161 protein-coding genes and 5 pseudogenes are annotated in these 182,732 nt (G+C 63.0%); 95 read left to right on the top strand and 71 right to left on the bottom strand.

Annotated elements, in window-relative coordinates:
- Window positions 1–129: 129 nt before the first annotated feature.
- The 4 genes from eutC to exaC all read right to left on the bottom strand — a co-directional run bounded on the left by eutC (window position 130) and on the right by exaC (window position 5,431).
- Window positions 130–939 (bottom strand): ethanolamine ammonia-lyase subunit EutC, encoded by an 810-nt coding sequence (gene eutC / locus QRN22_RS03395; protein WP_042556418.1) that lies wholly within the window; start codon window positions 937–939, stop codon window positions 130–132.
- A 9-nt stretch (window positions 940–948) separates the two neighbouring features.
- A complete protein-coding gene (locus QRN22_RS03400) occupies window positions 949–2,343 on the bottom strand; it encodes an ethanolamine ammonia-lyase subunit EutB (protein WP_042556417.1) in 1,395 nt (464 codons plus the stop codon).
- 45 nt (window positions 2,344–2,388) lie between these two features.
- Window positions 2,389–3,834: an ethanolamine permease gene (gene eat, locus QRN22_RS03405; protein ID WP_042556416.1), complete on the bottom strand. Its 1,446-nt coding sequence runs from the start codon at window positions 3,832–3,834 to the stop codon at window positions 2,389–2,391.
- A gap of 76 nt (window positions 3,835–3,910) precedes the next feature.
- Entirely contained in the window at window positions 3,911–5,431 is a 1,521-nt protein-coding gene (gene exaC / locus QRN22_RS03410) for an acetaldehyde dehydrogenase ExaC (RefSeq protein WP_042556415.1), read from the bottom strand.
- Between the two features lie 344 nt (window positions 5,432–5,775).
- Here exaC and qhpR point away from each other — a divergent pair, with 344 nt between their 5' ends.
- Together qhpR and QRN22_RS03420 are read left to right on the top strand one after the other, a co-directional pair.
- A complete protein-coding gene (gene qhpR, locus QRN22_RS03415) occupies window positions 5,776–6,867 on the top strand; it encodes an AraC-like transcriptional regulator QhpR (protein ID WP_042556414.1) in 1,092 nt (363 codons plus the stop codon).
- A gap of 175 nt (window positions 6,868–7,042) precedes the next feature.
- Window positions 7,043–8,053, top strand: a complete 1,011-nt coding sequence (locus tag QRN22_RS03420) for an NAD-dependent epimerase/dehydratase family protein (protein WP_042556413.1) — start codon at window positions 7,043–7,045, stop codon at window positions 8,051–8,053.
- Here QRN22_RS03420 and QRN22_RS03425 read toward each other — a convergent pair.
- Complete coding sequence (locus QRN22_RS03425; RefSeq protein ID WP_231570234.1) at window positions 8,001–8,492, bottom strand: MerR family transcriptional regulator; 492 nt, start codon at window positions 8,490–8,492, stop codon at window positions 8,001–8,003. The genes QRN22_RS03420 and QRN22_RS03425 overlap by 53 nt on opposite strands.
- An 84-nt stretch (window positions 8,493–8,576) precedes the next feature.
- Between QRN22_RS03425 and QRN22_RS03430 the strand changes: the two genes are divergently transcribed.
- Window positions 8,577–9,065, top strand: a complete 489-nt coding sequence (locus QRN22_RS03430; protein ID WP_042556411.1) for a GNAT family N-acetyltransferase — start codon at window positions 8,577–8,579, stop codon at window positions 9,063–9,065.
- 32 nt (window positions 9,066–9,097) lie between these two features.
- Here QRN22_RS03430 and QRN22_RS03435 read toward each other — a convergent pair whose 3' ends face one another.
- Both QRN22_RS03435 and yejK read right to left on the bottom strand, forming a co-directional pair.
- Window positions 9,098–9,421 (bottom strand): glutaredoxin family protein, encoded by a 324-nt coding sequence (locus QRN22_RS03435; protein WP_042556410.1) that lies wholly within the window; start codon window positions 9,419–9,421, stop codon window positions 9,098–9,100.
- 24 nt (window positions 9,422–9,445) lie between these two features.
- Window positions 9,446–10,453: a nucleoid-associated protein YejK gene (gene yejK / locus QRN22_RS03440; protein WP_042556409.1), complete on the bottom strand. Its 1,008-nt coding sequence runs from the start codon at window positions 10,451–10,453 to the stop codon at window positions 9,446–9,448.
- A 153-nt stretch (window positions 10,454–10,606) separates the two neighbouring features.
- Here yejK and QRN22_RS03445 point away from each other — a divergent pair, with 153 nt between their 5' ends.
- Complete coding sequence (locus QRN22_RS03445; protein ID WP_042556408.1) at window positions 10,607–15,556, top strand: tetratricopeptide repeat protein; 4,950 nt, start codon at window positions 10,607–10,609, stop codon at window positions 15,554–15,556.
- A 2-nt stretch (window positions 15,557–15,558) separates the two neighbouring features.
- On the opposite strand, the gene yjeH is transcribed toward QRN22_RS03445, so the two are convergent.
- Entirely contained in the window at window positions 15,559–16,815 is a 1,257-nt protein-coding gene (gene yjeH / locus QRN22_RS03450) for an L-methionine/branched-chain amino acid transporter (protein WP_042556407.1), read from the bottom strand.
- Window positions 16,816–16,994: 179 nt separating this feature from the next.
- Here yjeH and QRN22_RS03455 point away from each other — a divergent pair, with 179 nt between their 5' ends.
- The gene (locus tag QRN22_RS03455; protein WP_042556423.1) at window positions 16,995–17,414 is read left to right on the top strand and encodes an Lrp/AsnC family transcriptional regulator; all 420 of its coding nucleotides are present in this window, start codon (window positions 16,995–16,997) and stop codon (window positions 17,412–17,414) included.
- 83 nt (window positions 17,415–17,497) lie between these two features.
- On the opposite strand, the gene QRN22_RS03460 is transcribed toward QRN22_RS03455, so the two are convergent.
- Both QRN22_RS03460 and QRN22_RS03465 read right to left on the bottom strand, forming a co-directional pair.
- Window positions 17,498–17,779, bottom strand: a complete 282-nt coding sequence (locus tag QRN22_RS03460; protein ID WP_231570233.1) for a tyrosine-type recombinase/integrase — start codon at window positions 17,777–17,779, stop codon at window positions 17,498–17,500.
- Window positions 17,780–17,876: 97 nt separating this feature from the next.
- Window positions 17,877–18,002 carry a phage integrase N-terminal SAM-like domain-containing protein gene (locus QRN22_RS03465; RefSeq protein WP_350310362.1) on the bottom strand — a complete coding sequence of 42 codons (126 nt, stop codon included), beginning with the start codon at window positions 18,000–18,002 and terminating at the stop codon, window positions 17,877–17,879.
- A 360-nt stretch (window positions 18,003–18,362) separates the two neighbouring features.
- Here QRN22_RS03465 and QRN22_RS03470 point away from each other — a divergent pair, with 360 nt between their 5' ends.
- From QRN22_RS03470 to QRN22_RS03495, 7 genes are all read left to right on the top strand, one after another.
- A complete protein-coding gene (locus tag QRN22_RS03470; RefSeq protein ID WP_319801999.1) occupies window positions 18,363–18,638 on the top strand; it encodes a barstar family protein in 276 nt (91 codons plus the stop codon).
- Window positions 18,639–18,652: 14 nt separating this feature from the next.
- Window positions 18,653–18,901, top strand: a complete 249-nt coding sequence (locus tag QRN22_RS26535; RefSeq protein ID WP_502945145.1) for a DUF8617 domain-containing protein — start codon at window positions 18,653–18,655, stop codon at window positions 18,899–18,901.
- 73 nt (window positions 18,902–18,974) lie between these two features.
- Complete coding sequence (locus QRN22_RS03475; protein ID WP_082045908.1) at window positions 18,975–19,520, top strand: DUF3916 domain-containing protein; 546 nt, start codon at window positions 18,975–18,977, stop codon at window positions 19,518–19,520.
- A gap of 174 nt (window positions 19,521–19,694) precedes the next feature.
- Window positions 19,695–20,105 (top strand): hypothetical protein, encoded by a 411-nt coding sequence (locus QRN22_RS03480; protein WP_156152802.1) that lies wholly within the window; start codon window positions 19,695–19,697, stop codon window positions 20,103–20,105.
- A gap of 137 nt (window positions 20,106–20,242) precedes the next feature.
- Entirely contained in the window at window positions 20,243–20,563 is a 321-nt protein-coding gene (locus QRN22_RS03485) for a hypothetical protein (RefSeq protein ID WP_285401351.1), read from the top strand.
- Window positions 20,564–21,670: 1,107 nt separating this feature from the next.
- A complete protein-coding gene (locus QRN22_RS03490; protein ID WP_082045669.1) occupies window positions 21,671–21,940 on the top strand; it encodes a hypothetical protein in 270 nt (89 codons plus the stop codon).
- Window positions 21,941–22,020: 80 nt separating this feature from the next.
- Window positions 22,021–22,314 carry a hypothetical protein gene (locus QRN22_RS03495; protein ID WP_156152628.1) on the top strand — a complete coding sequence of 98 codons (294 nt, stop codon included), beginning with the start codon at window positions 22,021–22,023 and terminating at the stop codon, window positions 22,312–22,314.
- 210 nt (window positions 22,315–22,524) lie between these two features.
- Here QRN22_RS03495 and QRN22_RS03500 read toward each other — a convergent pair whose 3' ends face one another.
- The 4 genes from QRN22_RS03500 to QRN22_RS03515 form a co-directional block, all read right to left on the bottom strand.
- Window positions 22,525–23,220, bottom strand: a complete 696-nt coding sequence (locus QRN22_RS03500) for a lipopolysaccharide kinase InaA family protein (protein ID WP_042551852.1) — start codon at window positions 23,218–23,220, stop codon at window positions 22,525–22,527.
- Window positions 23,220–23,897, bottom strand: coding sequence for a class I SAM-dependent methyltransferase (locus QRN22_RS03505; RefSeq protein WP_042551851.1), 678 nt, complete (start codon window positions 23,895–23,897; stop codon window positions 23,220–23,222). The genes QRN22_RS03500 and QRN22_RS03505 overlap by 1 nt, the downstream gene beginning before the upstream one ends.
- Window positions 23,898–23,976: 79 nt before the next feature.
- Window positions 23,977–25,248, bottom strand: a complete 1,272-nt coding sequence (locus QRN22_RS03510) for a sensor histidine kinase (protein WP_042551850.1) — start codon at window positions 25,246–25,248, stop codon at window positions 23,977–23,979.
- Entirely contained in the window at window positions 25,238–25,921 is a 684-nt protein-coding gene (locus QRN22_RS03515) for a response regulator transcription factor (protein WP_042551849.1), read from the bottom strand. Before QRN22_RS03515 ends, QRN22_RS03510 begins: the two co-directional genes overlap by 11 nt.
- Window positions 25,922–26,027: 106 nt before the next feature.
- Between QRN22_RS03515 and QRN22_RS03520 the strand changes: the two genes are divergently transcribed.
- Genes QRN22_RS03520 through QRN22_RS03535 form a run of 4 tightly spaced genes read left to right on the top strand, consistent with a single transcriptional unit; the run spans window position 26,028 to window position 29,800 of the window.
- On the top strand, window positions 26,028–27,983 hold the full coding sequence (locus QRN22_RS03520; protein WP_042551848.1) for an LTA synthase family protein: 1,956 nt from the start codon (window positions 26,028–26,030) through the stop codon (window positions 27,981–27,983).
- A gap of 26 nt (window positions 27,984–28,009) precedes the next feature.
- The gene (locus QRN22_RS03525) at window positions 28,010–28,768 is read left to right on the top strand and encodes a phosphatase PAP2 family protein (RefSeq protein ID WP_042551847.1); all 759 of its coding nucleotides are present in this window, start codon (window positions 28,010–28,012) and stop codon (window positions 28,766–28,768) included.
- Complete coding sequence (locus QRN22_RS03530; RefSeq protein WP_042551846.1) at window positions 28,765–29,415, top strand: dual specificity protein phosphatase family protein; 651 nt, start codon at window positions 28,765–28,767, stop codon at window positions 29,413–29,415. Before QRN22_RS03525 ends, QRN22_RS03530 begins: the two co-directional genes overlap by 4 nt.
- Before the next feature lie 25 nt (window positions 29,416–29,440).
- Window positions 29,441–29,800: a hypothetical protein gene (locus tag QRN22_RS03535; protein WP_419761269.1), complete on the top strand. Its 360-nt coding sequence runs from the start codon at window positions 29,441–29,443 to the stop codon at window positions 29,798–29,800.
- Between the two features lie 7 nt (window positions 29,801–29,807).
- Here the strand turns inward: QRN22_RS03535 and QRN22_RS03540 are convergent, their stop codons facing one another.
- Window positions 29,808–31,091, bottom strand: coding sequence for an arsenic transporter (locus QRN22_RS03540; RefSeq protein ID WP_042551869.1), 1,284 nt, complete (start codon window positions 31,089–31,091; stop codon window positions 29,808–29,810).
- Between the two features lie 287 nt (window positions 31,092–31,378).
- On the opposite strand from QRN22_RS03540, the gene chrA reads away from it, so the two are divergent.
- Complete coding sequence (chrA, locus tag QRN22_RS03545) at window positions 31,379–32,560, top strand: chromate efflux transporter (RefSeq protein ID WP_042551845.1); 1,182 nt, start codon at window positions 31,379–31,381, stop codon at window positions 32,558–32,560.
- Between the two features lie 27 nt (window positions 32,561–32,587).
- Entirely contained in the window at window positions 32,588–32,812 is a 225-nt protein-coding gene (locus QRN22_RS03550) for a DUF6434 domain-containing protein (protein ID WP_042551844.1), read from the top strand.
- 32 nt (window positions 32,813–32,844) lie between these two features.
- On the opposite strand, the gene QRN22_RS03555 is transcribed toward QRN22_RS03550, so the two are convergent.
- Genes QRN22_RS03555 through QRN22_RS03565 form a run of 3 tightly spaced genes read right to left on the bottom strand, consistent with a single transcriptional unit; the run spans window position 32,845 to window position 35,729 of the window.
- The gene (locus QRN22_RS03555; protein ID WP_042551843.1) at window positions 32,845–33,531 is read right to left on the bottom strand and encodes an HAD family hydrolase; all 687 of its coding nucleotides are present in this window, start codon (window positions 33,529–33,531) and stop codon (window positions 32,845–32,847) included.
- A gap of 50 nt (window positions 33,532–33,581) precedes the next feature.
- Complete coding sequence (locus tag QRN22_RS03560) at window positions 33,582–34,931, bottom strand: APC family permease (protein WP_042551842.1); 1,350 nt, start codon at window positions 34,929–34,931, stop codon at window positions 33,582–33,584.
- A 3-nt stretch (window positions 34,932–34,934) separates the two neighbouring features.
- Window positions 34,935–35,729 carry a methyltransferase domain-containing protein gene (locus QRN22_RS03565; RefSeq protein ID WP_042551841.1) on the bottom strand — a complete coding sequence of 265 codons (795 nt, stop codon included), beginning with the start codon at window positions 35,727–35,729 and terminating at the stop codon, window positions 34,935–34,937.
- Window positions 35,730–35,962: 233 nt separating this feature from the next.
- Between QRN22_RS03565 and sbcD the strand changes: the two genes are divergently transcribed.
- The gene (sbcD, locus tag QRN22_RS03570) at window positions 35,963–37,180 is read left to right on the top strand and encodes an exonuclease subunit SbcD (protein ID WP_042551868.1); all 1,218 of its coding nucleotides are present in this window, start codon (window positions 35,963–35,965) and stop codon (window positions 37,178–37,180) included.
- A gap of 223 nt (window positions 37,181–37,403) precedes the next feature.
- Here sbcD and QRN22_RS03575 read toward each other — a convergent pair whose 3' ends face one another.
- From QRN22_RS03575 to QRN22_RS03585, 4 genes and pseudogenes are all read right to left on the bottom strand, one after another.
- Window positions 37,404–39,041 carry a methyl-accepting chemotaxis protein gene (locus QRN22_RS03575; protein WP_042551840.1) on the bottom strand — a complete coding sequence of 546 codons (1,638 nt, stop codon included), beginning with the start codon at window positions 39,039–39,041 and terminating at the stop codon, window positions 37,404–37,406.
- Between the two features lie 289 nt (window positions 39,042–39,330).
- Window positions 39,331–40,182 carry a methyl-accepting chemotaxis protein gene (locus tag QRN22_RS26540; RefSeq protein ID WP_502945146.1) on the bottom strand — a complete coding sequence of 284 codons (852 nt, stop codon included), beginning with the start codon at window positions 40,180–40,182 and terminating at the stop codon, window positions 39,331–39,333.
- A 6-nt stretch (window positions 40,183–40,188) separates the two neighbouring features.
- Window positions 40,189–40,965 (bottom strand): annotated as a pseudogene (locus tag QRN22_RS26545) (cache domain-containing protein); the annotation flags it as partial.
- Between the two features lie 314 nt (window positions 40,966–41,279).
- Window positions 41,280–42,017 carry a GntR family transcriptional regulator gene (locus tag QRN22_RS03585; protein WP_042551838.1) on the bottom strand — a complete coding sequence of 246 codons (738 nt, stop codon included), beginning with the start codon at window positions 42,015–42,017 and terminating at the stop codon, window positions 41,280–41,282.
- Window positions 42,018–42,191: 174 nt separating this feature from the next.
- Here QRN22_RS03585 and QRN22_RS03590 point away from each other — a divergent pair, with 174 nt between their 5' ends.
- Both QRN22_RS03590 and QRN22_RS03595 read left to right on the top strand, forming a co-directional pair.
- Complete coding sequence (locus QRN22_RS03590) at window positions 42,192–43,019, top strand: amidohydrolase family protein (protein WP_042551867.1); 828 nt, start codon at window positions 42,192–42,194, stop codon at window positions 43,017–43,019.
- A gap of 33 nt (window positions 43,020–43,052) precedes the next feature.
- Window positions 43,053–44,354 (top strand): SLC13 family permease, encoded by a 1,302-nt coding sequence (locus QRN22_RS03595; protein ID WP_042551837.1) that lies wholly within the window; start codon window positions 43,053–43,055, stop codon window positions 44,352–44,354.
- Window positions 44,355–44,469: 115 nt separating this feature from the next.
- Here the strand turns inward: QRN22_RS03595 and QRN22_RS03600 are convergent, their stop codons facing one another.
- Entirely contained in the window at window positions 44,470–45,597 is a 1,128-nt protein-coding gene (locus tag QRN22_RS03600; RefSeq protein WP_042551836.1) for a PQQ-dependent sugar dehydrogenase, read from the bottom strand.
- Window positions 45,598–45,770: 173 nt separating this feature from the next.
- On the opposite strand from QRN22_RS03600, the gene QRN22_RS03605 reads away from it, so the two are divergent.
- The 13 genes from QRN22_RS03605 to QRN22_RS03665 all read left to right on the top strand — a co-directional run bounded on the left by QRN22_RS03605 (window position 45,771) and on the right by QRN22_RS03665 (window position 63,385).
- The gene (locus tag QRN22_RS03605; RefSeq protein ID WP_042551835.1) at window positions 45,771–49,184 is read left to right on the top strand and encodes an AAA family ATPase; all 3,414 of its coding nucleotides are present in this window, start codon (window positions 45,771–45,773) and stop codon (window positions 49,182–49,184) included.
- On the top strand, window positions 49,174–49,635 hold the full coding sequence (locus QRN22_RS03610; RefSeq protein ID WP_156152627.1) for a hypothetical protein: 462 nt from the start codon (window positions 49,174–49,176) through the stop codon (window positions 49,633–49,635). Before QRN22_RS03605 ends, QRN22_RS03610 begins: the two co-directional genes overlap by 11 nt.
- A gap of 133 nt (window positions 49,636–49,768) precedes the next feature.
- Window positions 49,769–51,412 carry a glucan biosynthesis protein D gene (locus tag QRN22_RS03615; RefSeq protein ID WP_042551834.1) on the top strand — a complete coding sequence of 548 codons (1,644 nt, stop codon included), beginning with the start codon at window positions 49,769–49,771 and terminating at the stop codon, window positions 51,410–51,412.
- A 96-nt stretch (window positions 51,413–51,508) separates the two neighbouring features.
- Complete coding sequence (locus QRN22_RS03620; protein ID WP_042551833.1) at window positions 51,509–52,060, top strand: YaeQ family protein; 552 nt, start codon at window positions 51,509–51,511, stop codon at window positions 52,058–52,060.
- A 69-nt stretch (window positions 52,061–52,129) separates the two neighbouring features.
- Window positions 52,130–53,842 carry a single-stranded-DNA-specific exonuclease RecJ gene (gene recJ, locus QRN22_RS03625; RefSeq protein WP_042551832.1) on the top strand — a complete coding sequence of 571 codons (1,713 nt, stop codon included), beginning with the start codon at window positions 52,130–52,132 and terminating at the stop codon, window positions 53,840–53,842.
- A gap of 165 nt (window positions 53,843–54,007) precedes the next feature.
- On the top strand, window positions 54,008–54,736 hold the full coding sequence (locus QRN22_RS03630) for a tellurite resistance TerB family protein (protein WP_042551831.1): 729 nt from the start codon (window positions 54,008–54,010) through the stop codon (window positions 54,734–54,736).
- A 200-nt stretch (window positions 54,737–54,936) separates the two neighbouring features.
- Window positions 54,937–56,559: a methyl-accepting chemotaxis protein gene (locus QRN22_RS03635; RefSeq protein WP_285401385.1), complete on the top strand. Its 1,623-nt coding sequence runs from the start codon at window positions 54,937–54,939 to the stop codon at window positions 56,557–56,559.
- 4 nt (window positions 56,560–56,563) lie between these two features.
- Window positions 56,564–57,079, top strand: coding sequence for a chemotaxis protein CheW (locus tag QRN22_RS03640; RefSeq protein ID WP_042551830.1), 516 nt, complete (start codon window positions 56,564–56,566; stop codon window positions 57,077–57,079).
- Window positions 57,076–58,329 (top strand): CheR family methyltransferase, encoded by a 1,254-nt coding sequence (locus QRN22_RS03645; protein WP_042551829.1) that lies wholly within the window; start codon window positions 57,076–57,078, stop codon window positions 58,327–58,329. Before QRN22_RS03640 ends, QRN22_RS03645 begins: the two co-directional genes overlap by 4 nt.
- The gene (locus QRN22_RS03650; protein ID WP_042551828.1) at window positions 58,319–58,999 is read left to right on the top strand and encodes a chemotaxis protein CheW; all 681 of its coding nucleotides are present in this window, start codon (window positions 58,319–58,321) and stop codon (window positions 58,997–58,999) included. Before QRN22_RS03645 ends, QRN22_RS03650 begins: the two co-directional genes overlap by 11 nt.
- Window positions 58,996–61,287: a hybrid sensor histidine kinase/response regulator gene (locus QRN22_RS03655; RefSeq protein ID WP_042551827.1), complete on the top strand. Its 2,292-nt coding sequence runs from the start codon at window positions 58,996–58,998 to the stop codon at window positions 61,285–61,287. The genes QRN22_RS03650 and QRN22_RS03655 overlap by 4 nt, the downstream gene beginning before the upstream one ends.
- The gene (locus tag QRN22_RS03660) at window positions 61,284–62,288 is read left to right on the top strand and encodes a chemotaxis response regulator protein-glutamate methylesterase (RefSeq protein WP_042551826.1); all 1,005 of its coding nucleotides are present in this window, start codon (window positions 61,284–61,286) and stop codon (window positions 62,286–62,288) included. The genes QRN22_RS03655 and QRN22_RS03660 overlap by 4 nt, the downstream gene beginning before the upstream one ends.
- 65 nt (window positions 62,289–62,353) lie before the next feature.
- The gene (locus tag QRN22_RS03665; RefSeq protein WP_042551825.1) at window positions 62,354–63,385 is read left to right on the top strand and encodes a diguanylate cyclase domain-containing protein; all 1,032 of its coding nucleotides are present in this window, start codon (window positions 62,354–62,356) and stop codon (window positions 63,383–63,385) included.
- A gap of 1 nt (window position 63,386) precedes the next feature.
- Here QRN22_RS03665 and QRN22_RS03670 read toward each other — a convergent pair whose 3' ends face one another.
- Window positions 63,387–65,039, bottom strand: a complete 1,653-nt coding sequence (locus tag QRN22_RS03670; RefSeq protein ID WP_042551824.1) for a sensor domain-containing diguanylate cyclase — start codon at window positions 65,037–65,039, stop codon at window positions 63,387–63,389.
- 163 nt (window positions 65,040–65,202) lie between these two features.
- On the opposite strand from QRN22_RS03670, the gene prfB reads away from it, so the two are divergent.
- From prfB to QRN22_RS03695, 5 genes are all read left to right on the top strand, one after another.
- Window positions 65,203–66,298 (top strand): peptide chain release factor 2 gene (prfB, locus tag QRN22_RS03675; protein ID WP_156152626.1). Its coding sequence is split into 2 segments (ribosomal slippage): window positions 65,203–65,274 and window positions 65,276–66,298, totalling 1,095 coding nucleotides; the frame shifts between segments, so codons are not numbered across the junction.
- A 60-nt stretch (window positions 66,299–66,358) separates the two neighbouring features.
- A complete protein-coding gene (lysS, locus tag QRN22_RS03680; protein ID WP_042551821.1) occupies window positions 66,359–67,861 on the top strand; it encodes a lysine--tRNA ligase in 1,503 nt (500 codons plus the stop codon).
- Window positions 67,862–68,015: 154 nt separating this feature from the next.
- Window positions 68,016–68,567 carry a hypothetical protein gene (locus QRN22_RS03685; protein WP_042551820.1) on the top strand — a complete coding sequence of 184 codons (552 nt, stop codon included), beginning with the start codon at window positions 68,016–68,018 and terminating at the stop codon, window positions 68,565–68,567.
- A 130-nt stretch (window positions 68,568–68,697) separates the two neighbouring features.
- Window positions 68,698–69,993 carry a flavohemoglobin expression-modulating QEGLA motif protein gene (locus QRN22_RS03690; protein WP_042551819.1) on the top strand — a complete coding sequence of 432 codons (1,296 nt, stop codon included), beginning with the start codon at window positions 68,698–68,700 and terminating at the stop codon, window positions 69,991–69,993.
- A 60-nt stretch (window positions 69,994–70,053) separates the two neighbouring features.
- Window positions 70,054–70,374, top strand: coding sequence for a PA3694 family proteiin (locus QRN22_RS03695; protein WP_042551818.1), 321 nt, complete (start codon window positions 70,054–70,056; stop codon window positions 70,372–70,374).
- Window positions 70,375–70,469: 95 nt separating this feature from the next.
- On the opposite strand, the gene lptF (QRN22_RS03700) is transcribed toward QRN22_RS03695, so the two are convergent.
- From lptF (QRN22_RS03700) to QRN22_RS03720, 5 genes are all read right to left on the bottom strand, one after another.
- Window positions 70,470–71,258, bottom strand: a complete 789-nt coding sequence (gene lptF / locus QRN22_RS03700) for a lipotoxin F family OmpA-related lipoprotein LptF (protein WP_042551817.1) — start codon at window positions 71,256–71,258, stop codon at window positions 70,470–70,472.
- Window positions 71,259–71,304: 46 nt separating this feature from the next.
- Window positions 71,305–71,724 carry a DUF4398 domain-containing protein gene (locus QRN22_RS03705; protein WP_042551816.1) on the bottom strand — a complete coding sequence of 140 codons (420 nt, stop codon included), beginning with the start codon at window positions 71,722–71,724 and terminating at the stop codon, window positions 71,305–71,307.
- Between the two features lie 471 nt (window positions 71,725–72,195).
- Complete coding sequence (lptF, locus tag QRN22_RS03710) at window positions 72,196–72,984, bottom strand: lipotoxin F family OmpA-related lipoprotein LptF (RefSeq protein ID WP_042551815.1); 789 nt, start codon at window positions 72,982–72,984, stop codon at window positions 72,196–72,198.
- 43 nt (window positions 72,985–73,027) lie between these two features.
- Window positions 73,028–73,462, bottom strand: a complete 435-nt coding sequence (locus QRN22_RS03715; protein ID WP_042551814.1) for a DUF4398 domain-containing protein — start codon at window positions 73,460–73,462, stop codon at window positions 73,028–73,030.
- A 251-nt stretch (window positions 73,463–73,713) separates the two neighbouring features.
- A complete protein-coding gene (locus QRN22_RS03720) occupies window positions 73,714–74,058 on the bottom strand; it encodes a hypothetical protein (protein ID WP_042551813.1) in 345 nt (114 codons plus the stop codon).
- 182 nt (window positions 74,059–74,240) lie between these two features.
- Here QRN22_RS03720 and ppc point away from each other — a divergent pair, with 182 nt between their 5' ends.
- The 6 genes from ppc (at window position 74,241) to QRN22_RS03750 (ending at window position 81,226) form a co-directional block, all read left to right on the top strand.
- Window positions 74,241–76,877 (top strand): phosphoenolpyruvate carboxylase, encoded by a 2,637-nt coding sequence (ppc, locus tag QRN22_RS03725; protein ID WP_042551812.1) that lies wholly within the window; start codon window positions 74,241–74,243, stop codon window positions 76,875–76,877.
- 344 nt (window positions 76,878–77,221) lie between these two features.
- A complete protein-coding gene (gene adk / locus QRN22_RS03730; protein ID WP_042551811.1) occupies window positions 77,222–77,869 on the top strand; it encodes an adenylate kinase in 648 nt (215 codons plus the stop codon).
- Between the two features lie 293 nt (window positions 77,870–78,162).
- Window positions 78,163–78,948: an HAD family acid phosphatase gene (locus tag QRN22_RS03735; RefSeq protein ID WP_042551810.1), complete on the top strand. Its 786-nt coding sequence runs from the start codon at window positions 78,163–78,165 to the stop codon at window positions 78,946–78,948.
- A gap of 191 nt (window positions 78,949–79,139) precedes the next feature.
- Window positions 79,140–79,832 (top strand): tRNA (adenosine(37)-N6)-threonylcarbamoyltransferase complex dimerization subunit type 1 TsaB, encoded by a 693-nt coding sequence (gene tsaB / locus QRN22_RS03740; RefSeq protein ID WP_042551809.1) that lies wholly within the window; start codon window positions 79,140–79,142, stop codon window positions 79,830–79,832.
- Window positions 79,833–79,949: 117 nt separating this feature from the next.
- The gene (locus tag QRN22_RS03745) at window positions 79,950–80,291 is read left to right on the top strand and encodes a hypothetical protein (RefSeq protein WP_042551808.1); all 342 of its coding nucleotides are present in this window, start codon (window positions 79,950–79,952) and stop codon (window positions 80,289–80,291) included.
- 71 nt (window positions 80,292–80,362) lie between these two features.
- Window positions 80,363–81,226: a DUF72 domain-containing protein gene (locus QRN22_RS03750; RefSeq protein WP_042551807.1), complete on the top strand. Its 864-nt coding sequence runs from the start codon at window positions 80,363–80,365 to the stop codon at window positions 81,224–81,226.
- Window positions 81,227–81,416: 190 nt separating this feature from the next.
- Here the strand turns inward: QRN22_RS03750 and QRN22_RS03755 are convergent, their stop codons facing one another.
- The 8 genes from QRN22_RS03755 to QRN22_RS03790 all read right to left on the bottom strand — a co-directional run bounded on the left by QRN22_RS03755 (window position 81,417) and on the right by QRN22_RS03790 (window position 91,463).
- Entirely contained in the window at window positions 81,417–82,511 is a 1,095-nt protein-coding gene (locus QRN22_RS03755; RefSeq protein ID WP_042551864.1) for a DUF1513 domain-containing protein, read from the bottom strand.
- A 9-nt stretch (window positions 82,512–82,520) separates the two neighbouring features.
- Window positions 82,521–83,582, bottom strand: coding sequence for an imelysin family protein (locus tag QRN22_RS03760; RefSeq protein WP_042551806.1), 1,062 nt, complete (start codon window positions 83,580–83,582; stop codon window positions 82,521–82,523).
- 11 nt (window positions 83,583–83,593) lie between these two features.
- Window positions 83,594–85,012: a di-heme oxidoreductase family protein gene (locus tag QRN22_RS03765; protein WP_042551805.1), complete on the bottom strand. Its 1,419-nt coding sequence runs from the start codon at window positions 85,010–85,012 to the stop codon at window positions 83,594–83,596.
- A gap of 300 nt (window positions 85,013–85,312) precedes the next feature.
- Complete coding sequence (locus QRN22_RS03770) at window positions 85,313–86,650, bottom strand: imelysin family protein (protein WP_042551804.1); 1,338 nt, start codon at window positions 86,648–86,650, stop codon at window positions 85,313–85,315.
- Window positions 86,651–86,809: 159 nt separating this feature from the next.
- Window positions 86,810–88,873 carry a putative bifunctional diguanylate cyclase/phosphodiesterase gene (locus tag QRN22_RS03775; protein ID WP_042551803.1) on the bottom strand — a complete coding sequence of 688 codons (2,064 nt, stop codon included), beginning with the start codon at window positions 88,871–88,873 and terminating at the stop codon, window positions 86,810–86,812.
- Between the two features lie 295 nt (window positions 88,874–89,168).
- Window positions 89,169–89,750 (bottom strand): superoxide dismutase [Fe], encoded by a 582-nt coding sequence (gene sodB / locus QRN22_RS03780; protein ID WP_042551802.1) that lies wholly within the window; start codon window positions 89,748–89,750, stop codon window positions 89,169–89,171.
- A 201-nt stretch (window positions 89,751–89,951) separates the two neighbouring features.
- Window positions 89,952–90,791, bottom strand: coding sequence for an EamA family transporter (locus QRN22_RS03785; protein ID WP_042551863.1), 840 nt, complete (start codon window positions 90,789–90,791; stop codon window positions 89,952–89,954).
- Window positions 90,792–90,860: 69 nt separating this feature from the next.
- On the bottom strand, window positions 90,861–91,463 hold the full coding sequence (locus QRN22_RS03790) for a LysE/ArgO family amino acid transporter (protein WP_042551801.1): 603 nt from the start codon (window positions 91,461–91,463) through the stop codon (window positions 90,861–90,863).
- A gap of 152 nt (window positions 91,464–91,615) precedes the next feature.
- Here QRN22_RS03790 and QRN22_RS03795 point away from each other — a divergent pair, with 152 nt between their 5' ends.
- The 3 genes from QRN22_RS03795 (at window position 91,616) to QRN22_RS03805 (ending at window position 94,607) form a co-directional block, all read left to right on the top strand.
- Window positions 91,616–92,509, top strand: a complete 894-nt coding sequence (locus QRN22_RS03795; protein WP_042551800.1) for a LysR family transcriptional regulator ArgP — start codon at window positions 91,616–91,618, stop codon at window positions 92,507–92,509.
- Between the two features lie 61 nt (window positions 92,510–92,570).
- A complete protein-coding gene (locus tag QRN22_RS03800) occupies window positions 92,571–93,557 on the top strand; it encodes an NAD-dependent epimerase/dehydratase family protein (RefSeq protein ID WP_042551799.1) in 987 nt (328 codons plus the stop codon).
- 180 nt (window positions 93,558–93,737) lie between these two features.
- Window positions 93,738–94,607 carry a hypothetical protein gene (locus QRN22_RS03805; protein ID WP_042551798.1) on the top strand — a complete coding sequence of 290 codons (870 nt, stop codon included), beginning with the start codon at window positions 93,738–93,740 and terminating at the stop codon, window positions 94,605–94,607.
- Between the two features lie 278 nt (window positions 94,608–94,885).
- Here QRN22_RS03805 and QRN22_RS03810 read toward each other — a convergent pair whose 3' ends face one another.
- Window positions 94,886–95,935 (bottom strand): alkene reductase, encoded by a 1,050-nt coding sequence (locus tag QRN22_RS03810; RefSeq protein WP_042551797.1) that lies wholly within the window; start codon window positions 95,933–95,935, stop codon window positions 94,886–94,888.
- 92 nt (window positions 95,936–96,027) lie between these two features.
- Window positions 96,028–96,339 (bottom strand): ArsR/SmtB family transcription factor, encoded by a 312-nt coding sequence (locus QRN22_RS03815; RefSeq protein WP_042551796.1) that lies wholly within the window; start codon window positions 96,337–96,339, stop codon window positions 96,028–96,030.
- Between the two features lie 156 nt (window positions 96,340–96,495).
- Between QRN22_RS03815 and QRN22_RS03820 the strand changes: the two genes are divergently transcribed.
- On the top strand, window positions 96,496–97,071 hold the full coding sequence (locus QRN22_RS03820) for an acyl carrier protein phosphodiesterase (protein WP_042551862.1): 576 nt from the start codon (window positions 96,496–96,498) through the stop codon (window positions 97,069–97,071).
- A 56-nt stretch (window positions 97,072–97,127) separates the two neighbouring features.
- Here QRN22_RS03820 and QRN22_RS03825 read toward each other — a convergent pair whose 3' ends face one another.
- Window positions 97,128–98,039 (bottom strand): GntR family transcriptional regulator, encoded by a 912-nt coding sequence (locus QRN22_RS03825; protein ID WP_042551795.1) that lies wholly within the window; start codon window positions 98,037–98,039, stop codon window positions 97,128–97,130.
- A 431-nt stretch (window positions 98,040–98,470) separates the two neighbouring features.
- Between QRN22_RS03825 and QRN22_RS03830 the strand changes: the two genes are divergently transcribed.
- The gene (locus tag QRN22_RS03830) at window positions 98,471–99,520 is read left to right on the top strand and encodes an AbrB family transcriptional regulator (protein WP_042551794.1); all 1,050 of its coding nucleotides are present in this window, start codon (window positions 98,471–98,473) and stop codon (window positions 99,518–99,520) included.
- 3 nt (window positions 99,521–99,523) lie between these two features.
- Here the strand turns inward: QRN22_RS03830 and QRN22_RS03835 are convergent, their stop codons facing one another.
- Complete coding sequence (locus QRN22_RS03835; protein ID WP_042551793.1) at window positions 99,524–100,300, bottom strand: lysophospholipid acyltransferase family protein; 777 nt, start codon at window positions 100,298–100,300, stop codon at window positions 99,524–99,526.
- 120 nt (window positions 100,301–100,420) lie between these two features.
- Entirely contained in the window at window positions 100,421–101,179 is a 759-nt protein-coding gene (olsB, locus tag QRN22_RS03840; protein ID WP_042551792.1) for an L-ornithine N(alpha)-acyltransferase, read from the bottom strand.
- Between the two features lie 223 nt (window positions 101,180–101,402).
- On the opposite strand from olsB, the gene QRN22_RS03845 reads away from it, so the two are divergent.
- Both QRN22_RS03845 and QRN22_RS03850 read left to right on the top strand, forming a co-directional pair.
- The gene (locus QRN22_RS03845; RefSeq protein ID WP_042551791.1) at window positions 101,403–101,696 is read left to right on the top strand and encodes a hypothetical protein; all 294 of its coding nucleotides are present in this window, start codon (window positions 101,403–101,405) and stop codon (window positions 101,694–101,696) included.
- Between the two features lie 133 nt (window positions 101,697–101,829).
- Window positions 101,830–102,987, top strand: coding sequence for a phospholipase D-like domain-containing protein (locus tag QRN22_RS03850; RefSeq protein ID WP_042551790.1), 1,158 nt, complete (start codon window positions 101,830–101,832; stop codon window positions 102,985–102,987).
- On the opposite strand, the gene QRN22_RS03855 is transcribed toward QRN22_RS03850, so the two are convergent.
- Together QRN22_RS03855 and QRN22_RS03860 are read right to left on the bottom strand one after the other, a co-directional pair.
- Entirely contained in the window at window positions 102,962–104,275 is a 1,314-nt protein-coding gene (locus QRN22_RS03855) for a sensor histidine kinase (protein ID WP_042551789.1), read from the bottom strand. The two genes, QRN22_RS03850 and QRN22_RS03855, sit on opposite strands and share 26 nt — an antisense overlap.
- A 159-nt stretch (window positions 104,276–104,434) precedes the next feature.
- The gene (locus QRN22_RS03860) at window positions 104,435–105,334 is read right to left on the bottom strand and encodes a LysR family transcriptional regulator (protein WP_042551788.1); all 900 of its coding nucleotides are present in this window, start codon (window positions 105,332–105,334) and stop codon (window positions 104,435–104,437) included.
- Window positions 105,335–105,439: 105 nt separating this feature from the next.
- On the opposite strand from QRN22_RS03860, the gene argC reads away from it, so the two are divergent.
- Window positions 105,440–106,378: an N-acetyl-gamma-glutamyl-phosphate reductase gene (gene argC, locus QRN22_RS03865; RefSeq protein WP_042551787.1), complete on the top strand. Its 939-nt coding sequence runs from the start codon at window positions 105,440–105,442 to the stop codon at window positions 106,376–106,378.
- A gap of 65 nt (window positions 106,379–106,443) precedes the next feature.
- Here the strand turns inward: argC and QRN22_RS03870 are convergent, their stop codons facing one another.
- The gene (locus tag QRN22_RS03870; protein WP_042551786.1) at window positions 106,444–107,535 is read right to left on the bottom strand and encodes an NADH:flavin oxidoreductase/NADH oxidase; all 1,092 of its coding nucleotides are present in this window, start codon (window positions 107,533–107,535) and stop codon (window positions 106,444–106,446) included.
- 53 nt (window positions 107,536–107,588) lie between these two features.
- Between QRN22_RS03870 and QRN22_RS03875 the strand changes: the two genes are divergently transcribed.
- Window positions 107,589–107,924: an ArsR/SmtB family transcription factor gene (locus QRN22_RS03875; protein ID WP_082045663.1), complete on the top strand. Its 336-nt coding sequence runs from the start codon at window positions 107,589–107,591 to the stop codon at window positions 107,922–107,924.
- Window positions 107,925–108,081: 157 nt separating this feature from the next.
- On the top strand, window positions 108,082–108,519 hold the full coding sequence (locus tag QRN22_RS03880; protein WP_042551785.1) for a hemerythrin domain-containing protein: 438 nt from the start codon (window positions 108,082–108,084) through the stop codon (window positions 108,517–108,519).
- 68 nt (window positions 108,520–108,587) lie between these two features.
- On the opposite strand, the gene QRN22_RS03885 is transcribed toward QRN22_RS03880, so the two are convergent.
- A complete protein-coding gene (locus tag QRN22_RS03885; RefSeq protein ID WP_082045674.1) occupies window positions 108,588–111,356 on the bottom strand; it encodes a PAS domain-containing protein in 2,769 nt (922 codons plus the stop codon).
- Between the two features lie 252 nt (window positions 111,357–111,608).
- On the opposite strand from QRN22_RS03885, the gene QRN22_RS03890 reads away from it, so the two are divergent.
- Window positions 111,609–113,213 carry a histidine kinase famiy protein gene (locus tag QRN22_RS03890; RefSeq protein ID WP_042551784.1) on the top strand — a complete coding sequence of 535 codons (1,605 nt, stop codon included), beginning with the start codon at window positions 111,609–111,611 and terminating at the stop codon, window positions 113,211–113,213.
- A 544-nt stretch (window positions 113,214–113,757) separates the two neighbouring features.
- Entirely contained in the window at window positions 113,758–114,309 is a 552-nt protein-coding gene (locus QRN22_RS03895) for a thioesterase family protein (protein ID WP_042551782.1), read from the top strand.
- Between the two features lie 52 nt (window positions 114,310–114,361).
- Here the strand turns inward: QRN22_RS03895 and QRN22_RS03900 are convergent, their stop codons facing one another.
- The 5 genes from QRN22_RS03900 to QRN22_RS03920 all read right to left on the bottom strand — a co-directional run bounded on the left by QRN22_RS03900 (window position 114,362) and on the right by QRN22_RS03920 (window position 119,861).
- Complete coding sequence (locus QRN22_RS03900; RefSeq protein WP_042551781.1) at window positions 114,362–116,380, bottom strand: TonB-dependent receptor; 2,019 nt, start codon at window positions 116,378–116,380, stop codon at window positions 114,362–114,364.
- 140 nt (window positions 116,381–116,520) lie between these two features.
- Window positions 116,521–116,919: a DUF2946 domain-containing protein gene (locus QRN22_RS03905; RefSeq protein ID WP_042551780.1), complete on the bottom strand. Its 399-nt coding sequence runs from the start codon at window positions 116,917–116,919 to the stop codon at window positions 116,521–116,523.
- A 150-nt stretch (window positions 116,920–117,069) separates the two neighbouring features.
- The gene (locus QRN22_RS03910; protein WP_042551779.1) at window positions 117,070–118,170 is read right to left on the bottom strand and encodes an NADH:flavin oxidoreductase; all 1,101 of its coding nucleotides are present in this window, start codon (window positions 118,168–118,170) and stop codon (window positions 117,070–117,072) included.
- Between the two features lie 112 nt (window positions 118,171–118,282).
- Window positions 118,283–119,056 (bottom strand): SDR family NAD(P)-dependent oxidoreductase, encoded by a 774-nt coding sequence (locus QRN22_RS03915; protein WP_042551778.1) that lies wholly within the window; start codon window positions 119,054–119,056, stop codon window positions 118,283–118,285.
- A gap of 10 nt (window positions 119,057–119,066) precedes the next feature.
- Window positions 119,067–119,861, bottom strand: a complete 795-nt coding sequence (locus QRN22_RS03920) for an SDR family NAD(P)-dependent oxidoreductase (RefSeq protein ID WP_042551777.1) — start codon at window positions 119,859–119,861, stop codon at window positions 119,067–119,069.
- Between the two features lie 155 nt (window positions 119,862–120,016).
- Here QRN22_RS03920 and QRN22_RS03925 point away from each other — a divergent pair, with 155 nt between their 5' ends.
- From QRN22_RS03925 to QRN22_RS03935, 3 genes are all read left to right on the top strand, one after another.
- Window positions 120,017–120,583, top strand: a complete 567-nt coding sequence (locus tag QRN22_RS03925) for a TetR/AcrR family transcriptional regulator (protein ID WP_042551776.1) — start codon at window positions 120,017–120,019, stop codon at window positions 120,581–120,583.
- 83 nt (window positions 120,584–120,666) lie between these two features.
- Window positions 120,667–121,122: a MaoC family dehydratase gene (locus QRN22_RS03930; protein WP_042551775.1), complete on the top strand. Its 456-nt coding sequence runs from the start codon at window positions 120,667–120,669 to the stop codon at window positions 121,120–121,122.
- A gap of 48 nt (window positions 121,123–121,170) precedes the next feature.
- Window positions 121,171–122,178, top strand: coding sequence for an aldo/keto reductase (locus tag QRN22_RS03935; RefSeq protein WP_042551774.1), 1,008 nt, complete (start codon window positions 121,171–121,173; stop codon window positions 122,176–122,178).
- Between the two features lie 53 nt (window positions 122,179–122,231).
- Here the strand turns inward: QRN22_RS03935 and QRN22_RS03940 are convergent, their stop codons facing one another.
- Complete coding sequence (locus QRN22_RS03940) at window positions 122,232–123,134, bottom strand: LysR family transcriptional regulator (protein WP_042551773.1); 903 nt, start codon at window positions 123,132–123,134, stop codon at window positions 122,232–122,234.
- 90 nt (window positions 123,135–123,224) lie between these two features.
- On the opposite strand from QRN22_RS03940, the gene QRN22_RS03945 reads away from it, so the two are divergent.
- The 6 genes from QRN22_RS03945 to QRN22_RS03970 all read left to right on the top strand — a co-directional run bounded on the left by QRN22_RS03945 (window position 123,225) and on the right by QRN22_RS03970 (window position 129,987).
- Entirely contained in the window at window positions 123,225–124,001 is a 777-nt protein-coding gene (locus QRN22_RS03945) for an SDR family NAD(P)-dependent oxidoreductase (protein WP_042551772.1), read from the top strand.
- A gap of 56 nt (window positions 124,002–124,057) precedes the next feature.
- Window positions 124,058–124,813, top strand: a complete 756-nt coding sequence (locus QRN22_RS03950; protein WP_042551771.1) for an SDR family NAD(P)-dependent oxidoreductase — start codon at window positions 124,058–124,060, stop codon at window positions 124,811–124,813.
- 43 nt (window positions 124,814–124,856) lie between these two features.
- Window positions 124,857–126,248: an aspartate aminotransferase family protein gene (locus tag QRN22_RS03955; protein WP_042551770.1), complete on the top strand. Its 1,392-nt coding sequence runs from the start codon at window positions 124,857–124,859 to the stop codon at window positions 126,246–126,248.
- 101 nt (window positions 126,249–126,349) lie between these two features.
- Window positions 126,350–127,717 (top strand): glutamine synthetase family protein, encoded by a 1,368-nt coding sequence (locus QRN22_RS03960; protein WP_042551769.1) that lies wholly within the window; start codon window positions 126,350–126,352, stop codon window positions 127,715–127,717.
- 186 nt (window positions 127,718–127,903) lie between these two features.
- On the top strand, window positions 127,904–128,896 hold the full coding sequence (locus QRN22_RS03965; protein ID WP_042551768.1) for a hypothetical protein: 993 nt from the start codon (window positions 127,904–127,906) through the stop codon (window positions 128,894–128,896).
- Window positions 128,893–129,987, top strand: coding sequence for a hypothetical protein (locus tag QRN22_RS03970; protein WP_042551767.1), 1,095 nt, complete (start codon window positions 128,893–128,895; stop codon window positions 129,985–129,987). Before QRN22_RS03965 ends, QRN22_RS03970 begins: the two co-directional genes overlap by 4 nt.
- A 108-nt stretch (window positions 129,988–130,095) precedes the next feature.
- Here QRN22_RS03970 and QRN22_RS03975 read toward each other — a convergent pair whose 3' ends face one another.
- Complete coding sequence (locus QRN22_RS03975) at window positions 130,096–130,560, bottom strand: hypothetical protein (RefSeq protein ID WP_042551766.1); 465 nt, start codon at window positions 130,558–130,560, stop codon at window positions 130,096–130,098.
- Between the two features lie 231 nt (window positions 130,561–130,791).
- Entirely contained in the window at window positions 130,792–131,010 is a 219-nt protein-coding gene (locus QRN22_RS03980) for a hypothetical protein (RefSeq protein WP_042551765.1), read from the bottom strand.
- 347 nt (window positions 131,011–131,357) lie between these two features.
- Here QRN22_RS03980 and QRN22_RS03985 point away from each other — a divergent pair, with 347 nt between their 5' ends.
- From QRN22_RS03985 to QRN22_RS03995, 3 genes are all read left to right on the top strand, one after another.
- Window positions 131,358–132,950 (top strand): YdgA family protein, encoded by a 1,593-nt coding sequence (locus tag QRN22_RS03985; protein ID WP_179538880.1) that lies wholly within the window; start codon window positions 131,358–131,360, stop codon window positions 132,948–132,950.
- Window positions 132,951–133,222: 272 nt separating this feature from the next.
- Window positions 133,223–133,447: a hypothetical protein gene (locus QRN22_RS03990; RefSeq protein WP_052493728.1), complete on the top strand. Its 225-nt coding sequence runs from the start codon at window positions 133,223–133,225 to the stop codon at window positions 133,445–133,447.
- A gap of 290 nt (window positions 133,448–133,737) precedes the next feature.
- On the top strand, window positions 133,738–135,831 hold the full coding sequence (locus QRN22_RS03995; protein WP_052493727.1) for a putative bifunctional diguanylate cyclase/phosphodiesterase: 2,094 nt from the start codon (window positions 133,738–133,740) through the stop codon (window positions 135,829–135,831).
- Between the two features lie 13 nt (window positions 135,832–135,844).
- Here QRN22_RS03995 and QRN22_RS04000 read toward each other — a convergent pair whose 3' ends face one another.
- From QRN22_RS04000 to QRN22_RS04015, 4 genes are read right to left on the bottom strand one after another with little or no spacing between them, the layout of a single operon-like run.
- Window positions 135,845–136,567 (bottom strand): Crp/Fnr family transcriptional regulator, encoded by a 723-nt coding sequence (locus QRN22_RS04000; protein WP_042551763.1) that lies wholly within the window; start codon window positions 136,565–136,567, stop codon window positions 135,845–135,847.
- 15 nt (window positions 136,568–136,582) lie between these two features.
- Window positions 136,583–136,846: a hypothetical protein gene (locus QRN22_RS04005; protein WP_042551762.1), complete on the bottom strand. Its 264-nt coding sequence runs from the start codon at window positions 136,844–136,846 to the stop codon at window positions 136,583–136,585.
- Between the two features lie 25 nt (window positions 136,847–136,871).
- Complete coding sequence (locus QRN22_RS04010) at window positions 136,872–137,087, bottom strand: CsbD family protein (RefSeq protein ID WP_042551761.1); 216 nt, start codon at window positions 137,085–137,087, stop codon at window positions 136,872–136,874.
- A gap of 5 nt (window positions 137,088–137,092) precedes the next feature.
- Window positions 137,093–145,744, bottom strand: a complete 8,652-nt coding sequence (locus QRN22_RS04015; protein ID WP_231570100.1) for a glycoside hydrolase family 94 protein — start codon at window positions 145,742–145,744, stop codon at window positions 137,093–137,095.
- A gap of 388 nt (window positions 145,745–146,132) precedes the next feature.
- Here QRN22_RS04015 and QRN22_RS04020 point away from each other — a divergent pair, with 388 nt between their 5' ends.
- The 3 genes from QRN22_RS04020 to QRN22_RS04030 all read left to right on the top strand — a co-directional run bounded on the left by QRN22_RS04020 (window position 146,133) and on the right by QRN22_RS04030 (window position 148,011).
- A complete protein-coding gene (locus tag QRN22_RS04020) occupies window positions 146,133–146,294 on the top strand; it encodes a hypothetical protein (protein WP_156152625.1) in 162 nt (53 codons plus the stop codon).
- Window positions 146,295–146,490: 196 nt separating this feature from the next.
- On the top strand, window positions 146,491–146,871 hold the full coding sequence (locus QRN22_RS04025; RefSeq protein ID WP_042551759.1) for a hypothetical protein: 381 nt from the start codon (window positions 146,491–146,493) through the stop codon (window positions 146,869–146,871).
- Between the two features lie 216 nt (window positions 146,872–147,087).
- A complete protein-coding gene (locus QRN22_RS04030) occupies window positions 147,088–148,011 on the top strand; it encodes an SDR family oxidoreductase (protein WP_082045656.1) in 924 nt (307 codons plus the stop codon).
- A 90-nt stretch (window positions 148,012–148,101) separates the two neighbouring features.
- Here QRN22_RS04030 and QRN22_RS04035 read toward each other — a convergent pair whose 3' ends face one another.
- On the bottom strand, window positions 148,102–148,896 hold the full coding sequence (locus tag QRN22_RS04035; protein WP_042551758.1) for a molybdate ABC transporter substrate-binding protein: 795 nt from the start codon (window positions 148,894–148,896) through the stop codon (window positions 148,102–148,104).
- 134 nt (window positions 148,897–149,030) lie between these two features.
- Entirely contained in the window at window positions 149,031–149,798 is a 768-nt protein-coding gene (locus QRN22_RS04040) for a type 1 glutamine amidotransferase domain-containing protein (protein ID WP_042551757.1), read from the bottom strand.
- Window positions 149,799–149,980: 182 nt separating this feature from the next.
- Here QRN22_RS04040 and QRN22_RS04045 point away from each other — a divergent pair, with 182 nt between their 5' ends.
- From QRN22_RS04045 to QRN22_RS04060, 4 genes and pseudogenes are all read left to right on the top strand, one after another.
- On the top strand, window positions 149,981–150,883 hold the full coding sequence (locus QRN22_RS04045; RefSeq protein WP_042551756.1) for a LysR family transcriptional regulator: 903 nt from the start codon (window positions 149,981–149,983) through the stop codon (window positions 150,881–150,883).
- 49 nt (window positions 150,884–150,932) lie between these two features.
- Window positions 150,933–151,385, top strand: coding sequence for an HIT family protein (locus tag QRN22_RS04050; protein WP_042551755.1), 453 nt, complete (start codon window positions 150,933–150,935; stop codon window positions 151,383–151,385).
- 362 nt (window positions 151,386–151,747) lie between these two features.
- A complete protein-coding gene (locus tag QRN22_RS04055) occupies window positions 151,748–152,644 on the top strand; it encodes a formate/nitrite transporter family protein (protein WP_042551754.1) in 897 nt (298 codons plus the stop codon).
- A gap of 3 nt (window positions 152,645–152,647) precedes the next feature.
- Window positions 152,648–152,868, top strand: a pseudogene (locus QRN22_RS04060) (helix-turn-helix domain-containing protein); the annotation flags it as partial.
- A 25-nt stretch (window positions 152,869–152,893) separates the two neighbouring features.
- Here the strand turns inward: QRN22_RS04060 and QRN22_RS04065 are convergent.
- Window positions 152,894–153,355, bottom strand: a pseudogene (locus QRN22_RS04065) (IS5 family transposase); the annotation flags it as partial.
- Between the two features lie 308 nt (window positions 153,356–153,663).
- Window positions 153,664–153,978: a hypothetical protein gene (locus QRN22_RS04070; protein ID WP_042551753.1), complete on the bottom strand. Its 315-nt coding sequence runs from the start codon at window positions 153,976–153,978 to the stop codon at window positions 153,664–153,666.
- Window positions 153,979–154,207: 229 nt separating this feature from the next.
- Here QRN22_RS04070 and QRN22_RS04075 point away from each other — a divergent pair, with 229 nt between their 5' ends.
- The gene (locus QRN22_RS04075; RefSeq protein ID WP_042551752.1) at window positions 154,208–154,564 is read left to right on the top strand and encodes a response regulator; all 357 of its coding nucleotides are present in this window, start codon (window positions 154,208–154,210) and stop codon (window positions 154,562–154,564) included.
- Window positions 154,565–154,570: 6 nt separating this feature from the next.
- On the opposite strand, the gene QRN22_RS04080 is transcribed toward QRN22_RS04075, so the two are convergent.
- Both QRN22_RS04080 and QRN22_RS04085 read right to left on the bottom strand, forming a co-directional pair.
- Complete coding sequence (locus QRN22_RS04080; RefSeq protein ID WP_042551751.1) at window positions 154,571–155,701, bottom strand: HWE histidine kinase domain-containing protein; 1,131 nt, start codon at window positions 155,699–155,701, stop codon at window positions 154,571–154,573.
- Window positions 155,702–156,206: 505 nt separating this feature from the next.
- Entirely contained in the window at window positions 156,207–156,467 is a 261-nt protein-coding gene (locus QRN22_RS04085) for a DUF2790 domain-containing protein (RefSeq protein ID WP_042551750.1), read from the bottom strand.
- A gap of 239 nt (window positions 156,468–156,706) precedes the next feature.
- Between QRN22_RS04085 and QRN22_RS04090 the strand changes: the two genes are divergently transcribed.
- From QRN22_RS04090 to QRN22_RS04100, 3 genes are all read left to right on the top strand, one after another.
- A complete protein-coding gene (locus tag QRN22_RS04090; RefSeq protein ID WP_042551749.1) occupies window positions 156,707–157,399 on the top strand; it encodes a heavy metal response regulator transcription factor in 693 nt (230 codons plus the stop codon).
- Window positions 157,400–157,410: 11 nt separating this feature from the next.
- Window positions 157,411–158,823, top strand: a complete 1,413-nt coding sequence (locus tag QRN22_RS04095) for a heavy metal sensor histidine kinase (protein WP_042551748.1) — start codon at window positions 157,411–157,413, stop codon at window positions 158,821–158,823.
- Window positions 158,824–159,115: 292 nt separating this feature from the next.
- Window positions 159,116–159,412, top strand: coding sequence for an antibiotic biosynthesis monooxygenase (locus QRN22_RS04100; protein ID WP_042551747.1), 297 nt, complete (start codon window positions 159,116–159,118; stop codon window positions 159,410–159,412).
- A gap of 434 nt (window positions 159,413–159,846) precedes the next feature.
- On the opposite strand, the gene QRN22_RS04105 is transcribed toward QRN22_RS04100, so the two are convergent.
- The gene (locus QRN22_RS04105) at window positions 159,847–160,125 is read right to left on the bottom strand and encodes a hypothetical protein (RefSeq protein ID WP_042551746.1); all 279 of its coding nucleotides are present in this window, start codon (window positions 160,123–160,125) and stop codon (window positions 159,847–159,849) included.
- A 542-nt stretch (window positions 160,126–160,667) separates the two neighbouring features.
- Between QRN22_RS04105 and kdpF the strand changes: the two genes are divergently transcribed.
- Genes kdpF through QRN22_RS04135 form a run of 6 tightly spaced genes read left to right on the top strand, consistent with a single transcriptional unit; the run spans window position 160,668 to window position 168,449 of the window.
- Window positions 160,668–160,757, top strand: a complete 90-nt coding sequence (gene kdpF / locus QRN22_RS04110; protein ID WP_082045652.1) for a K(+)-transporting ATPase subunit F — start codon at window positions 160,668–160,670, stop codon at window positions 160,755–160,757.
- Between the two features lie 5 nt (window positions 160,758–160,762).
- Entirely contained in the window at window positions 160,763–162,457 is a 1,695-nt protein-coding gene (gene kdpA / locus QRN22_RS04115) for a potassium-transporting ATPase subunit KdpA (protein WP_042551745.1), read from the top strand.
- 12 nt (window positions 162,458–162,469) lie between these two features.
- Window positions 162,470–164,518: a potassium-transporting ATPase subunit KdpB gene (gene kdpB, locus QRN22_RS04120; RefSeq protein WP_042551744.1), complete on the top strand. Its 2,049-nt coding sequence runs from the start codon at window positions 162,470–162,472 to the stop codon at window positions 164,516–164,518.
- 10 nt (window positions 164,519–164,528) lie between these two features.
- Window positions 164,529–165,122, top strand: a complete 594-nt coding sequence (kdpC, locus tag QRN22_RS04125; protein WP_231570098.1) for a potassium-transporting ATPase subunit KdpC — start codon at window positions 164,529–164,531, stop codon at window positions 165,120–165,122.
- Window positions 165,119–167,761 (top strand): DUF4118 domain-containing protein, encoded by a 2,643-nt coding sequence (locus QRN22_RS04130; protein WP_042551743.1) that lies wholly within the window; start codon window positions 165,119–165,121, stop codon window positions 167,759–167,761. The genes kdpC and QRN22_RS04130 overlap by 4 nt, the downstream gene beginning before the upstream one ends.
- Window positions 167,754–168,449 carry a response regulator gene (locus tag QRN22_RS04135; RefSeq protein WP_042551742.1) on the top strand — a complete coding sequence of 232 codons (696 nt, stop codon included), beginning with the start codon at window positions 167,754–167,756 and terminating at the stop codon, window positions 168,447–168,449. The genes QRN22_RS04130 and QRN22_RS04135 overlap by 8 nt, the downstream gene beginning before the upstream one ends.
- A gap of 100 nt (window positions 168,450–168,549) precedes the next feature.
- Here QRN22_RS04135 and QRN22_RS04140 read toward each other — a convergent pair whose 3' ends face one another.
- Complete coding sequence (locus QRN22_RS04140) at window positions 168,550–169,044, bottom strand: P-loop nucleotide/nucleoside kinase family protein (protein ID WP_042551741.1); 495 nt, start codon at window positions 169,042–169,044, stop codon at window positions 168,550–168,552.
- 54 nt (window positions 169,045–169,098) lie between these two features.
- Complete coding sequence (locus QRN22_RS04145; RefSeq protein WP_042551740.1) at window positions 169,099–169,455, bottom strand: winged helix-turn-helix transcriptional regulator; 357 nt, start codon at window positions 169,453–169,455, stop codon at window positions 169,099–169,101.
- 105 nt (window positions 169,456–169,560) lie between these two features.
- Between QRN22_RS04145 and QRN22_RS04150 the strand changes: the two genes are divergently transcribed.
- The 7 genes from QRN22_RS04150 (at window position 169,561) to QRN22_RS04180 (ending at window position 177,288) form a co-directional block, all read left to right on the top strand.
- On the top strand, window positions 169,561–170,268 hold the full coding sequence (locus QRN22_RS04150) for an SDR family NAD(P)-dependent oxidoreductase (protein WP_042551853.1): 708 nt from the start codon (window positions 169,561–169,563) through the stop codon (window positions 170,266–170,268).
- A gap of 142 nt (window positions 170,269–170,410) precedes the next feature.
- Complete coding sequence (locus QRN22_RS04155) at window positions 170,411–171,274, top strand: LysR family transcriptional regulator (protein WP_042551739.1); 864 nt, start codon at window positions 170,411–170,413, stop codon at window positions 171,272–171,274.
- A gap of 122 nt (window positions 171,275–171,396) precedes the next feature.
- Window positions 171,397–172,437: a putative 2-aminoethylphosphonate ABC transporter ATP-binding protein gene (locus QRN22_RS04160; protein ID WP_042551738.1), complete on the top strand. Its 1,041-nt coding sequence runs from the start codon at window positions 171,397–171,399 to the stop codon at window positions 172,435–172,437.
- Window positions 172,437–174,146, top strand: a complete 1,710-nt coding sequence (locus QRN22_RS04165; protein ID WP_042551737.1) for a putative 2-aminoethylphosphonate ABC transporter permease subunit — start codon at window positions 172,437–172,439, stop codon at window positions 174,144–174,146. The genes QRN22_RS04160 and QRN22_RS04165 overlap by 1 nt, the downstream gene beginning before the upstream one ends.
- A 17-nt stretch (window positions 174,147–174,163) precedes the next feature.
- Window positions 174,164–174,991, top strand: coding sequence for a phosphonoacetaldehyde hydrolase (gene phnX, locus QRN22_RS04170; RefSeq protein ID WP_042551736.1), 828 nt, complete (start codon window positions 174,164–174,166; stop codon window positions 174,989–174,991).
- A gap of 50 nt (window positions 174,992–175,041) precedes the next feature.
- Complete coding sequence (locus tag QRN22_RS04175; RefSeq protein WP_042551735.1) at window positions 175,042–176,061, top strand: putative 2-aminoethylphosphonate ABC transporter substrate-binding protein; 1,020 nt, start codon at window positions 175,042–175,044, stop codon at window positions 176,059–176,061.
- 69 nt (window positions 176,062–176,130) lie between these two features.
- Window positions 176,131–177,288, top strand: coding sequence for a TIGR03364 family FAD-dependent oxidoreductase (locus tag QRN22_RS04180; protein ID WP_042551734.1), 1,158 nt, complete (start codon window positions 176,131–176,133; stop codon window positions 177,286–177,288).
- Between the two features lie 160 nt (window positions 177,289–177,448).
- On the opposite strand, the gene QRN22_RS04185 is transcribed toward QRN22_RS04180, so the two are convergent.
- Window positions 177,449–178,279 carry a hypothetical protein gene (locus tag QRN22_RS04185; protein WP_156152624.1) on the bottom strand — a complete coding sequence of 277 codons (831 nt, stop codon included), beginning with the start codon at window positions 178,277–178,279 and terminating at the stop codon, window positions 177,449–177,451.
- A gap of 787 nt (window positions 178,280–179,066) precedes the next feature.
- Between QRN22_RS04185 and QRN22_RS26550 the strand changes: the two are divergent.
- Together QRN22_RS26550 and QRN22_RS26555 are read left to right on the top strand one after the other, a co-directional pair.
- Window positions 179,067–179,363, top strand: a pseudogene (locus QRN22_RS26550) (HAMP domain-containing protein); the annotation flags it as partial.
- Complete coding sequence (locus QRN22_RS26555) at window positions 179,364–180,227, top strand: methyl-accepting chemotaxis protein (RefSeq protein ID WP_419761268.1); 864 nt, start codon at window positions 179,364–179,366, stop codon at window positions 180,225–180,227.
- Between the two features lie 227 nt (window positions 180,228–180,454).
- Here the strand turns inward: QRN22_RS26555 and QRN22_RS04195 are convergent, their stop codons facing one another.
- From QRN22_RS04195 to QRN22_RS04205, 3 genes and pseudogenes are all read right to left on the bottom strand, one after another.
- Window positions 180,455–180,733, bottom strand: coding sequence for a hypothetical protein (locus tag QRN22_RS04195; protein WP_042551731.1), 279 nt, complete (start codon window positions 180,731–180,733; stop codon window positions 180,455–180,457).
- Window positions 180,734–181,326: 593 nt separating this feature from the next.
- The gene (gene souR, locus QRN22_RS04200; RefSeq protein ID WP_042551730.1) at window positions 181,327–182,352 is read right to left on the bottom strand and encodes a transcriptional regulator SouR; all 1,026 of its coding nucleotides are present in this window, start codon (window positions 182,350–182,352) and stop codon (window positions 181,327–181,329) included.
- A 108-nt stretch (window positions 182,353–182,460) separates the two neighbouring features.
- A pseudogene (locus tag QRN22_RS04205) lies at window positions 182,461–182,732 on the bottom strand (methyl-accepting chemotaxis protein); the annotation flags it as partial.

The raw sequence follows: 182,732 nt of genomic DNA on the forward strand, positions 1-182,732 counted from the left end.
GGCTGCTGCGATAGTCGAAAGTATCGGAAGTGGTGACTGTTCTGTGCCTTTGTGGGAGCGGGCCATGCCCGCGAAAGATTACGGGCATACTCCATTCCCGAGGCGCCTACACCGATGGCCCAATGCGGTCTAACGCTGATCCGGCAGCAGGAAGTTGCCCGGCCCGGCGTCCTCCAGGGTCGGCACTTCGGCTTCGTCCTTGAGGTCGACGCCCGATAGCTGGCGCCGGCAGGCCTCACGCATCAGGTACATCAGGCGAAAGGTCGCCATGCCGTAACTCAGGCCTTCCAGGCGCACGTTGGAAATGCAGTTGCGGTAGGCGTCATTGAGGCCTACCCGCGGCGCGTAGGTGAAGTACAGACCCAGGCTGTCGGGGGAGCTGAGCCCGGGGCGTTCGCCGATCAGGATCACCGTCATCTTCGCCCCCAGCCGTTCGCCCACTTCGTCCGCCACCGCGACCCGGCCCTGTTCGACCAGGGTGATGGGTGCCAGGGTCCAGCCTTCCTCGCCCAGCTGATCGAGCAGCCTTTCCAGGAACGGCAAGCTGTGGCGGCGTACGGCCAGTGACGACAACCCATCGGCGATGACGATGGCCAGGTCGTAACCGCGGCCCTTTTCTGCGGCGTAGCCATCCAGCGCGGTGGCCGACTCCTCGTTGAGGCGTCGGCCCAGATCCGGGCGTTGCAGGTAGGTATGTCGATCCGTTGCGGCACTGTGCAGCAGCAGGGTGTCGAGCCCTCGGCCCTGCAGCTCCTCACGCAGGCCTTCATGGTCGAACGGCAGGTGCACGGCGTCACGGGCCTGGGCATGGGCGAACTGGAAATCCAGCTGCGCGGCAGTCGGCAGGCTGGTGCCCGCGCGCCCGAGGGCGATACGGGCTGGGGTCAGTTGCCGCAACTGCTGCCAGGGGTTTTCGGTAGCGGGGGATTTGTCTGACATGACGTCCTCTTAAGCCAGTTGCGCCAGGGCCTGGCGGAACACCGGCGGCAGCTCGTCGCCCATGCGTAGTTGACCGCCCTGTTGCTGGAAGATGCCCATGCGCGCCAGCCATTGCTCGAACTCCGGCGCGACATGTAGGCCGAGCACCTTGCGCGCGTAGAGAGCATCGTGGAACGAGGTGGTCTGGTAATTGAGCATCACGTCGTCGGAGCCGGGAATACCCATGATGAAGTTGATGCCAGCGGTGCCGAGCAGAGTCAGCAACGTGTCCATGTCGTCCTGATCGGCTTCGGCATGGTTGGTGTAGCAGATGTCGCAGCCCATGGGCACGCCGAGCAGCTTGCCGCAGAAGTGATCCTCCAGGCCGGCGCGGATGATCTGCTTGCCGTTGTACAGGTACTCGGGGCCGATGAAACCGACCACGGTGTTGACCAGAAACGGGTTGAAGTGCCGCGCCACGGCGTAGGCGCGGGTTTCGCAGGTCTGCTGGTCGACGTCGTGGTTGGCGTTGGCCGACAGGGCGCTGCCCTGGCCGGTTTCGAAGTACATGAGGTTGTTGCCCAGGGTGCCGCGCTTGAGGCTCAGACCGGCCTCGTAACCTTCCTGCAGCACCTTGAGGGTGACCCCGAAGCTGGCGTTGGCCGCCTCGGTGCCAGCGATCGACTGGAACACCAGATCCAGCGGTGCGCCGCGCTCGATGGCGGCGATGGAGCTGGTGACGTGAGTCAGCACGCAGGACTGGGTGGGGATTTCGTAGCGCTGGATGATCGCATCGAGCATGTCCAGCAGGGCGCGGATCGAACTCGCACTGTCGGTGGCCGGGTTGATGCCGATCATCGCATCGCCATTACCGTAGAGCAGGCCGTCGAGGATGCTGGCGGCGATACCGGCCGGATCGTCGGTGGGGTGATTGGGCTGCAAGCGCGTGGACATCCGCCCGCGCAGCCCCATGGTGTTGCGAAAGCGGGTAACCACGCGGGTCTTCTGGGCCACCAGCACCAGATCCTGCACACGCATGATCTTCGAGACGGCCGCCGCCATCTCCGGTGTCAGCCCCGGCGCCAGGGCGCTCAGGCTGGCTTCGTCGGCAGCCTCACCGAGCAGCCAGTCGCGCAGCCCGCCGACCGTCAGGTGGCTGACCGGAGCGAAGGCAGTTGCATCGTGGGTGTCGATGATCAGCCGGGTGACCTCGTCCTTTTCGTAGGGAATCAGTGCTTCCTGCAGAAAATGCTTGAGCGGCACGTTGGCCAGTGCCATCTGTGCCGCGGCGCGTTCGGCGTCGCTTTGCGCGGCGACCTCAGCCAGATAGTCGCCGGAGCGCGCCGGGCTGGCCTTGGCCATCAGCTCGCGCAGGCTGTCGAAGCTCCAGGTCATGTTGCCGATGGTGTGGGTAAAACGAGCCATAGCGTATCTCCTGTCGTGGCCGCCGCAGCGGCCACTTGGGGCAAATCAGCGCAGAGAGCGTTCGGCTGCCTGAATGGCGGCGAACTCTTCCTCCGGCGTACCGGACACCAGATGGTGACGGCTGTACAAGGCGAAGTAGGCGATGAACAGAGCGTAGATGATGGCAGCGCCGATCACGACGCGCAGGTCGACCAGGAAGCAGGCCACCAGCGCCACGGCAGCCAGCACCAGAGCCACCGACGAAGTCAGCACGCCACCAGGGGTCCGATAGGGGCGGGGCATGTCAGGGCGACGGGTGCGCAGGGTGATGTGCGCCGCCATCATCAATACATAGGATACGGTGGCCCCGAATACCGCGACCAGAATCAGCAGGTCGCCCTGGCCGGTCAGCGACAGGCCGAAGCCGATGATGCCCGGTACGATCAGCGCCATCACCGGGGCCTTGTTGCGGTTGGTCAGCGACAGGCTACGTGGCAGGTAGCCGGCGCGCGACAGGGCGAAGATCTGCCGCGAATAGGCGTAGATGATCGAGAAGAAGCTGGCGATCAGGCCAGCCAGGCCGACCAGGTTGACGAACTGGCTCATCCAGGTGGAACCGCCGTAGACCTTGACCAGCGACTCGACCAGCGGGTTGCCCGAAGCCACCAGCGACTGCGCACCGGCAGCGCCAGGGCCGACCAGCAGAATCAGCCCGGCGAACACCAGCAGTACCAGCACGGCGCCGATCAAGCCGCGTGGCAGGTCGCGCTTGGGATCCTTGGTTTCCTCGGCGGCCAGCGGCACGCCTTCGACCGCCAGGAAGAACCAGATGCCATAGGGCAGGGCGGCCCAGATGCCCAGGTAGCCGAACGGCAGGAAGGCGCTGGCACCAGTGGCCTCGGTAGCCGGAATATCGAACAGATTGGCGACCTGAAAGTGCGGCACCATGGCCACGATGTACACGCCCAGCGCGATGGCCGCCACGGCGGTGATCACGAACATCAGCTTCAGCGCCTCACCGGCACCGAGGATGTGGATGCCGATGAACACCACGTAGAAGACCAGGTAGATGATCCAGCCGCCGATGCCGAACAGCGACTCGCAGTAGGCGCCGATGAAGCAGGCGATGGCCGCGGGGGCGATGGCGTACTCGATGAGGATCGCCGTACCGGTCAGGAAGCCGCCCCACGGGCCGAAGGCGGTACGGGTGAACCCATAGCCGCCGCCTGCGGTGGGGATCATCGAAGACAGTTCGGCTAGCGAGAAGCACATGCACAGGTACATGGTCGCCATCAGCAGGGTGGCGATGAACATGCCGCCCCAGCCGCCTTGCGCCAGGCCGAAGTTCCAGCCGGCGTAGTCGCCGGAAATCACGTAGGCAACGCCGAGGCCGATCAACAGGATCCAGCCCGCAGCGCCTTGCTTCAATTGCCGGTTGGCGAAGTACTCGGCGCCAACGGCTTCGGTTTCCACACCACTCTGAGAGGGTGTGGAGAGTGTCTCTTTGGACATTTCAGGACTCCTTCACGCCCGCCGCGGTGCGGCGAGCGCTGCTTTATGGGTTGGCTGGCTATGGCAAATCGGCAGATCAGAAGAAGCCCAGCGGATTGATGTCGTAGCTGATCAGCAGGTTCTTGGTCTGCTGGTAGTGGTCGAGCATCATCTTGTGGGTTTCGCGCCCGACCCCGGACTTCTTGTAGCCGCCAAAGGCAGCGTGCGCCGGGTACAGGTGGTAGCAGTTGGTCCATACGCGGCCGGCCTTGATGCCGCGACCCATGCGGTAGGCGCGGTTGATGTCGCGCGTCCACACGCCAGCGCCCAGGCCGAACTCGGTGTCGTTGGCGATGGCCAGGGCTTCGGCTTCGTCCTTGAAGGTGGTCACGCCGACCACCGGGCCGAAGATTTCCTCCTGGAACACGCGCATCGTGTTGTTGCCCTTGAGCAGGGTCGGCTGGATGTAATAACCGCTGGCCAGGTCGCCTTCGAGCTTCTCGGTGGCACCGCCGGTGAGCAGCTCGGCACCCTCCTGCTGGGCGATCTCCAGGTAGCTGAGGATCTTGTCGTACTGCTGCTGGGAGGCCTGGGCGCCGACCATGGTCTCGGTATCCAGCGGGTTGCCGCGCTTGATGACCTTGATCTTCTTCATCACCTCGACCATGAACGGCTCGAAGATCGACTCCTGCACCAGCGCGCGGGACGGGCAGGTACACACCTCGCCCTGGTTGAAGAAGGCCAGCACCAGGCCTTCGGCGGCCTTCTCGATGAACGCTGGCTCGGCCTGCATGATGTCTTCGAAGAACACGTTGGGCGACTTGCCGCCCAGCTCCACGGTGCTCGGGATGATGTTGGCGGCCGCGCATTTCATGATGTGCGAGCCGACCGGCGTGGAGCCGGTGAAGGCGATCTTGGCGATGCGCGTGCTGGTGGCCAGCGCCTCTCCGGCTTCACGGCCATAGCCCTGAACGATGTTGAGTACGCCCGGCGGCAGCAGGTCGCCCACCAGCTCGGCGAACACGCTGATCGACAGCGGCGTCTGCTCGGCGGGCTTGAGCACCACGCAGTTGCCGGCCGCCAGGGCCGGAGCCAGTTTCCAGGCGGCCATCAGCAGCGGGAAGTTCCAGGGGATGATCTGCCCGACCACGCCCAGCGGTTCGTGGAAGTGATAGGAGGCGGTGTGTTCGTTGATCTCCGCCGCGCTGCCTTCCTGCGCGCGGATGCAGCCGGCGAAGTAGCGGAAGTGATCGGCGGCCAGTGGCACGTCGGCGTTGAGGGTCTCGCGCACGGCCTTGCCGTTGTCCCAGGTTTCCGCGACAGCGAGCAGTTCGAGGTTGGCTTCGATGCGGTCGGCGATCTTCAGCAGGATCAACGCACGGTCCTGCACCGAGGTCTTGCCCCAGGCATCGGCGGCGGCATGGGCGGCGTCGAGGGCCTTGTCGATGTCCTTGGCGTCGGAACGGGGGAATTCACCGATCACCGAGGCATCCACCGGGCTGGTGTTGGTGAAGTACTGGCCACCGACCGGGGCGACGAATTCACCGCCGATGTAGTTGCCGTAGCGCGGCTTGAGGGTGACGACAGCGCCTGCGGTACCGGGTTTGGCGTAGATCATGACAGTTCTCCCAAGGACGGTTTCTTGTAGTTGTAAAGGGGTCGATGGTTCGACCGGAGCTCGCTTGAACTATGAGACGAATTCATGTCGCTGACTTGACGCTAGGCGGGGCTGGCTGTTCTGCAAGGTCAAATTTTCACCACAGCCTTGGCTCTGTCGTGGTGAGTCAAATGGTGCGCCCCGTTTCGGTGCGGGTGTTTCCGAATGACTCGTTTTGGGGCTTTTTAGCCGGGTGCGATACCACCTTCTGTCCGCAGAGCCTTGGTGCAGAGCCTGTACGGTCGATCCGACGAGGGGCGGCGTGCTTCTTGCTTCCAGACATGAATTGTCACGAAGGAGGCGCCATGAGCTCCGTTCTCGCCCAGTCCGGTTTGGCTGCTGGTTTGTCCCTGTTATCCGGTGGGCAAACCAATAGCGGCGTCCTGGCGGCCGCTGCCAGCGGTCTGTGTGGCTTCATCGAAAAACAAGGTGGTGACGCGGATCGCATCCTCGGCGTTTCCGGTATCGACCCGGAGTCCCTGCGCCACCCGACGCTGAGCCTGGCCCTGCCCAATTACTGCCAGGTGCTGGAGGAGGCCTCGCGGCAATCCGGCTGCGACAACTTCGGTCTCTACTATGGGCAGCAGTTCAAGCCTCAGGCGCTGGGGCTGCTCGGTTATATCGGGTTGTGCTCGGCGACCGTCGAGCAGGCGTTGATCAACTTTTCCCGTGCCTTCCCCCTGCATCAGCGCAATAGCCTGATTCGCCTGGTGGATGAAGGCGAGTGCTACCGCTTCGACTATCAGGTACGCCACGGCGCCATTCTCTGCCGCCGTCAGGATGCCGAGCTGACTCTGGGCATGGCACTCAATCTGGTGCGTCACGTGCTCGGCCATCAGTGGGCGCCGCGGGCCGTGCATTTCGAGCACCCGCGCCCCGAACACTGGCATGAGCACTGCAAAGTCTTCGATGCGCCGGTGTATTTCGAGCAGCCGTTCAACTCGCTGATCATTCCCAAGCGCGGCCTGGATCGCGCCATGCCGCAGAGCGACCCGGTGTTGCTGCTGGTCATGCAGGACTCGCTCAGCCAGCTCAGTAACCTGAGCGGGCGAGGTGAGCGGGATATCGCCGACGACGTCCGTGAGCAGATTCGCCAGCAATTGCTGATTGGTGAGCCGGTGCTGGAACTGGCTGCCGAGCGGCTGGGCATGAGCAGTTGGTCACTGCAGCGACGCCTGCGCGACCAGGGCCTGACCTTCTCCGCGATGGTGGACAAGCTGCGCCGCGATTTGGCCACCCATTACCTGCGTCAGCACCAACTGCCCATCTCCAACCTGGCGCCACTGCTCGGTTACTCGGAAGTCAGTGCCTTCTCACGCGCCTTCCGCCGCTGGTTCGGTGTCAGCCCACGGCAGTGGCGACACGACAGTGACGGCGTCGGCGGGCGCGCTCACTGAGTGAGCGGCTCAGTACGTCGCAACAATGCTTGTGGGATTAAGCGTGGATGAAGCTCCTCCCACAGGGACTGTGGTCTGTCTGGTCTGTTCCCGTTCTCGTTGACTCTGCCCCTAGGGGCAACCCTCACGATGCCTTATCTGTTTCGGGTTCCACTCCTAGTGGATAAGGCTACCTATGCAAACGCTATCGCTCGTCACCGGTGCTAATGGGCATCTTGGCAACACCTTGGTCAAAGAGTTGCTCGCCAGAGGGCAGCAGGTGCGCGCAGGCGTTCGTGACCCGCAACAGCCCACAGAATTGAACACGCTCGGCTGTCATGTGGTTCGTGCCGAACTGCTAGATCCGGACTCTTTGCGCCATGCCTTGCAAGGCGTAGACGTGTTGTACCAAGTGGCAGCTGTGTTCAAACACTGGGCGAAAAATCCGTACGCCGAGATCGTTGAGGTCAATGTGCAGGGCACACGAAACGTGTTGCGTGCTGCTGCCGAGGCGGGCGTCAAGCGCGTGGTGTATGTAAGTTCAGTGGCCGCCGTGGGGCACAGCGGCAAGCAGTTGGATGAAACTATCTGGAACACCGAGGAGCAGAATCCGTACTACCTGTCGAAGATTCTGTCTGAGCGCGCTGCATGGGAAACCGCAAAAGCTATGAATCTATCGATGGTTGCCATATTGCCGTCAGCGATCATCGGCCCGAATGCTACACGGCTGACCGACACCATGGGCTTTCTCGCTGCCGTTCTTGATCGCAGACTGGTAATTGATCCGAACTTTCATTTCAATTTTGTCGATGTACGTGACGTAGCCGATGGCCTGATTCGAGCTGCACAGAGTGGCCTCTCTGGCCAACGCTACATTCTGGCGAACTCGCAATCATCGTCACTGGCAGACGTGATTTTAGCGCTTAACGCCTGCTGCCCCGGTTATCGGCTGCCACCGCGTGCACCCAAGGCGTTACTCCTGCTGATCGCCTGGCTGCAAGAGCTGCGTGCCACCATCATCGGCAAACCAGCCGAATTGCTGCGAAGTCAGGTACGGATGTTTTATGGCGTGCAGCAGCGCTACAGCATTGAAAAAGCGGTCACCGAATTGGGTTACCAACCTCGCCCTGCGCAGGAAGCCCTGATACAAGCATTTACGCACCTACTGGCGTACAGACACCCGAATCCGGGCCAAATTGCTCGTTGAGTTGCTGCTGTAATTGGGTGAGATTAGCTTGGCGACTTAACAGAGATTGGATTTCTACGTTTAGCTCCACGCGCTTGGCTTCGATACCCTGATTGGCAAGGGCCAGGGGAAACGGCGCCTGGTGCTGCTTGGCGGCTAGCAGCTCACTCATTTCTGCCAATTTGAAACCCACCGTCTGGGCCTGACGGATCATCTGAACAAGTTTTAGATGATGTGCGGTGTAAGATCGATAGCTGCCCATCCGCTGAGGCGTTATCAGCCCCATCCGCTCATACAAACGAATGGCCTTCGGTGTGCAGTGCGCTCGTTTGGCAAGTTCACCAATATACATAATCACATCCTGATCGTTTGGTCTGCAGGTCACAGCGAGAAATGGCCAAAACGCAAAATGACCGCTTTTTGGCCGAAAGCTGCCGGTCGAGAACGGCTGCAATCGCATTGATGTGTATCCCGATAACCAAATAAAGCGTTTGATAAGATTGATGAGCTAGAGTGCCGAAAGCAAAGACCTCAAGGACGCGCGATGATATTGCAACACAGGCCTGTGAAGGCTGATGACATCAAGACGATTTGTAGCTTTCCCCTTAACGCTCAGGAACTGTTCTATATGTTCCCGAAAGCTCAATACCCTTTGACTGAAGCTCAGCTGTCTAACGCGATTGCTCAACGATTCGATTCGACGGTTGTCGAGAGCGAGAATGGTGTAGTCGGTTTTGCTAACTTTTATCAGGTTGAAGCGGGTGGGGTTTGCTGTATTGGCAATGTCGTCGTTGCCCGAGAGGCAAGAGGTAACGGCGTGGCTACCTTTATCGTAGAGACGATGACAGCTCTGGCGTTCGACCGTTATGACGCCACAGAGGTACAGATCTCGTGCTTCAATGAAAATACAGCAGGCTTGCTACTTTATCCGAAACTAGGTTTCTTGCCCTTTGCTGTCGAAGAGAGAGCCTCTCTGGATAGCCGTAGATCAGCACTCATCCATATGACCCGCAGCAGAGCGGATCGACCATAGCTCACCTTGAGCCGCCAGTTCCTCACCTGAACTCAGTACGCCGCCAAAATCCCCTGCGGGTTGTAGCCGTGGATCACCGTGTCGTTGACCTTGAGCACCGGCACGCCGCGGCCACCCAGGGCGTCGTAGGCGCGGCGGGCTTCGGGGGACTTTTCGATGTCCAGCTCGGTATAGGCGATGCCCCGCTCGCCGAGAAATTCCCGGGTCTTGGCACAGTAGCCGCACCAGCTGGTGGCGTAGAGGATCACCTCGCCCTGGCCGGCGACCTGCTGGCTGTTGCCGAACAGCCGTGGCTCGATGCGATCCCAGTGTTGCCAGGTCGCCAGTATCGCAAGAATCAGCAAAATCCGTTTCATGCTGCAGCCCTCTGCTCAGGTCGATCAGTCTTTGCGGCGCTTCAACTGGTCGGTCAGTTGAGTCGGCAGGTTGCGAATGGTCAGGGTGTCCGAGGCCTCGTCGTACTCGATCTTCGAGCCCAGCAGGTGGGCCTCGAAGCTGATCGACAGGCCTTCGGCACGGCCGGTGAAGCGGCGGAACTGGCTCAGCGTGCGCTTGTCGGCAGGGATCTCCGGCGACAGGCCGTAGTCCTTGTTGCGGATATGATCGTAGAACGCTTTCGGCCGCTCTTCGTCGATCAGCCCGGAGAGTTCTTCCAGGGTCATCGGCTCGCCCATCTTGGCCTGGCTGGTGGCGTAGTCGACCAGGGTGTCGGTCTTCGCCCGGGCCTGTTCTTCGGGCAGGTCTTCGCTCTCGACGAAATCGCTGAAGGCCTTGAGCAGGGTGCGTGTCTCGCTGGGCGAGTCGACGCCTTCCTGGCAGCCGATGAAGTCGCGGAAGTACTCCGAGACCTTCTTGCCGTTCTTGCCTTTGATGAAGGAGATGTACTGCTTCGACTGCTTGTTGTTGCGCCACTCGCTGATGTTGATTCGCGCCGCCAGGTGCAGCTGGCCCAGATCCAGGTGCTTGGCCGGGGTCACGTCCAGGGCGTCGTTCACGGCGACACCTTCGCTGTGGTGCAGCAGGGCGATGGCCAGGTAGTCGGTCATGCCTTGCTGATAATGGGCGAACAGTACGTGACCACCGGTGGACAGGTTGGACTCTTCCATCAGCTTCTGCAGATGCTCCACGGCCTGACGGCTGAACGCCGCGAATTCCTGGCCTTCATCGAGGTAGGTTTTCAACCAGCCACTGAAGGGGTAGGCGCCGGATTCCTCATGAAAGAAGCCCCAGGCTTTGCCCTGTTTGGCGTTATAGCTCTCGTTAAGGTCGGCGAGCATGTTCTCGATAGCCTGGGAAGCGCCCAGTTCGCTGTCGCGGGCGTGCAGCACGGCAGGGCTGCCGTCGGGCTTCTTGTCGATCAGGTGGACGATACAGTGACGGATCGGCATGGGAGGTCCTTGTGACAGCGAGTGGGTGACGAAGCGCAGCGAGGCGCTAGTGTACCCGAGCAGGCCGTCACAGGTGCAGCCTGCCACCCTTGTCGATGACGCCGTGGCGGCATAGAGTGCCGCCGAGATTCGACGACCAAGGAGGGTAGTGCAATGTCCGTTTTCAATCCCCATTCCCAGACGCCATCACCGGCTCTGCTCGAACGCCTCGATGCGCTGGTCGATCGTGGCCTGCTGCTGCAGGCCTACGCGCTGGCCAGCGAGCAGGGCGATCCCCGTTACTGGCAAGGCGCCGAGGCGATGACCAGCTTTGCCCGGCTGGCAGGGCACGTCGGTGCACCACGGCTGGCCGATGCGCTGAACTGGCTGGCTTATCGACGCTATCCGCAGTCCTCCCATGCGCGTCTGCGTTACGCCCGCATGCTGTTCGCCCGCCGAGGTCACTATCGTGCCTGGCGCTTGTTCCAGTCGTTCGGCGACTGGCTGCCGCCCGAGCAGGGGTTGCGTGCTGAATGGCTGTCGTTCAAGGGCTTCCTGTATGCCTCGTTGCGTGATTTTCAGGCAGCCGAAGCGCTGTTCGAGGAGGCTCGCGCACTGAGTGATGATGACCCCTGGTTGCTGGTCGAGCGCAGCCATGCGCTGGAGCAGGAGGACCGCCGCGAAGAAGCGCTGGCGCTGTGCGAACAGGTACTCGACTCACGCCCCGATTTTCGTTCCGCCCTGATGCAGGCAGCCTCCCTGCAGTTGCAGCTCGGGCACGCCGATGCGGCTCTGCAACTGATGCGCCGTGGCGCCCGTGACATGCAAAGCCCAGGCATCTGCGCGCACCTGGTCGATCACCTGATCGAGCGCGGGCTGCTGGACGAAGCGTCGTCCTGGCTCGATCACATACAAACGCTCGAGCCGATCACCGAGCGCCGGCGTACCGACTGGGCCGCCGCCCGCCGCTGTGACATTGCCTGCCTGCAGGGCGACTACGCGGCAGCCCGCGAGCTGGCAGGCAAGGCGGGCGGCGGGTTCTACCTGAACGTGCAGACCCGTCTCGCCGAGCCGACGGGGCGGCGTCAGGTACTGCCGGTACGTTTCGTCAGGCAGCATCACATGACCTGTGTGCCTGCCACCCTGACGGCGATTTCCGATTACTGGGGGCTGCCCGTCGAACACCTCGAGGTTGCCGAGGAAATCTGCTACGACGGCACCTCGCACCAGGCCGAGCGCGCCTGGGCGGAGCGCAATGGCTATCTGGCCGTGGAGTTCACCGCGGACTGGGCGACCACCCGTGCGCTGATCGACCGCGGTGTTCCCTTCACACTGACCTTGCAATACACCGGCAGCGGTCATCTGCAGGCGCTGGTGGGCTACGACGAACCACGTGGCACGCTGCTGGTGCGTGACCCCGCACAGCCACAGCATGGCGAGTACCTGGCCGAGGAACTGTTCGAGGCACAGCGCGCCTCCGGTCCGCGGGGCATGCTGTTGCTGCCGGCTGCCGAAGCGGGACGCCTGGAAGGCCTGGTGTTGCCGGATCGTGACCTGTGGGATTTGTACTATCGATTCACCAGTGCCCTGGAAGTCCATCGCCGCGACGAGGCACTGACTGCCTACCAGGCCTTGCAGGCGCTTGCTGCCGAGCACCGGCTGACCCGCCAGGCGCAACGCTCCCTGGGCTGGTACGACGGTCAGGAACGTGAAGTGCTGCAGGGTACCGAGGCACTGCTGAAGCAGTTTCCCGAGGACTCCAACCTGATTCTGGCCAAGGCCAATTCGCTGGCGCAGCTACAGCCCCGTTCCGTTCAGCTGGACTGGCTCGCCGGGCACTGCCAGGAGCGCTGGAACGAGCCGACGATCAGCGTGCGCTATGCCGAACTGCTCAGCGAGGATGGCCGTACCCATGAACAGGTCAGCGGGATTCTCGAACGGGTGCTGCTGCAGACCTCCACCCAGGCCCGCGCCTGGAATGCCCTGGCCAGTTTGCGCTGGGGCGAGAACCTGCGCGAACAGGCCTGCGAGCTGTATCGAATCGCTGCCTGCCTGCACGCTTCCCACGAAGGCTACAGCGTGCAGTATTTCCGCGCGCTGCGGGCGCTGGGGCGTACGGCAGAAGGGCTGCAATTCCTCGAACGGCGTCAGGCCCAGCTTGGCCGGCTGGCTGCCGCGCCCAGCCTGACCCTCAGCGAGATGCTCGACGAGTTGTTGCGCCCCTATGACGCCCAGGCCCTGCTGGAGCAGGCACTGGAGCAGCGCCCCGAGGACGGCGAACTGCTGTTGGGGCTGGCCGAATACCACGGGCGCAACGGTGACATCGATGCCTGTCAGGCGCTGCTGGCCCGCGCCGAGCCGCGGTGTCGTCGCGCCTGGTGGCTGCGTGCCGCGGTCAAGCAGGGTATGCGCCGTGCCGCCGATGTGCTGCAGACGCTCGAGTGGGCACGGGAAGCCGCGGCCCTCGAGCCATTGTCGGTAGCGGCGCAGCGCATGTGCGTGACCCTGCTGGAACAGAGCGAGGGCAGCGAAGCGGCTGACCAGTACGTCGAGGAACTGGCTGGCCAATACCCGCACCATCTGGGCATCGCCGAGCTGCAAGTGGAGCGCGCGCAGCGCCGCTCGCTGCCAGCGGCGGAACAGGCGCTGCGTCGCCTGTTGGAGAATCATCCCCAGTATTCCTGGGCTCTGCGCGAACTGGCCATCTGCCTGGCTCGGCAGGGGCGTCGTGACGAGGCGTTGCAGCTCTGCGAGCAGGCTGGTCAGGTCGACATGCAGAGCACCTTCTACCATTCCACCCGCGGCTTCGTCCTGTTGCAGGACGGTCGTCGGGAGGCCGCCCGGGAGGCCATGCGACTGGCCCTGCGCCTGTCGGTCGACAACGACTATGCCAGCAATGTCCTGCTCGACACCTGCGATGGCCAGCAGCAGGCCACCCAGACGCTCGCCGAGATCCACGCCGAACTGGTGCGCCAGGTAACCTTCGGAGACGGCTGGCTGGCGTATGAGCAACAGGCGCAGCGCTTGCTCGAGCCACAGGTATTGCTCGACCAGTTGCGCGAGGCGCTGGAGCAGCGTGAGGACCTCTGGCATCTCTGGGTGGTCGTGGCCCGCCAGCTGGCGCGCATGGATCAGCACGAGGCGGCTGCCGCCACCCTGCGCCAGGCGATCGAGCGTTTTCCACTGCTGCCCAGGCTGTCGCTGGAGCTGGCGCGGCTGCACAAGCACCTTGGCGAGCTCGATGCCTGTTACGAGACGCTACAGGAGAGCTTGCGCATCAATCCGTTGTGGACGCCCAGCGTCAGTCTCTATGTCGACTGCCTGCTGGAGCAGGACGATCGCCTGGACGAGGCCGAGCGCATGCTGCGCCAGGTGTTGTCGCGTGCGCCGGAGAACACCGAGCTGCGGGTCTATCTGGCCTACGTACTGGGCCGCCGCGATGCGTTCGCCGAAGCGGCGGATCAGGCCGAGCGGGTGCTGCGCGACGAGCCGGGCAACGAGTGGGCGTGGAATCAGCTGAGGCACTATGCGGGCACGCTGCAGTGCGAGCAGCGCCCCTTGCAGTTGGCGCGGGAACTGGTGGAGAGCCGGCCGGGGGACTCCGATGCCTGGATCGCCCTGGCCGATCAGGAAAGTGACCTGGCCGAGCGTGAGCGTGCCCTGCGCGAGGCATTGCGCTACAGCCCTCGGCATCGGGCGATCAACGGCCGCCTGCTGGATCTGCTGCTGGAGGCGGGGCGCCACGACGACATGCGCAGGGTGCTCGCCGCCCCGTACTGGGAAGGCAAACCGCCGATCGACATGGCGCTCTACGGGCCGCGCGCCTTGCGTGCCGAGGGGGATGGCCCTGGAGCCATCGCCGCCCTGCGTGACCTGCTGACGCAACATCCGGACAGCTATCAGGGCTGGCGCCACCTGGCTGACTGGCATGACGAAGATGGCGACCACCCGGCCTACATCGGCGCCGCTCGCGAAATGGTCCGTCTGGAGCCTCAGGTCGCCATGGCCCATGGCTTCCTTGGCCATGCGCTGCTGCTGCATGGCGACAAGGCTCAGGCATTGCCTGCGTTCGAGCGTGCCTGGGCACTGGATGCCCGCTACAGCTTCGCGGCCTTCAACGCGTTCGATCTGGTCGCTGAACTGCAGGGCACTGGCGCCGCGCTGCAACGGCTGGACGCATTGCTCGAAACCGGTGACCAGGTCGCCGCCTGGGGTCGGGTGCTGCCGTTGTCACGGGCGAGCGGTGAACGCGAACTGCAGCGTCGGGCATTGACCTTCCTGGCCAGCGAGGCGGCCGCGGAGTCGCGCTGGGACGATGACGTAACCGACTTCGCCGTCCGTGAGCCACTGCTGCGTGAAGTGCTGGATGCCGGGATCGCCGACGGCAGCCTGCATAGCGCAGCGGTGGAAACCTGGCTGAGCTGGCGTACCCATGACCTGCTGAGCAACCTCACGCTGTCGTACGCCTTCCGCAAGGCGCTGCGCAATGACCCGCGTCACGCGGCCAAGTGCGCGATGTTCCGCATACTGGGCAGGACGCCGCACGCCAATCGCATCCTGCTCGGCTCCGTCCTGAACAGCTGTCGACAGGCCATTGCCGAGGAGGCCGACGTATGGGGCGCCGCCAGCTATGCCCTGGTCGAAAGCAAGCGCTATCGACTGCTGTTCGACACCCTCGGTGACTGGCAGCGGCCCGATGCACCGGCCTGGGCATTGGGCAACCTGGCGCTGGGCTATCGTGTGCGCGGCATGGATGACACTGCCGCGGCGATTTCAAGGCAGGCGCTGGAGCGTGATCCACGGGAAGCCGATGCCATGGTCTGGCTGGCCGTCGACGCGGCACTGGCCGGTGATCAAGAAGCCCTCGGTGGCTGGCTGGAGCGCCTGGAGGGCGCCTCGATGCGCAATTATTATCGCGCCCTGCTGAACCTGGCCGAGGCCTGTGCCGACGCCGTCACCCCGGACCAGGCTCGTGAGCGCCTGCAGCAAGGCGAGGATCTGGCGGGGCCGAAGCACCTGGCATTCTGGCGCCTGCGCCAGCGCGTTGGCGTACGCCTCGGGTTGCATGGCGAGCTGCTTTCCGCGCGCTGGCGCTGGCGTCTACGCCGCTGGTGGAAGGGCTGACCTCATGCCACGCAGGCCCGGCGCGCCTGGCGCCTGCGGTCGAGCAGCATCAGCACACCCAGCAGGCCGATGGCATACAGCGCGTCGATGCCGAGCATCAGCAGGATGCCGAGGCAGAGCAGGGCGCTGATGCCGGCCAGCCAGCGCCATACGCCCTTGAGCAGCACCCAGCCGGCGGCCATGCTGAGCAGGTAGATGACGACGAAGTTGCCGTTGGCATAGCGGATCAGTTGATCCAGCGACAGTGACAGGCACCAGATCACCGTGGTGCTCAGTGCACAGCTGAGCACCACCAGCAGCAGCGCCCTGGCCGGCACACCATTGGCATTACGGGCAGCCAGCAGGCGCGGCAGCTTGCCTTCGTCGGCGAGGCTCCAGATCAGCCGGGCGAAGCCCTGGATGTACACGTTCATGGAGGCGAAACAGGCCAGATAGCCGATGCTCGCGCTTAGCCAGCGAGCCCCGTCGCCGAGCAGTAGATCGAGCATGCGTGGCAGCGAGGCCGCGTCGGTGCGTGCATCGCCGTAGGCGTGAAAGCTCAGTACCGCCACCGAGCAGGCCCAGTACACCAGGCCGGCGAGCACCACGCCGAGCAGCAGGGCCAGGGGAAAGTCGCGCTGCGGGTTCCTGAACTCCTCGCCCAGGTGGGTGAAGGCCTCGATGCCGACGAAACACCAGAACATCACGCCCAGCGCCACCGGGAGCAACTGCCAGTTGCCCGCCAGAGGCGGCAGCAGGGGTTGATCGGCGTGAGGCAGGTCGCCCTTGAACCAGATCAGCGCGATGGTGGCGACGATGGCCAGGGCTATGACGAGCTGCACGCTGCCCGAGGTGCGTGCAGGTCGTTGGCCGAGCAACAGGATGATGCCCAGCGTAGCCAGCTGGATAGCCAGCACCGCCAGGTCGCTTAGCTCAAACAAGGCATGCCAGAACCCGCTGGCGATATTCAGCGCCGCCGGCAAGCCGACCGGAATCACCGCGAGAAACAGAAACGCGCTCAAGCGCTCCATGCGCTCGCCGAATGCACGACCGATCAGGTGCGGTGCACCGCCAGCATGGGGGTAACTGCGGCCGAGCTGGGCGAAGGTGAACGCCATCGGCAGCACCAGCGCGATCAGCAGCAGCCAGGCCCACAGCGAGATCTCGCCAGCAGCGGTGGCAGCCAGCGCCGGAATCACGAAAATCCCGGTGCCCAGCAGTGACGTGCACAGCAAACCCACGCCCTGCAGCAGCCCCAATTCCTTGTTCAGTCGACTCATGTTGTATGCTCTCGCTCGTCGTGACATGGCGGCTGTCACCCGTTGCGGTGCGCTGATCCGCCAGGCTGTCATGGTAAGGCCGCCTCGCTTCGGCGGCTGCTGGCGAAGTGTCGGCGTAGACCGACGAAACGGCGGGAATGCCCGTCATCTTGTATGTGCAGACGGGTGCAGAGAGCCACGTGGACAAGTTCGATCAACGCATCATCGCCTTGTTGCGCGCAGACGCGCGCCTGACCGTCACCGAGGTCGCCCGGCAGGTCAACCTGTCACGCTCCGCGGTGAGCGAGCGCATCCGCCAGCTGGAAGCGTCCGGGGTCATTCAGGGCTATCACGCCCGCATCGCCGAACCCACCAGTATCGCGGTGCGGGCTTATCTGGAGCTGTTCTACACCGGCGGGCGCTGCGAACAGTACGTCGAGCGCATGCGTGTATTCCCGGAAATCCGTCGCTGCTCCGGCATCAGCGGGGAAACCGACATGCTGCTGTATATCGAGGCACCTTCCATGGAACGGTTGGCTGAAGTACGTGGCGAAATCGAGAACTTCCCCGGCGTCTTCAAGGTGAAGACCCATGTGCTGGTCAAGGACTGGCTGATGTGAGCTTGAGCCGTGGCGAACATGCAGTGCCATGAGCGGCAAGGGCTACTCAGCAGTGATACGCAGCACGCAGGCCTTGATCAGGTTCACCCGAGCCGGCGAGCCTGCGTGCCCGCCGCTCCTGCAATAAGCGAAGTAGGTAACAAGGTCATCCGCTCCTTGGCGCCCTTGCCGTCATGTACGGTGATCACCTGCCGATCAAAATCCACATCCTTGCTACGCAGGCGAGCAGCCTCCACCACGCGCAAACCGGTACCTTGCATAAGTGCGGCCAGTAACTGATACGACTGGCCAAGCTGGGCGATCAGTGCCGTTGCCTCAGCATGCGTCAATACGCAGGGAATACGTGTGGGGCGTTTGGCATGCACACCTCACCAAGTTGGCCCAGCGGCACAAGCACGTTGGTGCATAGAAACACCAACGCATTGAGCACCAGGTTCTGGGTCGCGGCAGCCACCTTGCGATCTACCGCCACGCCAGCCACGCAAGAAAATCGCTGACCTCCACAGCTCCCATCTCCATCGGATAGCGCAACCGATGAAAGCGGATGAAATAGCGAATCCAGTACCAGTAAGACTGCTCGGTGCGAATGCTGTAGTGATCACACGCATCACTGCGCTGACCTGCTCACGCAGGCGAGGCTTGGAGGGTGAACGATCCATGTCGACTCCAGTGTGGTGCTTCTGGTTTTATATGCAGTGGTGGCGGCAGGTGGAATGCACAAGTCAAGCGAGTACGGCGTGTGGGGATGTATGGGCTTAAGATCCTGATAAATAAGTATTTTTTCTTATGCTTACGTTGGGTGGTGCGGCATTATGCGGAATTCTTTACTATTGCTTTAACGAAGAATTCCATCTAATCACTGTTAGGCCAAAACATATGCCTCGCGTACAGCTCATAGAGATCGATCTACGAGCGGTTACTAGTGCAGAAGAATTACATTCGTTGCTGATGAGTTCGCTGAATTTTCCGGGCTGGTATGGAGCTAACTGGGACGCTTTCTGGGACGCCATAACGGGCTTGGTTGAAATGCCATACACAGTTAGGTTCTTGGGGTGGCCGCAGTTCTCCGAGCGCCTGCCTCGTGACGCTGTACTACTAAAAAATGCCTTGTTGAAATGCAGGGTGAATATCCGCAGCTCGCAAGCGAAGTGGTTTATGCCTAACCAGACGCTCAAATCGCTCACTACGTTCACTGGGACGTCGTGCCGCCGCTCCTTAGCTTAATCTTTAGGTAGATCATGCCAAAGCTTGCATGCCCATGCGGCTACATTCATAACCTCTCGCCAATCCCAGACACCGGCTGGATAACGATTCGAGACGAGGAGTTTGACTCAATCAGCACCTCTGGCCTTGGGAGTGAAGAAAAACTCGATGCCTTGTATTCAGTATCGGGCAGCATTTATATCTGTCCCAACTGCGAACGACTAATGTGGGCAAAAAAAGGCAGTGCCGAGTTTGCTACCTACTCCAGAGAACAACCTAACTAGTGGTTCAAGTCGCCCGCTCCGCTCACTGGGACGGGCTAAAGCCCGCCCCTTAACCAAACGTTAGCCATACTTTATGACAGCTCGCAGATTTTCGTTTAGCAATAAAAAACTTCGTGGCATACCACGTCGTTTACGTGCACTCGCGCGCTGGAAAAAATCGTTCTCAGGATATTTTCCAAGCCAGCTAACACCAGAGGAAAAGTACTGGAACTATAAGATCCCTGTGTATCGAAATCTTGTTGAGGGCAAGCAAACCACCAAGAGCATACAAGCATTTTGTGCACAGCAACTTATAGATGCCGCACACCATATATACAAAGCCAAACCCCAAGACGCTGAGTACTCTAGAGTCACATGCGTTATTTCATTTCCCTGCATGTTCTCAAGTGAGTTGTGCGTTTATACAAGTGAAGAATATTTTAAAGAGCACACAGTCGAACAAATTGGACGCTTCGGGAAAATTGAAAGAATCCAAGGAAAAAGTCTTGCTCAAGAATTTGGGCTAGAACTACCGGAGGATTTTAATGAGCTTGGAGTTTTGCGTATTGACAAAGATGATGATGGAAATCCATATATTTCTGAGCATTGGTATTTTGGCGAAGTCCATCAGTACGGCTAACAAGTGGTTCAAATCGTTCGCCTCGCTCACTGGGATTTTTCAAATACCATTGGGAGCGTGAGCATCCTGGTGAGCGCTGGCCGTGTGCCTGACACCTAACTAGCGGTTCAAATTGCTCGCTCCGCTCACTGGGACTGCGTTCCGCCGCCCCTTAACCAAACGTTAGAGAACATCATGTCAGTTAGTGTCTATGGTTTTATTGCAGGGATCACGACATCATCTCAAGATGCTCATAATATTGTGCAGCTTCAAGCTCTGCCAGAGACCGGCGCTTATCTAATCAAAAGACTTTTCTCCCATATTCCTCAGAGCCAACCTCACTCTTACTACGGTAGCCATATAAACTTTTCCGCAGGGTATAAAGAATTTTACTGCCTAGAAAATGATTGGCTCGAAGAGTTTGAAACACTGCTATCAAATTTATACTGGAGCGAAGCAGAGTTAATAGTTACTTGGTCGAGAGAGCGCTACACGTGGCGCTCCAACTACTCCGCTGAGGCACCAGAAAGCGGGCCAAATAAAATTACGGAACGCTCAAGGTATGGAAGCGCTTGGGAGCTAAAGCAAGTCCCATGGAACTCCTAAAATGCTCTCTAACAAGTGGTTCAAATCGTTCGCTTCGCTCTCTGGGACGGGCTAAAACCCGCCCCTTAACCAAACGTTAGGACTTCCATACTTCTGAAGTGCCAGTTGGCCCACGAACATCTGAATACGGAGCACGAATGAGCTTTGCAACATTCCTAGAGATCCAATATATCGAAAACGAGATCGACGTCGATTCGATACAAGTTGAATTGAAGAAGGTTCTTGCCGAAGACGGCATAAACTTCGATGTACTCCAAGACCTGAGGGACGCGTTCTCTGGTCAGGAAGTCATGTTCAACGTCTCAGCAAGCTATCTCTCTTACCTAGTCGAGCGTGTCGCTAGTTTTCAACCCTCCGTCTCATTTCACGCGCGCGGTCGTGGTGAAGAGTTACGTGATGTATGGGTTCGAGAATTCGAGGATGGCGAGATAACCTTTTCTCAAGGCAGCTTTCTTTAGAGCCTCCCGTGGTGCTACGCGGAGCGGCGCCGAAGCCTATCCATTCCTTCAAGCGGACCCGCCTGCGGTGGTCCGCTTAACTCAAACGTTAGAAACGGTTATTCGTTTTGGTGGTTTTATATGCACGGAAGCCTTAAATCAGTTCATCAGCCAAACCTTTGCGCAGCTACAAGCATTAGGCATCAGCGCACCAGTCAGCTGAATGTCCGCAGCGTTCTGCAGTGGCCTTACCGGCCCATCGCCGGAGCAAGCCTCGTTGACGCCTCACCTTTCTTTATCTGCCAGCGCCCGCACGTTCGTTGCCCACCCTTTCGGTTCGGCTTGAGGTACATTTGGCGTCGCCTGCACATTCAATGCTCGATTTACCACCGCGTCTAACTAGTGGTTTAAGTCGCTCGCTGGTACGGGCTAAAGCCCGCCCCTTAACCAAACGTTAGGCCTCACAATGGATCCGCGAGCCTTAGTTGTTTACTTAGAGTCACCCTACAGCGAACAACGCTGCAATCAGCCCCCTGCACACGAAATTGTTCTTGCGGGTTTACAAGCTCCATCAGAATATTGGGTTGGTCTTGATGTTAGCTGGCTAGAGCAAGGAGCGCCAGCCAACAACGAGATCACCCAGGAATTAAACTCAATTGTAGAAAACAAACATTTTTCACAGAGAGTTCGCCATCATTCATCTGCTCTTGTTAAAAAGTGGTACCAAGCTAATGGCACAGCCTAACAACTGGTTCAAACCGTTCGCTGCGCTCACTGGGACGGGCTAAAGCCCGACCCTTAACCAAAAGTTAGGTCTCACATGAAGAATCCTGAGTGGACGTCCAGAGGCAAGACAATAGCTGGCTTGATTAATGAACTACTCTCGTTTGAAGATCAAGAAATGGAGGTAAGGATATCGCTGGATGGTGGCGACACTTCACAGCCAATTTCCTTAGTGGACAAGTCCAATGGAAAATATGCCTTACTCCAGAACTGCCAAGATACTCCAACCCCGATCAGGCATCGTGATGAAAGCTAACAAGGCGCTGAAATCTCTCACTTCGTTCGCTGGGACGGTGTGCCGCCGCCTCTTAGCTTAATCGTTAGGCACCATGGAGATACATTTGCATGGACATTACGCAAAACCAATTGTTGGCTTTCGCCGTTTACGAAATCCGGCAATTGCTCGCCCATCATTTAGGTAGCGACGACACTCCTGATCCGGCGGTAAAAGCTGCAGCCCATCTGGCATATGCTCTCCATAATCAAGCTGACGCTATCCTGCAAGGACGCACATTTGATCCTCAGCAAGCAATAGAATCTCTGAATGCAGTAGATCGAATGCTGGCAACAAATTTTCAAGCTAGGTTCTTACAATCAGTTAGCCATGATGCCTAACTAGTGGTTCAAACCGTTCGCTTCGCTCACTGGGATGGCCTAAGGCCCGCCCCTTAACCAAACGTTAGCGGTAGTCCAGTATGAAATATCGAGATGGCGTAACTGTTGAGCTAGAGGACAGGGTGATTGTTTACTCTTTTGGTATACCTATGGAGGCATCCGTAGTATTCATAAGCTCACCGATGCGATCAATTAATGGCTATGAATGGTTGGCTTCTAATTTTTCCTCGGAATGCATTGCGATCCGCTGGGAAAACCAAGCTAAAGCACAGGAGCTTTATTGGCCTTCAGCGGAGATAGGTGAAATGGCCGATTTTTTGATAACAGATTCAGATGATGAAGAGGTTATTTTTGTATCGAGAGCAATAAATTAACGCGGTAAGACGGAACAGCACCTGTAGGATGGATCGGTGCGCGTAGCCTAGCGCAGCGTAATCCGTCATTTACCGCTAACTGGCTATATCCACCGCTAGACTGAGCGCCTCGCCTCGCACGGGGCGTTCTGTTATTGGAGCACGGTGATGCCACTTTCATTCGGCGGATTACGCCTTAATACGCTCTACGCCTTGGTGCGTAAGTACATTTTATCGCTGCATCAACGACGCATAGGCTTCCATCAGTAAATCCCAATCCTCGTCGGGCATGGCGCCACGGTGGCGTTGTAGCTGGCGCATGTCGTGGCGTGAGGCATCGGTTTTGCGCCAGCGGCGGCGGCTTTTTTCCAGGTCGAGTAGGGCGATCTCTGCGCTGGGTGAGTTGTCTTCAAGATCGTTGACCTTGACGAAGATGTGCTTGGCATAACAGCAACTGTGTTGCCAGCGGTTCTGGTGCAGGCGTGCCAAGGTGTTGGCCAGGGCCGTCAATATGCAGCGGGATTGCTCGGGAGCGCGTGCTTCGGCGTACCACTGATCGAGGCTGATAAAGCCCGGAAGGGCCTGGGTGATGAGCAGCGCCTGCCACTGGCCGGCTTGTTTTCTGGCCGATCCATAAACGAGTTTTGGCACATGGATGCCCAATTGCGCGAATGCCTGGTATGCCTGTAGCTCGCGCATGATGGTCGGGCGGCCCAGCGGATGGCGCAGGCTGCGATACAGATGGCCGGTCTGGCGCTTGCTGTACAGCGCCGGGTAAGACGGGTTGCGTGGTTGCAGAAATTGCACACCGCTTTCTCCCTCGCGGCGCTGGTTGAGGGGCTCCACCCAGGCGCCGCTGCATTGCCACCAGCGCTCGAAGGTCGAACTGGCCTGCACTGCCGATTGATAGCCGAGGACCGTCGCCATTACAGCACCTCACGCTTGCGCAGCACGTAGGTGCGCCACATGGCGTAACCGGGCAGGAAGTCGCGGTGGCCGAGGATCTGGAAACCGGCTTTGAGAAACTCGAATTCGATTTCGTCGCGGCGCACCACGAAGCGATTCTCGCCAACGCCGCGGCGCCGTTCCAGGCGGCGCCGACGCCAGGCCTTGTAGTTGCCGTCGACCCATAACGACACGATCACGGTATCCCGGGTGACGCGATGAAATTCGCCCAGCGCCGCCAGCCGATGTTCCGCTGACTGGAGGTGGTGCAGCAAACGAATGCAGAACACGCAGTCCACCGAGTTGTCGCCCAGGGCGATGTCGAACGCCGAGGTCTTGAAGGCTTTTACCCGGGCGACCACCTCGGCTGGTTGAGCGGCGAGGGCGGTGCTGAGCATGTCAGCGGAATTGTCGGCGGCCAGGATCACCCGGTTCGGGTGTTCGGCGAGCATCGGCCAGAAACGGCCCGCACCGCAGGGCAGGTCCAGCACCAGGTTGGGATCGCCGGCCAGGCGCAGGGCGCTACGGCCTACCTGAAGATCGCGCCAATGGGAAAGCCGACGGGCCAGCCCGTCCTGGTGTTTGTTGAGGTAACCCTGAGCATGGTTCTGGTCGTACTTGCCGGAGAATGCGAGCTCGATGGATCTGGGCTTGGACATGGCGAGGCACCTTGGTGTTAGTGCCTCGATCTTATGCAGCGGCTTCTGATGAAGCCGTTAAGCAGACGTGAAAAAAGTGTCAGGACGGCGCCTCGAACGACACCTGAAAACAGCTCCCGGTGACGGGCAGGCTGTGCACCGATATCTGCCAGCCCTGGTGCGCGCAAATCCGTTTGACCAGCGACAGGCCCAGGCCGAGGCCCTCGCCCCGGGCCTGCTCGCCGCGCACGAAGGGGTCGAAGATTTGTTCGTGCTGCTGTTCCGGAATGCCGACGCCGCTGTCCTCGACACGAAAGCCGCCGGGCTGCAGGGTCAGCTTCACGAAGCCGGTTTCGGTGTAGTGCAGGGCGTTGCGCAGCAGGTTGGCCATCACCGTACGCAGCAAGGTGGGGTTGTAGACACCATCGTCCTGTGCAGCCACCTCCATGCGGAAATCCAGACCTTTCTCGCGCATCAGCGGTGACCAGATATCGAGCTGTTCATCGGCGATCTGGCGCAGGCTGGCGCTGCCGGCGAACAGGCTTTCGTTACCCTTGACCCGGGCCAGTTGCAGAAAGGTCTGCACCAGATCCTGCATCTCGGCGCTGGCTCTTTCGATACGTTCCAGCTGCTTGCGTTGTGCTGGCTGCAGCGCGACCTGAGAGAGCAGTTCGCAGGAGCTGGCGATGACCATCAGGGGCGTGCGCAGCTCGTGGCTGACGTCGCTGGTGAACAGGCGTTCGCGCTCCAGCGACTGGCGCAGGCGACCCAGGGTGCTGTCGAATGCGGCCGCCAGCTGGCCGACTTCGTCGTCCGGGTACTCCGGGGCCAGGGCTGGCGCCAGCGGCAGCAACTGGTCACGGTGGCGTACCTGATTGGCCAGCTTGCTCACCGGGCGCATCACCCGTTCGGACATGAACCAGCCCAGCGCCAGGGCGCCGAGCACGGAAAGCAGAAAGCCGGCGAGCACCACGTTGAACAGCACCTGCTCGCGTTTTTCGAATTCGCTCTGTTCCTGCACCAGCAGGTAACGCTCGCCGCCGATGATCTGCGTGAAGATATAGAAGGCCCGCTCGCCTTCGAACTGTTCGCTGAAACCCTCCGGCAAGTCCGCATAGCGGCTGGGCACCGCGTACTGCGGGTAGTTAGAGGCATAGAAACGGGTGCGTGAGTCGAGGCGCGGCTCCTGGCCGCTCTGCAGATCCTGCTGCACTACCACGCCCAGTTCGAGGGCGAGCTCCTCGGAAACCAGGTGTTCTTCGATCAGATGAACGATGGCCACGATGCTCAGGGAGAAGATGCCGCTGACCAGAATCGTCATGGTCACGAAGGCGATGAGAATGCGCCGTCGGAACGGTTGCCTAGTTTCCATCGCGATTCGCTGCCAGGCGGTAGCCCACGCCGTGCAGGGTATGCAGCAGTGCCGTGGTGAAGGGTTTGTCGATGGCCTGGCGCAATTGATGGATATGGCTGCGCAAGCTGTCGCTGTCCGGGCAGTCGTCGCCCCACAGAGCTTCCTCCAGCGCCTCGCGGCGCACCACCGCGGGCGAGCGCTGCATCAGTACCGCCAGCAGCTTCATGCCCAGCGGGTTGAGCTTGATGAGCGTACCGGAGCGGCTCACGGTCAGCGTGTCCAGGTCGTAGGTGAGGTCGGCGACCTCCAGCAGGCGTCGCCGATTGCCCTGGGAGCGCCGCAGGATGGCTTCGATGCGGGCGACCAGCTCGGAAAGCGCGAAGGGCTTGACCAGATAATCGTCGGCGCCCGCACTCAGCCCTTGCAGGCGGTCTTCCAGGGCGTCACGGGCGGTGAGCATGAGGATCGGAATGCTGCTGCGCGCTTCTTCGCGCAAGCGGCGGCACAGCTGATAGCCGTCCAGGCCGGGCAGCATGATGTCCAGCACGATCAGGTCGTAATGCCCCTGGGTCGCCAGGTGCAGGCCGGACAGACCGTCCTGGGCACAATCGGCGGTGTAACCCTTGAGCTGCAGGTAATCCAGGATATTGGCCAGGATGTCACGGTTGTCTTCGATCACCAGAATGCGCATGCAACGTTCTCTTCACAGGGATTGACGCTTTTTTCACGAAGCGATGACGAAGCCCTCACGGGGCGATCGCAAGACTGTAGCTCGTTCATCCAGCCAGGATCATACGATGCCACAGCTTCGCTACGCTCAACTACGCTACCTGTCGATTATCCTGCTCGCCTGGATGGTCACCTTCCTGCTCACGCGCAGTGCCCTGCTGATCGGCTATTGGGGCGAGGCCGGGGCGAGCAGCGCCGAGATCCTGCGCATATACGCGGTGGGCCTGGTCTATGACACGGCCTTCCTGCTTTATGCGGCCCTGCCGCTGGCGCTCTATCTGCTGCTGTGCCCGCAGCGCCTCTGGCGGCATCGCGCTCACGCCGCGTTCCTTGACGTCCTGTTGGGTATCAGCCTGTTCGCCATGCTTTTCACGGCAACGGCGGAATGGCTGTTCTGGGACGAGTTCGGGGTGCGCTTCAACTTCATCGCAGTGGACTATCTCGTCTATTCGGAGGAGGTGATCAACAACATTCTCGAGTCCTATCCGGTATACCCGCTGATCGCCGCGTTGGCATTGATTGCCCTGATCCTGACCATCGCCTTGAGGCGGATCGTCAGCGCTGCCGTATCCGCTGTACCGATGCCCCGAAAGACCGCCTTGGGGGCCTGGGCCGTGGTGCTTGCCTGCGCGTTGCTGGGCACCCTGGCGATAAACCAGAACTTCCCCCGCGGCCTGGGTGGCAATGCCTACCAGAACGAACTGGCCAGTAACGGCCCCTTCCAGTTCTTCGCTGCCTTTCGCAACAACGAACTCGATTACCTGCAGTTCTACGCCACCTTGCCGGATCAGCGCACGGGCTCTCTGTTACGCCGGGAAGTGGTGGAGGGCAACGCTCGTTTCGTCACCAACGACCCCGAGGATATACGGCGCGTCATCGACAATCCGGGGCCTGAGCAGCGACACAATGTCGTGCTGGTCACCGTCGAGAGTCTGAGCGCCCGCTACCTGGGCAGCTTCGGCGACAGCCGTGGCCTCACGCCGAATCTCGATGCATTGCGCGATCGCAGCCTGTTCTTCGACAACCTCTATGCAACCGGCACGCGAACCGATCGCGGGCTGGAAGCGATCACGCTTTCCGTACCCCCCACGCCGGGGCGTTCGATCGTCAAACGGATCGGCCGGGAGTCGGGCTATGCCAGCCTCGGTCAGCAGTTCAGGGACAAGGGTTATGACAGCGTTTTCGTCTACGGGGGGCGTGGCTACTTCGACAACATGAACGCGTTTTTCAGCGGCAATGGCTACCGGGTCATCGATCAGAGCAGCGTGGCCGAGGCGGACATGTCGTTCCAGAATGCCTGGGGCATGAGTGACGAGGATCTCTACCAGCAGACCCTGCGTGTCGCCGACCAGGACCACGCTGCCGGCAAGCCGTTCTTCCTGCAACTGATGACCACGTCCAACCATCGCCCCTATACGTATCCGCAAGGGCGCATCGACATTCCCTCCGGCAGCGGCCGTGAGGGCGCCCTGAAATACACGGATTACGCCATTGGCCAGTTCCTGGCCGAGGCGAAGGAAAAACCCTGGTTCGCAAACACGGTATTCCTGTTCGTTGCCGACCACACGGCGGGCAGCGCGGGTAAGGAAGATCTGCCGGTCGCCAATTACCACATCCCACTGTTCATCTATGCCCCCGGTCTCATCGAGCCGGCTCGTGTGTCGCGGCTCACCAGCCAGATCGACATCGCGCCCACGCTGCTGGGGTTGCTGGGCTTCGATTACACCTCGACATTCTTCGGCCGCAACGTCTTGCGAGAGCAGGCCGGTGCCGGGCGGGCCTTGATCGGCAACTACCAGCATCTGGGCCTGTTCGATGGCCGCGACCTCGCCATTCTCAGCCCGAAGCGGGCCATGCGACGACATGACGATGCACTGGGGATCAGCCACGAAAGCCTGGCTGGCGCCGATGACGATCTCGTGGCTCGCGACATCGCCTACTACCAGGGAGCCAGCCATGCCTTCACCGAGGGCCTGTTGAGCTGGAAACCGGGGACCACGCAAACCGTTGCCACCCACCCCTGACCCCGTCGTTTCCGAGGAGCTCTCCCATGCAGGTTTCTTACGCCCAGCCGGTCGCGTCGCGTCGGTTCGATTTCAAACGGTGGCTGGGTATCCCATTGGCACTTATGGCACTGCTGTTGGTGGTCGATCCCCAGCCACTGGATTTTGCCTTGGCCGGGCTGTTCTACGATCCCGCCAGCGGGTTCATCGGCAGCAGCAGTTTCTGGCTGGAGGATGTCCTTCACGATCAGGCCAAGATACTGGTCATCGGCCTTGGCGTGATGTGCATCGCCGCGTTCTTGCTGAGTCTGCTGCCCGTGAAACTGCGCGCCTGGCGCCGGGAGCTGGGTTATCTGGTGCTCTCGCTGAGCTTGTCGACCGGCATCGTCACGCCACTGAAAACGCTCACGGCGGTGCAGTGCCCGTGGAGCCTGACCCAGTTCGGTGGCCGCGAAACCTTCAGCCCGCTGATCGGCGCCCGCCCCACGACGGACAAACCGGGCCGTTGCTGGCCGGGCGGGCATGCTTCCGCGGGTTTTTCCCTGCTCGCCCTGTTTTTCGCCCTGCGTGATCGTCGCCCACGCCTTGCTAAATGGGCACTCGCTTTTGCCCTGGCCCTGGGCACCGTGCTGTCGCTCGGGCGGATGCTGCAGGGTGCCCACTTCCTGTCTCACAACCTGTGGACACTGCTTTTCGACTGGCTGATCGCCGTGATCGGCTATCGCGCCTTGCTGTATCGGCCGATGCCGGTTCCTCGACAGACGCCAGCTCGACTGCAGGCCACACGTGAAGGAGCCCGCCCATGAGACTGCGCAGCCTTCGCGGGCTCCTGCTCGCAATGCTTGTCTGTACGCCATTCGCTTCGTCCTGGGGCGCCTTACGACCGGAAAACTCCAGCGCCACGCAGCCGCTCTGGGCGACGCCTGTGGACAAGAGCTTCAACCTCTATCGCATGCAGCCCGATCTCTATCGCAGTGCCTTGCCGAGCGCCGCGCAGCAGGGCGAGTTGCAGCAATTGAAAATCGCCACGGTGATCAACTTCTATCAGCGCAGCGATGCCGACTGGCTGAGCGATGCGAGCATTCGCCAGGTCCATCAGCCGCTGCATGCCGACCGTATCGACGACGCCGATGTGTTGCAGGCCCTGCGCAGCATTCGCCTCGCCCAGGCCCGGGGGCCGGTGCTGATTCATTGCAAGCATGGGCAGAACCGTACCGGGATGATCGCGGCCATGTACCGCATCGTCTATCAGGGCTGGAGCAGGCAGCAGGCCATCGACGAGATGCGCGAGGGAGGCTTCGGCGGCAGGGAGCGCTTCGAGGATGCCGAGGATTATTTGCAGCAGGTCGATCTGCCGCGTTTTCGCGCGGCCCTGGACAGCGGTGCCTGCAGTACCAGCCCCTGGGCCTACTGCGTGCTGAAGGAAAAAGTGCTGGATGCTTTCAACGGGTGAGGACCCTGCCATGACCATGATCGATGTGCGCCAGCTGGCCCTGGCGCTGCTGCTCGTGCCGCTGTTGAGTGCCTGCCAGAGCACCCGGGACTACATGCTTGCCCAGGGGTACTCGGTGGCCTTCGCCACCGGCTACGAGGATGGCTGCGTCAGCGGTAACAGTGCCGCCAAGGCACTCGGTGCGTTTCGCAAGAACGTGCCGGTCTATCTTCAGGATGCCCAGTACGCAACCGGCTGGGACGACGGCTTCCGCCAGTGCCAGGCCAGTGCCAACGCGGAAATCGAACGGCGCCTGCAGCCCGACAGCGACGAGGATCGCGCGTGGCGCAGGCAGGTGGATCAGGACATGGCCAGGGCACTTGGCCGCTCGCTGAAAAAGAGCTGAGCCGACCTTACAGGCTCAATCGCAAGGCGAGGGCGCACAGGGTGATCAGTAGCACTGGCAGTGTCAGCACCACGCCCACCTTGAAGTAGTAGCCCCAGGTGATGCGCACGCCCTTGCCTTGCAGGACGTGCAGCCAGAGCAGCGTGGCCAGGCTGCCGATGGGGGTGATCTTCGGGCCCAGGTCGCAGCCGATGATATTGGCGTAGATCATTGCCTCACGGATCAGCCCGCTGGCATCACTGGCGTGAATCGACAGTGCGCCGATCAGCACGCTGGGCATGTTGTTCATCACCGAGGACAGCCCGGCGGCGAGCAGCCCGGTACCCAGTGTCGCGCCCCACAGGCCGTGCCCGGCGAGGCCATCGAGCACCCGGCTGAGCAGATCGGTCAGCCCGGCGTTCTTCAGGCCATACACCACCAGGTACATGCCCAGCGAGAAGATCACCACCTGCCAGGGGGCTTCGCGCAACACGCGACGGGTGGAAATCACCTTGCCGCGCGCGGCGATGCTGGCCAGCAGTGCGGCGCACAGCGCGGCTACCGCGCTGATGGGGACGCCCAGTGGCTCGAGGGCGAACAGGCCAACCAGCAGCAGCCCCAGTACCCACCAGCCCATGGCGAAGGTGGCAGGATCACGGATGACGGTCTCCGGCGCCGGCAGTGCCTCGGGCGCGTAGCGGGCTGGAATGTCGCGGCGATAGAAGAGGTAGAGCACCAGCAGGGAGGCGGCGACGCTGGCCAGGTTCACGGGCATCATCACCGCTGCGTATTCGCTGAAGCCGAGCTTGAAGTAATCCACCGAGACGATGTTGACCAGGTTCGACACCACCAGCGGCAAGCTGGCGGTATCGGCGATGAAACCGGCTGCCATCACGAAGGCGAGGGTGGTCGCGGCGGAGAAGCCAAGCGCCACCAGCATCGACATCACGATCGGCGTCAGGATCAGGGCCGCGCCATCGTTGGCGAACAGTGCGGAAACCACTGCGCCGAGCAGCACGGTAAAGGCGAACAGGCGCGGGCCGCTGCCACCGGCCCGGCGTGCCACGTGCAGGGCGGCCCAGGCGAAGAAGCCGGCTTCGTCCAGCAGCAGGCTGATGATAATGATCGCGATGAAGGTCGCGGTGGCGTTCCAGACGATGCTCCAGACGGTGGGGATGTCCTGCAGCGACACGGCGCCCACCGCCAGCGCCAGCAGGGCGCCGAGGCAGGCGCTCCAGCCGACCCCCAGCCCCCTGGGCTGCCAGATGACCAGAAGCAGCGTGAGCAGAAAGACCCCGGAGGCGATCAGCATGGCACGCTCGCGCTGCCGAGGCAGGAGCGAAGCGGTGCACCAGCGCAGCAATCGAGAGAGTCGGTGGGGGTAATCATGATGGCTCCGTTGGCAGGCATGCCGACTATACGAGTGGATGTGAGCAAAGCAAACCAGCGGCGGAGATCGTCAGCCTTCTTTGAAACGTCATCGGCGCAGGGCACAGTGACGGCTCGAAGGGCAGGCGTGAAAAGAGCGATGCGCGATCCAGTACCTGCATTGGATACTCGTGATGCCTGTCGCTCCCAAGCCCGTACCGAGAAACCCGCATGCTCCGCACCGCAAGCGATCGCCATCCGTGGTCCATCTTTCTGATTTTCCTGCGCCTAGGGCTGACGTCGTTCGGAGGCCCGGTCGCTCATCTCGGCTACTTTCGTGAAGAGTTCGTCAGCCGCCGACGCTGGTTGAGCGAGGCCCGTTATGTGGAGCTCATCGCGCTCTGCCAGTTCCTGCCGGGCGCCGCCAGCAGTCAGGTCGGCATGGCGATCGGCTTGTCCCAGGCCGGCTACCGCGGTGCGCTGGCCGCCTGGGTAGGCTTCACCCTGCCGTCGGCCGCGCTGCTGGTGCTGTTCGCGCAGGGGCTTTGCGCTCAGGGCGAGGCCATGGCGGCCGGGGCACTGCATGGTTTGAAGATCGTCGCCGCCGCCGTGGTCGCTCAGGCGGTGTGGGGCATGATGCGCACGCTTTGTCCGGACACGCCGCGGCGGGTGCTGATGGTGATCGCCGCCTGCACGGCATTGTCGGTGCCGGGTGCATGGGGGCAGCTTGCGGTGATCCTGTTTGCCGGGCTGGCCGGCTGGCTGTTGCTCAAGCCTGCTGACCGGAGCGGCGAGGATGCGCTGGCTATCGACATCAGCCCGCGGGCTGGAGTCTTCTGGCTGGTTCTGTTCGTCGGTCTGCTGCTTGGCTTGCCTGCGCTGGTGCACCTGCTGGAGAACCAGACGCTGAGCCTGCTGGACGCCTTCTACCGAACCGGCGCACTGGTATTCGGCGGTGGGCACGTCATGCTGCCGTTGCTGCAGGCCGAGGTAGTGGCCACCGGCTGGATCGACAAGGATCTGTTCATCGCCGGTTACGGCGCTACCCAGGCCGTGCCCGGCCCTCTGTTCACCTTCGCGGCCTTTCTCGGTAGCGCCATGCAGGGTTGGAGTGGCGGCCTGCTGTGTCTGCTGGCGATCTTCGCGCCTTCGTTTCTGCTGCTGGTGGGGGTGTTGCCGTTCTGGGCTCTGCTGCGCAGCCGCCCGCGGGTGCAGGGGGCGATGCTTGGCGTCAACGCGGGAGTGGTCGGTCTGCTGCTGGCCACGCTGTACCAACCCGTCGGGATCAGCGCCATCTTCGGCTTGCTGGATCTTGCCCTGGCAGCCGTCGCACTGGCCGCCCTGACGCTCGGCAGGCTTGCGCCCTGGCTGGTGGTGCTGGCTGGCGCGCTTGTCGGCTGGCTAGTACTGTAACGGCCACTTTCCCAAAGAGATGCAGCAATGGCTTTCGACTGGCATGGCGGCACCATCACCCGCGATACGCCCATTGGCAGTGATTATCGCAGTACCCAGAACGTACGCCGTTTCATGTGTGAACAGTGCGGGGCAGGCTTTCGTTTCGACCGGCCCTTCATGGCCTGGATTCGCAGCGGAGCGCCACGCACCATGGGGGAGGTGGTCGACGAGTGGAAACGCCTCAACGGCGAGACCGGAGCGAGCGCCTAGCCGTAAGACGCTGCACAGGCTCCGCTGGCGCCTCAGGCGCCGCCGTTCTGCAAGCGCTGCACCAGCGCCGGCAATTCACTCATGCGCCCGATCAGGTGCTGCACACCCAGTTGACGCAAGGTTTCGCCGTGCTCCGGGGGGATATGGCTGGCGCCCAGAAAACCGACGACTTGCATGCCCGCCGTCAATGCGGCGGTGGCACCGGTGACGCTGTCTTCCACGACCAGGCAGTTGCGCGGATCGACGCCAGCGCGCTCTGCGGCCAACAGGTATAGATCCGGAGCGGGTTTGGGCCGTTCGACCTGATCGGCGCTGAACGCACCGCGGTTTACCCGTTCGACCAGTTCGCAGCGTTGCAGGGCGAAGGCCACAGCATCACCGTAGCTGTTGGAGGCCACGGCCAGCGGCAGGTCGATTTTCAACAGGGCCTCGCGCACGCCTTCGATCGGCTGCACTTCAGCGCGGATCAGTGCCTTGATGCGGGTGCGGTTCTCTTCGAGAAAACCGTCGGGCAGGCGTTTGCCGAAGTGCGCCTCGACCCGGGCCAGAATGTCACGGCTCTGCAGTCCGAAGGTGCCGGCCAGTACCACGTCCAGCTCATGGGCCGGATAGTGTTCGGCCAGTGCCGCGTGCAGGTGACGCTCGGCGATGATCTCGCTGTCGATCAGTACGCCGTCGCAGTCGCAGATCAGCAGTTCGATGGGCGGTTTCGGCTGCATGGCAAGCAGTCTCCTAAAAGGCGGGAGGATTGTGTAACACAGATCCCACCTCAGTTCGAACCGCTGGGCACCGTTTGCGCAGGTCTTTGCAACAGCAGCAGCGGCAATCCTGCTGCAAGCACGACCAGGCCGAGCAGTGCTCCAGCGCCCGCATACAGTGCGCTCGACACGAACAGCGCCAGGCAGCTGCCCGCGAACAACACCGGCATCAGCGGGTACAGCGGCACGCTGAATGGCCGCGTACTGTTCGGTTGCAGTCGGCGCAGACGCAGCAGCGACAGGGCGGTCAGGCACATGAACAGCCAGAACACTGGTGCGGTGTAGGCCACCATGCTTTGTACGCCGTTCTCGCTCAAGGCGCCGAACAGCAACAGCGGCAGGGTGATCAGGCATTGCACCAGCAATGCCCGCACCGGCGTTGCCGCGCGGTCGTTCCAGGCGCCGAGCATCGACAGTTGAGGCACGTCCCGCCCTAGCGCGTAATACACCCGTGAACCGGTAAGGATGGTGGCGTTCAGCGTGCTGATCGCGGTGATGCAGATCAGCACGCTGAGCAGTACACCGCCCCAGGGGCCGGCGACGATGGTCATCAGGTCAGCGCCAATGGCGGTCGACTGGCGCAGGCCCTCGAGGCCGAAGATGTTGATGAACACCAGATTGGCCAACAGGTACACGGCGGTCACCACCAGCGTGCCGAACAGCAGCACGCGGCTCATGTTGCGTGCCGGGTTGCGCAATTCGCCGGAAAGGTAGGCCGCCTCGTTCCAGCCGCCGTAGGTAAGCAGCACGAAGACCATGCCCATGCCGAGCATGCCCGCCAGGTTGCCGCTGCCTTCCGCTGCAGCCGCCGGCACGGCCGCAACCGGTTCGGCCAGCAGCAGACCGGCGAGTATCACGGTGACCAGCGCCACCAGGGTGATGCCGGTGAACAGCACCTGCAAGCGCTTGGATTCATGAGTGCCGAGGATATTCAGCGCGGTCAGTGCCAGTACCACCAGGGTGGCGTGCCAGGCGCTGCCATGGTCGCCCAGCGGTAGCAGGCGCTGGGCGTAATCGCCATAGATGAACGCCACCACGGCGATTGCGCCGGTCTGGATCACCGTGCCCCTGGCCCAGGCGAACAGCAGGCTGACCTGCCGGCCCCAGGCCAGGTTGAGGTAGTGGTATTCACCGCCGCGATCCGGATAGCTGGCGCCGAGTTCGGCATAGCACAGCGCGCCGACCAGCATCACCAGGCCGCCGGCCAGCCACAGGCCGATGTACACGAAGGCATTGTCGGCGTGCTGGGCCACCAGCGGCGGGAAGCCGAAGATGCCGACGCCGATCACCACGCCGACCAGCATGGCGACGCCGTCGATGACCGACAGGCCGGGTTGTCGTGTCGCTGTGCGTGCGTTCATGGCTTAGCTCCGTCGTGCGCTCCAGCCGGTCACCGCGCCTTCGGCGGAAATCGGTTCGATGCGATCACCCTCGACCTGGCCGACGTACAGCTTGCCGTCGACCTCGAAGCGCAGCTCGGTACCATTGAGGCGACCACGCAGGTTTTCCTGGTGCTGGGTGGTGCCGCTGATCTCCTGGAAGCGCTGCTGCAGGTCGACATGGAAGGTCTCGCCTTCGCTCTCGATCTGCCAGTTGCCAGCGATCTTGGCTGGGACCACCCACAGGTAGATGCGTGCACCTTCGACGATATCGCTGCGATCCGGCTCCCAGTCCTCCATGCTGAAGGCGTGGGAAACCACACGGGTGCCGGGCTCCAGAGTGTCGAGGATCACCGGGCGCAGGCGCATGTTGACGGAGTTCAGCAGGTACATGGTCAGCACGTCGGCATCGGCGATGTCCTTCTTGAACAGGTCGCCCTGCTCGAACACCACCTTGTCCATGACGCCGGCTTGCTGCGCGTTGGCTTCGGCCTCTTCGATGCGCTGCGGGTTCAGGTCGATACCGTAGGCAGCCTTGGCGCCCCGATCCTTCACTGCCGAGATGGCGATGCGGCCATCGCCCGAGCCGAGATCCACCACGTAGTCGTCCGGGCCGACGTTGGCCATCTCCAGCATGCGTGCCACCACCGGTTCGGGAGTGGGCACGTAGGGCACGTCGAGGGCGATCGTCTGGGCGTGGGTGGACGCGCTGTGCAGCAGGCCGAACAGGGCCAGCGCAGTGGCGCACAGGGAGAGGGGGCGGGCGGACGCGGTGTTCATCGGCGGATACTCCTCAGCGGGGTCGGTAAGGGAGGTGAACGATTTTCCGACCGAGGCCGTTGCGCCATGGTTCGACCCGTGATCCGGCCCGTGCCGGGCGATTCGCCGCAAATAGGCCCGCAGCGCAGGTGGTACGGTCGCTGCGGGGTGTGTTACCTGATGTGAAACCATTGCCTTGGCGGCGTCGAAAAGGCATGGTGGCCGGATTTTTCAGTCACTGGATCGGGCCGTTCATGCGCCTTTTGCACACTTCCGACTGGCACCTGGGCCAGCACTTCATGGGCAAGACGCGCCAGGCCGAGCATCAGGCGTTCTGTGCCTGGCTGATCGAACAGGTGCGCGAGCATGCGGTGCAGGTGGTGCTGGTGGCCGGGGACATTTTCGACACCGGCTCACCGCCCAGTTATGCCCGTGAGCAGTACAACCATTTCGTCGTCGCGCTGCGTGACACCGGGTGCCAACTGGTGGTGCTCGGCGGCAATCATGATTCGGTGGCCATGCTGGGCGAGAGCCGTACCTTGCTGGCGCAGCTTGGCACCCGGGTGATCCCCGGCGTCGGTGTCCATCTGCACGAGCAACTGTTGGTGCTCGAGGGCGCCGATGGCCAGCCCGCGGCACTGCTCTGCGCCATCCCCTTCATCCGCCCGCGTGATGTGCTGCGCAGCGAGGCGGGGCAGAGTGCAGCGGACAAGCAGTTGTCGCTGCAACAGGCCATCCATGGCCATTATCAGGCGCTCCATGAGCTGGCTCTGGCGCGGCGTGCGGAACTGGGCGCGGCCTTGCCGATCATTGCCACCGGGCACCTGACCACCGTTGGCGCCAGTGCCAGTGAATCGGTGCGGGAAATCTACGTTGGCGCGCTGGAAGCTTTCCCGACGTCTTCCTTTCCCGCCGCCGATTACATTGCGCTCGGCCATATTCATCGGCCGCAGAAAGTCGGCGGACTCGAGCACATCCGCTACAGCGGCTCGCCAATCCCCCTTAGTTTCGACGAAGCCCGCCAGCAGAAGGAAGTGCTGTTGGTGGACGTGGGCGAGGGCGGCTTGCGTGAGGTGCGCGCGCTGCCCGTGCCGCGCTTTCAGGCCCTGCAATCGATACGCGGTTCCCTGCAAACGCTACCTGCCGCGCTTGCCGAGGCTGCTATCGACGGCACGCCCGAGCACCCGGTGTGGCTGGAAGTGCAGGTCGAAGTGGACGATTACCTCGCCGACCTGCAGGTGCGCATCGCCGCGTTATGCGAAGGCTTGCCGGTGGAGGTGCTGCGCATTCGTCGCGCTCGCGGCACGGCGGTGGCCAGCCTGCAAGGTGAGCAGAGCACCCTCGATGAGCTGACGCCGGAGCAGGTGTTCGAGCAGCGTCTGCTTGGCGAGACCTTTGAGCCGGATCAGGCACAGCGGCTGCATGGCCTCTACAACCAGGTGCTGGCTGACCTGCGCGACGAGTCGGCCTGATTCAGACCTGTTTATGATCTTTTAGCCCAGGTTCGTCGATTTTGGCAGCTAGGCGGCGAGAGCAGCCGGTCGCGATCGTGTTTTAGTGGGAGGGGCTTTAGCCGCGATTGTGCCTGCCTAGGCGTAAAGAGCTCGGGGCTAAAGCCCCTCCTACGAATTCGCTCAAAGTCCGCCGTCAAATTGTAGCTGCCGCTTCATGCTCATAAAGGTCATGAACAGACTCTCAGGCCTTGAAGAAACTCACCCGCTCCATCAGGCGGCGTGCCAGAGAAGACAACTCCTGGCTGGCCGCAGACACCTGAGTGGAGCCGGCAGTGGTTTCCACCGTACTGGCGTGGATGCGACTGATGTTCTGGTTGACGTCCTCGGCCACCAGGCTTTGCTGCTGTGCGGCGCTGGCGATCTGTGCGCTCATGTCCTTGATCGCGCCGACCTCCTGGCGGATGCGCTCTAGCGCCTGCTCGGTCGCGGCGGTCTGTTCGACGGTCTTGCGCGCCATCTGACTGCTGGTCTGCATGATCTGCGCGGCGCCGCTGGCGCCGGCCTGGAGTTTTTCGATCATTGCGCTGATTTCTCGGGTCGAGGCCTGGGTTCGATTGGCCAGGGAGCGCACTTCGTCGGCCACCACGGCAAAGCCGCGGCCATGTTCGCCGGCACGCGCTGCTTCGATTGCTGCGTTCAGTGCGAGCAGGTTGGTCTGGTCGGCGATGGCGGTAATCACTGCGATGATGGTTTCGATGTTGCTGCTGTCGCGGGCGAGTTGCTCGACCCTGTCCGCGGCCGAATCGAGCACGCTGGCCAGCTCCTGAATCGCCTGGCCCCCTTGCATCACCAGGTGGCTGCCATTCTCCACTTCCGTGTCGGCGGCGCGTGTTGCCGCTGCAGCGGTGCCGGCATACCCGGCAACTTCGTTGACCGTTGCAGCCATCTGGTTGATAGCCGCTGCCATCTGTTCAGCCTCTTCGGACTGGGCCTGCAACTGCCGATTGTTGCTGGCTGAGGTGGCCCGCAACTGATCCGACGACTGATTCAACTCGTTGGCAGCGCTACGCACCTGGCTGATGGTATCGCTCAGGCGTGCGCTCATGTCCTTGACCGCGCCCATCACGCTGTTCGAGTAGCGGGTCTCGATTTTCTGGTCGAGGGCGCCGCCTGCCAGACGCTGGATGACCTGGGCCACTTCGTGGGGCTCGGCGCCGAGGGTCGAGCGCATCTGCCGGATGATCAGCATCGAAACGATCACGCTGAGCAGAATTGCCACGGTGGTCACCGCCACGATCAGCAGGGCGAAACTGCCGGCCGTTTCGCGCACGCCATCCAGGCTGGTGGTGACTTCCCGTTCCTGCAAGTCGATGAAGGTATTGATGCGCTTCAGCCATTCCAGGTAAGCGGCTGCCACCTCTCGGGATAGCAGCGTTTGCGCACCTTCGACATCACCGGTTTGGCGCAGACTGATCAGGCGCTGGGTGAGCTCGCGAGTACTGCTCTCGATGGACTTGATCTGGGTGAGCTGGCGTTGTTCTTCCGCGCTCGAGTTGCTGGCCGCAACCAGCTTGTCGAGGGGCGCGGCGGACTCCTGGTAGAAGGCATTCAGCCGCTCGATATTCCGCAATTGGCTGTCCAGCGCTGCGGAGTCGCGGGCCAGTACCAGATCGCGAATGGCAATCGCGCGGTCGTGCACACTGCCCCGGAAATTGATGGCGTAGCGTTGCTTGAGGCTGGCACCTTCGCTGACCTCGCTAAGGCTGCTGTCGATGACTTGAACACGCTGAATGCCCACCAGCGCGATGAGAATCATCAGCGAAAGCACCAGACCGAATCCCATTGCCAAGCGCTGGGCGATCGTTAACGGTTGAGACATGTGCAGCGTACCTTTAGGAGGGGTGTGGCCATCCCGTCGAGCGGAGTGAGGTGCATGCGCTGAAGGGCGGCCTGAGGACGCTGAGGCTATTGTTTCTGTACGGGAAAGCAAGCGTTTAATGATGGCTGATTGATGCTATAGCGGGCGTCTATCGTGCATGGTGCCGACGTTTGCAAACGGGGGGGCGGCATTTGCGTCGGGGAGGGGGACGAGCTTCTCAGGCGGTTTCGCTGCGTGAGGTATTCGGCCCGCTGCCGGGCCGAATACAGGCTTGATCATTCAGCTCCCATCAAACGCGGAATTGCCCCAGCAGGCGGCTGAGCTGCTCGGCCAGTTGCTTGAGATGCTGGCTGGCGGCGCTCGACTGCTCGGCCGACTCGGCGGCGCTGTGGGCCAGCCCGGCGGTGTGGGTGACGTTCTGGTTGATGTCGTCGACCACGTGCGACTGCTGCAGGGTGGCGCTGGCGATTGAGGCATTGAGCCCGGTCAGGTTGCGCAGCGACTGAGCGATCTGCGCCAGGCTTTCACCGGCCTGGCTGGCTTGGTCGACTGTCAGCTGCGAGGCCCGGCTGCTGTCGCTGATGGCTTTGACCGCGGCCTCGGAGTTGCCCTGCAGGCGCTCGATCATGCCCTGGATTTCCGCAGTGGATTTCTGCGTGCGCTGGGCCAGCAGACGAACCTCATCGGCCACCACGGCAAACCCGCGGCCCTGTTCGCCGGCGCGCGCGGCTTCGATGGCGGCGTTGAGCGCCAGCAGGTTGGTCTGTTCGGCGATCGAGCGGATGACCTCCAGTACGCCACCGATCTGCGTGCTTTCCGTGGCCAGGGACTGGATCACCGTCACGGCCTTGTCGATGGTGCCGGACAACTGGTCGATCTGTTTCAGGCTGGCGTCGATATTGCGCTGGCCCTGCTTGGCCTGCTCCTCGGCGGTATGCACTTCGCTGGAGGCGTGTTCGGCGTTCTTGGCCACGTCCTGGACGCCGTAGGTCACTTCGTTGACCGCGGTGGCGACCAGTTCCATCTGCTGGGCCTGCTGCTGGCTGTGTTGCTGGGCGGCACTGGATATATCGCCCAGCGAGCGCGCGGCCTGATCCAGAGAACCAGCGGAGTCGAGCAACTGGTGGATCACCTGGCGCATCTTGCCGGTGAAGGCGTTGAAGTGTCCGGCGAGGGCGGCCAGTTCGTCGCGGCCCTGGTCGTCGAGGGTGTGGGTCAGGTCGCCGTCACCGCTGGCGATGTTGGCCATCGCGGTCACCGCCTGCTGCAGGGGCACGGCGATGCTGCGCGAGATCATCACCACCAGGGCGATCAGCAGCAGGGTGGCGGGTACGCCGATGGCCAGGGCGCGCAAGGCCTGGGATTTGAATTCGGCCTGCACATCATCGACGTAGACGCCGGAGCCGATGATCCAGCCCCAGGGCTGGAACAGCTCGACGTAGGAAATCTTCGGCACCGGTTCGCTGCTGCCCGGTTTGGGCCACCGGTAGTTGACCGCACCTGCGCCCTGGGCTCTGGTGATGGCGACCATGTCGTTGAACAGTGCCTTGCCGTCCGGATCCTTGAGCCCGGAGAGGTTCTGCCCTTCGAGCTTGGGGTTGGTCGGGTGCATGATCATGGTCGGCGTCTGGTCGTTGATCCAGAAGTACTCCTGGCCGCCGTAGCGCAACCCGCGAATCACTTCCATCGCCTGCTTCTGCGCCTGTTCGCGGCTCAGGCTGCCGCTGGCTTCCAGCCCTTGATAGTACTTGAGCAGACCGACCGCACTCTGTACCACGTGCTGGGTCTTTTCCGACTTGCCGGCGTACAGGCCGATGCTGATCTGGTTGAGCATGTAGGCGCCGAGCAGCACCAGCATCAGGATCGGCAGCACCATGATGAGCCACAGACGACGGTTTATCGGCAAGCGACGTAAGCTGTTCATGGGCGTATTCCTGATTTGTTTTTGTTGTAAGTGACGCGTCTGCTGCGCGCCCTTTCTTTCAGCACCTGATAGCACTTCGGCAGCACGGCGTAAATCTAAATAATGGGCGGGCCGGATTTTCCCCACGAAAAATGCCCAGGCCCCATGGCAGAGGCTCTGCTGGCGACTCAGGCAAGTGCTTGATGGGGCGGAAATTGCCGGTTTTGCTGCGAAAATATCGCGGCGATCAGGCCCCGGCAGGCTGTTGTCGGAAGGGCGTTACAGGACGACGAACGGTTCACGAGGCACCTGCTCATACGCGGCGCCGCGGGTACTCAGCAGATATCGATCTGATAACGGAAGTTATCCGCCGCCGCCCGCGACAGGCGATATTCCAGCGGGCTACGGTCGTAGCCCAGGGCGGTGCGCTCGATGACCACGATGGCGTCACCCTGGCCGATGGATAACGTACGGGCGATCTCGGCGTTTGCCGAACTGACCGTGAGGGTTTCCCGAGCCGAGGCGATGCACTGGCCGCATTGCTTCTCGTAGAAGGGGTAGAGCAGGTCGCCGAAGGTGTCCGAGTCGATGTCCAGCAGCACGATGAAGCGCGAGGCGGGCAGCCAGATTTCCTCGTGAAACAGGGTGCGGTCTTCGATTACCCGCAGACGCTCCATGCGCAGCACCTGCTCACCGCTTTTCAGGGCAAGTGCCTTGGCAACCTCCTTGGAAGGCTTTTGCAGTGCTTTCGAAAGGATCTGGCTGCTGGGAATCTCCCTACCGCCGCTGGCATTCACCTGACGAAAGAAGCGCGCCAGCGACGCATCGAAATTCGGCCGGCGCACGAAGGTGCCGCGGCCCTGGCTACGCAGCAGCAGCCCTTCGCTGACCAGCGTATCCACGGCCTTGCGCACCGTGCCGATGGCCACGCCATACAGTTTGGTCAATTCCGCTTCGGTAGGAATCGGTGCGCCTGGCGACCATTCGCCGGCGGCGATCTTGGCGAGCATTTCCTCGCGCAGCCGTTGGTACAGTGGCAGGCGTTCGTCGTATCCGAGTGTCGAGGCATTCATAGCGTGTTGTTGTCCGGTTGCCACAGGCTGGCGCCACTCTACCACCGGCGGGTCGATTGACAGAATGTCCAAGTCAGATATATGGTCAACTATTCATATATATGACTGGATGTCGTTATAAGAATGGCCAGCCCCGATGCCGGCCTCTACAACAATCGATCAGGTATCTCCTTCATGAACACTCCCAGCCCTGCCATCACCGGCGTCGACACCCATGCGCACATCTTTCGCCAAGATCTGCCGATGGCCGCCAATCGCCGTTACAGCCCGCATTACGATGCGTTGGTCGAACAGTACCTCGAGCATCTGGATCGTCAGGGCCTGTCCCATGGCGTGCTGATCCAGCCGAGCTTTCTTGGCACCGACAACGCTTTCATGGTCGAGGCGTTGCGCCGCTGCCCCGAGCGTCTGCGCGGCGTGGCGGTGGTCGACGCGTCGGTCAGCGAAGCGCAGTTGGACGCCCTCGCCGTATCCGGCGTGGTAGGCATTCGCCTGAACCTGATCGGCAAGGCGCTGGAGGATTACACCGGGCCCGAGTGGACGGCGCTTTTCCTGCGCCTGGCGAGCCGCGGCTGGCAGGTGGAAATCCAGCGCGGTATCGATGACCTTGCGCAGATCGTGCCGGCCATCGTCGCCACCGGCGTGGACGTGGTGATTGACCACTTCGGCCTGCCGACTGGTGGCGTCGACCCGCACAATCCCGGTCATCAGGCTTTCCTGCGTCTGCTGGGTGATTCGCGCGTATGGCTGAAGCTGTCCGCTGCTTACCGCAGCCAGTCCGATCGGGCCCAGGCGGCTGCCGTTCTGGCGCAGGTGCGTGAGGCCGCAGGGAGTGTCGAGCGTTTCCTGTGGGGCAGCGATTGGCCCAACACCCAGTTCGAAGATCAGACAGACTACGCCGAGCAGTTCGCGTTGATCGAAGCGCTGTTGCCGGATACGGCCGAGCGCAAACGGGTGCTGGTGGATAATCCCGCCAGGCTCTTCGGCTTCATCCCCCGCTGATCAACCTCGAACAACAATCAGGAAGCTTCCATCATGATGAGCCTGCTCGTCGTCGCGGCGATCATTATCGCCGTGGCCCTCGGCTACAAGACCAAGATCAATATCGGTCTGTTCGCCATTGCCTTTTCCTACCTGATCGGCTGTTTCGGCATGGGCCTGAGCCCGTCCGAAATCATCGGCATGTGGCCGCTGAAGATCTTTTTCATCATCTTCTCGGTGTGCCTGTTCTACAGCTTCGCGACGGTCAATGGCACCCTTGAAAAACTGGCCGAACACCTGATCTATACCTGCCGCGCGGTGCCGCAACTGATGCCTTTCGCGGTATTCGCCACCGCCGGGGTGATCGCCGCGATGGGCGCGGGTTACTACACGGTGCTGGCGTTCATGGCGCCGATCACCCTGCTGTTGTGCGAACGCACTGGCATGAGCCTGATCATCGGCGGCATGGCGGTGAACTATGGCGCGCTGAGTGGTGCCAACTTCGTCTCCAGCCAGAGCGGCATCATCTTCCGCGGCCTGATGACCAACGCCGGGCTGTCCGAAAGTGATGCCTTCATCAACGCCTTCGGCATCTTCGTCAGCACCCTGATCATTCCGATTGTGGTGATCAGCGCCTTCGTGTTCCTGTCGAAAAATGGCCAGGCAATGAAAGCGTCCACGTTCGTCGCGACCGCGCCGACCCCACTCAATCGCGAACAGCGCATCACCCTCTGGCTGACCCTGGCGATGATGGCCATCGTGCTGGCCGCGCCCATCGCCAACATCGCGATGCCGGATAACCAGACGATTGCCTTCATCAACTCGAAGATGGATATCGGCCTGATCGCCAGCATCTTCTCGGTCATCGCCCTGCTGTTGAAACTGGGTGACGAACGCAAGGCCATGGCCTCGGTGCCGTGGAGCACGCTGATCATGATCTGCGGTGTGGGCATGCTGATTTCCGTGGCGATCAAGGCGGGCACCATCGACATCCTCGCCTCGTGGATCGGCAGCACCATCCCGCCGGTGCTGGTGCCCGTGGCATTCGGCATCATCGCTGCGATCATGTCGATCTTCGCCAGCACCCTGGGTGTGGTCACGCCGGCGCTGTTTCCCATCGTGCTGCCGATTGCCTCGGCCATGGGCATCGAGCCGATGGTGATCTTCATCGCCATCGTGGTGGGCGCCCAGGCGACATCGATCTCGCCATTCGCTTCTGGCGGCAGCCTGATCCTCGGCTCCTGCACCTCGGAGCAGAGCCGTGCCATGCTGTTCCCGCAGTTGCTGTTCAAGGCCGCGCCCATCGGCTTTGTCGCCGCCCTGGTGTTCAACGTGCTGCTGACGTTCGTCTACTGAGGCCTACGGCAGGTAAAAAAAACCGCAGCCTGGCTGCGGTTTTTTATGGGTGAACACCATCATGTAGCCTGGTGTTGAGCGCAGCGATACCCAGGAGGCGGGCCGCGCCGTTTAGCTACTTGGGCTGCAACTCCAGCAGACGACCGCCGCTGCCATCTTCCAGCAGCCAGATACTGCCATCCGGGCCTTGCTCCACTTCGCGGATGCGCGCGCCCATGTCGTAACGCTCGGCCTCGCGGGCGTTGTCGCCGTCGAAGGCGACGCGTACCAGCGCCTGGGAAGAAAGGCCGCCGATCAACCCGGCGCCGTCCCAGCCTGGAAATTTCTCGCCCTCATAGATGACGAATCCAGCCGGCGAGATGACCGGGTTCCAGGTGATCTTCGGCGCTTCGAATTCGGGGCGTGTGTCGTGATCCGGGATTGCCTTGCCGCCGTAGTGATCGCCGTTGGAAACCTCCGGATAGCCGTAGTTTTCGCCACGCACGATCAGGTTCAGTTCGTCGCCGCCAGCCGGGCCCATCTCGTGTACCCAAAGCTTGTCCTGGGCGTCGAAGGCGATGCCGAGCATGTTGCGATGGCCCAGTGACCAGACCTGGGCAGCGACGCCGCCCTGATCGGCGAACGGGTTGTCGCCAGGCAGGCTGCCGTCATCGTTCAAGCGCACCAGTTTGCCCAGGTTGGCCTTCATGTCCTGGGCGGGGGTGAATTTTTGCCGCTCGCTGGAAGTGATCCACAGCTTGCCGTCCGGGCCGAAGGCAAGGCGATGACCATAGTGGCCGCTGCCGCTGACTTTCGGCGTCTGCTGCCAGATCACGCTCAGTTCGGTCAGTGCGCCACTGCCGTCGTCGTTGAGCTGCAGCTTGGCGCGGGCTACCGCGGCGCCACGGGTATCGCCATCACCGGCTTCGGCATAGCTGATGTAGACCCAGCCGTTATTGGCGAAATCCGGGTGCAGGATCACGTCGCCGAAGCCGCCCTGGCCGCCGTAGGCGACTTCCGGTACACCGGCAATGTCGTGGGTAGCGCCGCTCTTCGGGTCGACATGCTTGAGCGCGCCGCGCTTTTCGGTGACCAGCAAGGTGCCGTCGGGCAGGAAGGTCATCGCCCAGGGCTCGTCGAGGGTGGCACGGGGTTCGGCGGTGAACGGCCATTGCGCCTGGGGCAAGGCGTCTGCAGCCTGGGCGCTGAGGGTGGCGAGACTGAGTGCGATACCACCAAGCAGGTGGTGGACGGGACGGACCATGGCGAATCTCTCTCCTTAAGGACGGATCTCACACGTTACCCGCGCCTTGCGGGGGCAGCCGGACGTTTTTGTTACGACGCACGTCAAACGCGTTGGTTCGAGTCCGATCCCCGCAGCTCGGCAACAGTGCCACAATAGAGGCCTGCCATTGATCCGAGCGAAGCACCGTTTCCATGAAAATCCTCAGCCTGCGCCTGAAGAACCTCAACTCGCTCAAGGGCGAGTGGAAGATCGATTTCACCGCCGAGCCCTTCGCCAGCAATGGCCTGTTCGCCATCACCGGGCCGACCGGTGCGGGCAAGACCACCCTGCTCGATGCCATCTGCCTGGCGCTGTACCACCGCACGCCGCGCATGGAGCGGGTCGGCGGCGAAAACGAGCTGATGACCCGGCACACGGCCGAGTGCCTGGCCGAGGTCGAGTTCGAGGTCAAGGGGCAGGGCTATCGCGCGTTCTGGAGCCAGCGGCGCGCGCGGGACAAGTCCGACGGCGCGTTGCAGGGCGCCAAGGCCGAGCTGGCACGGCTGGATGGCGAGATCATCACCGACAAGCTCAGTGAGAAACCCCGCGAAGTGGAGCGCCTGACCGGCCTGGATTTTGGCCGTTTCACCAAATCGATGCTGCTGGCCCAGGGCGGTTTCGCCGCTTTTCTGGAGGCCTCCGCCAACCAGCGCGCCGAGTTGCTGGAAGAGCTGACCGGTACCGACATCTACGGGCTGATTTCCCAGCGGGTGTTCGAGCAGACCCGCGACGTGAAGACCCATCTCGATCAGTTGCGCGCCCGTGCCGAGGGCGTCGAGCTGCTTGGTGACGAGCAGCGCCAGGCCCTTGGTGACGAGGCGGCGCAACTGGCGGTAGAGGAAGGCGAAACGCAGAGCGCGTTCGCCGAAGCCGGCCGACAGCGGCAGTGGCTGACCGATCTGGCGCGCGCCGAGGCGCAGGTCACGGCGGCGGCCATTCAGGTCGAGGCCGCCAGCCAGGCCGAGCACGAGGCGGCCAGCGAACTCACGCGCCTGCACAAGAGCGAGCCCGCGCAGCGGCTACAGCCTGCGTATCAGGCCAGGCGCGAGGCTGCCAGGGCATTGGCGACCAGTGAAGATCAACAACGAGCGCATCGTCAGGAGCTTGCCGCAGTCGCTGAACGTCTGCAGGCGAGTCTCGAGCTGGCAGCGCAGGCCAGTGCTGCGATCGCTCTGGAAAGGCACGGGGCCTTGCAGCGCCTGGACGATGAGTGCCGCGCCCTCGATGTGCAGTTGCAGGCCTCTGCCGACCATGAACGATTGAGCACCCAGCTCAGCGGCTGGCAGCATGCCTTCGACGCGCGCGATCAGGCGCAGCAGGCCATGGCCACGTTACAGGCCAGGCGGCGGGCTGGCGACGATCAGTTGCAGCAGTTTCAGCTCAGCCTCAGCGGGCTTGCCCAATCGGTGGAGGCTGCCGCCCAGACCAAGGCCAATGCCGAACAGCGTGTCGCCGAGGTGGAAGCGCGCTGGCAGAAGGCCCTGGCCGGGCGCAGCGAAACCGACTGGCGCAATCACTGGCAGCAGGTGCACGCCCGCGGCAGCGCACTGGAGCAACTGGGGCAACTGGCTGAGCGACGTAGCCAGCTCGGGCAGCAACAGCAGCGCGTTGCGGCCGGTCTTGCCCGACAGCAGCACGATCTGGCCGAGCGCGAGGGGCGGCGTTCGGCATTGCGCGAGCGCTATCGGGAGGTCAAGCAGCGGCTGACCGATCAGGACAAGCTCCTCGAGCAGGAGCAGCGCATTCAGGCGCTGGAGGCCTATCGCAGCCAACTTCAGGCGGGCGAGGCCTGCCCGTTGTGTGGTTCCACCGAGCACCCGGCCATCGCCGCCTATCAGGCACTGGACGTATCGGCGACCCAGCGTGAGCGCGATGAGGCGCGGCAGACGCTCGAGGCACTGACCGAGCAGGGGCAGGATCTCGGCAATCAGCTTGCCGCGCTGCAGGCCCAGGTGGCGCAGAGCAGGGAGCAGGAGCAGGAACTGCAGCGCCAGCTCGATGCGCTGGTCGCTGCCTGGCAGCGTCAGGGCGAGGTGCTCGACCCACTGCCCGATGACGAGCCAGCACTCGCCGCCGCGCAAACCCGGCAGATCGCCGAACGCGTCGAGGTCGACGCGACCCTCAAGCAGCTCGATGGCCTCAAGCAGGAACTCGAACGCACCCGCCAGGATGCCGGCATCAGCACCCAGAAACATCTGGCGGCCCAGCAGCAACTGAGCGCCATCGAGCGCGACCGCGATCTCGCCCAGGCGGCGGCGCAGGCGTTGAGCGAGCAGCTCGACGCACAGCGAGAGCACCACGGCCAGGTCGAGGCCGAACTGACGGCACAACTGGCCGCCTTCGGTCATTCACTACCCGCTGACGGAGCGGCCTGGCTGGCCGATCGCAAGGCCGACGCCGGGCGCTGGCAGGAGGCGCAGCAGCGGCGTCAGGTGCTGGCACAGCAGCAACCAGGCTTGCAGCACCAGGTCGCCGATGCGGATAAACAGGCACAACAGTGGCAAGCACGCTGGCAGGAGGCGGGCGGTGAACCGCTGGTCACCGGGTTGCTGGACCAGGCCGCTGCACGTCTCGAGTCGGCCGAGGCGGGGTGGCGGAGTGCGGAGCAGCGCGGCCTGGAACTGCGCGTCACGCTGGAGGGCTTCGCTCAGCGGCAGGTCGGTCTGAGCGAGGCCGAGCAGAGCGCTGCCGCTCATTGGCAAGCGGCACTGGAGGGCAGCCCGTTCGGCGATGAAGGCGAGTTCCTGGAAGCCCTGCTCGACGAGAGCCAGCGCGAGCAGTTGCTGGCGCTCAGGCAGCGCCTGGAGAAAGCCCAGACCGAAGCCCGAGCGCTGCATGCCTCGGCTCAAGCGCAGTTGAGCACGCTGCATACGGACCCACAGACCGAGCACAGTGCCGAGCATCTGGACGAACAGCTGCAGGCCTTGCAGGCGACCTTGAAGCAGCTGGGCCAGCGCCAGGGCGAAATTCGCGGGCAGTTGCAGGGCGACGCCCAGCGCCGTCTCAATCAGCAGGCGCTGTTCGAGGCCATCGAGGCACAGCGCCGCGAGTACGATAGCTGGCAACAGCTCAACAGCCTGATCGGCTCGGCCGACGGCGCCAAGTACCGGCGTTTCGCCCAGGGGCTGACCCTCGGCCATCTGGTGCACCTGGCCAATGGTCAACTGCAGCGCCTGCATGGTCGTTACCAGTTGGCGCGCAAGTCGCTGGGTGAGCTGGAACTGGAGGTGATCGATACCTGGCAGGGCGATGTGGCCAGGGACACGCGCACCTTGTCCGGCGGCGAAAGTTTTCTGGTCAGCCTGGCCCTGGCTCTGGCGCTGTCCGATCTGGTCAGCCACAAGACGCGCATCGACTCGCTGTTTCTCGATGAAGGCTTCGGTACCCTGGACGGGGAAACGCTGGAGGTCGCCCTCGATGCATTGGACAACCTCAACGCCAGCGGCAAGATGATCGGTGTGATCAGCCACGTCGAGGCGCTCAAGGAGCGGGTCGCCGTGCAGCTCAAGGTCAGCAAGGGGGTTGGCATGGGTTACAGCACGTTGGAGAAACGTTATGCGGTCTAAAGTTCTTGTGCTGTGCCTACTGACCAGCCTTGCCCATGCCGAAGATGCCCAGGACGATCATGGCCTGCAGGTGATCGACGAGCGTGGTTGCGTGCTTGGCAATGCGAGCATGCAGGCACCGACCCTGACCCTGATGGCCGCCGCCTATGGCGAGTCGCCAGCGCGCAAGGACATGGCGCTGGCGCAGATGAAAGAGGCGCTGCAGGCCGGTTGCCCGGTCGACGAACCCGATCAGATGGGCCTCTCCGCCCTCAATGGCGCGATCCTCTATGACGAGCCGGAGCTGGTGAAGCTGCTGCTCGAAGGCGGCGCCGATCCACGGCGCAAGATCGTCAGCCCGAAGGCCACGCTCAATGGCCTCGATTCCTTCGCCTTTCTCGAGCTGCTCGGCAAGCGCGATGGCAAGCGTGATCGCAAGGCCATCAGGGCGCTGCTGCAAGCGAAACGCTAGGCGTTTCGCCTGTCATCCTGCGGCCGCACACTGACGGTTGCAAATTCTCCGTGGAACCATGTGGCGGGTAGGGCTATCTGTTGTAGGTCTTTTTTATCGCCTTCGGGCAGATCCCAACCCATCAGGTACGCCCATGCAAAGACGTAACCTCCTGAAAGCTTCCATGTTGATGGCAGCTTGTGCCGGTCTTCCTGCCGGACTGTTCAGCCTGCGCAGCTTCGCCGAAACCGCCGACGGCAAGGCCGAACCCTTCGATTTCAAACAGCTGCAGTCGCGCGCCAAGAGCATGGCCGGCAGGGCCTACAAGAGCACCGCCGAGGTGTTGCCCAAGACCCTCGCCGAGCTGACGCCCCAGCAGTTCAATGCCATCCAGTACGACCCGGCGCACTCGCTGTGGAACGAACTGGACGGGCAGCTGGATGTGCAGTTCTTCCACGTCGGCATGGGCTTTCGTCAGCCCGTGCGCATGCATGCCGTCGATGCCAAGAGCCGGGTCGCCCGCGAAGTGCATTTCCGTCCCGAACTGTTCGAATACGGCAAGAGTGGCGTGGACGTTGCGCAGCTCAAGGGTGACCTGGGCTTCGCCGGTCTCAAGGTGTTCAAACAGCCGAACATCGCCAAGTACGACATCGTCTCATTCCTCGGCGCCAGCTATTTCCGCGCGGTGGACAACACCGGCCAGTACGGCCTGTCGGCTCGCGGCCTGGCCGTCGATACCTTCACCGACACGCCGGAAGAATTCCCCGATTTCACCGAGTTCTGGTTCGAAACGCCGGACAAGAACGCCACCCGTTTCGTCCTCTATGCGTTGCTCGATTCGCCGAGTGCCACCGGTGCCTTCCGCTTCGATATCGATTGCCTGGAAGACCGCGTGGTGATGGACATCGACGCCCACATCAATGCCCGCAAGACCATCAAGCAACTGGGCATCTCACCGATGACCAGCATGTTTTCCTGCGGCGGGCACGAGCGGCGCATGTGTGATTTCGTCGCCACGGCGATTCACGACAGCGACCGCCTGTCCATGTGGCGCGGCAACGGCGAGTGGGTCTGCCGACCGCTGAACAATCCGGAGAAACTGCAGTTCAACGCCTTCGCCGATACCAACCCGAAAGGCTTCGGCCTGGTGCAGTTCGACCATGACTTCAAGTCGTATCAGGACACCGTGGTCTGGTACAGCCGCCGGCCGAGCCTGTGGGTCGAGCCGACCACCCCGTGGGGCGAGGGCAGCATCGATCTGCTGGAGATTCCTACCACCGGCGAAACCATGGACAACATCGTCTGCTTCTGGAACCCCAAGCAGGCCATCGAGCCCGGCACGTCGCTCAACTTCGGCTACAAACTGCACTGGGCAGCGCTGCCGCCGGTCAAGCCGACCCTGGCGCAGGTGCAGGCTACCCGCTCCGGCATGGGTGGTTTCACTCTTGGCTGGGCGCCGGGCGAGCACTGGCCAAAGCAGTGGGCACGTCGTTTCGCCATCGACTTCGGTGGCGGCCCGCTGGCCAAGATGGACGCCAAGGCCCAGGTCGAGGTGGTCGTCGAGGCTTCCCACGGTGAGGTCAAGGATTTCAGCATCCTTGCCCTGTACCCGGAAGTCGAAGGCTTCCGCGCACAGTTCGACTGGTTCCCGAGCAGCGACAGCGTCGAGCCTGTGAACATGCGTGCCTACCTGCGCCGCGTCGACAACAAGGAAGTGCTGAGCGAAACCTGGCTGTACCAGTACTTCCCGCCGGCGCCAGCAGAGCGTCGCTATCCGGACTGGAAAGCCGAGTCCTGACGAGGCAGGGCAGGCGCCCCTTTGGGCGGCGCTCTGCCCACGCTTCCAGCTGGCCTGCTAGACTGGCGCACTTTTCCGAATTCCAAGAAGTGCGCCATGGCCCAGCCGTCCACGACCTACAAGATCGATCTCAACCTCACCGATATCGATCGCAGCATCTATGAGAGCCTGCGTTTCACCGTGGCCCGTCATCCCTCGGAAACCGAGGAGCGTCTGGCGGCGCGGCTGATCGCCTATGCCTTGTTCTATCAGGAGCATCTGGCCTTCGGCCGCGGCCTGTCCGATGTCGACGAGCCGGCGCTGTGGGAGAAGAGCCTTGACGGTCGTGTGCTGCACTGGATCGAAGTCGGCCAGCCGGACAGCGAGCGCATCACCTGGTGCTCGCGCCGTACCGAGAAATTCAGCCTGGTGGCCTACGGCAACCTGCGCGTGTGGCAGACCAAGTGCCTCGACCCGGTGCGCACCCTGAAGAACATCAACGTGGTCGCCCTGGGTCAGGAGGCACTGGCCGATCTGTCCCTGGATTTGCCCCGTTCCCTGAGCTGGAGCGTGATGATCAGCGATGGCGAGCTGTTCGTGACCGACGAGCGCGGCCAGCACGAAATTCCCGTGGAGTGGTTGGCTGGCGAGCGAACGCTGGGCAACTGATCCGACCCGCGCCACGCCTGCGGGCCTGGCGCGCCCCCTGTTTCACCGCACGAGTAGAATCCGACGTCCATGCGTATCGAGTCCCGCCCGCTTCCCGCTTCTCTGCCCGATCTGGGTAATCTGCCACCGTTGTTGACCCGCCTTTACGCGGCCCGTGGGGTGCTCTCGGCAGTGGAGCTGGAAAAGGGCCTGGCACGGCTGATTCCGTTCACCCAGCTCAAGGGTATTGAGGAGGCGGTGGCGTTGCTGGTCGAAGGCCTGCGCGAGCGCCAGCGCCTGCTGATCGTCGGCGATTTCGATGCCGATGGCGCCACCGCGAGCACCGTCGGCATGCTCGGTTTGCGCATGCTGGGCGCTGCCCATGTCGATTATCTGGTGCCGAACCGCTTCGAGTACGGCTATGGCCTGACGCCGGAAATCGTCGCCGTGGCGCTGACCCGCGAGCCAGAACTGCTGATCACCGTGGACAACGGCATCTCCAGCATCGAGGGCGTCGCGGCGGCCAAGGCGGCGGGGCTGAAGGTGCTGGTCACCGACCATCACCTGCCGGGCCACGAATTGCCTGACGCCGATGCCATCGTCAATCCCAATCAGCCGGGCTGCAGCTTCCCGAGCAAATCGCTGGCCGGCGTCGGGGTGATTTTCTACGTGCTGCTGGCGCTGCGTGCGCGACTGCGCGAGCTGGGCTGGTTCAGCGCCGAGCGTCCCGAGCCCAATCTGGGCGAGTTGCTCGACCTGGTGGCCCTGGGCAGTGTGGCCGACGTCGTGCCCCTGGACGCCAACAACCGCATTCTGGTCCACCAGGGCCTGGCGCGTATCCGTGCCGGGCGCGCGCGGCCGGGGTTGCGGGCGTTGCTGGAGGTCGCCGGCAAGCAGCATGGGCGCATCACCTCCACCGACCTGGGCTTCATTCTCGGCCCGCGCCTGAATGCCGCCGGGCGTCTCGACGACATGAGCCTGGGGATCGAATGCCTGCTCTGCGAGGACGAAGGCCTGGCCCGTGACATGGCCGTGCAGCTCGATCAGTTCAACCAGGACCGCAAGGCCATCGAGCAGGGCATGCAGCGCGAGGCGCTGGCTCAGCTCAAGGATCTGCCCCTGGAAAACCTGCCGTTCGGGCTGTGCCTGTTCGAGGCCGACTGGCACCAGGGAGTGATCGGCATCCTCGCCTCGCGCCTGAAGGAACGCTATCACCGTCCGACCATTGCCTTCGCCGACGCCGGGGAGGGTATGTTCAAGGGCTCCGCGCGCTCGGTACCGGGCTTTCATATCCGCGACGCGCTGGATGCCGTGGCGTCGCGCCATCCGGGGCTGATCAGCAAGTTCGGCGGGCACGCCATGGCCGCCGGCCTGTCACTGCCGGCCGAGCACTTCGAGACCTTTGCCGCGGCGTTCGACGAAGAAGTTCGTCGTCAGCTCTGCGAGGACGACCTGACCGGGCGGCTGCTGTCCGACGGCGTGCTGAGTATCGACGAGTTCAACCTGCCGCTGGCCCGCGAGCTGCGCAATGCCGGGCCCTGGGGGCAGCATTTTCCCGAGCCGCTGTTCCATGGCGCGTTCCAGCTGGTGCAGCAGCGCATCGTCGGTGAGCGCCACCTCAAGGTGGTGCTGAAGAGCGAGTGCGGCAGCCTGCAACTGGACGGCATCGCCTTTGGCGTCGACCGTGAGGTGTGGCCCAACCCGACGGTGCGCTGGGTCGAGCTGGCCTACAAGCTGGACGTCAACGAATTCCGTGGTCAGGAATCGGTGCAGTTGTTGATCTCTCACCTGGCGCCGCGTTGACGTTCAGTCACGGAGCCCCGACGCTATCTTGAACGTTGCCCACAGGCCGATTGTCTATCTGCCTGTGCGACGCGGCCGTACGCGCAATATCTTGACGCAATCTGTAACCAACGTCGGCCAGGCTTCGCAGTAGATTCGTCCGTTCCTGAACCATTGGAGATCTCCATGAATACGCGCGGCTTGCTCGACCAACTGCTGAAGTCCGGGCAGGAATTGCTGCAACAGAAAACCGGCGGCAAGTCCTCTTCGGGGCTGGGCGGAGCGCTGGGTGGATTGCTGGGCGGCGGCAGTGGTGGCGCCGGCAAGGCTGACAACGGTGGTATCGGCTCGATGCTCAAGGGCGCCGGTGGTGGTGCCGCGCTGGCCATGCTGCTGGGCAACAAGAGCGCCCGCAAGGTCGGTGGCAAGGTCATCACCTATGGTGGCCTCGCTGCGCTGGGCGTGATCGCCTACAAGGCCTATGGCAACTGGCAGGCGAAGCAGGCCGGTGCGCCACAGGGCGAGCCGCAGACCCTCGACCGTCTGCCTGCTCCCCAGGTGGAGCTGCACAGCCAGGGCATTCTCAAGGCGCTGGTGGCTGCGGCCAAGGCCGACGGCCATGTCGACGAGCGCGAGCGCGAGCTGATCGAAGGCGAGTTGAGCAAACTGGCCAGCGACGCCGAAACCCAGCGCTGGCTGCAGGCCGAGCTGAACAAACCGCTGGACCCCGCGGATGTGGCACGTTCGGCCAGCACGCCGGAAATGGCTGCGGAAATGTACGTCGCCAGCGTGCTGATGGTCGATGAAGAGCACTTCATGGAACGCGCCTACCTGGAAGAGCTGGCCCGCCAGTTGAAGCTCGACCCGGCCCTCAAGGCCGAACTCGAAGCCCAGGTTCGCCAGGATCTGCAGTAACTCCGCCGCACCGGCTGCCGACGGCTCAGTGCCGTTCGGCAGCCTTATTTCTTCTTCCCCCCTGACACTCAAGCGCCTGTTGCTACAGTAAATAGGTCTGTCTCGCTTGCGCTGCAACCGCAACGCCCATAGAGTCCGGCGCATGACCTGCGGAGGCTACCCGCAGGCTTCATTTAGAGTCTCGGCAGATGGGGTTGAATGTGAAGAACTGGACTGTTCGCCAGCGTATCCAGGCAAGTTTCGCGATCATCATCGCGATCATGCTGTTGATGGCCGCGGCATCCTTCGAGCGCCTGCTCAAGGTCGAGGGTGGGGCTACCCGTCTGCTGGACGATGCCATGCCTGGCATGTTCCACATCACTCAGGTGCGCAGTGCCTGGACGGACCTGTTCCACCAGACCATCGTGCAGGTCAGTATCAAGGAGCAACACAGGCTCAGTGATGCCGACCGTCAACTGATCAAGGGCGCCAGCGACAAGCTGGTCGCGTCGCTTGCCGACTACCGGGCGACCATTCGCGATGACACTGACCGGAGTGCCCTGGAGGCCTTCGATCAGACCCGCGAGCTGTTCGCGCAGCAGCAGACCAGCGTGCTGACGGTCTATGACGAAGGCCGCTCCGTCGAGGCGCGGGCCCAGCTGGCCGGGCAACTGACCGATACCTGGAACGTCGGGCGTACTCAGCTCACTTCGATGATCGAGCTTAATCGCGATGTGGCGTATTCCTCTGCCGGGGATATCGTTTCTGCGGTCAGCCGAGCCAAATTGAGCATGGTGGTATCTGTGCTGCTGGCAATCATCGCTGCTTTCGTATGCGGTTACTTCCTGATGCAGGCGATCACCCGCCCGGTGCAGCAGGTGGTACACACCCTGCAGGCACTGGCCAGTGGCGACCTGACCGTGCGCCTGAACCTCGGCCGTCGTGACGAGTTCGGTGCCATCGAAACCGGCTTCAACGGCATGGCCGAAGAGATCAAGACGCTGGTCGCCCAGGCGCAGCGTTCCGCCGTGCAGGTCACCACCTCGGTGACCGAGATCGCCGCCACCTCCAAGCAGCAGCAGGCCACCGCCACGGAAACCGCGGCTACCACCACCGAGATCGGTGCCACCTCCCGGGAAATCGCCGCCACGTCGCGGGATCTGGTGCGCACCATGACCGAGGTTTCCGGCGCCGCCGAGCAGACGTCGACCCTGGCCGGAGCAGGGCAGTTGGGCCTGGCGCGCATGGAAGACACCATGCACCAGGTGATGAGCGCCGCCGAGCTGGTCAACGCCAAGCTGGCGATCCTCAACGAGAAGGCCGGCAACATCAATCACGTGGTCACCACCATCGTCAAAGTCGTCGACCAGACCAACCTGCTGTCGCTCAACGCCGCCATCGAAGCGGAGAAGGCTGGCGAGTACGGCCGTGGCTTCGCGGTGGTCGCCACCGAAGTTCGCCGTCTGGCCGACCAGACCGCCGTGGCTACCTACGATATCGAGCAGATGGTTCGCGAGATCCAGTCGGCGGTTTCCGCCGGCGTGATGGGCATGGACAAGTTCTCCGAGGAAGTGCGCCGCGGGATCGGCGAAGTCGGCCAGGTCGGCGAGCAGCTCGCGCAGATCATCCATCAGGTGCAGGCGCTGGCGCCCCGTGTCTTGATGGTCAATGAAGGCATGCAGGCGCAGTCCACCGGTGCCGAGCAGATCAATCAGGCGCTGGTGCAGCTCAGTGAAGCCTCGTCGCAGACCGTCGAGTCGCTACGCCAGGCCAGCGCATCGATCGACGACCTCAATCTGGTGGCGAACGGTTTGCGTACCGGCGTCAGCCGCTTCAAGGTCTGAGCCGGTGAGCGAAACAGGCAGGCCATCGCCGGGGCGGCGTAGCCCCGGTCAGCTGTTCCTGTTGTTCAGCATGGGCACGGATCGCTACGCCCTGGATGTTCGTGAAGTGGTCGAAGTGATGCCGCTGCGCAGCTTCAAGCAGATCCCGGCTGCCCCCGATTGGGTTGCCGGGCTGTTCGCCTATCGCGGCAAGCCGGTGCCGGTGCTCGACCTGTCTTTCCAGGCCCTCGGTCAGCCAGCCACGGTGCGCACCAGCACGCGCCTGGTGATCGTCAACTACCAGCCCCAGGCGAGCCAGCCTGCTCGCCTGCTGGGACTGATTCTGGAACAGGCCAGCGATACCCTGCGCAGCCCCGCCGAGGCATTCGTCGACGCCGGGGTGAGCGTGCCCAATGCCCGCTACCTGGGGCCGGTGCTCAAGGCCGAACAGGGGTTGGTGCAATGGGTCCGCGTGGCCGATCTGCTCGACGAAGCGGTGCGTGAGCTGCTGTTCGCGGCAACCCTGGAGGCCAGCGTATGAGCGGCCGTTTCGAGCGCCTGTTGCATGGCCTGATCGGACTCGATGCCGAGTCGGTAGGCCAGGTGGTGATCGAACGTGCGGTTCGCCAGCGCGTCGCGGCACTGGGCTGTGCCGACGAGGAGGCCTATTGGTTGCAACTGCAGGCCTCCGCCATCGAGCAGCAGGCACTGGTCGAGGCCGTGGTGGTACCGGAGACCTGGTTCTTTCGCTACCCGGAATCCTTCGTCGCGCTCGCGCAACTGGCCCGTGAGCGGGTCGCGCAGATCATGGGCGTTCGCCCGCTGCGCATACTCAGCCTGCCCTGTTCGAGTGGCGAAGAGCCGTATTCCATTGCCATGGCGCTGCTCGATGCCGGGCTGCCGGGCGAAACGTTTCGCATCGATGCCATGGACATCAGCGAGCTGATACTGGTTCGCGCACAGCGAGCGCTGTACGGGCGCAATTCGTTCCGTGGCGACAACCTGAGCTTTCGTGATCGGCACTTCGTCGAAACCCCGGAAGGCTTTCAGCTCCAGGACGAGGTGCGTCGCAAGGTCCGTCTGCTCGCCGGCAACCTGCTGGCCCCCGGTCTGCTGGCTGGCGAGGCGCCCTACGATTTCGTGTTCTGTCGCAACCTGCTGATCTACTTCGACCGACCGACCCAGCAATCCGTGGCGGCCGTGCTGCAACGGCTCATGCGTGACGACGGTGCACTGTTCATCGGGCCGGCCGAGGCCAGCCTGTTCAGCCAGGTTGGCATGCAGGCCTTGAACATCCCCCTGGCCTTCGTGTTTCGCCGAACCAGTGACACGCCGCCGCGCCTCGCGGCCTCGCTGCGCCAGGTCGCCCCGGCCATGCCCGCGCGGGCACGGGTCGCAGCACCTGTCGCTGCGCCAGACAAACCGCCGGTGCGCCGGGTGCCTGCCGCAGCGCCGCCGCCGGTGGCCGCAGGCGCAGGCGATGCCGCCCTGGATGAAATCGCCACGCTGGCCAACGCCGGGCGCAGCGACGAAGCCCGCATGGCCTGCGAACGCTATCTCGCCGCGCACGGCCCGACGGCTCAGGCGTTCTACTGGCTGGGCCTGCTCAGTGATGTGGCCGGGCGTAGCAGCGAGGCCCAGGATTATTACCGCAAAACCCTGTATCTGGCGCCCAGGCACGCCGAAGCGCTGGCTCACCTGTCGGCGCTGCTCGCTGCCCGTGGTGATCTGGCGGGCGCCAAGCGCCTGCAGCAACGTGCCGGGCGTGGAGTGAGCCGCGATGACCGATAGTCTTCTGCCGCTGAGCGATGTCGAACGGGCGGCCATCGACGATTGCTGGAACCGCATCGGCGTGCAGGGCGACAAGTCCTGTGAGCGCCTGGTCCAGCACATTCACTGTCGCAACTGCGAGGTTCACGCGTCCCTGGCTACCCGCCTGCTGGATCGATTCGCTTTGCAGCGCGATGAGGATGAGCCAGAGCATGAGTGGGTCGAGGAAGAGAGCGGCGAGCGTCGTTCGATTCTCATCTTCCGGGTAGGGGAGGCCTGGTTGGCGCTGGCCACCCGTGCATTGAGCGAGGTGGCGACGCGCACCTCGATCCACTCGCTGCCACACCAGCGTTCATTGGGTTTGATGGGGGTGACCAACGTGCGTGGCGCGCTGGTGGCCTGCGTTTCGTTGGCGGAGATGCTCGGGCTGGAGAGCGCCGAGGCGGTTACCGAACGTCGCGTGGTGCCACGCATGCTGATCTTCAGCCTGGCGGATGGTCCGGTGGTCATGCCGGTCGACGAGGTCGAAGGCATCGAGGCCATTGCCGTCAGCCAGGTGGTCGAGACCGGCAACGGCAGTGTGCCGATGGCGCGGCGTTTCGCCTCCGGGGTTCTCCAGTGGAAAGGTCGCAGCGTGACCCTGCTCGACGAGCAGATACTGCAGCAAACCATCGCCAGGAGCCTCGGATGACGCCCGACCAGATGCGCGACGCTTCGCTGCTGGAGTTGTTCAAGCTCGAAGCCGAGGCCCAGACCCAGGTGCTCAACAACGGCTTGCTGGTGCTCGAGCGCGATCCGCGTCATGCGGACTCCCTCGAAGCCTGCATGCGCGCAGCCCATTCCCTCAAGGGCGCGGCACGTATCGTCGGTCTCGACGCCGGGGTGAAGGTCGCTCACGTAATGGAAGACTGCCTGGTGGAGGCTCAGGAAGGCCGCCTGTTGCTGCAACCCGAATACATCGATGCGCTGTTGCAAGGCGCCGACATTCTGCTGAGCCTGGGCTCGCCCGCGGCCGATACGAATGGAACCGGCGCGGCTGTCGATGCGCTGATCGAACGCCTCGGTGCTCTCGCGCGGGGTGGTTACGTACCGGCCCAGCGCTCAGCGGTGCCGGTGCCGGTGGCGCCCGCCGTCATCGCCGAGCCAGAGCCGTTCGTACAGGAATCGCCGGAGCCGCAAAGTGCACCTGTCAGGGCGAGAGCCGAAGGCGGCGAAGTGCAGGGCGAGGGGCGTGGACGCATCCTGCGGGTCAGTGCCGAGCGACTCGACCATCTGCTGGACATCTCCAGCAAGTCGCTGGTCGAGTTCCAGCGCATCAAGCCCCTCGGCCATGGCCTGCAGCGTCTCAAACGGCTGCAAACCGTCGCGCGCCGCGCCCTCGACGTAGCCCGTGAAGCGCTACCGGAAGGCAGCATCGATGCGCAGGCCGAGGCCATGCTGGTGGAAACCCGCCAGGCGCTCACCGAGTGCCAGCAGGTGCTTGCCCAGCACATGACCGATCTGGACGATTTCGGCTGGCAGGGCGGCCAGCGCGCCCAGTCCCTCTACGACGCCGCGCTGGCGTCGCGCATGCGGCCGTTCGCCGATGTGTTGTCGGGCCATGAACGCATGCTGCGTGACCTGGCCCGGGCGCTCGGCAAGCAGGTACGGCTGGTGATCGAGGGCGAAAGCACGCAGGTCGACCGCGACGTGCTGGAACGTCTCGAGGCACCGCTGACGCATTTGCTGCGCAATGCTCTGGACCACGGCATCGAGCCGCCCGAGGTGCGCCTGGCGCGCGGCAAGACAGCCGAAGGCCAGATACTGATTCGCGCCCGTCACCACGCCGGCATGCTATTGCTGGAACTCAGCGACGATGGGGGCGGCGTCGATCTGCATAAACTGCGCAGTGCGGTGATCAGCCGTGGTTTCGCCACCGAACAGACCGGCGAGCAGCTGACCGAGGAGGAGCTGCTGGCCTTCCTGTTCCTGCCCGGTTTCAGCATGCGTGATCAGGTCACCGAGGTGTCCGGCCGCGGTGTTGGCCTGGATGCCGTTCAGCACATGGTGCGGCAACTGCGCGGCGGTGTGCGCATGCAGCAGCGCCAGGGACAGGGTTCGACCTTCCACCTGGAGGTGCCGCTGACGTTGTCGGTGGTGCGCAGCCTGGTCGTCGAGGTCGGTGGCGAAGCCTATGCCTTGCCGCTGGCCCACATCGAACGGATGACCCGCCTGCAGGCCGAAGACATCGTTCAACTGGAAGGGCGTCAGCACTTCTGGAGCGAAGGGCAGCACGTCGGTCTGATCGCGGCCAGCCAGATTCTCCAGCGCCCGGAAGGCAAGCCCAGCGACAACGGCATTCCGGTGGTGCTGATCCGTGACCGTGACAACCTGTTCGGTCTGGTGGTGGAGCGTTTCGTCGGTGAGCGCACGCTGGTGGTGATGCCGCTGGATCCACGGCTGGGCAAGGTGCAGGATGTGTCGGCAGGTGCGTTGCTGGACGACGGCACGCCGGTGCTGATCCTCGACGTCGAGGACATGCTGATGTCGGTCGCCAAACTGCTCGGCAGCGGTCGCCTGGAGCGGGTCGACCGTAGCGTCCGCCAGCTTGCCGGTGTTCAGCGCAAGCGCGTGCTGGTGGTCGACGATTCGCTGACCGTGCGCGAGCTGGAGCGCAAGCTGCTGCTCGGGCGGGGTTATGACGTGGCCGTGGCGGTCGATGGCATGGATGGCTGGAACGCCCTGCGCGCCGAGCACTTCGACCTGCTGATTACCGATATCGACATGCCGCGCATGGACGGTATCGAACTGGTCACCCTGGTGCGCCGCGACAGCCGCCTGCAATCGCTGCCGGTGATGGTGGTGTCCTACAAGGATCGCGAAGAAGATCGCCGGCGTGGTCTGGATGCCGGAGCCGACTATTATCTTGCCAAGGCCAGTTTCCATGACGAGGCGTTGCTCGACGCCGTGGTCGATCTGGTTGGAGAGCCGCACGAATGAGGATCGGGATCGTCAACGACATGCCGCTGGCGGTGGAGGCTCTGCGCCGAGCCCTGGCTCTGGAGCCGGAGCATCGCATCGTCTGGGTGGCGGGCAACGGTGCCGAGGCGCTGCAGCGCTGCGAAGTCGATCTGCCGGATCTATTGCTGATGGATCTGCTGATGCCGGTCATGGATGGGGTCGAGGCGACGCGACGGATCATGGCGCAGAGCCCGTGCGCGATCCTCATCGTTTCGGTGGATATCGAGCAGTACGTCAACCGGGTGTTCGAGGCCATGGGCCATGGGGCTCTGGACGCGGTCAATACGCCTTCGCTGGGCGGCGACGCAGCCGCTGACGCGGCGACGTTGCTGCGCAAGATCCAGAACATTGGCTGGTTGATCGGCCAGAACACGGGCCGCAAGCATAGCGTGTCAGCCCAGGCGCCCAGAGCGTCGGCGGCACGCCGGCTGGTGGCCATCGGTGCCTCGGCGGGCGGCCCGGCGGCGCTGGCCTCGCTGCTCAAGCAATTGCCGGGAAATTTCAATGCGGCGGTCATGCTGGTGCAGCACGTCGACGAGGTGTTCGCCGCTGGTATGGCCGACTGGCTGGCCGGTGAGTCGGCCCTGCCGGTGCGCCTGGCCCGCGACGGCGAGCAACCGCAAGCGGGTGTGGTGCTGCTGGCGGGCACCAACAACCATATGCGCCTGCAGCGCAATGGCGAGCTGACCTATACAGAAGAGCCACGCAGCCACGTCTATCGGCCCTCCATCGATGTGTTCTTCGACAGCGTGGTCGAGCACTGGACGGGCGATGCCATCGGCGTGTTGCTCACCGGCATGGGCCGTGATGGCGCGCTGGGGCTCAAGAACATGCGCGCCCGCGGGTTCCTCACCATCGCTCAGAACCAGGCCAGCTGCGCGGTGTATGGCATGCCCAAGGCAGCGGCGGAACTCGATGCCGCGAAGGAGATACTCGCCCTCGAACGCATCGCTCCCCGTATCGTTGAGCTATTTGGCTGATAGACTTACTCTGCGTCCAACTTTTAAGAGACTCGCCTTCAAGCCAGGTGGGTCTGGAGACCAACATGCAAGCCCCCCCACATTCCACGGAAGAACTCGGCTCACCCAAGGAAGGCGCGGTCATGGTGTTGCTCGTCGACGATCAGGCGATGATCGGCGAGGCCGTGCGCCGCGAGCTGTTGGGCGAGGGCGGCATCGACTTTCATTACTGCTCCGACCCCACTCAGGCCGTCGCGGTGGCCGAACAGTTGCGACCGACGGTGATCCTTCAGGATCTGGTGATGCCCGGTGTCGATGGGCTGACGCTGCTGGGCGCCTACCGTGCGCGGCCTTCGCTGCGCGACGTGCCGATCATCGTGCTGTCGACCAAGGACGACGCGACCGTCAAGAGCACCGCTTTCGCCTCCGGTGCCAACGATTATCTGGTCAAGCTGCCGGACACCATCGAACTGGTGGCGCGCATTCGCTACCACTCGCGCTCCTACACCGCGCTGCAGCAGCGCGATGAAGCCTACCGTGCGTTGCGTGAAAGCCAGCAGCAGTTGCTGGAAACCAATCTGGTGCTGCAGCGCCTGATGAACTCCGATGGCCTGACCGGGCTGTCCAACCGCCGGCACTTCGACGAATACCTGGAAATGGAATGGCGCCGCGCCCTGCGTGAGCAGACGCCGATGTCACTGTTGATGATCGACGTCGATTTCTTCAAGAGCTTCAACGACAGCTTTGGGCATGTCGCCGGTGACGACGCCCTGCGCCGCGTTGCCGGAGCCTTGCGCGGCTGCTGCAGCCGCTCCACCGACATGCCTGCCCGCTATGGCGGCGAAGAGTTCGCCATGGTGCTGCCGAGCACCTCTGCGGGCGGAGCGCGGCTGCTCGCCGAAAAGGTTCGTCGGGCCGTCACCGACCTGGGCATTCCCCACGACAAGCCCGAACCTGGCTCGGTGCTGACGACCAGTCTCGGCGTCGCTACCCTGGTGCCGCGCGCCGGTCAGACCTCCCTGCAATTGGTCAATCTGGCGGACCGCGGCCTTTACATGGCCAAGCAGGCGGGTCGCGATCAGGTCGGTCTGGTGAACGACACCAGCTCCCTGGCCTGAATCAGACGGGCGAGTTGTCGATCTGCGGCTCGCCATGAAATACCGCACGACCGCGGCCGTTCTGCTTGGCGCGATACAGGGCCTGGTCCGCCAGTTCCACGACCTGTTCCAGGCTGGCGTGATCCTGCGGCCATAGCGCGCCACCGATGCTGCAGCCGATCTGTAATTCTCGGCCCTCCCACTCGATCACCGCCCCCAGCGTCTGAATAGCTCGCTCGGCCATCTGGCGGGCCTGTCCGGCCGCTTCATCGAACGGTACCTGGAGGATCATCAGGAACTCGTCGCCCCCCAGGCGCACCACCAGATCCCCGGCACGCAGGCAGCCGCGCATACGCGAGGCCGACTCACGCAGCACCTGGTCGCCAACCGCATGGCCGTGGCGATCATTGACCGGCTTGAAACCGTCCAGGTCCAGATACAGCACCGCCAGCCCGCAGGGCGTTCCCTGGCTACGCAGCTCTGCCCGCGGCAGGTACCTGGCCAGTGCCGCGCGGTTCGGCAGGCCGGTCAGCGGGTCATGGTGGGCACGGTTGTCCAGGGCACCGAGCTCGGCGTGCTGATGGGTCAGGCTTTCCACCAGATGGCGGATGGAGTGGCTGAGCTGGGCGACTTCCCGCGGGCTGTCGACTTCAGGGATCACGATGATTTCGCCATTGGCGAGACGATCCGCTGCCTTGGCGATGCTGCGCAGTGGCCGGGTGACGTAGGTCGCCAGCAGCCAGCCACAGGCTGCGAACAGCACTGCCAGGACGCCGCCCCAGAGCACGATGGTGGTGTGGATGGCCTGTACCGGTGCATCGGCCTGCGCCAGTGACTGGCGGGCGACCACCGTCCAGCCCAGGCCCTGATAGTCGAGGTAGCCCTGGCTGAGCGCCAGGCCGGTCAGGTACTGTTTGCCGTCCGGCCATTGCTGCACGGCCCAGTGGGTAGTGTTGCCCGGCAGGTCCTGCATGGCGGGAAGGTGCAGGCGCTGGCCGATCATTTCCGTGGGGGCCAGCAGCAGGGTGCGGTCGCGACCGACCACGAAGAACTCGATCTGCCGACGCTCCTCGATGGGTTTGAGGATCGCCTGGCGTACCTCGTCGGCCCATGACCACGACAGGTGCGACGCCAGCACGCCGACCAGGCTGCCGTCCGCCGCATGCACCGGCAGGCTGATATCCACGAACTTCATCGCCTCGCCCGTCGGGTTGGGCAACAGTTTGGCCAGCAGCACGGCCTCGTGCACGTCACCAATGAACAGGCCCTTGCTACCCTCCAGGAATACCGGGCGCTGAGCAATGCTGGCGCCTTCCAGCACACGGTTGCTGGAGGCCAGCACCGTGCCCCGGGTGTCGGTGAAACCGATCCAGGCGATGCTGGGGAATTCGCCCTGCAGGTGATCCAGCAGGCGGCGTACATCGTCGATGTCAGCCGGCTGGCGCAGTACGCGCAGGCTGCCGATGACCTGCAACATGCTGGCGCGGCTCTGCATGTCGCGGTCGAGGCGGTCGATCATCATGTGCGACACCTCGGCCAGATCCCGACCCACGTCCTCGCGAATGCGCTGGGCGGAATCCTGGCTGATCAGGCTGCCAAGCAGCCAACTCAGCAGGCTCACCAGCAGGGCGATCGACAGGGCTAGACGGCTACGCAGACTTTGGGCACGAAACATGGTGCGCGATGATCCTTCAACGGCTCGATGGGCAGCCTCTCGAGTATAGATGGCCGTCGGTCCGTCGCAGGGTGATTGATAACGCCAGGCGTGCTGCCAGAGAACCGCGACTCGGGTATACTCGTCGGCTTTTCCGAAGTTTTACCTGTGAGTGCCGCCAGCCATGGAAATCAACCCGATCCTTAACAGCATCAAGGACCTGTCCGAGCGCACCCAGACCATTCGGGGGTATCTTTGACTACGATCACAAGCATGATCGTCTCGTCGAAGTAAACCGCGAACTCGAAGACCCGAACGTCTGGAACAAGCCGGAATACGCCCAGAACCTCGGCCGTGAGCGTGCCACGCTGGCGCTGATCGTCGAGACCATCGACGACCTGACCGGCAGCCTGGCCGATTCCCGCGACCTGCTCGACATGGCCGTCGAAGAAGACGACCAGAGCGCCGTCGACGACGTCGCCGCAGAAATCGAACGCCTGCGCGAAATCCTCGAGAAGCTGGAATTCCGCCGCATGTTCAGCCACGAGATGGACCCGAACAACTGCTACCTGGATATCCAGGCCGGTTCCGGCGGAACCGAGGCGCAGGACTGGGCCAACATCCTGCTGCGCATGTACCTGCGTTGGGCCGACAAGCGCGGTTTCAGCGCCGAGATCGTCGAACTGTCCGAAGGCGAAGTCGCCGGTATCAAGGGCGCCACCGTGCACATCAAGGGCGAGTACGCTTTTGGCTGGCTGCGCACCGAAATCGGTGTCCACCGCCTGGTGCGCAAGAGTCCGTTCGACTCCGGCGCCCGTCGCCACACCTCGTTCTCGGCGGTGTTCGTGTCGCCCGAGATCGACGACAAGGTCGAGATCGAGATCAACCCGGCCGACTTGCGTATCGACACCTACCGCTCCTCCGGTGCGGGTGGTCAGCACGTCAACACCACCGACTCGGCGGTACGTATCACTCACGTGCCGACCAACACCGTGGTGGCGTGTCAGAACGAACGTTCCCAGCACGCCAACAAGGACACCGCCATGAAAATGCTGCGGGCCCGGTTGTACGAGCAGGAAATGCAGAAGCGCAACGCGGCTTCCCAGGCGCTGGAAGACACCAAGTCCGATATTGGCTGGGGTCACCAGATCCGCTCCTACGTGCTCGATGACTCGCGCATCAAGGACCTGCGTACCGGCGTCGAGCGCAGCGACTGCCAGAAGGTTCTCGATGGCGACCTCGATCAGTACCTCGAAGCCAGCTTGAAACAAGGCCTGTAATACCTTTTGGTTCCGCCCCGGTGGGGGCGGCGACTACCCCGTGATGGAATCCCGACGAACATGAGCGACCAACAACCCGACCAGCAGCAACTGCAACAGGAAGAGAACAAGCTGATTGCCCAGCGCAAGGAAAAGCTTGCTGCCATCCGTGAGCAGGGCAACGCCTTCCCCAACGACTTCCGTCGTGACAACCTCTGCGCCGACCTGCAGAAACGGTACGTCGACAAGACCAAGGAAGAGCTCGAAGCCGCTGCCATTCCGGTCAAGGTTGCCGGTCGCATCATGCTCAACCGTGGCTCCTTCATGGTCATTCAGGACATGAGCGGGCGCATTCAGGTCTACGTCAACCGCAAGACCCTGCCCGAAGAAACCCTGGCAGCGGTGAAGAGCTGGGACATGGGCGACATCATCGCCGCCGTTGGCACCCTGGCCCGCAGCGGCAAGGGCGACCTGTACGTGGAAATGACCGACGTGCGCCTGCTGACCAAGTCGCTGCGTCCGCTGCCGGACAAGCACCACGGCCTGACCGATACCGAGCAGCGCTATCGCCAGCGCTACGTCGACCTGATCGTCAACGAAGACGTGCGCGAAACTTTCCGCGTGCGCTCCCAGGTGATCGCCCACATCCGTCGTTTCCTCGCCGAGCGCAACTTCCTCGAAGTGGAAACGCCGATGCTGCAGACCATTCCCGGCGGCGCTGCGGCCAAGCCTTTCGAAACCCACCACAACGCCCTCGACATGGCCATGTTCCTGCGCATCGCGCCGGAGCTGTACCTCAAGCGGCTCGTCGTTGGCGGGTTTGAGAAGGTGTTCGAGATCAACCGCAACTTCCGTAACGAAGGCGTTTCGACCCGGCACAACCCCGAGTTCACCATGCTCGAGTTCTACCAGGCCTATGCCGATTACGAAGACAACATGGACCTGACCGAGGAGCTGTTCCGCGAGCTGGCGCAGAGCGTGCTCGGCACCACCGACGTGCCATACGGCGACAAGGTGTTCCACTTCGGTGAGCCGTTCGTGCGCCTGTCGGTGTTCGACTCGATTCTCAAGTACAACCCGGATATCACCGCCGCCGACCTGCAAGACGTGGACAAGGCGCGCGCGATCGCCAAGAAAGCCGGCGCCAAGGTGCTCGGTTTCGAAGGCCTGGGCAAGCTGCAGGTGATGATTTTCGAGGAACTGGTCGAGCACAAGCTGGAGCAGCCGCACTTCATTACCCGTTATCCGTTCGAAGTCTCGCCATTGGCCCGTCGCAGCGACGATGATCCGAGTGTGACCGACCGTTTCGAGCTGTTCATCGGTGGCCGCGAGATCGCCAACGCCTACTCCGAGTTGAACGATGCGCAAGACCAGGCCGAGCGCTTCCAGCAGCAGGTGGCCGACAAGGACGCAGGCGATGACGAGGCCATGCATTTCGATGCCGACTTCGTTCGCGCCCTCGAATACGGCATGCCGCCCACTGCCGGTGAAGGCATCGGTATCGATCGCCTGGTGATGTTGTTGACCAACTCGCCGTCGATCCGCGACGTCATCCTGTTCCCGCACATGCGCCAGGAACTCTAAGGGTTTGCCAGAGCCGCCTTCGGGCGGCTTTTTATTACCTGTGATTCAGCGCCTATCCTGTTGATGGACAACTGGTTTGGACGCTTGACGCGCTGCGTCGAGGGAATGGACTATCAGCGCGTGGCGGTCCCACGATCGTTTCAAGGAGAGCATGATGAAAGCCTGGCGTGCACTGGTGGTGCTGTCGTTTCTGTTGTTGAGCGGTTGCCTGGTGACCTTCAAGGAGCCGATCCCGGCCAACGAAGCAGCGCCGATTCCCCTGCTTGGTACCTGGTCACGCACCGACGAGTGGGGCGAGCTGCGCTTTCTGGACATCAGCCGTTCGGGCTCCAATCTCTACAAGGCCGATGCCTACACCGACAGCATCGACAACGTCGCCAGCCTGCAGAGCTACAGCTTTACCGTCGCCCACCACGGCCGACGCTGGTACCTGTCGGCGGGGGTGCCCAAGCGCATGGGCGCGAATTTCGCCATCGGCGGCTTCGAGTTGACCCACAACAATGAGCTGGTGCTGTTCAACCTCGACGTCGAACGTATCCTCCAGGCCATCGACAACGGTGAGCTCAAGGGCAGCACCGTGGAGATGCCGCAGGGCGATGGGGTACTGGTCTCCAGCGGCCTGGAACAGGTGTTCGCGTACCTCAACGATCCGGCCAACTCCGATGTGTTCGTCGAGGTGGCGCGCTATCAGCGAACCGGGCCGTGAGTGCTTCTCACGATCTGCTGCACGCCGGCCCTGGAGCGCTGAAAAAACGCTCGCATGAGGCTGTCCGGCAAGGTCGTGACCAGGCTCTGCGGGTCGATTCGGCACTTTCAGCAACGCAAAGAGGATTGCCATGAACAGCCACACAGGACTCGACGGTTACCAGCTGGTCGTGCGCGCGCTGTCCGATCGTATCGTCGAGGCGCAGACGCCGATCCGTGTACTCGATGCGGTGAAATGGGACGACTCCATTCGCCAGACCTTTCTCAAGCACAAGGGCAGGGAGCTGCCGGCGATAGACCGTGGCTACTACGACAGCCGACCGCTGGCCTTCGATCCGGCCGCCAAGAAGCTGGAGTTCCAGAACATCGAGCGCGACATCACCCGCCAGCTCGGCCAGTTCAATCCGGTGGGGCAGATCATGCGCCGCATGTGCCGCGAGTACCGCATGGTCATCCGCATGCTGGAAGCCCGTGGTACCTCGGATTTCGGGTTGATTTCCCAGGAGCTGTACGGCGCGGCGTCCGACGCCTTCCATGCCGGTGATCCGACCCTGGCCGATCTGGGGCTGATGTTTTCCGGCTACCTGAACAACATCGACAGCCGCGGCGACCTCAAGGACGAGCCCAAGACGCTGACTGCCAAGGACGCCGTCGCGCTGCTGCAGAGCCGGCTGAATCTGGTGTTCGGCGAGAGCGACAGCACCATTCGCGTGTTCGAGTCCGACGGCATTCTCGCTGACGCCGCGGCCGGTGCCGATTACATCAAGATCCGCGCCGATGCCATGTTCAACGAGCGCGACGTCAAGGCACTGGAAGTACACGAAGGCCTGGTGCACGTGGCAACCACGCTCAATGGCCAGAACCAGCCTGTTTGCACCTTCCTGGCCAAGGGGCCACCCTCGTCGACGGTCACTCAGGAAGGCCTGGCCATCCTCATGGAAGTGATCGCCTTCGCCTCCTACCCCAGTCGCCTGCGCAAACTCACCAACCGCACCCGCGCCATTCACATGGCCGAGCAGGGCGCGGATTTCCTGCAGGTCTGCGATTTCTACCGTGAGCAGGGTTTCAGCCTGGAAGACAGCTACAGCAACGCCGGTCGCGCGTTCCGGGGCTCCGCTCCGAACGGTCTGCCCTTCACCAAGGATCTGTCCTACCTGAAGGGGTTCATCATGATCTACAACTACATTCAGCTCGCCGTGCGCAAAGGCAAGCTGGAACAGATCCCTTTATTGTTCTGTGGCAAGACCACGCTCGAAGATATGCGTACGCTACGTCAACTGGTCGATGAAGGCCTGGTGAGCCCACCCAAGTACCTGCCGCAGCAGTTTCGTGATCTCAATTCGCTGTCGGCCTGGATGTGCTTCTCCAACTTCCTCAACCACCTGAGCCTGGACCGCATCGAAGCCGACTACGCCAACATTCTCTAGGGGCAGCCGCTGCGGTTTTCCGGGGCGTACCGTACGAGCTTGTCTTCAACTGAGAGGTTTATGAGCGAGCGCAATCCCATTCCCCTGATTCTCACCGCCATTGGCAGCATCGCCGGCACTGTCATGGTGCTCGGCTACTATGGCTATCTGCACTTCGCCAAGCCTGAGGATGCCTTGCTGCTGTCCGAATTCACCATGCTCAAGACCGTTCCTGGCGAGGACTACAAGGTGTCGCTGAAGGCAGCCGACCAGGTTGCCCAATGCATCGATGGCGTGCTGGTGCTGTTCGATCTCAAGCAGAAGGGGCTCAGCGGGGTACTGGTCGATAACCGCAGGCAGGCCGTGCGTTGCATGGTCGATGACATGCCGCCGGATCGTTAGGGGCTGGGCGACGCAGGGCGCCCCTGTACGCAGATTCGCGGAGCCAGAAATGACGAACCCCGCCGTGGCGGGGTTCGCTTTCGTTCGGCCTGCGCTTAGTAGCTGCGGAAGGACGAGCGGGGGGCGACGGCTTTGTTGTCGTTGGAAATGGTCACTTCCACGCGGCGGTTCATGGCACGGCCAGAGGCGCTGGCATTGCTGGCGACCGGGTATTCCTTGCCGTAGCCCTGGGCGACGATTCGCTCCGGGCCCACGCCCATGCGTACCAGTGCGGTGCGTACGGCGTTGGCGCGGCGATCCGACAGGTCGAGGTTCAGGGCTTCCGAACCGGTGCTGTCGGTGTAGCCTTCGACCAGAACCTTGCGGCCGGGATTGTCACGCAGGAACTCGGCCAGTTGGTTGATGTTGTGCAGGCCTCCGGCCTTGAGCTCGGCGCGGCCAACGTCGAACAGCACGTCACCAAAGGTGACCAGCGTGCCGCGTTCGGTTTTCTTGCCGTTCAGGCTGCTCTGCAATTGCTTGATTTGCGCTTCACGGGCTTCCAGGCGTGCCTGAGTGCGCTGTGCGGCGGTCTTTTGCAGGTCCTGCTCGGTGGTACGCAGGGCGATGGTCTGGCGCGCCACTTCGACACGCTGGTTGGCCAGGTAAGACAGCTGATCGACGATCTTCTGGTCTTCCTTTTCACGATAGGCCTTCTCGGCTTTTTCCAGGAATTCGCCGGCGTCCTTGGTCTCCAGGGCGGCTACCTTGATCGCCTTGGGATCGCTTTGCAGGGTCGAGAAGTTGCTGCGCGCCTGTTCCAGATTGACGTTGGGCTTCGTCGAGCAGGCTGCCAGGCCGACGCTCAGGGCCAGCAGGGCGGGGATCATCAGTTGATTACGCATGTTTGGTCATCCTTTAACGATTAGCGAGGTCTGTTCGACAGACCTGTTACTGGCCTTGGGCAGGAGTGCTCTGGAAGCCGCGCAGGCCTTCCTGACGCAGTTCTTCGATGCCTTGTTGGGCATCCTTCAGTGCTTTCTCTGCCTTCGCCGCCTGGGTCTTGCGAACCGCCAGGCGTGCATCCCACTCGGCCTGCTCTGCCAGCCGTTTGGCTTCCTCGAATTTCTTTTCGTAAACCTTCTGCTCGGCCTGCTTCAGCTTGTCCTGGGCGGAGCGGGTTTCCACTGCGGCGAATTCTGTTCCGCCAGAGCTCACGGCTTCATTGACGGCAGACTTGGTCACCGCCAGTTGCTCGCTGGGCGGGGTGCCTGCACAGCCAGCGAGAATCAGGGCGCTGCCGACGGCCAGTGTCGCGGCTTTCCAGCCCGCCAGTTGAGTGCGCGCTTTTGAAGCAGTCTTGGTGCTCATGGTGTATGCAACTCCATAGGTAGTTTCCTGGCAGGTAGTCGATTTCCATGATGGTTTACCTGCCGCATCGAAATGGGCCACGGAGGCCGATAGCTGCGAGCAGCTACCGTTCATCCGTCGACCGGCGGGCATTATTGCATGACGAACGGTCGTTTTCACCGATTAGTGGTTGCTTGCTCCGATGAGCGGTATTTTCGGGCGCCTGGAGTCTGCTCGGCGCTGTCGAGCGACGTTCGCGGGTCGCGCGGCGAAGGAGGCACGGAAGGCGTGAGTCGCGGGTGGTAAACGCGGGTTCGAGGGCTGGGCGATTGGTCGTGGCGGGGGCAGGGTTACGGGCGTGTGGCGAGGTTGGTCATCAGGATCCCATTTGCTGGAGCTACAAGGCGCAAAGCTGTCGCCAGGGGCGCGTGCCGGCTGCCCCTGAAACGACAGAACCCCGCCGAAGCGGGGTTCTGGTGCAACAGCAGCTACTTAGTTGCTGCTTACGGACGAGCGAGGAGCAACCGGCTTGTTGTCGTTGGAAATGGTCACTTCCACACGACGGTTCTGAGCGCGGCCGGCAGAGTCGGCGTTGCTGGCAACCGGGTATTCCTTGCCATAGCCCTGAGCGACGATGCGCTCCGGACCTACGCCCTGACGTACCAGTGCGGCACGTACGGAGTTGGCGCGACGCTCGGACAGGCCCTGGTTGTAGTCAGCCGAACCGGTGCTGTCGGTGTAGCCTTCGACGATTACCTTGCGATCCGGGTTTTCCTGCAGGAACTGGGCGAGCTTGGCGATGTTGGCGAAGCCGCCTGGCTTGAGCTCGGCACGGTTCAGGTCGAACAGTACGTCGCCGAAGGTGACCAGAGTGCCGCGTTCGGTCTGCTTGGCGTTGAGGCTGTTCTGCAGTTGCTTGATCTGCGCGTCACGGGCTTCCAGGCGGGCCTGGGCACGTTGGGCGCCCGTCTGCTCGAGGCTCGCTTCGGTGGTGCGCAGTGCGATGGTCTGACGCGCCACTTCGATGCGCTGGTTGGCCAGGTAGGAAAGCTGGTCGACCTTCTTCTCGTCTTCTTTCTCGCGGAAAGCGCGTTCGGCTTTTTCCAGCGCTTCACCGGCATCCTTGGTTTCCAGTGCCGCGACCTTTACCGCTTGCGGGTCGGTCTGCAGCGTGGAATAGCCGCTACGCGCCTGCTCGAGGTTCACGTTCGGTTGGGTGGAGCAGGCAGCGAGGCCAACGCTCAGAGCCAGCAGGGCTGGAATCATCACTTGTTTACGCATGATCGTTCATCCTTTATTCAATTGGCGAAGTCTGACGAAGCCGTTACTGACCTTGGGTCGGAGCCGGCTGAGCGCTGCGCAGACCTTCCTGACGCAGTTCCTCGATACCCTGCTGGGCATCCTTCAGTGCCTTGTCAGCCTTGGCTGCCTGGGTTTTACGCACGGCTACGCGTGCGTCCCACTCGGCTTGTTCGGCCAGGCGTTTGGCTTCTTCGTAGTTCTTCTCGATGACTTCCAGCTCGGCCTGCTTCAGTTTGTCCTGGGCAGACTTGGTTTCGACCGCGGCGAATTCGGTACCGCCGGAGCTCACAGCTTCGTTGACGGCCGACTTGGTCACAGCCAGTTGCTCACTGGGCGGAGTGCCTGCGCAACCGACGAGCAGCAAGCTGCTGCCGATAGCCAGTGCCGCAACTTTCCAGCCGGCTAGTTTGGTACGAGCGTTTGGGGCAGTTTTAGTGGTCATGGTGTGCAACTCCATTGGTAAATTCCTGGCAAACAGTCGGTTTCCACGATGGTCACCTGCCGTCCGGAAACTCAGGAGCGATAGCGGCTGAGTTAGTTTTTCTCCGGCGACCAGTGGTCATTACGGCATAACCCTGTGAGTTGGCTGAGTCAGGAAACGTTCAGCAAAAAAGTGCACGTTGCCAGGATCGCGTCGCCAGAAAAATGTCGAAAGCCGCGCCACTCGGCGCTTTGCGCGGCATCTGGCGACAGGGCCGCGGTTCTCGATCAGGGCTCGCTTCGCTCGGCCTCGGCATTCATTTCATGCAGGTAGTGGCGAGCCAGCTCCAGAAAACGCGGGGTAGGGCCGACGTCTTCGTAGACCGGGTTGCCTTCTTCGTCCGTGGCGACCACATGAGTGCCCTGAACGTAGGGCAGGCTGGCTTCGAGGTCTTCCAGAGCGGCACCGAGCAGCTCGGCGATCAGCTCTTCAGGGCGCCGTTTCGGGTACATGTGGCCGAGTGCCGCCAGGCGCGCGGCCGACTCCACATCCAGATGCACCTGGTAAGGCGTACTGACCAGGCGGCCGGTTGCGTTCTGTTCCCATTGCTGGACGAGTTCGCGGATCTTCATAGGTACCTCGAGGTGGGGCGGGTTCTCTGTTACAGACCTGAGCCCTCCGGCTGCGTTCCGATTGACGCCTGTGGCGGCGCGTATAGGCGCTTCGTTCTGCTGCTTTGGTCGAAGGGCTGCTTGTCAGGCAGTGCCAGGCTGGGCCAATCTGCAGGTTCACGCAGCGGCGGAGGCACACCGGTATGACGCAAATCGACGCACGTCTACGCGAGGACGTTCACCAGCTTGGCGAGTTGCTCGGCACCACCATCCGCGAGCAGCACGGCGATGCTTTCCTCGACAAGATCGAGCGCATCCGCAAGGGCGCCAAGGCTGCGCGCCAGGGTTCGGCGGACGGGGCTCGACAGCTGAGCGATACCCTCGACCAACTGCACGACGACGAATTGCTGCCGGTCGCCCGTGCCTTCAACCAGTTTCTGAACCTGGCCAACATCGCCGAGCAGTATCACCGCGTGCGCCGACGTGATGCCGGCGAGGCGCAGCCCTTCGAGAACCGCATACTGGACGAGCTGCTGCAGCGTCTGCGTGCCGGTGGGCATGATCGCGAAGCCCTGGCCCGGCAGGTCGGTCGGCTGGATATCGAATTGGTGCTCACCGCGCACCCGACCGAAGTCGCCAGGCGCACCCTGATTCAGAAATACGATGCCATCGCCGCGCAGCTGGCGGAGCAGGATCACCGCGACCTGTCCGCAGGTGAGCGCGACGCGATTTCCAGCCGCCTGCAGCGGCTGATCGCCGAGGCCTGGCACACCGAGGAAATCCGTCGCGTGCGCCCGACCCCGGTGGACGAGGCCAAATGGGGCTTCGCGGTAATCGAAAACTCGCTGTGGTACGCCCTGCCGACCGTGCTGCGTAAGGCTGACCAGGCACTGCTGCGGGAAACCGGGTTCCGTCTGCCGCTGGAGGCCGCGCCGATCCGGTTCGCCTCGTGGATGGGCGGCGATCGGGATGGCAACCCCAACGTGACGGCCAAGGTGACCCGCGAGGTTCTGTTGCTGGCCCGCTGGATGGCCGCCGATCTGTATCTGCGTGACATCGACAGCCTGGCCGCCGAGCTTTCCATGCAGCAGGCCAGCGATGAGTTGCGCGCGCGCAGTGGCGACAGTGCCGAGCCCTACCGGGCGCTGCTCAAGCAGCTCCGCGAGCGCTTGCGCGCCACCCGGACCTGGGCTCACGAGTCGCTCGCCGGCCCGGTCAGTCCGCCTGCCGCCGTGTTGCAGGACAACAGCGACCTCTACGACCCACTGCATCTTTGCTACCGCTCGCTGCACGAGTGCGGCATGGGCGTCATCGCCGACGGCCCGCTGCTCGACTTCCTGCGTCGGGTGAAAACCTTTGGCCTGTTCCTGGTACGCCTGGACGTTCGCCAGGACGCCACTCGCCATGCCGCCGCGCTGGGTGAGATCACCGATTATCTGGGCCTTGGCCGTTACCAGGAATGGGATGAAGAACAGCGTCTGCACTTTCTGCAGACCGAGCTGAACAGCCGTCGTCCGCTATTGCCCGCGGACTTCCGTCCCGCAGGCGAGACCGCCGAAGTGCTGGCGACCTGTCGTGAGGTCGCGGCCGCGCCCGCGGCGTCTCTCGGTTCCTACGTCATCTCCATGGCGGGAACCGCCTCCGATGTGCTCGCGGTACAGCTGCTGCTCAAGGAAGCCGGGCTGCGCAGGCCGATGCGTGTGGTGCCGCTGTTCGAAACCCTGGCCGATCTGGATAACGCAGCGGTCGCCATCGAGCAATTGCTGGGGCTGCCGGGCTATCGAGCCAGCTTGCACGGCCCGCAGGAAGTGATGATCGGCTACTCCGACTCCGCCAAGGATGCCGGGACCACCGCTGCCGCCTGGGCGCAGTACCGTGCTCAGGAAAGTCTGGTGGAGATCTGTCGTCAGCATCAGGTCGAGCTGCTGCTGTTCCATGGCCGCGGTGGCACCGTGGGCCGCGGTGGTGGTCCCGCCCACGAGGCGATCCTGTCGCAACCACCGGGCTCGGTGAACGGGCGTTTCCGCACCACCGAGCAGGGCGAGATGATCCGCTTCAAGTTCGGCATGCCGGACATCGCCGAGCAGAACCTCAATCTCTACCTGGCCGCCGTGCTGGAGGCGACCCTGCTGCCGCCGCCCGCGCCCGAGCCAGCCTGGCGCGCGCAGATGGACAGGCTTTCTTCCGACGGCGTGGTCGCCTACCGCGGCGTGGTGCGCGAGCATCCGCAGTTCGTCGAGTACTTTCGCCAGGCGACGCCGGAGCAGGAGCTTGGCCGCCTGCCGCTGGGCAGCAGGCCGGCCAAGCGGCGCGAGGGCGGGGTGGAAAGCCTGCGGGCAATCCCCTGGATTTTCGCCTGGACGCAGACCCGCCTGATGCTGCCGGCCTGGCTGGGCTGGGAAGCCGCCCTGAGCGGAGCTCTGGAGCGCGGCGAGGGCGAGTTGCTGCGCGACATGCGCGAACACTGGCCGTTCTTCCGCACGCGCATCGACATGCTGGAAATGGTACTCGCCAAGGCTGACGAGTCGATCGCCAGGCTGTATGACGAGCGTCTGGTCAGTGCCGAACTGCACCCATTGGGTGCGCATTTACGCGACCTATTGTCGCAGGCGGGTGGTGTCGTGCTGGGTCTCACCGGGCAGTCGCAGTTGCTTGCCCACAGCCCGGAGACGCTGGAGTTCATCACCGTACGCAATACCTATCTGGATCCATTGCACTTGCTGCAAGCCGAGCTGCTGGCCCGCTCGCGGCAGCGCGAGCAGGAGGCGGGAAGCCCTCTGGAGCAGGCGTTGCTGGTCAGCGTGGCGGGTATCGCCGCCGGTTTGCGCAATACCGGTTGAGGGCATCGGGCGCAGCGGGTGATTGCTGCGCCGATAGGCGGAAATTGCCGGTAAAAGCTGGGAAGATTGTCCTCTGTGGCAGTTTTCGGGGAAATTCTGTTCGGCTTTGACCTTGGTTGTATGGTGGCGCCGCGAAAATATGATGCAAGCTGCGAGGCGTCGTCTGGAAATGAGGCCCCGGTCGCATTTGTCTGCGACTTTCGATGGCTTGTGCGGCATTGGGGCGCTGTGTATCTTGATCGACCTTCTGGCAGTTCGGCCCCTGGCCGGCCTGCCGAAACCTTCTGAGATTGGCCCCACGAGGCGAGTCCACCATCACTACCAAGAACTTGAGGAGCACATCGATGCGCGTGATTCTGTTGGGGGCGCCCGGTGCCGGCAAAGGTACTCAGGCTGGTTTCATTACCAAGAAATTCTCGATTCCACAGATCTCCACCGGTGACATGCTGCGTGCAGCGGTCAAGGCAGGCACTGAACTGGGTCTGGCCGCGAAAAGCGTGATGGATGCCGGTGGCCTGGTCTCCGATGAGCTGATCATCAACCTGGTCAAGGAGCGCATCGCTCAACCCGATTGCGCCAATGGCTTCCTGTTCGACGGCTTCCCGCGCACCATCCCTCAGGCTCAGGCCCTCAAGGACGCTGGCGTGCAGATCGATCACGTGGTCGAAATTGCCGTCGATGACGAGGAAATCGTCGGCCGCATCGCCGGTCGCCGCGTACACCCGAACTCCGGTCGCGTGTACCACACCGAGCACAACCCGCCGAAAGTCGCTGGCAAGGATGACGAAACCGGTGAAGATCTGATCCAGCGCGACGACGACAAGGAAGCCACCGTGCGTCATCGCCTGTCGGTCTACCATTCGCAGACCAAGCCCCTGGTGGATTTCTACCAGAAGCTTTCGGCTGCCGAAGGCACGCCGAAATACAGCGCCATCGCCGGTGTCGGCTCCGTCGAGCAGATCACCTCCAAGGTCCTGGCAGCGCTCAGCTGAGCCCTGTTTACCGGATATCAACGGCCCGCTTGCGGGCCGTTGTCGTTTCTGGGCATGCCGATGGCTTGGCGGGTTAAGCCGGTGTCGTTCCTGGAGCGCGGATCGAGCGCCTGGCTATCTAGTATCGGTACGGTCCGCGCCTTTCGGGCGTCAGGCCGCCATCTTCGGCATGCCCCATCGTTCCCGGCTGAGCAGCGCAGGAAATCCGCGCCGCTGTGCTGGTTTCATCGACCGTCACGAAACAGCTTCGAGGAAGGCGGCTTTACATCAACCACCCCATCAGAGTGCATTCCATGACCAAGAACAGAAGATTCGTCTGCTTGCCCATCGCCATCGTGGCTTCGGCATTGAGCGCATCCGTCGCATTCGCCGACGACGCCCTGGAAAAAAAGGGCGAGTGCCCGGTTGACCAGTTCACCATGGCGTTGCGTTATCAGCAGCAATCAGCGGAAGTTCGCGCCCTGCAGATGCAGGCTTACAACATCGCCACCGAGAAGCTGGATGCAGCGGTGGCTGCGGCGGAAGATCCTTCGAAGCTCGCCATCGTTTCCGATGTGGATGAAACCATCATCGACAACTCGGCGCTGCTGGCCCGTGACCTTGCCAATTGCCACACCTACGACGGCTGGGACACCTGGCTGCCTTGGGAGCGCGACGGCAATCCGGTATTGATCCCGGGTGCCAAGAAATTCCTCGAGCACGCTGACAAGCTGGGCGTCGCCATCCGCTATGTGTCGGATCGCTCGCAAGAGCAGAAGGACTACACCCTCAAGGCCCTGAAGAAGCTCGACCTGCCGCAGGTCAGCGCAGAAAGCGTGCTGCTGCTCGGACCGCCCAAGGTCGAGCGCCGAGCGCTGGTCGCCAAGGACTACCGCATCGTGATGCTGCTCGGTGACACCCTGCATGACTTCGATGCACGTTTCCGCAAGACGCCGGTGGCGGAGCAGCGCGCGACCGCCGAGGCAGAGTCCGCTAAATGGGGCACCGAGTGGATCGTGTTCCCCAATTCCGGCTATGGCACCTGGTCGAAAGAGCCCCTGAAGGGCTGGGACGCCAAGCCCGTCATCGAGAAGTGGTAAGCGAGCCAGCCCGTCCGCTCGCGGGCTGACCCGCTGCTTGCCGGTGCCCATCCAGGGCATCGTCGTGGTGGTGTAGCACTCAGTTGCACCGCCTCATGGGCCGCAGGACCTGCCGTTTGCCCCGCTGTGCTGGAAAAAAACGCATCAAACCGTTTTAATGCCCGCCCGCTCAGCCACCTCTACAGATCACCATGACCACTCTGCTGGCCCTCGATACCGCCACCGAAGCCTGTTCCGTCGCCCTGCTGCACGATGGTCGAGTGACGAGTCACTACGAGGTGATCCCGCGTATGCACGCTCAACGGCTGTTGCCGATGATCAAGGCGCTGCTGGGCGAGCAGGGCGTCGCACTGTCGGCGCTGGATGCCATCGCCTTCGGTCGTGGCCCAGGTGCCTTCACCGGTGTGCGCATCGCCATCGGCGTGGTTCAGGGGCTGGCGTTCGCGCTCGATCGCCCGGTGCTGCCGGTGTCCAACCTGGCGGTGCTGGCGCAACGCGCGCTTCGTGAGCACGGGGCCAGCCAGGTCGCTGCGGCCATCGATGCGCGCATGGATGAGGTCTATTGGGGCTGTTACCGCGCCGAGCAGGGCGAGATGCGGCTGGTCGGTCACGAGGCCGTGCTGGCGCCGGAGCAGGCGCTGCTGCCGAGCGAGGCGGCAGGCGAGTGGTTCGGTGCCGGTACCGGCTGGGGCACCTTTGCGCCGCGTATTGCCGCACAGGTTGCTGCCAGGGATGATGACATGCTGCCCCACGCCGAGGACCTGCTGAGCCTGGCGCGTTTCGCCTGGGCGCGGGGTGAGGCGGTGGTTGCCGACCAGGCGCAGCCGATCTATCTGCGTGACAAGGTGGCCACTCCCAAGATGCCGCCACCGGCTGGATTCTGAATTTGCCGACGGACGAGCCGTCCTTTTGTCGTCAACTTCCCGCCATGCATTGCCAAGGCCGTGTGGTGCAGCTAAATTGCCAGCACTTCCGCACGTCTTTCTGCCGAGCCTTCACTGATGCGTATCGACGGTAACATCGCGCCCTACTCACCGGATCGTGGCCCCCGCTCGGGGACTGCGGTCACGCCCTATCGTGAGGCGAACCGGGAAGAGGAAGTAAAGCGCGAGCAACCGGCAACCACCGCCGCTACTCAGGGCTTCGAGCAGACCCCGCAAATTCGTCGCGTGCAGCAGACCAACTCCAGCACCGACAACTTCCCGGTGCGCTCGCTGGACGTGACCTACCAGCCAGCCATGAGCAATCGCGCCGCTCAGGCCATCGCCAGCTACAGCAGCACCGAGGCCTATGCCCGTGACGTGGATGCCCAGCAGGTGTTGGGTCTCGATCTGTACGCCTGATCGACTTCCGATCTGCACCTCTGGCCGTACACAGGGCACAATAGCGGCCTTTGACTCGTCAGCGATTTGCCATGCTTCCCTATTTCCTCGGTTGCCCTTCCTGGAACGAGACCGCCTGGCGCGGCAGTTTCTATCCGGCCGACCTCAATCTGGCTGACAGCCTCGAACACTACTGCCGCGTCTTCAATGCGGTGGAAGGCAATACCACGTTCTATGCCCGCCCTGATCAGGACAAGCTGGTTCGCTGGGTACAGCGCATGCCCGAGCACTTCCGCTTCTGCGCCAAGGTGCACAAGGACATCAGCCACGAGGGGGATCTGCGTGATCAGCTCGACGGCACCCAGGCGTTTCTCGAACTCCTGGCGCCGCTGGGAGACAGAGTGGCGCCGCTGTGGCTGCAGCTGCCGGCCATGTTCGGGCCTTCTCGATTGAACGAGCTGGCGGTGTGGCTGGATGCGTTCTCGCAGCGTCGGCTGGCCGTCGAAGTCCGCCACCCGGCGTTCTTCGACAAGGGTGACGAAGAGCGCGCCCTCAATCGGCTGCTGCACGAACGGGGTATCGAGCGCATTTGCCTGGATTCCCGTGCGCTGTTCAGTTGCCGCTCCAGCGACCCGGCGGTGTTGCATGCGCAATCGAAGAAACCCCGCCTGCCGATTCGCCCGGCGGCGTTCAGCGACAGCCCCCAGGTGCGCTTCATCGGCGGTCCGGATCTGGATGCCAACCAGCCCTTTCTCGAGCCCTGGTTGGACAAGGTCGCGGCCTGGATCGAAGACGGTCTGACGCCCTATGTATTCCTGCACACCCCGGACAACCACCTCGCTGCCGCCCAGGCGCTACGCTTTCACCAGTCGTTGAGCGAACGCCTGCCGGGCTTGCCGCCGCTCCCCCCATACACCGACAAAGCCCCTCGCGCCGAACAGCTCGGCCTGCTTTGAGAAAGCGTGGAAGCAGCTTGTCGGTCGTTCCTCAGGCTCTGCATGGGAACGCCTGTCAGGACGCCAGGCCAGAATCTGGAACGCTTGTCGGAGGATAGCTGGCGTGGGCTGGTGGGCTGAAGCCCACCCTACGACCCTGTGCGGCTGTAGGGTGGGCTTCAGCCCACCACTGTCAAAGGTCTCTGGCCCGTCAGGCCAGGCGCAGGTGGTTGTCCCAGAGCCCTGCCGGGAGTTCCAGGGGCTGCATGGCGATGCGTTCGCTGCGGCAGTCGTACAGCCGGCAGCGGCCAATGCCGGCGCTGACCACGAAGCCATTTTCCACCGCGCCGACCCCCGCGCAATCGGGTAGCGAGGCATCCAGACGTACTGCGCCGCTGTCCAGATCCCAGATGAACAGGCGGTTGCCTCTGGGGGCGGTCATCGCCAGCAGGCGCAGGTCGCTGTGCACCGCCACGCTGGCGGTGTACTGGTTCATCATCTGGCGTTGCGCATCGGCCATCGGGAAGTGCTGGAACGGCTGGCCCGGACGCTTGATCGCCACCAGCGGCACAGCGTCCATGGCGTCGCCCATGTACTGCTGGCCGCTGACGATGGTGCCGTCGCTGGCCACGGCCAGGTGGCGCACGCTGTTCATCTGCTCGGGCAACTGCTCCTTGCTCTGCAGGGTGCCGTCGCGGGCCATCAGCACCAGGCTGGCTTCCATGGCATCGAGGTTCATTTCCACCCGGCTTTCCGCCTCGGTGCGGATGCCGCCGTTGGCCACCACCAGGGTTTCGCCATCCGGCATCCACAGCACCTGATGCGGGCCCAGGCCGTGGGTCGACAGTTCGTCGCGGCGTAGCAGGCGCTCGCCTTCCAGGCGGTAGGCGCCAAGTACGCCGCGACCGGGGTCGCGGGTATCGTTCTCGGTGGCGTACAGCCATTCGCCGTCCTTGTGGAATACCGCGTGGCCGTAGAAATGCCGGTCCTGCTCGCTGTGCAGGGTCTGCAGCAAGCGTCCGTCGCGGGTGTCGACCAGATAGCTCTCGGTGCTCGGTCGGCGCCCGACGAACAGCGCCATGGGCAGGTTCGGGTGGGGCACCACGTCGTGGCAGCGCTCGCTGACCTGCGTGGCGAATGCCCGCTGGCCGTCGAGCCGATAACCGACCGCGTAGTGCTTGCCACCTTCGTCGTTGCGTGCCGAGAGCAGCAGGGGCTGGCCGCCGTTGTGGCTCAGCTTCCAGCCGCCCACGGCACCGGCAGCGAGTACCGCGGCACTCAAGCCAAGAAAGGCTCTGCGTTTGATCGCCATGAGTCAGTCTCCGTCGTGGGCATTGAAGCCCAGTTGGATGCCCAGCGCCCGTGCCAGCTCGCCTTCGTGCAAGCGGTGCAGCACATTGAGGCTGTCGTAGAAGGCATTGAGGCTCTGCCGTCCGGCCTCGTCAGCCAGCAGTTCACCCAGTGGGCGTTGCAGGCCGGCGAGCTGCTGCCGGGTATCGGCGTAGGCGGCATCGATACGCTGCTTGAGCGCATCCTGATCGCTGCCCAGCAGGGCCTGGATACCGTCGTCCTTGGCGCCGCGCCAGAGTTGCTCGGCACCGCTCAGGGCAGCGCCGAGGTTGGCCAGGCTGGCCTGACTGCGCCAGGCTTCCGCCTGGTAGGGCTGCGGTACGCCCTTGCTCTGGCGGCCCAGCGGCGCGCCGAGTTTCTTCTTCAGGCCATCGATGGCGCTGACCTGGGTGCGCAGCAGATCGGAGATGGCCTCACCGGCTTCGGCATAGCGCTCGTTGGGAAAGGTCTTGTACTGGCTGAGTGCACCAGCCTGGTCCTGCCACTGCGCCAGCACGGTGTCCGCCAGGGCCTGCTGATGCTCGCCGATGGCCACCAGCAGCGGGCAGTAGCGCGCCTTCTGTTCGGCATTCTGCAGATCGATCTCCGCATCGAAGATCAGGTACTCGTAGGCGGTAAGCCCCTGGACGACGACGCTGGCTTTCTCCAGGTCGGCGGCGTTCAACTGCGGCTTGCCATTGACCAGCGCCTGAACCTGGCGGGCCACCAGGTTCTTCTTGTCCGGCCAGAACTGCACCTGCCAGGCGCGATTGCCTTCGGCAAGCGGCCCTACGGCCAGCGGCTGCAGGCTGGCCCAGGCACTCTGCGCGGTAAGGAACGCCTGGCGAGCGGCAGGCAGATCTTCCTTGCCTGCGCAGAACGACCTGGCGCTGCTGGCCAGGCTGCTATCTGCTTCCTTCCACGTGATGTGCGCGGGCAGCAGTACGCCTTCGGCCAGCGCGGCACTGACCGTGGCCTGCGGATCGGCAGGTGAACAGGCGGCCAGAGTCACGCCCAGCAGGGCGATGGTCAGCGGAGAACGGATCATGCGCGGCTCCTTTACAGTGAGTTCAGAAAGGCCAGAAGCGCGGCGCGCTCCTCGCTGGAAAATGTCAGCACCTGGCGTTTGGCGGCTTCGGCTTCGCCACCGTGCCAGGCAATCGCTTCTAGCAGGTTGCGAGCGCGACCGTCGTGCAGGAACTGGGTGTGGCCGCTGATCGTCTCGGTCAGGCCGATGCCCCACAACGGCGCGGTGCGCCATTGCCGACCGCTGGCGCGGAATTCGCTGCGACCATCGGCAAGGCCCTCGCCCATGTCGTGGAGCAGCAGGTCGGTGTAGGGGCGAATGGTCTGGTTGGCCAGCTCCGGCTCGGCCGCATCGGCGGCAGTCACGAAGCTTGGTGTGTGGCAGCTGTGGCAGCCAGCGCGATGGAACAGGGTCTTGCCTGCCAGCACCTGGGCGTCTTCGGCCTTGCGACGAGCTGGCACGGCGAGGTTGCGGGTGTAGAACAGAACCATCTTCATGATGTTGTCGCTGACCTCCGGTTCGCCACCGTGGGCCGCCTCGCGGCAGGCGGCTTGCGCATCGGTGCACTGGTCGTGCGGCACGACGTTGCTGGTCAGGCCCATGTCGTGGGCGAAGGCGTGGGCGTTCTGTTGATTCAGGCTCGGCTGCCCGGCCTTCCAGCCGAAACGGCCGAGCACGGTTTTCTGCTGCACATCGTCCCACACCCAGTTGGGCTGCCCGGCGATGCCGTCACCATCGCGATCCTCGGGGTCGGCGTTGGCTAGGATGGCCTCCTGTGCAATCGCCTCGAGCAGGCCGAGGCCGATCATCGGTGGGGCGATCCGGGCCGAAAACTGCGTGTCCGGATGCATCGGCCCGTAGCCGAGCTGGCTGATGTTCAGCTGCGGCTTGCGCAGCTCGATGCTGTAGCCGTCGTCGAACTGCACGCTGTGGGTGCTGTACTCGACGCGCACCTTGCCTTCAGGCGCTACGCCGGGATTGGCCATGTCCTGCAACTGCGCGCCGTACTTCGGTTCCGGCAGCACCCCCTGGCGCTCGATGATCCACTCGTCCGCGCTGTCGGCAGGAATCGACAGGCGCACCAGCATCGATACGGCGTTGACGCTGCCGGGCTCGGGAGGGTGACCACGGCCATCGCGGATGTGGCAGTTCTGGCACGCATTGGTGTTGAACAGTGGGCCGAGACCGTCCCGGGCGGTGGTGGTGGACGGCGCGATCACCCAGGGGTTGCGGAAGAAACTGTTGCCCACGCTGAAATCCAGACGACGTTCGGCCTTGAGGTTGGCGGAGGGCAGGGAGAACGCGTTGTGGTCGCTGCGCGATACCGTGGCCGTGCCGCCGGAAAGCGCTTCGCCAGGCTCTGCTTCGGTGAAGCGCGGGGACTGGTCACACGCCGCCAGGCTGAGGGCCAGGCCCAACAATGGCAGCAAACGACCGGATGGCGCAGGCATCGACAGAGTCCGTGACAGGAAAATCAAGGGCGGGAATCTTAGCAGCCTATGCAGCTTTAAATAAGATGGATTTGCATGTGCACCGCTCAAAACTACCTGCGTTGTCATCGCTGCGTTAAAAACCGGCTGAAAATGCATTTACCCTCGTAAATTCCGCTCTTTCGCCTGTTCTTGCCTTGCACTGACCTCCTCGCCAACGTTCTTAGAGGTGCCCCTATCTTGATGGTATCCGGCGCAGAAACGAAAAAGGCCGATGCGAGGTGAGTCGCATCGGCCTGGTCTACGCCTGAGGTTCTGGAATCAGAACTCGTGGTCGGCGGTATCCGGGTTCAGATCGCTGATGCCCAGTTTGCCAGCCGCCTGCTCGATGGCACCGGTCTGCTTGACCAGGGCGGCGATGGCGTCGCGCACCAGTTGCTGACCTTCGGCGTTGTCGGCAGCGATCAACTGGTCGAAGTGCTGACCCTTGTTGGCACTGTCGACCAGGGCCTGCAGCTTGGCTTCGGTGGCTTCCAGGTCGGCCTTGAGGGTGGTGTCGGCGGCGGCGTCCGCCTTGGCGACCAGCGACGACAGGCTCGGGCCAGTCAGGCTGGTGCCGTCGACTTTCTTGTATTCGCCCAGGTAGACGTTGCGAATGCCCTTGCCGTTGTAGAAGTGCGAGTTGTGCGTGTTGTCGCTGAAGCAGTCGTGCTCGTCTTCGGTGGAGTTGGCTTCCAGCGCGACCTTCATGCGTTCGCCGGCCAGCTCACCGAGGGACAGGCTGCCCATGCCGAAGAGGATCTTGCGCAGACCGTTCTCGGCCGATTCGCTTTCCAGGGTGGCGCGGTAGTTGTCGGCAACGCCGGCTTTCCACTGGCCAGCCATTTCGTCGAGGTCGGCGACCAGCAGTTCGGTGGCGGCCTTCAGGTACGCACGACGACGCTCGTTGTGGCCGCCGGTGGCGCCTTCACCGACCACGTAGTCGGTAGCCGGGCGCTCGCCTGCGCCTGGGCCGGTGCCGTTCAGATCCTGGCCCCAGAGCAGGAATTCGATGGCGTGGTAGCCGGTGGCGACATTGGCTTCGGAACCGCCCAGTTCGTTCAGGCTGGCGAGCAGGTCCGGGGTGATTTCGGTGACGTCGAGCTTGTCTTCGCCGACCTGGATCTCGGTGTTGGCGATGATGTTGGCGCTGGCGCCCGGGTTGCCCAGCGCGTGCTGGTAGTCCGCGGCGACGTAGTCGATCAGGCCTTCATCCAGCGGCCATGCGTTGACCTGGCCTTCCCAGTCGTCAACGATGGTGTTGCCGAAGCGGAACACTTCGCTCTGCATGTAGGGCACGCGTGCGGCCAGCCAGGCTTCGCGTGCAGCCTTGAGGGTTTCCTCGTTAGGGGTGGCGAGCAGGGCGTCGATGGCGGTCTGCAGCGTTTTTGCGGTGCTGGCGGCGTCGTCGAACACGGCCGACGCGATGTCTGCATAGTGCTTGACCACGGCCTGCGCAGCGGCTTCGTCGAAGGCGCTGGCTGCTGCTGGTGCACTGCTGGTGCTCGCTTGCGGAGCCGGGGCGGCGGCTTGATTGGCAGGCGCTTTGTCTTCACCGCAGCCCGCGAGGGCAATGGCGATTGTCAGCAGGCTGGCAGAGGCCAGGGGCATACGAATCATGACGAAATCCTTTGCGTGTTAATGGGGAGCGCGCGTGGTCGTCCACGCGAGCTGCAACATAATGCGAAAGATTTGCATTTTACGCAAAGGCTGGATGTGCTACTGCCCGTTCAGAGCCCGGATAATCGCGCTCAGGCTCGATTCAGAGCGGCGCGTGCCTCAGAGCGTTGCCGGATTCACGCGGTGCTGCGCGCGGCTGGACTGCTTGAGGTACTGGGTCAGTTCGCGGGCCGGCAGCGGCCTGCTGTAGTAGTAGCCCTGACCTTCATGACAACCCTGAGCGATGATGTAGGCCTCCTGTTCGGCGGTCTCCACGCCCTCGGCGATGACCTGCATGCCCAGGCTCTTGCCGAGCTGGATGATGGCGCGAACGATGGTGGCGTCGTCCTCGTCCTCGAGCAGATCCTGCACGAAGCTCTTGTCGATCTTGATCTTGTCCAGCGGCAGGCTCTTCAGGTAGCTGAGCGACGAGTAGCCGGTGCCGAAGTCGTCGATGGCGATCAGCGCTCCGGAGCGACGCAGGCTGAGCAGGTGCTGGGCGGCGGTACTGATGTCTTCCATCAGGCCGGTTTCGGTCACTTCGAGTTCCAGGCTGCGGGCGGGCAAGCGGTACATCTGCATCAGGTTGTTGACCACCCGTGGCAGCTCGGCGTGGTGCAACTGCACGGTGGACAGGTTGACCGCCATGCGCAGGTCGCCGTAGCCCTGATCATGCCACTCGCGAAGCTGACGGCAGGTCTGATCGAGCACCCACTCGCCGATCGGGATGATGCTGCCGTTCTGTTCGGCCAGCGGGATGAACAGGTCCGGCGCCACCAGCCCGTGTTGCGGATGCTGCCAGCGCAGCAGCGCCTCTACGCCCACCACGCGGTGATCGCTGAAGCTGATCTGCGGTTGGTAGACCAGATGCAGCTGATCCTGCGCGAGAGCCTCGCGCAAATCCTTCTCCAGCTCGCGGCGGCGGCGCATCTCGCTGTCGACGCTGGCGATGTAGAACTGGTAGCGGTTGCGTGAGCGGCTCTTGGCCAGGGTCATGGTCTGTTCGGCTTTCTGCAGCAGCTTCTCGGGGCTGTCGCCGTCTTCCGGAAACAGCGTGATGCCGATGGTCGCGCGCAACTGCACCAGGTGGTCGTCGAGGGCGAACGGCGCCTCCAGGTCGTCCAGCACGCTTTGCGCCAGCTCCGCAGCCTCGTAGGGCTGCTCGATATCGGCCTGCACCAGGGCGAACTGGTCGCCGCCCAGGCGGGCCAGGGCGCCCAGCCGTCCGCTGTGGCTGCGCAGGCGATCGGAGAGGGCCAGCAGCAACTGGTCGCCGGTCTGGTAACTGAACTGCTCGTTGATGCCCTTGAAGTCATCCAGCCCGACGCACAGCACGGCAACCCGACGCTGCAGACGCCCGGCATCCTCGAGGATCTGCTCGAGCTGCTGCTGCAGTTGCTGGCGGTTCGGCAGGCCGGTCAGGAAGTCGTACTGGGACATGCGCTGCAGGCTGTTCTCGGCTTCGCGGCGCAGGTGGGTATTGCGTTCGATGGAGGCGAGCAACTGGTTGGCGGTGTTGATCCACAAACCGAGCTCGTTCTTCTCGTTGCCGGCGAGCATGGGCAGCTTGTTCTCGCTGGGGCGATCCGGGTTGATGCTGCTCAGGTGTTCGATGATCTTGGCCAGCGGCTTGGTCAGCAGCCAGTAGTAGACGAGGTACAGCACCAGGCCCATGGCCAGTGCACGCAGTACCCCGGAAATGAAGATGATCACCGAGTTGGTGATGAAGCTCTCACCGTACAGGGCGGTGTCGAGGGTGATGTTCAGATCGCCGTAGTATTCGTTGTAGGGTTCGCGGCCCACCAGGCGGATGGTGAAATCCTGCTCCTCACCGAGAATCGGGTCGGTCAGCCAGCGCACGGACGGCTCGGCCAGGGGCCGGCTTCTTTCCGCCAGCATTTGCTCGCCCGGGTGACCGATCGAGGCATGGCGCACCGATTCATGCTGGAACAGGCCCTCGACGACCTGCATGCCCATCTCGCGGTCGAGGCTGTAGACCGCCTGGGTCGAGGGGTCGCGGAACATGCCGAGGATGCGCTGGGCATCGCTGGTGATCGAATGGCGGGTCTTGTAGATATCGAACACGATCTGGCCGAGGCTCAGCACCACGCCAACGGCAAGCGCGGACAACAGCACGACGCGAAGCAGTTTCACGGACAGACTGTGCTTGAGTTCCAGCTTCAAATGGCAGTTCCTTGTGCGATACCGGGCGCCGGATAGGGGTTGAGTATTGGCAAAGTCGCGGTAGCAGTCAAAGGCCAGTGCTGCACGGCGTTCATCCAATAGTGCCGGTTTCCCGCAGCACCTGCATTGTTTCGGAGGCCGCCCTCAAGTCTTGAGTACCGTCCGTCGATCCCGACGCCTGTGCCGCGCACTGCAATATGCACCCTGCAGACGAAAAAATGCCCCCCTGACTCGCGTCGGGAGGGCATCTCTATCATGCAGCACGTTCGCTTGCAGGCAAGCGTGACGTCAGGGATCAGGCGGCGAAGTTCTTCGCCACGAAGTCCCAGTTGACCAGGTTCCAGAACGCCTCGACATACTTCGGACGGACGTTGCGGTAGTCGATGTAATAAGCGTGTTCCCACACATCGCAGGTCAGCAGCGGAGTATCGCCTGCGGTCAGCGGGCAACCGGCGCCGATGGTGCTGGCCAGTGCCAGGGAACCGTCAGCCTTCTTCACCAGCCAGCCCCAGCCAGCACCGAAGGTGCCGATGGTGACCTTGCTGAACTCTTCCTTGAATTTCTCGAAGGAACCGAAGGATTTTTCGATGGCCGCGGCCAGCTCACCAGTCGGTTGACCGCCGCCGTTGGGGCTCAGGCAGTTCCAGTAGAAGGTGTGGTTCCATACCTGGGCCGCGTTGTTGAAGATGCCGCCGGAGGAAGTCTTGACGATTTCTTCCAGGCTCTTGCCTTCGAACTCGGTACCGGGCACGAGGTTGTTCAGGTTCACGACATAGGTGTTGTGGTGCTTGTCGTGGTGATACTCCAGAGTTTCCTTGGAGATGTGCGGCTGCAGAGCATCATGTGCATAAGGCAGCGGCGGCAATTCGAAAGCCATGGTTATTCTCCTAATCAGGTCAGTTGCGATGAGCGCAAGGCCGATCACGGGCGGCCAAACATGCGTCGGCGGATTTATACCCTTTGCGACGCAGGGCAGGGATCATAGCACCGGGGCTACCGCATAACCACGCAGCAACTGTGCGGGAAAGCGGTGCTAGAGCCTTCGTCGGCAATCGCGCCGATCCTGCTTCGCAGCGACTCAGGCGAGCTTCATGGTCGCCACGCCGGCGAGGATGATCAGGCAGGCCAGCAGGCGAATCGGCGGCAGGCTCTCCTTCAGCCACAGGCTGCCGATGAGCAGGGCAAACACCACGCTGGTCTCGCGCAGGGCCGATATCAGCGCCACCGGGGCCTGGGTCATCGCCCAGATGACGATACTGTAGGCGAACATCGACATGGCCCCGCCGAGCAGCCCGGCCTTCCAGTGCGGGCCCAGTTCGGCAACGATGCGAGGGCCGCGTTGGCCGAGAATGATCAGCGCCATCACCAGGCCGTTCACGGCGAACAGCCACAGCGAATAGGACAGCGGGTCGCCATTGGCGCGGGCACCGCTGGCGTCGGACAGGGTGTAGCCAGCGATGAACAGGGCGGTCATCAGCGCGCTGAACAGCAGGCCGCCGTTGGCTTTGCCGCTGCCACCCCGGACCGCCATCAGCCAGATGCCGGCGACCAGCACCGCCAGGCCGAGCAGTTGCCCGGCAGGCAGGACTTCACCCAGCAGCAGTACCGAGAGGCCTGCCACCAGCAATGGAGAGCTGCCCCGGGAAATCGGATAGACCTGGCCCAGGTCGCCATATCGGTAGGCGCGGCTGAGAAAGACGTTGTAGCCGATGTGCAGGATTGCCGAGAGCACGATCCATGGCCAGGCCGCGGCATTCGGCATCGGTACGAACGGCAGGGCCAGCAGCGCGACGGTCCCGGCGCCGATCTGGATCAGCGAAGCGGTGAGAAAACGATCCAGACCTATTTTCAGCAGCGCGTTCCAGCCTGCATGCAGAGCCGCCGAAGCGATGACCATGAGAAAGACGCTGGTTTCCACGAAGGCTCCGGCAGATTTCGACAAGGGCCGCAGCATAGCACCTGGCCCGGTCCCGAAGCCCTTCCTGGGTCAGAGCGGGCTGGCGATCAGTTGCCAGGCAATCGCGAACATCATCGCGGCGACGATCAGGTCGATGATTCGCCAGGTCAGCGGCCGAGCCAGCCACGGCGCCAGCCAGGCAGCGCCGAGCGCCAGGCACATGAACCACACCAGCGAAGCACTGGCGGCACCTGCCGCGTAAGCCTCGGGGACGCTCTGCTGGGCGCCGAGGGAGCCGATCAGCAGCACGGTATCCAGGTACACATGGGGGTTGAGGAGCGTCACCGCCAGGGTTGCCAGCAACACCGCGCGCAGCGAGCGAGGCGTGTCGCCCTGTACCTGAAGGGCATTCGGCCGACAGGCACGCCGCAGCGCCTGAGCGCCGTACCAGAGCAGAAAGGCCGCGCCGCCCCAGCGTGCGACGCTCAGCAGCAATTCGCTTTGCGCCAGCAGGGTGGCCAGGCCGAATACGCCCGCGCTGATCAGCAGGGCATCGCAGACGATGCACAGCAGCGCCACCGGCAGATGATGTTCGCGGCGCAGGCTCTGGGCGAGGACGAACGCATTCTGCGCGCCGAGGGCGATGATCAGGCCGGCCGTGATCGCCAGGCCGTTGCTGTAGCTCTGCCACATGATCAGTACGTCCTTGCTGGAGTGATGAAAACCGAATTGCCGGGATCCGACATGAGCGATGCATCCTGAATAGGGGAGGGATGGCTATCAGTCTGCGGCGATTGCTTGTATAAGAAAAAGCAATATTGCTGATCGCTCATTAGGAAAATCGATTGCTCGATTACAAGTTGCTGGCCGCCCTTGCCGCGGTCGTCGAACAGGCTGGCTTCGAGCGCGGTGCCCAGGTCCTGGGGCTATCGCAATCGGCGGTCTCCCAACGCATCAAACTGCTGGAAGCGCGCATCGGCCAGCCGGTGCTGCTACGCGCCATGCCACCGACGCCCACCGATGTCGGCCGACGCCTGCTCAACCATGTGCAGCAGGTGCGCCTGCTCGAGCGCGATCTGCAGGAGCAGGTGCCGGCCCTGGAGGCCGATGGTGAGACCCAGCGGCTGCGCATCGCCGTCAACGCCGACAGCCTGGCCACCTGGTGGGCGCGGGCGGTGGCGGACTTCTGTGCCCGCCACCGCGTGCTGCTGGAACTGGTGGTCGAGGATCAGGAGGTGGGCCTCAAACGCATGCGCGCCGGTGATGTGGCGGCCTGCGTGTGTGCGGCCGAGCGCCCGGTTTCCGGCGCTCGCAGCCTGCCGCTCGGTGCCATGCGCTATCGGGCCATGGCCAGCCCGGCCTTCGTCACGCGCCATTTTCCCAATGGCGTGACGGCCGAGCGCCTGGCCCATGTACCAGCGATCGTGTTCGGTCCGGATGACCAGTTGCAGCACCGCTACCTCAGTGAGCTGGGTATCTCGGGCAGCTTTCTGCATCACCTGTGCCCATCATCGGAAGGCTTCCTGCGGCTGACTGCCGAGGGCCTGGGCTGGGGCATGGTCCCCGAGCCGCAGATGCAGGAGGCGCTGGTCAGCGGTGAGCTGGTCGAACTGCTCGCCGACCGGCCCATCGACGTGCCGCTGTACTGGCATCACTGGCGCAATGGCGGCGAGCTGCTCGACCGCCTGACCGGGCATTTGCATCGCCATGCAGGTGATTATCTGGTGCCAATCACGTGAGCGGTCTGCAGCGACACCGCGCCAGGCTTTATAGTGCGCCGACGAGCGAGCGGAGGACGTGATGAAGATTCTGGTCACCGGAGCAAGCGGTTTCATTGGCGGGCGCTTTGCCCGTTATGCCCTGGAGCAGGGCCTGGACGTGCGCGTGACCGGGCGCCGAGAAGACGCCCTGGAGCATCTGCTGCGCCGTGGCGCGCACTTCATGCCCGGCGACCTCAACGACCCGGAGCTGGCCCTGTCGCTGTGCAGCGACGTCGAGGCGGTGGTGCATTGCGCGGGTGCCGTGGGTGTCTGGGGGCGCTACGAGTATTTTCATCGCGGCAACGTCCTGCTCACCGAAAACGTCATCGAAGCGTGCCTCAAACGCCGGGTTCGGCGACTCGTACACCTGTCGTCGCCGTCGATCTATTTCGATGGGCGCGATCATGTCGGGCTGCGTGAAGAGCAGGTGCCGAAGCGTTTTTCCAGCCACTATGCGCGTACCAAGTTTCTCGCCGAACAGCGCGTGTTCGGTGCTCAGGAGTTTGGCCTGGAAGTGGTTGCCCTGCGTCCGCGCTTCGTCACCGGGGCGGGCGATGTGAGCATTTTCCCGCGGCTGATCGCCATGCAACGCAAGAAGCGCCTGGCGATCATCGGCAATGGCCTGAACAAGGTCGACTTCACCAGCGTGCACAACCTCAACGAGGCCCTGCTCAGCGCCTTGCTGGCCGCCGGTCCGGCCCTGGGCAAGGCCTACAACATCAGCAATGGCGCAGCGGTGCCGCTCTGGGATGTGGTCAATTACGTGCTGCGCCAGCTGGAGATGCCGGTGGTCACCCGGCATGTCCCGATCGGCCTGGCACGCAGCGTGGCGACCCTCAACGAGGGGCTCTGCAGCCTGTTGCCGGGGCGCCCCGAGCCGTCGTTGTCACGGCTGAGCGTGGATGTGATGAGTCGCAACTTCTCACTGGACATCAGCCAGGCGCAGCAGCACCTGGATTACGAAGCCAGGGCCGGCTTGTGGCCAGCGCTCGACGAGTTCTGTCGCTGGTGGCGGGCTCAGGGTTAGCTCCAGGTTTCTGCACGGCAGGGCGCTGCGGAACCTGATGGGTATCCGGTGGGTCTTTTTGCGCAATACGCCCGCCGTGGTGCAGCCATTTCCTGACGGCACGACACCCAAGCGCCACGTGCGAATCGGTATACTGCGCGGCAATTTGCCTCCACCGTGGTTTTCTCAAGGTCTCCCTACATGCGTAACGATGCCCACGACGAATTCGATGACGTGCCCAGCCTGACGCCGGATCGCCGCGATCAGGACGATTTCGACCCCGAGCCGCAGCCCTATGCCCGTGCCGCTGCTCCTGGCAAGGCCGCTGTCGCACCCCGTGCAGCCAGCACCGGCCCGCTGTGGGCACTGGTGGGTGCGCTGAGCATCGCGCTGGGCGCCGTGGGCTGGTGGAGCTTCCAGCAGATCAACCTGATGGAGCAGCAACTGGTCGCCACGCAGGAAAGCTTCGCGCGTATCAGTGAAGAAGCGGCTGGCCGCATTCAGGACATCTCCGGCAAGGTGGTTGCAGCCGAATCCAACGTCACCACCGGCAGTGAGGCCCTGCGCCTGCAAGTGCGTCAGCTGGAAGGCAAGGTTGCCGAACTGACCAAGCAACAGCAGGCCGCTGGTGGCCAGCAGAGCGGGCAGGACAAGCGCATCGAGCAATTGATCGCCGACCTCAAGGCCCAGCAGGGTGACACGGGCAAGTACGACGAGAGCCTCAAGACCCTCGGTAGCGAGCAAGGCTCGCTGAAAAGCGAATTGGCTGCCGTGAAAAGCGAATTGGCCACCCTGAAGAGCGCCCAGGCGGATGCCGGCAAACTGGCGACCCAGGTCAGGAGTCTGGCGGGTGACATCGAGGCACTGAAGAAGGCTGGCAACTCCAACGCCGCTGTTGATCGCCTGGAGCAGGATCTGCTGGTGCTCAAGAGCCAGATGGACAATCGCCCGGCGGCCAGCAGTGGCAGCAGTACCGCCGAGTTCGACGCGTTCCGCGCGCAGACCACGCGCAGCGTCAACACGCTGCAGGCGCAAATCCAGAACTTGCAGCAGCAGATCGACGCGCGCTAAGGGCGATCTGCTGCGCGTCGGCCCTGCGGCGTTGAAAACAGGCTTGGACAGCCGCTCGCGGCTGACGCGCTTTAGCGCGGCCCGAAGGGTGAGCGAAGCGAGTCATGCTCATGTACACCAGTACACTGCGCTTGCTCGCCTGGTTTTGTGCGGCGCCTGGCCCTTGCAGGTTTCTAGCTCGCTAGACCGTAAGTGCAACTGCGATTTGCCATTTTAGAGAATTGCCAGCCAACAAAAAGCCCGCGTGAGAACGCGGGCTTTTTGTTGCGCGGCGTAAGTTACAGGCGCGGGTAGTCGATATAGCCGACCGGGCCCGAGCCGTAGAAGGTCTCGCTGTGCGCTTCGTTCAGTGCGGCGCCCTGGCGCAGGCGTTCCGGCAGGTCCGGGTTGGCGATGAAGGGCACGCCGAAGGCCACCGCATCGGCCTTGCCGCTGGCCAGCCAGGCATTGGCCTGATCCTTCGAGAAGCGCTCGTTGGCGATGAATACGCCGCCAAAGGCTTCTTTCAGGCTCGGCGACAGGCTGTCATCGGCTTCCCGCTCGCGAGCGCAGAGAAAGGCGATGTTGCGCTTGCCGAGTTCGCGAGCCACGTAGGTGAAGGTTTCCGCGCGGTTGGAATCGCCCATGTCATGGCTGTCCGCGCGGGGCGCCAGGTGCACGCCGACACGGCCCGGTTCCCAGACGCTCAGCACGGCATCGGTGACTTCCAGCAGCAGGCGCGCACGGTTTTCCAGGGAGCCGCCGTAGTTGTCGGTGCGCTGGTTGGTGCTGTCCTGCAGGAACTGGTCGAGCAGGTAGCCATTGGCGCCGTGGATTTCCACGCCGTCGAAGCCGGCAGCCTTGGCGTTTTCCGCGCCCAGCCGGTAGGCCTCGACGATATCGGCGATCTCTTCGGTTTCCAGGGCACGTGGGGTCACGTAGTCCTTCATCGGGCGAATCAGGCTGACGTGCCCGGCGGGCTGGATGGCGCTGGGGGCCACCGGCAGTTCGCCGTCCAGGTACGACGGGTCGGAAATCCGCCCCACGTGCCAGAGTTGCAGAACGATCTTGCCGCCATTGGCATGTACCGCCTTGGTCACGCCGCTCCAGCCACGCACCTGGTCGTCGGACCAGATGCCGGGGGTATTCGGGTAGCCCACGCCCATCGGTGTGACCGACGTGGCTTCGCTGATGATCAGCCCGGCCGATGCGCGCTGTACGTAATACTCGGCCATCAGCGCATTGGGCACACGACCTTCGTCGGCGCGGCAGCGGGTCAGGGGGGCCATGATGATGCGGTTGGCGAGTTCCAGATCGCCGATCTTGATGGGGTCGAACAGTGTGGTCATGGTCAGGATCCTTGGGTCATTCGCTCGGAACGGGTTGATGTACGGGTGTGCGGTTGGAAAAGATCGGCAAGGTGGCGATCCGCGCCGGAGAATCAGAGTGCCTGGCCGATCTGGCGCAGGAAGGCATCGATGGTTGCGTCGTTGCGTTTGAAGAAATTCCACTGGCCGACCTTGCGGCTGGTCACCAGACCGGCACGCTGCAAGGTGGCCAGATGTGCCGATACCGTGGATTGCGACAGGCCCGTGCGCTCATCGAACTTGCCGGCACACACGCCGATGTCGAAGGTGTGATCCGGCTGGGCGAAATACGCCTCGGGCTCCTTGAGCCAGCGCAGGATGTCCCGGCGCACCGGGTGGGCCAGGGCCTTGATGACGTCATCCAATTCGATGTCGTCGCTGCTCATCGGTTCTCCTGATATCGGTGCAACGCAATATCGCGATACAGCGAACTCTATATCGGGACTTGGCGATATACAGATCGTTCAGGCAGATAATGCATATCGACCGGTGTGATGGGCGGCATCTCGCCAGTGGCAGGCCCAGGCCTTAAGCTGCCGGACATGAACTACCTCGCACATCTGCATCTGGGCGGAAACGCGCCCGCCGAACTGCTCGGCAGCCTGTACGGCGATTTCGTCAAAGGGCCGCTGACCGGACAGTGGCCGGCTACCATCGAAGCGGGCATCGCGTTGCACCGGCGAATCGACGCCTTTACCGACAGCCATCCGCTGCAGGCCCAGGCCCGGGCGCGCTTTCCCGCAGAGCGCCGCCGGGTCGCCGGGATCTTCCTCGATCTGTTCTTCGACCATTGCCTGGCGCGGGACTGGCAGCGTTACAGCGAGCAGCCGCTGGATCGCTTTACCACCCGCGTTTACCAGATACTGGCCGCCGAGGCGCAGTTGCCTGGCCACTTGCAGTACATGGCGCCGCGTATGGCCGCTCAGGATTGGTTGGGCAGTTATCGGGATTTCGAGGTGCTTGGCCAGGTGATCGCCGGCATGTCGCGTCGCCTGTCGCGGCCTGGCTTGCTGGATGGCGGGCTGGACGACTTGCGCCGTCTGTACGAGCCCTTGAGCGAGGACTTCCGCGCGTTCTACCCGCAGCTCATGGCCTTCGCCCGCGAGCAGCGGGGCTAGGGTCTGTTGACGTTTCAGCGCGAGCCGAAGGGCCGTGGGCGAAACCTCAACACACCCTAGTCTTCGTTCTGCAGGCCGAGTCGTTCGAGCAGGGCCGGGTTGAGCTTGTTGCGTCTGGCACCTTCCAGGTGCGCACGCAGGCGGTCAGCGGCACCGAGGCGGTCGCCGCGTTCGATCAGGTCGAGAATTTCCAGATGCTCCAGTACCTGCTTGCGCCGCGTCGGCCTGGGCAGGTCCACGCTGTATTCGACCAGGCGGCGCAAGCCATTGAGGCGTTTCAGCGATTGCAGCAGAAAGCGGTTGCCGGAGAAACCGGCGAGTATCTCGTGGAATTTCGAATTGGCTTCGAACAGTTCCTGGGTGGTCATGCTCAGGTAGCCGGTCGTGGCGATGTATTCCTGTTGCTGGCGACACAGCGCCAGTACCTTCTGGTCGACCTGAAAGGTCGGTGAGAGCAGACCGGCCGGCTCGATGGTGACCCTGAAACTGAAGCTTTCCTCGTAGGCCTCTATCGAATCGATCACCGGCAGCATGCGCCAGCCCTGGCCCGTGCGCTGTTCGGCCCAGCCTTCCTGCTGCATGCGCAGCAGCGCCGAGCGCAGTTCGGTGCGCGATACACCGAACTGGCGCATCAGGTCGATTTCGCTGAGGTGCTCCGGGAGCTGCCGTGACAAACGCAGCTCGACGAATTTCATGTACACCGAATTCTCTTCGGCTTCGGCAATCTCCAACACCAGATCGTTGAGGTCGTCGGCTGCCCGGGCCAGGAAGAAGCCTCGGTTGCGGTCGTGCTTGAGCATGCCGCGCTCGGTGAGATGGTTCAGGACGAACTTCACCGGCGTGCGTGAGGTGTTCAGGGTCTGCGCCAGATGGGACTCCGCCAGGTGATGGCCAACGGGCAGGCGCTCGTGGCGGACGTAGGCGATGACCTCGCGGGCAACGCGTTTCTGCAAGGCGGTGAGAACCATCGGGGTGTTGTTTTCCTGAGCCATTACGGTGGGCGTCGAGTCTCGTCCCGGACACTGTCGAACTGGCCGATTTCGGCAGCCAGGCGCTGCATTCTGCTACGTAATCCGCTGCGCGCAAAGATGCTGCAGCGCTTCGTTACGATAAACGAATATTGTTTTTTGTTTGAATTAAGATCAATATTGCATTCCCTGAGTAACCGATGAGTCTAGATTTGGCGGGCTTTCATCTGGTTTTTTCGGTGATCGGATGAGCTGCGTGACGACAAAGAGCATACGCGTTGTGTCGCCTCCGATTCTCTCCAGCGCCCATCGACGCTCGATCAGCCACGTCGGCTGATCCGATCGCTCCGCATGAGCTGGCTTTTTTCGCGGTGCGCCACTCGACGTGGCGTTATCGCGGTACTGCAGTCGCATCCATCCAAGGGGAAACAATGTTCAAAGGCCACTGGCTGAATTACCTGGGAACGCCCCTGGTTGGCGCGATCGGAGCCGTGATCGCCAGCGCCATCGGCTGGCCGCTGCCCTGGATGATCGGCTCGCTGGTCGCCGTCATCCTGGTGCGCTGTACCACGGCCTGGCAGCTGCGACCATTTCCCGGAGGCCGCAAATTTGGTCAGTGGATCATCGGTATCGGTATCGGTTTGCACTTCACCCCGGCACTGGTCGGGCAGATCGCCGGGCACCTGATACCTATCGTCATCGGTGCGTTGATCACCGTGCTGAGCAGCATCATCGGCGTGTGGTTCATGCGCCGAACCGGGGAAACCATGGCGACCGCGTACTTCTCGAGCATGCCTGGCGGCTCCGGAGAAATGGTCAACCTGGGCGCGCGCAATGGTGCCGAGCTGACCCGCGTCGCGGCGGCGCAAAGCTTGCGGGTTGTTGCGGTGGTATTGCTGGTACCGGCGCTGTTCAAGTTTCTGATGGGCGAGGGCGAGGTTCATCTGCACGCGTCCAACCCCGACTGGCCCTGGCTGGCGATGATTCTGCCACTGGCGGGGGGCGCCGGTTGGCTGCTGCAGCGGCTCAAGCAGCCCAACCCCTGGCTGTTCGGGCCACTGCTGATCAGCGCGCTGTTCAGCATCGGTTTCGACCTGAGCAGCACCCTGCCTGCTGGCGCCAGTCAGGTCGGACAATTGATGATCGGCAGCGCATTGGGCTGTTTCTTCAACCGTGCTTTCTTTCGCTACGCGCCGTCCTTCCTGGCCCGCACGCTGGTCACCACCCTGGCGATGATGCTGGTGGCGTTCCTCGCTGCCGTGCTGATCGGCTGGGTGAGCGGCTTGGACTTTCAGTCCCTGACCCTGGGCATGATGCCGGGCGGCATCGCCGAAATGAGCCTGACCGCGGAAACGCTGCAACTGGCGGTACCGCTGGTGACCGCCATGCAAGTGATCCGCCTGTTCCTGGTGTTGTTCCTTGCCGAACCGATTTTCAGGCGCTGGCTGCGCACGGAAAATCAGGCGCTGGCAAAGTCGTGAGCCTCATGCCGCCTGCGCGGCATCCTGGCTTTGGTCCGCGCCGTACAGCGCGGCATTGACGGCTGCCTGGGCGCGACGGGCCAGTTCGTTTCGGTTGCCCGAACTGCTGTCGATCGGCTCCAGCAACTGGATCTGCACCTCGGCGACATCGCTGCTCATCAGGCGCAGCAGGTGCGAAAGCATGTCGTCGTCACCGATGAAGGGCGCCACGGGGCAGCGCTGACCGTCGCGCAGGTAACGGATGGCCACAGGCTGCAGCGCAATGCCGCTTTCGATGGCGCTGCTCAGCAAACGGCCGTGGAACGTGCGCAGTGCCGTGCCATCGCAGGTGGTGCCTTCCGGGAAGATCAGCAGGTGCCTGCCGCCGTTCAGGTGGCGGCCCAGCTGCTGATTCAGCAATCCGCCATCTCCCGCACCCCGGCGGATGAACAGCGTACCGGCCTTGTGTGCCAGCCAGCCGGCTATCGGCCAGGTGCGTACTTCGGCTTTGGACAGGAACGACAGCGGCGCCAGCATGCCGATCAGCGGAATGTCGGTCCAGGAAATGTGATTGCTCAGCCACAGCATGGGTTTTTGCGGCAACTGCCCGCTAACGCTGACCCGAAAGGGCAATGCGTTGCTCAGGCGCGCCATGAACCAGCGGGTCATGCGCTGGCGCAGGCCCGTCAGGTCACGGCGGGTCAGCCGTTCGATGGGCACCAGCGAGGCGGCGAGCAGGGTACCTGCAGCGATCACCACCAGCAGGCGGATCAGACGCACATACAAACGCAGTTTACTCATAGGCGGTTTCTGACCTGCAGGGCGGTGGGTGGACGCGTACGCTGGTCGCAGCCGTGAGCCATTGGCGGCAACCTGCGGCGCATTATCTACCGCGCCCGGCTGCCGCCAGCAAGTTTTCACTCAGACCGCCGCCTTGAAATGCCGCGCATAACGCGGGCACAGCTCGTCACGCTTGAGCAGGATGAACACGTCAGCGACCTGAAAATCCTTGTCCCAGCACGGCTCGCCACACACCTTCGCGCCCAGACGCATGTAAGCCTTGAGCAGTGGCGGCATCTCGGCGATGACGTTGCCGGAAAGCTCCAGGGCAGGCAGCGGCGTTTTCGGCTCCGCACGCAGGTTTTCGGTGCACAGGTGGCGCTCGCGCAGGCGCTGCATGATCGCTTGCGCCTGGATGCCGCCGTCCTGCATGGGGATGCTGGCGCAGCCCATCAGGTAGCGATAGCCGCCCTCGTTGAGCACTTCGGCCAGCTCGGCCCACAGCACGGCGATGGTGCCGCCGTTGCGGTACGCGCTGTCCACGCAGGTGCGTCCGATCTCCAGCACCGGCCCTTGCAGGTGGCGCAGGCCATGCAGGGCGAATTCTTCTTCGCTGTAGAAGCGGCCGAGGCCGGCTGCGGCCTGATGGTCGAGCAGGCGCGTGGTGGCCACCAGCTCGCCGCTGTTCAGGTCGCGCACGCCGATGTGCTGGCAGTGCAGGTCGTAGTCGTCCATGTCCAGGCCCAACTCGGCGCCTTTCAGTTTGGCGTCGAACTCGGCGCTGAACACACGAAAGCGCAGGGCCTGTGCTTCGCGCAGGGCGCGCGAGGTGGTCAGGCGTTCTGCCTGCAGGCGACGGGGAGTGGTGCTGCGCGCGGGTGCCATGGCGTTCTGGGTCATGCCTTACCTCCGTTGCGGTCGGGGCAGCGTTGCTGCGCACTCGAACCGGATTGGCCTGCTGACCTGAGCAAACTCAGGAAACAATTGCAGGCTAGGCAGGGCGGGTGTCACCACTGTGAAGCTTCGATGATGCTTGTGTGACAGGGGCGACCAACGATCAGGTTCAGTCTTTGCGCAACCTTGCTTACCATAGGCGCCCGATAGTTCTTGAGCGTGTGCGCGGATGTTCTTCGTCAGAAACCTGGCTGTGCCCTTCATCCTCATCATCGGCGGCGCGATCCTGATGATGGCTCTGGTGCTGTTGTCGCAGCAGGGGGCTGCGCTGGCATCCTGGGCGCCGACCGTGCGGGCGCTTTTTCCCTGGATGGTCCTGCTACCGGCGGGCGGGGCCTTGTGGGCTGTGCAGCGTCTGCTGCAGATCTGGCGCTGGCGCCGCGGCACCCTGAACGGCGACTGCCAGCGCTGCACGGGAGTGATGGTGGGAGGCCGCTGTCGGATGTGCGGCCAGCGGCAGTGATGCACGAGCCCCATGGCAGCCTTTGGGTGGCGCTTTGCAAGGCGCTCGCGGGCGGCTATCGTGGCGCATCCCTAGCCCTCGGCCGAAATGCCATGCGCCCGTCGTCCTACCTTTTGCCCGCTGAGAACGATTGATGTCCGGTCAGGTATTTCCCTGGCGGGAAGGTAATCGCTTCACCCTGCTCAACGATGGCCCTGCCTTTTTCCCGCGGATGATCGCGTGCATCGACGCGGCCCGGGAAACGGTCGAGCTCGAGCAGTATCTGGTGGTCAGCAGTGCCTGTACCGACGCGCTCTTGCGTGCCCTGTGCGAAGCCGCACGGCGGGGCGTGGTGGTGCGCTGTCTGTTCGACGCCTTCGGCTGCCAGGGGCTTGGCCAGCAGGACCGGCAATCGATGCTCGATGCCGGTATACAGCTGCGCTGGTACAACCCGATACGCTGGCGCCGCGGGGCGCGCAATCTGTACCGTGATCACCGCAAGCTGCTGGTGGTCGACGACCGGGTCGCCTTCGTCGGTGGAACCGGTTCTACCGATGAGTTCTGGACGCCCAGCGAACCGGTAAGCGCCTGGCACGAAGTGATGGTGGAGATCGACGGGCCGCTGGTGGCCGACTGGTTGCAGCTGTTCGACCGTCAGTGGCAGGCCAACAATGCGCGTTTCGCCTGGCGCCCTTACCTCACGCCGCACCGCAAGCCGCTACCCCACCTGCCGTCCGCCGGAGCGGGCTGGGGCAGGGTGGCCTACGCCGATGCCCGCCAGCACCGCGATATTCTGCAGTCGTTGATCCGCGCCCTGAATGGCGCGCAGCAGCGCGTGTGGCTGGCCACACCCTATTTTCTGCCCACCTGGAAAGTGCGCCGTGCTCTGCGCAAGGCCGCGGCGCGGGGCGTCGACGTTCGCTTGCTGCTCAGTGGCCGGCACACCGACAACCCACCCGTGCGCTTCGCCGGTCAGCGTTATTACCCGCGATTGCTCAAGGCCGGTGTGCGTATCTTCGAATTCCGCCCGCGGTTTCTGCATCTGAAGATGGTGCTGGTGGACGACTGGACAAGTGTCGGCTCCTGCAACTTCGACCACTGGAACCTGCGTTTCAATCTGGATGCCAACGTCGAGACCCTGGACGCGGATTTCACCGAGGCGGTGCAGCGGAGCTTCGAAGTCGACTTCCCGCAGAGCCGTGAGGTCGACCTGCAGATGTGGCAGGCGCGACCGTTCTGGAAGCGTCTGCGTCAGCGCCTGTGGGGCTGGCTGGATCGTCTGGTGGTCAACCTGCTCGACCGACGGCGCTGATGCGGCCCAGCACTCGCAGGTAGAGGTTCATGGTGGTGCCGGCGCCTGGCGCCGTTTCGACACGCACGTCACCGCCGGTGTCGTTGGCGAAATCACGCGCCTGGGCCAGCCCCAGCCCGGTTCCCTGGCCGGCCTGCTTGGTGGTGAAGAACGGGTCGAACACCTTGCTCGCCAGTTCCTCGGACATGCCCGGGCCAGTGTCCCTGACGCTGAGCACCAGGTAGGTGCCGTCGCCCAGCAGCGAGTCCCCCGAGACCTGTTGCTGGCGCGTGGCGATCTGCACCTGACCGCGGCCTTGCATGGCGTCGCGGGCGTTGCTGAGCAGGTTGAGCACCACGGCCTGCAGCTGCACCTCGTCGCACATCACCGCCACGTCTCTGGCCGCCAGGTCGAAGCTCAGTTCGATGGCATCGCCCAGGGTGCCAGCGAACAAGTCACGGGATCTTTCGATGCGTTCGCTGATATCGACGCAGGCCAGCTCCGGGCCGTCCTGGCGCACGTTGGCCAGCAACTGGCGGATCAGCATGCCACCTTGCTCCACCGCTTGCAGGCCGGTCTGGCAGAAACGCTCCACGTCCGCCGGTCGACGGGCACGCAGATGAGCCATCTGCAGGCTGGCACTCAGCACTTGCAGCAGGTTGTTCACATCATGGGCGATGCTCGCCGTGAGCATTCCCAGAGAGGACACGCGCCGCGCATGGCGCAGCGATTCTTCAGCCTCGCGGTGTTGAGCCTGAGCCTGCTGCAACTGCACGATCAACTCACCGGCTCGCTGTTCACGCTGCACTTCGAGCAGACGCAACTGCAGCAGCGCTGCGGTTTGCCGTGCCAGCGCCTGTAGTGCAACGCGCTGCGCCGCGCTGAGCGTACGTGGTCGTGTGTCGATCACGCAGACGGTTCCCAGTGGGTGGCCCGCATCGGTACGAATCGGCGCACCTGCGTAAAAACGGATGTAGGGCGGGCCGAGTACCAGAGCGCTGTGCTGGAAGCGCGGATCCTGGCTGGCATCCTCCACGACGAGCAGTTCCTCGGGCTCGAGAATCGCATGGGCACAGAACGCCAGATCGCGATGGGTCTCACTGACCTCCAGGCCGATGCACGCCTTGAACCACTGCCGCTCGCGGTCGACCAGTGACACCAGAGCGATCGGTGTTTCGCACAGGGTGGTCGCCAGTTGCACCACGTCATCGAAGCCCTGCTCCGGAGCGGAGTCGAGAACCTCGAGGTGTTCCAGAGAAAGAACACGCTCTTCCTCATCGAGCGGGAAGGGGGCAGGGCGATGGGGCATCGGAGGTACCGCAGGCAGGGAATGGCCGCATCATGCGCTGTGCCGCCGATGAACGGCAAGCAACTTGTGAGGTGATCAATCGTGTGCAGTTTGCGCCGCTAACAGGCGGCTCTTCGGTGATTGCGCAACCAACGAAGTGGTCGACTTCAGGGTCTTTGGTTAGTCGGCTGACGCCTTATCCGTATGCAGTTCCCACAGCACATCGAGAACGTGCTGTGTCGCGCGTTCCAGATCCTTGCCGCGGTGTGCAATGCCGAGTTGCCGCCACAGTTCAGGGGTTATCGGGCACATCAGGATTCTTGGGTCGGGTTGCGGTGTGGACGCTTCGTGGGGAAGCAGCGTGGCACCGTATCCTGCTGCGACGAGGCTCTTGATCGCGTCGTTGTAGTTCAGCTCGATACGCGGTGTCGGCAGCTTTTCGGCGGGTGCGAACCACTCGGTAATCAATCTTGAAAGCTGGGTGCTTTTGTCATTCAGAATTAGCGGTTGATTTGCCAGCCACTGTGGAGTCACCGAGTCGGGGCAATTCCAGCGAGCAGGCAGGAAAGCCATTACGGGATCGCGGCGCCACGGTGTGATCTGCACATTCTTGATGGCTGGCTGCGGTAGTGCGACCAGACCAATTTCCAATTGGCCTTCGGTGAGGTGCCTCAGTGTTTCCTGTGACGTGAGTACGGAGACCTGAATATCGATTGCCGGGTGACGCTCGCTCAGTATCTCCAATGCCTGTGGTAGCAATTGGGCAAGCGCGCCAGTGGAAGCGCCTAGCCGCACGCGTCCAGTCAGTCCTTGTACCTGCCGTCTCACCTCGTCCAGCGCTTGCTCGGCATCTGCAAGTAAACGGCGTGCGCGTTCAATCAGTGTGTAGCCAATCGCAGAGGGCTGAATGTTGCCGCGAGTACGGGTGAGCAGTTTGCCGCCAACGCGTGACTCTAGTTCGGATATGTGCAGGCTTACAGTTGGCGGAGCCAAGCTCAGCAAAGTGGCAGCCTGGGCAAAGGAGCCCAGATCAGCGACAGCGACCAGTGTTCGTAGGCGATCCAGGCTAACTTCACGCATGGCTGTCTCTGTTCATAAAATATGAATTATAGGATTTATAAATTCAACTTTTACAATCTTTCTGGTTCTTGGAGGATGAAATTCTTTCTCCCCGAGTGAAGAAGCATGAAGTCTCCAACCGTGTTTATCGACGGCGATCAGGGCACCACCGGCTTGCAGATCCACCAGCGCCTGCGCAGTCGATCTGATCTCAAGCTGGTGACGCTGGCCCCCGAAGATCGCAAGGATCCCAAGCGTCGTGCCGATGCCATCGATGCGTGCGACTTCGCGATTCTATGTCTGCCCGATCAGGCGTCTCGTGATGCCGTGGCAGCTATTGAAAGTCCGCACGTCAGGGTCATCGATGCCAGCTCTGCACATCGTACTCATCCGGATTGGGTCTACGGTTTCGCCGAGATGAACTGCGCGCAGGCTTGCAGGATTGCGACGGCAAATCGAGTAAGCAATCCCGGCTGCTACCCCACCGGCGCTATAGGTTTGCTGCACCCATTGTTGGCAGCGGGGTTGCTGCAACGAGATTATCCCGCGGTCATTCATGCCGTATCAGGGTATTCCGGGAAAGGCCGAGCGGGTGTGGATCAGTACGAAGGAGAGCACTCGTTGCAGGCCCCTGCGCTGCAGGTTTACGGGCTTGGCCTCGCCCATAAGCATGTACCGGAAATTCAACGATATAGCGGGCTGATTGAACGGCCGGTCTTCGTTCCCGCCTATGGTGCCTACAGGCAGGGCATCGTACTGACCATTGCTCTGCATCGCCGCTTTCTATCAGAAGGCGCCAGTGCACAGCAGATCCATGACTGCCTGGCCACACACTACCGCGCTGCCAGGTACGTGCAGGTAATGCCCAGGCATGAGGCGAATGAGCTGTCTCATCTGGATCCGCAAGCACTCAATGGAAGCGACGGTATGCGGCTGGCGGTATTGGGTAACGACGAGTCCGGACAGGTTCTACTGACCGCCGTGTTCGACAATCTCGGCAAGGGTGCGGCTGGTGCTGCGGTACAGAATCTGGACCTGATGATGAACGGGCTCAAGGCGCGTTGATCGCAGTCGCAGGTATTTGTATTCGCCCAGCTACCGATGCAGCCGGGCGACCGCGCTATCGCCGCTTAGCGGTAGCGTTCCAGCCAGTGGGCGTAGGGGGCTGGCAGTGTCCAGGAGGCGTTGTCGACACCCAGTTCCTTGGCGGCGAAGTACGGCCAGTGCGGGTCGGCCAGGTGGGCGCGGCCGATGGACACCAGGTCGAGGTGGCCGGCCTTGACCGCTTCTTCGGCCAATTGCGGCGTACCGAAGCCCCAGGCGGAGGTCACCGGCAGGTCGGCCTCGCGGCGTACGCGTTCGGCGATGGGCCCCATGAAGGCCGGGCCCCATGGAATGTTGGTGTCGGGGATGGTGAAGCCGACGCTGACGCTCAGCAGGTCCAGACCGCCCGCCTTGAAGCGGCGGGCCAGTTCGATGGATTCTTCGAGGGTCTGCTCGTCACGGCCGTCGTATTCGAGCACCCCGAAACGAGCGGTCAGCGGCAGGTGCTCGGGCCAGACTTCGCGCACGGCAGCGAGGGTTTCCAGCAGGAAGCGGCTACGGTTGTCGAAGCTGCCGCCGTAGGCGTCGGTGCGCTGGTTGGAGTGCTCGGAGAAGAAGCTCTGGCCCAGGTAGCCGTGGGCGAAGTGCAGTTCGATCCATTCGAAACCGGCGTCACGGGCGCGGCGGGCCGCGTCGACGAAGTTCTGACGTACCCGGGCGATGTCTTCCAGGGTCATGGCGCGCGGCACTTTCGGCAGGTTGGCGCCAAAGGCGATGGCGGATGGCGCGATGGTTTCCCAGCCGCGTGAATCGTTATCGGCGATGTGGTCGTCGCCTTCCCATGGGCGATTGGCGCTGGCTTTGCGGCCAGCGTGGGCGATCTGGATGCCTGGCACCGAGCCAGCGGCCTTGATTGCTTGCACCACCGGGACGAATGCCTGGGCGTGCTCGTCGCTCCAGATGCCGGCGCAGCCGGGGGTGATGCGGCCTTCCGGGGCAACGGCGGTAGCCTCGACGACCACCAGGCCGGCGCCGCCACGGGCCATGCCAGCGAGGTGAACGTGGTGCCAGTCGTTGATGATGCCGCCGTCGGCCATGTACTGGCACATCGGCGGGATGGCGATGCGGTTGCGAAGGGTGACGTCTTTCAGCTTGAAGGGTTCGAACAGCGCAGACATGGGCTAACTCCAGATTGATTCGTTCGTTACTGTTGTTCGATCATAATCGAACTATGGCAATTGTCGATAGCCCCGTTATCATGTGCACCATGCGCCCCTTCAAACATCCCGATCCCCGTGACCTGACACTCGAGCGTCTGTTGTACGCCCTGAGTGACCCCGTTCGCCTGGAGATCGTTCGCTGCCTGGCCGGTGTGGCGGAGGCCACTTGTGGTGAGCTCGATGGCGGCCGCCCGAAGTCCAGCATGTCTCACCATTTCAGGGTGCTGCGTGATGCCGGTCTGGTGCATACGCGCAACATCGGTACCACGCACATGAACTCCTTGCGCAGCGCCGAGCTGGATACGCGCTTTCCCGGGCTGCTGACCGCCATCCTTTCGCAGCACTGATACACCACTCACACCCACTGCTTTTTGTCCTGCTGCATGTGCCGGTGGGCTCGGTCGCGCGCGTTTATTGGTTGAACCACGATTTTGCCGCCTCGGTCTGACTCTGCAGATGGCCTCGAAAGGCCACGGACAATCCGTAACCTGATGAGAGAACCCCATGCAGATATTCGAAGCATTGCGAGAAAGCCACGATCGCCAGCGGGCCATGGCCGAGGCGCTGGTCGCCACCCAGGGCGATTCGCCAGAGCGCGCCCAGTATTACCGTGAGCTGAAAGAGGAGCTTCTCGCCCATGCGCGAGCGGAAGAGCGGTTCTTCTACTCGCCGCTGATGAAGCACGACTCCGGTGTCGATCTTTCGCGCCACGGTGTCGCCGAGCACCACGAGATGGACGAACTGCTGGAGACCCTGGAAGAAACCGATCCTTCCAGCCCTTCGTGGATCGCCACCGCTCGCAAGCTGAAGGAGAAGATCTTCCATCACCTGGAGGACGAGGAACACACCTTCTTCCAGCAGGCCGGCAAGATGCTCACCCAGCAGCAGAAAACCGCGCTGGCGAGCGACTACGTCAAGGACTACGAGGACGCTCTGGGCTGAGAGCGGTTTGCCGCGCGAGCTGCCGATCGCGCGGCCATGCGTCTTGAGCCTTGAAGAGGCGTCGACGGTTAGCCGACCATCAACTCGCGTATGCGCGAGGCCAACGCATCGAGGGTGAACGGCTTGGTCAGCACCGTCATTCCCGGGCGTAACTGGCCATCGGTGAGCAGTGAGTTTTCCGCGTAACCGGTAATCAGCAGTACGGGCATCTGCGGTCGGCGAGTCAGTGCGGCATCGGCCATTTGCCGGCCGTTCATGCCGCCTGGCAAGCCGACATCGCTGATCAGCAGGTCCACCTGCGTTTCCGATTGCAGAATGCTCAAGCCCTCGGCGCTGTCGCCGGCTTCGATCACCTGCAGGCCAAGTTCTTCGAGCACTTCGCTGACCAGCATGCGGATCGCCGGTTCGTCATCGACAACCAGCGCCGTCTTGCCACTGCCCCCGGGCGTCAGCTCGAGCCCGGCGATGGAGGAGGGCGTCGTCTCGACTTCCGCCTTGCCGTCATGACGTGGCAGGTAGAGGGTCACTACCGTGCCTTCGCCCACCGTCGAGGTGATGCGCATCTGGCCGCCGGACTGCTTGGCGAAACCGTAGGCCATGGACAGGCCGAGACCGGTGCCTTCGCCCATCGGTTTGGTGGTGAAGAAGGGTTCGACTGCACGGGCGACCACCTGTTGCGACATGCCCACACCATTGTCCTGCACGGCCAGGCTCAGGTAGTGGCCCTCGGGCAGGTTGAGCGTCGCACCCCGCCTGGCGTCTATCCACAGGTTCTGCGTGGTGGTCCTGATCACGCCGCCATTGGGCATGGCGTCACGGGCGTTGATGCACAGGTTGAGCAGGGTATTCTCCAGCTGCGAGGCATCCACCAGTGCGGTCCACAGGTCGGGCAGCAACTCGCTTTCCAGGCTGATTGCCGGGCCCACGGTGCGCTGGATCATCTCCAGCATGCCGGCGATCAGCAGGTTGGCGTCCGTCGGCTTGGGCAGCAGCGTCTGCCGGCGCGAGAAGGCCAGCAGGCGATGGGTCAGGGCGGCGGCACGGCGGGTGGCGGTTTCCGCCGAGCCCATGTATTTGGTCAGTTCATGGAAGCGGCCCTGTTCGATGCGCAGATGCATCAGTTCCAGCGAGCCGGAAATACCCGCGAGCAGGTTGTTGAAGTCGTGGGCGATACCCCCGGTCAATTGTCCGATCGCTTCCATTTTCTGGGACTGGCGCAGCGACTCTTCAGCCATGTGCTGGGCGGTGACGTCGCGGCCGACGAAATGGATGATGCTGCCTTGTGCGTCCGGCGCGGCCGTCCACAGGAACGAGCGTGCTTCACCGGTCTTGCAGCGCAGGCGACTGGTGAAGCCGCTGGCCTTCTCACCGTTGCCGAGGCGTTGCATCAGGGCGCTGACATCGGCCCGGTCTTCTTCGACCACCACGTCCATGAAGGGCGCGCGAAGCAGCTGTTCCGATTCCCAGCCAAGCAATTGTGACCATGCAGGATTGATCGTCTTGAAATAACCATCGAGCCCGGCAGAACCCATCAGGTCATTGGTGCTTTCCCAGAGGCGGTCGCGTTCGGCGGTGCGCTTTTTCAGCTCGGCCCGGTTGAGCTTCTCGCGGGTCACGTCCCGGGCGGAGCAGTAGGTCTTGCCGCCACTGGGCACGGCCACCCAGGACAGCCAGCGCCATTCACCATCCTTGCTGCAGAAGCGATTCTCCAGGCCCAGGGCCGGCTCGCCAGCCTCCTTGATCTGCCGCCAGACGCGTTGCGTATCGGCCTGGTCCTCGGGGTGTACGAATGCCAGGAAGTGGGTATTGGACAGTTCCTCTTCGGTCCAGCCCAGGGTCGCCTGCCAGGCGGGGTTGGAGGCTTCGAAAAAGCCATCGTCGTTGAGTACGCCAAGCAGGTCCGGCGTTATCTGCCAGGTGCGACCACGCTCGAAGGTCTGCGCGATGACTTTCTGCTCCAGTTCATCGTTGAGCGCCATGACCCGGGCGATGGCACGGTCGCGCTCGCCCTCGATGGCGCGTCGCTCTTCCACGTCGATCAACACGCCAGGAAAACTCAGCCCACTGCCATCGGCCGCCAGCTCGACGCGCCCATTGGCCTCCAGCCAGTAATAACGGCCATCGGCCCGCCGCACCCGATACTGGTGGGCGTAGGGGCCGCCGCGGGAGATTGCCTCGTTGATGGCATCGAGCAGGCTCTGAATATCGTCGGGATGAACCGTTTCGACCACCTGTTGCAGGCTGAGGCCGTCACGGCCAAGCGCCGGGTCCAGACCGAAGTTGCGGGCGAACGCCTCGTCCACGGTGAAGCGGTTGGTGGGCAGATCCCAGAACCAGGTGCCGATAATGGCCCCTGCCGCGAGGGCCAGTTGCACGCGCTCGGCGTTGGCGATGGCGGGCTGCTGGATCGTCACCACCTGAGTGGTTTCGATGGCTACGTTGAGGAAGCCTGCGACTGCCCCTGAGGCGTCTTCCAGAGGGCTGTAGGAAAACGTCCAGTAAGTGTCTTCGGGGTAGCCGTTGCGGGTCATCACCAGGTGCATGTTCTGGTCATGAATCGGAGTGCCAGCCAGTACTTTTTCCACCAGTGGGCCAATGGCGTCCCACACGTCGCTCCAGACGAGGTGTATCGCCATGCCAAGCGCCTTGGGATGGCGATCACCGAGGAAGGGTATGTAAGCGTCGTTGTAGATCAGGGTGCGTTCCGGGCCCCAGGTCGCGCACATGGCGAAGCTGCTGGTGCTCATGATGCCGTAGGTGGTGCGTAGCGCGGCTGGCCAATTCTCGAGTGCGCCAAGCGGCGTCGATGACCAATCGAAATCTTTGCTGGATTGCACGAGGGCACCTTGCGCTTGCGGACGGGCGACAGCCAGGAGTTTGCCATTAGAGGCATTGGCGTTCACAGGTTCATTGTTTCAGCGCAGCACCGCTGCCGACTTCGTGGCTGCTGGGTCGGTCGCCAATAAGCTCGCCACAAACCGCTCGAACTTGTACATGGAACATTGCCTGTAGAACTTCTTGATGGCCATTTGCTCGAATTATACAGAGCGGCCGCTTCGCTGGCTGCGACAGTCATACAGGTAAAGCCGATGTCTACCAGCGGTAAACAGAACTTCCGGGTCGATAACTCCTCATCCGGCGATATCTCTGCTTCCGGCAAGAACATCTTTTTCGCTGCGGTGGAAACCACCCGCATGCCGATGATCGTTACCGACCCGAATAGAGACGATAACCCGATCATCTTCGCCAATAACGCGTTCCTCGAGATGACGGGCTACAGCGTCGAGGAAATCGTCGACAGGAACTGCCGATTTCTGCAAGGGCCGGAAACCGATCGTTCCGTCGTCACGCAGGTGCGTGAAGCCATCGCGCAGCGCAAGGAGATAGCCGTTGAACTGATCAACTACCGCAAGGACGGTTCGACGTTCTGGAACGCGCTGTTCATCTCGCCAGTGTACAACGATGCCGGTGAACTGATCTATTTCTTCGCCTCGCAGCTCGATATCAGCCGTCGTCGCGATGCCGAGGAGGGGCTGCGTCAGGCGCAGAAGATGGAGGCGCTGGGCCAGCTCACTGGCGGTATCGCCCACGACTTCAACAACCTGCTGCAGGTGATGATCGGTTATCTCGAGGTGCTCGATCGCACCGCGAGCAAACCCGAATACGATCAGGATCGCATCCGCCGCTGCGTGCACAATGCGCGCAACGCCGCCGATCGCGCTGCCACGCTGACTCAGCAGTTGCTGGCGTTCTCGCGCAAGCAGAAGCTCGAAGGCCGGGTGCTCAATCTCAATGGGCTGGTCAATGGCTTCCAGGAACTCGGCGAAAGAACCCTGGGCAGGGTGAACCTGCGCCTGACGCTGGAAAATTCGCTATGGAATTGCCGGATCGATCCGACCCAGGCCGAGGTCGCCTTTCTCAATATCCTCATCAATGCGCGCGACGCTCTCGAAGGGCGCGACCATCCAATGGTTCATATCGAAACCAAGAACGTGGTGGTCGAGGACCTGGGCAGCATGTCCTATGACGGGCTGATGCCGGGTCGCTACGTGAGCATCGCCATCACCGACAATGGTATGGGCATGCCCGAGAGCGTAAGCAAGCGGGTGATGGATCCGTTCTTCACCACCAAGGAGGAAGGCAAAGGCTCCGGCCTTGGTCTGTCGATGGTCTACGGGTTCGTCAAGCAGTCTGGCGGCACCGTGAGAATCTATTCGGAGGAGGGTGTCGGCACCACCTTGCGCCTGTATTTCCCAGCCGATGACAGTCAGGTCATCCACAGCCCGTCGAAAGAGCGATCCGGCGAGCGCAATGGCACCGAGCGCGTGCTGGTCGTCGAGGATCGCCCCGATGTCGCGGATCTGGCCAAGATGGTGCTCGAGGACTACGGCTACGTGGCAGAGATCGCCCTGAACGCTCGGGAAGCCTTGCAAATGCTCGAAGCGGCCGATTACGACCTGTTGTTCACCGATCTGATCATGCCCGGTGGCATGAATGGGGTCATGCTCGCCCGCGAGGCAAGGCGTCGCAAGCCCGGCCAACGGGTGCTGCTCACCACCGGTTACTCGGAAAACTCCCTGGAGCGCACCGACGCCGGTGGCAGCGAATTCGACGTGATCTCCAAACCCTATGTGCCGAACGACCTCGCTCGCAAGGTGCGCCAGGTCATCGAGGGGCCCACGGGCGTGGGGTGATCAGCGCTCGGGTTCCGAGCGGCCCGGCAGGCGCTGCAAGCGAACCCCTGACGAGTGGTATCGATACAATGCGAACCGATTTATGCCTATGCGCCTCACAAGCTTATGGACATATATATAAATAGATTTACCGAGGAAACGGGCTGCCAGCTGGACCTCGAGAGAGGCCCTACGGGCATATGCTTCACGGCTATGTCCAACGAAGGCCAGTGCTTGGGTGTCAGGTGCCTGAGCACCGCGCAGTTGGCCAATGGGCCATTGGTGCAGGCGGTGATGCTCGATTTCATCGCCCAGACCAAAAGGGTGCAGGAGCTTCGCAGCCTTGGCCGAGCGACCAGGCCATGGCCCGAACGGCATTCCGGCCCCGCACCCGGCCTGGGAAGTCGCCGCTAGCATGAGCTGTTCGATGATCGGCTTGCAGTCCATGCGTTTCAGCGTGGCTTGGTTTGCGTAAATCCCATGGAGTAAGGCAGTTCTGCTGCTACCTCGCCTGACGAGCGGCGCTTACAGTGCACGCTCTTTCGTTCGTGCAGGCTCTCGCTCCATGAATCTCTGGTTTCGCCTTTTCCTGATGCTTCTGCGCCGCCCCTGGCGCCGCCCGGTCTCCGCGTTCGAAACGACGGTGGTGCGCATGCGCGTCTGGCCGTTGGACCTGGACCTGAACCGGCATGTCACCAACGGTCGCTACTTCACCCTCGCCGATGTCGGACGCATGGATTACGTGCTGCGCAGCGGCGCGTTTCGAGTTGCCCTGAAGCATCGTGCCCTGCCCATCGTCGGTGACGTATGGGGCAAGTTTCGCCGCGAACTGAAGTTGTTCCAATCGTTCGACATTCATACCCGGATGTTGGGTTGGGATGAGAAATGGAGCTTTATCGAGCACCGCTTCGTGAAGGATGGCCGGGTGCTGGGCATGGTCATCATGCGCGGGTTGTTCCGCGGGCCGAATGGTAACGTGTCGCCAGGAGCGTTCGCGCTGGAGCTGAATTTGCCCGAACAATCGCCGCCACTGCCCGACTGGTTGAGCAACTGGTCGGAGAGCTGTGACAGGTTGAGCAGCCAGTTGCGTGACGAAGAGCAGGGCGAGGCAAGCTAGCGTCATCGCGGCATGGCCACGTATGCAGTCGCTACGTGGCCATGGCCGTCCTCTAGAAGTCCAGCGTCAAGCCTGCATAGACCGCCCGACCATCGCCGGCAGCGTGTAGCGATTGCTGCACACCGGCGCTGTCGTCGTACCAGGCGTATTCGTAGTAGCGGTCGGTGATGTTCTTGGCTTGCACGTCGACGCTCAGGGTGGGCGTGAGCTGATAAACCGCCCCCAGGTTGAGCAGCACGTAATCGCCGAATTTGCCGGTGCTGTTGGTGCGCTCCAGGTAATAGTCGCTCTGGCCGTTGAGCCAGGCGGACAGCTCGAGCTCAGGGGTCAGCTGGTAGGTCGAGCCTGCGGCGTACAGGTGATGGGGCACGTGATCCATCTCCTTGCCCTTGCTGGCCGGCAGGTTGGGGTTGGGCTCGAGGATCTCCGAGAACTGCTGCGAGTAGGACAGCCAGAGGCTGCTGGCGTCGCTGGGGTACAGGTTGAGCTGCAGGTCCCAACCCTTGCGCAGGGTCTTGCCGACGTTCTCGGCATCGCCGACCGCGTCGTTGAGCTTGCGCTGCACTTCATCCGAGGCCTTCTGTTCCCAGTAGGCGATACGGCCATCGATCCAGGCGGCTGGCTTGAACTTGATCCCGGTTTCCCAGCCATCGTTGATCGAGGGTTTCAGGTCGTCGCTGAGGGTCGCCAGGCGATAAGCCGCCGAGCCGACACCGACCTGATAGCTGCGGCCCCAGTTGGCGTAGAGACTGGCTTGCTCCCAGGGCGAGTAGACGACGCTGATCTTCGGCTGTTTGATCAGACCATAGTCATTGACGTCGGCATGCTCACCGCTCAAACCATTGACGTAGCCGCCATACAGCTTGTCGACCCGGTACGCCGGGATGATCTTCAGCGTGTCGGTGGGCTCGATCACCGCCTGCACATAGGTGCCGTAAACATTCAGGTCGAACTGCTGATCGCGGGTCTGCGCCACGCGGTTGCGCTGCTGCGTGCGGTAACGCAGGCTTTCGTTCTCCTGGCGCTGTACCTCGGCACCACCCTCCAGGGCGAAGGCATGCAGGTGCTCCACCTCGGGGCGCCAGGTCAGGCTGCTCAGCGCGCCGTACTGGGTTTCGTCGGCGTAGCGTTCTTGCTGCGACGAGGTGCGCCAGTACTGCGTCCAGCGGCGGTCTTCGAAGGTGTTCACGTAGGCCTTGCTGGCCCAGCTCAGTGTCTGCGAGAGGTTGGCATCCAGGTGCAGGCTGAGCTGGTTCATTTCCCGCTCACCGGTGTCGGTGGCGTTGTTGGCATAGGACTGCCGAGGCCGCTCGCGGGAGTCTGCACGGCTCAGGTAGCCCGCTTCGTCGGCATCGGCCGTGTAGTGCCGGGCGATCAGACCGGCACGCCAGGCGTCATCGTCTGCGGTATAGAACCACTTGCCGGCGAAGCTCATGCGCTCGGCCTTGGCATGATCCCGGTAGCCCTCACTGCCTTGGTAGCTGAACGAATAGTTCTGGCTCCAGTTGCCGTCCTCGACGCCCTTCACCAGTTGCAGCTCACGGGTGTCGAAGCTGCCGTAGCGCAGCCGCAACTTGCCGTCGTTGCCGCCCTGGCGGGTATTGATGCTGGCGTTGCCGGCGATGTTGTGCAGCCCGTAGCGCGGGTCGTTGGTGCCGCGCACCACTTCGATACTGTCGATCTCCAGCGGGAAGACCATATCGATGAAGGGCATGTTGCCGTCGTTGGTATTGCTGGGAATACCATCGATCAGCAGCTTGACGGCATTCACCTCACCCTCGCCGTTGAAGCCGCGAAACGACAGCTTGCCGGAGGTGGTGCCCTGGTTGAATTGAGTCAGCATCACGCCGGGCGCTCGGCTGAACAGTTCCCAGCTGTATTGCACCGGCTGCTTTTCGAGGATGTCGGCGCCGAGCACATCGACCGAGCTGAGAATGTTGTGGCTGGCCAGCGGGCCGGCTTGCCCGGCAACGACGCTGACCGCGCCCAGGGTGACGACCGAATCGCCGGGGCTGCGGGTGTCGGCAACGGCCTGGCTCAGCGGCGTGAGGGCGAACAGGCAGGCGAGCATGACGGTTGGCGCCGAATGGCGCGCGAGTGGTGGCGGCAGAGGGGTATCTGTTGTGTTCATCAAAGGTTTTCCACGCGGAACAAGTGACGCTGTTTCCCGGCCGCGCGCGGGCGCAGGCCGATGGAATCAGGCTGATTGGGTCACACGGCGAGGAGGCGAAAAGGGGAGGCGCGGGGATTCAGGGAGGGCCATAGATAGCGCGGTGGCGGTTGTGCCAGGCTGCGCGCGACGATTGGCGACGGCAGTGCCGAGAGCAGATGGCCAATGTTCCAGCTGGCGGTATTGACGGCGACGGCCAGGGAAGAGGAGGAGCACAGCGGGCAGTTGAACGGCGCACTCATTTGCTGAGACTGGCTGGAACCGCCGTCGTCGTAGCTCTGGCCGTGGTCACTGCCAGAGGCGCAATAGCCACCGTTCAGACCGCTGAGGGCGAGGCCGCTCATCTGTCCATGATGAATCCCGCAGACGAACAGACTGAACAGGACGCTGGCGTAGAGCATCCATGCAATCAGTGAGCGTTCATCGCGGGCGAGTTTCATGGGGCCGAACTTTACCACTGCGGTAAGGTTTGGCACGTGCAGCCGGCGTGGTGAATTGCCGCATCCGCGGCACGAGAGGAAAACGCCAAGGGCGCGGAGCGTCGGCTGCGGGTCCTTGGCGTTTCAAGTGCGCAAACTGCGCGGCGACGATCAGGCCAGGGTGGCGAGGTCGGCGGCATTGAAGCCCGGCAGCGGCTCACCGTTGCGGACCTTGTTGGCCCACTGTGCGTCGGAGATCAGCACACGGCCGACGGCGATCAGGTCGAACTCTTCACGCTCGAGGCGCAGGTGCAGGTTGTCCAGCACCGCGGCATCGGAGCCCTTGCCGCCAAAGGCGCCGAAGAAGTCGCCATCGAGCCCTACCGAGCCGACGCTGATGGTCGCTGCCCCGGTGAGTTTCTTCGCCCAGCCCGCGAAGTTGAGGCCTTGTTCGCCGTCGATATCCGCGAACTCCGGCTCCCAGAAACGGCGCTGCGAGCAATGCAGAATATCCACGCCGGCCTCGACCAGCGGCGCCAGCCAGGCGGTCATTTCCTCTGGCGTGGTCGCCAGGCGAGCGGCGTAGTCCTGCTGTTTCCACTGGCTGACCCGCAGGATCAGCGGGAAGTCCGGCCCAACGGCCGCGCGAACGGCGCGTACCGCCTCGGCAGCGAAGCGCGAACGCTCGGCGATGGTCGCACCGCCGAAGGCATCGGTACGGGTGTTGGTCCCCGGCCAGAAGAACTGGTCGATCAGGTAGCCATGGGCGCCATGCAGCTCGACCGTGTCGAAGCCCAGACGTTTGGCATCCGCCGCAGCGCTGGCGAATGCGGCCACGGTATCGGCGATGTCTTCCAGGGTCATGCTCACGCCGCGCGGATCATCGGGGGCCACCAGCCCGGAGGGGCTTTCGACCGGTGCATCAGGCACCCACTCGCCACGCGAGCGGGTCGAGCCGGTGTGCCAGATCTGTGGGCCGATACGACCGCCGGCCGCATGTACGGCCTTGGCCACTTCAGCCCAGCCAGCCAGCGCTGCATCGCCATGGAAGAATGGAATGCCCGGCATGTTGCGCGAGGCCGGGCGGTCGATCACCGTGCCCTCGGTCAGAATCAGGCCCACGCCACCGGCAGCGCGCCGGCTGTAGTACTCGGAATGCGCCTGGCCAGGAATGCCTTCGGGCGCCATGCCACGGGTCATGGGCGCCATGACGATACGGTTGGGAAGATCCAGGCTTTTCAGCTTGAAGGGGCTGAACAGAACGTCGGACATGACTCACTCCATCTGGGATAAGTGGCCGCTGAAAGCTCAGCGGTACCTGCAAGTACGGTTAACTGGAAAATTGGCGACGCCAAGCGGGTTATCTCGTTATTACCGTTGACGATCACGCAGCCATTATTCGGGCCAGCACGGCCTGGTGAAGCCAGCGCGGCGTCGCCCACATGAACACTACATTCAGTTTGTTGGCAATACCGGGAACCACGCTGATACGCCCGCCATTCATGGCGCGAATACCTGCGCGCACCACGGGCGGCGTCTTCATCATCACGGCCTCCAGGGCTGGCGTGATGCGTTGCTTTGCCGTGCTGGCGAAGCCCGTGTCGGTCATGCCCGGGCACAGCGTGGTGACGGTCACGCCATCCGCCTTGAACTCCCTGTGCAAGGCTTCGCCGAAACGAAGCACGTAGGCCTTGGCCGCCGAGTAGACCGCGAAACTCTCGACACCCTGATAGGCCAGGATGCTGGCGACCTGCAGGATCTTGCCCCGCTTGCGCCGGCGCATGTCCTGGCCGAACAGGTGGGTCATGGCCGTGAGGCTGGCGATATCCAGCCCGATCATCGACAGGGCGGAGTCCAGCGGGCCGTCCAGGAACGGGCCCTGGAGCCCGTGCCCGGCGTTGTTGATCAGCACGTCGACCTCGATGCCGCGCTGATTCAAACGGCGATGCAGATCACGGACCGCCTCGATATCCGCGAGGTCGACCTGTTCCACCACGACCTCGATACCGTGCTGCTGGCGCAGCGACTCGGCCAGCGTTTGGAGGCGATCCAGGCGCCGCGCCACCAGTATCAGGCGGTGCCCGAGCTGTGCGTACTGCCTGGCGAATTCTTCACCGAAACCGCTCGACGCGCCGGTGATCAGTACCCATGGCTGCATGTCGTTGACCTCACTGAGCCTCGGGAGACAGATAACGTTCGGCCGCACGGGCCTGTCGAATACCGGAGAGCAGGGTCAGGCGTGCTGCTTCCAGACCACCCCAGGCCGCTGCGTCGTGCAGCGGCGGAATGGTTACCAGCTCGCGGCGGTCGAAGCCGACCAACGCCGCGTCCACCAGCTCGTCCACCTCCATCACCTCGGGCAGGGCGTTGACGTCCATGCCTGCGCGCTCCCAGATTTCGGTACGGGTCGCCGCCGGCAGCACGGCCTGCACGTAAACGCCTTTGGGACCCAGTTCCAGGTTCAGCCCTTGCGACAGGAAAAGCACGAAGGCCTTGCTCGCGCCGTAAACCGACATGCCGAACTCCGGCGCCAGGCCAACCACCGAACCGATGTTGACGATGCTACCGGCACCTGCTGCGGCGAACCGGGGCGCGACGGCGCTGGCAAGGCGTGCCAGGGCAGTGGTGTTGAGGGTAATCAGGCGGTCGATGCTGTCGGCCGTCTGCTCGATGAAGCTGCCGGATTGAGCCACACCCGCGTTGTTGATGAGCACGCCGATCCGTGCGTCATCGCGCAGGCGCGCCTCCACCTCCAGCAGATCGGCTGGCTGAGTCAGGTCAGCCTGGAGAACATCGACGGCGACGCCATGTTCTGCACGCAAGCGGGTCGCGAGGGCATCCAGGCGCGTCTGGTCACGCGCCACCAGAACCAGATCATGGCCGCGGCGTGCGAAGCGTTGTGCATAGGTGGCGCCGATGCCGGAGGAAGCGCCGGTGATGAGGACGGTAGTAAGGCTGGTCATGGAGGCTCTCGCTGATTGGGGGGAGACGCGCGTCGTCGGGGCGTCGTGCAATTAAGATGTCGATCGTAATCTTAATTGTCAATATTTTTTGATTATGATCGACATCAATGTATGCTTGACGCATCGATAGGCGATTCACCAGGAGGCATGTGGATATGCGAGTCACCAAGGCCCAGGCCCAGGCGAACCGAGCGTTGATCGTCGAAACCGCTTCAACGCTGTTTCGTGATCGTGGTTATGACGGAGTGGGCGTGGCCGACCTGATGGCCGCCGCCGGCTTCACCCATGGCGGGTTCTACAAGCACTTCGGCTCCAAGGCCGACCTGATGGCGGAAGCGGCTGCGTGCGGGATTTCGAAAACCCTGGAGCGCAGCAGCGATGTGGACGCGGCCACCTTTTTCAAATTCTACGTTTCCCGACAACACCGAGATGCCCGTGGGCCTGGCTGCACCATGGCCGCCCTCGGCGGCGATGCGGCGCGTCAGCCTGACCAGATCAAGGCGATATTCGCTGACGGCATCGAGGGTTTGCTGGCAACGCTCCAGCAGCAGGACGGCTCTCGAAGCCAGGAGGCGCGAGCGCAAATGATCGGCCAGCTCGCACAGGCGGTCGGGGCAATCGTGTTGTCGCGCGCCTGCCCGGACGACTCTGCGCTGGCGGACGAGATCATCGACGCCTGTCGCGTGCAGATTCTCGCGGCCTTCCCCGAGAAGGCGGATTGACGTCGCCGGCCATTCGCGGTGTCCGGCCACCAAGAACACCTGTTGGTGCCGCACTCGCGGCCCGAAAAAGAGGGAGCCTGAAGATGACCATCCACTACCTGGACGACCTGCAACCGGGTCAACGCTTCGTTGGCACTACCCGGGTTCGCCTCGACGCGGAGGCCATCAAGACCTTCGCCGCCGAGTTCGACCCCCAGCCATTCCATCTCGACGAAGCCGCTGCCAGCACCTCGATCTTCGGCGCACTGGCCGCCAGCGGCTGGCACACCGCAGCGTTGACCATGCGCCTGCTGGTGGACTGCGAGCCGAAACTTGCGGGCGGCATCGTCGGTGCCGGATTCGATGAGCTGCGCTGGCCGTTGCCGGTCAGGCCCGGTGACGAGCTGCGCGTGGAGCTCGAGGTGCTGGAGGTGCGGCCATCCAGGTCGAAGCCTACTCAAGGGCTGGTGAAAATGCGCACCACCACGCTGAATCAGGATGGCCAGGTCGTGCAGGTTTCCGTGGGCAATCTGGTGGTGCCTCGCCGCCCTGAGCAATAGCGCTAATCGACCTCTAACAGTGGCTGCCTGACGGCGGTGGAGAACAGCATGAAGTACACAACGTTCGGCAAAACGGGCTTGCAGGTTTCCCAGGTGGCGCTGGGTACGGGCAACTTTGGAACCGGCTGGGGCTATGGTGCCGACCCTGATACCAGCCAGGCCATTTTCAACGCCTACGCCGAAGCCGGTGGCAACTTCATCGACACAGCCGACGTGTATCAGTTCGGCCAGTCCGAAGCGCTGCTGGGTACGCTGTTGGAGGGGCGCCGCGAGGATTTCGTCCTCGCGACCAAGTTCGCCAACGGCGCGGCAGCCGATGCCAACCGCCTGGTCACCGGTAACAGCCGCAAGGCGATGGTCGCGTCGGTCGAGGCGAGCCTGAAGCGCCTCAAGACCGACCGTATCGATCTCTACTGGGTGCACCATCCTGACGCTGTGACGCCCATGGAAGAGGTGATTCGTGGCCTCGACGATCTGGCTCGTGCCGGCAAGATTCTCTATGCGGGCCTGTCGAACTTTCCGGCCTGGCGTCTCGCCCATGCGGCTACCCTGGCGGAGCTGACGCGTGCGCTTCCCATCGCGGCGGCGCAGTTCGAGCACAGCCTGGTGCATCGCGACCCCGAGGCCGATCTGTTCCCGGCATCCCATGCCCTGGGGCTGGGTATCGTCACCTGGTCGCCGCTGGGTGGTGGCATGCTCACCGGCAAATACCGACACGGCGAGAAGGGCCGGGCCGAAGGCTTCGGTGGGCGGGTATTCCAGGCCGAGAACTCGGCGCAGCGCACGCAGATTCTCGACGTGCTGATCTCGGTTGCCGATGAGCTGGGCATCAACCCGGGCCAGGTTGCGATTGCCTGGGCCGGCACTCACGGCGCGGCGCCGATCATCGGCCCACGTTCCCTCGCGCAGCTCACCGATAACCTTGGTTCTCTGGCGCTCGAGCTGTCGACCGAGCAGATCGCCCGCCTCGATGCGGTGAGCGATCCGGGCCAGGCCACAGCTGCGCGAGTCCCGGTTGCCTGGGCTTCGGGCAACCTTCCGAGAGTCGTAGCCTAAACGGGCGTTGGCGGTTGGTCGATGAAGTTCGGACGCTGCAGCGGAGCGGGCGCTTACGAACGCGCCGGCCCGGCCTCGACCTGCTCGCGCAGCAGTTGCAGGTAGCGGCGTGCCCCCAGGCCCAGAGGTCGGCTCTTGTACCAGATGACATCGACCCACAGGCGTATCTGGCTGGCCATGTTGTCGAACTTGACCGCAGCCAGCACGCCGGAGGCGATCATCGGCTGAACCAGCGGCTGTGGCAGGTAGGCCCAGCCCATGCCAGCCTGCACCAGATCGAGGGTGGCCATGTAGCTGTCCGTCAGCCACACGCGATGGGACAGTACGATCTGCGGGTCCGAGGCATTGGGGTCGCCACTGGCCACCACGATCTGCCGCGTGTTCGCCATGTGCGCCTCGTCCAGCGGTTCGCCTTCACTGGTGAACGGGTAACCCGGCGCCGCGACTGCGGTAAGCAACTGGCTACCGGCCTCGGCAAAGGCTTCGCGTTCGTCGATGCCGGGGCGTTCGAACATCAACGCCACCTGAACGCTGCCCTCGTGGAGCATGCGCACCGCATCGGTCTGCGCGGCTGAGCGTATCTCTATTTCCAGCGTCGGAAACTCCCGGGCCAGAGTCGTCAGCGGGCGACTCCAGGCGCCGGTTTGCAGTTCCGGGGCCATCGCCAGGACCAACCTTCTTTCCAGGCCCTTGTGCAATTGCAACGCATGGGCATCGAGCAGGTTCAGTTGGCTGGCCACCTGCCTGGCCTGGGGCTCGAGGGCCCGAGCGGCAGGGGTGGGCAGCGCCTTGCGGGTCGAACGGTCGAAGAGGACCAGGTCGAGTTCCGCCTCCAGTTGCGACACCGCCATGTTCACTGCCGAGGGCACCCGGCCCAGGGCACGGGCTGCGGCGGAAAACGAGCCTTGATCGATAACGGCGAGAAATACCCGCAACGATTCGCTGGTGAACACCATGGTTGTCAGTTTCTCTGATAACAGTTGTCTTTTTGTATCAGATTTATGCGCTTAGCATCCAGCCCATCAAACCCGTGGGATGAGGTCGGTATGTTCAGGGCAATGGCAGGTCAGGTGGCGTTGGTCAGCGGGGCCGGTAGCGAGCGTGGCATCGGTATGGCCATCGCGCGCAGGCTTGGTGCGGCTGGCGTGAAGCTGATCGTCACCGCCAGCAGCGCGCGCATCGCCGAGCGCGTGGCCGAGCTGCGCGCCGCCGGTTTCGAGGCCGAGGGCCGTGCGGTCGACCTCACCGACGAGGCGCAGGTGCAGGATTTCGCGGCCTGGGCCGAGTCGCGCTGGGGGCGCATCGATATCCTGGTCAACAACGCCGGCATGGCCATGCAAGGCAGCCCCGAGCCCTTCGTCGAGGTGTCGAAGATGAGCCTCGCCGTATGGAACCTGTCGATCTCGCGCAACCTGACCACCGCCTTTCTGCTCACCCGAGCCGTGTTGCCAGGCATGCAGCAGCGCGGCTATGGCCGTGTGGTGCATGTCAGCTCGGTGACCGGCACGCGGGTCGGCAATCAGGGCGAAGCCGGCTACAGCGCGGCCAAGGCGGGCATGGTCGGGCTCAACCTGTCGCTGGCGCTGGAAGTGGCCGGGCAGGGCATCACCGTCAACTCGGTGGCGCCTGGCTGGATCGCCACCGGCGGCGCCCAGCCGGAAGAGGCGCGTGCCGCTGCCTACGTACCAGTGGGCCGCGCTGGCCACCCCGAAGAAGTCGCCGCCGCGGTGGCCTTCCTGGCGTCCCCCGAGGCGAGCTACATCACCGGTGAGACGCTGGTGATCGATGGCGGCAACAGCCTGATCGAGAACAAGGCGCCCTGAGCGCCAACCCCTCTTTTTATCCCTTCGAGCGGCCTGCGGGCCGAGGAGCGAACCCGATGCAGCCCGTCGTTCTGATCACCGGTGCCCTGGGAGGTATCGGCCAGGCCATGTGCGAGCGTTTCAATGCAGGCGGCTGGACCGTGTTCGGCACCGACCTGGACGCTACCGCGCTTGCTGCCCGGCAGGCCGAAGGCAAGCTGGCCGGCGCCCACGCTGCCGATATTCGCCAGCCGAGCGCCTGCAAGGCGGTGGTCGCGGCGCTGCTCGCCAGCACCGGCCGGCTGGACGCCTTGGTCAACTGCGCCGGGGTGTGGCGGGAAGGGCCGGTCGAGTCGTTCAGCGAAGACGATTTCGACATCGTGCTGGACGTCAACCTCAAGGCCACGTTCTTCATGTGCTCGGCCAGCATCCCGGCGCTGCGCGAGAGCCAGGGCGCCATCGTCAACATCTCCAGCGACGCCGGGCGACAGGGCAATCGCAACGCCGCTGCGTACTGCGCGAGCAAGGGCGCGGTGACCCTCATGACCAAGGCGCTGGCGCTGGACCTGGCGCCGTCCGGCGTGCGCTGCAACAGCGTGTCACCGGGCGATGTGCAGACCCCGATGCTGGCGTTCCAGGCCCAGCGTTACGGCAACGGCGACCAACCAGCGTACTACCGGGACCTGCTGGCCAAGTACCCGCAAGGCGAGGCGGCACGCTTCATCCAGCCCGGCGAAGTGGCCGACCTGGCGTATTTCCTTTGCCAGAGCGGCGCACGGTCCATCACCGGCGCCGACATGGCAATCGACTGTGGTGTGTCGGCCGGCAACTGAGCGTTGCGGCGACCTGATGGGTACAACAACAGGAGCTTTCTTCATGTTCAACAGTGGAATCAGCGAGTCGGCGGTGGAGACCTTCGCCAGCCGCGAGCGCGAGCGTTTTCTGCAGCGCAACCCGAAATCCGTCGAGCTGGCCAAGCGTGCTCGCAAGTCGCTGTTCGGCGGGGTGCCCATGCACTGGATGAGCGACTGGTCGATGCCCAGTTCGCTGTTTGTCAGCCGTGCCAAGGGGGCGCGCTTCTACGATGTCGACGGCCACGAGTACATCGACTTCTGCCTCGGCGACACCGGCAGTATGTTCGGCCACTCGCCCGATCCCATCGCCCAGGCCATCGCCGAGCAGGGCGCCAATGGCCTGACCACCATGCTGCCCGGTGAGGATGCGGTAATCGCTGGCGAACTGCTTGCCGAGCGCTTTGGCCTGCCGTTCTGGCAGGTGGCGACCACCGCCACCGACGCCAACCGCTTCGTGATCCGCTGGGCGCGCGCAATCACCGGGCGCAAGGTGTTGCTGGTGTTCGACGGCTGCTACCACGGCACCGTCGACGATGTGATGGTGCGCTGCAAGGAAGGCCGCACCGTGCACCGCGGCGGCCTGATCGGCCAGGCGCGCAACCTGGCCAAGACCAGCCGGGCCGTGCCCTTCAACGATGTGACCGCGCTGGAGGCGGCACTGGCCCAAGGCGACGTGGCAGCGATTCTCTGTGAGCCGGCGATGACCAATATCGGCATGGTGCTGCCCGAGCCGGGCTTCATGGAAAAGGTTCGCGAACTGAGCAAACGCTACGGCAGCCTGCTGATCATCGACGAAACCCACACCATCTCCACTGGACCTGGCGGCTGCACCCGCGCCTGGAGCCTCAAACCGGACTTCATCACCCTCGGCAAGCCCATTGCTGGCGGCGTGCCGTGTTCGGTGTACGGCTGCAGCCATGAGATGGCGCAGGCCATGCGCCTGGCCCAGCAACACGCCAGCGAAACCAGCCACGGCCATGGCCATAGCGGCATGGGCACCACCTTGTCGGCCAACGCCCTGGCCATGCACTGCATGCGCGTCAACCTGGAGCAGGTCATGACCCCGGCAGCCTACGAGCACATGCTGCCGCTGGCCGCGCGACTGGCCGCTGGGCTGCGCCAACTGATCGCCAAGCATGGGCTGAACTGGTCGGTCACCGAGCTGGGCGCGCGCTGCGAATTCCAGTTCTGCGCCACCTCGCCGAAAACCGGTGCCGAGGCAGAAGCGGCCTTTCATGACAGCCTGCAGATGGCCTTGCACCTGTACCTGATCAACCGTGGCATCCTCATCACGCCGTTCCACAACATGACCCTGTGCTGCCCGGACACCAGCGCCGCCGATGTCGACACGCTGCTCGCCACCCTCGATGAGGGGCTGACCGAGCTGCTGGCGATGCCAGGTGCGCGTGCCTGACCTGTACGGTCGATTGACTGGCATGATCCTCGTGCCACGCCGTGAAGGTGGGGCAGGGGACCAGGCCGGTGTTTCCTGCCATTTTTTTACGAGAGCTGACCATGCAATTCGCCGACATTCAGGAAGCCCGCGACTTTCTCGCCGCCCACCCCGAGGTGCGCAGCATCGAGCTGATGCTGATCGATGCCAATGGCGTGCCGCGTGGCAAGCTGCTGCACCGTGATGAGCTGCTGGCGATCTATGAAAATGGCCGGCCACTGCCCAGCTCGATTCTGGCCTTGACCCTCCAGGGCGAGGATGTGGAGGCCACCGGCCTGGTCTGGGAAGTGGCCGATGCCGACTGCTGGACCTACCCGCTGCCCGGCAGCCTGACCCTGCAACCCTGGCGCAGTACGCCCACCGGGCAACTGCAGGTGAGCATGCACCCGACCCAGGGCCTGCCCGCCACCCCTGCCGACCCTCGGCATGCCCTGGTGCGGGTGATCGAACGCCTCAAGGCCGACGGCTTTCATCCGGTGATGGCCGTGGAGCTGGAGTTCTACCTGCTGGACAAGCAGCGCGATGCCACGGGCCGTCCGCAACCGGCTCTGCAAATGAACGGCGTGCGCCCCCAGGCGCCGCAGGTCTATGGTGTCTACGAGCTGGAGCAGTTGCAGCCGTTCCTCGACGATCTGTATGCCGCCTGCGAAGTGCAGGGCCTGCCGGTGCGCACGGCGATTTCCGAGTACGCGCCGGGCCAGGTCGAGTTGACCCTGGAGCACCGCTTCGATGCGCTGCAGGCCATCGACGAAGGCATTCGCTACAAGCGCCTGGTCAAGGGCGTGGCCAGCCAGCACGCGCTGCAGGCCTGCTTCATGGCCAAGCCGTTCGGTGATCTGGCCGGCAGCGGCATGCACCTGCACGTCAGCCTGGCCGATGAGCAGGGCAACAACCTCTATGCCAGCGAAGACCCCCAGGGCGCACCGCTGCTGCGCCACTCCATTGGCGGCATGATGGCCACGCTGCTCGATTCCCTGGCGATCTTTTGCCCCAACGCCAACTCGTTCCGCCGCTTCCAGGCCAACAGCTATGCGCCGCTGGCCAAGAGCTGGGGCGTGAACAACCGTACCGTGTCGTTCCGTGTGCCAGGTGGCCCGGCCAACAGCCGTCACATCGAGCACCGCATCTGTGGCGCCGACGCCAACCCGTATCTGGCGGCAGCGGCGATTCTCGCCGGCATCCATCACGGCATTCGCGAGCAGATCGACCCGGGCGCGGCCATCGTCGGCAACGGCTACGAGCAGGCCAGCGAATTCTTGCCGACCGACTGGCTCACAGCACTGCGTGCCCTGGAACAGTCCGGCTGGGCCAAAGAAGCCCTGGGCGAGGCATTTCTCAAGGTGTTTCTGGCGATCAAGCAGACCGAATACCGTCAGTTCATGGCTGAGGTCGGTGAGCAGGATTGGCGCTGGTACCTGCACCACGCTTGAGTGGGCGTAGATGGCCGGCAACGCCGCGAAAACTGCGGTTCCTGAGCCCAGGGCAGTCAGTGGTGAATGCTGGCGTGGATTTGCACGAAGCGAAACCGCTCTTCTCGCAGTATGATGGCGTATAGCTATGTCATGGGGCGCGTTCCTGGCGCGCCCGCATGATGCTGCGCATCGTCGGGAGAGGGTATGGGCACGGATCCGCTGAGCAAACCGCAACTCAAGGAACTGGTACGGCGAGTCATCGTCGCCCAGGGCAATGCCTTCATCAAGGAGCTGCTGCGTGGCACCGGTGTCAGGATCGGCGCGACCAAGGAAGACTTCGCCGCCAACCTGGATGCGGCCATCGATGCCGATGAGCTGACCCAGGAAACCCTGGAGGCCTGGCTGGCGGAAGTCGAGGGCTGGGGCGATCAGCACCTTTATCTGATCCAGCCACCCCAGGTCGAGAGCGGCGCGCTGGCTGCCGGTATCGCGGCCAGCCCCCATGCCGCAGCGCTGCATGCCAGTGCCAGTCTGGACTTCCCCGAGGCCTTGGAGTTGAAGCACATCGACCTGAGCGAGGGCGGACTGTCGATGGTCTGGCACCAGTGCAAGGCGGGCTGGAATCGCTGGAAACCCAAGGATTTCGTCACCGAGGAAGGGTTGGAGCGTTATCGCTTCGATGCCTATCGGCAGCGGCTGGACCGCAGCGTGGTGCGCTACGAATGGCGCTTCGGCGATCCCTACTGCGCGATCCTCATCCACCGTAACCCCGAGATCGACCACAAGGCCGTGTTCAAGGATGTGCGCATGACCCTGGCGGCGATCGGCTGCCCGGACACCGCTGCGCTGCCGATTCCCCTGGACCAGGCGGTGAAGGTGGCGGCGATGAAGGGCAAGGGCGTGCACTCCACTCGCTTCGAACTCGATGGCGGTTATGTGGAAATGGCCTCGACCCTGGCCGAAGGTGGAATCGAAGCCGTGGAGCCGGTGCGCGTGGTGCTGCAGGCCGTGGATACCGGCCAGTTCGACAGGGCCCAGGGCATGCTGCATTTCGCTGCCGAAGAACATGGCACCAGCCGCCGTATCGCCGTTCAGGTCCATGGCCGTGAGGCGCGGCTGCGGATCTGGGCGCAATGCAAGCGCGAGGACATCGTGCGCATCGTCGAGCTGCTCTGGGAGTACAACAACGCACCATGAGCCCCTCACTGCACAGCCGCTGGCAAGCGGAGATCGACCGGCGCCTGGAGCAGGGTGTCGAACTCGAGTTCACCCTCGCGCAGTTCGCCAGCGCGGTGGATGCCCCGGACAGCGATACAAGCCTGCTGGCGTTCCTGGATAGTCTGGTGGCATCAACGGCTGCCCGCACAATCGAGGCCTATCGCTGCCCGGTACGCGGCTGCGGCCGAGTCCTGCCACCTGGCGAACCGCCTGCGTCATGCCCTTATTGCCATACCGACTATCTGCTGGAAGGCTGCGAGGCCGTCGTCGAGCATTTCTATCGGCTGCTGGGCCAGACCAGTCGCGATATCCGCTGGGTGATCGTCATCCATGGCATGAACAGCCGCGCCAAATGGCAGGAAGAGTTCAGCTGGGAAATCGCCAATCGCCTCAGCTATTCCGCCCCCGTGCTCATCTACAAATACGGCTGGGCGACCATCGATGTGTTCACGCGCTGGCTGCACCGCCGACTCGCCAGGCGGCTGGGAGAGCGAATGAGGATCGCCATCCGGCAGGCGGAGAAAAGCCGGCTGCCCGCCCAGCCGGACATCATCGCCCACAGTTTTGGCACGCTGTTGCTGTCGCGCGTGCTGGAGGATGCGGATTTCGCCGACCTGAAATTCGGCCGCATCATCACCGCAGCGAGCATCGTGCGGCCTGATTTCGACTGGGATCGGCTCGTCGGCGAGGGCCGGGTGGAAGCGGTGCTCAACCATGTCGGCGGCCAGGATGGTGCGGTGCCCTACGCGCAATACGCCATTCCCGGGGCAGGGCCTGGCGGCGTGGCAGGTTACGACGCGCAGGCGGCTCTCAACGTGCGCACTGACACCTACCGCCACTCGGGCTTCTTCATCCCGGAAAATTTGCGCGTGCTGATATCGCATGAGGGACTGTGGCACGGCTTTCTGACCCGCCCGCTAGCGCATTTCAGACCGCCTGGCCGCTTCGTACCCGAGTCACCATGGCGCCCGGCCCCGCTGCCGGCGCGCATCCCCATACGCCTGTTGGCCTATGTGGTGTTCTGCCTGCTGGCGCCGTTCTCCTGGCTGCGTCGGCGGCTCGATCCCTGATCGAGGCTCGAGAACATCGTTGCGCGATAGTGGCAACGACCGAACGCCAGAGGTCTTGCGATCCTCTGGCGTTCGACGGGGAGCAGGAGCTGCGGGTGCGCCCCGGTATCAGTTGCTCGGCCGCTGCTTGGTCGAGTCCAGCTCGGCCTTGCTGGCGGTGGTGATCTCGGTGATTTGCGCGGACTTGGCGATCGCGTAGTCGAAGGTGTCCTGCATCTTGGCGATGGCTTCGGTCGAGGTGCCCTTGAGCCCGCCACTGGCTGCCCAGTCGAGGTTCCAGACCCCGGAGAGATCGTCCGCGCCGGCCACGTCATGGGTCTCGATGGCAGTGAATACGTCAGGATGACGCTGCATGTACTTGGCTGCCTCGACGACGTCACTGGGCACCTTGCCCGACGTGTCGTTGGCCAGTTGCGAGACTTCCTGTTTGGTAATCGCACCCTTGCCGTTCTGGCGCATGTAGTCGGCCAGGGTTTTGCTGGACTTGGCGATGTCCAGCTTCGCATCGAATACCGATGTCGACGAACTCGGAGTATTCGGGTTACCGCCAGTCGGTGAAACGGTAGTAGACATCGGCCCTGCTCCCTCAGTGGATTGATGACGCGTGGCAGCGATACTGCCTTCACCACGGACGTTATCAGCAAGCAAATGGCCACTGCGCGTCGCCTTCACAGCAATTCGCAACTGCACGAAGATTTCACAGCGTTTCACAGGTTGCGCACGTGACGAGTGCCAGATCGACGGGCGCAGTTCCGTCCTTCGAGTGGCCCTGCGATCTCCCGTTGCCCGCAACGGATGGCCGCGCTAGATGCGCGGTGCGCTCTTCACGGTCGACAGCGCTCGTTCGATGGCCTCGTGTGGCGTCGTGGCGTGGGGCTGCTCGACGTAGTTGTACTTGCTGTTATCGAGAATCAGCATCTGCGCTTTCTTGGTCAGCTTGTCGACGTCATAACCCAGGTCGATACAGGCCCCCAAAACGGCCAACATGGCCTGCTCCAGCACCATCTCACTCTGCGTAGCCATATCTGCACCTCGATCAGGGCCCGTAGCCGGCCGGAAGAAAGGCTCGAAAGGATTCGAGCGCTACTGGTGAGGTATGACTGCGCACGAACCAGAAGGATTCAGCTCATATCGACGCGAAATGAAGTTTGCCGATGAAGCGTCATGCCGCTGCTGCCAATGGCCCTTTCCGGTCGACCAGCAGCGCCGCTGCGGCAGTCCCGGTGGATGAGAATAGCGAGCGATCGCACAGTGCCGCGGGCCGCATGGTGCTAACATTCGCGCCGCCTTTCGCAGTGCCGCGCTCGTCGCGTAGGGGTTATTGCCAGGAAGGCTCTCCATCCACATCACGGACATGCATTGAGCAGACGATGAAAAAAATTGCAGGAATAGCGGTAGGCGTAGTGGTAGCCGTTGGCGTGCTCAGCACCGCCGGTGCCTGGTACACCGGCACTCAGTTGCCGGGTGTTTTGCAGAACGCCATTGCAGAAGCCAACCAGCAGAGCCAGGACGCGCTGCTCGGTTCGGGCGCCACCGCCAAGCTGGAGCTGGTGTCGCTGGAAACCCGCCTGTTCACCAGCACCGCTCGCTACCGCCTCACCTTCGACGCGCCGGACAAGGAAAACCTCCCCAGACACATGGAAGTGCTGCTGGTGGACAACATCGAGCACGGTCCGCTGCCTGCGTCGCGCCTCAAACGCCTCAATCTGTGGCCGGTCATGGCTGCCAGCAACTACGCACTGGAAGCCAACGAATACACCCAGAAGTGGTTCGATGCCGCCAAGGGCGCTGCGCCGCTCACCGGTCAGGGCAGCCTGGGCTACGACGGATCCACCAGCGGTACGCTGGTGCTCACCCCGCTGGACTTCGCGCCGACGCCGACCTCCACGGTCAAGTTCTCCGGGCTGACTCTGGACGGCGAAGCCAGCAAGCATGCGGTCGCATTCAAGGCCGTTGGCGCCATGGACAGCCTGCTCGTGACCGCGACCGACAGCGAGGGCGCACCCATTCAGGTCGAGCTGCGGGGCCTGACCCTGGACAGCGACCAGAAGCGCGGCAGCGGCGATTTCTACCTCGGTGACAGCGCCCTCAAACTGGCTACCGCGCAGATCAAGGTCGGCGACAAACCCCCGGTCCTGGTCAAGGACATCGCCCAGTTCGGCAGCCTGCAGGAAACCGGCAATGTGCTTGGTGGGCGCATGGGTTATGACATCGGCATGGTCAGCTACGACGGCAAGGACCTCGCCGGCATGCACATGCTCTGGTCGCTGCAGAATTTCGATGCCGCTGCGGTGCAATCCTTGCTCGAGCTGTATCGCGACAAGCTCAAGCCCATCCAGGAGGCTCAGGCCCTTGGTGAGGATGGGCCGGATCTGGCGTTGTCGCCCGAGGACGAAACGCGTCTGAAGGCCGATCTGGAAAAGCTGCTGGCCGCCAAGCCACAGATCGCCCTGGAAAAATTCAGCGTCAAGACCACCAACGGCGAAGCATCGCTGAGCATGGCGCTGGACCTGGCCAAGCCCGAGTCGTTCGAGCAGGCGCCAGACCAGATCGCCAAACAGATGATCGCCAAGCTGGATGCCAAGCTGTCCATCGCCAAGGCCATCATCGGTGATGGCGTCCGTGCCCAGGCACTGATCGAAGGTCAAACCGACGCCAAGGCCATCGAAGACCAGGCGGCCATGTTCACCGAAATGGGCAGCGGCATGGCCCTCGGTACCGGCCTGCTGACTCTGGAAGGCGACACCCTGCAATCGTCGCTGCACTATGCCAACGACAAGGTGACCTTCAACGGCCAGGACATGACCGTCGAAGAGTTCGCCATGTTCGTCATGTCCAAGGCCAATGGCCTGGGCGGTGGCGCTCTGGGTGGTGACGATCAGTCGCAATACGACGACGCCGAACAAGCCTACCCCGAAGGTGGCATCGGCGAGGAAGACTACGACGAAGACGCGCAGCAATAAGCGCGAGGCTCGCGAAGGGCATCAGGCTCGTGAGCAGCATGGAAAAGGCCAGTCATTCGACTGGCCTTTTTCGTGGGCGCTGGTGCGACGCCAGCAGACCTTTGGCGATTCAGCGGGCTGCTTGTGTCCAGAGCATGAGATGTCTGGTCGTGCGCGTATTTGGCCATGCTGCTATTTCCGCCAGCCGGTGCCGTGATCCCCTGAACCTCTCCTGACGTGCACCTCTCGGATGTCATGAGGCCAAATCGTTGGCTTCATCAGAGGTACGCATCATGAACGTCAATGTTACCGACAATGCATGTGACTCGACTCGCGCCACCTATCAGGACGTCCTCAGCGGAGCGGGTTCGTTGCGTGCTCAGCGGCCCATGGAGGAAGACGATGAGCCATTGGAGCAGGACCCGGGTTGGAACACCGACGCCCAGCCGGATGAGTTGCCGCAAGAGCAGCCCGAAGAGCTGCCTCAGGATCCGGGTAGCAGGCAGAGCGAGATCTGACTGATTCTCCTGCGACTACAACGCCCCGCGAACGCCCGGCCAGCAGCCGGGCGTTCGCATTCGAAATCGACCGCTCGGCTGCTGGCCGTGGCTTAAGCGCGTCAGCGCACGGACCGTACCCCGCGAATCTGTAATGTTGCAGAGCAAGGATAATTGGCCAACACCCTGTGTCCGCAAAGCGAGCATAAGCGCTCGGGCAACTCAAGGAGCAGGCTGGGCTGCGTCGCAGTGATGCGTCAGCCTGGCTCTGCAGTTGCACCGCAATGGAATCTGCACGGGAGTGGGGCGTGATGAGCTACCGGGTTCTGCTGGTCGCTGAAGTGGAGCTGTTCAAGGGTTTGCAGGCCGCGTTGAGCGAGTCGCGGGACGATTCGTTCGACTGCGTGGGAGTCGCCAGTCTGTCGGCGGCCGACACTCGCCTCAAGCAGCGCGGTATCGATGCGGTATTGCTGGATGTCAGCCTGCTTGGCGGAGCCAGCCGCGCGCTATGTTCGCGGATGTTCGCGTCGGCGGCGGACGTCCCTGTGTTGCTGCTCGGCGAACCGGACAACACGGGGCTGGCGCGCCAGGCTCAACGCTGGGGAGCTCGCGGCTATGTGCTCAAGGGGCAGACCGGCAGTGGCCTGCTGGCCCGCACGGTAAGCGCGGCCATCCACCGGCAATTGGCTGAAATGCATCGCCTGAGTGCCCGGTCGCGCGCCGAGATCACCCTGGATTGCCTCGGCGACGCGGTGATCGGCACCGATGTCTGTGGCCAGGTGGATTACCTCAATCGCGCCGCCGAGCGTCTGACCGGCTACCAGCGTACGGAGGCCCTGGGCCGGCCCATCGCCGAGGTGATGACGTTGCTCGACGGGGTCACCCGGACTGCCTGCCACAACCCTGTCGAGCGGTTGCTGCGGCGTAGCCAGCGTACGCCAACGGCAGGCAGTACGTTGTTGATGCATAGCGATGGCAGCACCCTGGCCATCGAACAGTCGGCAACCTCGATCCGTGACGGCAAGGGCCCTATCAGCGGTACGGTGACCGTGTTCCGCGACGTCAGTGCCGCCCACGCCATCGCCGCCAGAATGTCGCACCTGGCGCAGCACGACGACCTCACCCAGTTGCCCAACCGCGCATTGCTCAACGACCGTATCCACCAGGCGATCAGCCTCTCCCGGCGCACCGGTAATGCGGTGGCGGTGATGTTTCTCGATCTGGATCACTTCAAGAGCATCAACGACTCACTCGGTCATCACCTCGGTGACAAGTTGCTGCAGGCCGTGGCCCAGCGGCTGTCGGCCTGCGTGCGCGGCTCCGATACGGTGAGCCGTAATGGCGGCGACGAGTTCGTGGTGCTGCTGGCCGGTGATAGCAACGAAAGCAGTGCAGGGCTCACCGCCCGCAAGATCCGCGACGCCCTGCAGATCCCGTATTTCCTCGAAGAGCAACGTCTGCAGATCACCTGCAGCATCGGCATCAGCCTGTATCCCAGCGATGCAGGCGATGCCGAGGCACTGTTGAGAAATGCCGACCAGGCCATGTACTGCGCCAAGGAGAGCGGGCGCAACCAGTATCTGTTCTTTCAGCACGACATGGAGCAGCGCGCCAGCGAGCGCCAGATGGTGGAGCGCGGCTTGCACCAGGCCATCGAACAACGGCAATTACGGCTCTACTATCAGCCTCAGGTGGATCTGCGCAGCGGGCGCATAACCGGTGCCGAGGCGTTGTTGCGCTGGCTGCATCCGCAGTGGGGGCTGACCCTGCCGGAGCGCTTCGTGCCGATTGCCGAGGCCAGTGGCGTGATGGTCCGCCTGGGGCGCTGGGTGCTGCAAGAAGCCTGTCGGCAGGTCGTACGCTGGGAGGCTCAAGGCATCCGCCTGGAAGCGATTTCGGTGAACGTCTCGGCAGCCGAGTTCCGTCATCCTGCCTTCGTTGCCGGGGTGTGCGAAGAGCTGGCCGCCTGCGGTTTGCAGCCTGGGCGCCTGCACCTGGAGTTCACCGAGAGCGTGCTGATGCACGATGCCCAGGCGAGCCAGCGGGTGTTGGGGCAGCTCAAGGAGCTTGGGGTACGGTTGAGCATCGACGATTTTGGCACTGGCTATTCGTGCCTGAGCCTGTTGCTGCTGTTGCCCATGGATTCGCTGAAGATCGATCAGCGCTTCATTGCCGCGATCACTGCGTCGGGCGGCAGCGATCCCATCGCCCGGGCGCTGATCGCCATCGCCACCAGCCTTAAACTCAAGGTAGTGGCCGAGGGGGTCGAGACCTCTGCGCAACTGGCCTTTCTCGATGCTGCCCACTGCGACGAAGGGCAGGGACACCTGTTCAGCGCAGCGCTGAGCGAAGAGCACTTCACCACTCTGATGCAGTCATCGCGGCCGTTGCACCTTCAGCCGTGAGCGCTGCAGCGCGTCATTGGCGCATCGGCATGTAGGACAGCAGGCGGTCGGTTTCCTTTTTCACCACCGCATAGCATTCGCAGCTCATCTGTTCGAGTCGTTTGCGATTGAGCACGGTGATATGCCCGCGGCTGTACTCGATCACGCCCTGGCGCTGCAGCTTGCCGGCGGCCTCGGTAACACCTTCGCGGCGTACGCCGAGCATGTTGGCGATCAGCTCCTGGGTCATGGTCAACTGGTTGCCGGGCAGGCGATCGAGTGACAGCAACAGCCAGCGGCACAATTGCTGGTCGATCGAATGGTGACGGTTGCACACGGCGGTCTGCGACATCTGGGTGATCAGTGCCTGGGTGTAGCGCAGCATCAGTACCAGCATTTCCCCGTGGCGATTGAACTCGTCCTTCAGGCGCTGCCCTTGCAGGCGATAGGCGTAACCACCGCTTTGCACTACGGCACGGCTAGGGGTGCTTTCGCCGCCCATGAACAGTGAGATACCGACCAAGCCTTCGTTACCCACCACGGAGATTTCCGCAGAGGCGCCGCTTTCCATGACATTGAGCAGGGAGATGATGGAGTCGGTCGGGAAGTACACGTGGCGCACGGACTCGCCAGACTCATAGAGCACCTGTCCGAGCGGCAGGTGAACATGTTCCAGGTGTGAAAAGAGCCTCTGCTGGACTTCACCAGGCAGAGCTGCCAACAAGTGGTTCTGCTGCGGTATGCAGTCTTCGGGCATGAAATCCCTTATGAATTATTCGAGTGAGCTCCTCACTATACGCCCGGCCAGCGCGCCGCTCCGTTCGCTGCCGTACATAGTGCCGCAATCGCTCTGCAGCAAGTGCTCGACGCTGATCAGATCCTGGCCACCGTCTAGCAACCGCTGATAGCGCTCGACCAGGCCCGACGAGGCCTGAACGTGAGTGATGGTAGCCGAATCGTCCGGTCGGGCATCGCGCCGAGTCATCCGGATGATGTTGCCCGAACTGTTGGCAATGACGAAGTAGGTGTCGAGCATGCTGATTCCTCGAATGGATTGCCGGTCAGGTCATGCGGTGCCGCTCGAAGAAGCTGACGATCTGCTTGCGCGCCTCGTCGTGGGTCATGTCGTAGCGTTTCTGGATCAGGTTGGTGAGCTTGTCCAGGTCGCCGCCGGACTTGAGCAACTCATCCAGCGTCAGTTCATCCCATACGATCCGCGCCAGACCTGCCAATAGCCGCCATTTTCCCTTGATGATTTCGGTCAGTGGTCTGTTCATGTTCGCTACTCCGGTAGCTGGTTCGGTTGAGCGATCACCCTGACAGGTTTATCGGTATCCGTCGGTGTGCCAGACCCCTTAAGGTGCCCCTTGTGAGGCCACTGAATATCGACCTGATGATCCTGGTCATCGTCGACCAGGGTGATGCTGTCGCCCTGGACCGCGATGCCGTCCAGGTGCAGGGTCGAGTCGGCGGCATCCGTGCAGCACAGGGTGATGCGGTAGCACGACGAGCCGAAGCGGTAGTGCAGGCTGAATCCGCGCCAGTCCGCCGGCAGCACCGGTTGCATGCGCAACTGCGTACCGTTGCGCTGCAGACCGAGCAGCGACTCGACGATCAGCCGGTACATCCAGCCGGCCGAACCGGTGTACCAGCTCCAGCCGCCACGTCCCTCATGGGGCGGCATGCCATACACGTCGGCGGCCACCACATAGGGCTCGACCTTGTAGGTGGCAATGGTTGCGGCACTGTTGCCGTGGCTGACCGGATTGATCAGGCGCAGCAGCTCCCATGCCCGTGCGCTGTCGCCCAGTTCGGCGAAGGCCATGCTCGCCCACACCGCGGCGTGGGTGTACTGGCCGCCATTCTCGCGCACGCCAGGTACGTAGCCCTTGATGTAGCCAGGGTCGAGCACGCCGTGGTCGAAGGGGGGCGCAAGCAGTTGCACCAGGCCGATGTCGCGGCGCAGCAGGTGCCGCTCCAGTGAGTCCATGGCCGTGCGCTGGCGCCCATCGGGTGCCGCGCCGGACAGCACCGACCAGCTTTGCGCGATGGAGTCGATGCGGCACTCGTCGTTGCCGGTCGAGCCCAATGGCGTGCCATCGTCGAAATAGGCCCGGCGATACCACTCGCCATCCCAGGCGTGGGCATCGAGGTTCAGGCGCAAGGCATCGGCGTGCTCGTCGCAGCGTCTGGCGAACTCGGCGTCACCGTTGAGCAGGGCGGTGGTGGCGAAGCGGCGCAGCACGTCGTAGCCGAAGAAGCCGAGCCAGACGCTTTCGCCCTTGCCCCCTTCGCCGACGCGGTTCATGCCGTCGTTCCAGTCGCCGTGGCCCATCAGCGGCAGGCCGTGAACGCCCCGTGCCAGGCTGTGCTCGATGGCTCTCACGCAATGCTGGTACAGGGTTTCCTGCAGGGCAGAGTGGTGCGGCAGGTCGTAATAGGACTCCTCGCCGCTGTTGAGCAAACGGCCTTCCAGGTAGCCCACGGTTTCCGACAGCACCGTGTGATCGCCGCTGACCTGAACGTAGCGGCTGGTCGCCTGGGCCAGCCACAGGTAGTCGTCGGAGCAGCCGGTGCGTACACCGCGATCCAGTGGCGGGTGCCACCAGTGCTGTACATCGCCTTCGATGAACTGGTGGGCGGCGCACAGCAGCAGGTGCCGGCGAACCGCGGCCGGGTCGGCATGCAGCATGGCCATGCTGTCCTGCAACTGATCACGGAAGCCGAAGGCGCCACCGGACTGGTAGTAACCGCTGCGCGCCCAGAAGCGGCAGGCGATCACCTGGTACATCAGCCAGCCATTGACCAGCACGTCCACGGCCGGCTCCGGGGTTTCGATCCGCACCTTGCCTAGGGTGTCCTGCCAATGCTCGCGCACCCGCTGCAGTTCGACCTGGGCGACGTTGCCGCCGCGCATGCGCTGCACCAGGCGCGAAGCGGTCTTGGCGTCCTGGGCGGCGCCCAGCCGGAAGGTCACGCTGCGCTGCTCGTCGGCAGCCAGTTGCAGATTGACGCGCAGCGCCGCGCACGGATCGAGCCCCGGGCCGCTGCGCCCCGACAGGTGCGGCTGGGCCATGGCCGCAGGGGCGCTCAGGTGGCCGTTACGGCCGATGAAGTCGCAGCGCCCGGCGGTGCTGCTGGCCAGCGGTGCGTCGACATCGAAGAAGGCCACCCGGCCAGGGAATTCGATGGAGTAGGCATTGCGAGCGAACAGCGCACCGCTGTTCGGATCGGCCTCGCTGACCACGTGCATGGAGGATTTTTCCCGCAGGTCGCCCAGTACCCAGGCCACGTAGCCGGTGACCGACAGGCGCCGTGCTCGGCCGGAGACATTATGGATTTTCAGGTGCGAGAACTTCACCGGATCCTGCAGCGATACGTAGACCCACAGCTCGCTGCGAATCCCGCCTTCCTCGTGTTCGAAGACGCTGTAGCCGAAACCGTGACGGGTCACGTAAGCGCCCTTGCCAGGGCGTGGCAGCGGGGTTGGCGACCAGTAGTGGCCGCTGTCTTCATCGCGCAGGTAGATGGCCTCGTCGCCCGGGTCGCTGACCGGGTCGTTGCGCCATGGCGTGAGGCGGAATTCGTGGGCGTTCTCATGCCAGGTGTAGGCGCTGCCGCTTTCCGAAATCACGCTGCCGAAGTTCGGGTTGGCCAGCACGTTGACCCAAGGCGCCGGGGTCGGCTGACCGGCTTGGCAGTGAATGACGTATTCCTTGCCGTCGGCGCTGAAACCGCCATGGGGGTTGCTCAGGATCAGCGACGAGTCAGCCAGCGGAACCACCACTGGCGGCGCCGGCCTGGGCAGCAGGCGGGCATCGAAGGCCGGCATGGCGGGCTCTGCCCGACGCCGATGAATCTGTTCGGCGAGGCTGCCGCGTTCGTCGCTGAGCACCAGATGGGCCACGGCCAGCATCAGCACGCGATCTTCATTGGAGAGTTGCTGGGCCGGGCGCACGAAAATGCCACCAGGCCGGTCCAGCAGGTGCGCCTCGCTGCCCGAGGTCACCAGGCCCATGATCACGTCCTGCAGATCCTGCCGGTAACCGGCCTGGTCCTCGTTCCAGATCACCAGGTCGACGATCAGGCCCTTGTGCCGCCAGTAGGCGTGGGCCTGCACCAACTGGCGCACCAGGTCGATATGCGCGGTGGCGGAAATCTGCAGCAGCACGATGGGCCGGTCACCGGAAATCGCCTGGCCCCACAGGCCGCTCTGGTTGCGCTGGTTGGCGGCCAGCACGCCCGGTGCGGCGCGCAGCGAGGGGTTGGTATAGATGATCGACGCGGCCATCTGCTCGAACAGACGGGCCTCGGCATGGGAGGTGTTGAGCTGGCGCAGCAGCACCTGGCTGTGGGTCCAGGCCAGGTCGAAGACACGGTCGGCCAGGTGCCGATCGCGGTACTTGTTGATCAACTGCAGGCAACCGTCACGGCTGTCACTGACGCCGGTCACCAGGTCGATGGTGGCGGTCTGGCCAGGCTCCAGGGTGATCCGGCAGCGGATCGAGACGATCGGATCGAGCACCGCACCCGCGGTGCCGGACAGCGTCTCGTTGTCCATCGCGGCGGGGTGCGTCAGGTTGCGCCCGCGACCGATGAAGCGGGCGCGGTCGGTTTCGTAGGAGATCGCCGCGATGTCCACCTCGTGGGCGGCCAGCAGGTGGCACAGCCACGGCACCTTTTCCTCGCTCGAACGTGGCCGCCGGCTACACAGAATCGCCTGCAGCTCAGTGAGCAGTTCGCTCTGTACGAACAGCTTGCTGAAGGCCGGATGCAGGGCGTCACTGAGGGCCGGTGCCAGCACCACTTCGGCGTAGCTGGTGAGCTCCAGGGTACGGCGCTGCGCACCCCGGTTGCTGATGTGCAGGCGCCGCAGTTCGATGTCGTCTTCGGGTGAGACGACGATCTCGGTGTGGGCGTCGAAGTCCCGTTCGCGCACGCGGAATTCGGCCCGGGCATCGGTGAAGATCGCCTCGAAGCTTTGCGTCGTGCGCAAGGTCGGCTGGTGCGCCGAGGACCAGAAATCCCCGCTGTCGACATCCCGCAGGTAGCAGAAGGTGCCGGTGTTGTCGCAGGTTATGTCCTCGTGCCAGCGGGTGACCGCCATATCGTCGCGGCGGCTGTAACCACCACCGGCATTGCTGATCATCACGTGGTAACGGCCGTTGGAGAGCAGTTGTACGGCGGGGTGTCGGCGCCCCGGGTCGGTGTAGACCCGCAGCTTGTTCTCGTTGACCCGGGCGACCTTGCCCTCCAGCGAGGCATTGGCGGTGTGCAGGTATTGCGCGGCGCTTTTCGGCACCCGTTCCTGCAGCAGCAGGGCGGTGGCCTGGAACTGCGGGTCGGCCTCGAAGCGGCGCTGCATCGGGCGATCGAGCAGCACATGGGTCAATGACAGCAGGCTCATGCCCTGATGGTGCGCCATGAAGGACTGGATCAGCGCAGCGTTCTGCCCCGGTGGCAGCCGGGCACTGGTGAAATCGATGGCTTCGTACAGACCATAGCGGCCAGCCATGCCCATGCCTGCCAGGCGCTGGAGGTTCTTGCAGGCCGCTTCCGGGGCTACCATCAGCGCCAGCACCGAGGCATAGGGGGCCATCACCACGTCTTCGCCAAGGCCGCGCTTGAGACCCAGGCCGGGTACGCCGAAGGCCCGGTACTGATAGTTCAGTTGGGCGTCCAGAGTGCTGTAGCCGGACTCGGACACGCCCCAGGGCAGGCCCAGTTGCTGGCCGTATTCGATCTGCCGGGCTACGGCGGCGCGGCAGGTCTGGTCGAGCAGGGTGCCGGCATAGCTGGGCATGACCAGCATCGGCATCAGGTACTCGAACATCGAGCCGGTCCAGGACAGTAGCACCGGGACCCCGCCGTTGCTGGTCAGCAGCCGGCCCAGGGTGAACCAGCTGTCCTGAGGCAGCTGTCCCTGGGCGATGACCACGAAATTGGTCAGCCGCGCTTCCGAGGCCAGCAGGTCGTAGTAGGCGCCGTCCAGGCGCTGGTCATCGGCGTTGTAACCGATGGCCAGGAGCTCGCGTTGCGCGTCGTACAGGAAGGTGAAGTCCATGTCCGCCAGCTCGGCCGCCAGATCCGCCAGGCGCAGCGCCGTGGCGATGCGCTCGCTGGCGTGGGCGATCACCGCGCGGACCTGGGCCTGTTCGGCTGCCGGCCATTGCGTGGCATCGAGCTGTGCCAGCTCATGCCAGCTGGCCGAGGCCAGTGGCTTGCCGGGTAGGGTCAGGCAGGCCAGTTCACTGTGCAGATCCTGGCAATGAGCGAGCAGCGCCTGGCGCCAGTAGTCGGCCTCGACAGCCGTTGAAAGAGCGGGTTGCAGGCCCTGGGCGAGGGTGATCAGGCGCTGCAGTACCGCACTGATATCGGCCAGGCTCTGCGCGTCGAGGGTAGGTGTCGTGGCCAGCTCGCTGAACGCCTCGTCGAGCAGGTGCTCGTCCAGCCCGCCCGCCAGCATTGCCTCATGCAGCACGCCCAGGCTGTCTGCCAGACCGATGCGCCAGTTCGGGCTGAGCAAGGCCGCTTTTGGCAACTCGTACAGGCCTGGCCGCAGGGTCAGCAGCAAACCGGCCAGGTTGCCGCTGTCCACGGTGGACACGTAGCGGGGCGGCAGCGGTTGCAGGGTCTGAGTGTCGTACCAGTTGTAGAAGTGGCGGCGATGACGCTCCAGCCGCGACATGCTGGTCAGGGCGCTATCCAGGCGTGCGAGCAGGCGACCGCCACTGAGGTAGGCGAAGTCGTGAGCGGCCAGGTGCGAAAGCAGTGCCATGCCCATGTTGGTTGGCGAGGTTCGGTGGGCGGTTACCGCAGTCGGCCGTTCCTGGATGTTGTCCGGTGGCAGCCAGTTGTCCGCAGGGCCGACATGATCGTCGAAGAAAGCCCAGGTCTTGCGTGCCAGGCGGCGCAGAAACTGTTGCTCTTCGAGCGATGGGGCGAACAGCACATGGGCCGCCGGCCTGCTCAGCCAGCAGGCGATGGCCGGGGCCAGCAACCAGGCCAGGAGGAAGGGCGCGGCGATTGCCAGCGTCACCGGCTGGCCGAGCAGCGCGATGGCCACGGCGACCGCCAGCAGCGGCGCCACCCACATCAGCCGATACAGGCCAGACAGGTCATTGTTGCTGCTGCGCTCCACTTCTCGGGAGGGGTTCCATTGCAGCAGGTGGCGCTGGCTGATGGTCATGCGCCACAGCGTGCGGGCGATGGCATCCAGGCTGCTGAAGGCCTCGAACGGCAGCCACACCAGCGTCAGCAGCGCACGACCGAAGTGCTGCGCCGCATCGCGCAGGGTTACCTTCAGGTGCTGGCCGAGGTTGATGTCATGGGCTTTGTGCAGCACATCCAGCAGGGTGCTGATCAACGGCTGGGCGATGATCAGCAGCAATACCCCCAGGCTCCACTGCAACGGCTGTGAACTGGCCAACCAGCCCCACAGCAACATGCACAGAAAGGCCGCTGGCTCGAGGCTGCGGCGCAGGTTGTCGACGATCTTCCAGCAGGCCAGGTTGGTCAGACGGTTCTGCTCCAGGCCACCACCGGGTTTCGGTGTCCAGGGCATCAGCCACGGCAGCAGCTGCCAGTCTCCACGGATCCAGCGATGCCGACGTTTGGCATCGGCGCTGTAGCGCGCCGGGTGTTCTTCATACAGCTGTACGTCGCTGATCAGCCCGGAGCGGGCGTAGCAGCCCTCGATCAGGTCATGGCTGAGAATGCGGTTGTCGGGAAAGCAGCCCTGCAGGGCCTGCTCGAAGGAATCCACGGCGTAGATACCCTTGCCGATGAACGAGCCGTTGCCGAACAGGTCCTGATACACGTCGGATACCGAGCGGGTGTAAGGGTCCACCCCCGCATCGCTACCGAACAGCTGGGCGTAGGCGGAGCGGGCGATGCTCGGCAGGCTGATGCCCACACGGGGTTGCAGGATGGCGTAGCCGCTGACGATGCGGCGTTGCTGCGCATCGAAGCGGGCCTGGTTGAGCGGATGGCAGATGGCGCCGAGGAACTGCCGGGCCACATCGCGTGGCAGTTGGGTGTCGGTGTCCAGGGCGATGACGTAGTTGACCTCCGGCAGCGCGGCGATATCGCCGACGATCAGGGAAAACCGGTCCTGGCCATGACCACGCAACAGCGCATTGAGCTCGGCGATCTTGCCGCGCTTGCGCTCATGGCCCATCCAGCGTTGTTCGGTGGCGTTCCAGCGTCGTGGGCGATGCAGCAGGAAGAAGCGCGACGCGCCAGTTTCGGGGTATTTCAGATTCAGCGCATCGACCGCCAGGCTGGCCTGTTGCAGCAAGGGCGCATCGCCGTCGAGCACCTCGCTCTGGGCATCCATGAAATCGGTGAGCAGGGCGAAATACAGGTTGGCATCACGGTTGGCGAGGAAGCGTATCTCCATGCCATCCACCAGTTCTTCCACGTCCTGAGCGCTGCCGATCAGCGTTGGCACCACTACCAGCGTACGCGCCTGGGGGGGAATGCCGGCGCTGTAATCCAGGCGTGGCAGGATGTCTGGTGGCAGGCTGAGGGTCACCAGCCGGTTGACCAGCGCGATGGCCAGGTGGCTGGTCATCACCAGTGTCGGTACGCTGAGCGACAACAACGTCCACAGGCCCCAGCCGTCGGCGCGCAGCATGCCGTAGAACGGCCAGGCCAGCAGCGCGCTGAGCAGCACCACCGGAGTCATGAAGAAAACCAGCGGCGACTTGCGCAACACGCGCCGACAGCGCTCGGCCAGGGAGCGTAGCGCACCCAGTTGCCGCTCCAGATCGGCCAACCCCGGGCCCAGCAGGTAGAAACCGACGTGGCTCATCAGGGGTTCATGATCCGGTGCCGCGCGGCACAGGGCGATGGCGGCGCGGGCGATGTCGATCTCCGAGTGCGGACAGCTGCGCGCCAGGCGCTCGACGGCATGCCGGTAGTGGTCGCGGGTGGCGAAATCCATGCAGGCGTAGACCGCAGACGGATCTTCGCCAAGGGTGTGCTCGACACCGCTCATGTGCTCGACGAACTCGCGCCAGTCGGTGGCCGAGAGCAGGCGCAGGCTGTTGATGCTGTTGCTGATCGACACCTGCTCCGTGGCCTGCAACTGAGCGTCGAGGTGAATCAGGCGCTCCACGCTCTGGCCAGACTCGGCCAGGGCCTGCTCGACCCAGGTCATCGGCAGAATCAGTGCGGTGCTCTGGCCCTGCAGGCGCCGCGCCAGTTCGGCCACGAAGGCACTGGTCATCGGCGGTGCCGAACGTGCCAGGTCGGCAACCAGCAGCACCACGCTCTTGGCGTCGCGTTCTGCGGTGGCAATCAGGCGATCCGCCCAGTCATTGGCCAGGTTGCGGTCGTTCCAGTTGGCCATCACCCGTGAAGCGACCCGGCGCAGGTTCTCGATCAATGCCAGGCGCAACATGATGGGAATGCCCCACAGCTCGCCCAGCGTCAGCGGTGTGACCACCTGATAGGCGGCCACGAAGCGGCTCAGGCTGTCGCTGTCGACCCGGCCGTCACCGTGGGCAATGGTTTCCAGGGCGATGTCGTAGACCCGCGGCAAGGTACGCGAGGGCCCATCATCCAGGCCGGGCAGTTCGCGGCAGTAGCCTTTGGGTAGATGTTTCTGCGCCGTGCGTATCTGCTCCTCGACCAGGTAGAAATTGTCCAGCAGCCACTCCGCAGCCGGCGTTGCGCGACGGTTGGAGAGCGCTGCCACGGTCATGGCCTGGCAACTGCTGGCCAGCACCGCAGCATTCTCGGCGAGTCGGTGAAGCAGGGCGTCGGAGGTGGAGTCGCGGCTAAGGTGATGCTGGCGGGCCAGGTGGGCACCGTGGGTGGCCATCTGTTCTGCGCTGAACAGTTCCGCGCGCAGGGCCGGCTCGTACTCGAAGGTGCGGGGCGCGGGCCGCCACAACCGTTGGATTGCTCGAAGCCATTGCCTGTCCATGTTTTCCTTGGCGTGCAACGTGAAACGCGGGCAACGTTGCAGTGATGCGTGTCACGCAAGCGCTGCGGGCGTGACGAGTGAGGAGGGTGCAGAGAGGCAGTGTGAAATTCTCCCGGTAGGGCGTCTGTCTGCTGGCACACATAGCGGTGGCCCTGGCCGTTGCGCTTGGCCACCGGCCGTCCGATAGACCGCCGTGGCCACATTCTCTGCAGCTGGCGGCCCAGTTGGCGCTGGGTGGAAAAAGGCCGTTGCAGTGAGGCAATCGTGCCTCTTCGAGTGATGGCCTATTGCGCGGCAAGGGAGTATTGCTGGCGCGCCGGCAACCAGCCGGCACACGCAAAGGAGCTACACGATGGGCACCAGAGGATTGGTCAGGCTTATAAGCGTCATGAGCTTCACGTCCGCGATACTCTCCGGCTTTGCCGTTTACTGGGCGCACCAGGCCTACGTATCGGCGGCTCGAACCAACCTTGCCGCACTCTCCGCCAGCGAAAATGCCCTGACCGCCGCTGCTTCCTGCCAGGAAGGCACCTTGCTGCTTTCGCGCTGAGCTCGCTCATACCATCGCGCACCGGTAGGCCTCCACTCCCTCGGAGCCTGATCGCCATGCAAACCGCGTAGCCTGTGCTTTAGCGCAGCGATACCCAGAACCGCGAGCTTGCGCATCCAAGCGGATCTCCAGACGATGTCAGGCGCTTCGGTTCTGCAAGCCTTATGCTAAAGGCTGCACGCTCGGAGATTCGCTCATGCGCAAGCAGTATCACTTTCGTGAAAGCAAAGACGGCCTGCTGGCCTGGGATGTCCACCGCCTGATCGACCTTGCCAAAGGCATAGCGCCCGGCCCCGTCGATCTGTCCGCGATCAGGGAAGTCGACGAGCCCTATTGGTTCGACGCCGAAGATCCGCCCCCCACGTGCCGTGACCTGATCGAGCACATGCGGCTCGTCGACGCCACGGACCTGGCCTATCCGATCATTCTTTCACCTGACGGACGGGTCATGGATGGAATGCATCGCGTGGCTAAGGCCTTGCTACAAAACCAGCGCCGCATCATGGCCGTACGCCTGCCAAGCATGCCCGAGCCGGATTACATTGGCGTCGACCCGGACGACCTGCCGTACGACTGATCGCTGTGCAAAACGCAGCCTGTGGTTGAGCGTAGCGATGCCCAGCACGGCGCAAGCAGCACACGCCGATTGATTAGCTCTGCTCATAGGCCCTTGCCGGTTTGCCTGGCTAGTCCGGGCCGACGTCCTCGCTTAACGTCCTTCACCCGCATTGCAGTCACTGGCCAGCCGCTGAGTGCAGCGCATCCTGCCTTTCGCTCACACGGGGTACGCTCGATGAATCGACTCACCATTCAATACGGCATGACGTTGCTGCTGGCGATGTTCGCGGAAATCGCCATGGCAGGATCGACCCCGCCGCAGGCCGCCCCGAAGGCCGATGAAAGCCGCGCCGCTACTGAGCGGGAATCCGAAGAGGGGGGCGCCAGCGGTGCGCAAACGCCTGTGGTCCTGGTCGTGGGGGCCAGTGGAAGCATCGGCCGACTGGCGGTGGCAGAGGCGTTCAGGCGCGGCTACGAGACGCGCGCACTGGTGCGTGACCCCGACCAGGCCGAGCTGTTTCCTGCCGGGGTGAAGGTCGTGGTCGGTGACCTGACTCGCGCCGAGACGCTGCCGGAGGCTGTCGCCGGCATCAGCGCGGTCATCTTCACCCATGGCATCAGCGGCAATGATCCGAGCGGTGCGGAGGCGGTGAACTATGGGGCGGTGCGCAACGTTCTCGGCGTGTTGCAGGCGCCTGTGCGCATCGCCCTGATGACCACCGTCGGCGTCACCAAGCCCACAGTCGGGCATGACTGGAAACGTCGCGGAGAACGCCTGGTGCGTGCCAGCGGGCTGCCTTACACCATCGTGCGGCCTGGCTGGTTCGACTACAACGCGGCCGATCAGCAACGCCTGGTCTTGCGCCAGGGCGATACGCACTGGTCCAGTTCACCATCCGATGGCGTGGTGGCTCGTGCGCAGATCGCCGAGGTGCTCGTCGCGTCCCTGACCTCGCCCAGCGCGAACCGCAAGACCTTCGAACTGGTCGCCGAGCGTGGTGCCGCTCAAACGGATCTCGAGCCGCTGTTCTCGGCTCTGCCGGCAGACCCTGCAACGGGTTACGACGCCGTCGGTGATCAGGACAACCTGCCGCTGAGCGAAGAGCCGGACAGGGTCGTCCAGGCGCTCGATGCTGTCAGCGTGCGGTTCGACCAGTGATCCCCATGCGGCTGCGCGCGCAGTGAAGGTTTTCGATCACTCTGGTCATGAAGAATGTACGTCAAGATCGGCAGTTGCCGGTGTGGGCATTCATTGCTCGAGCTGCTCCAGGCCGAGAGGCGTGAACCCTGATGCTTTCAGCTCGTGGGCTGCTTCAGGGCTTTGCAGGAACGCGATGAAAGCCTGCGCCGATGCAGGTTGAGCTGCAGCAGTCGTTACCGCTGCCGCAATGATGTTCACCCGTTGAAGCTCTTCGGGAAGGGGACCGACGACGTCGATTCCCGGCACGGCCAGAAGCTCGCTCATCTGCTGCAACCCGACCTCGGCATCACCGCGCAGCAGGGCGTCGCCAACCAGCTCGGGAGCCTCGATGACGATGCTTCTAGGCTTCAACCTGTCGGCTATTCCCAGTTCAGGGAGCAGAGTGCGCTGCACGTAAACCCCGCTCACACCGCTCGAAAAGGCCAAGGACCTGGCGGCCAGCAAGGTGTGCCGCAAGTCGTCGATACTGCCGATCTCAGGCCGTGGAGTACCCGCTCTGACTGCCAGGCCCAGCCGGGAGCTGGCCAGGCTGGTGGCGGTTTCGGGGCGCAGGTGGCCCTGTTCGATCTGTTCATTCAGGGCGTCGGCAATCATCACCACCAGGTCAGCGGCCTGCCCATTTCCAAGGCGTATGGGGAGCGCATCGGCGCTGGCTCCATACGAGGCGCCCCAGGAAAAAAACAATCGATCACCGGTGGTTCTTTCGAATTCAGGTGCCAGCTTCATGAACACCGGCTGCAGGGCCGTGGAGGCCAGGACGTTTATATCCGCGGCGTGGAGGCTTGCGTCCGAAAACAGCATGGCCAGAATGCCCGGTACAACCGCTCGACTCAGCTGACGCATTTCATGTTCCTTGGGTAATCGTCGCCCCTATCCGTTGCAGATGGGGGCGAACGGTCAGGTGAGAGCGGGAGGGCGAGTCGGCATCGCGTCGCCCTTGCTCAGGTCGTCAGGCCCACTTGTGGAGCTGAGGCAGGTCACCGCTTGGCTTTGAGCGCCGTGACGATGGCTTCGCCGAACGATTTGGCGGAGGTCGGGTTCTGGCCGGTAATCAGACGCCCGTCGACCACCACTTTATTTTCGAAGATCGGTGCTTCTTCGAAGGTGGCCCCGGCTTTCTTCAACGCTCCTTCGAGCTCGAAGGGGACGATCTTGTCGTAGTCGCGCGAGCGCTCTTCCTCGGCCGTGAAGCCCGTGACACGGCGGCCGCTCAACAGGCTCTTGCCGTTACCGAGTTTCACGTCGAGCAGGCCTGCAGGTCCGTGGCAAACAGCGCTGACGATACCGTCGTTCTCATAGATGGCGGCCACGATGCCGCTCAGTTCCGGGTTGTTGACGAAGTCCCACATGGGGCCATGGCCACCGACCAGCAAGATCGCATCGTACTTCGACGCATCGACATCCGAGAGCTTGAGGGTGTTGCCCAGCTTGTTGCGGTGTTGCGGGTTGGTCCAGAACTTCAGGGTCGCCTGGTCACTCAGGTCGAAGCCATCGAACGGAGCGAAGCCGCCTTTCGGGCTGGCGAGATCGTAATCGATGCCAGCCTCATCGAAGACTTCGACCGGGTGGGTCAGCTCGGGAAACCAGAAACCGCCGACCAGGGTCTCGGTCTTTTTGTCCAGGCTCGATACCACGATCAGAATCCTGTCAGCCTGTTCGCTTTCCTCGGCGATGGCGGCCGTGCTGGACACGGCGAGTGAGATGACCGCTGCGGCGAGACCGAGCAAGCGCTTGCGAATAGCCATGTGAATTCCTTCGAATGGTGGGGGTGAGCTCACTCTATCCAAGATGAAATCACGCCAGTAGCTGGCCAAATCCGAATGCACTATTCAATTTATCGTTGTAATTCGACGAAATTGGCTCGATATAATCATGTAAATGTCTCCCGCTTGCATGGCTGCCCGAGCGCACTGGTTGAAGGACTCGAATGAATCTGACCCACAGTTTCGATGGATTACCCGAATTTCTGGCGGTCGCCAGGCGGTTGAGCATCAGCAAGGCTGCGTTCGATATCGGCAAGACACCGGGTGCGGTAAGCCATGCATTGCAGAAGCTTGAGCAGCGGCTTGGCGTTCCGCTCTTTCACCGCACCGCGCGCAAGGTGTCCCTTACCGAGGCCGGTGAGGAACTGCTGCACAAAGTCGAGCCTGCCGCCCTGGCCATCTCGACCGGGCTGGAAGATGCCGCGCAGTCGGCCAAGGCTCCCTCGGGTACCCTGCGGCTCATCGTCGAGCGTCTGGCCTTGCCGCATGTCATCGAGCCTCTGCTGCCTGCCTTCAGAGAAGCGTGGCCCAATCTCAATCTGGAAATCACCGTCAGCAACCGCCACGAGAACTTCGTCTCCGAGGGCTATGACGCAGGCATCCTGATCGGCTCGTACATCGCCCAGGACATGATCGCGGTACGGCTTTGCAAACCCTTCCAGTGGGCGGTCTTCGGTTCGCCGGCGTATTTTCGGGCTAACGGCAAGCCGCAATCGACCAGCGATCTGGTGCGCCATCAGTGCATCCGCTTTCGGCGGCCCGAGAAAGGCGACATCTACCGCTGGGAGTTCGTCGAGAATGGCTCGACCGTGAGGATCGATCCGGCGGGCTCGATCACCGTCAACGACGGTGAACTCATGCGTAGCCTGGCGGTTCAGGGGGCGGGGCTGATCTACTCATCGACGTTCCACTCCTCTCGCGAGTTGGCCGCAGGCACCCTGGAGCCCGCGCTCCTCGAGTGCTCGCCGGGCAACGACGGCCTGTTTCTGTATTTCTCGAGAACGGCCAGGAACCAGCCCAAGCTAAGGGCGTTCATCGAGCTGTGCGGCCAGGTACTGAAAATCTGACGGCGTTCGGCTACTTTGGGTTGCGACCCGCCACCATCGAGGAACATGCATGTCTCTGATTTCGCAGCGAGTGGAACTGGCACGCCATGGAGCCAACGACAAGGTCATCTGCCGAATGGCCTCCGGCTGGGCAGTCATGGGCGACGTGCAGTTTCTGCCTGGATACTGCCTGTTGCTGCCCGACCCTGTCGTTCCCAGTCTGAACGATCTGGATACCGAGGCGAGAACGCGTTATCTGCTCGACATGGCTCGAATTGGCGATGCCGTGCTGCAGGCGACCGGAGCGCTTCGCATGAACTATGAAATTCTCGGTAATACCGAGCCAGAGCTGCATTGCCATATTTTTCCTCGTTACTCTTCGGAACCGGAGGAAAAGCGCAAGATGCCGGTGTGGTTCTACGATTGGAAAGCGGCTACACCTTTCACCGAGCAAGCGCACGGTGCGTTGCGTCGGCAGATCGCTCAGTTGCTCGCTGAATCATGCTGGCGCCCGAAAGAGTGATCGCTTGCCTGAGTATTCGCATTGGTTCCGACATCTATTCGGATCCCTCCGACACCTATTCGCACACGCCGACAGTTCGCTTTGCCGACGCCCTGAGATATCCAGCCACTGACTCGCAGTTCCAAATGGCCTCTCGCTGATGACTGCTACCGGCCAGAAGAGCCGCTCGGTTGTCTCTACAAAACAAGGGGCGATTCAATCTACGAAACTAAGGTCTATTGACGTTTCACGCACGGCTGCGCCGTAGCCCATTTCGCCGCGAGGCAAGGACGCCTTCATCACGGCAGAACGACAGCGGGCGCCGCAGGTCTGAATCCTCAGACAGACGGGCCTCCGTCGTTCCACCCGTGAAGGTAACTGGTATGCAAGAACAAGCAGACGGCAAGACCCCCGGCCTGTCAGCCGAAGAAGAGCGCGAGATCGATGAGAAGCTGCCGCCGCGGGCGGCGGTGTTGCATGAAACCATCAGGATTCAGGGCGACCATGAGCTGGAACGCAGCATCGCAGCATTATGGTGGTCGGCGCTGGCCGCCGGGCTGACCATGGGCCTGTCGCTGATGGCCATGGGGTTGTTCCGCTCTCGGTTGGGCCCCAGCGATGAAAGTCATGTGATCGCCAGCCTCGGTTATTCGGCAGGCTTTCTGGCGGTGATCCTCGCCCGTCAGCAACTGTTTACGGAAAACACCCTGACCGCCGTGCTGCCGGTGATGAGCAAGCTGACCCTGAACAATGTCGGGCGACTATTGCGTCTTTGGGGCGTGGTGCTATGCGGAAACCTAGCCGGCACCCTGCTGGTGGCTTGGGTGATGCTGCGCCTGCCGATTTTCGATGCCCAGACCGACCTGGCGTTTCTGGAAATCGGCCGTAAGGTGATGGAAAACGACGTGTCCAAGATGCTTGCCAAAGGCATTATCTCGGGCTGGATGATCGCCACCATGGTGTGGATGATCGCCTCGATGGAAAGCGCCAAGATCGCCATTATCGTGATGATCACTTACCTGATGGCACTGGGTGACTTCACCCATATCGTGGTTGGCTCGATAGAGGTGTCTTATCTGGTGTATGCCGGTGAAGTGAGCTGGGGCGATTTCTGGCTGGTGTTTGCGGGGCCTACCCTGGCCGGCAATATCATCGGCGGCAGCTTTATCTTTGCCCTGCTCAGCCATGCTCAGATCCGCAGCGAGCGTGACGTGATTGCCAAGCGCGAGCGCGACAAGCAGAAGTTGCTGGAGGAGTTGCGCCGCAATCGCAAGGACTGACCGTGCAAGATCGCCAAAGGCCTCAAGGTCGGTGGCCGCTTTTCTCGAAGTCGAGCCTTCGAAGGCGTCGCACTGATGCCGGCGCGCACCAGCAATGCCTGGTCAATGTTGGTGGCGCGTTCGTCAGCAGAGCGCTGTGCCCATTCGATATCACGCGCCAATCGAAACGCTACGCACTGCGCCTCGCGCCGCTGGGCGAAGAACAAACTGAAGGCCATGCCCCGCACTGCATGCCAGAGCCTGCTGCCGTTACATGGGCAACCATAAAAAGGCACAGGCCATGGCCACCGCGCTCTCGTAATTTCTCTTGAGCTCGTCGAATCGAGAGGCCACCGCCCGGTAGTGCTTCAGCCGGGCGAAGGCGTTTTCCACCAGGTGGCGATTTCGGTACAGACCTCTGTCCAGATCCGCGTTGCCTTTCACAGAGTTACGCTTGCTCGGGATCACGGCCTTTGCCCCTTGTCGCTCAACCTGCTCTCGGATTCTCTCGCTGTCATAGCCCTTATCCGCAACGATGGTTTCTGCCGCCAGGAGCTTGGAAATCAATGCGGGTGCCTGAGTACAGTCATTGATTTGGCCTCCCGTGATTTCAAACTCGATGGGTAAGCCATGGGCGTCCACTGCCAGATGAATCTTGCTGGTATTACCGGCTCGGCTTTTCCCTATGGCTTCATCATTTGCGCTGCCAGCGCCTGCACTGTGCTGGTGAGCCGAATCCAGCCGGTCGGCCACAGGCAGAAACCGGCCAAGAGCAGCCGATCATGAGGGGCCGCTAACGGCTAGTCGATTTTAGAGTCAGTTCTGAACGCCTGCTTGGCGCTGTGCGCATACTGGGTGAAGCACTGCAGAGGCCGAAGCCCCTAGTGACGAACCATGCGAAAGCCTGTCGGTTTTGCGTGCGGCTGAATGGCGGCGGCCGATGCGAACGCCTGACGGTTTTCATGCGAATACTCACTTGCCGCCGGCCATGAACGAAAAAGCCCGGCAACCGGGCCGGGCTCTCTACTGACTCGCCTGCGTTACATCGGCCTGCTTGAAGCCTGAGCTCGCTTTATATCCAGCTCGGACCTATTGCCGTCGAAGTCTTCAGGCTCCACTGCGGGGGCCTCGTCCGGTAGCGAGGTGGGCTCGCTTTCGGTACCGGTGCCGGGGTCCAGCTCTTCATCCTCTTCGTCGCCAAGCTCTTCCCCCGGGCGCTGCATCTGCATATGCGTCTGACCTACCGCCTGCAGCTGCCATTGCTGGCGGGAGCCGTCTGCGAACGCCTTGGGGGCGGCGTAGCCCGGGTTGCCCTGATAATGAGCCGTGCCATCTTTCAGATTGATAACTTTCATGGCGGTGTACCTCGAATGAGGCCAAAGAGTTGGCCTCATCGAATCTGAGCAGGGCAGGGGCACGAGGTTCAGGCTAAACCCGTGACCACCGGGCGGATCGATGACTGCCTGCACGTCCCAGCGCAGCGGCCCCGTGGCCGATTCGCGGCGGGTGACCACCCGTCCACTTTATGAGACGTCCCGCTGTATGCGTACCCTAATTTCTATCGAATAAAAACGGGCCAAGCACATGACCTTCACCGTACTGCTCGCCGAGGATGAACAGATCCTTCGTGATCTTCTCGTCGAGCTGATCTCTCCGTTGAGCCTGGACGTGATTCAGTGTGCATCGGCTGACGAGGCTCTGGGACACCTGGAGCACAAGGCCGTGGACCTGTTGCTGAGCGACATTCGCATGCCTGGGCATCTGGACGGCTGGGAGCTGGCTGAAATCGTCTGGGTTCGCTGGCCCGAGTTGCCGGTGATACTGACATCCGGCCATATGCAGGTAACGGCCCAGCAGATGCCGGAAAACTCGGTCTTCATTCCCAAGCCCTGGAAGCTGGACGTGCTGTACGACGCCGTGGAGCATTGCGTCGAACGCTGACAGAGCTCAGAGCGCCAGGCTCTCCAGCTCTTTCTCCTGGCCCAGCCTGCTGGTCAGTGGTGCCGTGATCCTGCAGGTGAAACCTGACGCTTCGTAAGACAACTCGGCGGCGCCGTCGAAGGCATTGCGCAGGCTGCCGGTGATCATGGTCGTCCCATAGCCCTTGCGCGAAGGCGGCTTCACGGCAGGCCCGTTGCTTTCCGCCCAGTTGAGCGTGAAGGTAGCGCCCGCCATGCCATGCTCCGTCGCCCAGCGCACGTGCAGCACTCCGCCAGGCTGCGACAAGGCGCCATATTTGGCTGCATTGGTCGCCAGCTCGTGGATCACCAGCGCCAAGGCCGATGCGGCTTCACCCGCAAGCACGATAGGGGGGCCGGAAAACAGAATGTCGTAGTCGGCGCAGTAGGGCGAAAGCACGTTGCGCAGTAGGGTGGAGAGCTCCACTTCCTGGGCATCCATCGCCAGGGAATGAGCGCGTTGCATCATCACCAGCCGTTCATCGAGCACCTTTCGGAATTGCCGAGGTTCCGGGTGGCCCCTCATCGTCATGATGGCCACACCGCCGATGGTCGCGAAGAGATTCCTCATTCGATGGTCCATCTCGCCGATCAGGATCTGCGTGGACTCCTGGGTGCGGCTGTAGATGCAGATCTTGGCGCACAATGCTGACGCCAGTTGCAGGAAGGCCCGCTGATCCGGGTTGGGTGGCGAGCCCAGTGGATGGATGACGGCGAGGCTGCCTTGCACCAGGCCCTCGATGCTCATCGCGGGTATGGAAAGCATGGCCTCGAGGCCATGTTGGCGAAACAGCTCCTTCCACTCGGCCGAGAACCGCTCGTCGCTCGCCACCTCGGGCACTTCGACGATACGGCCGGTCATTATGGCCATGCCGCAAGAGCCTCGCTTACCGGTAATGCGGTTGTTGACCAGGCTGTTGCTGAACTCCAGCGGCAGGCCGGGGAAGACCGACAGACGAAACGTATTCCCAGGTTTGTCCAGCACGTTGATGCCGATCACCGTACCGGGAAGCTCCGCCTGCAGCGATACCGCAAACTCTCTGAGCAGCGGCTCGACGGGAGCGCCGGCGGACATGACGTCCAGCGCGCGTTCGCTGAAGCGGGAAAGGAATGTACGCATCGTCGTGCGTCCTCTAGCGGGAGGCCGAGAAGTATCCCACCGGCAATGATCTACCGCCAATTTTCTGTTTTCCGGTCCACGACCAATGGTAGCCGAGTGGGCTTGTGAGGCATGCCATGTACCGTCCTGCCAGCCCAGTGAGCTCGGTCGGTTTTGGCGCGAGCGAATTGCCTTGCCTAGGCGAGTGGTCGTGATCCAGCATCTGCTAACGGCCTGTGGGCGCGGGCCGTAGCGATGGGCGCGGATATCGTGAAGCGCCTGCAGGCGCATCTCGAGCTGCTGATGCCGGGTAGCGCCCTGCAAATGGCCGCCCGGAAGTCATCCGCGTGACGAATTGCGCCAGTTAGTTGAAACCTGACCAGTGGAGATGGCTGATGGCAGTCCTTTGCCTGGGCTGGAGTTCAACAGCGGCCTTGCAAACATCATCCGAGTGAGCGCAAGTCAATCCGGAGGGTTTAAAAGGTTGAGGCGAAAAGTCAGCGCTTATCGACACGACGTGTTCGACTCAATTGTCTGGACACCCAGGGCCCGCGTTGAGTTGATTGTAACGCAGACTATGACGCTCTCCCTGGTCATCCTCATAGTTCATGGTCACCGGTACGAGACCGCAAGTCTTGGCCGTGTCAGTAATGGAAATAACCCTGGCTATGTTCAGGTTCATGCCATATCGGTACTGGTTGTCGCTGGAATTGTGCGTGGCACGATTTTCAGCCATTGCGACAGTGAAAGGGAGCAGAGCGACAAAAGCGATTGCGATGGTTTTCATATGCGGTCTCTCATTATCGGAGGAAGTTATTAAAGTCAGGTCTGCCAGATGAGAAGTGCCTGGCTGGATATCAGAGTAGAAATGATCCGCTGTCACTTGCATGACCAGTGAATAACATTTTTGTCAGGAAGGATTTAGTTGGTTTCTGACAGAAATGTCAGCCAGGCGTCAGCGTTCTGTTGGTCGCCAATCGTATGATGAATGCAGACATATTGGCCTAGGCCAGACGGGTGAGATACATGAGGCTACTGCTGGTCGAAGATGAGGAAAAAACGTCCTCGTATATAAATAGAGCGTTCAGTGAACTGGGCTTTACCGTTGACGTTGCGTCCTCGGGAACCGTAGGCCTGCACCTTGCACTCGAATATGACTACGATGCAGTCGTTCTGGATGTAATGCTTCCCGGTATGGATGGTTACAGCGTTCTCGAAAGTCTACGCATGAGCAAACAGACTCCCGTCCTGATGTTGTCTGCGCGAGGCTCGGTGGACGAACGAGTGAAAGGCCTGAGACATGGTGCGGACGACTATCTGCCTAAACCATTTTCCCTGATAGAACTCGTTGCACGTATCCAGGCCCTGCTGCGTCGACGGCCGAGCGATGGGGCCGATATTACCCAGTTGCAGATACATGATCTGCATCTTGATCTATTGGCGAGGAAAGTATCGCGGGCGGGCGAGCGCCTGGAACTGACAGCCAAGGAATTTTCCTTGTTGAGTCTTCTGGCCAGGCATCAAGGGCAGATTCTCTCGAAAATGATGATTGCGGAGCAGATCTGGGACATGAACTTCGACAGCGATGCAAACGTCGTCGAAGTTGCAATAAAACGGCTCAGAGCCAAGGTTGACGCTCCCTATGAAATGAAGCTGCTGCATACCGTTCGAGGCATGGGTTATGTTCTCGAAGTACGTCCAGAGCGTCAGTCCGCTTAGAGTTATATCCGATGATCAAGAACTCAGTATCTGGCCGCCTGGCTTTGATGTTTGCCGTTGCCTCCGTGTTGATCGCGTCGGTGTTCGGTATTTCCTTGCGAATGTCGCTTCACCAGTCGCTGCAGAGTCAGATGCATAACGAGCTGTTGTTCAGGGAGTCGCTCATGAAGCCCTGGATAAGTGCTCGCACCAATCATGATGGCTGGCAGGCCATCGCGACTAAGGTGACCGACTTGTCTGCCGCGGAAGGCGGGCGGGTTCAATACTGGATATTGAGTGAAGACTCGTCATACCGAGTGGGCGGCATGCCAGTTGCCGATGTTGATTTAGCCGCTCTGCCAGGCGGTTTCAGTCAGGTGCCAGGTCTACGCGAGGAGTCCTGCGCGCTTTACCTGCTGATCTCGGATATCCCGGCTCGTGGCGATCGCCCTGCGCTCAGGTTCGTTGTCGCAATAGACTCAACCCCGTACATGGGGACGTTGAGCGAGTTCACCCGTGCGCTTCTGTTCATCAGTGTCTTCGGCGTTGTATTGGTCGCTTTGCTAGGTTACTTCATTTCCAAAATCGGAATGCGACCGGTCAGCAGTCTCAGTGATCAAGCGCAGCGCCTCGCGCCAGGAAAGTATGGGCAGCGGTTGGATGCATCCATTCTTCCTCAGGAATTGAAGAACCTGGCTGCTTCGTTCAATGGCGTCCTCGAACGGCAGGAGATCGCGTGGATGCAACTGGAAAGTTTCAATGCCGATGTCGCTCACGAATTGAGAACGCCGCTAACCAATCTCATCGGCCAAACGCAATTGGCCCTCTCGCGCGAGCGAGAGACCCATGAGCTCGTGGAGTTGCTGGAGTCCAATCTGGAAGAACTCGAGAGAATGACCTCTATCGTCAACGATATGCTTTTTCTCTCTCACGCGCAGTCTGGGGAACACGCAACGCAGCTCAAGGAAGTCTCCTTGAGTGAGGAGGCGTACAAGACCGTCGAATACGTGGAGCCTCTCTTCCAGGAAAACAGGAATGTGGTCGTCATCGAGGGCGATGGCAGCGCGTGCATCGACCGCCGGCTGTTCCATCGTTCGCTGGCCAACCTTCTGGACAATAGCGCCAGGCATGCGACTCCTGGCACTACGGTAACGGTTTCCATACGGATGCAGGTCAACATGGCCGTCGTTGCCGTCGCCAACCATGGAGAGCCAATAGCTGAGGAGCACTTGAAGCGTCTGTTCGAGCGGTTTTATCGGGTGGACTGCTCACGTTCCAGAAGTGATACGCACCATGGGCTGGGGCTGTCGATAGTGAAGGCCGTGGCCACCATGCACAGCGGCGAAGTGTTCGCCAGCAGCCAGGATGGGATCAATACCTTTGGCTTCACCTTGGCGGTTGGTCACGTCGGCACGAAAGAGGCGATGGATCCCGAATTCAGCTAAAGCTCGCTGGCTTCGATTTCCGCGCTCTCTGTTATCGGGGCCGCCCAATTGTGAGCGGATCCCCTCGTATACACCCCTGCCTGTTGAATCCGGCGACGCAGAGTTGAAACTCGCCACTCCAATGTTTGTTTTACCCGTGTCGCCCTAACGCGTTGCTGGAAGATAAGGATCACTCGCTGGTTGTTTGTCTTGAGGAACTCGAAGTTCTTGCCAAGTTGGGCGTCTGTTCGCGATCGCCCTATGTCGAACCATTTATCTCGATATGCCGTGCTAATGCTAAGGAGATGATGCCATGACCATTGAAGCCGTGACGACTGTAAAGATCAGAGCCAGGGAAGTGGACTCGAAGAAAGTCGAAGATCAATTAGCCATGGGGGCTGCTGTTCTTTCACGTGCGGCAGGATGCCTGAATTGCTTGTATACGCGTAGATTTTCGAGGTCGCCCGAGTGGATATTGAGCACGTACTGGGTCGACCGAGCGTCCATGGCCGAGAACATGAGCTCACATCAGATGCAGGATTTCATCAGGGATATCTATGAGTGTTCTCTGGAAGTTGACTTTCGTTGTTTCGTTGCTGATGGCAAGTGAGCAGGCCCGGGGCCAATGGCGCTCGTCGGACTGCCTGGTAACGCTGGGGGCATGGCATCTCTCTTAACAGAAAGATCGTTTTCAAAGGGCATTTTCAACTCTCGATTCAACAGCCCTTGCTGCCCGTATCTATGAGCGCTCCGCGGTCTAGGGTGCCACGCCTTGCCTGGAAGAGAGTCCAACCGCCCACGTTCTTGTGAGCATCACTGTCATAGTCGTTGCCGACCATGACAGTGATAATTTAACGATCAGACATAACCACGGCACCTCATTGTATCTGGAGCCAGGCCGCCGGCTCATATCAGGGCACGCTGCCGCTGTTTGACGTCTCATTTTCTCTGCTGAATCGCCGAGCTTGAACGCAGTGACTTACTGCTCAGCTAGATCGACAGGCCGTAGTGGCTGTTGTAGAGGGGAAGGTCTTTTCTCCTCCGCTAAACATGGCCACTACCTCCTTGCGCCTCGCACAGCGCCTGGCGATAGAGCACCACCATCTCTTCGAGCAGGTCCTTTGCGAACAGCGCTGCGGCGTGCACTAGCAGGCCTTCGGGGTGTTCGCCTTTCTTGCTGATCAATTCGTCGAATACGTCGGCCAGCAAACTGGCACGCAGTTCGGCGTCACCCTGGGTATCGCGAGGGGGGGGGGGGCAGATTTTGGGAATGGGGCTTTGCCGTCTGGGGAAACGAACGACCGGGCTGCGTGGTTCAGCCATGGCGCACCTCCTGGCTGGAGGCGAAGGGTGTCAGTGTGCAGGTAGGGCGGTGCCCTGGCGTAAAAGCTGGATGGCGCATTTTCCTTATGCTCCTCGGACAGTTAGAAGCACCACCAATGCCGTTTCGACCCGGGAATGGTGGCGAACCGTACGGGGGTCGAAATACCGGCGTCCGAGGGAACCGGCCAGGCAAAAGCCTGCCCCGCACGGTCCGCCATAGAAATGCAGCAGCCCGGCGCAATAAGCACCTGCCGCGCATCTATGAACACATCCGTGCCCTCAGACAACTCGGGTTTCGACTCCCGGTCACGGGATATACCGTGACCGGCGCACTCTAGCTCGCGGGTTACGGGATGGCAACCTGCACGGCGTGATGATTGTTCTGCGCAGCCTGACAGCCGCCAGCGGCCATAACAGGATTCTTTCGACGTCAAAAATACGGATTCTTTACATCCCGGCAGCGGTTTCGGAATCGATTCTTTACGCCTGTCCCACCGAGAATTTTCACACCGCGGAATGGGTCCGCATCCAAGGAGTGAAAGATGAACCTTCTCGATGGGCTATCGCTGCTCATGGTCGCAGGCCTCTTCGTCTATCTGCTGTTCGCGCTTCTCCGTGCCGGAAAGGAGTGAGCGTCATGTCCCTACAGGATTTCCTTCTGCTTCTGGCTTTCTTCGCGCTGGTGCTGTTGCCGGCACCCTTGCTGGGCAAGTTCATCTACCGGGCCATGGAGGGGCAGCGCACCTGGTTGCGGCCCCTCTTCGAACCAGTGGAAAAGTGCATCTACCGCTGCGCCGGCATTCGCCCGGAGCAAGGCCACAGCTGGAAGCAGTACGCCGGCGCCGTGGTGATCTTTTCCGCAGTCAGCTTGCTGGTTCTGTTTCTTCTGCTGGTCGCCCAGGGCGTGTTGCCGCTCAACCCTCAGGGCATGCCGGGTATCGAGTGGACGCTGGCCTTCAATACCGCCGCGAGCTTCGTGGGCAATACCAACTGGCAGGCCTACAGCGGCGAGGCCACGATGAGCTACCTGAGCCAGATGGCCGGCCTGACCGTTCAGAACTTCGTCAGCCCCGCCGTTGGCCTCGCCGTGCTGGTGGCGCTGGCACGTGGCATCGGGAGCCGCTCGGCGCAGAGCCTGGGCAACTTCTGGGTCGATCTGACCAGGGCGACACTGTATGCACTGCTGCCCCTGAGCGTGGTGCTCGCGCTGTTTCTGGTCTGGCAGGGCGTGCCACAAACCTTCGATGCCTACGCCAGCGCCGTGACCCTGCAAGGGCAGGAGCAGAGCATTCCCCTCGGGCCAGCGGCCAGCCAGATCGCCATCAAGCAACTGGGCACCAACGGTGGTGGTTTCTTCGGCCTGAACTCGGCGCATCCGTTCGAGAACCCGACCGTGTGGAGCAACCTGTTCGAGCTGGTGTCGATTCTGCTGATTCCCGCCGCCTTGCTGTTCACCTTCGGGCACTACGTCAGGGACCTGCGGCAGAGCCGTGCCTTGCTGTCGAGCATGCTGATTCTGTTCGTGCTCGGCCTGGGCGTCGCGCTGTACGCCGAGTACCAGCCCAACCCGGCATTCGCCCACTTGCCGGTGGAGCAGGCGGGCTCCCTGGAGGGCAAGGAAAGCCGATTCGGTGTCGCTGCGTCCGTGCTCTGGGCTGCCGCCACCACCGCCGCCTCCAACGGTTCGGTCAACGCCATGCACGATAGCCTGAGCCCGCTGGCCGGGATGGTCGCGATGCTCAACATGATGCTCAGCGAGGTGATCTTCGGCGGAGTAGGGGCGGGGCTCTACGGCATGCTGCTGTTCGTGCTGATCGCCGTGTTCCTGGCAGGTTTGATGATCGGCCGCACGCCCGAATACCTGGGCAAGAAACTCGATGCCCGGGAAGTGCGTCTGCTGGTCGCGACCCTGGTGGTGATGCCCATCGGCGTACTGGTTTTCTCGGCCCTGGCCGTGAGCCTGCCGGGGCCAATGGCATCGATCAGCAACCCGGGGCCCCATGGCTTCAGCCAGGCGCTCTATGCCTACACCTCGGCCACGGCCAACAACGGATCGGCGTTCGGTGGTTTCAGCGCCAACACGCCATTCCACAACCTGATGCTCGGGTTGGCGATCCTGCTTGGGCGCTTCGGCTACATCCTGCCGATTCTCGCCATCGCTGGCAGCCTGGCGGCCAAGAAGCAGGCGCCCACCGGCCCCAACAGCTTCCCGACCCATGGTCCGTTATTCGTCACGCTTCTGACCCTGACCATCCTTCTGGTTGGCGGCCTCACCTTTCTACCAGCGCTGGCGCTCGGCCCCATCGCCGATCACCTCAGCTCAGCCCTGTAAGACGGAGCGAACATGAACGTGCAAAGTCAGGCGCCGCTGCGCGCCACTCCTGTCGCCACCAGCCTTCAGGCATTGTGGCGGCCGGCATTCAAGCAGGCCTTCATCAAGCTGGACCCACGCCAGTTGATACGTTCGCCGGTGATGCTCACCGTCGAGCTGACGGCCGTGGTGACGACGGTGCTCTGCGTCATCCCGAACCAGGCGGTCAGCCCCTGGTTCACCCTGCAGATCGCCTTGTGGCTGTGGTTCACCGTACTGTTCGCCAACTTCGCGGAGGCGCTGGCAGAAGGGCGCGGCAAAGCCCGCGCCGATAGCCTGAAATCCGGCAGCGAAGGGCTTACCGCGCGTTACATGACGGCGCACGGCTACTTCGAGCAGGTACCGGCCAGCCGGCTGCGCAAGGGCGATGTGGTACGCGTCGACGCGGGTGAGCTGATCCCCGGGGATGGCGAGGTGATCGAGGGCGTCGCCGCGGTCAACGAGGCGGCCATTACCGGTGAGTCGGCCCCGGTGATTCGTGAGTCCGGTGGGGACCGCTCGGCCGTGACCGGCAACACCCTGGTGGTATCGGACAGCCTGACGATTCGCATCTCCGTGAACCCGGGCGAGTCCACCCTGGACCGGATGATCGCCCTGGTGGAGGGCGCCAAACGGCAGAAAACCCCGAACGAAGTGGCCCTCGACATTCTGCTGATCGGCCTGACCCTGATTTTCCTTCTGGTGGTCGCCACCCTGCAGCCATTTGCCCGCTACGCCGGTGGTGATCTGCCTCTGGTCTACCTGGCGGCCCTGCTGGTAACGCTGATCCCGACCACCATTGGCGGGTTGCTGTCGGCGATCGGCATCGCCGGCATGGACCGCCTGGTACGCCTGAACGTGATCGCCAAGTCCGGGCGTGCGGTCGAGGCCGCTGGCGACGTGCACACGCTGCTGCTGGACAAGACCGGCACCATCACCTTCGGTAATCGCCGCTGCAGCGCCTTGTTCAAGGCACCTGGCGTCACCACGCCGGAGCTGGCGGATGCCGCGCTGCTCGCCTCGCTTGCCGACGACACGCCGGAAGGCAAGTCCGTGGTGGAGTACCTGCGAGCGCTGCATCCTATGCAGGAGCCTGCGCGTACCGATCTGCAGGCAGTGCCGTTCAGCGCCGAAACGCGGCTGTCGGGAGTGAACTGGAACGGCATGCAGTACCGCAAGGGCGCCGTCGATGCGGTGCTGAACTGGCTGGCCATGAGCCGGGCCGATATGCCCGAGGTGCTTGCCCGTGAAGTGCAGCAGATCGCGCAAAGCGGCGGCACGCCTTTGCTGGTGGCGAGCGACGGCAGGCTGCTGGGTGCCATCCACCTCAAGGATGTGATCAAGCCCGGCATTCGCGAGCGCTTCGCCGAGCTGCGGCGCATGGGCATTCGCACCGTGATGGTCACCGGCGACAACCCGCTGACCGCTGCGGCCATCGCCGCCGAGGCAGGCGTCGACGATGTGATCGCGGAAGCCACGCCAGAGAAGAAACTGCAGCGCATCCGCAGCGAACAGGCAGACGGCAAGCTGGTTGCCATGTGTGGTGACGGCGCCAACGATGCACCGGCACTGGCGCAGGCCGATGTCGGGCTGGCCATGAATGATGGCACCCAGGCTGCCCGCGAAGCGGCCAACCTGGTGGACCTGGACTCCGACCCCACCAAACTGCTGGACGTGGTGCAGGTCGGCAAGCAGTTGCTGGTCACCCGCGGTGCGCTGACCACCTTCTCGGTGGCGAATGACGTCGCCAAGTACTTCGCCATTCTGCCTGCACTGTTCGCAGGCATTCATCCGCAGCTTGGCGCCCTGAATCTCATGCAGTTGCACAGCCCGCAGAGCGCGATTCTGTCCGCCATCGTGTTCAACGCGCTGATCATCGTCGTGCTGATTCCGCTGGCCCTGCGTGGCGTGCACGTGCAGGCCGCGGATGCCGCCAGCCTGCTGCGCCGCAACCTGCTCATTTATGGTCTGGGCGGCATCGTCGCGCCCTTCATCGGCATCAAACTCATCGACCTGCTGCTGGTCGCTCTGGGACTGGTTTGAGGGCTCTCGCATGAACGACATGAATGTTTCCAATCGCTGGTTTTCGCACCTGCGCCCGGCTGTGGCGATGCTTGCCCTGCTGACGCTGGTCACCGGCGCGGCTTACCCGGTTTTCGTCACCGTCATTGCCCAGAGCCTGTTCGCCCACCAGGCCAACGGCAGCCTGATGCGGGACGACAGTGGCGCCGTGCGTGGCAGCTGGCTCATCGCCCAGCAGTTCGACGGGCAGCAGTGGTTCCAGTCGCGCCCGTCTGCGGGAGGTTTCGCCACCGTGGCCAGCGGCGCGAGCAACCTGTCGCCCAGCAACCCGGCGCTCGCCGAACGGGTGGCGGCGGATACCAGCCGTTGGGGGGCAACCGAGCAGCGCCGCGTTCCCCTGGCGCTGGTGACCACCTCCGGCAGCGGCCTCGATCCGCAACTGCCGCTCGCGGCGGTTCTCTATCAGGTCCCTCGCGTTGCCGCCGCACGGGGCATCACCGCGGAGGCACTGCAACGGCAGGTCGAGAGCATGGTGCAGCGTTCGCCAATCGGCCCGGCGCTGGTGAACGTGCTGGCACTCAACGCATCCCTGGCCGGGCTCGGCGCCGAGGTCGAGGTGCCATGAACAGCACCCAGCGAGCGGACGCGCTGCTGGCCGACCTTCCCAGGGAGGGGCGCGGCCGGCTGAAGGTCTTTCTGGGCGCGGCGCCTGGCGTGGGCAAGACCTACGCCATGTTGCAGGCTGCGCGCAGGCAGCTGGAGCTCGGCGTCGATGTGCGGGCTGGCATCGTCGAGACCCATGGGCGCAGCGAGACCGCCGCGTTGCAGGCGGGCATTCCCCAGCAGCCGGCGCGCGCGGTTGCGTACCGTGGCCTGAACCTGGCCGAGCTCGATCTCGATGGGCTGCTCCAGGCGCGCCCGGCCCTGGCTCTGGTGGATGAGCTGGCCCACACCAACGCCCAGGGCAGCCGGCACGCGAAGCGCTGGCAGGATGTTCAGGAGTTGCTCTGCGCGGGCATCGACGTCTACTCGACCATCAACGTTCAGCACCTGGAAAGCCTCAACGATCAGGTTTTCGAGATTACCGGCGTGCGGGTGCGGGAAACCGTGCCGGACTGGATCATTCAGGATGCGGACGAGATCCTGCTGATCGACCTGCCACCCAGGGACCTGCTCGAACGCTTGCGCGAGGGCAAGGTTTACGTGCCGGACCAGGCGCGAGCCGCCATCGAGGCGTTCTTCAGCCAGACCAACCTGACGGCGCTGCGTGAGTTGGCGATGCACACGGCCGTGGCGCGGGTCGATGCCGAGCTGGATCGGCGCACGCTGCACTCCGGTGAGGTTCTGCCGGCGGTCAGGGGGCGGCTGCTGGTCGGCATTCAGGGCGATGACTGCGCCCAGGCTCTGGTGCGCCATGCCTGCCGCGTTGCCGACCGCCGCCACTTGCCGTGGTCGGTGGTGCATGTGGACGATGGGCGGGCGGTGGATGACCGCTGGCGACAACGCCTGCAGCAAGCCTGTCAGCTTGCCGAGCGTCTCGGTGGCGAGGTGGTGACCCTGCGTGGCGAACCGGCGAGAAGCCTGGTGGAGCACGCCCGCGAACGCCGCGCCAGCCTGATCCTGATCGCCCGTGGCAGGCCGCGGCCCGGTTGGCGGCGCAACCTCTGCAGCCGGCTTCTGGCTCTTGGCGAAGGGTTGGAAATCAACGTGCTCGATGTGGCCGCCAAGGCACCCACCGCCCGGCCATCGGCCGCGCCGAAGATCGTCTGGAGGCACTACCTGCTGGCCGCGCTGGTCAGCCTCGGCGCCACCCTGGCAGCCATGCTGCTGACCCTGTTTCTCGAATTGCCCAACGTTTCCCTGGTGTTTCTTTCCGCCGTTCTGGTGGTCGCCGTGCGCAGCAGCCTCGGCCCGGCCCTCGTCTGTGCGGTGCTGTCATTCATCGCCTACAACTGGTTCTTCATCGAACCGCTGTATTCGCTGACCATCGATCGCCAGCAGGATGTGCTTTCGCTGTTCTTCTTTCTGTTCATGGCCACGCTCAGCGGCAACCTGGCTTCTCGGCAACGGCGTCAACTGCAGAGTCTGCGGGAAACCCAGGGGGAAACCATTGCATTGCTGGAGCTGTCGCAGCGCCTGGCCGCCGCCACCGATCGCAAGGCGGTCATCAGTGCGGCCCAGCAGCATCTGCAGGAGCGCCTGCCAGTGGAGGTGCAGATCCTCGATCGCGGTACCGGGCAAGCGTGGCTGAGGGAGACGGGCGGGCCAGCGGACCTTGGCGAACGCGATGCCGCTGCCGCCGATTGGGCCTGGCGCCATTACGAGCCTGCCGGCCTCGGTACCGACACACTGCCTGAGTGCGTCTGGTGGTGGTTCCCGTTGACCGCTGAAGATGGCCCGCTGGCGATGCTCGGTGCACGCCCGCGCGACGGCTCCGTGTTCCCGGCCCCGCAGCGCCGCAAACTCACCGCGCTGTGCCAGCCCATCGCCCAGGCACTGGCCCGTGCACGGCTGGCCGAGGAGCTGGAGGCAGCCCGTCTGCACGGTGAGACCGAGCAACTGCGCAGCTCCCTGCTCGCGTCCGTTTCCCATGACCTGCGGACCCCGCTGACCTCCATGCGCGGCTCCATCGACACCCTGCTGACGCTCGGCGCGGCCATCCCTGCGGCGGATCGTATCGAACTGCTCGAAGGCACCCGGGACGAAGCCGAGCGCCTGGATCGCTACATCCAGAACCTGCTCGACATGACCCGGCTCGGCCACGGTGGCCTGAAGCTTTCCAGAGACTGGGTCGCCCCCAGTGATATCGCCAGAAGCGCCCTCAATCGCCTGCGCCAGGTGCTGAGCGGGCTGGACGTTCAGGTCGACATCCCCAGTGCACTGCCGCTGTTGCACGTACACGCCGCGCTCATCGAGCAGGCGCTGGTCAACGTTCTGGAGAATGCCGCACGTTTTTCACCCGAGGGCGGGCAGGTCCGGGTGAGGGTATTCAGCGACGCTCAGGAGCTGGTATTCGCCGTCAGCGATCAGGGCCCCGGCATTCCGTCGAGCGAGCGCAGGCAGATCTTCGACATGTTCTACACAGCAGCGCGAGGTGACCGCGGCGGCAAGGGAACCGGCCTGGGGCTGGCGATCTGTCAGGGCATGCTGGGCGCCCACGGCGGCCACGTCGAGGTGTCTGACGGGCCTGGCAACCGCGGTACCACCTTGTCTCTGCACCTGCCCATGGCCCCGGCGGTCGAGAGGGATGGCAATCATGAGTGAACGACCGCGCATTCTGGTCATCGACGATGAAAAGCAGATTCGCAAGCTGCTCAGGATCAGCCTGGCCACCCAGTCCTGGGAGGCGCTGGAGGCCGCTACGGGGGAAGCCGGGCTGGCACTCGCGGCCACCCAGTCGCCCCATGTCATCGTCCTCGATCTCGGCCTGCCGGACATGGATGGCCATGACGTTCTGGAAGCGTTGCGCACCTGGTCGACCCTGCCGGTTCTGGTGCTCTCGGTGCGCAGCGACGAAGAGCAGAAGGTCAGGCTGCTCGACAGCGGCGCGAATGATTACGTCACCAAGCCCTTCGGCATTCAGGAGTTTCTCGCGCGGGTCAGGGCGCTGTTGCGTCACTCGCCAGGCGAGCTGGTGGTACAGCCTAGGGTGCACGCGGGGCCGCTGTGCATCGACCTGGCGACACGGCTCGTGACCCTGAATACCGGCGAGGTCAGCCTGACCCGCAAGGAGTACAGCGTGCTCGAGCTGCTGGCCCGCAACCCTGGCCGGGTGGTGACCCAACAGCAGCTGCTGCGAGACGTCTGGGGCGCCAGCCATCTCGAAGACAGCCACTACCTGCGCATCGTGGTCGGCAAGCTGCGCCAGAAGCTGCACGACGAACCGAACGACCCCCACCTGATCCGGACGGAGCCCGGCATCGGCTATCGCCTCATGGCGCAGGCCTGCTGAACGCTGAGGGGGCTGCGGGCCAGGCTGCCTGCCGTGCAGGCCATGGCACCGATGAACCGCGCTGGGCAGATGGGAAGCCCTTGACTGTCTCGTGGTTGCCCTAGAGCTGGCGGGTGATCATCGCCACCGACTGCTCAGGGGAGGTCAGCGCCGTGTCTATCAGCAGCGCATCACCCTGCCAGGGCTCGTAGTCGTGATCCAATACCGACTGCCAGGTGGGTGGGGTCAGGCCGGGGATATCGATGGCTCTGCTTTCCACCCGGCGCCGGTGCTCGTCTCTGTCGGAGCAGATGACCTGAACGTCGAGCAGGCGAGTGCCAGCCTGCGCGGCGATAGTGGCCCACGCCTGGCGGCTCTCGGCGACCGGATTGACGCAGTCGACGACGACCCGGTTGCCGAAGCGCAGGTTGCTCAGCGCCAGCTCGTTGGCGACCAGGTAGCCGCTGCGCCCCACGTCTGCCGCCAGCACCTCGGCCTCTCTGATCGCCTGCTCGATGCTGTCGATGCGCAGGTACAGCGCACCCAGCCGTTCGACGAGGCGCCGTGCCACGGTGGTTTTCCCGGTACCCGGGAGGCCGCTGAATACGATCAGCATCGGATGTCCTCTGTGGATGGTTCGTGCCGGCCCAGTCGGTTGTTTGTCGTGCGCCTACTCCGGCAAGTACTGCGCCCTCGCGGCCTGCACCTTTTCATGATTATCCAGCGCCCAGAGCGCCAGCGCGCCGAGGTGGGGTAGCAGGCTTTGGCCCAGCGCGGTCAGTTCATAGGACACACTGGGAGGCTTGGTGGGAAAAACCGTTCGGCTTAACAGGCCGTCCTGTTCGAGGCTGCGCAGGGTCTTGGCAAGCATGCGCCGGGAGATCTGCGGTATCGCTCTGGCCAGCGCCGAGAAGCGCAGCGGCCCTTCGTCCAGCGCGCAGAGTATCAGCGAGCTCCAGCTGTCGCCGACGCGATTGAGCAGCTCTCGCACGGGCTTCTGAATGGCCTCGTCGCCATAGAACTTCATGCAGATGGTTACTCCGGAGTAACAACGTGACTGGAAAAACCCGTCTTGTGGGCCAGACAGCATGACGGTTATACAGGGTTACCAACGATAACCATGGTGCAACGCGTGAAAAAAGTCATCGCGATATTCGGTGCTGGTTCTGGCCTCGGCGCATCCGTCGCGCAGCGTTTCGGCCGCGAGGGCTATGCCGTTGCGCTTGTCGCCCGGCGGCGCAACAACCTGGAGAGCCTTGCCGACGAGCTGCAGGGCAGAGGAATTACCGCGCTACCGTTCACTGCCGACCTTGGCCAGTTGAACGAGGTGGCGCCGCTGATCGAAGCGATCAGATCCACCCTGGGACGCATCGACGCCATCTACTACGCCCCGGCATCCACCGAAGCGTTTTTGCCCGCTTCGCAAATGACCGTCGAGATGATGCGCACCCGCACGGACTACCTCTTTCTGGGGCTGGTTGCCGTGGTCAACGAGGTCTTGGCCGACTTCAGGCAACACGGGGAGGGTGCCGTGCTCGCCGGTTTCGGCGGCTCCGCTGCGCAGGGCATCGCGTTCATGTCCGGGCCCGCGCCGGCCCAGGCAGCGGCACGCAACTACCTGATGTCCCTGCATGGCGAGCTGGCGCAGGAAAATATCCACGTCGCCATGGTGACCATCTCTGCGGTCATCGAGGGCAGTGCCTACCACCTGAGTGTCGAGAGCAGCGAGTCCGATGCCCCGGACGACTTCGAGATGCCGGTGGTCGATCCCGATGTACTGGCCGAGCAACTCTGGGAAGCGGCCAACGGGCGAGGCGAGGTGGAGTTCGTGGTTCCCTGATGTGTTCAGGGGGACTGACGTTTCAGCAGCGTTCACGCCTCGCAATGTGGCAATGGCCTTTTGCGGCTTTGCCGGCGTACCATTCTCGTTCCGTTAACCAGGCGGCCTGAATTGGCTTCCGCCCCGAGGCGCCACATCGGACATGCTATCTGCCGAGCTCAAGTCCTTCCACATGGTCGCCCGTCTGGGCAGCATCACCCATGCGGCGAAGAAACTCGGTCTCAGCCAGCCTACAGTCACTACCCAGATTCGCAATCTGGAGGCGCAGTATGGTGTCGAACTGTTCTACCGAGGTGGGCGGCGGTTCACCCTGAGTGAGGATGGCGCGCGCCTGCTGCCGATGGTGCAGGCACTGCTGCAGCAAGAAGCCGATATCGAATTCTACCTGCGCAATTGCGGCCAGGTGCAGGGCAGCCTGCGCATCGCCGCGACCGCTCCCTATTACGTGCTCGACCTGGTCCGGCGCTTTCGCGAGCGCCTGCCGCAGATCCAGGTGACGCTGGAGATCGGCAATTCACTGCAAGTGATCGAGGCGCTGGAAGAGTATCGAGTCGATCTGGCCGCCTCCTCACAGCTGGAAGAGGATTCGCGCTTCACCCGTTTGCTGCTCGGCGAGGACCCTCTGGTACTGGCCGTGCACCGCAGCCATGCGCTGGCCAACCACAAGAGTTTGCCGCCCTCGGCGCTGGCCGGGCACTGTCTGTTGATGCGCGAAGTGGGTTCGACCACGCGCCAGCTCACCGAGCAGATGCTGCGTGAGGCCGGTGTCGCCTTGGGGCCGTTACTGGAAATCGGCAGCCGCGAGTCGATTCGCGAGGCAGTGCTGCGCAATATCGGCATCAGTGTCATCGCCCGCCACGAGGTGCCGGACAATCAGGAACTGCGCGTCATCGCCCTGGATGGTGCGCCGCTGATCCCGGAATACCTCTACTGCCTGCGCGAACGCCGCCAGGCGCGTCTGCCGGCGGCCTTCCTGGCCATCGCCCGGGAATCCACCGACGCCTGATCAGGACCTTGTCTTCATAAAAACGCTGATAGCACTATCGGCGGCTTTTGCCCTACTGCCACAAAGCCTTCGCATGCCGACCCCAAGATGACACTCGTTCGATTCCAAACGAGGTTCCTGGCATGGCTACCGTCGACCTGCAACTGCGCGACATTCATAAAGGCTTCGGCACCTTCAAGGCGCTGGATGGCGTATCGCTGGACGTCAACGCCGGCGAGCTGGTCTGCCTGCTCGGGCCGTCCGGCTGCGGCAAGACCACGCTGCTGCGTTGCATCGCCGGCCTGGAGCGTCAGGAGCAGGGCAGCCTGCACTTCGCCGGGCGAGACGTTTCAGCGCTGCCGCCCCAGGCACGTGACTACGGCATCCTGTTCCAGTCCTATGCGCTGTTTCCCAACCTGACGGTCACCCAGAACATCGCCTATGGCCTGTCCGGCCGTGGGCGAGATGAGGTCCGCAGGCGCGTCGAAGAGATGCTCGAACTGGTCAGCCTGAGCGGCAGCGGGCACAAGTACCCGGCACAGCTCTCCGGCGGCCAGCAACAGCGTGTTGCATTGGCCCGCGCCCTGGCGCCGAGCCCTTCGCTGTTGTTGCTCGACGAGCCGATGTCGGCCCTCGATGCCCAGGTACGCGAGCACCTGTGCGGCGAGCTGCGCAGCCTGCAGCGCCAGCTTGGCATCACCACCCTGATGGTCACTCACAATCAGGAAGAGGCCATGTTGATGGCCGACCGCATCGCGGTGATGAATCAGGGGCGGATCGAGCAGTACGCCACCCCAAAAACCATCTACAACGCACCGGCAACGCCTTTCGTTGCCGAATTCGTCGGCCAGGGCAACTGGTTACCATTCGAGCGAGATGGTGGTCATGCCCGTGTCGGCCAACTGAGCATACGTCTGGCAGACACCGGGCAGGGAGCGGGCGGGCGCCTGTTCTGCCGACCCGAAGCGATCCTGATCAACCCTGAGCTCGAGCAGGACAACCTGTTCCCGGCGCATATGCGCGAGCTCACCTTCCTCGGCAATCGCTGCCGCCTGAGCTTCGAACTGGACGATCTGCCGGGCCATGCACTATTGGCCGAAATGGCTCCCGAAGCGCTGCCTAATTTGCACGGCAAGCAGATTCGCGTGGCCTTGCCGCCGCGCAGCCTGCAGGTGTTCGCCTGATGGAACAGGTCGTGACGGCGCAGCGTGTAGCGAAACTATCGCAGCGCTCGACGGATACCGCCGACCGGCTGTTCGTATTGGGCGGGCAATGGCTGTTGCTGGTGCTTCTGGTGCTGGCCGTGCTCCTGCCCTTGCTTGCCATGCTCTGGCGTGGGCTGGCAGGCGATCCGGGGCAGGGCGGCGGCCTGGCGGCTGCTGGAGAGCTATTCGGCAGTGCCAATTTTCGCTGGCTGCTCGGCAACAGCCTGACCAGTGCCCTGGCTGTGGTGATGATCGTGCTGCCACTGGCCTATGGCTTCGCTTACGGTCTGCTACGCACCTGCCTGCCGGGCAAGGGACTATGGCGCGGCATATCGCTGCTGCCTCTGCTGGCGCCCTCGATGTTGCCGGGTATCGCTTTGATCTACCTGTTCGGCAATCAGGGCATGCTGCGTGACTGGATACCTGACAGCATCTACGGCTTCTGGGGCATCGTGCTGGGCCAGGCCATCTACACTTTTCCCCATGCCCTGATGGTGTTGCTCAGCGCTTTGGCGCTGGCTGACGCCCGCCTGTTCGACGCCGCTTCGAGCATGGGCGCCTCGCCCTGGCGCGCTTTTCGCAGCATCACCTGGCCAGGTAGCCGGCAAGGGGTCTTCGCCGCTGGCTGCCTGGTGTTCACCCTGTGCATCACCGACTTCGGCGTGCCGGTGGTGGTCGGTGGCGACTATCAGGTGCTGGCGCTGGAAGCCTACAAGGCGGTGCTCGGCCAGCAGCAGTTTGGCCGTGGTGCTCTGATCGGGCTGTTCCTGCTGCTGCCGGCGCTGTTCAGCTTCGCCGTCGACTTCTGGTTGCGCCGCCGTCAGCGCGATGCCATGGGCGGTCGTGCCCAGGTTTATCACCCCCAGCCCCGGTCGGGTCGCGACAGCGCCTTTCTGCTGCTGGTGGTACTGGTGTGTACGGTTCTGCTCGGTGTGTTCGGCATGGCGGTGTACTCGTCGCTGGTCAAATTCTGGCCCTACGACCTGTCGCTGTCGCTGCACAACTACGCGTTCTCGGATCTGCCCGGTGGCTGGCTGGCCTATCGCAACAGCCTGTTGCTGGCGACTGCCACGGCATTGTTCGGCAGTGTGCTGATCTTCACTGGCAGCTACTTGCTGGAAAAGACTCGGCAAAACCCGCTGACCCAGGTGCTGCGCCTACTGTGCTTCATCCCTATGGCCGTGCCCGGATTGGTGCTCGGGTTGGGCTACGTCTTTTTCTTCAACCTGCCGGCCAATCCGCTGCATGGGCTTTATGGCAGCCTGGCGCTGCTGGTGGTGTGCACCGTGGCGCACTTTTTGACCACTGCGCAGATGAGCGCAGCCGCCGCGCTGCGCCAGCTCGACGGCGAGTTCGAGTCCGCCGCGCTGTCGTTGAAGGTGCCGCTGCTGCGCCACTTCCTGCGGGTGACGGTGCCGATCTGCCTGCCGGCGCTGCTGGATATCGTCCGCTATCTGTTCGTTTCGGCGATGACCACCGTCTCGGCGGTGATCTTCCTCTACAGCCCGGACAGCGTGGTGGCGTCCGTCGCCGTGCTGAACATGGACGATGCCGGCAACGTCGGCGGTGCCGCAGCCATGTCGACCCTCATTCTTCTCACCTCCGCCAGCGTATCGCTCCTGCTGGCCTGGGCTTCGCGCGGCTTGCTGCGAAGCTCCCAGGCCTGGCGTGCTGCGCCTGGCCTTTGATCTCCCGGAGCATCCATATGCGCTACCAGCACCCCGATCATCTGCAGGCCGTTATCCTCGACTGGGCGGGTACCGTGGTCGATTTCGGCTCCTTCGCCCCTACCCGCATCTTCGTCGAGGCGTTCGCCGAGTTCGACGTACAGATCAGCCTCGCTGAAGCTCGCGGCCCCATGGGCATGGGCAAGTGGGATCACATCCGTACCCTGTGCGACCAGCCCGCTGTGGCTGAGCGCTTCCAGACGCGTTTCGGGCGCCTGCCGAGCGATGCCGACGTGACCGCCATCTACGAGCGATTCATGCCTCTGCAGATCGCCAAGGTCGGTGAGCATTCCGCGCCGATTCCCGGTGCTCTGGACGCTGTGGCGACCCTGCGTGGACGGGGCCTGAAGATCGGCAGCTGTTCAGGCTACCCGAAGGTCGTCATGCAGCAGGTCGTCGAACTGGCAGCGGCCTCTGGTTATTGCCCGGACCATGTCGTGGCTACCGATGAAGTGCCTAAGGGCCGCCCGAGCCCTGCTCAGGCACTGGCCAACGTGATCGCTCTGGGGCTCGACGACGTGGCCGCCTGCGTCAAGGTCGATGACACCGAGCCCGGCATTATCGAGGGCCGTGGGGCCGGCATGTGGACGGTGGCACTGCGCTTTTCAGGCAACTTTCTGGGCCTGACCTGGGAGCAATACCAGGCGCTGCCCGGCGAGCGCCTGGAGACCGAGCGTCAGCGTATCGATGCGTTGTTCGCCGCTAGCCAACCCCATTACCTGATCGACACCCTGGCCGATCTGCCGCCGGTCATCGATGCCATCAACGCGCGTCTGGCTCGCGGCGAAAGCCCGCAAGGCTGCTGAGTCCGTCTTCCCCATTCGTACGCCCATCCCTCGCACACAGGATCCACACCATGTTCAAGCGCATCGCCCTTGCCACTGGCCTGCTCGCCGCTGGCGCCCTGCATGCCCAGGCCGCCACCGAACTGACTGTCTACAGCGCTCTGGAAGTCGAACAGCTCAAGCCTTATCAGCAGGCATTCGAGAAGCAGCACGCCGATATCCGCATCAAATGGGTACGCGATTCCACCGGGATCGTCACTGCCAAACTGCTGGCCGAGAAGGATCGCCCACAGGCCGATGCCGTCTGGGGCCTGGCGGGTTCCAGCCTGGCTATCCTCAAGCAGCAGGGCATGCTCGAAGCTTACGCACCGGCCAGCCTGGACAAGATCGGCGCCAACTACCGCGACAGCGACAATCCGCCGTCCTGGGTGGGCATGGACGTGTGGGCCGCGAGCATCTGCTTCAACACCATCGAGGCCGAAAAACAGGGCTTGCCGAAGCCGACCAAGTGGGAAGACCTGACCGATCCGGTCTACAAGGGCAAGATCGTCATGCCCAACCCGGCGTCTTCCGGCACCGGCTACCTGGACGTCAGCGCCTGGCTGCAGATCTTCGGCGAAGACGGCGGCTGGGCCTACATGGACAAGCTGCACCAGAACATCGGCCAGTACACCCATTCCGGTTCAAAACCCTGCAAGCAGGCCGCCGCCGGCGAGTTTCCCATCGGCATCTCCTTCGAGTACCCGGCCGTTCAGCTCAAGCGCAAGGGTGCGCCGCTGGCCATCGTGCTGCCCAAGGAGGGCCTGGGTTGGGAGATCGAGGCGAGCGCGATCATCAAGGGTACTCAGCACTTGGATGCAGCCAGGAAGCTTGCCGACTTCGCTGCCAGCCGGGAGGCCATGGAACTGTACAAGGCCAACTTCGCCGTACTGGCTCAGCCGGCCATCGCCGAGCGGTTTCAGGAACTGCCGGCCGACTACGAGCAACGCCTGATCAACAACGATTTCAACTGGGCCTCGGAGAACCGCGAGCGGATTCTCGCCGAATGGCGCAAGCGCTATGACGGCAAGTCCGAGCCGCTCAGTCAGTAAGCCGCACGGGCTTTTACTTGCAATCTGCTGGCCGCTCTGGCGGCCACTTCCCTTCTCGAGGAGTTTTCCATGAGTCAGCACGACTGTGACCTGCTGATCGTAGGTGCCGGCATCCTGGGCCTTGCGCATGCTTGGGCGGGTGTGCGCCGCGGCCTCAAAGTTCGCGTATTCGAACGCAGCCATACGCCTCTGGGTGCATCCATTCGCAATTTCGGTCAGGCCCTGGTGACGGGCCAGGCGCCCGGCCCGATGCTCGACCTGGCGCGCCAGTCCCACGGCCTTTGGGCGCACTTGGGCGCGGCCGCCGGGCTGTCGATGAAGAAGCAGGGTTCCTTGGTGCTGGCCCGCACCGAAGCCGAAGAGGCCATGCTGGAGGCATTCTGCGCCGGTCGTGCCCAAGAGTTTGGCTACCGCACCGAACTACTGCGCGGAGCAGCCCTCGATAGTCTTTATGACGGCCGCTTCGCTCATCACCGCGCAGCCCTGCATGGCCTGGACGACCAGCAACTGTTCTCCCGGGAAGCGCTGCCACAGATCATCGATTACCTGGCCGGCCAGGGCGTTGAATTCCACTTCTCGACGCTGGTGCGGGACGTCGAGCCTGGCAGTGCCCTGACGACCACGGGGCGCTTTTCGGCGCGGCACATCGTCGTCTGCTCCGGCCACGACTATCAGACCCTGCTGGCCGAGCCGATGGCCAGGTTGCAGCCTTCGGTGTGTCGCCTGCAGATGCTGAGGGCTCGGCTGGCGCAGCCGCTGGACCTGCAGCACGCCGTGCTCACGGGGCTGAGCTGCGTGCATTACGGCGCATTCAGTGACCTGCCCGAGGCCGAAGCGATTCGTACGGAGATACGTCGCGATTACCCGATATTGGAAGAGCGCGGTATTCACCTGCTGATCAGCCCCACGCCCTACGGTGAATTGATCATCGGTGATTCCCATGACTACGGTAGCGATGCCGCGCCGTTCAACGAGGAGGGAGTGGATGATCTGCTCATCGGGCTGGCTGAGCACACCCTCGGCGGACGCCTGCAGGTGCTCGAGCGCTGGCAGGGCGTATATGGCACGCGCGGTCCAGGCCCATTCAGCGTATTGCCTGCTGCCGATGGGGTGACTGCCGTGCTCATGCATACCGGGCTGGGCATGAGCGTGGGCCTCGGCCTGGGCGAGCGAACCGTTGCCGCGCTGCTTGGCGAGAGCGAGTGGCCCGAGGCGCACGCGGTGTAACAGCTGAGCCAGGAGTGGTCCGGCAGCGTGTTCCAGGTCCCGAGCTGATCTTCCGGCTCGGGCCTGATACTACGGGCGCGAACCCTGCTCCGGGCCGGGCGAAAGGTGCGGTACTGAGTGAATCACCTGGAACATGAGTGCGTGACGCACAGCATCGACCTCAGCCAACCTCGACCTTGAGCAGGCTCCTCTCGCCGTGGGTCCATAACTGCTGTCTCCAGTTATTGTCCCAGTTCCTCTGGTGCGCACCGCTCGCGGAGTCGGAACGGGAAGCATCGCGAGCCCCGGCTCGGGCCAGCAGCTCGGCACCGATATCGATGGTCCGCGCATAGTTGTCGCGATCGAAATCGATGCCAAGGCTGAAGTTCTCGACCTTGAAGAGCGCGATCTGCGCATCGGCCAGCTCACCGGCCTGCTTCACCAGATCGGCAGATGCATTCAGTGCGTGGTCCAGCCAGGCAGCCTGATCGCTATCGAGGCCCTCGATGTTGGTGAGCGTGAGCCGCCCACCGGCTTCTACGCTGAAACCGAAGGATGCGTCTTGCAGGTCCGGTCGCTCTGCGTGGATAGCTTCGAGGAGGTCGGTATAGGTCTGCTCGATCTGTCGAGATGTAGCGCCAAGCACGGCATTCGCGGCATTCATTTCCTGCTGCTGACGTTCCACGAGGCCCAGCCGGTCGATGGGCAGGTTGGCGAGAAAGGCTTCGCTCTCTTCTGCGCTGAGCCCACTTGGGTTGTGAATCCTGCCGGCCACGGAAAGCGCCACGCTGTGGCTGACGCTGCCGGCCCTCAATGCCGCTGCGTAATCGTGGTATTTGCGCAGCGACTCCTCGCTGAGCTGCACGCTATTACCCTGCGCCAGCGCAGCGGCGTTGCTGCCGCCAGCACTCGCACCGCCAGATTTCTCCGCAGGTTCGGCAGATACCCGCCAGGCTTGGTTGGTTCGTGGAGCAATGGCTATGTAGGCGCTCAGTGCCGGCATGTCACTCATCTCACCCATCCCTATTCGTCTCTATCCCTAAGTCCTGGCGCGACGTGTCGGTGATGGCGCCTGGGGCAAGATGCTCAGCCCATCGCTGGGCGAGCGTTGGCATCGATAGCCTTGTGCCTGATTAACGGCTGCTTCGTGTGATTCTTTAGGCAATGGGGCTGCTCCGGAACGCCATGCTCATCTGCACCTCGATGCGCATGCGCTTGCAACGGCTGTGCGTTGATCGCACACAACTCACACTGTCGATCTAAAGTTTTCACCGCTGCGTTGGATACCTCTAGGCATTCGAGCCCGTCTTGGGCTCCTGCCTGGAGCGATTGCCATGTTTCCTCACCTGAAAGTCCGCACCGGAATGGCTGCGGTGCTTGTCGTGTTCGTCGTCGCGCTGCTGTTTTCGGTGGTCAACAACTGGCGATCGGCCGAGCTCAGTCACGAGCAGATCAGCGAGCTGAACCGCGCCACCCGGCAGATCGACGGCATCAACAACGCTCTGTTGCTGGCCATCCGCACCAGTGCCAACGTGTCGTCTGCGTTCATCGAGTCGGTGGGTGGGCATCAGCAGGATTCCGAGGCCCGCCTGGTACGCAGTGAGGGCATCTGGAAAGAGGCGATCGCCAAGGTCGAGTCCGCCACTGCCGACATCACCGACCCGGTATTGCAAGGCTATGTCCGTGAGTTGAAGGCGGCCTTCACCGAGTACGGCGAGGCCATCGTCGGCCAGCGTGCGGCTACCCGCTCGCAGTCTGCCGCTGATTACTTCCAGGTGAATATCGCTGCCGGTAATGGCATGACCAAGTTGCAGGCGGTGCGCGTCAAGCTGGTCGACGAACTGGATGCACGCAGCAAGCAGATCATCGCGCAGTCGGCGCAGCGCCTGACCCTCTCGCAGACCCTGGCGATCGCTCTTGCCGTGGTGACGCTGGTGCTGGCCGTGCTGTGCTGGGGCTTCATCGCTGGCCGCGTGCTGCGCCCTCTGCGCGAGGCGGGCGAGCATTTTCGGCGCATTGCCGGGGGCGACCTGACCCAGCCGGTGTCGGTGCCCGGGCGCAACGAAATCGGCGAGTTGTTCGTCGAGCTGCAGCAGATGCAGACCAGCCAGCGCGACACCCTGAACCTGATCGCAGGCTCCGCCACCCAGTTGGCGTCCGCGGCAGAGCAGCTCAACGTGGTGACTGAAGAGAGCAACCGCGGCCTGCAACAGCAGGACCAGCAACTCGAACAGGCCGCCACGGCAGTCACCGAAATGACCAGTGCGGTGGAGGAGGTGGCGCGCAATGCCGTGTCCACCTCCCAGGCCGCCACGGCCTCCGACGGCCTGTCGCAGAAGAGCCGCGAGCAGGTGCGGGAAAACATTCAGGGCACCCATTCGATGGCCACCGAGATTCAGGACAGCGCCGAGCGCATCCAGAACCTGGCCAGCGAAGTGCAGAACATCAGCACGGTACTGGACGTGATCCGCTCGATATCCGAGCAGACCAACCTGCTGGCGCTCAACGCCGCCATCGAAGCCGCACGCGCCGGTGAAGCAGGGCGTGGCTTCGCCGTGGTGGCCGACGAGGTGCGCACCCTGGCGCACCGCACCCAGACCTCGACCCGGGAAATCGAGCAGATGATCGCCACGGTGCAGAACAACGCCGAGCAGGCCGCCAGCGTCATGCGTTCGAGTACCGAAAAAGCCCAGGACACCCTGAAGATCACGCAGGCCAGTGGCGAAATGCTGGAAGAAATCTTCTCCGCCATCGGGCAGATCAACGAACGCAATCTGGTGGTCGCCAGCGCTGCGGAAGAGCAGGCCCAGGTGGCCCGCGAAGTGGACCGCAATCTGGTGGCCATACGCGATCTCTCGGCTCAGTCAGCGGCTGGCGCGCTGCAAACCAACTCGGCCAGCCACGAGCTGTCGCGCCTGGCGGTGGAATTGAGTGCGCTGGTGGGGCGTTTTCGTATTTGAGGGCGGGGTTGCCACCAGAAGGGGAGCGAGCCACTCCGTCAAGCTGGGTCGCTATCGCTTTCTATAGGCATCACTGCCGTGGCCGACAACGACCCCGACAGTGATGCCCTGTCGTTTACCGATAAGGTTGAGGTGCTTGTGATATCCCTTGAAGCCGCGTCAAGGGCGTTCGCTGATGCAAGGCGCCATTACCTGTGGCATTGGCGGGAAGCATCGTGATATCGCCTCTAAACATGCCCACTGCCTCCCTGCGCCTCGCACAGCGCCTGGCGATAGAGCACCACCATCTCTTCGAGCAGGTCCTTTCCGAACAGCGCGGCGGCGTGCACTAGCAGGCCTTCGGGGTGTTCGCCTTTCTTGCGGATCAGTTCGTCGAATATGTCGGCCAGCAAACTGGCACGCAGTTCGGCGTCACCCTGAGTATCGCGAGGGGGTGGTGGGCAGGTTTTCGGAATGGGGCTTTGCCGTCTGGGGAAACGAATGACCGGGCTGCGTGGTTCAGCCATGGCGCACCTCCTGGCTGGAGGCGAAGGGTGTCAGTGTGCAGGTAGGGTGGTGCCCTGGCGTAAAAGCTGGATGGCGCATTTTCCTTATGCTCCCTGGTTTGCTTAAGGAGCCGCCACCGCCGTTGCTACGCGGTTATGGTGGCGGACCGTACAGGGGTAGCAAACCGGAAACCAAGGGAACCGGCCAGGCCGAAGCCTGCCCCGTACGGGCCGCCATAGAAATGCAGTAGCACGGCACCGAGTACCGACTATGCAAGTGCGACGCACCGCGTCTTGGTTTTTCAGGTTGCTACACCCGGTCACGGCATCGACCGTGACCGGCGCACTCTAGCTCGCAGGTTTGGCGATGGCAACCTGCCGGAGCGTTGCAACGTGACTGCCTTGATTCACGGGGTGGTCATGACCCGCCTCCCGTGTGGCAGCCTGCTCTGCCGTTGTTCTCCTGGTTCGCTGCAGCGCGTGAGCAGAATCGCTCTTTGGCTGCAGCCACATGGGGCGTCACGTGTCGGGGGGTGATTGCAGTCGGTAACGAGGGTGAACAGCATTGTTCGAGGCTGGTATGGGCCCGGCGAGAAACGAATTGGCCTGGCGATCTATTTACGTGATCTCACGTTACCGTGCCGTACCTCTTTCGAGGGCGAGTTACCGAAGTAGGCGGCGTAGCATTTACTGAAATGGCTTGGCGAGGCGAAACCGCAGGCGACGCTGACATCTAAGATAGGTAAGTCGGAGTACTGGAGCAGGCGTCGACCTTCGGTGATACGAAGCTCCAGATAGTAACGTACCGGTGTGGTACCAAGTTGCTGCTGGAAGAGCCGCTCGATCTGCCGCCGAGAACGGCCAGAATATTGGGCTAATTGCTCGGCACTCAGGGGCTCTTCGACATTCGCGCTCATCAAACTGATCACATTACGCAGCGGTTCGCTCATTTTGGCGTGCAGAGCCGGACGGACGCGCCTAAACCGAGACTCTTCGAAAGCCAGGATATCTACGATCCCTTCAACCAGATCGCGGCCATGGAGTTTGTTGATCCACTCCAGCACCATGTTGAACGCACCGGTAGGGCTAGCGGCCGTCAACCTGTCGCGATCGACCATGAAGCTTTCCGAGGTGACTTGGCTGTTCTTAGCGATCTCCGCCAGGGCAGATCGATGTTCTGGGTGGATCGCACATTTATAGCCGTCAAGCAGTCCTGCTTGTCCTAGAAACCAAGCGCCGCTCCACAGGCCTGCCAAGGCGATTTGCTTTTCACTCGCAGTGTGGAGAAGTTGTTTCAGAACAGAAATCGGGCGCAAGTTGGTACGCAATCCGCCGCAGACCACCAGCAGGTCGAGTCCAGCAAGGTGGCTCACGTTCAGTTCAGCACTTGGACAGATGGTGATGCCTAGATCACTGACTACCGCTTCCCCGTTCAGGCTGAATGTTCGAGTCGCGAATACGTTAGCGCTGATCAGGTTGGCCGTTACCAGGATATCCAGTGCCTGAGTGAAGGCAGGCAGGGAGAAGTGCTCCAGAAGCAAAAAACCGACATTAGCTTTTTGTAGGGTGAGGCTCTTATCACCTATAAACCGAAGGTTTTGCCCCTGTAGCAGCTCACTGAAGCTTCGTCTGTTCGGCATATTATCGATCTCATTCTTGTCGAGTCGGCGCCAATACCTTCTCTGATGCGGTTTAAATCAACGAAAAGTAGGCAGCCAAAAAACAATCTTGCTGATTTTGAGGGCAGGTCAAGTTCTGAAGCGCCCCACCAGACCATTCAATTCGCCGGACAGCGACTCCAGGCGCTGTGAGTCGCTGCGCGCCGAATGCGCCAGTTCCTCGACCAGTTGTGCGTCGGTCTGAATCTGCGCGATGTGCCGGTTGATGTCTTCGGCCACGTGGTGCTGTTCTTCGGCTGCGGTGGCGATCTGATTGTTCTGATCGCGGATCTCGTCCACCGAGGTGCGGATCTGCTCGAAGCTGTCGCGAGCCTGCTGAATCCGTTCGACGCTCTGCTGCG

The sequence above is a fragment of the Pseudomonas sp. MEJ086 genome (genome assembly GCF_030209025.1).
GTDB classification, from domain to species: Bacteria; Pseudomonadota; Gammaproteobacteria; order Pseudomonadales; family Pseudomonadaceae; genus Aquipseudomonas; species Aquipseudomonas fulva_A.

Bases quoted from the DNA above. Each gene is read 5' to 3' on its own strand.
- QRN22_RS03620 (WP_042551833.1), top strand. From the start codon at position 51,509: ATGGCCCAGCCGTCCACGACCTACAAGATCGATCTCAACCTCACCGAT.
- QRN22_RS03400 (WP_042556417.1), bottom strand. From the start codon at position 2,343: ATGGCTCGTTTTACCCACACCATCGGCAACATGACCTGGAGCTTCGAC.
- QRN22_RS04030 (WP_082045656.1), top strand. From the start codon at position 147,088: ATGAATCGACTCACCATTCAATACGGCATGACGTTGCTGCTGGCGATG.
- QRN22_RS04165 (WP_042551737.1), top strand. From the start codon at position 172,437: ATGGAACAGGTCGTGACGGCGCAGCGTGTAGCGAAACTATCGCAGCGC.
- QRN22_RS03600 (WP_042551836.1), bottom strand. From the start codon at position 45,597: ATGGTCCGTCCCGTCCACCACCTGCTTGGTGGTATCGCACTCAGTCTC.
- QRN22_RS03830 (WP_042551794.1), top strand. From the start codon at position 98,471: ATGTTCAAAGGCCACTGGCTGAATTACCTGGGAACGCCCCTGGTTGGC.
- QRN22_RS04090 (WP_042551749.1), top strand. From the start codon at position 156,707: ATGAGGCTACTGCTGGTCGAAGATGAGGAAAAAACGTCCTCGTATATA.
- QRN22_RS03470 (WP_319801999.1), top strand. From the start codon at position 18,363: ATGAGTTCGCTGAATTTTCCGGGCTGGTATGGAGCTAACTGGGACGCT.
- QRN22_RS03945 (WP_042551772.1), top strand. From the start codon at position 123,225: ATGTTCAGGGCAATGGCAGGTCAGGTGGCGTTGGTCAGCGGGGCCGGT.
- QRN22_RS03605 (WP_042551835.1), top strand. From the start codon at position 45,771: ATGAAAATCCTCAGCCTGCGCCTGAAGAACCTCAACTCGCTCAAGGGC.
- QRN22_RS03695 (WP_042551818.1), top strand. From the start codon at position 70,054: ATGAGCGAGCGCAATCCCATTCCCCTGATTCTCACCGCCATTGGCAGC.
- QRN22_RS04010 (WP_042551761.1), bottom strand. From the start codon at position 137,087: ATGAACAGACCACTGACCGAAATCATCAAGGGAAAATGGCGGCTATTG.
- QRN22_RS03690 (WP_042551819.1), top strand. From the start codon at position 68,698: ATGAACAGCCACACAGGACTCGACGGTTACCAGCTGGTCGTGCGCGCG.
- QRN22_RS03890 (WP_042551784.1), top strand. From the start codon at position 111,609: ATGTCTACCAGCGGTAAACAGAACTTCCGGGTCGATAACTCCTCATCC.
- QRN22_RS03565 (WP_042551841.1), bottom strand. From the start codon at position 35,729: ATGAACACCGCGTCCGCCCGCCCCCTCTCCCTGTGCGCCACTGCGCTG.
- recJ (WP_042551832.1), top strand. From the start codon at position 52,130: ATGCGTATCGAGTCCCGCCCGCTTCCCGCTTCTCTGCCCGATCTGGGT.
- QRN22_RS04185 (WP_156152624.1), bottom strand. From the start codon at position 178,279: ATGAGTGACATGCCGGCACTGAGCGCCTACATAGCCATTGCTCCACGA.
- QRN22_RS04000 (WP_042551763.1), bottom strand. From the start codon at position 136,567: ATGCCCGAAGACTGCATACCGCAGCAGAACCACTTGTTGGCAGCTCTG.
- QRN22_RS03850 (WP_042551790.1), top strand. From the start codon at position 101,830: ATGTCCGGTCAGGTATTTCCCTGGCGGGAAGGTAATCGCTTCACCCTG.
- QRN22_RS03910 (WP_042551779.1), bottom strand. From the start codon at position 118,170: ATGTCCGACGTTCTGTTCAGCCCCTTCAAGCTGAAAAGCCTGGATCTT.
- QRN22_RS04075 (WP_042551752.1), top strand. From the start codon at position 154,208: ATGACCTTCACCGTACTGCTCGCCGAGGATGAACAGATCCTTCGTGAT.
- QRN22_RS04095 (WP_042551748.1), top strand. From the start codon at position 157,411: ATGATCAAGAACTCAGTATCTGGCCGCCTGGCTTTGATGTTTGCCGTT.
- QRN22_RS03895 (WP_042551782.1), top strand. From the start codon at position 113,758: ATGAATCTCTGGTTTCGCCTTTTCCTGATGCTTCTGCGCCGCCCCTGG.
- QRN22_RS03420 (WP_042556413.1), top strand. From the start codon at position 7,043: ATGCAAACGCTATCGCTCGTCACCGGTGCTAATGGGCATCTTGGCAAC.
- QRN22_RS03490 (WP_082045669.1), top strand. From the start codon at position 21,671: ATGGACATTACGCAAAACCAATTGTTGGCTTTCGCCGTTTACGAAATC.
- QRN22_RS04160 (WP_042551738.1), top strand. From the start codon at position 171,397: ATGGCTACCGTCGACCTGCAACTGCGCGACATTCATAAAGGCTTCGGC.
- QRN22_RS03720 (WP_042551813.1), bottom strand. From the start codon at position 74,058: ATGAAGATCCGCGAACTCGTCCAGCAATGGGAACAGAACGCAACCGGC.
- QRN22_RS03590 (WP_042551867.1), top strand. From the start codon at position 42,192: ATGAACACTCCCAGCCCTGCCATCACCGGCGTCGACACCCATGCGCAC.
- QRN22_RS04135 (WP_042551742.1), top strand. From the start codon at position 167,754: ATGAGTGAACGACCGCGCATTCTGGTCATCGACGATGAAAAGCAGATT.
- QRN22_RS03435 (WP_042556410.1), bottom strand. From the start codon at position 9,421: ATGAAACGGATTTTGCTGATTCTTGCGATACTGGCGACCTGGCAACAC.
- QRN22_RS03510 (WP_042551850.1), bottom strand. From the start codon at position 25,248: ATGGAAACTAGGCAACCGTTCCGACGGCGCATTCTCATCGCCTTCGTG.
- QRN22_RS03870 (WP_042551786.1), bottom strand. From the start codon at position 107,535: ATGTCTGCGCTGTTCGAACCCTTCAAGCTGAAAGACGTCACCCTTCGC.
- QRN22_RS04180 (WP_042551734.1), top strand. From the start codon at position 176,131: ATGAGTCAGCACGACTGTGACCTGCTGATCGTAGGTGCCGGCATCCTG.
- QRN22_RS03515 (WP_042551849.1), bottom strand. From the start codon at position 25,921: ATGCGCATTCTGGTGATCGAAGACAACCGTGACATCCTGGCCAATATC.
- QRN22_RS04040 (WP_042551757.1), bottom strand. From the start codon at position 149,798: ATGGCTATTCGCAAGCGCTTGCTCGGTCTCGCCGCAGCGGTCATCTCA.
- QRN22_RS03660 (WP_042551826.1), top strand. From the start codon at position 61,284: ATGAGGATCGGGATCGTCAACGACATGCCGCTGGCGGTGGAGGCTCTG.
- lptF (WP_042551815.1), bottom strand. From the start codon at position 72,984: ATGCGTAAACAAGTGATGATTCCAGCCCTGCTGGCTCTGAGCGTTGGC.
- QRN22_RS03425 (WP_231570234.1), bottom strand. From the start codon at position 8,492: ATGCGATTGCAGCCGTTCTCGACCGGCAGCTTTCGGCCAAAAAGCGGT.
- QRN22_RS03585 (WP_042551838.1), bottom strand. From the start codon at position 42,017: ATGAATGCCTCGACACTCGGATACGACGAACGCCTGCCACTGTACCAA.
- QRN22_RS03630 (WP_042551831.1), top strand. From the start codon at position 54,008: ATGAATACGCGCGGCTTGCTCGACCAACTGCTGAAGTCCGGGCAGGAA.
- eutC (WP_042556418.1), bottom strand. From the start codon at position 939: ATGTCAGACAAATCCCCCGCTACCGAAAACCCCTGGCAGCAGTTGCGG.
- QRN22_RS03920 (WP_042551777.1), bottom strand. From the start codon at position 119,861: ATGACCAGCCTTACTACCGTCCTCATCACCGGCGCTTCCTCCGGCATC.
- QRN22_RS03430 (WP_042556411.1), top strand. From the start codon at position 8,577: ATGATATTGCAACACAGGCCTGTGAAGGCTGATGACATCAAGACGATT.
- eat (WP_042556416.1), bottom strand. From the start codon at position 3,834: ATGTCCAAAGAGACACTCTCCACACCCTCTCAGAGTGGTGTGGAAACC.
- kdpA (WP_042551745.1), top strand. From the start codon at position 160,763: ATGTCCCTACAGGATTTCCTTCTGCTTCTGGCTTTCTTCGCGCTGGTG.
- yejK (WP_042556409.1), bottom strand. From the start codon at position 10,453: ATGCCGATCCGTCACTGTATCGTCCACCTGATCGACAAGAAGCCCGAC.
- QRN22_RS04175 (WP_042551735.1), top strand. From the start codon at position 175,042: ATGTTCAAGCGCATCGCCCTTGCCACTGGCCTGCTCGCCGCTGGCGCC.
- QRN22_RS03645 (WP_042551829.1), top strand. From the start codon at position 57,076: ATGAGCGGCCGTTTCGAGCGCCTGTTGCATGGCCTGATCGGACTCGAT.
- QRN22_RS03705 (WP_042551816.1), bottom strand. From the start codon at position 71,724: ATGAGCACCAAGACTGCTTCAAAAGCGCGCACTCAACTGGCGGGCTGG.
- QRN22_RS03520 (WP_042551848.1), top strand. From the start codon at position 26,028: ATGCCACAGCTTCGCTACGCTCAACTACGCTACCTGTCGATTATCCTG.
- QRN22_RS04080 (WP_042551751.1), bottom strand. From the start codon at position 155,701: ATGCGTACATTCCTTTCCCGCTTCAGCGAACGCGCGCTGGACGTCATG.
- QRN22_RS04050 (WP_042551755.1), top strand. From the start codon at position 150,933: ATGTCTCTGATTTCGCAGCGAGTGGAACTGGCACGCCATGGAGCCAAC.
- QRN22_RS03825 (WP_042551795.1), bottom strand. From the start codon at position 98,039: ATGGTTCTCACCGCCTTGCAGAAACGCGTTGCCCGCGAGGTCATCGCC.
- QRN22_RS03950 (WP_042551771.1), top strand. From the start codon at position 124,058: ATGCAGCCCGTCGTTCTGATCACCGGTGCCCTGGGAGGTATCGGCCAG.
- phnX (WP_042551736.1), top strand. From the start codon at position 174,164: ATGCGCTACCAGCACCCCGATCATCTGCAGGCCGTTATCCTCGACTGG.
- QRN22_RS04015 (WP_231570100.1), bottom strand. From the start codon at position 145,744: ATGGACAGGCAATGGCTTCGAGCAATCCAACGGTTGTGGCGGCCCGCG.
- QRN22_RS04025 (WP_042551759.1), top strand. From the start codon at position 146,491: ATGCGCAAGCAGTATCACTTTCGTGAAAGCAAAGACGGCCTGCTGGCC.
- QRN22_RS03530 (WP_042551846.1), top strand. From the start codon at position 28,765: ATGAGACTGCGCAGCCTTCGCGGGCTCCTGCTCGCAATGCTTGTCTGT.
- QRN22_RS04085 (WP_042551750.1), bottom strand. From the start codon at position 156,467: ATGAAAACCATCGCAATCGCTTTTGTCGCTCTGCTCCCTTTCACTGTC.
- QRN22_RS03810 (WP_042551797.1), bottom strand. From the start codon at position 95,935: ATGACCACACTGTTCGACCCCATCAAGATCGGCGATCTGGAACTCGCC.
- QRN22_RS03930 (WP_042551775.1), top strand. From the start codon at position 120,667: ATGACCATCCACTACCTGGACGACCTGCAACCGGGTCAACGCTTCGTT.
- QRN22_RS03955 (WP_042551770.1), top strand. From the start codon at position 124,857: ATGTTCAACAGTGGAATCAGCGAGTCGGCGGTGGAGACCTTCGCCAGC.
- QRN22_RS03670 (WP_042551824.1), bottom strand. From the start codon at position 65,039: ATGTTTCGTGCCCAAAGTCTGCGTAGCCGTCTAGCCCTGTCGATCGCC.
- QRN22_RS03480 (WP_156152802.1), top strand. From the start codon at position 19,695: ATGTCAGTTAGTGTCTATGGTTTTATTGCAGGGATCACGACATCATCT.
- QRN22_RS04140 (WP_042551741.1), bottom strand. From the start codon at position 169,044: ATGCTGATCGTATTCAGCGGCCTCCCGGGTACCGGGAAAACCACCGTG.
- QRN22_RS03990 (WP_052493728.1), top strand. From the start codon at position 133,223: ATGAACGTCAATGTTACCGACAATGCATGTGACTCGACTCGCGCCACC.
- QRN22_RS03445 (WP_042556408.1), top strand. From the start codon at position 10,607: ATGTCCGTTTTCAATCCCCATTCCCAGACGCCATCACCGGCTCTGCTC.
- QRN22_RS03575 (WP_042551840.1), bottom strand. From the start codon at position 39,041: ATGTCTCAACCGTTAACGATCGCCCAGCGCTTGGCAATGGGATTCGGT.
- yjeH (WP_042556407.1), bottom strand. From the start codon at position 16,815: ATGAGTCGACTGAACAAGGAATTGGGGCTGCTGCAGGGCGTGGGTTTG.
- adk (WP_042551811.1), top strand. From the start codon at position 77,222: ATGCGCGTGATTCTGTTGGGGGCGCCCGGTGCCGGCAAAGGTACTCAG.
- QRN22_RS03790 (WP_042551801.1), bottom strand. From the start codon at position 91,463: ATGTGGCAGAGCTACAGCAACGGCCTGGCGATCACGGCCGGCCTGATC.
- olsB (WP_042551792.1), bottom strand. From the start codon at position 101,179: ATGACCCAGAACGCCATGGCACCCGCGCGCAGCACCACTCCCCGTCGC.
- QRN22_RS26535 (WP_502945145.1), top strand. From the start codon at position 18,653: ATGCCAAAGCTTGCATGCCCATGCGGCTACATTCATAACCTCTCGCCA.
- lptF (WP_042551817.1), bottom strand. From the start codon at position 71,258: ATGCGTAATCAACTGATGATCCCCGCCCTGCTGGCCCTGAGCGTCGGC.
- QRN22_RS03965 (WP_042551768.1), top strand. From the start codon at position 127,904: ATGGGCACGGATCCGCTGAGCAAACCGCAACTCAAGGAACTGGTACGG.
- QRN22_RS03550 (WP_042551844.1), top strand. From the start codon at position 32,588: ATGGCTTTCGACTGGCATGGCGGCACCATCACCCGCGATACGCCCATT.
- QRN22_RS03960 (WP_042551769.1), top strand. From the start codon at position 126,350: ATGCAATTCGCCGACATTCAGGAAGCCCGCGACTTTCTCGCCGCCCAC.
- QRN22_RS03900 (WP_042551781.1), bottom strand. From the start codon at position 116,380: ATGCTCGCCTGCCTGTTCGCCCTCACGCCGCTGAGCCAGGCCGTTGCC.
- QRN22_RS03880 (WP_042551785.1), top strand. From the start codon at position 108,082: ATGCAGATATTCGAAGCATTGCGAGAAAGCCACGATCGCCAGCGGGCC.
- QRN22_RS03735 (WP_042551810.1), top strand. From the start codon at position 78,163: ATGACCAAGAACAGAAGATTCGTCTGCTTGCCCATCGCCATCGTGGCT.
- kdpB (WP_042551744.1), top strand. From the start codon at position 162,470: ATGAACGTGCAAAGTCAGGCGCCGCTGCGCGCCACTCCTGTCGCCACC.
- QRN22_RS03500 (WP_042551852.1), bottom strand. From the start codon at position 23,220: ATGGCGACGGTCCTCGGCTATCAATCGGCAGTGCAGGCCAGTTCGACC.
- QRN22_RS04130 (WP_042551743.1), top strand. From the start codon at position 165,119: ATGAACAGCACCCAGCGAGCGGACGCGCTGCTGGCCGACCTTCCCAGG.
- QRN22_RS03685 (WP_042551820.1), top strand. From the start codon at position 68,016: ATGAAAGCCTGGCGTGCACTGGTGGTGCTGTCGTTTCTGTTGTTGAGC.
- QRN22_RS03980 (WP_042551765.1), bottom strand. From the start codon at position 131,010: ATGGCTACGCAGAGTGAGATGGTGCTGGAGCAGGCCATGTTGGCCGTT.
- QRN22_RS03525 (WP_042551847.1), top strand. From the start codon at position 28,010: ATGCAGGTTTCTTACGCCCAGCCGGTCGCGTCGCGTCGGTTCGATTTC.
- sbcD (WP_042551868.1), top strand. From the start codon at position 35,963: ATGCGCCTTTTGCACACTTCCGACTGGCACCTGGGCCAGCACTTCATG.
- QRN22_RS04020 (WP_156152625.1), top strand. From the start codon at position 146,133: ATGAGCTTCACGTCCGCGATACTCTCCGGCTTTGCCGTTTACTGGGCG.
- QRN22_RS04145 (WP_042551740.1), bottom strand. From the start codon at position 169,455: ATGAAGTTCTATGGCGACGAGGCCATTCAGAAGCCCGTGCGAGAGCTG.
- QRN22_RS03905 (WP_042551780.1), bottom strand. From the start codon at position 116,919: ATGAAACTCGCCCGCGATGAACGCTCACTGATTGCATGGATGCTCTAC.
- QRN22_RS04195 (WP_042551731.1), bottom strand. From the start codon at position 180,733: ATGGCTGAACCACGCAGCCCGGTCATTCGTTTCCCCAGACGGCAAAGC.
- QRN22_RS04005 (WP_042551762.1), bottom strand. From the start codon at position 136,846: ATGCTCGACACCTACTTCGTCATTGCCAACAGTTCGGGCAACATCATC.
- QRN22_RS03940 (WP_042551773.1), bottom strand. From the start codon at position 123,134: ATGGTGTTCACCAGCGAATCGTTGCGGGTATTTCTCGCCGTTATCGAT.
- QRN22_RS03615 (WP_042551834.1), top strand. From the start codon at position 49,769: ATGCAAAGACGTAACCTCCTGAAAGCTTCCATGTTGATGGCAGCTTGT.
- QRN22_RS03475 (WP_082045908.1), top strand. From the start codon at position 18,975: ATGACAGCTCGCAGATTTTCGTTTAGCAATAAAAAACTTCGTGGCATA.
- QRN22_RS03860 (WP_042551788.1), bottom strand. From the start codon at position 105,334: ATGCGTGAAGTTAGCCTGGATCGCCTACGAACACTGGTCGCTGTCGCT.
- QRN22_RS03815 (WP_042551796.1), bottom strand. From the start codon at position 96,339: ATGAGCAGCGACGACATCGAATTGGATGACGTCATCAAGGCCCTGGCC.
- QRN22_RS03835 (WP_042551793.1), bottom strand. From the start codon at position 100,300: ATGAGTAAACTGCGTTTGTATGTGCGTCTGATCCGCCTGCTGGTGGTG.
- QRN22_RS03560 (WP_042551842.1), bottom strand. From the start codon at position 34,931: ATGAACGCACGCACAGCGACACGACAACCCGGCCTGTCGGTCATCGAC.
- QRN22_RS03765 (WP_042551805.1), bottom strand. From the start codon at position 85,012: ATGCCTGCGCCATCCGGTCGTTTGCTGCCATTGTTGGGCCTGGCCCTC.
- QRN22_RS03995 (WP_052493727.1), top strand. From the start codon at position 133,738: ATGAGCTACCGGGTTCTGCTGGTCGCTGAAGTGGAGCTGTTCAAGGGT.
- QRN22_RS03935 (WP_042551774.1), top strand. From the start codon at position 121,171: ATGAAGTACACAACGTTCGGCAAAACGGGCTTGCAGGTTTCCCAGGTG.
- exaC (WP_042556415.1), bottom strand. From the start codon at position 5,431: ATGATCTACGCCAAACCCGGTACCGCAGGCGCTGTCGTCACCCTCAAG.
- QRN22_RS03770 (WP_042551804.1), bottom strand. From the start codon at position 86,650: ATGATTCGTATGCCCCTGGCCTCTGCCAGCCTGCTGACAATCGCCATT.
- QRN22_RS03820 (WP_042551862.1), top strand. From the start codon at position 96,496: ATGAACTACCTCGCACATCTGCATCTGGGCGGAAACGCGCCCGCCGAA.
- QRN22_RS03760 (WP_042551806.1), bottom strand. From the start codon at position 83,582: ATGATCCGTTCTCCGCTGACCATCGCCCTGCTGGGCGTGACTCTGGCC.
- lysS (WP_042551821.1), top strand. From the start codon at position 66,359: ATGAGCGACCAACAACCCGACCAGCAGCAACTGCAACAGGAAGAGAAC.
- tsaB (WP_042551809.1), top strand. From the start codon at position 79,140: ATGACCACTCTGCTGGCCCTCGATACCGCCACCGAAGCCTGTTCCGTC.
- QRN22_RS04035 (WP_042551758.1), bottom strand. From the start codon at position 148,896: ATGCGTCAGCTGAGTCGAGCGGTTGTACCGGGCATTCTGGCCATGCTG.
- QRN22_RS26540 (WP_502945146.1), bottom strand. From the start codon at position 40,182: ATGCGCCAGGTGATCCACCAGTTGCTCGACTCCGCTGGTTCTCTGGAT.
- QRN22_RS03505 (WP_042551851.1), bottom strand. From the start codon at position 23,897: ATGTCCAAGCCCAGATCCATCGAGCTCGCATTCTCCGGCAAGTACGAC.
- QRN22_RS03485 (WP_285401351.1), top strand. From the start codon at position 20,243: ATGAGCTTTGCAACATTCCTAGAGATCCAATATATCGAAAACGAGATC.
- QRN22_RS04155 (WP_042551739.1), top strand. From the start codon at position 170,411: ATGCTATCTGCCGAGCTCAAGTCCTTCCACATGGTCGCCCGTCTGGGC.
- souR (WP_042551730.1), bottom strand. From the start codon at position 182,352: ATGCCGAACAGACGAAGCTTCAGTGAGCTGCTACAGGGGCAAAACCTT.
- QRN22_RS03715 (WP_042551814.1), bottom strand. From the start codon at position 73,462: ATGGAGTTGCACACCATGACCACTAAAACTGCCCCAAACGCTCGTACC.
- QRN22_RS03650 (WP_042551828.1), top strand. From the start codon at position 58,319: ATGACCGATAGTCTTCTGCCGCTGAGCGATGTCGAACGGGCGGCCATC.
- QRN22_RS03985 (WP_179538880.1), top strand. From the start codon at position 131,358: ATGAAAAAAATTGCAGGAATAGCGGTAGGCGTAGTGGTAGCCGTTGGC.
- QRN22_RS03805 (WP_042551798.1), top strand. From the start codon at position 93,738: ATGCGTAACGATGCCCACGACGAATTCGATGACGTGCCCAGCCTGACG.
- QRN22_RS03750 (WP_042551807.1), top strand. From the start codon at position 80,363: ATGCTTCCCTATTTCCTCGGTTGCCCTTCCTGGAACGAGACCGCCTGG.
- QRN22_RS03665 (WP_042551825.1), top strand. From the start codon at position 62,354: ATGCAAGCCCCCCCACATTCCACGGAAGAACTCGGCTCACCCAAGGAA.
- argC (WP_042551787.1), top strand. From the start codon at position 105,440: ATGAAGTCTCCAACCGTGTTTATCGACGGCGATCAGGGCACCACCGGC.
- QRN22_RS04105 (WP_042551746.1), bottom strand. From the start codon at position 160,125: ATGGCTGAACCACGCAGCCCGGTCGTTCGTTTCCCCAGACGGCAAAGC.
- QRN22_RS03655 (WP_042551827.1), top strand. From the start codon at position 58,996: ATGACGCCCGACCAGATGCGCGACGCTTCGCTGCTGGAGTTGTTCAAG.
- sodB (WP_042551802.1), bottom strand. From the start codon at position 89,750: ATGGCTTTCGAATTGCCGCCGCTGCCTTATGCACATGATGCTCTGCAG.
- kdpC (WP_231570098.1), top strand. From the start codon at position 164,529: ATGAACGACATGAATGTTTCCAATCGCTGGTTTTCGCACCTGCGCCCG.
- QRN22_RS03610 (WP_156152627.1), top strand. From the start codon at position 49,174: ATGCGGTCTAAAGTTCTTGTGCTGTGCCTACTGACCAGCCTTGCCCAT.
- QRN22_RS03855 (WP_042551789.1), bottom strand. From the start codon at position 104,275: ATGCCCCATCGCCCTGCCCCCTTCCCGCTCGATGAGGAAGAGCGTGTT.
- QRN22_RS03595 (WP_042551837.1), top strand. From the start codon at position 43,053: ATGATGAGCCTGCTCGTCGTCGCGGCGATCATTATCGCCGTGGCCCTC.
- ppc (WP_042551812.1), top strand. From the start codon at position 74,241: ATGACGCAAATCGACGCACGTCTACGCGAGGACGTTCACCAGCTTGGC.
- QRN22_RS03875 (WP_082045663.1), top strand. From the start codon at position 107,589: ATGGCAATTGTCGATAGCCCCGTTATCATGTGCACCATGCGCCCCTTC.
- QRN22_RS03555 (WP_042551843.1), bottom strand. From the start codon at position 33,531: ATGCAGCCGAAACCGCCCATCGAACTGCTGATCTGCGACTGCGACGGC.
- chrA (WP_042551845.1), top strand. From the start codon at position 31,379: ATGCTCCGCACCGCAAGCGATCGCCATCCGTGGTCCATCTTTCTGATT.
- QRN22_RS04045 (WP_042551756.1), top strand. From the start codon at position 149,981: ATGAATCTGACCCACAGTTTCGATGGATTACCCGAATTTCTGGCGGTC.
- QRN22_RS03845 (WP_042551791.1), top strand. From the start codon at position 101,403: ATGTTCTTCGTCAGAAACCTGGCTGTGCCCTTCATCCTCATCATCGGC.
- QRN22_RS03925 (WP_042551776.1), top strand. From the start codon at position 120,017: ATGCGAGTCACCAAGGCCCAGGCCCAGGCGAACCGAGCGTTGATCGTC.
- QRN22_RS04100 (WP_042551747.1), top strand. From the start codon at position 159,116: ATGACCATTGAAGCCGTGACGACTGTAAAGATCAGAGCCAGGGAAGTG.
- QRN22_RS03915 (WP_042551778.1), bottom strand. From the start codon at position 119,056: ATGCAGCCATGGGTACTGATCACCGGCGCGTCGAGCGGTTTCGGTGAA.
- QRN22_RS03540 (WP_042551869.1), bottom strand. From the start codon at position 31,091: ATGCTGATCGCCTCCGGGGTCTTTCTGCTCACGCTGCTTCTGGTCATC.
- QRN22_RS04055 (WP_042551754.1), top strand. From the start codon at position 151,748: ATGCAAGAACAAGCAGACGGCAAGACCCCCGGCCTGTCAGCCGAAGAA.
- QRN22_RS03975 (WP_042551766.1), bottom strand. From the start codon at position 130,560: ATGTCTACTACCGTTTCACCGACTGGCGGTAACCCGAATACTCCGAGT.
- kdpF (WP_082045652.1), top strand. From the start codon at position 160,668: ATGAACCTTCTCGATGGGCTATCGCTGCTCATGGTCGCAGGCCTCTTC.
- QRN22_RS04070 (WP_042551753.1), bottom strand. From the start codon at position 153,978: ATGAAAGTTATCAATCTGAAAGATGGCACGGCTCATTATCAGGGCAAC.
- QRN22_RS03800 (WP_042551799.1), top strand. From the start codon at position 92,571: ATGAAGATTCTGGTCACCGGAGCAAGCGGTTTCATTGGCGGGCGCTTT.
- QRN22_RS03745 (WP_042551808.1), top strand. From the start codon at position 79,950: ATGCGTATCGACGGTAACATCGCGCCCTACTCACCGGATCGTGGCCCC.
- QRN22_RS03495 (WP_156152628.1), top strand. From the start codon at position 22,021: ATGAAATATCGAGATGGCGTAACTGTTGAGCTAGAGGACAGGGTGATT.
- QRN22_RS26555 (WP_419761268.1), top strand. From the start codon at position 179,364: ATGCAGACCAGCCAGCGCGACACCCTGAACCTGATCGCAGGCTCCGCC.
- QRN22_RS03970 (WP_042551767.1), top strand. From the start codon at position 128,893: ATGAGCCCCTCACTGCACAGCCGCTGGCAAGCGGAGATCGACCGGCGC.
- qhpR (WP_042556414.1), top strand. From the start codon at position 5,776: ATGAGCTCCGTTCTCGCCCAGTCCGGTTTGGCTGCTGGTTTGTCCCTG.